Below are 230,686 nucleotides of genomic sequence, written 5' to 3'. Positions count from 1 at the left end.
CTAAATTAACCAACTGAGTTGTATTAGCTTGCGCTACCGTTTCGTTGAGCTTTTGCGCTATGATTGAGCCCCAAAATTCATACAGATTTTTGCCTCGACTGTTTTCTAATTTGGTGCCCATTTCTAATCGATACGCTTGCATTAAATCAAGTGGCTTTAGTACACCGTAGAGGCCCGATAAAATTCGTAAATGCTGCTGTGTGTACTCAAGTGCTTTATCACTTAAAGTGGTTGCCTCAAGTCCTGTGTAGACATCACCATTAAAAGCCAATACAGCCTGTTTAGCATTACCTGTGGTAAAAGGCTGCGACCACTCACTAAAGCGTGCCACATTTAACCCTGCCAATTTGTCACTTATTTTCATCAAACTAGCAACTTGTTGAGAAGACAATGTACGACACACTGTCATTAATTCTTCACTGTGTTCTAGCAATTCAGGTTGCGAATACGTTGATACATTAGCGGGAGTTTCAAAATCCAAGTTTTTTGCAGGTGAGATTACCGTGATCATAGCGCGCCTATTGACTTAAAATATGTTTAGTGTCAATTTCAACACTATCCTTTGTTTACTTCAAGTACAGAATAACCCTTGAATTTATAAGGGGTAACTACAATTTAATCAAAGTACTTCTTGCGTTGCAGTCCATTAGCACCTAACAAGCATGTTATCCGAGTAAATACGGACAATTGACCTATTAAAGGTCGTCATGGTACTGCAACATAGTAATACTAAAATTTTTAATAATTTTTGCTGCAAAATAGGAATGAGGAATACCCATGACATCAGCACTAGATAGGCTAAAACAACACTCTTCGATTGTTGCTGACACAGGCGACATAGAAGCCATTCGCAAACACCAACCTGAAGATGCGACAACAAACCCGTCACTCCTTCTAAAAGCAAGCGAAATGCCTGCATATCAAGCCTATCTGCAACGCGCTTGGGATTATGCTAAAAGTGTTGAAACGGATGAAAACAAGCAGCTAGAACTGGCTTGTGACTATTTTGCAGTACTGATTGGCAAAGAGATTGCGGATATTGTACCTGGTTATATTTCGACCGAAGTAGATGCTCGATTGTCGTTCGATACGCAAGCGATGATTGCAAAAGCAAAAACGTTGCTATCGCTGTACCAAAAAGAAGGTGTTAGCCAAGATAAAATCCTCATTAAGATTGCTTCAACGTGGGAAGGTATCAAAGCTGCAGAGCAATTAGAGCAAGAAGGCATTAAGTGTAATCTAACGTTATTGTTCAGCCAAGCACAAGCAAGAGCCTGCGCCGATGCCAAGGTATTTTTAATTTCGCCTTTTGTGGGCAGAATTTTAGACTGGCACGTTGCTAATGGCCTTGAAAAACCAACTGACCCATTAAACGACCCAGGCGTACAGTCAGTGCGTACTATTTACGAATTTTATAAACGTCACGATTATAAAACCGTAGTAATGGGTGCAAGTTTTCGTAACACCGGTGAGATCATTGCACTCACAGGCTGTGACAAACTCACCATTAGCCCTGGACTACTTGAAGAGCTTGGTCAGTTAACTGATGCGCAAGAGTATCTATTAGACAATGACTACCCAGTAGAGGCAAAGCCTGCACCATTAAGCGAAGCACAATTTCGTTGGTTACACAATGAAGATGCCATGGCAACCGAAAAACTAGCTGAAGGTATTCGCGCATTTGCTAAAGCGCAAGAAGAGTTAGAAGCACGCTTTAAAGCCCTATAAGCCTCTACCTAAATCACATCCCTATTAACGCCGCTTTTTGCGGCGTTTTTTATTTCACCTCCTTTTATTGATTGTAATCAAACTGTCACTTATCTCTAACCTAACCGACACATTATTGTTTTATTTTCACACTCGTTATGGTATACCAAAGTTGCTTGCAGCGCGGTTTTATGTGCGAGAGCGTTATTGAGGTTAATAATCAATAGGAGAAATTCATGGATAGCCTAGACGATATTATTGCAGTATTAGAAGGTCCTGAAACAACAAAGCGAACCTCTCAAAAAAAGCAAAAACGAAAGTGGCGTGAAATTGAAGCGCTAAAAGATAAACAGCGTCTTCGTAAAGAACTACAGGAACTGGATTACTTCGCAGACAACTTAGATTTAGATGATTTAGATTTTATCTAACCCGCCTAACTCATATAAATTAAAAAAGGCTCCGAGGAGCCTTTTTTATGAGTGCTTATTTATGTTTAAGGCGTTGGATGCTATGCCCATAGAAGTTATCATCTTCAAAGAAAAATTGACGTAAAAACAAACTGTATTCATCGTTTTTATCAAGCAACTTATAATTACTAAACACAAATGAGCTATTATTTGAAGCCTGCCTACATGTTTCAAAATCCGTAGCATCAGGGCAATAGCCCTCAAGGACGGTGATACTGCCATCGCTTTCCCAGCGTACAAAGTCGCGCTGTTCACCAACTTCGCTCCCTCTAGACCTAATTGCATAGTCTTGCTCCAACTGAATCGAAAACATAAAATCAAATTCATTGTAATAATCATTATCATAATAAGTAAGCTGATATGTACCAAAATAGTCCTCTTGCGAGTAATGCTCTTTAACTTCACTGAACAACGAAAGTCTCTCATAATATATATTGTCATACCTTTTGACTGAAGATATTCCTATTTTTCCACTGGGCATTTTATAAAACCGATGATGTGTCACTTCAGCATTTCTTGTTAGTTTAAGCTCATTATTTTCTAAAATATATTGATATTCAGCAACTTGTTCATTGAAAGGCTCAATGTTACGTCTGTATGCTTTGATTGTTTGCTCATCAAACGCTTGAAAAGTAGAGCCATAATAAACCCCATAAGGCTCTTCACCTGAGTTGCTCTCATACCAAAGCCTTAACCCCGTATATGTATTGCCTAATGTTAACTCTGGCGCACTAACTCGCTCCAACGGTTTAATACGTTTGACAATGGAGTCAAAGAATGGAGATTGTTGCAAAAAAGCTTCTAGCTCAGGAGTTGAGTAATCTTCTTCGGTTTCCTCTGCAATAGAGACTGTATGTTCAGTTGTGTAGAACAGGTGCCCTTTGAACATACCAAGTATCTGAGCTTTAACATCAGCCTGTAAAAAAACCCATCCATAGTTTAGTGTGCCAGAACTCATATGGCCACTATAAAATGTATAACCCGGAGAAGCACTTGTGAACACACCTGTTTGACCATCATATTTCCCCAAGATACCTGTGGATCCATACTCAATTCTATTAACATCCATTGATGAATCTAACTCATTCATATTCAGTGAAAATAGTTTTATTGTAGTGTCTGAGCTTACTGGATCGTAACTATAGTCATTGCTTTCAACATCAGTCGTATAATGAAGCTCTTCTGGCGGTTGCATACGATGTAGAGTGTAACTATAAACTTGCTCAGATTGAGTCATTACAACACGCAGCTTGTTTATGCTCTTAGCTACAGCTTGGAGTTTAATATCCTCATGACTATAATTGTACGAATCACCTCTGGTGCGAACGCTCGCCGATATCACAACACCATCGGCAAAGTCATAACGCAAGAAGCCTCGCTGCTCCGAAAAAAGCAGTGAGCCTGTATTTTGCTTATCAAACGTAAATGCTAAATCTTGCTCATCGCTATACCAACCACCCAAAATATCGTCTTGAGTGACATCTATAAATGACCACTTATCTGGGTTATCTTGCACATCAACAGTAAAATCATGTGCTGTTGTCGATTTACCATCAGACACTGACACCGTTAGGTCATATGTCGCAATATCTAAAAAGTCAGGCGTGGCAACAAACTTAATAGCGCCACTTTCTTTAGAGGCACTTAACCATTGTGGCTTATTATCAATACTAAATGAGATCTCATCATTTTCATTATCAACCACAGACAGCTCAAAAGACATTTCATCTAATGCCTTTACTTCAACTTGACTTGCACCCGATATCTGAGGTGCAGTATTTTGCTCAACTATTTCTTTATCCGATGAGCCACCACCGCAACTTGCTAGAAGCAGTAAAAGGGGAAGTAATATTCCGACTTTCAACATTTTGCTTTTCCGTTCCAAAAATTAGAACAAGCGAGTATACCGATTATAATCCCTATTTTCTATATAACCTTAGAGCATCATTCATTAGTATTTTAAAGCCGCATCTAAAACATTAGGTGACGTGAAGCTGGAATAGAAGTTATAAATAAAGGCTAGTAGATTACTAGCGCTTCAAGCCAGATATTACTAGAGCTGCCAGTTAATTGGCTGCTTGCCCATCGTGTTTAACAGCTCATTGGTTTTAGAAAAGTGCTGGCAGCCAAAGAACCCACGATGCGCTGATAAAGGAGAAGGGTGTGGTGCGTGTAATACATGGTGACGTTGCTTGTCAATATTTTTACCTTTTTTCTGCGCGTGCGCGCCCCACAGTAAAAATATAATGCCCTCACCATGTTGGTTTAACTGCTCAATCACCACATCGGTAAAACGCTCCCAGCCTAACTTTTTATGTGAATGTGCTGCACCTTGTTCAACCGTTAATACCGTATTGAGTAGCAAAACACCTTGCTCTGCCCAAGGCAGTAAGTAGCCATGATCTGGAATGCTAAAACCGTTAATATCTTGCATTAACTCTTTATACATATTCGCCAGCGATGGGGGTGGCTTAACGCCCGGCAACACCGAAAAGCATAGACCATGCGCTTGATTAGGTCCGTGGTAAGGATCTTGTCCCAAAATAACAACCTTCACTTGCTTAAAAGGCGTCACCTCAAATGCACCAAACACTTGTGATTGTGGCGGATATACTGTTACACCTTCATCGCGACGCTGAGCCACATAGTTGAGTGTTTCTTGTAAGTAAGGTTGTTGTTTTTGCTGATTTAGTAAGTCTTGCCACGTTGTCATGGAGCTATCCTTTATTGTTGTTGATAGTGGGTGCGTGCGCGCTGCAATTTATCACACATGTCGGTTACCCCATCAAGGACCCGAGTGCTGAACCGATGCAGTAAATCGGCATCCACTTCAATAAATTGTTTGTGCTTCACTGCGGGGATCTCAGGCCAAGCTTGCCAATCAATAGTCGGCATCACTTTTTTACTTTTTTCAACTGGTAATACAATCACTTGAGGGTTGGTTTGCAATACATTTTCAATACTAATTTGTGGGTAGTCTGTGGCGTTATCGGCAAATGCGTTTTCGACAGCACACACGTCGAGCAATTGATGCACTACGGTATTATTATTAATCGTCATCATAGGTTCGGGCCACAATTGATAAAATACACGCAGTGACGCGCTATTTTTGTATTGTGTTTTTAGCGCCTGTAAGCGCGCTGTAAATTGCTCCGCGAGCCTTTTGGCTTGTTGATTTTGCCCTGTTAAGCGACCAAATAATCGCAGCTCGTCAGCTACTTTAGTAATATCTTTTGTATTACTATAAATAACTTTGATACCTAGCTTTTCAAGCTTATCTAAATCGGCTTTTTTATTACCTGATTGCCAAGCAATCACAAGATCAGGTTGCAGCGCAAGCACCCTTTCAAGCGCAATGCCATTGTGGCCACCAATACGCACAATGTCGCTCGCTTCTTGAGGGTAATCTGCATATTCAACAGTGCCTACAATACGCTCTCCAGCGCCAATGGCGAAAAGGTTTTCAACAATGTGTGGGGCTAGCGCAATGATACGTTGTGCTTCTTTTGCCTGAACAACACAACCAGCAAACAAGATACATATACAAGCAAAGTAACGAAATTGCATCAGTAATCAAAGCCCTCTAACGCTTTAACGCCCGCTTCAAAAGCATGTTTTACATTACGCACTTCACTGACGGTATCAGCCAGCTCTGTTAGCTTGCGATGAGCACCACGCCCGGTCACAATCACTGACTGCATTTTTGGCCTATTGGTCAGTGCATCCAATACTTCATCCAAGTCAATGTAATCATACGTCACCATGTAAGTCAGCTCGTCTAATAGAACGAGGTCTATGCTTTCATCAACAAGCCACGCCTTTGCTTGTTGCCAAGTTTGTTGTGCAGCTTGGGTATCTGTTTCACGATTTTGTGTTTCCCATGTAAAACCTGTTTTCATTACTGCAAAAGGGACACCTGCCTTTTCAAGTAAGTTACGCTCTCCACACTCCCACATACCTTTAATAAACTGTGCAACTACGGCATTTTGACCATGACCTACGCAACGAGCAACTGTACCAAAGCCTGAAGTAGACTTACCTTTGCCATTGCCGGTGATAACTTGAAAAATACCCTGAACTTTGTCAGCGGCTGCAACTTTGGCATCAACCTGATCTTTTACTTTTTGTTGCCTTTTTTGATGTTTTTCTTGGCTTTTATTATCGTGTGAATCGCTCATAGCTTCCTCATTCAATTTCATTATTTAACATTAAGGCGAGAATTTTATCCATATCAAGGTATTGCTCACAACTATCTGCCAAACGCTCTAGCTGCTGCTCTCGGTGGGTGACCAAATCAAACGCGGGCGCTTGCAAACGTCCATCGCTGGCCCAATCCAATATTGTTTTGGCCGCATCAGGGCTATCAAACAGACCATGTAAGTAAGTACCTGCTATTTGCCTATCTTCTGAAATAAAACCATCATGGCTTATACCATTTGGGTGCGCTGTAAAACGTATAAACGGATTGGCCAAAGCATCACCTTCACTTACCCCACAATGAATTTCATAGCCGCTAATAGCAATAGGTGTTTTGCCTAACAAACACTCTCCAGTTATTTGCGTTAGGGTTTTGCTGTGCATCAACGTGGTCGTAAAATCTGCTAAATTTAACCCTTGTATCTCTTTTTGACTCGACTCAATGCCGCTAGGGTCATAAATGGCTTTACCTAGCATTTGCAATCCACCACAAATGCCCAGCACTTTACCGCCAAAGCGCAAGTGCCGAATTATCTCGCCTTGCCAGCTCTCGTTTTGTATAAAAGCTAAATCACCAATCACATTTTTGCTACCAGGAATAATAATTAGATCAGTAGCTGCAATTTGCTCACCATGACGTACATAACGTAAATCTACATTTGGGTGTAAGCGTAAGCTATCAAAGTCAGTATGATTACTAATATGAGGCACTAATAGCACGCTGATAGATAGCATGCTATCAGTCACATGATTATCAAGCGTAACCGCATCTTCGGCATCAAGGTTTAATGAGTGCAAATACGGTAATACACCTACTACAGGCTTACCCGTGTATTGCTCTAACCAGTCTAAACCCGATTGCAGCAAGCTGATATCACCACGAAAACGGTTAATCACAAAACCTTTTACTAATGCCTGTTCTGCCTCACTTAGTAACGCCAACGTGCCAACCAAATGTGCAAATACGCCACCTTTATCAATATCGGCAATAATTATCACAGGGCAGTTCACTTCACACGCAAAGCCCATATTAGCAATGTCATTTTCACGCAAGTTAATTTCTGCAGGGCTGCCCGCCCCTTCAACTAACACAACCTCAAACTGACTTTCCAAGCGCTGATGAGATTGCAGCACCGCTTGCATCGCAACCTTTTTGTAATCATGGTATTTGGCCGCTTCCATATTACTGATGGAGCGACCATGAATGATCACTTGCGCGCCCGTATCACTGTTTGGTTTAAGCAAAATAGGATTAAAATCAGTGCTTAATTCAACCTTTGCCGCAATCGCTTGTAGTGCCTGTGCTCGACCGATTTCGCCACCACAGGGAGTAACCGCACTATTGAGTGCCATATTTTGCGGTTTAAACGGCGCAACATTCATACCTCTTCGTGCCAATACCCGACACAAGCCAGCAACTAAAGTACTTTTCCCCGCATCAGAGGTTGTGCCTTGCACCATAAGAGTTTTCAATTTAGTTCCCATTATTTTAATTTCAGTGGTAAACCTGCCATCATATTGCTCTACATTGATGGCGAGCTGCGCTTACGTAGCACCAACAGTAATAAGAAAAATACACTACCTACAGCAGCAGTAATAACACCAACAGGCAGTTCTTGGTTATCTAGCACTGAACGTGCAATGACATCAACCCAGATCATAAATAGGCCGCCACAGAAAGCGGTTGCGAGCAAGCCTGCGGTACTCGCTTGAGAGATAAAAAACCGCACTATGTGTGGTACCATTAACCCTACGAATCCCACACCACCACATATAGCAACGAGCACAGCCGTTAACAGCGAACTTAATAGCAACATGCCTAAACGTAGTTTGGTAACATGCACACCCAGCGTTGTTGCATTTTCATCTCCGAGTAATAATGCATTGAGTGTGCGACGAAAAAGTAGCATACAGGCAATACATAAACTGACAACCAAGGCAGGCAGCCATAACGTTTGCCAATCGGCCCGCGAAAAACTACCCAAGGTCCAAAATACAATCGCACTGATTGCTTGTGGGTCACTCCAATATAATAATAAGCTGGTACAAGCACTAAACAAAAACGACAACGCCACACCTGCTAACACCAAAGACTCTACTTGGTTGCTCATCTGTGTACGGGTGATAACAATGAGCGCAGTCATTGCCAGTAAACTACCAATAAATGCAGCGCCAGATAGCGCCAAACCGGCTTGAACCCCCGTTAATGTAAATAATACCACCACACCTAATGAGGCACCTGACGAGATCCCGAATAGATACGGATCGGCCAGAGGGTTTCGAGTAACGGTTTGCAAAATCAGGCCAGCCATAGCCAACCCACACCCTGCTAAAAAAGCCAAAATTGTACGAGGTAAACGCAACTCAACGATTACTTTTTGCTCAAGGTGACGACTATCGTATGATAATAAAGCCTGCCACACATCGAGTAAGTCTATCGAGATTGCACCTAAGCTCAAGGCCCCTATAAAGCTAACCAAAGTCAGTAATACAAAGGTGCAAAGTAATGCTAATCGACTCATTTTACATAACCATAATGGTAGCGAATATGAGGTACAACATTATGGATATCGCTTGCACTTTGCACCAAGCTTACATCTGCGCAAACACCAAATACATCACTAAGCAAATGAGAGGTAAGTACACTTTGAGGTTTACCCTGCGCTTTCAAACTGCCTTGGTGTAACACCAGTAAGCTATCTGAGATGGCACAAGCAAGGTTAAGATCATGAAAAGAAGCCAGCACACTCACGCCTAAAGATTTTGCCAATTCCATAATCTGAATTTGATACTTCACATCAAGATGGCTTGTAGGTTCATCCATTATTAATAGTTTAGGGCGTTGCACCATTGCTCTGGCAATCATTACTCGTTGCTTTTCTCCACCAGATAAAGAGCAAAACATTTGTGTGTTCTTATGTGTTAAGCCAACCTTTTCAAGTGCTGTATAAACGTAATTTTTATCGTCTTGGTCCATTGATGAAAACAAGGGTTTGTGTGGTGTTAACCCCATTGCAACCACATCAAATACCGCGAGATTAAACTGCTCAGGTACCTCTTGCAATACCACCGCAACTTGTTGAGCATAGGCTTGTCGAGAATAATCATCAATGGATTTATCAAGCAATTGAATAAAGCCATATGATGGCTTGGTATAGCGATAAATGCAGCGCAGCAAAGACGATTTACCCGCACCATTGGGACCTAATAATCCTATAAACTGACCCGTTTTTATATCAAAACTTATGTCATTGAGGATAGTGGATTGATTAACCTTCAGCCCTAGCTGCTTAACACTCAACATAGGAGGTGGTGAACTTGCTTGTATCATGCCTACCTTAAAACATCACTGAGGGCGCTAAGCACAAACAATACAGCCATCAAAAAGCGACCGCTATTTAAAAATAAATTGAATGTGACTCATAGTACGCCCGCTAAGAGTGTATCTACTGGTCTTGGTATCTGACTTGAGCCACCGAGGCGACTTTTACAGTTGCGGGGACAGTTGAGTATTTGCAACTCATTCCCAAGAATTACCAGCAAAGTAATCCGCTATTATGCTGTCTAGACGTCTAAAAAACAACTTTTTAGCACTATGTACTTCAGATTAACAGCGCTGCAAAGTCGCAACAACACTTTAAAGGAGGGCTTAATCATAGAGGGCTGAAACCGATTGCTGCCATATCACTCTTACATTAACGACGTTACCCGAAGCTGGACATAACGAACAAAGTACCAAGCTTGCTGTATATAAACCAGCAGAGAACAATCAAAAATGCGAGCCGTAGCTCGCATTCAATATTAATTAAAGCAGACTTATAAAATCTGGTTCTCTTTCCACGCTTGCTCTTTGGCTAAACGCTTTTTGCGTCTATCACAAGGGTCATCACAATCACACGCTTTTTCCACACCTGCAGCACCTAAACCACCACAACTACTGGCCATTGATTTTTTCTGTACAATAACACCTACCGCCATCGCAGTAACAATTAGAATAAGTAACCCAAAAGTAAGTAAAAACAGCGACATTGAACTGGCCCCTAATAAGATAAAAGTTGGCCCAGCGTTGCTGAGCCAGTGACGGTCTGTTACTTTGCTATTATAACCCGCTTATACGCCACTCACAAATAAGGTTTAAATGACTTACTTGCATAGGTGACTAAGCCATCAGATGATTTACTAATTAGATATACCGCCAGGTTATGCTTTTCAGCATAAACTTTAGCACGCTCTGTTCCCATTACTGTCAGCGCCGTAGCAAGACCATCCGCCGTCATGGCTGAAGGGTGCAATACCGTCACGGATACTAAGTCATGCTTGACAGGCATACCCGTAGCAGGGTCAATTAAATGGGTAAAAGTTTCCCCGTCCATTTCATAAAAAATACGGTAATCCCCTGATGTAGCAATACCATTGCTGCCTGGCTTTAATGCTTTATGTACTTGCCGCTGCCCCATTGGCGCATCGGGTTGCTCAATAGCAATAACCCATGGCTTATTATTTGGTTTAACCCCCGAAACTCGAAGCTCCCCACCAATTTCAACCATATAATTATCAATACCTAGCTGCTCTAACAATGATGCAACCTTGTCTATACCATAACCTTTTGCAGTCGCTGAAAAAGAAATCTCTAAGCCTGCTATTGTTTTCGCTAAACCTTGCTCATTAAGTACTAGCTTATCAACCCCAATGCGGCTACGCATATCATCAAGTTGAATTTGTGTTGGTCGCTGAGTTGGGCGTTTGTCAGGGCCAAATCCCCATAAATCGATAAGCGGTCCCATGGTCACATCAAGCGTTCCAGTAGATTTTCCTAGCCGAATTGATTCAGCAATCACCGCTCTAAAGTCGTCACTAATAACCATTATTTCATTGTTTGACAAGGCATTAAATTGGTTAATTTCAGAACCGTTTACCCATGGAGACATTGACTGATTCACTGCTATTAATGTGTCATCAATTTGCTTTTGTAGCTGCTCTTTCGTTAATTCAAGCTCAGGCGGATAAGCTTTAATATTGTAGGTTGTTCCCATTGTTTTTCCCGTGAGCACTAACGCCTGAGGGGAATTCTCATGATGATTATCACAACCAGTTAATACAAAAGTGGCCAAAATGATTATGGGTAAAAAAATACGTACCATCTTCCCTTCCTTAAATTCTTAAAATATGGCTATGTAACCCATACAAACTATTACCCTAATACTATATCAACTCAGTCATAGGTAATAAAAAACCCCAAAGCAAGCTTGCTTTGGGGTTTATATTTTATCTCAAAATTTTGTTTTGAGCATGCACGAAAGCCTAATTAGCCACCGAAGTCATCTAGTAAGATGTTTTCGTCTTCTACACCTAGGTCTTTGAGCAAATTAATTACAGCCGCGTTCATCATTGGAGGACCACACATGTAGAACTCACAATCTTCTGGTGCTTCATGATCTTTTAAATAATTCTCATAAAGTACATTATGGATGAAACCTGTATAACCTTCCCAGTTATCTTCTGGTTGTGGGTCTGACAATGCTGTGTGCCATACGAAGTTTTCATTCTCAGCCGCTAGGCCATCAAAGTCTTCAACGTAGAACATCTCACGTTTAGAGCGCGCACCATACCAAAAAGACATCTTACGTGAAGAGTTAAGACGTTTAAGCTGGTCAAAAATATGCGAACGCATCGGAGCCATACCTGCACCACCACCAACAAATACCATTTCTGCATCCGTGTCTTTAGCAAAGAACTCACCAAATGGACCTGAAATAGTTACTTTATCACCTTCTTTTAATGACCAAATGTACGAAGACATTTTACCACATGGTAGTGACAAATTATTTGGTGGCGGAGTGGCAATACGTACATTAAGCATGATAATGCCAAACTCTTCTGGATAGTTTGCCATTGAGTATGCACGAATGGTTTCTTCATCCACTTTAGACTCAAGATTAAAGAAGCCAAAGCGCTCCCAATCTGGACGATACTCATCAGGAACATCGAAGTCTGCATATTTAACGTGGTGTGCTGGCGCTTCAATTTGAATATAACCACCAGCACGAAATGGCACAGACTCACCATCAGGAATAGCTAGTTTTAGCTCCTTGATGAAAGTTGCCTTGTTATCATTAGAGATAACTTCACAGTCCCACTTCTTAACCCCGAAAATTGATTCTTCAAGTTCAATTTCCATGTCGTTCTTAACATTAACCTGACATGCTAAACGACAGCCTTCACGTGCCTCACCTTTAGAGATGTGGTCAAGTTCAGTTGGCAGAATATCACCGCCACCCTCTTTGATGTGAACGCGACACTGGCCACATGAGCCACCGCCACCACAGGCTGACGATACAAAGATACCAGCATCTGACAAAGCACCAAGTAACTTACTACCTGCAGAGGTAGTGATGCCTTTGTCAGTATCACCATTAATTCCAATTGTAATGTCACCGCTTGCTACTAGCTTAGATTTAGCGGCAATAATCACTAAAACTAAGACAACAACGATAGCAATGAACATCCCTACGCCTAAATATACCTCAAGCATGATTTTTCCTCGCTACCTTTACAGTGAAATACCAGAGAATGACATAAAGCCAAAGCCCATTAAACCTACAGTGATAAAGGTAATACCTAAACCACGTAGACCATCTGGCACGTCTGCATATTTCATTTTCTCACGGATACCAGCAAGCAATACGATTGCCAGCGCCCAACCCACTCCAGAACCAATACCAAATACCACTGACTCACCAAAGTTAAGATTACGCTCAACCATGAATGAAACCGCACCGAATATTGCACAGTTAACAGTAATAAGTGGTAAGAAGATGCCCAGTGCGTTGTAAAGTGCAGGGAAAAACTTGTCTAAAGCCATTTCTAGGATTTGTACAAGTGCTGCAATAACACCAATGAAAGTTAAAAAGCGTAAAAAGCTTAAATCAGCTTCAACAAAACCTAACCACTCCAGCGCTCCCGGTGCCAACACGGCATAATATACTAGGTTGTTAACTGGAACAGCCACACCCAATACAAAAATTACAGCAATACCTAGGCCTAGCGACGTAGTTACTTTCTTAGATACAGCAAGAAACGTACACATACCTAAGAAGAAAGATAAAGCTAAGTTTTCAACAAAAACCGCTTTAACGAATAAGCTAATATATTGTTCCATCTCTCTCCCCTTACGCCTTCGCTTCTACTTGGTCTTTCTTGTATATGCGAAGTATCCAAATAAAGATACCCACTAAGAAGAACGAGCTAAATGGCATAATTAGTAGACCCATTGGACGGTACCAGCCACCATCAGAAACAAGTGGTAAGATCTCAGCACCAAACAGAGTACCTGCGCCAAATAGTTCACGAACGAAACCAACCGTTAGTAGTACTACTGAGTAGCCTAAACCGTTACCAATCCCGTCTAAGAATGACATCGTTGGTGGTGACTTCATTGCATAGGCTTCAGCACGACCCATTACAATACAGTTGGTAATGATCAAACCTATGAACGTTGATAGCTCTTTAGCTGTTGAGTAAACAACCGCTTGTAGAACCTGATCAACAACAATTACCAATGACGCAATAATAGTCATCTGTACAATGATACGCACACTTGAAGGAATGTGATTACGGATCATTGAGATGAATAAGCTTGAAAATGCAGTTACCAATGTCAAAGCAATTGACATGATCAAAGCATTCTTAAGACTTGATGTTACCGCTAATGCAGAACAAATACCTAGTACCTGAAGGGCAATCGGGTTGTTCGCAAAAACAGGTCCAAACAAGACTTCTTTCATTTCTTTAGTATTAGCCATTAGTTCAATGCTCCTTTACGTACTTTCGCAAGGAATGGACCAAACCCTTTTTCGCTAGTCCAAAAATCAATGGTGTTATCTACACCGTTTGAAGTCAACGTAGCCCCAGATAAGCCATCAATTTTATGCTCATTGTTGCCAGCTGTACCCTTAACGATATCGATTGGAAGTTGTTTACCTTCCCACGTTGCAGTCCACTTAGGGTTCTCGATTTCACCACCTAAGCCAGCAGTTTCTTTGTGCTTAAAGAACTGAATCGCTTTAATGGTTTGACCATCTTCGTCCATTGCTAGGAAACCAAACATGATACCCCAAAGACCATAACCTTGAATTGGTAGAATAACTGTTGAAACATCACTACCGTCACCTTTAACAAGGTAAACAGGAGAGTTATAAGTCATGCGCTGAATACCAGCTAAGTCATTCTCTTTTTCAAGCGCAAAGCTACGCTCTGCGTCGTATTTGGTACTTTCAAAATCAAATGAAAGTGGGTCAACATCAACAAACTCACCGGTTTTCATGTCGATAACACGAGATTCAATATTCGCTTTAAACGTTTCTTCAACGTTTTCTATATCTTTGAAACCTGCAGCAGTGAGAATATTACGTTGAACATCTTTAATTTTGTTAGCTTGCTGAAGTGGGCGAAGTTGTACTGACGCAAAAGATACAACAATCGCGCATACCAAACAAAGGCCAACAACAACGCCTAACGTTTTGCCTATAGATTCATTGTTACTAGACACGTGCTAATCTCCTCTTAACATTAGACTGCACAACAAAGTGGTCAAATAGTGGAGCAAATAGATTAGCGAATAGAATTGCTAACATCATACCTTCTGGATATGCCGGGTTAACCACACGGATTAATACCACCATAATGCCAATTAGCGCACCGTATGCAAACTTCCCTTTATTAGTGAAAGACGCCGATACCGGGTCTGTCGCCATAAAGAACATACCAAATGCAAATCCACCCAACACTAAGTGCCAGTACCAAGGCATTGCAAAAGCAGCGTTAGTATCAGAACCTAATGCATTAAATAAGCTTGCCATCGCAACCATACCGAGGAATACACCCAGTACGATACGCCAAGAAGCAATACGCACATACATTAAGAAAAAACCACCTAAAATCAGTGCTAGCGTTGAAGTTTCACCCATAGAGCCCTGAATGAAACCGTAAAAAGCATCCCACCAAAGAACCATGTTGTTAAAATCTAACGCACCTTGAGCTACTTGCCCTAAATATGTTGCACCAGAGAACGAATCTACTGCTGTCCATACTGTGTCACCTGAAATATCTGCAGGGTAGGCAAAGAACAAAAATGCACGACCAGCAAGTGCAGGATTTAAGAAATTACGGCCAGTGCCACCAAATACTTCTTTTGCAACAACAACACCAAAGGTAATACCCAGCGCTGCTTGCCAAAGCGGAATCGTTGATGGAAGAATCAATGAAAATAGCACCGATGTCACAAAGAAACCTTCGTTTACTTCATGTTTACGAATTGATGCAAATAAAACTTCCCAGAAACCACCGACTAAAAAGACAGTTCCATAAATAGGTAAGTAAAAACATGCACCATAGAACATCTTAGCGCCCCAACCAGCTTCGGCAGTTAATTCGCCACCCAGCGCTTGGAAAATCGCAACTTGCCATGTATTGGCAATTTCAAAACCGTTACCAAGTGCCATTGCAGCTTGGTGACCAATGTTGAACATACCAAAAAACATTGCAGGGAATGTTGCCATCCACACTAAAATCATAATACGTTTTAAGTCGATATTATCACGTACGTGCGTTGCACCTTTATTTACATAACCTGGTGTGTAAAAAACGGTTGCAACTGCTTCATACAATGCATACCACTTTTCATGTTTACCACCTGCTTCAAAGTGAGGTTCAATGTCTTCTAAAAATTTCTTTAAGGCCATTTTAACCCTCCTTCTCGATAGTAGTAAGGCAATCGCGAAGGATTGAACCGTACTCATACTTGCCAGGGCATACGAAAGTACATAGCGCTAAATCTTCTTCATCTAGCTCTAATGCGCCCAATGTGATTGCACTATCCAAATCACCTGATATTAAATCTCGTAATAATGGCGTTGGTAAGATATCGAGTGGCATAACACGTTCATAGTTACCAATTGGCACCATGGCACGATTAGACCCACCCGTCGACGTTGTCATTTTAAATAAACGACTTGGCGCTAAATGTGAAATAAACGTACGTGTTACTGAAAATTTGTCACTACCTGGTGCTATCCAGCCGAATAGCTCTTTTTCACGACCTTCAAGTAATACTGACACTTGAACATGGTGACGACCTAGGAAAGCGTGAGGGCCGGTTGCTGTTTTACCAGCTAACACAGAGCCAGAAATGACTCGGTTATCACCGTCTTCAAGCTCACCTGCCACTAAATCAGTTAGCGAGGCACCTAATTGAGTTTTAACTAAGCGAGGGTTTTTAACACGAGGACCTGCCAAAGCAACAACTCGCTCAGCGTTAATTTCACCAGTTAAAAATAGCTGACCGAAAGCAATCACATCTTGATAACCTAAATGCCATACCTGCTTATTGGCAGATACAGGGTCAAGGTGATGAATGTGAGTACCCACTAAGCCTGCAGGGTGAAGACCGTCAAATTCATGCACCTCAACTTGTGAAAGTGATGAACTTGGCACCTTGCTACTTGCATGCTTACAAACAAACACTTTACCATCAGTTAAACGAGATACTACCGCAAGACCAGCTTCAAATGCTTCCACATTTTCAGCAATAATCACAGCAGGATCCGCAGCTAACGGGTTAGTATCGATTGCAGTCACAAAAATAGAACTAGGTGTGGCATCGATTGCAGCTACTTTGCTAAAAGGACGTGCTCTTAGCGCAGGCCATTGACCTGAATCAACAAGCACTTTTATCACTTTATCACGCTCTACACTGCTTAAATCAGCAGCAGAGAACTTGTCAAAAGTGATTTGCTCATTGCCTTGCACTTCAATCACAACGGATTGTAGTACACGCTTAGCACCACGGTTAATTTCTTTAACTACACCAGCAGCTGGTGCAGTAAACTTGACGCCAGGGTTCTTTTTATCTTCAAAAAGAACTTGGCCTTTTTTGACTTGGTCATCCACACGAACATGCATGGTTGGACGCATACCAATAAACTCTTCGCCAAGCACAGCAACTCGTTTGACGGCAGAACCATCATGAATCACTTGCTGAGGCGCGCCCTCTATAGGTAAATCCAGACCTTTTTTTATGTTGATCATAGGCACTTGCATTACATTAACGGAAAGAAATTGAAAAATCTTTAGTTACCACGACGCTGGTTGCCTTATATTTATTCAGTATCAAAGAGCCACTTGAACGAATATCGAACAAGCATCGTAGTTGTGTTCTCACATATTTCTGTAATTTTAACATTAATCACCCAGACTATGCGAGTGGAAATACAAAATTTATATGCCTTTCATTGGCTTTATATCGAGCATTGACAGCAGTATAGACTAAAGTAGAGCAATAGAAAGTCCGTCCAGTTCAGCATTGTTGCACTTTCAACGCACAATTTTGATTATTCAAATAACGCCAGTGTCCTTATTAGAACCTGCTCTACCCTATGTTTTATTACTCCTTAATACTGTGAGCGACTTTAACATGCTCTATCTAAAGCTTAAATCACACGTCTCTCTGTTATTTTTCATGTTCTCATTCAATAGGAAATCTACGTCTAAATTAAATGTATAAACAATTCACTTAACTATTTTGGATAAGAGTATTGAACTAAATAACTCACGTTGCTTATCATCCAATAAAGTTATTTCGTTTAACACCAACTCGCTTTTATTCAGCAATAGTTTTATTAGGCAAGCTCTCTTATCCAAAGTTGAGGTTATTTACCACTTTATGAGTGAATTAAACCGTAATAAATTTTTTAGGCTGCCACCCTAATTGCCCCACGGCTTTATTACTACTAAATACTTGTTGCAAACTATAGCCTTCTGTCCATGTTCCATAGTGTTTAATCCACTTCGCCAACGCGTACTCTTCAATTTTTTTTGCGCTTCGCTGCGCCAATAATTTATTTATGGGCGCCTTATGCTCTGCAGAGCCTATGTATTCATCACCACTTTGACCCCTCTCAAACACAAGCCTGTATAATTGCGCTAAGTTTTTTCTTTCTACCAAAGGCCATGTCTGAACCGCACCTCTAGGTAAAGTTGGGTGTCCGCAGCGTTCAATTTCCCATGATAGAATTGGAGGTAAATAATACGTTTTTTCACATACTACATTTGCTGGACTAACAACTCGCAAATCTATATTTTTGCACTTTGAAAGAAAGTCGATACTTTCCAGCATCCATTGGTAGTCTAACAATGAATTTTTAGGGGTTAGCTCTGTTATAACTTGTTCATGGCTACCGTAAGTCCAGCACCCTGAGGTATAAAGCAAAATAAGTGGGGTTGAACGGTTCGCTGCATGTTTTGCAATCACTTGCATAAATTTATAATCCACGTCTCCCATATGCTCATCAAAAGTGCAAGCTGTGTGTATCAGCGCATCACATTGAGCTAATTCCTCTAACCAAGTAGATGCTTTAATTAACGAGCCCAAAATTGGTTCAGCTCCCATGCTTTTAGCCTTGTTGGCGCTATCGGCACTTCTGCAAAGCACTTTTACACAATAACCATGACATAACAGCTCTTCAACAACCGCACTGCCTATGTTGCCGGTTCCACCTGTTATAATAACTGATTTCGTATCGTTCATAAGTAACCTCGTTGCTTTTCATAATTGTTACAACAACATAACGGGCTATGATAGCTGTTGCTATAGCCGTTACTAAAGGTCAAAGTTTATGTAGATAAATGAATATAAAACGTCGATTTTAATTGCGATAAGCTATTTTTTATGGGTTTTCCGATATTGAATAGGAGTCATATGATGGAACTGGCGGAAATTACGGATTAATACATCATCTGATTGAAAGCCGCATGAAGCAGCGATGAGCTTTAGCGGATCATTAGATGAAATAAGTAAATTTGCTGCAACTAAACACCGCCACTGACGTAAAAAAATTAACGGTGGCAGGCCAGTTGTTCGCTTGAAGCGATTAGTCAACGACGATTTAGAAAGTGCCGCTACTTTTGCAAGCTCTTCAACACTCCAATCTTTGTTTAAATTGCTTTGTATAGCAAGCATCACCGATGCTAAAAACCTATCTTGTAATGCTGTTAACCATCCTAAATCAAATACCTTAGCATCTAGGCCTCGTAGTACTTCTATTAATAACAACTCTAACCACCGAGTTCTTGCCAAATGTCCACCAGGTGTAGAGCACTTATTCTCTTCGTAAAGACAAGATACTATTACTTCTAACTTACTACTTACGGGCACTTCAATAACCAAAATTTCAGGTAATGCTCCACCGAGTTGCGTGCAGGGCCGATATTGCAAAGGTAAAAATGTAAAACTACCACACATAACAGAGCAAGATTCACCTTGACCACCAATCACCATATTTTCGATATCTGCTCGGGGTTTTCCTAAAAACAACTGCTCAATACTTTGGCACGCCACGGCTGACTCACTCATTATTTTATGTGCACTACCATAGGGCAATAAAAGTAACTGACCTGCGCTCAACTGAACTGCTTCCCCACTAGATAATTCAACCACGCACTGGCCTTTTTTTATAAAGCTAAAACAGCAGCTCGATTGTTGCTGTTCTTCTATACCCCATGGTGCTTTTAGTTTTACATGAGAAAACACCTCACATTTAGGTTTAAGGTGAGAAATAAACAAGCTTAATGGGTCAGCCATTTCCATCTGATAATACTCCGTAACAATAAAGCTTAGGTATTCCTATTTAACTTAAGCTTTGGATAAGGTTATTTACTACGTCAAAACCCTTATCCCAACCTTAATGCAGATCGTTTAAAAGATCCTGACCTTCGTCAGGAAGACTATAGACATATGCTGGGTCACTGCCCTCTTCCTAATTAGTCGCATGGTTGAGCCTATTTCGTCATTGTGAACTTGTTTCAAAACCTCATTACTTTAAACAAGTGGCATTTTATTCAAACCTGAGGTTATTTATTATCAAGCATACCGTGTTAGCAACAAAAAACTGAACAGCTAGATAAAAATTGATGTAGTTAGGGCATATTTATGATATCGCAGCAAAATACTTTTTTAAAATAGAGAGATAAGGTAGCCAGCTAGGCTTTTATTGTAAAAAATCGACCATCTTTAATCTAGCAAAATGAGCACTCTAAGTGCTCATATCACCTTTATAATAAATTATTGATAGCGAGGTTAGGGTTAACCTCAAGCTCATAATCTATCTCATCGATGCCAAATCCAAACAAGCGTAAGAATTCGTTGTGATAACCTACGTAATCAGTTAGCTCATCAATGGTTTCAGTTTTGACGTTATCCCAAACTTGCTGCACACGTGCTTGAACATCATCTTCGAGTTCTTTGTAATTTTGAAACAGGTGACCACCGTCATCAAAACGCGGGGTTTCACCATAGAGGTTTTCACGAAACAAACCATTAATTTGTTCAATTGTCCCCTCATAAGTGCCATCAGCTTTCATCACTTTAAACAATGCTGAGATGTATAAAGGCATGATTGGAATCGCCGAACTGGCCTGAGTCACAACAGCATTAAGAGAAGAAACATACGCTTGACCATTTAAAGCAGCTGTAGATTCTTTAATTGCAACGGTTGCACGGTCTAAGTCTTCTTTCGCTTTACCTATAGTTGCATGGCCGTAAATGGGCCAAGTAAGCTCTTTTCCAATATATGTATAAGCGGTTGTTTTAAAGTTATCAGCAAGCACACCAGCTTGCTTAAGCGCATCAATCCAAAGCTCCCAATCTTCACCACCCATCACTTTAACAGTATTGGCAATTTCATCTTCATTGGCCGCTTCTACTGTTATTTCATCAATTTCGCGTTTTGACGTATTTAAGTTTTTGGTTGTCACAGCATTGCCAATTGGCTTTAGCGTTGAAGAAAAAACTTCACCCGTTTTTGGGTCTGTTCGACGCGGAGAGGCCAAGCTATAGATCACTAAATCTACTTTGCCCATTTCTGACTTAATAGCCTCCACCGTCTTTGCTTTTATTGCATCAGAAAATGCATCACCATTAATATTTTTTGACCATAAACCAGCGTCATCAGCGGCTTGCTGAAAAGCCGCAGTATTATACCAACCTGCTGATGCAGTTTTACGTTCTGTGCCTTCTTTTTCAAAAAAGATGCCTAGTGTTTTCGCCCCAGAACCAAACGCAGCAGTAATACGAGAAGCCAAGCCATAGCCCGTTGAAGCACCGATAACCAATACATTTTTAGGGCCCTTAGCAACTGGGCCTTGTGCTTTAACGAAGGCTATTTGCTCTTGCACGTGCGCGGCACAACCAGCTGGGTGTGCATTAGTGCAAATAAAACCACGAATTTTTGGTTTAATGACCATAATAAATCCTATAATTTTTCAAAAACTGTCATAGTTTAATGGTTGATCAGACAAATACAGGTCTGATCAGCTAGTTATCTAACTTAGATCCACCCAAACAATTAGGCGAATCTGGAGTTTGCCCTGCCTTTTCACTATATTCTTCAGGCGTGTAGGCATGAATTGACAAAGCATGAATGTGATTCGTCAACTCATCTTTTAATATTTCATTCACCTTGCGGTGTCGCTGTAATAAACGCTTACCGATGAACTCCTCACTGACGACCACAACTTTAAAGTGAGAGTCTTCGCCGCGAGAATGCATATGGCTTTCATTTACCACATTGAGGTGTTTACAGCGAATTGCTGCAGCTAATTTTTCATGAATTTGCGCTTGCATCGACATGCTAACCCCTTATTTTAAATTTACTTATGGTCGCCACTATACGCTTTTGTGCGCACTTGACCAACCGTTCTAAAAGTTAAATTAATTCGCCCACCCATCACCTTTGTTTGTACAGGTAAAGCATGTTGATAATATCGCTGACTATTGCCATTCATTACCAAGCAACTACCACTTTCAAGTAATATATCTTGCTGCTCAGCAGTGACTTTATGTTTAATTTTAAATTTACGAGCAGCGCCAAGAGAAATGGAAACAATACAAGGTGCTGGCCCAAGCTCCATTTCATCATCGCTGTGCCAGCCCATTCTATCTTGACCGTCTCGATACCAATTAACCAATAATGCATTGAATGAATACCCATAACTTTTTTGCAACCGCTTACGCATCGCCAATAAAGGTGCGGGCCAAGGATTGTTATCTAGTGTTTTGTTTGAATAGCTATAAGCGACATCAGTATCAGCAATAAAACATTGTTTACGTGGTATTAAATGCGACTTCCCATACACCTGAATGCGCGGTTGCTGCCAATCTAATCGCGAACATAGGTACTCATAAAGTGCAATACTTTTAGATAAACTCATTACCTGAGGGTAATAATCAAAACCAGGAGGTAAGAGCGGTTCAGGCTGGCGTGATGTCATGATACTATTGACCTATTCTAAACATGTTACACAATACATATGACAACTGATGCGTTATTAGGTGGCCACGACCTTACTTTACACCGTTTTCCTTTAGAGCAAAAAAACCGAAGCCTGCAAGCATGGGATGCGGCCGACGAATACCTCATCAATTATGTGCTCGAACATCATAACCAAGCTCAGCGCATTTTGGTACTCAATGACAACTTTGGTGCTTTAACATGCGCTTTAAAAGTCATGTCCGTGAGTGAACGACACATAACTAATGTTAATGATTCATATGTTTCTCATCAAGCATGTGAGTATAATTTGGCAAATAACCAAATTAATGATAGCGCAGTGACTTACTTAGATAGTCTAAGTGAATATCCGCATAATATTGATTTGATATTAATCAAAATACCAAAAAATGCAGGCTTTTTAGCGCACCAATTGGCGTTACTTAGCAGCCTCACAAGTGAGACCAAAGTCATTGCAAGCGGTAAAGTAAAAGAGATCCATTCCTCTACGCTCAAAAGCTTTAACCACTTTTTAAGTGAGCCAACAACCAGTTTAGCGGTAAAAAAAGCACGTCTTATTTTTAGCAAAACAACGGCAAAGCCAGTAGCAAGCAAATTCCCTGTCTCTTGGCCGCTTGAAAAAACCGAATTTACTTTAACTAATCATGCCAATGTATTTTCTCGTGATTCATTAGATATTGGCGCACGCTTTTTTATGAACTACCTGCCACAGGGCAAAAAGCCGTTCAAAGTAATAGACTTGGGGTGTGGTAATGGTGTGATTGGATTAATAAGTTTAGATAAAATGCCCAATGCACAGGTTACCTTTGTTGATGAGTCAGCAATGGCCGTCGCCAGTGCGAAAGAGAATATCACCCTAAATTTACCTGACGCACTAGAACGCTGTCATTTTGTACAAAACGACTGCCTTAGCGACTTCACCGCAGATTCAGCTGATTTAGTGTTATGTAACCCTCCATTTCACCAAGCACAAGCAATAACCGATCACATTGCATGGCAAATGTTTGTACAAGCTAAACAGGTGCTGAAAAAAGGAGGAGAGCTTAGGATTATAGGTAACCGCCATCTTGATTACCAAGATAAGCTCAATCGCTTATTTGGTAACTGCAAAGTCATTGGTAATAATAAAAAATTTACTGTTTTGAGTTCAATGCTAAGAGGTTAAACAATGAAGTTATTGACCACATTATTTATCGTTTTACTTACGGGTTGTGCAAGCGCACCCAAATCTGTCATTCTTAGCCCTATTTACTCTGCGGGGAAAATCAGTCAATTCAACGTGCCAATTCAACTGAACGTTGAAGACAATCGAGTGAGCAATTTTACAATTCGAGTATTAGATCAAGAGCCTGCACTTTATTTACCTGATGCAGCACTGCCTAAAACTATTGGAGCGACACTACGCCAAGCATTACAAACTAATGGCGCAAAAATTAACACCGCGGCGCGTAGCCAAGTTATTTTACATATCAACGAGTTTACAGCCCAAGTCACTGAATCACTCACAAAACACCAAAGTCATGCTCAAGCAAAATTTAGCGTGGAAATTATTCAAGAAACACGACGCTTTGAGAAAAGTTATAGTGCTAAAGCGCAACTCAATGGGCCACTAAAACATGAACAAGCTAAAGTTGAAGGGCAACTTAATGACTTGACTGAAATGCTGATCACTCGCATTGTGTCAGATAAAGAATTAGTTAAATTTTTACAAGGATCATAATGAAAAATATCATTGTTTTTTTATCGTGCTTATTGTTTTCAGTATCGGGCTTTACAGCTAACAAAGACGGTCGTTTTATCCAAAAAGACAACCTTTTCCCAAGGGTAAAAATGGTCACCAGTCTTGGTGATATCATCATCGAGCTTGATCGTTCACGTGCGCCACTAACAGCAAATAACTTCCTGACTTATGTGATAAACGGCGATTACAAAGGCACTGTTTTTCATCGAGTAGAAAGAGACGAAGCCAATGAAACGGATTTTGTGATCCAAGGTGGGGGTTACGACAAAGAGTATGACGGCATGTTTGAACGCGAGCCCATTTTTAATGAAAGTGGTAACGGTTTGAAAAATGATATGTACTCGGTAGCCATGGCCTACCAAGACAACAAGCCTCACTCTGGCACCCGTCAATTCTTTTTTAATATGAATGACAATGACCATTTAAACCCTGGACGAAATTGGGGTTTTGCAGTATTTGGTAATGTTGTTGAAGGGTATGAAACTTTAGATAAAATAATGCAAGTCGAAACCGGCTATAACGGCAAATTAGGCTATACCTTTATCCCTAAAACACCTGTGATTATTTTTGATGTCAGCATGTTAGAGCCACAACCTTTATAACCTCCAAGGAAGTTTATGATCCTCAAGGCAAGTTTACGCGAATATCTGGGATATTATAAAGATAAACGCTTAGTCACTATTTTTATGTTGGGGATCAGCAGTGGCTTCCCGTGGGTACTCATTGGTTCAGTTATGTCGGCTTGGTTAAAAGATGAAGGTCTGAGCCGCAGTATGATTGGCCTGTTTGGTATTGTATTTGCAGCCTACACTATAAACTTTTTATGGTCGCCACTACTTGATCGAATCAAGCTCCCAATCATTGGTAAGTTGCTTGGACAAAGGCGTAGCTGGATAGCCTTATGTCAAGTAATTACTGCTGGAGCAGCATTATCGATGTCGACCATTATTCTCAAAGAGCAACTATTTTTAGCGGCTCTACTGTGCTTTCTTATCGCAATTGCATCAGCCACTCATGATATTGCGATAGATGCATTTCGTATTGACTCTTTACCAGAAGAAGAAAGTGAAAAGGCTACAGCAGCAGCAGCTATGGCAACCTCAGGGTGGTGGACCGGCTACGCTTTACTAGGCGCAATGCCTTTCTTTTTAGCTGATTTACCTAATTTTGATTGGCCTTACATATATATTATTCTAGCTGGCATTATGTTGGCACTTTTAGTGGTGACATTAATAGCAAGAGAACCAGAGTCTAACAGAGAAGTCGTACAAGCACAGCTTGAACAAGACTATCAAAACAAACTTGCTAACTTAGCACCTGGTAAAATCAACCAATTGAGTGCATGGCTAGCCGTTACACTGTTCGAGCCTTTTAGAAGCTTTTTCAGAAAAAATGGCGTAAAAACCGCACTAGCATTATTAGCTTTTGTGTTTTTATTCAAAATAGGCGAATCCTTTTTAGCCCGTATGTCTATTGTTTTTTATAAGGAGATTGGTTTTAGTAACAGTCAAATTGCACAATACTCTAAGTTGGGCACGGGCGTTATTACCATTATATTTGCCTTCTTAGGCAGCATATTTAACCACCGCTATGGCATCGTCAAAGGTTTATTTGTCAGTGGGGTTGCTATGGCTGCATCTAATTTGATGTTTTCATGGATTGCGATTGCAGGACCAAAAGAATCTCTCTATGCCATTGCTATTATTGTTGATGGCTTTACGCAGGCTTGGTCACTCGTTGCCATGGTTGCTTTCATCTCTATGTTGTGTGATAGAGCGTTTAGTGCAACCCACTACGCATTACTGGCTTCTTTAAGTAGTTTAGGCCGTACGGTATTATCTAGTTACAGTGGCGTGGTGATAGATGATTGGTTTGCAGGCAACTGGGCATTGTTTTTTGCTCTAACTGCTGTAATGGTTATTCCATCTTTGGCTTTTTTATTCCTGATCCGCCATAAACTTTATGCGATTGAAGATGCATATCATGGTAGAAATAACTAGGCGATGTCTAGATATGTTACTAAAGGGTTATATAAAGTGCTTTGGAGGTAATATCTAGGTGCAAATCCCTGCACCTTACTGTATCAAAGAGCTTTACTAATCATCTTTTAGCAAGTGAAGTCCCTCATATGGGTCAACCTCAAGTGCTTCACAGTAGCGTAAAAACTCAATCACATCTAAACGACGCTCTTGGTTTTCAATTTTTCCAATAAAAGAATGCGGAGTACCCAAAACCTGTGCAAGGCTGCGCATTGTATGGCCTTTCTCGTGGCGCTTAGATTTGAGCCATTTTGTTAGCTTACCGTTTTCTTCAGAAGAAACCGTTTTTCCCATCATATTATACATCTCCTACTAGATGATTTTAATAAAAAATTTCAAATGAAATGTGCCCGTCTCATTTGAAATACTATATTGTATAGCATAACAACAGAGTGAATAACTCGCTTTGTCCCTATGTACCCAATTAGGTATAGACTATAATTCTTTTAACACCTAATTAAAACTTTATATATTTAAAAATTTTTATCGCAGTGATAAAGCCCCATAACTTTAACAAATATTTTATAAAATGTACCACTTTTAATAATAAATTATTTTTCTTTAAAAGTTATGTACTTATGTCTAACATTAACAGATCAACACTAATCTAGGCTGAATATATATGATCAGATTGCTATTTTTATTACCAATTTTACTGTGCTTTGCTTGGTATTGCTTTTTACGCACTAATGGAGTGCCCATCAAAAAAGGAAAAAAAGGTTTCTTATATATTTTGGCATTCAGTACTTTTGTACTAGGTTTCTTTGCACTAATGATTCAAGTCACTCATCAGGCATAAAAAAAGCCACTGTAATAAGTGGCTTTATTCATAAATCAATGCCCTAAACGCTAAAGCTAGCGCCACAGCCACAGGTTGTTGTCGCATTGGGGTTATTCACAAAAAAGCGAGCACCTTCTAAACCCTCGGTATAATCAACCACACCATCTAGGAGGTATTGAATGCTCATTGGGTCAACCACCATGGTCACACCATTTTTTACAATCTCTAAATCGCCCGGATTCGCTTTTTCATCAAACGTAAAACCATATTGGAAACCAGAGCAACCACCACCAGTTACATAAACACGCAACTTTAGCTCCGGGTTTTCTTCTTCCTCGATGAGTTCTTTTACTCGATTTGCTGCTGCATCACTAAATTGAATAGGTAACTGTTCAGACATTATCACTCGACCCTTGTACATTTTATAGCACGATTATCTAATACCCGAGTATTTTAATCAAGTATAGATATTTACCAATGCTACGCTCTAGTTAAACAAAAAACAGAATTAATTATTTACTTAGCAAGGACGCTATGACATTTTTTTGATAAACTTAAGTCCTTATTATGACTTGGAATTCAAACATGTCGCTGGATACTTTAAGGCGTCGACTTGCCAAACCAAAAACGTCCGTTCAATTATGCCTGTTGGGCGTTGTTGCGGGATTATTGGCTGCAATTTTGATTATCCTCTTTCGCCTTACTATCGTACATGTACAAGGGTTGTTTTTACAAACCTCCGAGGATTTCTCTACCCTAGCTGAATATCAACGCGTTATTTTGCCTGTGCTGGGCGCTCTACTGATTGCCGTATTCGCAGATTTAACCGGCTTTAAACACTACCGTTTAGGGATCCCCTTTGTCATTCACCGAATTAAACACCACTACGGGAAAATGCCAATTTGGAATAGTGCAAATCAGTTTTTTGGCGGTGCAGTTGCATTAGTCTGTGGCTTTTCTGTTGGTCGAGAAGGGCCTTCTGTGCATATGGGCGCAACTGGGGCAAGCATTTTAGCTCATCGCCTTCACTTACCGCTTAACTCAGCCAGAACATTGGCCGGTTGTGGTGTAGCAGCAGGTATTGCTGCTTCATTTAACACACCACTTGCCGCTGTTATTTTTGTTATGGAAGTTGTACTTAGAGAGTATAAAATCCACATTTTTGTACCAATCATGCTTGCTGCGGTCACCGGTGCCCTTGCCACACAATTTGTCTTTGGTCATGACAGCGAACTTGCCCTAATAAGTATTACACCGTTAAGTTTCTGGCACTATCCATATCTTATCCTATGCGGTGCAGTGTTAGGCGCTGTCGCCTTTGGTTTTAATCAAAACTTAATGCTTATTATAAAAACCTTTAAGTCGGTCAATATGTTCCCCCGGTTAATGTTAGCTGGACTCATTGCAGGTCTCATTGGCTACATGGTCCCCGAAGCGATGGGATCAGGTATGAGCGCTATTCGTCTTGCGGTAGACTCACCTGAAAATATGCAGTTACTTACAACCGTGTTAATTGCAAAATTATTAGCCACCTTGTTTGCAATTGGGTTAGGTATTCCAGGTGGGCTCATTGGCCCAGTCATAGGTTTAGGAGTTGTTATGGGCACCCTCATGTCATTCTTTGCACAATTTATTACTCCAGGATTAGATGTCAGTGGTACTTATGGTGTCCTTGGAATGGCCGGCTTACTGGCAGCAACACTGCATGCACCTCTTGCTGCTTTAACGGCAGTGATGGAATTAACATCAAACCCTCAAATCATTGTTCCTGCTATGCTGGTTATCTCTGCAGCTTACATTACAGCCCTGCAAGTGTTTGGCAATCGCTCTATTTTCTTACAACAATTAGATTTTCAAGGCCTTCCCTATCAAGTATCCCCTGCGAGTGAAGCACTACAAAAGGTCGGCATAATGGAAGAAATGGATGAAAACTTTAAATTACTTTATTCAAGTGATAAAGAACAAATAAAAGAAACTCTAGCTGCAGTGAACAGCCAAACACCTCTGATTGTACATGACAAAGACAATGGTTATCGACTCGCTGAATATGATTTGAGCTTAATGAGCGATCAAAGCATGACGATTTCTTATATCCCTTTGCAAGGGCTCAGTAGCCAAGCCACGCTTTCAGATGCTTTTGATATTTTAAAGGACAAACGAAGCGGTGCTGTGTATGTTTACAGCCAAAAAGATGATCAACAAATTATGGGCCTACTTAGGTGGGATCAAATTCGCCATATTTTAACTATTCGTAACAGCTTACTTTAACGAGGACATAATGAGCGCACTACTGATTTATAAAGCACTGCATATCTTTTTTATGATTGCCTGGTTTGCTGGGATTTTTTATCTACCCCGCCTGTTTGTTTATCATGCAATGACTGAAGAAAAACCCTGCAGTGCCATGCTAAAAATTATGGAGCGACGCCTTCTGTTTTTTGTCACTCCCTTTGCATTATTTACACTGGTATTTGGCGTACTCACCATTTATGAGTACGGCAGAGAATGGTTTCGCCATAGTATGTGGCTTCACTATAAATTAACTTTGGTAATTATCCTGTACGCATATCATGGCTACTGCTTTAAGTTACTCAATGACTTTAAGCACGACCGTAATACAAAAAGCCACCGCTTTTACCGATTTTTTAATGAGTTCCCAGTCATACTTTTATTAGTCATAGTAATGCTCGCAACACTCAAACCTAATCTATAACTATGTTATGATAGCGCGCCAAATAACCGCGATGTTTTGTGCGCGTTACTAAGGTTGGGTTACCCATTGAGCGTGACCCATTGTTAAGTTGTGATTAGGAACCGCCTCATGTTAAGTTTCCAAGGTGAAAACATTCTTTCTGTCAACCAACTAGACAGAGAAGCAATAGAGCATATTTTTGCCGTTGCCAAAAAAATGGAGCCCTATGCAAAAAAGCACAAACGAACTCGTGTGCTCGAAGGAGCTATCCTAGCAAATTTATTTTTTGAACCCAGCACACGTACCCGAGTTAGCTTTGGAACGGCATTTAACCTATTAGGTGGCATAGTGCGAGAGACCACAGGCATGCAAAGCTCTGCGCTGGCAAAAGGCGAGTCTTTGTATGATACTGCTCGGGTAATTTCTGCCTATGCTGATGCAGTTGCTATGCGTCATCCTGATGCGGGGTCTGTTAGTGAATTTGCTACAGGCTCAGATGTACCCGTTATTAATGGCGGTGATGGACCAAATGAGCACCCCACTCAAGCTTTGTTAGACCTATTGACCATAGAGCGTGAACTTGCTCGTTTTAAGCAAGACATCGATGGTATGCACATTGCCCTTGTTGGTGACTTAAAATATGGCCGAACAGTGCATTCTCTTTCAAAATTGCTATGTCATTACAAGAATATTCGTTTTAGCATGGTCGCGCCAGATGGCTTACAAATGCCAGATTACATTTTGGACAGCGTTAGTAATGCAGGTCATAAAATTGAACTGGTCTCACAAATGGAAGGTAATCTAGCTGCCGATATTGTTTACCAAACCCGTATTCAAGAAGAGCGCTTTCCATCACAAGAAGAAGCAAACAAATATCGCGGTGGCTTTCGGATAAGCCAAGCCATTTATAACGCCCACTGTAAGCCTAGTTCAGTATTAATGCACCCATTGCCTAGAGACAGCCGTCTTGATGCCAATGAATTAGACAACGATTTAAATAACAACGATAACCTAGCCATATTCCGCCAAGTCCAAAACGGCGTACTTATTCGTATGGCATTGTTTGCATTGACTCTAGGAGTCGAAAACCAAGTTGAAAAGTACGACGCTGATGTACCTTGGTTTAGCCGCAAACGAAACAGTTAATAGATAGGAATTACCATGACAATTAGCCAAGATTTATTCACTCGCGCCCAAGCTTCAATACCTGGTGGTGTGAACTCTCCTGTTCGTGCATTTAATGGTGTGGGTGGCACGCCGCTATTTATCACTAAAGCACAAGGCCCTTACACCTTTGATGCAGACGGCAATAAATACATTGATTACGTTGGCTCTTGGGGGCCAATGATTTTAGGCCACAATCATCCGCAAATTAAACAAGCCGTATTAGCCGCAGTAGAAAACGGCCTTAGCTATGGCGCGCCAACTGAAACTGAAATTTTAATGGCTGAAAAAGTCAAAGAGCTTATGCCTTCAATTGAAAAAGTACGCATGGTCAGCTCTGGTACTGAAGCAACCATGAGTGCAATTCGCTTAGCGCGAGGTTATACAGGGCGTGATAAAATATTAAAATTTGAAGGCTGTTACCATGGCCATGCCGACTCTTTGTTAGTCAAAGCCGGCTCTGGCGCACTTACAATGGGTGTGCCAAATTCACCAGGCATTCCTGCTGATTTTGCAAAGCATACGCTAACAGTATCGTTTAATAACTTAGATGAAGTTAAAGCTATATTTGAGCAATATAAAAACGAAATAGCTTGTATTATAGTTGAGCCAGTTGCTGGCAATATGAACTGTATTCCACCAAATGCTGGCTTTTTAGAAGGGTTGCGCAGCGTATGTGACGAACATGATGCAGTGCTAATTTTTGACGAAGTCATGACCGGCTTTAGAGTTGCACTAGGTGGCGCGCAGCAATATTACAATATTACCCCAGACTTAACATGCTTAGGTAAAGTAATTGGTGGTGGTATGCCTGTTGGTGCCTTTGGTGGTAAACAAGAAATCATGGATTACATCGCGCCTGTTGGCCCTGTATATCAAGCAGGCACTTTATCAGGCAATCCAATTGCTATGGCAGCAGGCCTTAAAGCTTTAGAATTACTCAGTGAGCCTGAACTGCATCTACAATTAGAAGCAAAAAGCCAAGCCCTATGTGCTGGGTTGCAACAAGCTGCGGATGAAGCAGGCATTGCACTGACTACAAATTATGCAGGCGGCATGTTCGGGTTTTTCTTTACCAACGCCGACAGTGTAAATAGCTTTCAGCAAGCTACCGAGTGTGATTTAGAACGTTTTAAGCAGTTCTTTCACCTAATGCTTGAAGAAGGTGTTTACCTTGCTCCTTCAGCATTTGAAGCTGGCTTTGTGAGTACCATGCATACTCAGCAAGATATTGATCACACTATTGCAGCGGCTAAGCGCGCTTTTGCAAAGTTATAATTGGTAATTCATTGCAGCTGGTACCCTCTGCTGGCTGCACTTTTCAACTTTCCTCACACATCTATTGCTTAGCTTTAAACAAATTTAAAAATATTGAACTAATATTATCTTTTAACAGGTCTATATCACTCTAACTTAAAAAGAATATGAACCCTATGCATGGACTAAAAGCTTTCTGTTCGCCTGCAATACAACTCATGGCAAACCTAAAATACAAAACAAAAATCACTTTAGTGTTTGGTATTCTGCTAGTACCACTTAGCTTAAGTTTATTTTTTCTCACCAATATTTTGTCTCACTCAATCAATATTAGTGCGCAACAACAGCAAGGGTTGAATCTTTATCCGCGCTTGCTTGAAAACATGATGCAGATGCAAGAGAGTAATAATCATGCAATTGCTCGAAAAGCGAATTATCGGATCAGTGAACAAGACTCAGTTATAGAGCAAGTGTCTATTCAATCGAAGCTGGCCATTGATGATGACCTCACTCGCTCTTATATTAACCGTGCCTTAGTTGAGTCAACACCACGTTTGGTTGAGCAAATAAATATGTTAGCTGAACAAGCCTCTTTAGTTATCAGCCAAGGTCAATTTACACCCGATAGTTTTATTGCCTTATCTAATCTCAATAAAGTACTTCTGACATTTTATCAGCAGCTTCATACCAAGCTAAATGTCGCAATGAGTAATAATTCACAAACCAAAAGTCAGTTGCAACAACCGATTACGCGCTTACAATCGAGCCTAACTCGTTACCAAAGTAGCATTAAGCAGAATTTGTTAGACCCTGATCAATTACAGCTTTCAAATTCACAATTCAAACAAATTCACCAAACCGTCATAAATGACGTTGCAACACTCATCGCTCAAGCAACTCCTTTGCTGGACCAATTGCTCGCACAGAAGATTTCAAGGCAAACTTGGATAAGAAATGGCGTGGCTATTGCTTCAGCACTGAGTTTACTACTGGCCATTTATCTCATGTTTGGGTTTTATTTTGCTGTTGTAGGCAGTATTTCTAATTTTTCTGATGCAGCATCACTGGCTGCTCAAGGAGATTTACGCGCTAAAGCAACCCCTAATGGCAAAGATGAAATGACCATTATTGTGGCACAATATAACAAAGTGCTCACCGCATTTATTGCACTGCTACAAGAAGTAAGTACCACCAGCGTTGACCTTGACAGCGCAACAGCTAAACTCAGCCAGATTAGCCAAGATACGCGCGGTGATGTCGATCAACAGCAGCATAAAATCAGCACCATTCATGGTGCACTCAGTGAAATGGCTCAGGTTGCTGATTCAGTTGAAAGCTCAGCACAACACGCCACTGAACTGGCAAGCACAGCTGCGATACAAGTAAAGCAAAGTTCAGACAACACCACCGAACTTGCTAATCATATGACCGTATTACAAAAAGAATTTGAAGAGAGTCGTATTGCATTAGACAGACTTGCCCAAGATAGCCAAAACATCAGTAAAGTAAGTGCCGCAATCAGCGAAATTGCCGAACAAACCAACTTATTAGCACTCAATGCCGCTATTGAAGCAGCACGTGCTGGTGAGCAAGGCCGTGGCTTTGCGGTTGTTGCAGATGAAGTACGTACGTTAGCGAAAAGAACACAACAACAAACTGAAGAAATACATACTATTATTAATTCATTACAACATGCATCTAACGACACGCAAACAAAAATGCGCAGCAGTGTTGAAAAAATGGAACAAGGGGTGAGTGCTGCAGAGCAAACTAACCAAGTCCTTCAGTTAGCACAACAAAGCATGGTTAACATTGATGAGCAAGGTGCTCATATTGCACAACTTGTACAACAGCAAACTCAAGCGACGCAACAAGCCCTTAGTGATGCAGGCGAGATAAATAGCCTTGCAGAGCATACGCTAAGCTCTGCAGTAGCAACTGAAGAAGATGCACACAAACTCGCTACTATGGCTCAACACCTGCAAGCAGCGATGAGTCAATTTAAAACGTAGACTAATCACATGATGGTCGGGGTTTAAACTCACTCGTACGCATAGGTAATTGAATCACTTTTCCGCACCCTGGTGGTGCTTGTTTACCTGTTAATGTATTGACAAATGCCCAACGAATACTCGACGGGCGTTTATCTGCTATCGCTTGTGGGTTAAGAGGCTTTAAGTAACGAATGTAAAGTTCAAGCGCACCACTGGCACCTGTTAACCCCGTAGATTTGTTATCATCTCTACCTAACCATGTGACCGTTACTGTATTGTGGTCAAAGCCTGCAAACCAGCTATCTCTCAAGTCATTACTAGTGCCTGTTTTGCCGGCTAATTGGATTGACGGAAAATGCTGATTTAAGCGTTTTGCAGTGCCTTCTTTAGTCACTTTTTTTAGCCCAAACTTGGTCATATAACTGGCCTGTTCACCAAAGCGCTCACGATTTATTACATCTTGCTCATACAATACTTTACCTGTGGCATTGGTCATCGCAGAGATAGTAGTAAGTCGTCTATAAACGCCATTTGCAGCTAACGTCGTATACATTTGTGCTACCTCATAACTTGAGAGCTCTAAGGCACCTAGCAGCAATGATGGATATTGATTAATGTGCGACTCAATACCTAGTTTTTTCAGTGTCGAAGCGACATTATGTACCCCCACATCAAGCCCTAAGTTTACAGCAGGTATATTAATACTCTTACTAAACGCCTGATAAAGAGGTAATACGCCTCGAAATTTGTGGTCAAAATTCTCTGGACGCCAAACATCCCCAGATTCATCGGTCACTTGCAGTGGCCCATCTTCAAGTAATGTACCTAGGTGATACTGTGGTTTCTCTAATGCGGTTAAATACACTGCAGGTTTAACTAAAGAGCCGATATTGCGTTTAGTATCTAAAACTCGATTAAAACCACTGTAGCGCACATCTCTGCCTGCGACTAAAGCGGATACCCCACCCTTTTCAACATTTACAGAGATCATTGCGGCTTCTAGGTTTTTGGTTGTAAAGCGACGTTCTAAATAAGGTAGCCCTTTGCTCACCGCTTTTTCCATAGCTGCCTGTTTTTGCAAATCAAAATAAGTAAATATGCGTACCCCAGCATTAATAATTTCTTGATTAGTCAATAAGCTTTTTAGCTCTCTATCAACCAGCTCTAAATAACCCGGATAACTTTGCTGGCGACCTTTGTTTAACGGCTCAATTGTAATTGGTCGCACCAATGACTGACGTAACTCTTTACTAGAAATATGACCTTGCTCTGCCAGCAGACGTAATACTAAATCTCTGCGCTCTTGCACACGTTCCGGGTAACGCCTTGGGTTATAATAAGAGGGCCCTTTGACCATCGCAACCAGCATCGCAATTTGATCAAACTCAAGTTCATCGACGGGCTTAGCAAAATAGAACTCGGCAGCGAGCCCCATACCATGAACACCTTGGTTATAGGCTTGCCCCATGTACACTTCATTTAGATATGCTTCTAAAATTTCCTCTTTGCTATAACGATAATCTAATATCAAAGCAATAAAGGCTTCATTAATTTTCCTAACCAGTGAACGTTCCCGCGTTAAATAAAAGTTTTTTGCTAATTGCTGCGTTAATGTACTACCACCTTGCACGGTGCGGCCAGCTTTTAGGTTAGTGTATAAGGCACGTAAAATTGACCACCCAGAAACCCCATGGTGATTGTAAAACTCTCTATCTTCAACTACTAGTAGGGCTTGTTTTAGCATATTTGGGAACTTATCTAGCGGTAAAAACTCTCTATCTTGTTTTGACTCGTTGCCAATTCGCGCTATTTGAACAGGCTCCAAACGTGCTTGCTCAATACGCCGACCACTGTTATCAACAATACTCGCTAAGCGCTTCCCTGCAAAATTTAAGGTAAATATTTGCCCTGACTGCGCACCATTATAAAACTCAAATGCTCGGCGGTGTATTTTAATGGTGCGCCCTTGCAGCACATACTGCCCCGTGCGGCTAATATGATTCACTTGAGAATAGTTAAGACGCTTTAACTCCCAAAGTACTTCTTTTTCTGATAAAAACTGTTCGGGATAAAAATTCATAGCACGCGCGTAAACTTGAACTGGCAGCTGCCACTTGCTGCCTTCAAACTGGCGAGTGATTTTTGCGTCAAGGTAAATCACATAAAAACTTACGATAACCAAAAGAGCTAAACACCCTTTATAAAAAAATCGCCAACAAGTTTGCAATACACGTTGTTTAAATGCCCCAAAACGAGATTGTGGCACAGTCTTTTTGGTCTTATTATTTTTAGCTGAGCTACTTTTTGTACGAGACGGTTTAGGCGAGGTACGAGTGGGCTTTTTCTTTGTTTTGATTGTGTCATTATTGTTTTTATCTACCATGCCACTGCTTACAAACTTCTAAGTTAAATATTCCAGATCATAGAGTACCTTAGATTAACTGAGCCTGAAAGAGAGCGGGCCAAATTGGCCCACTCAACAACCACTATTAGAGACAATGTACTCATCCACTATTGGCTACGTACCGAGACAAACTCAGGATAAGCATCTATCCCACAGTCATGCTGGTCCATACCGCTAATTTCTTCTTCTGCACCAACACGAATACCCACCGTTTTCTTAAGTAGCGCCCAAACCAAGTAAGACGCAAAAAATACAAACCCAAGGATACATGCAAGGCCAATAAACTGATTTACAAAAGTCGCATCTGTGTTTGATAACGGCACTAACATAACACCTAACATTCCACAGGTGCCGTGCACTGAAATAGCACCCACAGGGTCATCTATTTTAGCTTTGTCTAAAAATACAATACTAAATACCACCAAAGAGCCTCCTAACGCACCCAATAAACAGGCCATTAAAGGCGTTGGTGACGCAGGTTCTGCCGTTATCACAACCAATCCTGCTAATGCGCCATTTAATATCATGGTTAAATCAGCTTTACCCCACAAAGCTTTACATACTAGCAATGCCGCTATTGCACCCGTTGCTGCTGCAGCATTCGTATTAAGTAAAATTTGACTAACTGCTACAGCGTTTGATTTATCGGCTAAGAATAACTGTGAACCACCATTAAAACCAAACCACCCCATCCAAAGTATAAACGTACCAAGTGTTGCCAGCGGCATGTTAGAACCTGGAATTGGATATATTTCACCATTTTTACCATACTTTCCTTTTCGAGCGCCTAACAGAATAACCCCTGCTAGCGCTGCTGCTGCACCTGCACCATGCACAATTGCTGAGCCTGCAAAATCCACAAAACCTAATGCAGATAAAAAGCCACCTCCCCATGTCCAATAACCTTCAATCGGGTATATAAAACCAGTTAAAACTACAGTAAAAGCTAAAAATGCCCATAATTTCATACGCTCAGCTACGGCACCAGATACAATTGACATGGCCGTGGCGACAAACACCACTTGGAAAAAAAAGTCTGACTCTAGCGCGTGATCCGCATCCGCAGTAGGTGATCCAATTAATGCACCAAAGCTGGGCACTATGCCTCCTTCGGTATTTCCCACATACATAATGTTGTAACCTACTAACAAAAACATCGTACAGGCTATCGCATACAAGGTAATATTTTTCGTTAAAATTTCGGTGGTGTTTTTTGAACGAACTAATCCTGCTTCTAACATGGCAAACCCAGCCGCCATCCACATAACTAGCACGCCAGAAATTAAAAAGTAAAAGGTATTGAGAGAAAATTTGAGTTCTATTATTGCGTTTTCCATTACATTGGCCCCTTAAATCGCTTCTTCATCTAATTCGCCGGTACGGATCCGCACGATTTGGTCTAAGTCATATACAAAAATTTTGCCATCACCAATTTTACCAGTACTGGCAGCTTTGGTTAGTGTATCCACAACACGCTGTGTATTCTCACTGCGAGTGGCGATCTCTAATTTTATTTTTGGAATAAAATCAACTTGATACTCAGCTCCACGATATAACTCAGTGTGACCTCGTTGACGGCCGAAGCCTTTCACATCAACTACAGTCATGCCTTCAACACCCAAATCAGCCAGCGCTTCTCGAACTTCATCCAATTTAAATGGTTTTATTATTGCACTTATCATTTTCATTGTTGGTCCCCTTAGGACAGGTTTATCCTGTTAGTTACCTAATCCAACCTTCATGCCATAAAATTAAATTAATGAATTTCATAATGTTACAAAATGAGCATTCAATAAAGAAAGCATAAATGCACCACTTGAGTGCATTTATATTCACACTGTTCATAGATGGTGCAACTACTCTATTACTGCTTTTTTACAGCAACCACTTGCTTCACAGTATTGATATGCGCCAATTATCTCGCTATTTGTGGTTTTTGACTCATACCCTTTGAAAGTTGTGCAAAAAACAACTGTAATGTTATAAATTTATTCATTGGGGAAAATCATGAGCCTAAGTAAGTTGCTGACAGTTTGTGTTATTGCAATTAGCCTTAACAGCACAGCAGCGGAACATAGCCGCACCATCGATATTGACAGTAAGGTGGTTAGTAATCATCGTGCGACCATCAACGGCGAACGTATCAACTACAGTGTGACATCTGGCACACAGCCAGTTTGGAATGAAGAGGGTGAACCAACTGCAACGCTATACTACAACTACTATAAAAAAGATAAAGTAGATGATATCAGTAAGCGCCCACTATTAATTTCATTTAACGGTGGGCCGGGCTCTGCTTCAGTTTGGATGCATATTGCCTACACAGGACCTCGTATCTTAAAAATAGATGACGAAGGTTACCCTATGCAGCCTTATGGGATGAAAGATAACCCACACTCAGTGCTTGACGTTGCCGATATTGTCTTTGTAAACCCAGTAAAAACGGGCTATTCACGCATTTTACCTAATAAAGACGGGAAAATGCCCAGTGCTGATGAACAAAAGGCGCAGTTTTTTGGTGTGAATGCCGATATAAAATACCTAGCTGATTGGATTAATACCTTCATTACTCGCAATAACCGCTCGTTATCACCTAAGTTTTTAATTGGTGAAAGCTATGGCACAGTTCGCGTTTCAGGGCTTGCTAAAGAATTACAACAAGCACATTGGTGGTTTTTAAACGGTGTTGTTTTGGTATCCCCTACTGATATTGGTATCAAACGCGATGGCCCGGTCAAAGCCGCAAACCGTCTACCCTACTTTGCAGCAACGGCGTGGCATCACAAAGCACTACCAACGCAATTACAGCAAAAAGACCTAAACGAAGTACTCGCTGAAGTAGAAGCTTTTACTATTAACCAATACTTACCTGCATTGGCTAAAGGCGCATTCATTTCGCCAAGCGAGCAGCAAGAGATTGCACAGCGAGTTGCACATTATAGTGGCCTGTCTAAAGCATTTGTTATGCGCAGTAATTTAGATGTCAGTAATAATGCATTTTGGAAAGAGCTACTTCGCGATAAAGGCTATATTTTAGGCCGATTAGATTCTCGCTATCTAGGTATCGACAAAAAAGAGACCGGCGATAAACCTGATTATTACCCTGAATTAAGTGCTTGGTTGCATGCATTTACACCTGCTATTAATCATTACCTTCGTGAAGAATTAAATTACAAAACAGATATACAATACAAAATGCTCGCTAATGTATACCCTTGGGATCGCAGTAAAAACAACACTGGTGAACAATTACGTGAAGCGATGGCTGAAAACCCCTATTTAAACGTACTGGTACAAGCAGGCTACTATGATGGTGCAACCAACTACTTTGATGCTAAATATACTATGTGGCAATTGGACCCTAGTGGCAAAATGCGTGACCGTTTAAGCTTCAAAGGATATCGCTCTGGTCATATGATGTATCTGCGTAAAGAAGACCTAAAGACCTCAAATGATGATTTACGCGAATTTATTAAAGCATCGTTAAAAAGCCAAACACACTCAGCAAAATATTAATCACCTTCAGATTTAGTGCCAATAGCGACGCTATTGGCACTAAAGCATCTATACACATTGTGACTTAGCAAATGCCTTGGTAGTATCGCCCTTTTAACATCTTTAGGGGCGTAAAGATGCAAGGCACTTTAAGCAAGCTAAAAGCACAGCTTACCCAACCAATTCAATATCAATTACCCATTGGCAACGAACTTGTGGATTTGAATAACTACATGGGTAAACAAATCACACTAACTCACACTGGCAATATTTTCTGTTGTAACTGTGGGAAAAAAACCAAAAAAAGTTATTCTCAAGGACATTGCTTTGTTTGTATGCGAAAGCTTGCAAGCTGCGATATGTGTATTATGAAGCCAGAGACTTGTCATTTTGACAAAGGCACTTGTCGTGAGCCTCAGTGGGGGGAAGAGAATTGTATGATCCCCCACTATGTTTATTTAGCAAACACGTCAGGTTTGAAGGTTGGTATTACACGTCATACACAAATTCCAACTCGATGGATAGATCAAGGTGCTACCCAAGCATTGCCTATTTTTAAAGTACAAACTCGATTGCAATCAGGTTTAGTTGAAGTAGCACTGGCACAATTTATCGCAGATAAAACCAACTGGCGCAATATGCTCAAAGGTGTGGCAAGTGAAGTGGACTTAAAAGCCGCAGCAAAAGAGCTTATTCCACAAATTCAAGAAAAGTTAGACGAATTAGCTGAACTTTTTGGTGCCACGGCCATTGAGTGCCTTGATGAAGAAGTAGTAGACTTGAGCTTTCCAGTTGATCTGTTTCCAAGCAAGATCACTTCTTTTAACTTTGACAAAACCCCTGAAGTAACAGGCGTTTTGCAGGGCATTAAAGGCCAATATCTCATTTTTGATACTGGCGTGATCAACATTCGTAAATTCACTTCCTATGAAGTCACTTTCTCTTGATGATAAAAACGTAGCCAGTCATCACAACATAAAGGTTTACAATACATATAACCTTGAATGGTATTGCAGGCCAGTTTTTGTAAAAACTGGCGCTGCTCTGGCTTTTCAACGCCTTCAGCCACAACCTGTAAGTTCAGCGCCTTTGCCATGGCAATAATCGCCGCTACAATCTCGCTATTACCATATTCGTCTGGAATTTTAGCCACAAAGCTGGCGTCTATCTTTAAGGTATCTATCGGTAATTTAGTCAAGTAACTAAGTGCTGAATAACCTGTACCAAAATCATCTAAGGCAATGGAAACACCTAAGCTTTTTAACTTTTTCAGCTCACTTTTTGCATCGTGCAAATTACTGATAAAGCTACTCTCAGTAAGTTCTAGCTCAACAAAATGCCCACTCAATTGATGCTTTTTCAAGACGCTGGATACTGTCTGTGCCAACTCTCCTTGGCATAAATGCTGCGCCGACACATTAATGGCAATACGCTTAACATCGCTGCCTTGGCGACGCCAAAGCGCCATTTTTTCACACGCTTTATTAATCACCCATTGGTCTAGTTTAATAATTAATCCAAGCTCTTCAGCCAAAGGGATAAACTGCGCAGGTAAGATCATACCTAAATTTGGATCATTCCAGCGTAGTAAGCACTCTACACTCGCCACTTTGTTACTCGCTAAACATTGCAACGGCTGAAAAAACAATTCAAATTCGTCATGTTCTAAAGCATATTGAAAGCGACTTAACATGGATAAACGCTCAAGTGAGCGCGCATTCATAGATGCTTTATACAGTTGAAATGAGTTACGACCTATTTCTTTAGAGCGATACATAGCCACATCCGCGTGCTTGAGCAATGTTTCACTGTCTTCACCATCTTCTGGATATATAGCAGCGCCGAGTGACGCTGTGGCATTGACGCATATGTCATTCAGTTCAAATGCAACGCTCAATTGATTTAGCACTTTATCAGCAAAACCCACAACATCTGAGATATGATTAACTTCTGTGAGCAATACCACAAATTCATCTCCCCCTAGGCGCGCCAACGTATCGCCCTCTTCTAACATTCCTTTTATTCGCTCACTTACCTGCACCAGTAATTCATCGCCCGCACTGTGCCCTAAACTATCATTCACTTCTTTAAAACGGTCTAAATCAATAAATATCACCGCTAGTTTGTGATTGTCACGATGCGCACAGGCCAACGCCATAGATAATCTATCATAAAATAAACGTCGGTTTGGTAAACCCGTCAACTCATCAAAATAGGCCAAACGCACGATTTTCTCTTCAGCATTTTTACGTTCAGTTATATCGCTAAAAATAGCGGCATACAGCATATCATCGCTGTACGGCTCATTGATGGCTATGATAGTTAACCATTCAACATATACTTCACCGCACTTTTTACGGTTAAAGATCTCTCCTTGCCAAACACCTTTAGCTCTTAACTCTGCCCACATCTGATCATAATATTCTTTACCATGAATACCTGAGCTGAGAATACTTGGGCTTTTACCAACCACCTCATAGTCTTGATAACCTGTTAATTCACTAAAAGCGGGGTTAATTTGTAGTATTTCTCCATCTCCACGGGTGATCATAATGCCATCTAACGATGCATCAATAATACGGTTAGCAAGATAGAGGTTTTTCTGCGATTTACGCAGTGCCAAGTCTCGCTGTACAAGTACCTTCTCTAATTCACTACAATAAGCTGTTTCTATTTCGGTTAGCACATTTTTAAGAGGCAATAAACCTATCACCTTCGCTGAGCTAGGGTCTTTAACGACTAAATGGCGAATTGACTTTGCTGTCATTAGTCTATAGGCATCAAATAAGCTATCTTTTGGGCTAACTTGTAACAGCGGGTATGTTGCTAATTCCCAACATGGCATACGCCAATCAGGGTTAAGTAGCATGTAGGCAATATCTCGTTGCGTAATTATGCCATATTCCGCCAAGTTACTGTGATACACTAAAACAGCTGTAACACCACGTAAACGCATCACTTCTATTACTTTAGAAACACAATCAGTCGCTTTTAAGATAATAATATTGCGATCGTAATGATCGTCAATAGGGCGAAAATGTAAATAATGATCCAACCCTTGATTGCGGACAATATCTGATAGCGATACTACACCGACAGGCTGGTTGTGTTGATTCTTTACTAGTAAATGGCGAATACCTAGCTGATGAAACTTTATTGTGGCTTCGCTGAGGGTTTTATCGACTTGTATATCATGCACCGGAGTGGTCATAGAGGACCCTATGATGGTATTTACAAAATCAGGGTTATTAAAATTAAGCTTTACACAGTCTGACTCTGTCCAAATCCCTACTATCTGCTGCTCCTTTGTTACGAAGATTGAACTTACTCTTTGCTTTCGCATTAACCTAACAGCTGCAACTAACGGAGTCTGATGATCACAAGACAATAATTGATTAGAAAAAATATCTTTAATTTGTAATTGGCGGTTATCAGATACCATTACATATAGCCTCGCATTCTTACTAGAATGCGCAGTATAATGTTGTACACGTTTTATACTTTGATTAAGAACAAACTATGACAATAAAATATTACCCATTATTGCTGTGCCTAGAAGAAAGTATTGAGTATATTCAAAATGAAAATGATCTAAACGATGCAACTTTTTACCTATCGCAATCACAAAAAAGTATAGCGATATGCTTATATAAAACAGGGCAATGCTATGATTTATATGGTAATGAAAAACCGATGTTAAACTTACAGCAGCTCACTGAAAAGGTTCAACAAGCATTGATAGATGATGGCCAATGCTGCGTGCAAAAAGTGCTGCTAGAAACTCCCCAGCAAGCATTTGACTTACTCGCTCATACAGACCATTAAACTTACCCTTCGACCAATATTTTAATATGGGTAGACACGCTGCGCCCAAGTGCTGACAACGCATAACCGCCTTCTAAAAATGAAATAATCCCCTTTGCTTGTGTGTCTTTTAGCACTTTAATCACTTGTTCAGTTAGCCATTGGTAGTCAGCTTCAACAAATTGTAGACCAGCCATATCGTCTTCAATATGTGCATCAAACCCGGCGCTGATAAAAATAAGCTCAGCATTAAATTCGCGTAATTTAGGTAGCCATTGTTGATTGAATAGCGCTTTTAAATCTTCTCCCTTGCTCGCAACAGGCAGTGGAGAGTTAATAATATGCTCGTTATTTTCGATTTCAGTGTTAGGGTAAAACGGATATTGAAACAACGAGCAAAATAAAATATCGCTACGCTGCCTAAAAATATCTTGCGTACCATTACCATGGTGAACATCAATATCTAAAATAGCAATACGCTCAACACCTTTTGTTTTTGCATATTCAACAGCAATCGCTAAGTTATTAAATACACAAAACCCAGATGATGTCTTTTGATTTGCATGGTGCCCAGGCGGGCGCACATTACAAAATGCGGCGTCAAGGTTGCCTTCTAACACTTCATCCACAGCTAATATGCCAGCCCCTACAGCGCGTTCAATTGCTTTAAATGAATCAGGGCATAGCAATACATCATCAGCAAATTGTTGAGTGCCATGTTGTGGTATCGCTGCACAAACGGCTTTGATATGTGACGATTCATGAACCAACGCAAAGTGCGACATATCGGCTTTTGGTGCCTGCATATGTGCAACAGTAGCATCAACGCCTGAGGACAACAGGCGATCTGTAATAGCATCTAAACGTTCAGGGCATTCAGGGTGATCCATGCCCATCTTGTGCTTTCTACAATGAGGGTGGCTTATCACAGCTGTACGCATAACAATCCCTTATTAAATATTTGTATAAGTGTATCAAGCAAAACATTCCTAAACAGTGCGACTTTGGTGTTATTTATGATTTAACTTATATAAAAAAGTGGTTACCAGAGACTTTATACCTTTAGATGTTTTTCTTCGCTTGCATACTTTGATATAACAGCCACTCTCGCTGTGCTCGCTCTAAATTATGATCGGCAATATGACTTTGAGCTTGTATTGAAGCAACGTAAGCTGGCGAAAAACGATGCTCTAAAGCACCGTTTAAAACATGTTGCACATACCAATCAAACGGCAAATGATCATCAATAAAAGTGTTAGCAATATAGCTATAAGCTTGTACCATGCCGTGTTCTAGGGCTTCAACCTCAAGTGTTGTACGGTCGTAGCGCGCCCCTTCAATAGCATCTAACTTGGTTATTTCACACTCATCTAAGGCGTACAATACGCCCATAACTACATCGCTATCGCAGCCTGTTTTTTCTATAGTACATTTGGCTGAGCCATCAGTGCTAAGCATATTAAATGTTAACTGATATTGGTATAGCTTAGCGACACCTAAGCATTGCGCCTTGGGCAAACGAGCAAGCAGCCTTTGGCTAGACATATTTGAGCCAAACGCAAAATTAATATAGGGCCTACTAATCATACTCTGTTACACCCTATCTTCATAAAACAACACGAACCGCTAACGCTATCAATACAACGCCTATACCTCTATCGAACCAATGCCCTGCACGTTGAAAAAATGCCCGAACACGTGCTTTGCTTAACACGATTGCTAAAAAAGAGAACCAAACCCAAGTAGCCAATGCCATATACAAGCCATAAAAGGCTTGCACGCCAGTTGGAGTAGTTGGCGCGATAACCAAAGTAAACAGTGACAAGAAGAACAAGGTTGCTTTAGGGTTGAGCGCATTCACTAAAAAGCCGCGACGCATCGCTTGCAATGCCGTTTCAGCGTGTTGTTTGCATGTTGCCTCTTCACCTTGTGATTGAGACGCAGGTTTAGCACGCAATGCTTGCAACCCCATATAAGCTAAATACGCGCCTGCTGCGTATTTAAGCAAATTAAATAGTGCTGGTGATTGCGATAATACAATCGCAACACCAAGCAAACAGTAGCTAACATGTACTAAAATACCTAATGCTACTCCTCCACTGGTCCACAATGCATTGGCACGGCCACGCTGAATGCTTTGTTTTAATACCAGCGCAAAATCAGGTCCGGGACTTGCTACTGCAAAAAAATGAGCCAACGCGATGAGTAAAAATTCATCTAAATATTCAAACACCACTTTGCTCCTTTAACATCAGCAGTGCGGGATTAGGCGCGTCTTTTACATAGCTTTCAATTTGCTTACGTGCTTTCTTATATACACTTTTTAGATGCGGCTTCAGGTGTTTTTTACCATCCACTTGTGGTTTAAAAAAGCAAACTAAGGCATGCATAAAAACAGTTTGCGCTTCAGTTAAGGCTGCCTGACGATTGGCATAAGGGTTATAACATGAGCCACACCCTCCTTTAAACTGATACACCGTGTTGCTCATCATCACGCCAAAACCCATAAAACATGCTAATGCATCGCTGGCAGCTGCGACTTGCGGCTCACCACCTGGTGGCATGATACCTTTTTGATAAATCATCACCGTTGCTAAACTGCCGGCAAAACTGGCAACCAAATCTTGCGGTTGGTTAATTTGATTTGGATTGTACGAAAGCTGAACATCATGCACAGGTTGAACGTTTAACATCGCCTGTTCACCACGCATTGTATCGCTAAAACTAAATACTGGCATACTTTGATGCGCAGGCAAATTAATAGGGCTGACCAATTGTAATGGCCATGCTTGCAAACCAGCATACTCACGAACTCGTTTGAATACGGTTTGTGCCATTTGTTCAACACTTGATACTTGATCTGGGAAATACTGCCCTGTAGGTTCAATTATTTTTGTATCAGATAAAAAGTACTGAGCATCAAAGTGCTCACATGCCCAAATAAATGTATCCATTAGCCATGCAACTTCGGAATCATTTAACAAAGGTTTTGATTTAAATAACGCTAGCATAATTACTCAGTTCTCGTTGCCCATTCCCAGGCTTGTGTATTGTATAGTGGTACTGTAGACAACGCATGGTGGTGGCTACCGCTGGTTTCTTTCGTAGAATAAGATAAATACAATAGTGTGCGTGCTTTGGTGTCATAAATACGACGTACTTTTAATGATTTGAATAAAATACTCTTAGAGGTTTTAAATACAATCTCACCATCTTTAGACAAATCTACTTGCTGCATTTGCTGCGCTGTAATTGCGCCAGTTTGACGGCAGGCAATCGACATATCTGAAGGGTCTGAAAAGTCAAAATCTGCTTCAACATGACTAATATGACAAGTAACACCTGTCACGATAGGATCTTGTTGTGCCGAGACCACCACATCTTTAGTCGTAAACAAACCTAAGCTCACTTTAGCCGCATCGTCACTACAACCACTCAAAGTCATCACAGCAGCTATCGTTGCCAAAAAAAATCTGTATTTATACATCTAGTATTTCCATATCAATGGCCTAAAATATACGCCCATTTACGCATATTTGGACCAATAAGTCATCATGCCACATATAATCATTGAACACGCAGAGCACTTACCTATTCCAACTCAGCAATTGATAGAACATATTCATCTCGCAACAGAGCAAACAAAGCTCTTTGATGTCAGCACAATAAAAACTCGTGCTCTTGGTTACACGGCCTTTAAATTACAACCTGGGAAATGTGGTTTTGTACACATTCAAGCACATTTGATTGCAGGGCGCAGTGAAACGCAAAAGCAATTGCTTAGTGATACGCTTTTAAACACATTAAAAGCGATATTTGATAATAACTGGTCACTCAGCGTTCATCCATATGACTTACAGCCTGAGATATACCGAAAAAACTGATCAAAATAACGCAATCACGTATAATGACCATCCACTAAAATTAAAGATAAAACATTATGAAGTTTCCTTGCCGACTAGATAAATTTTTAAGTCACCTAGCCCAATTGCCACGCACCAAAGTCAAAGCGGGTATTAAAAAACGTTATGTGACGGTTAATGGTAAAATAGTAACGAAATTTGATCATTCTATTACTCTGGACGATCTCGTCACTTGGCAAGGTGAACGCCTACAGTACTTGGGTAAGCGCTATTTTATGCTGAACAAACCGGTCGGATATGTCTGTGCTAACAGTGACGAAATGCACACTACCGTATTCGAATTATTGAATGAACCAAACTTAAAAGATTTTCATGTTGCTGGCCGCCTAGATATCGACACCACAGGGCTTGTTCTGATCACCAACGATGGTGATTGGTCTCATCAAATCACCTCTCCTAAAAAGCAAAAATTTAAAACCTATTTAATCGAAACTCAAGCACCGATAACAGAAGAAGCACTTCAACAGCTACGAGATGGTGTGCAGCTACATAACGAAAAGCAACCAACTCAACCCGCTATTGCTGAACAACTTGCCAGCTATAGTTTGCGCTTGTCTATTTGCGAAGGTAAATACCATCAGGTGAAACGTATGCTTGCAGCTGTTGGCAATAAAGTGATTGAATTGCATAGAGAAAAAATTGCTGACATTACACTAGATAACACCTTAAAAAGTGGTGAATATCGCCCTTTAACAGAACATGAGATAAACATAATCAATGCAAGCTAAGTATATTTCCTCCTCAGTATGAGGAAATATCATCTCTATTTGTGACCAAATACGCTATATGTTACTTACATGATTTCAATAAACATGATAGATAATAATACTCTATTATCTGAAAGGGGCGTATCGTGCTATCAGGTTTAACATTAAGAATTAAAATAATACTTTTCGCAGCGGCTATTTTCCTCTCACTTTTATTAGTCGCCATTTTAGGATTACAAGCATTACGTCATGCCAGCGAGTCTGACAACATAGCGCGAATTAATCAGCTAATGAAAAGCACTGCAAATATCGTGGCACAGTTTGAAGAATACGTGCAAACAGGCGCTCTAAGCGAAGAAGAGGCAAAAAAGCTGGCAACACAAATGCTCAGAGAAAATAAATACCATGACTCTGAATATGTTTATGTAGTTGACGATAAACTAAACTTTATTGCCACTCCACACGACCCACAGCTTCACGGGACCAGCTTTAACGACTTTAAAGATGCTAATGGTAACAGTATTGGTCGTATGGTTGAGCGGCTGGTAGGGCGTAAAACGAATCAAATTATTACTTACCAATGGGATTCTAGGCGCGAAGGCGAAGTCGTAGACCTCACTTCTGTGGTGCAAAAAACACCTGAGTTTGGCTGGTATGTCGGCACAGGGATCAGCGCCAAAGAAGTAGATGAACGTTACTGGAGTACAGCGCAGTGGTTGCTTAGCCTTTCATTATTCATCGCCGTTGTATTAACTTTTGCACTGGCAAAATTTGGCTTTAGACTCTCAAATAAACTGGGCGGTGAACTTGACGAAGTACTCTCCATAGTTAAGCAAGTTTCTCGTGGCAATTTAAGCTCCCCAATAAATACCAGTAACGCCAAAGACGATAGTATTATCGCGGCCATGAGTTACATGCAAAAAGGTCTACAAGGTGTGGTTGGCGGAATAGCATCAGTAAGTGATGCACTTAAATCACAAAGCAATGATGGTGAGAAGCGCTCAAATGAACTAGAACAACTCACTCACAGCTTAAGTAGCGAAACGCAAATGGTCGCCTCTGCAATTACCCAGTTAACCGCCTCAGCGCAAACAGTTGTTGAGCATGCTGACCAAACAGCAAACTCAGTTCAAGAAGCTGAAAACCAGGGGCAAAATGCCGACAAACTCACTACGGAAGCTGCCAAAACAATTGTATTATTGGAGCAGCAAATTGACAGTGCAGGTAATAATATTCAGACCTTGGACGAAGAAGTTAGCAATATCGCCAACGTACTGAGTGTGATTCAAAGCATTGCTGAACAAACCAATTTACTCGCCCTTAATGCTGCTATAGAAGCTGCACGTGCAGGTGAGCAAGGCCGAGGCTTTGCTGTAGTCGCTGATGAAGTTAGACAGCTTGCACAGCGCACTCAAACTAGCACTGAAGAAATTCATACTATGATTGTTAAACTACAATCTGCTACACAAGAAGCGAAATCGTCGGTTACTGTGTCCATTCACACCAGTGAAAAAACCGTAACCATGTCAAAAGAGGCAGGCGAAGAGCTGCGTAAAGTTGCCAGTTCATTGAGTGAGATATCACAGATGAGTCACCAAATAGCGCATGCAGCAAAAGAGCAGCTTGAGGCCGGGGAAGATACTGCACGGCGTATAGTGACCATTTCTGACACCGCCTCGCAAACCGAGAGTGTATCAGAAAAAGCACATCATGCTACCGATAGCATTAAAGAGTTAACGGTTAAGTTAGAAGCGGAGGTAGCGAAGTTTAGTTGCTAGGGCTTGTTGAACTTTAAGGTATGAATTTTGTTCAAAAAAAGCTTTCAGTGCTCGAAACGAGCAATACAGCATAATAGCTTATGTCAGTTGCGAGTAAAAAAGTTGTCGAAGCCTTTGTTTGTAGTATTTTCAGAGCAGCACCCTGCGCTTACACACCTATTACTACAGATTTAAAAGGGCCTTGCCGCCCTTTATTTTTATTTGCTGTGCAATATTTATAAAGCACAAGCGTCACTTGTAGCCAGCTCAGCCTCACAATTTATTGGCAACATCAAGGTTATTTTAGCGCCCCCTAAATCAGAGTCACAAATATTTAATTTACCATTATGGCTATTTAAGATACTGGCAACAATCGATAGACCTAAACCAATACCCGGTACATTACGACTACTGTCTAAACGCAAAAATGGTTTAAGTACCGCTGCGCGTTTATCCTCAGGGATACCTGCCCCATCATCTTCAACCACAATACATACATAATCGTTATCTAGATGAGTACTTACTCGTATCGTTTGTGAAGCAAACTTACAGGCATTATTAACCAAGTTTTCAACAGCTCTAGACAATAGCTTTTTATCTGCCCCAACGACTATATCAGGTGTTATTTGGCTAACTGCTTTAATATTGGAGTAAATAGGTGCACTTCGGCTAACAATTTTGTGCAGCATTTTATCTAATCTACAAGTTTGTACTTTAGGTTCTCGACGCGCTGCATTGAGCCCCACATATAAAAACCAATCATCTAATAGCTCATCTAAAGCATCTAAGTCTTCATCCATAAATTGAATGGTTTCTTGATATTCCTCGGTACTTGTGCAGCTGCGTGTCATATCGAGTGCAAAGCGTAAACGCGCTAATGGTGTTTTTAAATCATGCGAAATACCATTAAGCATATGTTGATGTTCTTCGAGTAAATTTTCAATTTTTGTCGCCATGGTATTAAAGTGACTAGCAAGTACGCTATAAGGTGCTGGCATTTGCGTTGACACACGCAATGACAGCTTGCCTTGCCCATAAGTTTCATAGGCATTAAGTAGCTTTTTGATATATTTTTTATGCATATGGACATAGCAATAAACAAACAAAGCCAGCACCACTAAAATGGTAACAAGTAACGATTGCCAATAAAGTAAATATGCCTGCTTATCAATGTGCATCTTCGACATTTTTAATATTTGCTCATTTCGCAAATAGTAAGCGGTCACTTTGTCTTGCGTCCAACCACTTATTAATTCAATCACGCTGCCATCTTGCGTTAATTGTGCCAAGTCGAGCTCTAAGTCTTGGGTATTTTGTATCGATAATAACTCTAATTCATAACCAAACTGACCAGACCAATAATGCAGTAAATCTTGGTCAATGGGCGCTTGAGCAGCTTGCTTATTAATGACTGAAAAAATACTGTCTACAATGGGTCGTTCTTCTTTTACTCGAATGTCGACATATTTAGTATCGAGTAAAATCACGGCAATAAAAATGCTACAGGTAAACGCTGCAGCACAATAGATAAATAAACGTTTAAACATTTGTTCACTCGCGTAATACATACCCCACTCCCCTAACCGTTTTTATGTACTTATAGGGAGGGACATTGTCGTTTATTTTTTTTCGCAATGAAGACAATCGCATATCTATAGAGCGGTCATGTCCATCATACTCGATACCTCTGACTGCGGAGATGATACTTGCTCTATCAAGAATCTCCCCAGGATGAGACATTAAATAATACATCAAGCTGAATTCAGCTTCAGTCAGTTCAATAGGGCTGTCGTCTAAGTGAAAACTGCGATTACTGGTATTAAGTGTCAAGTCTTGAATTTGAAATACTGACTTTCTACAACTTGGCGCTTGTCCCGCTAAACGGCTCAGTGCTTTCACTTTTGCGACCAAAATATGTGGTCTAACAGGCTTCGTAATGAAATCATGTACGCCTAGCGCAAGCGCATCTGCTTCTAAGTATTCATCATTACTGGCAGTCATCATAATAATCACGCCTGTAAACTCTGGAAGTATTTGTTCTAATACACTAATACCATTGAGCCTTGGCAGCATCATATCTAATAAGATGACATCAAAAAGTTCACCATTTATCTTCTCCAGTGCCACTTGCCCATCAAATGCACACGTGACTAGATAGCCTTCATGGCGCAGCACATGAGATATCATATGGCTTAACCGCTTATCATCTTCCACCAATAAGATGCGCTTTTTATTTGCCATTGCTTACTCCTTGCAATTATCTAATACTTTAAAGAATTGATTATTTTGTGTTATTTCAGCTGGTTTGGCGTGCGCACGCAAAGTCAGCTGCCCATCTCTCAACTCCATCAAGCGATCTGCTGTATGATAATAGTTATCATCATGAGAAACGATAATAACAACTTTACCTTGTGCTTTTAATGAAGGTACTATTTCTTCGTAAAATACTTTTTTAAATACCGGGTCTTGATCCGCAGCCCACTCATCAAGCAAGACAATAGGTTTATGTTCAATGTAAGATTGAATAAGCGCTAAGCGTTTTCTTTGTCCCTGTGAAAGCGAGGTCTTACTCCAGTTACCTTCTATGATTTCTACCGCTTTGTCTAATCTTAATAACGTAACCAACTGCTGCAATAACTGCACATCCTCAGGTGAGTCATTCACTAAAATACGTTTAAAGACCCAAAAGTCCGCTGCAATCAAACTAACGCACTCGCGATAACTTGGCAAATTATCAGCATCAACCGCAATATCACCATAATTCATAACCCCCTGAGTTGGGCTATACAACCCGGCGAGCAACTTAAACAAAGTCGATTTACCACTGCCATTGCCACCAATAATAAATGTGGCCTCACCCGCTTTAAACTCACACTCTACAGGACCAATTTGAAACCCTTTATCAGCGTTTTCCTGCGATTCATATTGATAAGTAATATTGCTCAACTTAAGATTCAAGTTACTACCTAATGCAGCAATTTCAGACTCTTCTTCAACTTCTTCATCGGATAGCTCTAAGCTTTCTATTTTCTTAAATGCGACCTTTGCTTCCATTAAATCAGTAGATGCTTGTGTCACTTGCTCAATCGGCTCAAGAATAAACAATAACGTTAAGATATAGCCCACCACCACGGTTTTCTCTAACCCTAGCGTCATACCTAGGTAATACAAAATCACCCCAAGTATTGCGAACAAAATAAATTGACCCCAATGTTCAAGCATGCCGAATAGAGTTAACGCGCCACGATTATTTTTTCTAAGTAGCTCTAAAGTACTTCGAATATCTGTTCTCACATGACTTTGGCGTTTTGAATCAAGAGAGAGTTCCTTTTTACCTTTAACAATAGCTTCATAGTGCTGCATTAAAGTATCGGCACACTCACGAATATTTTGTAAATATTTGCGTGATAGTAAAATGATGACCGTAAAGCTCAAGCCAGCAAAAGCAATTAAAGCAAATACATACATCAAGGCTGTGAGTGACAAGTAGGCCATATAAGCAATCGCACAAACAATGATGGAAATATTCGCAACCATTTGTGGCAACACCTGAAAAAACTTAATAGCGGTGTCTACATCTTTGCTCAATGTCGCATTCACTTTTGGTAACCCGACCTTTTCCACCCGTTCAAAAGAGGTGCCCAACACTTTATCAACTAAACGGCTATGTATATCGCGACTGGCATTAACGACTAAGCGAATTTTAACAAGTTCATTTATAACGCCAAGCCCCAGCAAAACTCCAATAGCAATGAAAAATTCTTGCGCTGAATATTCAATCGTATCAACACCAGAAGTAAGTGAGCTATTAATAATTTGCAGTACATGCATACTAATAACCCCCAGTAAAATCCCCATTGGTAGGGTAAAAGCAAAATACCAAAAGTACTTTTTATAAAGTCGATTTAAGCTTTCCAATTGAATTCTCTCTTATCCTTAAATTAATACATCAGTGCGCATACCTTCAGCATAAATGACTGAGTTGCACGTTAAGATATTTGTACCACAAATTGCAGAAAAACTTAGTAAGGAATAGTAATGGTATGACGTCTATCTACATTTACTGTTTATGGTTTTATACTAAGAAAAACGCCCATAATGGGCGTTTTGGCACTTAAGCAAGAGTAAATCCATCTGCCTCTTGTAAGAATGGAAAACGTCGCCTTACCTCTAAGAGCTCAGGCAAATCTAGCTCAATATTCAACACAACTTCCTTATTCGCTGCGTACAACAAGGTTTCTCCCAAGGGATCAACCACCATTGAATCACCGCTGTATGCCACTTCATTGCCATCTACACCAACACGATTAAGTGCAACCACATAACTTTGGTTTTCAATGGCTCTGGCAGGAACAAGGCTCTTCCACTGTAATGAACGCGCTTTTGGCCAATTTGCCACATACAAAGCAACGTCATACTGGCAATCCAAATTCCGCGACCACACAGGAAAACGCAAGTCAAAACAAATAAATGGTGCAATACGCCACTGACCTAGCTGAAAAATAGCTCGCTCAGTACCAGCGCTATATTGGGCATCTTCACCAGCAAACTTGAATAAATGGCGTTTGTCATAATGAGAGACTTCACCTTTAGGCGTTACCCATAAAAAGCGATTAACATATTTATTGTCAACTTGCATCATCATGCTTCCGCATATGACCGCATCATGCTGTTGTGCAATCGACTTCATCCAAGCAACCGTTTCACCATCGGTGCCCTCAGCAATACCTGCAGGTTTCATATCAAACCCGGTTGAAAACATTTCAGGTAAAACAATTAAATCTCGACCTGAAACAGTTTCTAATTGCTGCTCAATAGCAGCTCTGTTTGCTGCTGCATCTTGCCAAGCTAAATCTAATTGCAACATGCTCAACTTTAATTTTTCGCTCATCTTCTCGTTCCACTTAAGCGTCGTACAAATGTTCCATAAATACCTTTGCAGTGATCTCTTCGCTGATTTCTGCTAGCGGATGTTGATCGGCTGGCGATTTAATCAAACCTGATGCAACACAATGATCTAACAAGGTCGTCATTAATTTAATATCCAGTTTAGGGCAACGGATATCAGTCTCTTTTAACAATGCTTGAATACGTGATGTATCGTATTTTGCCTGCTCAGACAAATCATCTTCATCACTAACCAATGCCAAAATATCAGTAAAGCTTGAGTGATAAGGTTTGCCATTGAGTAACATGCGATCTTCATGCAATGCTTGAAAATAATCATCGCAAGGCACATTGCGAACTTCATAACCATACTCACGCAGTAGGTCAACTATTGCATTGTAAGTAGGTGGATTCGGGTTAACTAAATTGAAAGTTTGCCCCTGAACAGTATGTATATTTTTTACCACTGCTAGAGACGCTTTAGCAACATAATCTACCGGTGTTATATCAAAGTCATCCGTTGAGTGAAAAGTGTAACCCGTTTCAACTAATGCTCTGATCATCTCATAATAGATACCTTTTACCGTCGTTCCAGACAGCGGGTAACGACCATTTTGACTGTCACCCCAAATATTACCAGGGCGAACAATCGCAACTTGTAAGCCCTTTTGTGATAACTCATTCAGCATGACTTCGCTTTCAAATTTAGTTTGCTCATAGCCCATATCATCAAAGCACTGGCCATAATCTACTTTATCTTCTTTAAGCACAAACCCTGATTCATATAACTTAGAGCCAACCACCGAAAAGCTTGAGGTATAAAGTAGTGGAATATTTGCTTCCATACATAACTTAGCAACACGCTCTGTACCAGCAACATTCTCTTCACGCAAAGATGGGTATTCAGCAATCAAAGATAATTTAGCGGCGCAGTGAATAACAACTTGAGCTTGAGAAGCCAAAGTAGCGTAATCATCACTATTGAGGCCTAATAAGTCTTTGCCTATATCACCATAGACAACACTAATACGTGATAATTGATCCCCGACCTTACTGTCAGAGTCATACATATCAACCATCTCTAATATTCTGCTTCGTGCATTATCTAAGTCTTTTTCGCGTGACATGCAATATATTTTTGCACTCGTGGTGGTCAGTAACTCAGTTAAAATACGTCCACCCAATACGCCTGATGCACCAGTCAATAAATAGTTATCTGGTAAAAACGCTGCGTTATTGTTCATGTTAAGTCCTTACTATTGTTCCATTAAATTTCACGTTTTACGCTACATAGCACCAACTCGCATGCCACCATCAATTGTGATCACTGCAGAGTTAAGATAGTTCGTTTTACAAGTTGCTAAAAATTGTACGACTTCTGACACATCATCTGCATTGCCAAAGCGCCCGATTGGCACCGTACGACGAGCAAACTTTGCTTCTTCAGCATCAGGAATACTTTCGTTTTCAAGAAACTGGTCAAACATTTGTGTCTTACAAATACCCGGTGCAACACACGTTACACAGATATTCATAGGCCCAAGTTCCTGTGCCCATGATTCAGATGCTTTAATGAGCCCCGCTTTAGAAGCCGCATAGGCTGCACTACCACCTGACCCCCAAATACCCGCAACTGAGCCAATATTTATGATACGTCCATATTTTTGCCTTACCATGGCTTGGCTAAATATAGTCGTACAATTAAACGCACCGGTTAAGTTCACATCAAACGTCTGCTTTGCCGACACTAAAGAGTCCATTTTTAGACAAAAGGCCTTGTGCAAAATGCCAGCATTGTTAACCAGCACAGTGATAACACTGCTCTGTCTTTGCTGCAATTGGTCATATACCGATTGCACACTTTGGGTGTTGGTCACATCCATAACAAATGTCAATAAACGTTCATCATCCAAGCTGTGCTTTAATGACGCCAACTTATCTTCATTCAAATCAACTGCTGCTACTGTATAATTTGACGCGAGTAAGGCGCGGCATATCGCCGCTCCAAACCCACCAGCAGCACCTGTAACAACTGCTATTTGCTCTACCATGAGTATCAAAGTCCTTTAGGGAAGGTGATATCAATGATCTGCTTTGCATTAGCCATCGCAGGGTAGATACGCTCTTCAAAGAACGACACATCATTTTGATTAATCATCAAGTTTGAATACATACGAGATAATGGTGAGAATTGAATACCATAGCGTTTGCATATTTCACGAATGATGATGTCACACATCTTCACCTTGGCGGTGTACCCTTCAGAGCGGTCAACCAACTCATTTTGTGAGTGGAATACCATGCCAGTTGGCATACCTTGCAGTACAAGTGGCATATCCGAAGCATGAGCTGCTTTTACAAAAATGTCCGCCATTTGTGACATAATGCCACCCATACGGTCATAACAGCCTGGCTCATTTTCAATCAAATCAAAGGTCGCTTTGATTGCCGCTAAACCCATCGGGTAACCATTGAATGTTCCAGCGTGAATGATCTTACCTTTGGTGTAATAATCCATAATATCTTTACGGCCAACAATGGCAGAAATAGGCACCGCGCCACCGCCAAGTGCTTTACCAAGCGTAGTAATATGTGGAGTAACACCAAGTAACTTCTGAGCACCACCCAAACCAAAACGCACACCCGTGATTACTTCATCAAAAATCAACAGTACGTTATGCTTCTCACAAGCTGCTTTTGCACGCTCTAAGTACCCATCTTTTGGTAAGATACCGCCACCATTCATACAGATTGGTTCCATCAATACAGCAGCAATTTCATGACCATGCTGCTCTAAAGTGCGCTCTAGGATTTCTGGGTCATTCCAAGGCAACATAAATGTTTGATCTTGTAATGTGTTAGGGAAGCGACCTAACGTGTCCAGCATGTCGCCTTTGAACATTTCTGGTACTGGGAAGTCCTTTGAATCGGCATTAAAACGACCGCCTACGACATTATCCGCATTGCCATTATAGTGGCCATGAAAACGAACAAAGCGAGGTTTACCGGTGTAACCACGTGCTAAACGAATCGCATTTTGTACCGCTTCCGTACCACTTAAACTAAAGCGTACACGCTCAGCAGAAGGAACATTATCAATAAGCTTTTGACACACTTCATACTCAAGATCAAAGGTATCAACAGACGTCAATTTCTGCATGTTCTCAATCAATATTTGATTGTATTGCTCATTATTGTGGCCAACAAACAAAGCACCGAATTTACAGAATAAATCAAGGTGTTCATTACCATCCATATCCCAAACACGTGACCCCTTTCCTTTAACGAATGGTACTATCAGTGCTCTTTCTGGATCTGCGAAATTATAGTGTGCACCACCTGGTAGTACATCCCATAACTTTTTAAAGTACTCTTTTGACTCTGTCAGATCTAATTTTTGATTTACTACTGTATTCATTTTCTTTATTTCTCCTTGAATAGAATCTAGCTTGGTTTCTTCCTTCTCAAAGTGCTGCTCAGTGCTTGCACTAAATTGCTGTAATCTGATTGGGAAGGTTCCGTCTTGGCATTGTTCAATACCAGAAACGGATAATGTTTTTGCAATATTGACACGGGTTAAGTATGCAGCGCAGTTAAGTAGATAATTGGCTACACCCTCAACCGTGCGTTTTGGTGCGTCTTGCAAGTGACTTTCTTGTAACCAGTCATTGTTTGCCCCCATCGCTGGGCCACACCAAATTTGATAGTCGATACGACGTTGCGCATCTCCGGTAATTGCCCACTTTGATGATTGACCCAAATACCACTGGAATACCAAAGCCATTTTTCGTTTTGGATCTTTCTCAGCAGAGTCAGCAATACGTTGTAAGTTACGGCTAGCAAAAAAGGCTTTAGTGTCATCCCAAATTTGCATCAATGGCTTATGAAACATTTGTTTTTCTAGCTGTTGTTGCTCAGCTTCAGGAATTTGTTCCAAAGAATCATAGCGTTTATAAATTTGATACAACTTTTGCGAGCGCACCCCATACATCGTGCCTTTTTTCAAAGTCTGAACTTGAGCACCTAATTCAAACATATCAGCAGAGGGCGATGACACAACATCTGCCGTTGTCGCCCCCGACAGCATCTCACGTACTTGATCTGAAGTACCAGACTCCACACACGCTTGGTTAATAGAGCCAGTCACAACATACGCCGCCCCCATTGCATAGGCAGCGGCAACAGCTTCAGGACAGCCAATGCCGCCAGCAGCCCCCACTCGAACAGCTTGCTGGTAGCCATGCTGCTTGTGCATACGAGTTGCTAAACGCAACATTTGCGGGAAGATACATGTTAATGAACCATGATCGGTGTGGCCGCCAGAATCCGCTTCAACCGTAATATCGTCGGCCATCGCTAACTGCTCGCTAAGCTTGGCTTCAGTTTCGGTTAAATGACCACTGGCAACGAGTTTTGCCACTATTTTGCCCGGCGCTGGCGCTAAAAACTTGGTCGCAACTTCAGGGCGAGAAATTTTAGCAATCACTCTTTGCGCTGGCACAACCTGACCATTGATCAGCTGAGCCCCTTTTAAACGGAAGTACACTAAAGCAGCCGTCAAATTAATATATGCTGCTGCTTCAACTACCTTTACACCATTATCTAGGCACAGCTGCACAACTTGCATTTCCCAATCAGGGTCAGCAGGGTTATGTAGCATATTCATGGCAAATGTTTTATCGCCAACCGCTTGTTTAATCTCAGACAAGCTTTGCGCTATACGCTCTAGGGTTAGTCCACCTGCGCCGAATGAGCCAAGCATACCGGCGTTTGCAAAAGCAGCGACCATCTTCGCAGAGTGAATACCATTGGCCATGGCGCCACCCATATAGGCATAGTTCAAACCATATGCTCGTCTAAATGATTCACTGCCTAGTTTATTTGGCGTAACAGCAGGAATAACACCTGCTACTTCACTCAGTGAGATCTGATCTGCCACTAATTGACTTAATGGCATCAGTGTATTTACAGACTTCTTTGACCATACTGCCAAGGGCAAGTCTAGTGTGGCCAAGTTGTCTTGGATTTGCATTAACATCGTCATACAGTTTGTGCTCTCATTGTTAATATCGACTCTAAATCACCTTCGTAACAAACATACATGTCATCACATAAGCCTATTACTCGGTCTTCATAAAGCACTTCGATAACCGCTGTGATCTCCAAATTAGCGTTATTGGCTGTCAACGGGGTTACGGTGATATCTTTGATAGTCATTCGGTAAAACAAGGTTTCTTGCTGATACTTAACCTCACCACGAAACTTAGCACCTGACGTATGACCTGATTTAGTCACCAACTTAACACCTGCTAATTGCGGTAACTTCAGGTAATACATATAGAAAGAGAACAGTTGCTGACTACCTTCTACAATAAAGGTTCCTGGCACACATGGGTCATTCTTAAAATGTGCTTTAAAAACCCAGTGATCTGTAGAGATATCCATTTCACCCAGCATCTGCCCTAACTGCCATGCACCACCTTGGGGGTCAAACTGCGATACTCTATCCAACATGCGATGACACGGACCATATAAAGCAATGGCGCTGTTATCGCTATATCGTTCACCAAAGCATTGCGATAACTGTCCTGCATTCAATGCCGCAATTTGCGCACTATCAAAACTTTGATACTGACTCAATTTTGCAAGGTCGATTGGATTTTGTTGTGGTTTTGCAGTAAAGAACACACCCTTATTGTTCATGCTTTTACCGCTTTGCTTTTGTAAGTCTTCGCGATAGAAAAACCCTGACGCAGCGACTAACGTGAAACAATGACGCTCATCAGAATCGTAAGGACCTTGCGCGTAACAGTCATATTCGTAATCAATCAGTACGTTGTTACCCATCTTTTTAAATGACGTCATACGTACAACGCCACGTAACACCTCACCGGGTTTAGGAAACGCACCATGGACGGTAGTTTCACTATTTACAGCACGATAAGAATGTTGGCCCTGAAACATTTCATCACAGCCAATTAAGGTAAACGCCACTATCATCGCATGCGATGATTCCAATGATACAAATGACGGTACTTGGTCTTTAACGACATACCAATCATCTGGTGAAAGGTCGTATTCCCAATGAATTTCACACGGCTTCAGCTGACCACGCTGTGCAGTACACGATAAAATACGTGATACAAACATATACGGCCATGATGGCATGCGAGTACGAACCGGATATTGATCCGCCGCAGCGTAATCAGGCCCTAACACGTTTGCAATCAAACCATCCGTCATTTCATGTAACTGTTGCTCGTTAAACAGAGCGCCCGCTGAACGCGTAGACACAGGAATATTTTTCACTTCAGGTGCAAGACGCCCGTAACGAGGGTCAAGTAACACTGATTGAGCCGCTCTTGCACTTGTCACTGGTGACATAACCGGCGCAGACTCAGCACGCGTTTCTGCAGCTTTACCCTGTGGCTTCTCAGCTGCAAGCAATGATGCTGTTGTTGCAAAGCTGGTACGCATTGCTTGTAAAAATGCACTGTGTGTTTTGGCATTTTGAGCAAGCGCAGTTAACACTTTATGCTTGGCTGTTTGACTCGGCACTTGCATATTAGCGAGTTCATTTACTTTCGGCTTTTCAACAACTGGTTTTGATTGCTCATTCGATGCAGTTTGCGCCGTTTCAGCCTCTACTGATGTCACTGTACTTACGGGCTCTATCGGTTGCGTCTGCGGTTGAACACTCTGAACCTCTTGAGTCGCATCAGGTGCACTTGTTTGCGCAACTTCAATTGGTGCAAATCGCTCACGACATGCAGCAAACTCAGCCATAGTGGCATCATTTACTAGCGTTTCAGGTATTGTTTGCTCACCCGCGACCCAAATTGTCTTGAACAAACCTTTGGGTTTCTCACCAGAGAGGTTTGCAAATAGACTCTTAAGTCCTTTATCTTCATACTTATCTGCCGCACCTAAAATCATATGGCTGTATGTTCTATCTAACCCCATGCCACTGATTGCGCCATAACGTAATTCATCGCTATGTTGAGACTCATGGCGAAGTAACAACCCCGCTTGTTCATGTGATATGAACTGCTGCTGCGACAATGATGGTACTGCTGGCAAACGTCTACGATAGAGATTTAACGCAGTACTAATTAAGCTGGTGATATAAGACGCGCCATGCAAGTGACCAACATGCTGTTTAATATTAGACACTGTTACCGGTTGAGTAACATCGCCATAAACAGACAATAGTCCCTGCTTTTCGGCACTATCTTCAGTAGCAATACCACTGGCATGTACCTCTAATAGTCCGACTTGTTGCGCCTCTATGCCTGCGCGACTGAGAGCTGATTTTGCAGCCACAGCAATACACTGCTCATCAGGCACAAATTGTGTTCCATTATCAACAGATTGCGCAAAACTTAAGGCGTCAATGGTGGCATAAACACGGTCTTTATCTGTCACATCAGTGCTTGATTTGAGCACAACCACACCACCGCCTTCACCGAGCTTCCAACCTTTACTTTCGATTAAAGGTTTACCCGGTTGAGCAATATTGATAGGTGAGCGCTGATTAGCAAACATCACCCCTTCAGCACTACCGCCAAAGCTGCCACCACCAACAATCACGGCATCAACTTGCCCAGCTTCTAGCAGTAGCCGTGCAACATCTATGGCTTTGGCAATTGAGTTTTCATGCGACTGCAGCGTAAAAGCAGGACCATTGAGTTTTAACAACGCAGAAATACGACTAGAGACAATATTACCAATGCCCCCTGTCACCCCTTCAACCGTTGGTTCAGGAAACAGCGCATCTTTGGTCAAAGTCTCTAACCGTGCTAACTCTTCGTCTGTCAACTCAATGTTTGCTTTAGCTAAGCTGTCTTTTAACTGCCATGCCATTTCAGTTCTGGCTTGATAACGTAAGCCATTACAATCATCATCACCTGCAACAATCACCGCAATATTGCGTACTTGCCCATCACGCTCGTAACCTGCATCTAAAAATGCTGCTTCGGCTAATGGCATAAGCGATAAATGTGATAGCAGGTGTAACCCAGCTACATTAGGTGGAATCTTGTAACGTTGGCAATCAAAGATGAAATTATCTAAGAATGCTCCAGTGGGTAGCTCTGTCAAGCCATAACGTGCAAGTAAAGACTCACATTGCTCGATACCAGACCATCGTTTTTGTGGCAATTTACTAAAGTTATGTTGACCTTGGTCTATCAACTTATCTAAATCTACCAACTCATTAACTTGAGGCAAACACGCACTCAAACCAACTATCGACAAATTTGTTGATGGTGCTGAGGATACCTGCTCAGTTGTAGGCTCTATGGCATCTTCAGAACAGATCACTAAGTGACCATTTACACCGCCAAAACCAAAGGCATTGACACCAGCCACTTTACCCTTGCCTTGTGCAGGCCAATTTATTGCAGAACGCACAACTGAATCGATGGTTAGAATACCTGATTCACTGCCTACAAAGTCTTCAACTCTTTGCGTTGCTGGCACTTGGTCATGCTGCATAGACAGGAGTACTTTGAAAATACTCACCATACTAGATGCTGTTAACGCATGACCAAAGTTTTGCTTGTTAGCGCCAATTTTTGGCAAGTTCTGAGCGCCAAAAAATGTCGCAATGGAGTTGAGTTCAACTTTATCACCTACAGGCGTACCTGTAGCGTGACACTCAACATAGTCGGGGTAGCGACTGGTTTGCGAATAAGCCCGTGATAATGCTAATTGCTGACCTTTACTATCAGGTACCAGCATATGTTTTGCACCGGCATCATTAGATAAACCAATCGCATCAATCACACCATAAATTTTGTCGCCATCTGCTTTGGCATCACTGTAGCGTTTTAAAGCGAGTACACCTACCCCTTCACCCGCTTTTAATCCACCAGAGCGTTTATCAAATGGCAGTGACTCGCCATTTTTATCTGGAAATGCTTTGAGTACATTAAATCCATGATTGATATAAATGTGATCAGCTTGACATGTCGCGCCTGCTAACATGATATCCGCTTCACCTGCCTGTAAATGCTTACATGCAAGGCTTATCGAATAAATGCCCGAAGAACATGCACCATCAATGGTGTATGTTGGCCCTTTTAAGCCCAGTGCTTGCGCTGTAACTACCGCATTATGACTACCGATAAACAAGTTATCCATTGACCAGTCACGACCTTGCCAATACTTGCTAAATGCAAAGTCTTCGCGGCCGATTAAAGTTTGCAGATATGGCGTCAAAATCTCATGATACATACCACTTACCAACTGCTTTGCAGCATGCGTTGGCATATTGATATTGCCCAGCACTAAACCGGTGCGAGATACCGCCTTTTCAACATCAGCAGAGCTCACATCCTTTAGAGCTTGGGCAGCGGCATGTAAAGTCCATTGAAATACCTTATCAAACTGCTTAAGTGTTTGCTCAGCAACTTTGAAACCGTTGAGTTCAATATCAGACTTTCTAACATAGCCATTTTTACTGTAGCCTATCTTATCAATCGTCCCCTTTTCTGGATGCTTGTAGTGCGCAGGAGACACACCAAGCTCTTGCTCAGAGATCTCACTTGTTACATCAGTCCCCTGTTCAAACACTTTCCAGAGTTTTTCAGGGGTGTCGGCTTCAGGGAATATGCACCCTAAGCCGACAATGGCTATTTTATCCTTCATGTTCACTCACACCCTTAAGCAGCGCATTTTCTGATTCAGAAATCGACGCTAACTGTGTGTACTTAACCCCAGTGAATCGATAAGCTAACTCATGACGCGCGTTATAAACTGAAATATCAGATATCAATGTTTGTTTGTTGCAAGAGACAATGTCAGCAGCCACATAAAAATCGTCATCAAAATTAATATCTCGATGCTTTTCTATATGCTGTACACCCAGTGGTAAACCGACCGTTTGCTTATGATGACGAAGCCATAAATAAGGGACTTGAACAAATACGTCGGCGATAAAACCATTAAACTGTCTAAGTTCATTGAATTGACCTAAACCGACTTGCTCAGTGCTTAAATGACACAATGCCAAGATACTTTTATCATCGTGTTGTACAACTTTATCAATACCTTGCAATGCACGCCCATGGAAAACATAACCATGTTCGCCATTATGATAAATAGGCAATGGTAAGACTGCCGTACCTTGTGTTTTGGCCGCATCAAGCTGCGCCGGACTGGCTTCAGCTTTGGCCACAAGTGCAATACTTGCTTGATAGTGTTTAAGCGCATTGCCGTCTTTAAGTCCTACCACTTCAAGACTAAGTTGCAATTTGCTACCTTGGTGCTTATCAGCAGTAATAACACACTGATAGTCATCACTTTGTTTACCATCAAATACAATGCCTTTTAATACTGCAAAGTCGTTGATTTCGCTTAATGAAAAGCCAGGGTAGAAATTTAAACTCTGCTCAATCATCCAATGTAATGAGAACATCGCAGGTAAAACCGCATGACCACCTACCTGATGGTCAGCCAACCCAGCAGTGGTAGACTCCAACAAAGTACGCGTTACTTTTTGCGGATCATGATATTGCACTGACACTGGCTTTTTATCAGCATGGTATGTTCGACCACCAATGATTACTTGCGTACTACTGCCCGAAGTTACATCTAGCTCAGCAACACATGCCGCAAACCCAGTTGGTTTATCAATCAGTACTAAATTGCGACTTTCATAAGCTTTTTTCAGCACATCATTAACCATGCCGCCATCCCATGGCCCCCAATTTATTGAGCGGACCAAACAACTTGGATATTGACGTTTGATGGTATCTGCAACACGAGACAGTACTTCATTAGACATTGAGTAGTCTGTTTGACCTGCATTGCCAAAGAAGCCAGAGACGGATGAAAACAACAGCACAGTTTCAAGCTTTGCTTTATCCACCAGTGATAAGATGTTTTGCAGACCTAAAATTTTAGTATCAAAGACCAAAGCAAAATCATCTAACGACTTGCGCTCAATCTTTTTATCAGCCAAATTACCAGCGCCGTGAATAACACCCGTTATTGTACCAAGCTCTTTTTCTGCACTGCTAATCACTTGCGCGAGCGCTTCTTTGCTCTGTACATCTGCCGAATAATAACGCGCTGGCGCACCTATTTCAGACAATGTGTCAAGCGTGTGATTAATTTCTTGTGTGCCTTTTACTGAGCGAATTAAAGCATCAACTTTTGCCGGTGTCATCGGCTCAGACTGTGCTTTTAAATGTGCGATAGCTTGTTTTTTCAGCTCAGCATCATCATTCACACCCTGCGCCCACTGTGGCTGCGCTTTCAACTCACTGCGTCCAAGCAGTACAAACCGACAACGGTAACGTTTTGCAAGCTCTATTACACAGCCGGCAGTTATGCCCTTAGCACCCCCACTGACCAAAATAACAGACTGTTCGTTAAGTACCGGTTGCGCAGCACGTTCTGTTACTGGCGTACGCTCAAGCAATAACTGTAAACGCTGCTCTTTCGTACGGCCTACATGACTTAAAGTGCGGTCAGAGTCAGCAAGCTCTATGGCAAATACATCATTCAATGCTTTTTTAGTCATACCTGCTTGTATGTCTAGATGACGACAATAAACATTTGACCACTCATAGTTCAAAGATTTAGTTAAGCCACTTAACGCACTATTTAAAGCACCATTTTTAGCGTCTTTACTGGTACCAAATTGACCATCATTTAAAGCCACCGTAAAGAAGTAGGCTGGTACTTTTGTCGCTTCAGTTTGCAGCTTCGGTTGCAGTACCTTTGCCAGCATAAACAAGGCTTTTAAACTAAACACTTGTGCTTGGTCATATAAAGTATCTAACGACTCTTGCTTCAGCGCATCAGCAATATACAACACGCCTGCAATCTTACGCTTCGTTTTTGACTCAACTTCATCTATAAGCGATTGCACCGCTTCTTCTGTACATTGAGTTAAGAAAAAGTCACTCGTCGCATTGGTTTTTTTAGCGCCAACCAACACATGAACAATATTTTGTTGATGTTGCTTAAAAGTTTCTTCAAACAGCGTCACACTTTTTTTAGTGTTTGCCAGCACTAACCATTGATGGTTTTGCTGCGCCAATATATCTATTTGATCAGGCTCTGCAAGCGCTTCTACTTTAGCTACATAACGGCCTACTGAACTTGGGGTCGCTGCAGATTCACTCTGCAGCTGGGACTTTTTTACGGCACCCTCCTGTGTGTCAGTTGACACAAAGAAGCCGATTTGTTGAGTTTTCTTTTTCACATCAGCGTCAGCGACGTAAACTTCTTCAGCGGGTGCTTGCTGTGCAACGGGTTTTGCTTCTTGAGCTGATTCGTTACCTTCACCACCATCAATGGCATTTAGCACTTCTTGGAGTGAATTATGTGCAAATTCAGCGATACGACGAATGGTATTAAGTGCATCAAAGTTAACGTCACCATCAAGGTCATCTTCATCCATACCTGCATCATCTGTTTCTTTGCCCCATAAACGCTCAAACAAAGCAGCAAAAATTTCAATACGCTTGATAGAGTCAATACCCAAATCAGACTCAAGATCCATATCAGGGTCAATCATATCAGTTGGGTAGCCAGTTTTGTCGCTTACAATCTCAACCAACATATTACAGATGATATCTATATCTAATGATTCAAAGTATGAGCGTTGCTCTAAATCAATCTGCCCTGCTTCTGATACAGGTGCTACCTCAGCAGGTGCTGCTGCAACTGGTGCTGCTGCAACTGGTGCTGCTGCAACTGGTGCTGCTGCAACTGGTGCTGCTGCAACTGGTGCTGCTGCAACCGGTGCTGCTGCAACTGGTGCTGAAGCAACTGGCGCTGCTGCAACTGATGCTGCTGCAACTGATGCTGCTGCAACTGATGCTGCTGCAACAGGTGCTGCTGTAACCGGTGCTGATTGCTCAGGAGCTGGTGTAAAAGCGGCTGCGCTATTTGCATTAACATTTGCAACCTCAGACACAGAAGTTGCGGTGCTTGGTGCAACTTCACCTAACAACGCCTGTTGACTGCGGAAATATTGCTCATGATTAACATGATAAAGCGTTTGATTCTTTTCAAGTACCGACAAGGTATGATCAATATGACCCAATACCTGATTAAAGCTGTCGTGGTTTCTAAACTCGCTCAACGCATTTTGCTGATGGCTAATAACCGAAGTTAACATATTCAAATATTGCTGTTGATTAGACTGAAACTGGCTGTGAACATCGCTTAATTGCTGTTGAGCTTGTAATTGTCCAGCAACGGCGCTGAACTGTGCGTTTGTGTCGTTTTGAGACATGGTCAATTCCCTTGTGATCTGATTATGATTTAAATTTGAAGAAGTTTGAGTCAAGTTTGTAGCTTGATTAGCCGCCCACTTAACTTCCTGTAATTTTTGCTCTAACTGCTGCTCTAAATCTTGGTTGGCAAGCTGCAATTGTTTAATATCTTGATCTTTTTGCGCAATGCTTTGAGCAAACTTAGCTTCTTTCACAGCCGCTTTTTGCTCAGCATGTTCATCAATGTATGCTTGTAACAATTGGTCATCTGTTTCACGCATTTTTTCAATAGTTGCTCGACGTTTTGGTGTTGCATAATTACCACCATCTAGCAAAATCGTCATCGCTGATTGCTTACTCGGAAGCGGTGCTCTAACGCGATACTTATCAATGTGCTTAAGTTCCACACCCAAAGACACCATCTGAGCAACCGCTTTATAAAATTGATTCACACTTGCAGACGACGATGATGGATTTACTGGTACAACATCAAACGGTTTATCACCTAAAATATTTTTAACCAGATTACTAAGTACACCTTTAGGGCCCACTTCTAAGAAAACCCGAATGCCATCGGCATACATTTGCTCGATAAGCTCCACAAACCGCACTGAACTGGTTAATTGTGATGCCAGTGTTTGGCGCATTTCAGTCGATTTTTTGCTATATGGCTTAGCGGTTGTGTTTGCATAAACAGGATGCTTAGGTGATTTGAACGGAATAAACTTAAGTACTTCAGAAAACGAACCTTGTGCTTGTGCTATATACGGCGAATGAAACGCAGCATCTACATTCAGTTGCTGACATTTTAACTGCTTGGCCATCAACGTTTTTGCAGCTTGCTCTGCTTCATCTTGCGCGCCTGCAAACACGGTTTGTACTGGCGAATTAAAGTTTGCGACCACTAAATTTTTATACTCAGCTAACACACTTTTGACTGTCTCACCGTCAGCTTCAACCGCATACATCACGCCTTTTTCATCTTTGTCTTGCAAGGCATTTTTCATCGACAACGCACGCTCAACAGAGGCCAAATATAATTGACTTTCTGACATAGCCCCCGACGCCCACAATGCGGTAAGTTCACCATAACTGTGACCTGCAAAACAGGTTACGTCCAAGCCCATATTGCACAATGTTTTATAATATGCCGCAGATACTGCGCCTAAGGCTGGTTGAGTGAACTCAGTTCGACGCAACTTGCTATGCAATGCCTGCTCTTGCACTTCGCAGAACACCGGAACCGGATAAATTGCAGTCGATAAGTTCTCACCTAGCTTTTTGCGAATTTCAAGATCAGCAACACTCAGGCTTTCTCTAAACTCTGGATACTCAATAGCCAAATCGCGCGCCATATTTAAATACTGAGAACCCTGACCTGGAAACAATACGGCAACTTGATTTTTGTTTTCTACAACACCTTTAGGGCGATAAAAAGCGCCTAATGGGTGCTCTAAAGGCTGTTCAGGTTGTTTTACTATTAACGGTAGAACTTTTTCAAGTAAGGTTGCAGCATGCAGTGCATCACTGGTTACTAAACTCAAGCGAGCGTCACTAGGGGCAACACTAATTGCTTGTTGTTCTAGGTGTTGGCGAAACATGGCTACGCCATCTTCAGCACGCCAATCGGTCAACGCTTGTTGTGTAACCTGCTGCAATTGCTCTGGTGTTGACGCGCTTAACACCACCACTTCTGGTAAAATAGATTGGCGGTAGGCATCTTGATGCTCATCTTGATGCTCTTCTAAAATGATATGGTAGTTAGTACCACCAAAACCAAACCCGCTGGTTGCTGCACAACGTGGCTTTTTCGCATTTCTTTTCACCCAAGGCCTAGCTTCGGCACTAATATAGAAAGGGTTTTTCTCATCAGCAAAAAACTTATTAGGCGTAGTAACGTTGATCGTAGGTGGTAATACTTTATGGTACAGTGCTTGCGATACTTTAATAAGCGATGCAGCACCGGCAGCACATCGAGCATGGCCAATTTGTGACTTAATACTTCCAACCGCAATTGAGCGAGGGGCAATGTCATAATTACCAAACACCATACCCAAACTACGCAGCTCAGTTTCATCACCGGAAGCCGTTCCTGTACCATGAGCTTCTATCAGCTCAATATCTTCTGGTGAAATTGCAGTTCTGCCGTAACTTCTCTCAAGTGCATAAACTTGACCTTGGTCACGCGGTGCAAATACACTTTTCGCTTTACCGTCACTTGAAGCTTCAACAGATTTAATAACGGAGTAAATTTTATCGCCATTGGCAACTGCATCACTTAAGCGTTTTAATACAACTAAGCCTACGCCATCACCCAAAAGCATACCATCTGCTTTTTCGTCAAATGGACGACAAATACCCGCTTTAGAAAGCGCTGGGGTTTTTGAGAAACAAAGAAATGAGAAAATTGAATTTTCTAAATTTACACCACCGGTAAGTACAGCATCGCAACTACCCATGCGAAGTTCGTTTACCGCTGATTTGATTGCAGCATGGCTACTACCACATGCCGCATCAACCATGTTAGACGTGCCACCAAAGTCAAAGTAGCTCGCAATACGGCCACAAGCAACATTGCCCAAAAAGCCAGGAAAGCTGTCTTCATTCCAACCAATATAACACTCATTGATTTTTTCAATAACGCTGTCAACCACACTTTCAGGAAGACCGCGACTAACCATTGCACTGCGAACCATAGGTGTTTGGTTACGAGCTAACAAAGAAAAAGCCGTATTACCGTTACCCGCTCCACCGAGTATCACGCCAACTTTACTTCTATTTAAGTTGCTGTTTTCATTTATCAAGTTAGCGTCTTCAATCGCTTTTTTTGCGACATGCAATGCAAACAGTTGCGCAGTACTAATTGATTCAATCAATACGGGTGGAATTTTAAACTCAACAGGGTCAAATGCGATAGGTTTAATAAAGCCCGCTTTGAACATGTAAGTTTTATCGACTTTACTTGGGTTAGGGTCATAGTAAGCGTCTTTATCCCAGTAGGTCATATTGTCTTTATCATCAACACTGGTCATCGAATCTTTTTTCTGGCAAATATTTGTCCAGAAATCGTAAAGATTGTCAGCATCAGGAAATTGACTTGCCATGCCTACAATGGCGATTGGTTCATCCTCATACGTTTTAGTTTTACTATCCGTACTCGGCTTAGGTTTAGATTTTGTAGGCGACTTCTTGGTGACCATATCACTCGTCCTTTTTAAAAAATTAGTGAAGTCAAATAAATTCCTATTTCGATCACGAAACTGCCTAACCGAGAAAAAACACTCAAGTTATTCGCTAATCAAAATACCACCTAGGAACGACAAATGTTTAACATTTGTTACATATGAAAACACTTTTTGTTTGCGATATGAAGACAGTAAGTATGAATTTTTTTATACAAAAAATAATATCTTTTATTTTTATGAAGTTACATTATGATTATTTTCATTTTTTTTAAAACCCTTCATTACAAATGAATTACACACCTTACACCCACTGAGAATCATGTCCGTTTAAAACAACTAAAACAATCAAAAAACATAAATAAATAATTAAAAATCAATTAACTAAATAAAAAAACATCATTTAAAAACTGAGTAAATCACATAAATCGGCACATCCTCTCAACCTCAGAAAAGTAGCTAATTGCCACAAAAAAAACATAAGTTCATGAATAAATTACATAAATAAACAAAAAAACCACCAAAACAACACTTCCACATTATAAAAATAAAAATAAAAGCCTAAAATACATATAGATATATATTTTATAAATAAAAAGTAAGTGAAAAATAAGCAATATAAATATCGAAAATGAGAATTATCCAAAGAGAAAACCTGAAAATAAAATCAAAAAAAATATTCTAACAAGTGAAATTTACAAGCAATAAAAAATTACACTCAAAAACACACCGATAACAAACAAAAAATTAACATCAAGTTAAACATATGTAATGCAACGTAAGTGTTCATATAGAAAAATGACATTTTAAATTCGGTGTACATGAAAAAAATTCTTCATCAATGTCGATACTTTTAGCGACACCTAAAATTTGATTAAAACGACAGAAGGAGTATTAGGCTAGTTGTACTTTATTAGTGGGCTGTTGTTCTTTGAGGTATGAATTTGGTTCAAATTAAAGGCTTTAATTACGCAAAATGAGCAATGCAGCATAATAGCTTATGTCAGTTGTGAATGACAAAATAGTGGAAGCCTTTGGGCAGTATTTTTTATACGTTATCAACAGGCTTACATAGAATAACCATGGGTAAGAGCTCAACCTTGGAAAATATCCGAACGACTGCTGCAAAAACAAATAGCAGCACACTCTAACTTTACAGAACACTTCTTTTTGTGCAGTTCAAGACAAGCGCACATACACAATGATAGCTATAACGTACTCAACGCATACATACCCAAAGGTGAGCTGAGCGTCACATTTGGCTTACCTAAGTTCAGGTTGGTTATGCTTGGTCAAGCTTCAAAGTCCCTCTATTTTTCAGCCAATTTGACTTTTTACGTTTACCGTTTAGTAATTTACCCAACGCAGTATAACGAACAAACGCATGGTAACTAAGCAAAGAAAGTATTGATGTAACGAAAATATTTACCATCATTTTACTATAAATAGGCCAATCCACGTCGTATAAAAAATAGCTAACGAGCAGAACTATTGGCAAATGAATTATATATACCCAATATGCGCTGTCAGCTAAATAACGTAGCCAAGGTTGGTAGCCAAAAACCCAACGCTTAAAGAAGCCAAATAACGCAAAACTCCATAGCCACCCCCATAGGCCATAACAATACGCAACAATAAAATTATCAACTTGACTGCCTTGTTGATAAAGAAGTGGCTCTATTAGTACCAAGGTCGTCAGCATCATAAAGCAACCTAATAGCGTATATCGCCCCCAACATCGTTGAAAGTGGTTCAGCCATATTCGCCTAAATTTATAAACCATCAGGCCAAAATAAAAATAGGGAACATAGTGTAATAACTGCAAAGTATTTGGCATCAACGCACCTTCAGCAGGGATCATTCCTCTTTCAAAGTGACTATCTATATATGCGATCAGGGCTGCATAAATAATCAGCATAGCAGGATGACTAACCCAATATCGAAGCTTTTTGAACACCCCGCTGTTTGGCAGAGGTGACCAATAAAATAGGGGGATAAGTATTAGATGACATAGCAATAAATAGTATAAAAACCACAAATGACCTAAATTAAACGGATAATCTTTTGCTTTGGTAATCCAACTTTCATCTATTGCCACACCATGAGATTGCATAAGCTGCAAATACTCAATCTGAATAAAACCAAGTAGATATGAAATAATCGGCCCAAAAATCAGCAGCGGAACACCAATTCTTAACAAACGCAGTCTTATGGTTTCCACAACGCCTTTTCTACCTAATATCGCAGCCATAAAAAACCCCGATAAAATGAAAAACAACGGCATTCTAAAACTATGAATTGAAAAAACCAGCATATCTGCCCACTCACTCAAAGCGGGTTCTCTGAGTTTTTGTGGCGTATCAGAAGCCATTTGCAGCATAGCAACATGAATAACTACACCTAACCACATTATGTAGGCCCGTAAATTATCTAAATAATGAACACGGCTTCGCGCTGTTTTATTAATCATCCTAGATATCTCTTAAGTATTGTCTGCTAAAACATCACGCACAGTTTTACTGGCACATAGTTGTATAACCGCAATACTCGCGCCACTTAATGCAGCCAACAGAATACACAGCATGCTTAAAGCAATTGCGGCTTGATATCGATACTGCTCTATATCTAAAATATTATTAAACACAGCGATAGAAACGACTAAAATTATCGGTACAGCCATCACTAAACTAAACGCTTGTGAGTCAGTTACGTGCCCTACCCCTGTTAGGTGTATATGACCAAGAATATGATCCAAACGTGCCATTTGCCCCACCTCTAACCACAACCAAAGAGCAACAAACGCAGCTGAGATATAAGTGCTTCCTATAAGTGAGCTGGTTTCGACATAACCATCTTCATCTGCCAGACCTAAATAGTATTTAACAAAAAATGTAAATAAGGTTGCAACTGCAATCAAACTCCAAGGAAGCAAATGAAAACGAATAATATGATCACTGCTTTGTGCTTCGTTATACGGCTTTTTGCGATGTCGAAATGCTTGTAAGACAGCCTGAGACAGCGGCACCGCCGCATTTATAATGAGCCAACTGGCAAAAATAAACGTGGCGATTATCATCGCCAAAAATAACAGCAATAAGTCAGTAAAGCTCTGCGCACTGGCACTGTAGCAAAGAGCAATAATAAAAGCGGTAACAAGCATAATTAGGAGTTTATACCAAGCCACATACTGCCAAGCAGACGTTGCTAACTTTTTATTTCCTGTATTAGCTATTTCTATATTACGCTTTTGCGCTTGTACCATCACCTGCGATGCTATTTTAGTAAGACCATTTACCGCAACCGTGCAGGCGCATGCAGGTACGATAATTAAACACAGCAAATACCAAAATACTTGATAAGACTCAAAATATGGCTTAGTCAATATAAAAAGCAACGCTACAGCCGCCACTTCCAAAACACTTAGCATCAACACTCTTAGCAAATAACGCGGGTATTGCGCTTGCACTAATTCAATTAGTTGATTCACTCGTGTGCTCCTATTGACTCTGGCTTTTTCAATGCTAACTGTTGAATCTGACTGTTTAACCACAGCATCACGTCATCAACAAATTGCTCAGAAAAACCATCTTCTTCCCATAATGACAGTTTGATTAGCCACCATAGCGAGGGAGATAAATGCCCAAATTCACTATTTTTTAATAATGTATGATTGGCATTTTTATATACTTTTAATTTCAATTGCGTCTCGTTACTTGCAAAAATTTGCTGGTACTGAGTCACATTGTCAGCAACGTTTACATTGCTATCGTGATTACCAAATGCAACGAACAATGGTTGCTTAACGCTCTGTAAATCCTCAAGCGCATCGGCACCAATATTTTTCTGCACAAACCCATAACGTTCGGGGCTCATTGCTGACTCAATTCCATCAGGGTGCGCCGTGCTTAAAAACTCAATATAGGCATTGTGATCGTCGCCTTGTGAGATCAATTGAGAAACTTGACGAGCTTGTGCTAATTGCTGGTTCTTTTCCCGCGTTGTAACACCTTCTTTTTGTAACCGTGTTTGCGTTAAAAACGCACTTTGCTTTAACCAATTAATCGGCGTTGATACAAATACAGCAAAAGACAACTGCGAAGAGTTTTTAAGTGCTTTGGGCATCACCCATCCAGCTTGAGAAAAACCGATTAAACCAATAGGTACACCTGCCAAGTGGGGAACCTTACGCAACTTAGCAACCGCTTGATGGATTTCATCTGCCCGGTTTTGCATATTTTGCTCAAGCCAGTTTCCGCCTGAGCCACCCACACCCGCTTTATCCCATGAATAGGAAGCGATTCCTTGCTTTGCTAAACGCTGCCAAAGTGGATAATAATACCCAAATGCACTGCGCCCCATTGCGCCATCCCCATGTACAAATATCATCAATGCCCGTGGGGATTGCGTGTTCGTTGGTAATATCAAACTGCCTGATCGCACGGTGTTATTAACGTTAAAATCAAGATCTTCATTCTTGTATGGCGCACTGTCTAGCATCAATATCAACACCAGAATCAACCCAGCCCCCCCTAAAAAAAGGCTCCACCTGCCATACATTTTTGAAGCAGGCCCATCAACATGTGTGACGTTATTTTCCTGAAACATAGGTGCTCCTTACCTAAAACCCTTTTGAACTTACTTTTTTCTGGTTGGATATGGTATTAGCTGGTATTTATTACACTTGTGACACTAAAGTGCTCTTTCAAAACAACCATCTAAATATAAATATCACCGCAACGCTTCATCGTGCTAAAAATATAAAATAAATCATAAGACAATTTAGATTAGATGGGCGCGCGTTAATTTTCTCTGCCCATCTAAATCTATATTTAGTTACTGCGAACAAACCTCTGCGGAGACTTGTTTCTGTGATTGACTAAAAGCGAGTAAACAAGCGCCACCAACGCCTAGCAAAACAGCGTATATAATAATGACTGCGGCGATGGTTGTTAGCCAAAAACCACTACTCAGTACTGGTACAAAAAAACCTATTACAAAAAACAATAACCACGGTATAGACCCTGCGCCAAGTATCATTCCAACTAGGTCAGAGTATGAAAATTTGCCGACTCCTGATAAAACCATTGGTTGGAGTTTCATGTCTGCTTTTATCGACTCTAAAACTGTGTGGCAACTCCAAAAGCCAACAAATGACACACTAATAAAGCTGTATACAGCGACACTAGACAAGCTCACTTCACCTGCGTCTGCAACATAACCTAGGTAGTACTTACTCATTAACAAACCAAAAACCAATGTTGTAAATACTAACCAAGGTAAAAAATGGTAAGTTATCAAAAAATCAATACTTTTTGCTTCATCCAACTGTTTTGGTGCACGAGCTTGTTGTAAAGTGCCTGCTACTAGTCGTATCGCATACCGCTCAAATAACATCGCACTGCCAATAAAAATGGCAATCCCCATTAAAATTCCAAGCACAACCATCACCACAATGCTCTTAGAACTCAAGTAATATAAAGTCGCACACCCTAATGCAGGCAGCACAGTCAACAAACCCGCAGCAACACTTAAACACTGCCATTGATGAAAGATTGGTTTATCACATAATGTCGATATAGGCACAGCACTCAATTCAGCTTCATGTGCTAATACTGCACGCCTTAGCTTACCCAAAGCAGATGCTGCTTCTGAAAATATGTACATCGGCAGCAAAATTAAGAAAAAGCCATACCAAAAAGTATTCAGTGTCTCAAAGAAGGGCGTGATCAATAATATCACCGCAAATACAACCAGTACCTCTAATACGCAGGAGAACAACATATCCCACATTGCACTTTCGCGTTGCTTTTTATACCAATCAGTTACGTTATTCTCCATTGGTACTTCCTCCCCCATTAGTTAATTGGGTATGGTTTGTGACCCAGCTCAACACGTCATCAATAAATCCTTCCGTGAAGCCTTCGCTGCCAAGCCAATTCATTTTGACTCCAAACCATATGGAATCCTTGCTTATGCCTGAGAAGTAATCATTTTTAAACAAGGCATGATTGGCATCTTCATAGACTTTATATTGATATGGCCCCAAAAGGGTATTTTGGTAAGTACTAATACTATTTTGAACATCAACAACTGCATCTGAATCGCCAAATAGTGCCAGTACAGGTTGTTTAACTTGCATCAGCGCGCTACTTGCATCGACATGCATATTATTAATGACAAATTCATAACGCTCTTTAGTCATAGACTGTGAACCATAGCTTTGTGGTGCGCTTTGAGTAACGAATTGCTTGTATTGTGTATAAGGCACTTTTTGTTTTAAAAGTGCATCTAAAGCAGTGTTATAATCTAGGTTTTGGGTAAGTTCCTCGCCTTCCTGACCAACTGATTTCAAGCGCTGAACAGTTTGGTAATGGCCTTGTTGTTGCCAATTCACCGCAGTTGATACCATGATGGCATATTTAAGTCGCTCATCTTTTGCAAGCACTTGTGGTAGCACCCAACCTGCTTGTGAAAAACCAATCACACCAATACGCTGACTATCTAGATTTGGCTGTTGCGCTACCCAATCAATAGCTGCGCTTAACTGCTGCGCGCGTTCAGTCATAGTTTGCTCAAGCCAGTGTCCATCAGACCCCCCCACGCCTTGCTTATCCCAAGATAAAGAAGCTACGCCAGCATCAGCTAGCGCTTGCCATAAAGGTGCATAGTAACCATAACTACCACTGGATATTGGCCCATCACCATGAACAAAAATAAGTACGGGCAAGGGAGTGTGACCGTCTCTTTTAGGTAATACGAGCGAGCCATATAAAGCGCTATCTTCGTTATTAATTTCCACGGCTTTTCTGTCATAACCTGAAAGCCAAAATACAACCACAATTAGAGTAATCAATAGCCCTATTGCGCTTTTAATCATCGGATGCATTGATATATTCTCATCAGTTATTTAATTATCATAAACTTCTACGCCCTGCTTCCTTTCACGCTGCTTCAGTATAAATTTCCCCCATTTAAGGTCAATCAGAACATGGGCAATTTAACGTTTTCCTTACAAAGCCTTACTAACATGAGATCACTTACGCACTTTGTACTTCCTGTACACCCACGTCGGTCACTTGGTCAAGTAAAGCGTAAAATTCATCACGTAGCAGCTGCTCAGCTTGCGGCGTTAAGCATTGATGAGATAAGCGTATCCCAAAACCATTAACCGCATGCTTTTCAATATAAAAATTTATTGCGCTTTGTTCCCACTCGCTATTATCTGGAGGTGGCGGAAAGTCTAATTCTCGGCGTAAAGTTATTTGACATGCATCATTATCAGTTGTTTGAGTTTGTTGAATTTCATTAGTTTGTTCATAAAATGATGGCAACATGTTAACGTTAATTGTTAATGCTTGATGCTGCGCACCATCTCGCATTATTTTCTTATCTTCTTCAATATCGCCAGCCGCAATTGCTGCGAAGTCAAACAACGCTTGGGGGTACAACCCAGCTTGCTTAGTTAGAGTATGATATAGACCACTTGTTTGTTTAAATAAGCTCAACCACCATGGTGTCTTGTCTAGCTTTTGTTGCGCAACTATCGACAGCGGAATACTCCATGGCACATGCCTATATTGATAAACAGCTAAAGTTGTTTGCTTTACTTGTAAAAATAATTCATTTAAAGACTGCCCTTGTGCTATTTGCATGGGCACTGGCAACGAGGTCAACATAGCGCCATATAAATCACGCGCCCCTTCTATATCTCGGTTTTCCTGCACAGTTGTTAAACAAAGGTGTTGATTGCCCGTCACATCACTCATCACTTTGCCTATTAAAGCCAAAAATACCATCTGCTGAGTTAATTTGAATGTTCCACACCAGCGCCCTATCAAGCTTAACTGTGCTTGTTTTAAAGGAATAAAAACGCCTCGTCGGCTACGGTCACTGATATCTACAAGTGAGGAAGCAAGATAAGTTGGCTTGATAGATTCTAATTGCTTTGCCCAAAACTCACGCGCTTTAACACTTTGTGCCAATCTAGCTGCTTGCTCCTGCGCAACATAATCAGCTAACGCTAGCTTGCTGGCTGTTCGCAATGACAAACCTTGATTTGCTTTTTGGTACAATGTTTTTAGCTCAATATCTAATTGATGCAGTGCCGCGCCATCCATTGCAAAATGAGGTGTTACTAACATCAACAAATGTTTTTGGGGAGCCAATTTGACCAAACAAGCTCTCAACAAAGGAGGCTTCACTAAATCAAAGTTCGCCGCACAATAGCGTAAATATAATTCCCCCAAAGAGGCTGATTGAGCATCCAAGCACAAGTCACTCAAATCTTCATAAGGGAGATGAAAATATTCATAAGGACATACATATTGTATCGCACACCAATCATTGACCGACGTGCGCAAAATTTCATTATCTTGTAGGAGCGCGTTGATGACCCTCTCAACTAAATCAGGGCGCACTACCCCATCGAATTCATAAGGTAAAAAGTGATTCGCCGTTTCTTTAGTAAGCTGATAGATGTACCAAAAGCTTAGCTGTCCATTCGTTAGCGGTATCGCTTGTCTATTTTTATTAATACGAATATTCATGATACGACTCCTTCACTTGCAAGCGATGAGTGAGTTGCGACCAATTCACTGAGCTTTGCCACTGTTGGCCTTTCCAGCACATCTTTTAAAGATAACTGTGTAGAAAATTGCGCATTAAGCCGGTTAACAATCTTAAGTGCCAATAGTGAGTGCCCATGCAAACTAAAAAAGTCATCATGCAAACCTATCGGAGTGATATAAAAGTAACTTTGCCAAATCTGTGCAATACGTTTTTCAATGCTCGTTGAGGGCGCTTCAAAAGGCGTATCTAGCTCTGGGCGAGGTATATATTGCGCATTATCGAGCAGTTTCGCTTGTTCAACAAACTGAACTGATGAGGGATCCTTTAATAACAACTCATCAATGATGATCCGATGTAATGGCTTAGCTAAAGATTTCAAGCTCTGGGAAACCTGCTCAGCATTTATCTCGTTACCCGCTAAAACAAAGCTCGAAAAAGTATGTTGCTTACTTTGTTGATGCCAAAACTCTGTGCTGCTCGTCAATGCTGCGGTGCAAGGACCTTGTAATAGCACCAAAGCGCTCAGGAGTGAGTTTTTCGATAACTGAGCAAGCAGCTTTGAGTAACTGGCTCTTTGCGTGACTTGCCTTAGTACATTTTCTGGCTGGCTAAATGCGGGCTCTGTGGCTACCAAGTTAATGCATAAATCGCTGTTTAATAATTGTCGCTGCTTGTGTAAAGACAGCTTTGGCGTGTCTGTATGCCAAGAGCAGTTCACCCCTTCATCTAAGTAGTTTTTAAGCAAAGTGATAATTTGGCTATACACATTGCCTTCCACATGCTTTTCAAGCCATTGCTCCCACTCTAACTGTATTGGAAAACCGACTGGCAATACCACATGTATATGTTCACATGTAACAGGTAAGGTTCGAGCAATTGCAACACCACGGGGTTGTTCTATACCTATGTAAACCACTTTGCGATAACTAGGGGTTGTTTTATCTGATACCATAAAACGAGTATATGATGCTGCAAACAATTGTTTGTGCATCACCTTAAATTGACTCGCGTCACTATGTATTACTTGAGCAAACATAGCACTCGATATAACACCATTTTGAAAACGTTTAGCCACGCCAGTCTTTATATCATACTGTAAGGTTTTTGGCGCCACAACGAGGCCAAGCTCTTGATATCGTTTAGATAAATAATCAAGAGTGTAACTTACTATTTGAATACAGCCCTGTTTAGCTTTACTGCTGCTACCCACGTACAGTAGCATCCACTTAGTATTAGATAACGCAACATGGCTATCAAGTGCTTGCCAACTGGTGCGCAGCTCGCGGCTAATAGCAGCGTTTAACCAACCTGAGGGCTCTGTGCAAAACAAAGATAACCTTGCATCTACCCAAACCAGCATTTTTTGGCTCTGCTTTAACACATACTCTTGAATTTTATTAAAATGTTCAGCCTGCGTTAGATCAGCATAGAGGGTACGCTTGCCTGATACTTTAAACTGCGGGGCATAATGTACATACCACACATTTTGCTCATTAGCGCTAAAACAACGCTTTATTTCATTTACCGCTTTACCTGATGGCATTAACAGCACTGTATGGCTTTGTAGTGCATCTCGAGATGCAACTTTAGACCAGTTTTGCTCTCGCCACTGAATGCTTTTCACTTGATTTAATGGTAGTTTGTAACGCGTTGTTGCGAACGCATAACCGGGTATTGAAGCAGGTGAAAAACGTTGCTCAAAGAAGCGCTCACTATCAATATTACTGCCGTTACACCAAAGCTGTACAATTAAGGCGTGTAAATCAGACGCTGGAGTTAGCTGAAAATATTCAGCTATCGTCAGGTGATGATTATCACAAGCCTCACACAGTGCGTGCCAAAATGCCTCAAACTGCCAATGCTTCGCGGTAACTGGCTCATTTGAGTCATTGCACAGAAGCGTATAGCGGTTTTTTGTTGATAAGGTCGCTACATCAGGGAGTTGCCGATTAATGAGTAATGCCAATGCTTGATTTGACGTTAACACCCCCGCCCACTGCGCAAGTGTAATGAATAATGGGCCTGAAGCATGTAATTGCTTAAACTCAATCCCCATTTGCGATAGTCGAGATAAAATACTCAACCACGCAGCGTGATTGAGTAGTTTTTCTATATCGCTATTTTCTTCTGTTTTTACTCTAAGTTGATGCCATATTGAAGTTGACTTACACAGAAATTCACACTCAAATGATAACTCTGATAAGTGGTGCTTAAACTTGGCGTTTAATGCCTCATCATTTTCAAACAAGCGCTCCCAAACAATTAAATCATTTTGCTCGAATGCACGAATACTAAACACCTGCTGTGTATCTACTTTTATGATATTTACATCACTTAGAGCCTGAAGTGCATGTGTATCTTGTGATGAGCAAATACTTATTGCAAGGCGATAAGGCATCGCTTCTTTGGCGTTTAATAATGTCCAACTTAGCTGTGGCAAATTGCAGTTGCGCTGCTTATTTAACCAAACTAGCAAACTATCTCGATTACGTAAAACCGCTTGAGGGTCCTTCGCACTCATAAACAAGATATGTTTAGCTTTCTTCACTTGTGGTACGGGAACCGATTCAGCGCGCTGTAATAGCACATGACCATTTGTGCCACCAATACCAAAAATGTTTAAGCCCGCAATTAAAGGCTTTGCTTGTGACCAAGGGGTAACTTCTTTTTGTAAATAAAACGGACTATTAGCTGAACTTAATTGTTCTAGTGGCTGCTCACAATTAATAGTAGGTAGTAATTGACGATGATGTAGCATCAAACTCACTTTGACTAAGCTGGCTAGCCCAGAAGCAGCATCTAAATGCCCGATATTGCCCTTTACAGAGCCAAGTGCGCAAAACTGGTTGGCAGTGTTTTGACCGTATACCTGCTGCAATGCTCTTAGTTCTACCCCATCCCCAAGCTCCGTACCTGTGCCATGGGCTTCTACATAAGACACTTCATGAGCTTGAACATCTGCATTAGCCATCGCCTGTATTGCCACTTCAGCTTGACCATTAACAGACGGTGCGGCATAGCCCAGTTTATCCCTACCATCATTATTAAGTGCGCTGCCTCTAATAACCGAATAAATTCTATCGCCATCTGCTAGTGCATCTTCATAGCGTTTGAGCACGATGGCTAAAGCGCCACTGCCTGGCACCATGCCTGTAGCATTATTAGCAAACGGACGGCACAATCCATCGGGGCTCAATGGCCCACCGGGTGTCGCGGTGTACCCTTCATAATGCGGATAGCCAATACGACTGGCCACCACCAAAGCGTGTTCACAATCACCACCATTCAGTGCTAAACATGCATAATGCAATAAAACAAATGAGGTCGAACAACCAGTCATTAAAGACAGTGCAGGACCATTTAAGCCAAGCTGATAGGCTAATTTACTGGCAAATAGCTCCTGCGAGTTATGATGGATGAGTTCGTCAACCTCCACTGAACTATCGAGCTTGTCTTTATGACTAATACCATGTGTTAAATAAGCACTGGTTGGCGCACCAGCATAAACACCTATATGAGCTTGGGTACGCTGGTTAATTACTCCTGCATCTTCAAGTGCGTGCCAACTTATTTCCATACTTTGTCTAAGTTGAGGGTCCATCATGCATGCTTCGCGCGCCGCCACATCAAAAAAGCCAGCATCAAAGCCATGGACATTATCTAACACACCACCCAAGTTAGCACTTTGATCAGGGTAACGTTGTTGTTGCATTTTAAGCACATCTTTACCTGCGAGGAGGTTTTCCCAATATTCATCGAGTGAACTTGCTCCTGGCACACGAGCTGCCATACCAACAATTGCAACCTCTAAACCCGTTACCGTCTCCATGCTTATGCCCTTTTAGATTGTCTGTTTCTGAGCTTGAGCATTCTTGCTCGCGCATCTTGTTTGCTTTTCGACTTGTTATTATCAGGCTGTGACTGTGTTTGATCGACACCGCTTATGAACTGACAAAAACGCTCAATTGAAGGGTAATTAATCAAATCTAATGTCGTAATAGCACTCAATGCCAACGTACTCTGTTCACTTAAAGGACGCTGCTCAGGCAGCGCTTTGAGTTTGCTGAGTAAAGGTAAAAACAGTAACGAATGCCCCCCAGCATCAAAAAAGTTGTCTGTATCAGCAACAGATGTGTTTAACAATGTTTGCCAAATTTCTCGTACACCCTCACGCAATGATGACTCCACCTGCACTTCATTTTGACTTTGTATATCATCGCTTGCCTGCTCTAGAGCGACAGTCTCAGCAGCTAGCGACGACTCGCCCTGCAAAGCCTCGCCTAAACACTGTGCAATCGAGCTATGTGTAAAATCTTGATGCTGCGCTTGAGTATTCGTGGCCATTTGCGCAAATACCGCCATATACAACTCACCTAATGCAACCACTTGCTCTGAGGTGAGTAAATCATTGTCATAGTCCAGTTGTAATGACACATCATTGGCTTTTAATCCTGACGATAATGTCAAGTGTTGGAAGTGAACGGTTAATGCAAAGTTGGTTCCTTCATGCACTTGATCTGTTTGCAAATTATTCTCAACGGTTAAGCCAAGTGTCGGGCACAACGCTTCATAAACATGAAAGTCCATGTAGTTGAATAATACATCTTCAAGCAGTGACGTTTCTCGGCCAACCAAACGCTGTACTTCTGATAATGGGAATCGACGATGTGGAATAAGATCACACTCTAGCGCAAAGGTATCTTTGATTAAAGCATGCCAAGAACCATCGATGAGCTGCTGCCTAAACGGTAATGTATTGATAAATAACCCATACTGCTTATCACCACCTTTACCTTCATAACGACCGTTGGTAGGGATCCCGGTTAAAATATCTCGCTGAGCCGTTACTAAACTCATGACTTTAATATGCCCTGCTAGCAGCACACTTTTAAGCGGTACATTGGCTTGTTTCATCAAGTTTTTTAAGCCGTTATACACCTTGTCTTCAATACGAAGGTGCACCGCACGCAATTGTTTAGACTCACACATCGCATCGCTTTGTAAAGGCAACGCCAATGGCTCAAAATCGGCCAAATAGTTACGCCAAAACGCAATGCTTTGTGGATTGTTAATGGTGGCCTGTTCCGTCGCTACAAAATCGGCATAACGCCAATTCAACTCAGGTAAAGCAGTGGCTGACCTACGCCCCATTTTTTCAGCGTATAGATTGAAAGCATCAACAATTAAGGAGTGATAACTCCAACCATCAAAAATTGGATGGCATTCCGTCATGGTAAATTGGAAGCTATTATCGCTTCGGTGCTGGATAAAAAAGCGCAATAGCGTTGGTTGTGTTAAATCAAAAGGTGACGCTTTTTCTTGTTCAATCAGCGCCATAACTTGCGCTTCTTGCTCGGCTTCTGACAATGCTGATATATCGGAAAATACAACAGGTAGCACCGCATGAGCATGCACACATTGAATAGGTTGATAAGCATTATGTAAATCAAACCCTGTGCGTAATATTTCATGATGTGCAACAAGCGCTTGCACAGCCTCATTAAACAACGCTTCATTAAGTGCATGGTCCAAACGAATATGCGAAGTACCTGTACAGTGATAAATGTTAGATTCTGGCGCTAGCATCATGTGATAGAACATGCCTGCCTGCATACCGCTTAGCGGATATGCATCAATCACATCATCACTTAGTAACGCCTTTTGTTGGTCACTTATCATGCTAAATGCGGGCACATTTTTCACCACGCCCATCGAATCTGCATCATTGTGATTTAGATAATTAGCCAGCGCTACCAGTGTTTGGGTTTTGAAAATCTGCTCTAAAGGTAAAGCTATCCCTTGTTGCTCTAATAGTTCATTAACTTGTACCGCTCGTAGTGAGTCGCCACCAAGCGCAAAGAAATTATCGTTGATGCTAATTTTGTCCACATTCAATACTTGCTGCCAAATTTTGGCAATGCCAACCTCTATTGCACTGCTCGGTGCGATAAATTCTTGTGCTAACGTGCTTCTATCTACTTTAGGCGCTGGTAATGCTCTGCGGTCAATTTTACCGTTGATGGTCAGTGGAAACGTATCTAAGGGCATAAAAATCGCGGGGATCATATATTCTGGTAATATGCTGGCTAACTGCTCTCTGAGCGCTTGCACTGATAATTGAGTTGCGACCACATAAGCGACTAGTTGCGCACCTTGCTGACCTTCCTCATGACTGAGCACTAAAGCCTCTTCAATGTCAGTACAGCTTAATAAGGCGTTTTCAATCTCACCTAACTCAATTCTAAAGCCACGAATTTTAACTTGGTGATCCGCACGTCCTTGATAAATAAGATCTCCCTGATTATCCACTTTAACCAAATCACCAGAGCGATAGAGCGTAGTTTGTGTGCTGTTAAATGGATTCTCTAAAAAGCGCTCAGCCGACAGCTCTGCTCGATTATGATATCCACCAGCCACGCCAGCTCCCGATACAAAAAGTTCTCCGGTCATACCAATTGGCACAGGCTGTAGCCATGAGTCTAATACATACATAGACAAGTCAGGGATTGCTTCACCAATTGGGGCGGCTATGCGCCCTGTTAACAACTCAGCCGATAATTCTTGGTACGTAACATGTACCGTGGTTTCGGTAATACCATACATATTGATTAATTTTGGTTGTTGATCAGAGTATTGCTCAAACCAGCGCGATACCGATGGAATATCTAACGCTTCGCCACCAAAAATAACATACCGTAATTGGTGCGGTTGTCCCACTGCAGCGAACTGCTTAAATGCTGATGGAGTCTGATTAAGCACGGTGATTTTATATTGCTCAACCCACTTAGCAAACACATCAGGGGCACGGGTGACCTCTTTTGGGATCACAACGAGCTTTGCACCATATAGGAGTGCGCCCCACATTTCCCAGACAGAAAAATCAAAGACACTAGAGTGAAATAAGCTCCACACATCTTGGCTGTTAAACTCAAACCAATGTTCGGTGGCGCTAAACAATCTTAATACATTGCTATGCGTTGTTATCACGCCTTTTGGTTTACCCGTAGAGCCAGACGTGTAAATCATATAGGCTTGATCCGAGGGCAAAATAGTACAGGCTAAATCGCTCATATCAGCCTGCGCGATTTGCTGGGCGTCAGTATCTAAACAAACTTTGGCAATGTCTCTGTGTGTAAATAGCCCAGCGCTTTGCTGATTACAAATAACTACATCTACATCTGCATCATCTAAAATATAATCGAGTCGTTGCTGGCCTGCTGATGGGTCAATTGGCACATATGCCGCGCCCACTTTTAACACAGCTAAAATAGCCACCATGGTATTAACGCTCGGTGATAAACAAATGGCTACTTTAGCGCCTTGTGTCAAGTGCGGTTGCACCATAAGTAAGTGGTGTGCAAGTTGATTAGCGCGCGCGTTTAATTGTTGGTAACTTAATGATTGGTCGCCATCTGTGATTGCCTCATTCGTCGCAAACCGTGTCACTATTTGCTCAAACCCAGCACTGATGCTAGTAACTTGTGGCGTGTAATCATTAGGTTTGGATGCAAACCTTGCCAGTTCAGCCGCTTTATCTTGCGCATTTAACAAAGGAAGCTGATACAAAGGCAATTCAGGCGCTGCAACAATCGCTGTCAATAACTGTGTATATGAGGCTGCAATTCGCTCAATGCTCTGCGTTTCAAATAATTCAGTGCTGTATTCTAGTGCCAAAGACACCGTATCAAGATTATCTTCTATCGACAAAGTCACGTCATATTTGCTGGTGTCATTGTGAAGTTGATAACCACTGACGCCTAATTCAGATAGGCCATCATCACTGTGGCTATCATGTCGATAATACGCAAACATTAGCTGGAAAAAAGGAGAAGTATCTAAACTTCTTTCACCGTATATTTCACTCACCAACTTGGCAAACGGCAACTGTTGATGCTCCCAAGCATCTAATACCGTATTTTTAACCTGTGCTAAGTACTCGCTGAAGCTGTGCGTTAAATCACACTGTGTGCGATAAACCACAGTATTAACAAAGTAGCCAATAATTGGCTCAACTTCTGCCATATCACGCCCTGCGACTGGAGAGCCAACAATAATATCTTCTTGGCGCGTATAACGACTAATAAGCACTTTAAAAGCACTGAGATAAATATTAAATGCGCTGGTTTGTTGTTGCTGAGCCAATTCATTGACTGCAACCGCCAGCTGCGCTGGTAACGAGAGCTCTAATTGCTTGCCTTGGAAGCTAGGCTGAGCTGGGCGTACTTTATCAGCAGGGAATGTACAAGGTGCAACATTAGCCAATTGCTCACGCCAAAATGCAAACTGCTGCTGGAAGTGTTCGTCATCTACTTGCTCGGCTTGCCACTCTGCAAAATCCCCGTATTGAAGTTCGAGTGTATCTAACTGGACAGCTTGCCCCTTGGCTAACTGCTGATAACTTTGCCATAACTGACGCTTGAAAATATCCGCCGACCAGCCATCCGTTATAATATGATGGAATACAAACAGCAACTTATCTTGTTGCGGCCCAACTAAGCGAATAACACGAAATAACGGTGCATTTGATAAACTAAACTTTTCTCTTGTTAAGCGGCGCATCACATTTGCTTGTTCATCTACAGCACACTCAAGTTCTTCAATCTGCCACTGCAATTGAGGTAAAATGATTTGCCTAACTTCACCTTGTTGAAACTTAAACACCGTACGCAAAGATTCTTGCTGCTCCACAATCAGTGATACTGCTTGGGTTACTAAGTCATTACGAATTGATTTTTCTATACAAAACGCCTGACACACGTGGTTATGGCCGGTGCCTGAAAATAGTGTTTCACTGAGCCACATACCTTGCTGGGCCATTGAAACTGGAAAAGAAAGTTGTTCAGTCATTATGTTATCCTCATCAGAGCTGCTCTGAGCGCAAACTTGTTATTATCCTTGTTTCGTCGTTATTGACGCTTTCTTCGTGAACTTACCTGAATACCTGATGTGCTCACTTTTGGTGCTTTATCAATTGCACCTGCCAAAGCTGAAAGTGTTGGCATTCTCATAAATGCCGACAAAGGTACTTTGACTTTAAATTCTCTTTGTACACGAGCCAGTATTTGACTGGCTTTGAGCGAGTGACCACCAAGTTCAAAAAAGCTACAATGCTGCCCAACTTGCTGTACATGTAATTGTTCACGCCATATTGCCGCTAATTTTTTCTCGGTTTGAGTATTGGGGGGTAAAAACTCAGTGTTCGCTGGTGCTAAACAATCGAGTAAGGCTTTACGATTAACCTTGCCGTTGGCAGTGAGCGGCAATTGTTCAATGTGCTGCCATACATCTGGACGCATAAAATCAGGTAATGTTTTTGCCAGCTCAGTTTGTAAGTTGATTTGCAACGACGGCCAGTCAGTTATCGCCGGTTCTGGCACCACAAAAGCAATGATACGAGCCCGTGTATTGGCACTGCCCTCACTTTGATGTAATACCACCGCCACATGCGCGACACCTGCTAGGTTTAGAATATTGTGTTCTATATCACTGAGTTCAACGCGGTGCCCTCTAACTTTAACTTGTTCATCAGTGCGACCTAGGTAGTGCAATCGTCCAAGGTAGTCAAAGCTTGCTCTATCGCCAGTTTTATAAAGTATTTCGTTTGCTTTAAAAGGGTGCGCTACAAATCGTTCGTTCGTCAATTCTGGTTGGTTAATATAGCCTGCCGCTAACCCTGCACCACCAATATACAACTCACCTTGCGCACCAATTGGCAGCAAAGCTAAATCTTCACCTAATACATAAAGTTGAGTATTTTGAATGGCTCGGCCAATAGCTACATCCGCCGATTGCTCTCCCTCTGGCACCACATAAGTACAGCACCCAACGGTGGCTTCCGTTGGCCCATATTCATTAACAATACGGACCTTGTTAGCTAACCAAGGTTGGCACGTTGCTTGATGCAACGCTTCGCCGCCAACGACCAAAGTATGAATATTGGCTTTAAAGTCATTACCAAACTCTTGATAAATCATATCTAAATGGGCTGGCGTTAATTTTGCCAAACAGAATTCACCTGTTTGAATGCCTTGAGCAAGTGCCATTAGCTGGGTTTGTTCATCAAATAGCACTACTTGCGCACCACTTGCTAAAGGCGCTAGCAAACTCGTTATTGTCGCATCAAAACTGATTGAGGTAGTCACGGGCACCTTGCCACCCGCAGGGTAATTATATTCACGTTGACAATGGCTAATATAATTAACCAATGCCTCATGGCTAACAGCCACACCTTTTGGTTGGCCCGTCGACCCCGAAGTATAGATCGCATAACAAGGGGATTGATGCGATAAATGTGGCCATACTTCGGGGCGCGGGAGCGGCTGTTGCACCAGCTCATCAACTTGATAAGCTGAAACATCAATACTGTGTGCCCAAGCAACGTTTGCTTCATTACTGAGTAACATCATTGCTTGGGCTTGTTTGAGCATATATTGCTTACGCTGGATGGGGTAATTTGGCTCTATCGGAATATAAGCCGCGCCAGCGCGCATAATCGCAATAATTGCTACCAATAAATCACTATGAGCGTCATAACAAACCCCCACATAATCACCACCACTTAACCCTTGCGCAAGCAAGGCACTGGCCAGTTGCTCACTGCGTTGTGCTAACTGCTGATACGTAAGCGCTTGGTTTGGTGCATAGACCGCGCATTGTTCTGGGTACTGTGCCACGGCACTGTCAAATAGCGCTAAGAAGTTTGCCATGGGTAATGATTGACTCTGCCCTTGCCACTGTTCGAGCAACAATGTTTGCTGATATGCGGGTACGGTGTTAATACTTGCTAATGACTGATTTAATTGCGCACATGATAGCTGGTTTAATACGGTATCTAATTGCGCTACCAACCCTAACAATTGCTCGCCCCCTTGCGCACTTGGGCTGTGGTAATTGAATTTAATTTTCAGCCCTTGGTGCTCACTAATAACCAAAGTGAGTGGCGTTTCTGTTTTCTCAATCGCAAAATCAAATACAAAGTGGCTAGGGTGCGTTTCATGAGGATAATTTTCAAATACCACTAAAGAGTCAAAAAGACGACTGTCGGAAGCAAGTCCTGCTATTACTTTAAGTTCCCCAAGGTTAACGGCATGACTTTGCACTTGACCCATTTGCAGCTGGATACCACTGAGCCAATCCCCCAGCGGTGCTTGACCATCATAAGCAATCGGCAATGGCAGAGTTTCAATAAACAAACCAATCGATTGCTGTAACTGCCCCCGCTCAGGTTGTCGCCCGGCATGGGTTACGCCATAACATACTCGTGATAGCCCTTGCTGGCGCTGTAAAACAAGCGCCCAAGCACCTTGTAATACGGTATTGATAGACACATTCGCTGTGCGTGCTAACCTCTTTAAGGCATTTGTTACAGGCTCATCAAGCTGTAAAAACTCGCTCATATAATGGCCTACTTCACCATCAGCTTGTTGCATCACCGATAGCGTATCTAATGGCAACTTGGTGTGTACAAAATCAGCTAACTGAGCTTGCCAAAAGGGCGCGACAATGCTCAACTCACGCTTTTGAGCCAATAAATCATAGCTGCTCTGGGTAAGTCGCTTATTATTCAATAAGGCGGTAAATTGCGCTAATAGTAAGCTCACAGACCAGCCGTCCAAAATGCTATGATGGTGAACCAACAGCATTTTTATTTGCTGTGCTTGCTCTATCCAATACACTCGGTGCAGCGGCGCTTGGCTAATCGTAAACCCTTGCGCTTTATCTGCTTCAAGCAACGCATTTAGCTGCTGCTCAGTGTGTATATCAACCGCCTGCCAAACAGCCTCAACCTGTGACTCTATCGCAACAATTGGCTCATCACCATAATCTGTAATAAAGCGGGCTCTGAGCATCGGGTGGGTGTTAACTAACTGCTGCCAACACTGCTTGTAGAATGCTTGATCACTTACGGTGGCTTGTGGCAAATCAAAACACAGTTGCTCATGATAAAAATGCGCACTGTCGTGATGTAGACTATGAAACACCATCGCCTGTTGCATGCTGTTGGCTGGGAGCAAATGCTGCACATTGGTATCATCTTGAAGCTGTTCAAATTGTGCCGCAGTTATTGCCACTTGCGGGTCACAAGCCGTTAAAAATGTATGACTTTGAGTATGCTGTAACAACACCACCATCGCATTTAAATTCGACTCAAAACAATTAGCCAGCTCTTGGAGGCGCATCGCGCTGTCACCATGCACAGCATGCGACCAGTAGAGCTTAAGGCCATTTTCTGTCGCTTCAACATCTAGTGTTAGTGCAAACCCTCGCTGATTTTTTGCCCCCACCTGATGCGCAAGTAATAGTGCAGGGTCCAATCCAATAGCAAGCTCATTTGTATTTTGTGATGATTGTCCTAAAAAGTTAAGACATACATGCGCCTTTTCCAAACTGTTAATGTCTATGGTTCGATCAACACTAGCAAGTTGCTGAGCAGACAATACTTGTTGCCTACTGGCATGGAGCGTGTCTAATAATCGACCGGAGGTTTGTACAAGGAGTGGATTAAAATGTGTAAACCAACCAACAGTTCGGCTCACATTCACAGCGTCAACGGTGCGTCCGTGACTTTCTCCTGCAATCAATACTTGATCTATCGCAGCCCATTCGCGAATAGCTTGCGCGAGTGCCGCTACCAATACAACTTGTTGGGTATTTTGTGCCAATGCACACTCATTTAACTGGGTATATAAGTCAACCTGCAAGGTCTGTGTTAATACCTTTGTGTTGCCAACCAGTAAAGCGCCTTTAAAATCATCGCTGTATAACGGCAAGCGAGACACTTTATTAAGTAAAAGTGACGATGGTTTAGCAATTTGATGAGTATCACACCATGCAGCCCAGTTTACATAACTACTTGTTGCGCTAGCTAACTCAGCAGGCTGTCCAGCTAAGTGCTGTTGATACGCTTGGTTTAAATCTTCAACAAGAATCTGCCAAGAAACATGGTCAACCGCACCATGGTGTATTACCCACAATAAACGCGGTTGGTTATCAGCTAAGGTAAATAAGCGAGCTGCCCAAGGTCCTTGTGTAGCCAAATCTAAGCTCGATTGTAATGCACCCAACCAATCGTCAAATTCATTGTCTGTCAGGTGAATGCTCTGACCTAAAGTAACGCCTGTGAATGGTACGCCAATTGAGGCGTGCCACTGCTGCGCCTGTTGTAATTTAAAGCGGAGCATACCGTGGTGATTTACCACACTCAGTAGTGCACTTTGTAATGCCTGCACATCGTAATTATTCGGTAGCGTCAAAATACGCGACTGATTAAGGTGATTTATTTGCGCAGCGTTATATTTAACGGCCCATTTCAAGATAGGTGTTAAGGCAAACTCTCCCTCATGTTGCGTATATTGTTGCTGCGTTTCGCTTACTACAACCGTTGCTAGTTGGGCGATAGTCTGATGGGTGAGCATCATTCTTGGGGTGATTTTAAGCCCTTGCTCTCGTGCCTTAAAAATGATTTGTAAACTAATGATTGAATCGCCACCTAAAGCAAAAAAGTTATCCTCAACAGCAATATCATCTTGCTTTAGTACCACTTGCCAAATTGAGCGTAGTGTCTCAATAACAGGTGAATTACTTTGTTCAACGTCATATGTTTGCACTTTTGGTTCAATGGCACACAGCGCATTTCGATCCACTTTACCATTATGCGTCAAAGGCATTGCTGATAACTCACACAATTGTGCAGGGATCATGTATTGAGGCATTGTATTGCTCAAATGCTGACGCAATTGTTGTTGGCTTATAGGCTTAGCGCAAACATAATAAAGCGCCAATACCTTATTACCTTTAACATTGGTTTTTATCAATGCAATGGCATCGGTTACAGCCTCAATATCGAGCGTACAGGCTTCTATTTCTGACAACTCAATACGATAGCCGGCAAGTTTTACTTGATTATCTTTACGCCCTAAGTAAACCAACTGCCCGGCATTGTTATACTTAACTAAATCACCACTTTGGTATATTTTTCGTTTCGCATCATAAGGATGCTGGATAAATTTCTCAGCGCTCATGTCAGGCAAATTCACATAACCATGGGCCAAACCAAAGCCCGCTATAAATAGCTCACCGACCACGCCTTGAGGTACTTGATTGCCATCTTGATCAAGTACTAACAGCTCAGTGCCAGCAATTGCATTACCAATTGGGACCGCTCCACTTTCTTTGCAGTGTTGGGGTTCAAATCGATAAATACTACACCCTACCGTTGCTTCTGTTGGGCCATACTCGTTAAACACCACCACTTTTGTATGCTGCCATGACTCCAAAGCACCGTAGTGCAGTGCGTCCCCACCGATGATCAGAGTTTCAACATTGCCTAAAGCATGTTTAGGTACATGCTGGCGTAATACATCTAAATGCGCTGGGGCTATTTTTACCGCACTGTAGCAACGCTCAGACCAAAGAGTACACAATGACTCCAATGGCGTTGACGGCTCTACAATATACAATGGGCGTCCTGTTAACCATGGCAAAAATAAGCTTGTTACTGTCGCGTCAAAGCCAACAGAACTATGTAAGATCATACCCCCTTCAGTTTGCTCTGACAGGTATGTTGTCTGCGCAAATTGTAGATACTGGGCCAAGCTTGATAACCCAACTTGCACCCCTTTTGGTTTACCTGTAGAGCCTGAGGTGTAAATAATATAGCCAGCCTCGGCATTAGGTGCAGGCTGCCAATCCATCCAGAAGTGCTGCCAAGGTAACGACCTATTATCAACCACAGTACAAGGGGTAAGTTCATCGAACTGACACACTGATTCACATGACTTGTCGGTCAATATCATATCTGGCGACGCATCAGCGATAATGTGCGCGATACGCTGCGTAGGATAGCTAGGGTCAACGGGGATATAACACCACCCTGCTTTAATAGCCGCTATGATGCTTATCACTAACATCGGTGAATGTTGCTGTAATATTAAACAACGCGGCTGCAGGCCATTTATGGTTCTTTGTTCACGCAACCAATTGGCCATTTGATTACTATGTTGCTCTGCTTGTTCATAAGAAAGCTGTATATCGCCTTGTGATAACGCTAATCTAGCACCATGGCGCTTCGCTGCATGGCCTAAGGTTTCTGCTAGCCAAGAGGCAGGCATGGGATGCTGGTCAATAAAGCCTGGACGTTGATAAGCTTGCGCCGTAATAGGCACATCAGCCAACGCCACGTTTTGTGTATCAATTTGAGCTAAAGAAGTTAAAAATAGATGCCATGCGGTTTGCAGTTGTTGCATCTGGTCGTCACTCACACGAGTACTATCATATTCCCATTTACAATTGGCTGTACTTTCAAGACCTTGTGCCTCAACGAACAAAGTAAGTGGAAACTTTGCCTGTTGACTATCAAAAGCCAACTGTTGTGACTGCACATTAGGTAGCGATTGTTCATTTGACGTTTCTTTATATACAAACATCACCTCAGGGGTTTTACCTGCACTCCAACCAACTGCATCAACCACGTCATCAAATGGCACTTGACCATGGCGAGTGGCATCTAAAAACCGTTTTCGAGTTTGATTGATTAAATGGTGAATGGTTTTTGTGCCATCACAATGCTGCCTCAATGCCAGCGTATTAAGCCTCAACCCTACATAGTCTTCTTGTGTCGATAGCCCTAAAACAGGCAATAACAAAGTAATATCTTGCTGTGCACCGCAATAGCGATATAAGAACGCATAAAACAAGCCAAACCAGCAGTTAAACTCTGAGCACTGAAGCGCTTTTGTTAAGCTGCGTAACCAACGCTGAGTCGACGCATCAATATGCTGTTGCACAATCGACACATCGGCCATATTATCAACTTTATTGGCTATAGGCAGGTTAAGCTGTGTTTGCGCATCACGCAGTTGGTTTTGCCAAAAATCAACACTATTTTGCCACGCTGACGATGACCTGTTTTGCTGCTGCCATAAAGCGTGTTTAATAATTTGATAATCGACATCAACTTGTGTGCAGCTTGTTATTACATCGCTGTTTACATCACAAAGCTGCAAATAACTTTTGTGCCAATCATCACGAAAGCGCGCCAATGCTTCTTGGTCTAACATAATGTGATGACAGCCCAATATGACCGCATGATGCAACAGGTGATCGGTCACAAGTACCAGCGTAAGTGGTACGCCCGCCTCTAAATCCCAAACCTGTTGTTGCACTTTTTCAGTGTACTGCTGACAAAAATCATAAAATAAGTCGGGCTGCGCTGCATAATCAACTTGCTGAAGCTGCAGCGGGCTATCAACGATGCGTTGCTGCAACCCTGAACTTGAATGCGTAAATTCACAACGTAATCCTGCATGTTCAAATAAAGTTAATTCAAGCGCCTTATATAGCTTATCGGTTTGCAGCTCACCAGTAAGAAAATCACAAAATGCCAAGTTATAACTGGTGCTATCAATATCAAGTTGTTGTAAGTAATAAAGCCGCTGCTGCGCAGCACTCATTGGATACCATGTTTGCGCGACGATTTGATGCTCAACAACCTCAGCCTGCGCAGTGGTATTTTGTTGTACTTGAGTAATATACGCAGCTAACTCGCTAACAGTTGGGTATCTAAATAGCTCACTGACTCCTAAGTCCAAAGCAAACGCTTTACTTAACACTCGCATCATAGACACAGCCAATAACGAGTTACCGCCTAAGCTAAAAAAGTTATCTCGAAGTGCAATGCGTTCAACAGCTAAGAAGTCTTGCCACACCGTCGCTATTTGGCTGGCAATTTCATTATCCCCATCAAAGTCTACAGCCTGCTTATTAGTTGTTTGTGGCTCAGGTAACGCTTTAACATTAATCTTGTTATTTGGTAATCGAGGAAAATCAGCCATAGCAACAAAGCGGTCTATTTGCATAAAACTTGGCAAATGCTCCGCTAAATAAGCCCGTAACTGCACTTCATCTAAATCATGTTTTCCGACACTGACATAAGCGACAAGTAATGGCGTAGACTGCACCTCTTTAACGATGACTTTAGCATCAATTATTTGCGCATCTTGGCGTAAAACAGTTTCAATCTCGCTGGGCTCAATACGATAACCTCGCACTTTAACTTGCTCATCAATACGCCCTAAAAATTCCAACTGCCCGCGCTGATTCAAACGTACCAAATCGCCTGTGCGGTACATTTTTGCTCCCTGTTGAGCACTAAATAGGTCAGGCACAAACTTTTCTGCGGTTAATTCTGGTCGGTTTAAATATCCCTTAGCGACACCGATACCACCCACATAGAGCTCACCTGGTAACCCCAGAGGGCGCAATTGTTGCGCGCTGTCCAAAATCCACGTTTGCACATTAGGCAGTGGATGACCAATATGAACAAGCTCATCATCCCAGTGTAATTCAGCATTACTGGCGCTGACCGATGCTTCCGTTGGACCATAGGAGTTAACAAAACGTCGCCCTTTACCCCATAACCTCAACAAATCAATCGCACACGCTTCTCCTGCAGTGATGATCACACTTAAATCTGGATAATCTTGATAGGGCAATGCAGCTAAAGAAGATGCGGGTAATGTAACATGCGTGATCCGTTGCTCAATCAGCGTGTTTGCTAAATCTGGACCGGGCAAAATCGCCAACTTATCAGCCATGACCAATACGCCACCCGAGCACAGCGTCATAACTATTTCCCATATCGAAGTATCAAAACTAAACGACGCAAATTGCAGCACTTTACTTCCCGGTTTCATATCCAGAAAGTCCACTTCCCCATATGCTAAGTTGCACACGCCAATGTGCGGCACCTCAACGCCCTTTGGTTTACCTGTAGAGCCTGAGGTATAAATAATGTAAGCAACATCTTGCCCAGTATGTTGTACATCTAACGCGACTTGATTAGTTCGCTCTTGCGATACACTGCGCTCAGTTTGAGTGCCATACTGATAGATCTCGCCGCCTTCATTAAACACTAAGCAACGTACATTCATCGCCTGATATTGATCGACAACTTGCGCTTCACATAACAAAAAATGCATTTGCGTGTCTTCGATAATAAACTCGCGCCGCTGAGCTGGGTAATCTGGGTCTAATGGCACATAAACTGCACCCAATTTTAAGATGGCATAAAACCCAACAACTAACTCAATAGAGCGTGAAATGCTCAAGCCAACTCGTGTGTCAGGGCGAACGCCCAACTGATATAACGCTTGTGCCCACTGCTGTGCACGCGCTTCAAGCTGCTGATAATTGATTGTTTGTGATTGATAGGTTACTGCGGTTAAATTAGGGGTTAATAGTGCTTGTGCTGAGATCATGCCATCAATGGTATGAATTTTGGGCATCTCTCCTGCCACACTTGCCATTGTTTTTAGCTGTTGGCACTGGGTATCACCTAACACACTCAGTTGTGATAAGGCCGCTGATGGCTGGGCCACAATATGCTCAAGCAGTTGACAAAAGTGACTGACTAACTGATTAGCTTGAAACTCATCAAATGCCACCGCGCCGTACTCAAATACACCGCGCAATTGACTCTCATGCAGCCACATATCAGCACTTAAGCTATAACGCGCAATTTGACCGTCTATCCGCTCTAACCCATTACGGGTATACAACACTGGCAAGGTATTTTCGTGATAAGCAAATAAGCTTTGAAAAACCGGGTGAAAACCCAGTGTGCCCTGCAAATTTAAATCACTCACCATATTTGCAAATGGGTACCGGCCATGATGAATGGCTTGTTGAATATTGCTAGCAACTTGGCTTAGCAACTCGCTAAATGATTGTTGCATATCAAAATCAGTGACTATCGGCAGCGGGTTAATATTAAATTGCCCTTGCTGAGAAGTCGCTAATTTAAATGGTAAACCGGTGATTATCTGTGACTGACCAGAATACTTAAATAAGAACACCCCAAAAACACTAAACAACAAGCTATTTAGCGAAACCTGTTGTTGTTGAGCAAGTTGCTGTAATGCTGCTGTTAACTGCTCAGAAAGTTCAAAACTGCGTAACCCACCGCTAAATGGTGTGCTGTTGTACTGCATACCAGTGAGATCAAGTTCTGTATTAACATCACTTAATTGCTGTTGCCAATAAGCCTGCGCAGCGGTTTCACTTGCTAACAATTGATGGTTATCTTGTTGTTCAGGAGCTTCAATCAGCGGTGTTTGGTAATAAAACGCCAGTAAGTTCTCAAATAACAGAGTAAACCGGTCCGCATCAGCAAGTAAATGGTGTACGCATAACGCTAACTTCCAATGCGTTGGCCCTTGCAGCAACAAAACTTTTACCAACGGTCCCTGCGCTAAGTCAAATGGCACACGCGCCCACTCTTGCAGTATATTATCAACCGACTCTTGTTGCTCAATCAGCCTATGGGCCAATACTGGTGAATTTCCTTGCTGCCAGCGCTGTGTATCTAAATCAACAGCTTGTGCCAGCTTATAGTGCGCCTCTAATTGGCAAAGCGCACTGTTCAGCTGTTCAACCTCTGCTTTACCCTCAAAAGTCATCACATAGGGCATATTATAAAGTGGTTGCTGGGCATAAAGTTGCTGTGTAAATACCAATCCTTTTTGCGCAAGTGTTAAAACATCAGGGTCGTACTGCTCATCATTTGGTATCTCTTGTGATACGTGTTCATATTGTTGATATAACGCTAATAAACGTGCAGCCGTTGGCTGACTTGCAAAATCAAAATAAGGTATTGAGACACCTGTTTTCTTTTTCACTTGAGCAAGTGCACTGACCAACTGTAAGGATGAACCACCTAGCGCATACGCAGATGTAGAAGCACAAAACTGTACAGGGGCAAAGATAGCCAACCAAATAGCCTTAATTGGTCCAGCAGCTAAGTGCTCTGGCTGCCACAATGTTGTCGAGTCATTTAGCGACGCTTGCTCTAACACCTTAGCATTTGCAAGCGGTAGCTCCCCTTTTGACAACTTAAGCAGCTGCAAACGGTCTGCTTTGCCATTGGGCAACAGGGCAATGTGAGCATGCTGATAAACCGTTGTTGGGACCATGTAAGCTGGTAACTGCTCACTCAACAAGTCATGTAAGGTGTCTAACTCAAGCTGTTGTGAACTAAGTAAATGGGCACATATCAAATGCGCACCCTGAGCGCTTTGATGGTAAGTCACAATGGCTTTTTCAACCACGGGCAACTGCTCATAAGCCAGCTCTATTTCAGCAAGTTCAACTCGCTGACCATTAATTTTAACTTGTTTATCTAAGCGACCTAAAATGACCAGATCGCCTTGGCTGTTAAGCTCACCTTGATCGCCTGTTTCATATTCAGTGTGCTGCTGATTGTTCTTAGAAAATGCAATGGCTTGTAAGCGCTTTGCACACCAATAACCTGAGGCGCTATATTGCGTCACAATAACCACTTCACCCCGGTTTTTAGGCGCAACAGAATGTGCATCATCAGCTTGCTTTAAACTAAAACTACTGTCAGCTATGGGTAAACCTACAGGAATGGTGGCACCTAATTTTTTTAGCTCTGATAATGGCAACTTAGGCACTTGATAACAAAAACGTGCCAAGGTGGTTTCAGTTGGGCCATATAAATTGTAAAGCTGTAATAACGGTGGTGCTACCTTATAAATATGCGCTACCAACTCTGGACGCAGCTTTTCTCCTGCCAGCATTAACGCACGAACATGATTAAAACCATTAGCAATATTACGCTCTGGCTGTTGTAACCAAAGCTCAACAATAGCGGGGACTTGGTGTACCAGGCTCACCTGTGAGTGCGCTAAAAATTGCAGTGCTTCCTCTGGGTTGAGTAAAATATGTTGATTGGTAGGGATCACCAAAGTTGCACCACAACACAGAGGTAATAATACTTCGCGTAATACGGGGTCAAACCCAACCGACGTTAACATACTGCTTTTATCACTGGGTTTTACTTGCACAAAATCAGCTTGCCAACGAATAAAGTGTGCCAACGACTCGGTGCGCCCTAAAATACCTTTAGGCTCTCCTGTTGAGCCAGAGGTGAAGTACAAATAACCTGACTTATGCGCATTACTGTCACTGCTATTACCAAAGGTAGACGTGTGAAGTATATTCTCATTGATAAATAGAGCATTCGCTGTATTAGGTAAAACAGCGGCTGTACTGTGTTCACACAAAATTACATCGGGTTGAGTTTGGCGTAAAATTAACTGTATTCTTTTGGAGGGCCATTTTGGGTCAATCGGAATAAAAATATGCCCAGCTCTTTGCGTCATTAACAAACAAACAACCCATAAAGGCGATTTATCTAGATATACGGCAACGCGCGCGGGCTGCTTAGCAGCGGCCATCACACTTAAATGCTCACAAACCGACGTTTGTAAACTCTGTACGCTTTGAGACAATTGCTGGTATGAATAGCTCATCAAGCCATATTCAATAGCAATATTTGAGTTGTACTGCTTGGCAGCCAATGCGAAGTCATGCCATACATTCATTGTTCTAATTCCCTAAACTTTTCAAAGCGCTCAGCGCGGTTGCGTATATTTTTATTTATAAACAATTGGTTACACCAGTTTCATTAAAACATTGATCATTCTAGCGAGCTAAATGACTCATTAACGGTGTTAAAAATTACTTATGTGAAATAACTACATACCGAAATTTTTATCGAACTACTAAGTCATTTATCTACCGCAAAAGGGATATCAATTTTGCATAAAGCTCAAATCCCCAAAATAAAAACGAGTTAACAAACACTCCATTTAATGCCTTACAAATGTTTAAAATTGTTAAAATCTATGAAACAACAACTTACATAAAAATAAATCTTTAAAATCAAAGGTATAACTTAGTTTTATTGCATTAAAAAAAACAAACCTGACCAATAAATGTATCCAAAAAAAATATGACCAAAATCATAAACCACCAACAAACCTTTGATAAATAAAGAGTTTACCTTTATTGGGTATATATATCATATACTCAGCTGTTTAAAGAAACTACAGCTCCTTACAATCACTTACTGAATTGTATTTTCGCACTCAGTATCTTAGGCCCGGTAAATACAACAGGCACTCATTAACTAAGCTCAGGTTGTTACAGTACCTATATCGTTATTTGAGACATATGCCTGCGTATTGCATTGAAACAGCACACAGATTTTTCGTTTAATAAGGAAGTCAGTGATGTGAATGAGCAGCACTGAGCTGTTCAGCAATTACCTCTGTGAACACAGCTAAGATTTAACAAGGAAAATACGATGAAAATGCATTTATATACACTCACATTAACATCTGCATTGCTGCTAGGTGCGACTAATGCGGCACATGCTGAAGGTAACTTTGGCTTGGGTCTGGGCGCATTTAATGGCTCTACCGTATATAAAAATATTGATACTGAAGTTTATATACTGCCAGTTTTAATGTATGAAGGTGAAAACTTCAGCCTGTCTCCAACTAGAGCAGAGTATCATTTACAGTTTAATAGCAATATGTGGGTAAGTGCGATTGGCGCGCTTAGATTACAAGGGTATGATGCTGAAGACAACGCCACATTCAAGGGTATGGACGACAGAGATATTGGTATTGATTTAGGTGCAAGTGTAAACTACTACTCAGAAGAAATTGGCTTTTTGTCAGTTGAATGGCTAACTGACGTAAGTGACGCCTCTGAAGGAGATGAGGTTTCTGCAATTTGGGCATATCCTATCGAAGGTAAAGCGCTTACAATTACTCCTAGTGTATTCTGGCGCTGGCAAAGTGAAGATTTAGTTGATTACTACTATGGCGTAACGAGTAAAGAAGCAACAGCAAGCCGTGCAGCTTATAAAGCTGACTCGGCATCCACTTTTGGTGCAGCACTTTCCCTTGACTACAAGCTAACTAAGAGTATTACGCTATTTAGTGAAGTTAGCGCATATTCACTTGATGACGAAATCAAAAATAGTCCACTCGTTGACGACGATAAAGACTACGGTTACGGCGCATCTATCGGTTTTGTGTATAGCTTTTAATATTGCAAATTCCGTGTTTGGGGAAAGCCTTTATCTTTAGGCTTTCCCCAACTCTATACTCGCCATGAGCATTTAACTATATACACTAAATCTCGATGTAATTGCATTTTCATCACGTTAATAAACACTTCTTTTTACCTGTATTTAAAGCATACCTTAACCAAATTCTAACCCAAACTTTCTACCTCAACAGTTGCAAAAGCTATTTACAAAGGCTTACTGACCAGTATTTTTTAAATCCGTATTATGCTCACTTATAACACACATTTTACTCTTGAGTTTATCACATACAAGGAGCGACCATGTTGATTCGAGCAACCGCGTTTACACTCATGCTATCACCAGTAATGGCAGTGGCTAACCCAATCGCAGCATCTGAAGGCGTACTTGAAGTTGTTGTTAATTCCGCAAAAAATAACGATGGCGAGATACAAGTCGCACTGATGAATAAAGCCGCACAGTTTGACTCGAAAGAGCCGCCTGTGGCCGTCTGTAGACAAATCGTAGATAAGCAAAAAGCACTGTGCAAGTTTGAAAAACTGCAACATGGTGAGTACGCTATTTTTGCCTACCATGATGAGAACAAAAACAAAGAATTAGATGAGAACTTCTTAGGTGCTCCCACAGAAAAGCTGGCTATCAGTGGTGTTGATTTAGCGCAGAATCAATCACCGACCTTTGTACAAAGTAAATTCAAGTTTAATAGCCAATTGGCACAAGTATTTATCAATTTACAGTAGTATTATTTGGAGCTTGCTATGAAGCGTGTATTTTCAAGTTTACGAGTAAGGCAAGCGATTGCCACGACAGTCGCGTTGTTTTTTTTATTAGTGGTATTAGATGAGCTAGAAAAAGCAGAGCAAGCTAACATCAAAAGACCGACTACAAATAATGCAGGGCCGAGCCTACATGTCGCTTCGGTGGTTAACATTGAGCCAGTAACACAACTTCCCAGTTTAATGCGCTTAGGATATGTTGAACCACTTAAAATGACTGAAATAACCAGCGATGTATCAGGGCGTATCATCTCTGTAACAGATGCTTTTCGTAAGGGTCAATTGTTAGACAAAAGTAGTGCGCTATTACATGTTGACCCACTACCTTATCGAGTCGCACTTGCCAACGCCCAATCACAGTGGGCGCAAGCAAAAACAGAGCTTAAAAATGCGCAAACTCAATACGACGCCAAAAGCTTGGTTGTTAAATCAGCGCAAAGTCAACTTAAGCTAGCAGAGCTACAAGTTGAACAAGCAAAAGTGGATTTAAACCGTACCGTCATAGCACTACCTTTTGATGGCGAGCTGGTACAAATAAAAGCGAACTTGGGCGAGTATGTAGGACCTGGCAGTTCAGTCGCATCAGCGTTACCCAAAGCAAAACGTGAAATTCGGGTGCCGATAAATATTGAAGAATTTGACGAACTAGATACGCCACTCCTTAATAAGCAACTCACCGTTTACAGTTTAAATAAGCTAAAAACTTGGCAAGGTAAAGTCACGGGTGTAAGTCACTTTAGCGAAAACCAGCAACGCACCTTATATGTGAGTATTGATAGCGAACATAGCAGTCTGCCGATGTTTGGCGAAAATGTGTACGTTCAGCTTCCTCATAAAAACTGGCAAAATACTTATTCAGTTCCAGAGTCAGCACTGACAGAAAAATATGAAATTTGGCTACTTGATGAACATAACAAAACATATCGCCACAAATTAAACGAATTTACTATGAATAACGGTATGGTGTACTTTCCAATGCCAAACCCCCAGTTTAAACGTGTGGTTGAGTTTCCAAGAGGCTACTTAAGTCAAGGGATGGAACTGGCGGTAAAGTCACCAATGACCACTAAGGAGGCGTTATGATCCAGTGGTTTATACGCCATCCCATTGCCTCAAATTTATTAATGATGTTTTTGTTGTTGGGGGGATTGCTAAGCGCCAATAATATGCGTAAAGAAATTGTGCCTAAGTTACCGTCCAATCAGCTTGTTATATCAACTTATTACGAAGGTAAAACTGCAGAGCAAGTTGACCGAGAAATCGGCCAAAAAATTGACCGAGCCCTTGAAGGGATCAGTGGCATAAAGTCGATTAACAGTATTGCCGGGCAAAATAGCCTCACTGTTACCATAGTTAAGCTACTTGACTACGACATGAACCGATTAATGGCAGATGTTAAATCGAGTATAGACAGCATTTATGATTGGCCATTACTTGCCGAGCGACCGCAAATAATACAAGAAACCTTAGTATTTGATGCATTACTGGTACAACTGCATGGCGATACTGACCCTGATAGCTTGATTAAAGTCGGTGAGACCGTTAAGCAAAAATTATTAAGCTACCCTGCCATTCAAAAAATTGAAGAATACGGTGCCCATTCTTATGCCGTGTATATCCAAGTTGACCCCTACAAAATGCGTCAATATGGGCTCAGCTTTGATGATATTTCTACTGCCATAAACCGCCAATCGGTACGTGCCAAAAGTGGTGTACTTAAAACCCCCAATGGTAAATACCTACTGTACTCTGACCATGTTGCAGAAACAGAAAAAATGCTTTCAAGCTTAGTGGTGACAGTTACAGAGCAAGGCCATATTATTTATTTGTCAGACATTGCTGACATTAAAGACGACATCACTGAACATGACTCAAATGTGACATTTAATAACCAAGCGACCATGGGCTTTGCGGTTAAAATGTCAGCCACCAGCGATGTGTTAGAAATTTCAGAACAAACTGAGCTTGCAGTTAAGGAGATTAAAGCCAGCTTGCCTAATAACTTAGATATTACAGTGTGGTTTAACGCTGCACACTATGTGCAAGAACGCTTGGATCTACTGCAAACAAATGCAATACAAGGTTTTTTACTCGTTTTTATTATCTTAACGCTGTTTTTAAATATGCGTTTAGCGTTTTGGGTTGCCATGGGCTTGCCAGTGGCGATTGCTGGCACATTTATTGTTTTAGGTGAGCTGGGTTTTCAGTACACCATTAACGAAGTAACCACTTTTGGCTTTATCCTTGTATTGGGGATTTTGGTCGATGATGCAGTTGTGGTTGGCGAGAGTATTTACAGCTATAAAGAAAAACATGGTACTTCTATAGAGTCCACAATTAAAGGCACAGAGCGCGTTGCGATACCGACGATTTTTGGGGTATTAACTACCGTTGCTGCCCTGCTGCCAATGACTCGATTTCCATCAGAAACGGGCCGTTTGTTCGCAGGCTTTGCGTGGGTTGTGATCGTTGCTTTGCTCTTTTCGTTAATTGAATCGAAGCTTATTCTGCCTGCACATTTACGGTCACTAAAATTTGATAATGAAGCAAACTCATTCACCAGAAAACTAACGGTTTACCCGCGTAAATTACTAGACTTATTAGCACATAAAATTTACCGCCCCGTGTTAGACGCCTGCTTAAGGTATCGCTATGTATGTTTATTTGGCTTTCTTAGCATGGTTTTCGGTATTTTAGGTAGCTTGCAAAATGGCACCATTCGCAGCGTGATGTTTCCAGATGTACCCAGTGATTTGATCATACTTGAACTTAATCTTGAACAAAACGTGCCAGTGTCGTTACTGCAAAAAGCAGAAGCACAAGTTAAGGCGGTAAGAGCCAATATCAATGAGCAATATAAACAAACGCATGCACTTGATGGGGATATTATTGAAAAAGCCATGACAGTAACCTTCGAGCAAGGCAACATTGTGGTGTTTGCAGAGCCAATAAGACGTGACCTACGTACCGAGATCAACCTTAGAAAGGTCGCTAATCAATGGCGCAAAGCGCTACTTGATATAGAAGCGCTACAAAGTGTTGAAGTCACCGTATCTTTAGAAGGCACAAGTGCAGGGACTTATATTCGACTCAACCACCCAGATATCAATAAACTGAACGAAATTAGTGAGTTCACAAAGCAGTGGTTAACCCGCCAAGAGGGCGTTAATAACGTACTAGAAGAAAACCTCTCAGCGATGCCGCAACTGGCCTTTACTTTAAAACCTGAGGCACAATTGTTTGGTATTACTCATCGTATGCTTTCAGAGCAATTGGCAACTGCTTATGGTGGCTTAGAGCTTGACCGTTTTTATCGCGACGAACATCGAGTAAAGTTGTATTTGACCTTCCACCAACAAATGCGAGACTCGCGCTCAGACCTTAACTCGCTATACATTTATAATGATAAAGGGCAACCGATTCCCCTCTCGGCAGTGGCTGATGTAGAAACAACCACGGTCAATAATACCCTCACCCGCTTCAATGGTGAGCTCACTCGCTCGTTAAAAATTGATGTTGATAAAAGCGTTATATCACCCGAGCAGCTCTATACGCAGCTGGAAAGAATATATAATAGAAGCGTAAAGTCGCAATACCCAAATGCTGGGCTTAAACGCGCAGGCGAGCTTGAGCAAACCGTTGAGTCAACCAAGGGCTTAGGTGTGGCATTTACCGTAGCTATTGCACTTATTTATGTGCTTTTAGCCATCCCGTTAAAACGCTATGGTCAACCTTTACTGATTGTGTTCTCTGTGCCATTTGGTTTAGTAGGGGCAGTACTTGGGCATGTTTGGTTAGGCCTGAGTGTAAGCCTTTATTCATGGCTGGGTATGTTAACGCTCTCAGGTGTTGTGGTGAACGACAGCCTATTGATTGTGAATCGCTATAACCAGCTTTGTCATGAATTAGACAGTAAAGTAGACGCCGTACGACAAGCCTGTTTAGACCGCTTTAGAGCGATATTTTTAACCACAATCACCACCTTTGCAGGGCTTTTACCACTTTTGAATGAAACCTCAGAACAAGCACAGTACTTGATCCCCGCGGCGGTGTCGTTGGCTTACGGCTTATTATTTGCAACCTTAATTTGTTTAATACTAATGCCCACGTTATTAATTATTTCATCAGATATTAAAGCGTTTGTTACCATGAGAGAGTTCACAATGGCAAAAGCGCATCAAACTCAAAAAGCTAAGGCGTTATAAGTATTAATACAGGGTTGCCAAGAGCAACCCTGTATTTGAATATTTAGGCAATATTGCCTAGCTTGCTATCAGCAGACCTTTCAGTACAGGCAAAGACATATTTTCGGTTAACTTAGCTTTTGTGCATATCATCAACGCTTTTGCTCATCATCTTTAAAATAAACTGAGGGAAAAAGCGGCTCATAAACTTCAGTTGATTTGACTGGCCTGGTCTAATTTCATCTTTATTTTTGTTCAAGCCACTGATTAAATCTGCAACCAGTTCAGCAACTGACATGGCGGTACTGCCTTGCATATCTTCGGCACTAAAACCATCTAGCAGCTCTGTTTTTGTGCCCGGAGGTGCTAATTCAAATACTTTAATATCGGTATTTCTCAGTTGCTCACGAAGCGATAAAGTATAAAAGTGCAGCGCTGACTTTGTGGCACTATAAATAGGAGAAACCGGCATAGGCACAAAAGCAAGGGCTGACGAAACATTAACAATGGCTGCATTTGAATTTTGCTTTAATAATGGTAAAAATTTATCGACCATCCAAATTGGCCCTTTTACGTTTATATCAATTTCTTTCACTAAACTTTGCGCACTGTGCGAGTGACTTTGTAAATTCACTTTAAGCATCATGCCAGCATTATTGATTAACATGTTAAGCTTTGGGTGATTTTTCGACACTTCGTCATATAAGATTTGAATATCATCGGGGTTACTTACATCACTTTTTATAGTATGTACCCCGTCTAATTGCGATTGTGCTTGTTGTAGTTTTTGTTCATTTCGCCCAGTTATAATAACGGTATTACCTAGCTCTAAAAAAGCCCTCGCCATTTCAAGACCAATGCCGCTTGTGCCACCTGTTATTAAAATCGTATTTTCGCTTAACTGCATTGTTAGTTATCTCTAAATGGTTAAATTTATCACCAAAGCATATACCACATTAGTATTTATGCGACATATCCCTTGCTCTGTTTAATAAAATGATAGCAACAACATTTAACAGTGTTGTGTCATACTAGTTACATTAAATAAATGCGCAAATATTGCGCCAGATAAATGCCTTAGTAACAAGGCAAAAAACCGGTATGTAGTTACTCTACATGAGTAATTTTTAACACAGTTAATGAATTATTTAGCTCGCTAGAATGACCATTTTTTAAATAAAATGGCTATCAATATTAAGGCGCTAATACTGCGCTTAACCTACTAACAAAAAAACTGGGCTGTAAAAGTTAAATCTATGCAGGTTTTGCAAAATAAGCCAATGTTTGCCTAATTGGGTAAATTGAAAGCGCAGCAACAGCGATGATGTTACATGCCCAGCCGCCAAACACATACACCATCTTTAGTTCGTGGTAATCAAAATAGCCGCGGGCGATTAATTGCATGAATAGCAAAGCCATAAAAACAAGTGTTGTATAAATGCTGACTCTTGCAGTCCTAGAAAAAAAACACCCCTTTAATCTGTGCAGACTAAATAAAGTCAGCAAGAACAAAAATTGATTTATCATTGCCGTTAAGTAAAACAGTTTTATTTGACCATCAATAGTGCTCAGTTGCGTGATAATAAAAGCATCAACTTCACCAGAGTAAAGGTGAAATAATAAATAACAAACCGCTGTCATGAAGCAAGAGTGCATTTCATGTAATCTTAAAGTACAAAGGTCCTCTTTTAGAGCAGTCAATAGTAACCACTTATGAGTAGGTAGCTGTGTCACTAAAAACCATATGACAATTAAGGTTTCATAACTTTTAAAAATCCAACCTAAATGACTTAAAAAAGCATTTAACCCAGTCATAATTAGTTTTTCTCTATAATTTTTTGGTGATTATTAAAGGGTAACAAGTCACCCCCACTACTTCCGATCTGAACGAGTACTATAATAAGCCAATGTTTGCCTGATTGGGTAAATTGAAAGCGCTGCAATAGCGATAATGTTACAAGCCCAGCCGCCAATACGATACACCATCCCTAACTCATGGTAATCAAAATAGCCTCTAGCTACTAACTGCATAAATAAAAATGATGAATATAAGAAGGTCGTGTACATACAAATACGCGCAGTTATTGAAAAGAGGCAGCCTCTTAAACGATGTACCATATACAAAACAACTAATAAAGCAAACTGTTGTGTTATCATGCCCATATAAAACACGCGAATATGTTGCTCCCTTGCTAGTTCAAGCGATAGTAAATACCACTCTACCTCAGCTGCAACTATATAAAATAATAAAAAAACCACTAGGCTAATAAAACAAGAATGCATTTCATGTAGCTGCAATGACTTAAGGGCTCGATGACGAGCAAACAATAAAGACCAACGATGCTTGGGAAATTGCGTTACAACAAACCACAATACTACGAGCAACCCATAACCTAAACAGGCCAACCATAAATAGTATAAAAAGTCACTGAGACTCATTGATAAACATCCATTTTCTTAATTGTGTATTCAATTGCATAACCACCCGTTACTAAGCTCAACGTTCAAAAGCAAAATTAACATAGATTAAGCCTCTCTTTGCGTTTGAAAATAAGCCAATGTTTGCCTGATTGGGTAAATTGAAAGCGCAGCAATAACGATGATGTTACAAGCCCAGCCACCGATACGATATACCATCCCTAGTTCATGGTAATCAAAATAGCCGCGGGCGATTAATTCCATGAATGAAAGTGCTGAAAATAAAAAAATCATGTACATACAAATACGTGCTGTTTTTGAAAAAAGGCACCCTCTTAGCCGGTGAACAACATACATTGTCAGTAGACATATAAAAAAATGTGCTATCACGCCTGTATAAAATACCTTTATTCGATTAATCTGTTTAAACTCTAATGAAAGCAAGTATTGCTCAACCTCCCCACCAAAAGTATGAAACAGCATAAATACCACTGCACTCATAAAGCAAGAGTGCATTTCATGTAATTGCAGTGAATTAAGAGATTGGTGACGGGAAAAAAATAAAGACCAACTGTGCTTGGGAAATTGCGTTACTAAAAACCACAATACAATTAGTAATTCATACCCTATAAAACCCCAGCCTAAGTAATATAAAAAATCATTGAGGCTCATTGGTAAACATCCATACTGTTAAATTGATTAAGTTCCATACGTGCTGCTAAAGCCTTGGGCAAAATAAACCATTCTTTTAAATTTAAAACAGGTATTGTCGGATGGCGCTGCGCTTATACCGACCTACATACCGTGCTAACCAGTAAACACTCTGCGAGCTTTTTGGCAAAGTTTAGTAATCAACTTTTATCGCTATGGTTGCTCTATATTGCCAAGCACTTATTTATGCACAACCAAACAAGATAAAAAATGACAACCCGAAGGTTGTCATTTTAGCATGAATGAAGTTTTATACAGTTTGAACTTATTACTTAAGAAGCCGCTGCCCGTTTTTGTTTAAAGTAATCTTTAATCGAGCGAACGGGGTAAGTTGCTAGTGCTGAAATAGCAATAAAGTTACAAGTCCAGCCAATTAAGATGTAAACCATATTTAACTCATGGTAATCAAAGTAACGTCTCGCTATTAATTGCATACCATGAAGCATGATCATCACTAATGTTGTATACATGCAAATACGGGCTGTTGGGGAAAAGGTGCACCCTCTTACTAAATGCAAACAAAATAACGTAAGCCCAAACATAAACTGCACTATTGCCATGCTCGTATAAAACAATTCAATATGAGCCATCCTTTGCATTTCTAATGACAAAAGGTAATGCTCTGCTTCAGAGCCGATCAGGTGAAAAATAAGGAAGCAAAATGCCGATAAAAAGCATGAATGTAATTCATGGTGCTGGGTAGTAAGCAAGTCTTTCTTAATACCAAAGAAAAGCTTCCATTTCATTATTGAGAACTGTTTTACCCAATAAATAACTATCAGAAACTCAACAACGATTAGTCCCCAACCCAAATTATGTAAAAAATCATTCATGCCATATCCTTATTTTCTGCCTAACAATTACAAGTATAAAAAATAGACCAGTATGTAGCATTGCCTTGAGCTTGAGGAGGATTTCCCATATTTCCACCACCACCACCAGCAACCAATTTAGCGCGCTCTGTCGACAACTCTTTTAACTTCTTTGATTTGATTTTTAGCTTCATTGAGGCTTTCATTATCCAAGTCCTTATTTTCAGGTTTACATCCCTCACCTCATTGCGACAATGTTAACCGAGCGTACACAACTTAGCAACATCAATTTAGGTGCAATTTTAACGCAAAGGTTTGGTTTGTATGAAATTATTAATATTCTCGTTCCTGATATGCCGAAAAATATAGCGTATCAGTCAAGTTATGGTACTAATTATGTGTGGGTTCAACAAATAATTTAGTTACAGTGCGTTATTGATATAATGAATTTATGAGCTTTTATTGTGTTCATCTGACCAATAAGATAGGCTGGCTTGAGTTGTGAGTATTTTATTATTCACCTCTAAACACTTCACGCCATGGTGCAATAACAACAATACGCTACACTACAGTAGAAGTGGTTAACGCGCTGTATGGTTAGCTTGTTGTCTTAGGTCATTGTCATGAAATTAAAACACGTACTTACGCTGTCTTTTATCTTTTTGTCTGTACTGCCTTTATTTTTAGCTCTGCAATACCTTAATGAATACACTGCAAAACAACATCGCACCCAAGTTGAAGAAAAGCTTGAAGCTTTATCCTTCATTGCCGAAAAGCGAATTGAAGCAGTTATTGCACGTATTATTGATAGCAATGCACTCATTGCCAGCCGCACCCAAATGCGACTTAGTTTGGTTAAATGGTTAGAGCTACGCGATAAACTTGCTTTGCAAAAGGTAACTCAAATAATCAAAGATGCTAAAGGGGGCATGACCCGCCTGCACAACATTAGCATCTATGATACGCAGGGTAATTTAGTGACCTCTACACTTAACCAAAGCTTGCCTACTACATTAGCGCTCCCTATAAAAAAAGCCCTCCCCTTAGTGAAACTCAATCATACCGATGAACAGTTATTTGTTGCCAGTTTAAACAGGCTAATGCTAGATAATCATGTTATTGGTTATATTGAAACGCAGTTTTATGCAGATTTTGTGATAGAACTTATCCAAGAACGTACGGGATTGGGAAAAAGTGGTGAATGGCTATTCGCTGTACGCAACCAAGATGGCGATGCATTATTTGCAGTGCCACTAAAATACGACTCACAAGCCGCATTTAAACGTACTGTGAGTAAAAGTAACGTGCAAACCCCTATCACACAAGCATTAATGGGTAACGAAGTTATTATGGCCCATGCACCTGATTACACAGGCCAAGCAGTTTTAGCATCAACACGCTATTTACCATCCCTTGATTGGGGGATTGTTGTTAAAATGAATGAAGCTGAAATCAGTGAATCGATTAAAAAAACAAGTATTGTTATATACTTGTTAGAAGGTATTATTTTAGTTTTAGCGATTGCCATTGGCGTGAGTATCTCGGTCTATATTTCTAATCCAATAGAAAAACTCATCTCCCACACTAACAAAGTCGCCAAAGGTAACTTTGACCCCTACACCAACGTGAGTGGGTTGCAAGAGGTCAAAGAGCTCAGCAAGCACTTTAATTATATGATTAGCGCATTAAAAGACTTAAACGACAATCTTAATCAAAAAGTTCTAGAGCGAACGCAAGAACTTAATAGTGCCAACCAAAAACTCAAAGAGCTCAGTATTAAAGACCCTTTAACGGGCTTATTTAACCGACGCCACCTACACGATGTACTTAGTCATGAGTTAAACCGCTCCACGCGATATAAAAGCCCATTAACACTATGTATTATGGATATTGATCATTTTAAAACCGTCAATGATACTTGGGGTCATGATAAAGGTGATGAGGTATTAATCAAAATGGCTAAGTACTTACAAACTACCCTTCGAGACTGCGACACCGTAGCCCGTATCGGAGGAGAAGAGTTTTGTATCATACTGCCATCTACGCGTGTGAGCGCATCAGTGGGGTTATTAGAGCGTATTAGGCAAGATATTTCAGATATTAATTTTGATACGTGCCTCGAGCAATTTACAGTTACCGCCAGCTTTGGCGTAACCCTTTGCGCTGGAAGTAAAAATAATATAGATAACATCCTCAAACAAGCTGATTTAGCCTTGTACAAGGCTAAGTCAAAAGGCAGAAATCGGGTTGAAGTGTACTCACAAAGCGACGATAACAATAGTGTAAACAGTTAACTTTGCAACTTTGGGTAAACGAGTTACCCAATTAAAGCTATTTTGTTCACTCTAGGCTTTGCAGCCTCTTGAAATAGTCTGTTATACCAATTTTTATTAAAAACATTGATCACCCTCTCGAGCTAAATGACTCATGTAGAATAATTACTCAGTCATTTATCTAATGCTATTGGTATTATTGCAAGAGAAAACCACCTTGATACAGAAAAATACCCTTATTAGCATATAAGCGATGTTAGCTTAAAAAGTACTTCCTATATCAACACCCTTATCTATATAGTTAAATTACTTAACCTCAACACGCTGTGAGCGCATTACTACTTCGTCATTTAATTCAATACCAATACCCGGCGCTTCAGATACTTTAAACACACCATTTTTAGGTTGTGGGTCTTGGATACACAATTCGCGGTTCCACTTTTTAATGGCATAGGTGTGGTGCTCATGAATTAAAAAGTTAGGAATGGCGGTTTCTAAGTGAAGCGATGCTGCTGTAGCAACGGGGCCGCCACAAACATGCGCTTGAATACGCACATCAAAAATATCAGCGTAGTCACACACTTTTTTAGCTTCAGTAAAACCACCGCATAGGCCAATGTCTGGTTGTAGCACATCAATGCTTTGATCTTCTAGGTAAGGACGAACCCCCCAGCGGTTATACAAACGCTCGCCACCGGCAATGGGCACGGCCACTTTATCAGCCACCTTGGCATGTAACGAGTGATTTAGATAATTCACTGGCTCTTCGTAATACATGCAATCAAATTCTTCGGCTATTTCGCCAATTTGAATGGCTGAGGTGGCACCGGGTAGGCTGTGACATTCAAAAATAATATCCACCTCATCACCCACTGCTTCACGAATGGCTTGCATACGCGCGCGATATAGTTTCATCTCAGCGCGAGAGATTATTTTAGTGCGGTCATAATAGGTATTGCCGTCTTTATCGTACTGAATCGGGTCTACTTTTACTGCGTCATAACCTTCGGCAATCGCCTTAAGTGCAGCCTCTGCGTATTCTTGCGGTTGTACTAAGGCTTTAAATTCGCTATCCCAATCAAATTGTAATTGCGATGCATAAGTACGTAGTTCAGGGTTAACCTTACCGCCAAGCAATTGATAAACCGGTAAGTTAAGCGCTTTGCCTTTAATATCCCAAAGCGCAGTATCTATGGCACTCATGGCTGCATACACCACAGGGCCCCCGCCTAAGCCCCAAAAGCTCTCACGTAACATACGTGACCATAACAACTCAGTTTGAAACGGGTCGTGGCCAATTAAAAACGCTTCTGCCATTTCTTTTATCATACTGGCTGCCGCGCTATGGCCTAAGTCGTAGGCAAGCCCTGCCTCACCTACACCACTAATACCTTCATCAGTATGAATACGTATAAATACTGGAGTCCAAGCGGGTCTTTCTGGACAGTGAATATCAAATACTTCGACGCGATTAACTTTCATGGTAGATTCCTATTGAGCAAAAGTGGGGTCTAAACGGTATGCTTTTCTAAGCATAGCTGGCCAAGCAAGCTGCCCACCAGTACTGCCGCTATGAACCACGTTAGCTTGATTATAAATGTTATCTATTATGGGCTGAGGTACTTGCACCGCCGGCTGAGCAGACGATTGAATTGCCAATTGAATTTCACAGGCGCGTTGTAGGTCATAAAAGCGCATAAAGGCGTCGCCTACTGTTGGACCTACGGTTAAGCCACCGTGATTGACCAATAGCATATGATTGGTTGTACCTAAGTCATCTTGTAGGCGTTTGCGCTCATCATCATTCACTGCAAGCCCTTCATAGCCATGATAAGACAACGACGGCAACGAGAACATAGAATGCTGGCTCAGTGGCAGTAGGCCGCACTCAAGGCTTGCAACCGCTACCGTTTCTTTGGTATGCAAATGTATAACGCAATGGGCATCTTCTCTTACTTCATGAATGGCACTATGAATGGTAAAGCCCGCTGGGTTTATTTTAAACGGCGTATCATCAAGAATATTACCCGCAAGATCTACCTTTACTAAGTTTGAAGCAGTTACCTCATCAAAACTCAAACCAAACGCGTTAACTAAATAGTGATCCGTGCCGGGTAAACGTGCCGACATATGGGTATAAATTAAATCTCCCCAACGCATATGATCAACTAAGCGATAGCAAGCGGCTAAATCAACACGGAGTTGCCATTCTTGCTCAGACACTTGGTCTTTTAAGTTTAGTGAAGGTAGTTCAAACATAGTGGGTCCTTAAATAAGCCCAATTAGATGTTTAGAAGTCTAAATTACTCTGGGCATTTGTTCAACCAAATAAAAACCACCGACAGGCGGTGGTTTTTTTAATAACTCACGAAGTGATTATTTTACTTTTGATAAATACTCTGCAATGGCGTCTATTTCTGCATCAGATACATTAGCAACCATGGCTTTCATTGCCATTGACATGCCGTTGCTACGCGCACCTGATTTAATATCTTTCATTTGCGCTGCTAAATACTCTTTATTTTGACCATTTAACTTAGGGTACATTGCCATAATTGGTGCTTTACCTTCTGCACCATGACATGTTTGACACATTTTAGCAGTATACAGTGCTTCGCCATCTGCAGCGTTTGCCACATTTGCACTAAGTGCCACCATTGAAAGGCCAACCCCACAAATTATATTTTTTATCTTACTCATAACATTACTCTTTTTATTAATTAACGGATAAGTCTCTTACAGTGTAGACCATTTGTACTCGCTCCACCTATGTAACTAATTAGCAAACGATATCAGTGCGTGTAATGAATAAAACTACCAAACTAAATCATCTGGTACTTCGTAATCTGCATACGGGTCATCATCACTCGGTCCGTTGTTATCATCTTCAACATGAAAGACGATATATTTTTCGTCAACTTCGGCAACTTTGCGAGCAGGTTCATCCTGTAGTACATAAAACTGCCCTTCCAGCACACAAATAGCCAACCGCCCTTTTGACAGCGCTTGCTTGGTTTGCTCATTCACATCAAGCTCTTTAACTTTGTTCTGGTAGGTAAAGTTAAAGGTTAGCTCACCACGTATCTCATCTTGATTGTGGTGCTCAAGAATTTGTTTTACTCGCGCAACTTGCTCTCGCTCTTTTAACTCGGCTTGTTTTGCTTTATTAAGCTCCTCAGCCTTTTGCTGTTGTTCAAGCTTTGTTTGTTCAATATGTTTTTGTAGATCGCTGGGATCACTGGTTGCGCCTTTTTTCTTTTTCTTCTTTTGCGCTTTACGCTTTTCTGACTTTGCAACTTTTGATTTATGCTCAGTCGTTAACCCTGCTTTTAGTAGCTGCTCTTGTAATGAACCCATTATGCTGCTCCATGAAATACGAATTGCCATATTCTAACGCAGTGGATTTTTTTAACCATATACAAACCCATCATCTACGGATTTTTTTTGCTCTGCTAGTCACAATAGCAAAGGTTGCTAGGTTGCAATATGATATATCGCAAATAATGACTAACCAATTGATATAAAACTATTCAACATATCTAAATCAGCGCATAATAGCACCGTTCAGCGCGATTATTGTCCAGGAAGGTTCATGCCATTATTGCAGCTATTAGTGTCATCTGTTTTTATTTTTTTTGTCTTATATGCACCACAGCCTTTACTGACTATTTTTTCTCACAATTATAATGTGTCAGCTGCCACCAGTGGGGCACTGATGTCGATCACCATGTTGCCTTTGGCTGTTGCACCTATTTTTTATGGCTTACTGTTTGCCCGAAAGAACCCACTGACCCTACTCAAAGTTGCCATGCTAATATTAAGTGTCACCAGCTTATTATTTGCATTAGCACCTACCTTTGAATTGTTACTGGTACTGCGTTTTATTCAAGGCCTGACCCTACCAGCTGCACTCACTGCAATGACAGGCTTTATTGGGCAACAATATTCAGCCGCGCAATTACAACAAAATATGACTCGCTATATCGGCAGTTCTATTCTAGGTGGATATTTAGGTCGGGTGCTAGCAGCTAACTTTGCAAGTTGGTTTACGTGGCAGAGTTTTTATTTTGTACTGGCTTTAGCCTTACTTATCTTGGCGCTACTGATTAAACCAAAAAAATGCCAACCACCCGTGCGCCAAGCTGAATCTCCAAAAGCCTATTTAAAACCACTGCGAGAGCCTTTAATTGTGCGCCTATTTTTAGGGGTTTTTTGTATGTTTTTTTGCTTTGCAGCACTGATGAATTACTTACCGTTTATTTTACAAGATGTATTTGGCATCACTGACAGCAAAACCATTGGCTGGGTTTATACTGGTTACCTTATTGGCGCGATAATATCGATGACAACGCCATACCTTACCCGCTATTTCAACAATTCTTGGCTATGGTTAAGCACCCTTTTTTTGGTGTACTGCACAGCCTTGGTAGTAATGCAGTTACCAGTATTAAGCGTATTTTTAATTGCATTTACTTTGTTTTGTGCCTGCATGTTTATGATCCACTCAAGCGCGTCACCACTAGCAAATAAACTCAGTGATGCCCCCCCTACAGTGACTAATGGTGCATATGTCTCGTTTTATTACAGTGGTGGGGCGCTGGGGTCATTTTTACCTGGGCTAATACTACAGCGTTTTGGCTACCACGCCTTTTTACTAGGGTTATTGTTAGTATGTATAACGGGGCTAATACTGAGTTACAGTGCTTACAAGCAAGAAGCATCTAGATGTTAAAGGTAAGTGGCCTGTGTAGTGCAAAAATTTTAGTTAAGTGATATTCAGCCTTATTACTCACACATCCCCCTTAGCTGTACACTGCGTTGACGCCAGAATACTTGATTAACTTTGTGGCCATCTACACAATAATTTTTTTCTGCTAATGCATTGTTTAGCAAAATAACTGCCCGCTCTTCAAGCATCAATTTAAGCTCTGGTGAGTCTTCTATTCGTTGATGCTTTGCGTATGCTTTTAGATCTGAACGTGATAATGGCTTGCGAGTATCTAACACCATAATTGGAGTAGGTTTAACTGTAACAATATAAACAAATAACTGCTGCCCTGACTCTGACATTTTGGTATGTAATGTTTGCTTTTCGATTTCTAATTTAGGCGGCTCGGGTTTAGATGAGCAAGCGGCCAACATAACAAAACATATACTTGCACATAAAAAATTTTTTCTATTTTTGAACATCTATAACTCTATTAGCGCATAAATTTTAGCTAGTTTATCAAAGCCACTGATAAAAATGTGAAAATTTTTATCCGATAAAGACTTGACGTCATAATCAAAAAGCTTTAAATTTCGACTCGTCCAGACGGAATGTGGGGCTATAGCTCAGCTGGGAGAGCGCCTGCCTTGCACGCAGGAGGTCAGCAGTTCGATCCTGCTTAGCTCCACCACCTTCCTTTTATCTTAAATTAGAGTAACTCCAAAAACATCGTCACTTTGAACTTGTTTCAAAGCCTTGCTAACACCTGTAATAACTTAATTAGCTCATGACCTTCGTCATGATGACAATAGCTAGTGACCCAAAAATACCGTCACCCTGAGCTTGTTTCAGAGCCTTACTAACACCTGTGATAACTTAATTAGATCATGACCTTTGTCATGATGACTATGTAGAGTAAGCCCAAAAAGCACCGTCAAGATGACAACATCTCTAAAATAAAAAACGGGCTATTCAGCCCGCTTCAAGTCAAGTTAACTACCTAAATAATAGGTTAGTCCCGTATTTGACCTTCACCATTAACTAAAAACTTTTCAGTGGTCAGTGATTCAAGACCCATTGGTCCGTACGCATGTAACTTGGTTGTCGCGATGCCTATTTCAGCACCTAACCCCAGTTGCGAGCCATCAGAAAAACGCGATGAAGCATTAACCATAACCACTGAAGCGTCGACACTACGCTGGAACAGCTCTGCACTTTGCATGTCTTGTGTGCAAATAACTTCCGTATGGTGGCTCCCAAATCGATCAATATGTGCCAGTGCGCCGGCAAAATCATCCACAACACGAATTGCGACTTCTAAGCTCAAATATTCTTCACCAAATTGCGCTTCATCAATCACATTAGCGCCTTCAAAATACTGCGCTGCTTGAGTGTCGGCATTAATAACCACTTGTTTGTGTGCGAATGCTTTTTGTAGACGGGGTAAGAAAGTTGATGCCACAGATTTGTGTACCACAATACCTTCTAATGCATTACATACACCTGTGCGTTGAGTTTTACCATTGAGTGCAAGTTTAAGTCCTACATCTAAGTCTGCCGCTTCATCAATATATAAATGGCATACCCCTTTAAAATGCTGAATAACAGGAATGGTGCTATTTTCTGTTACAAAGTTTATTAAACCTTCGCCACCGCGTGGAATGATCAAATCGATATATTGCTTTTGTTGCATCAACTCCATAAGCAATGCACGATCTGGGTCTGGCACAACGCTAATTAGCGCAGTTGGTAAGTTATGCTGTTCAAGCACTTGATGCATCACTTTCGCAATCGCTTGTGAGCTTTGTAATGCCTCTTTACCCCCACGTAAAATTACACCGTTACCCGATTTAAAGCATAATGCGCCTGCATCAGCGGTAACATTTGGGCGAGCTTCGTAGATCATACATACAACACCTAACGGTACGCGCATTTTACTTATTTTTATGCCATTTGGCCTCGCCCCCATGTCACGTGTTAAGCCAACGGGGTCATCAAGCTCAACAATGGTTTTTATGCCATCGGCCATATCAGCAATGCGTTCAGGTGTTAACGTGAGGCGGTCGATCATTGATTCAGATAGCTGGTTATCTCTTGCTTGAGCTAAATCGTGTTCATTTTCGGCTAAAATATCGTCACTGTGTGCCACTAATGCTATTGCCATATCGGTTAATACTGCATTTTTTTGCTGTGTATTAAGTAAGGCTAACTGTTTAGCCGCACTTGCGGCTTGTTGTGATAGTTCGGTAATTAAACTCATGAGTTACGATTTCTCCAACATTGCAATATCTTGTCCCGAAATAACCGGCCCTATACTCTCTTGTAAATGGCCATTATCGGATGTTTGTTCTTGTTCGGCGAGAAAATTAAGCAAGCAACTGCTGTAGTTTGTTGTTGCTTTAGCTAAGCGCTCACCTTTTTCAGTTCGTACCAGTACGGTATCTCCAACAGAAAACTCGCCCTGAACATGTGATATATTTTCAGCAGCTAAAGGCTCTGCATGGTCTTTAAGATCTTCAGCATAGCCATGCTCTACAATAATCTCACCTTGCTCTGATGCGGTATGTGTCATCCAATGTTGCTGAGCATGCATTGGCTCATCATAAGGTAAGAAGACCGTACCTGGATTTTCACCCGCCAATAGCTTTTCAAAGGTACTTTCTTTAAAGCCATTAACAATGTATGTACTAATACCATGTGACGTAGCTTTTTCGGCGGCTTCAATTTTAGTCTTCATACCTCCTGTACCCACTTGACTGGTCGCACACCCTGCCATAGCATAAATATCTTCTGATATCTCTGATACCTGAGGGATCAAACTCGCATCTTCATGCAAATTAGGGTTTTTGTCATACAACCCATCGACGTCTGAGCACATCAATAACACATCTGCATCTGCAGCTGCGGCAACCATTGCAGAGAGGTTATCGTTATCGCCTACTTTTAATTCGTCGGTCGTTACTGCATCATTTTCATTAATAATGGGTAAAATACCATGCTCAAGCAAAGTGAATACCGTTTCACGAATACTGTTGTAACGCTCTAAATCTCTTAAGTCACCATGCGTTAAAAGAATTTGTGCCGATGGGAAGTCAAAAAAGCGGTCCCATGTTGCCATCATCTCTGTTTGACCTGCTGCTGCCATCGCTTTTTTAAGTACTACGGACGAGTTTTTTGCATCTTCTGGAAATAGGTGTGATCCCGCGGCAACTGAACCTGAAGAGACAAGAACCACTTCTTTGCCCATCGCACGACAACGTACAATAAACTGAGCAATGGTCAATAAGTAACGCGCACGACAGCCATCTTGGTCTGGTGCAATCAGTGCACTACCTATCTTAATCACTATACGCCGAGAGTTTGAAATGTTCATATTGTTTCCTGCAGTTGCCCTTGCTTAAATTAATTCCACGCAACGCCAAGCAAAGTGCAGACGTGCGAGAGTAAAAACAACCAGAGTTGAACAATACAAATAACAATACAGCTTTCGCGTTAACACATAGGTGCTCAACACTGGCTGTCGCTTTACTAAAAAATTGGATTGTGACATCGTAATTTATCTACAACATCGAGCCGTTTTCAGCTGGTACATCATGGTTTGATGAAGCTGAAAAGACCTAAGCCGCAATGAATAATTGCGCAAAGAATAGTTAAATTGTTGAAAAGTAATTATGCTTAGCTAAAAATCGAAGCAAACATATTACTAAAAGCTAGTTTGTTATAGTTGCTATAACAAAACCAAAAGAATAATGGCGCCTTGCACCAAACGGTATATAGCATAACGCATGTTTCGCACTTATTTCAACTTAACACAAAAATAAGTGCTTATACTGACCATAAATATAAAAAATACCACTTTATAGGTACATTATAAATGAAATGATCCATTTTTGCGTATAAAGGCTATGGTTTAATTAGAGATTAAGCTTAGTGAAAATTCTAATTCGTGGCCGTCATATAACTGTGGTATAAACCCGCTTAATACACTTTAACTATGTTAACCAACTGGTTAACTGGAGACACTATGTCAGCAATCTACATCGCTGGAATTGCCGTTTTTTCTGTGTTCGCACAATGGCTAGCGTGGGTATTCAAAGTACCTGCTATTTTATTTTTACTACTAATTGGCTTGTTACTTGGCCCTATAACTGGGCAACTAAGCCCTGATGATTTACTGGGTGATTTACTATTTCCAGTGGTGTCGTTATCGGTAGCGGTTATTCTCTTTGAAGGTGCGTTAACATTACACTTTAGAGAGCTCAAGGGTATTGGCAAGATCGTTCGTAATCTATGCTCTGTTGGGATGTTTGCCACTTTCGTCATTATCGCTTTAAGCAGCTATTTTATTTTAGATCTCGATTGGCGTGTTGCAGCAGTGTTAGGAGCCGTGTTGGTTGTTACAGGTCCCACCGTAATTGCCCCTATGCTCAACGCCATGCGCCCTACCAAAGACATAGACCGAGTGTTGCGCTGGGAAGGTATTGTTATTGACCCCATTGGCGCATTGTTTGCTGTTTTGGTTTTTGAGGCTGTCAGCTTTGTAGGTCAAGGCGAAGTGCTAAGCCATACATTAATCGCACTCTTCTCAACATTAGGCGTCGGGATAAGCGTTGGCGTAGTTGCCGGTTGGCTAACCAGTGCATTAATTCGTAAAGAATGGCTTCCCTATGAACTTCATAAATTTGGCATACTCGCACTGGTGCTATTTAGCTTTACGGTCTCCAATCACCTTGCCCATGAGTCGGGCTTACTGGCAGTCACCATTTTTGGCATTTGGCTGGCCAATCAAGATGACTTAGAAATTGACTCTGTTCTTGAGTTTAAAGAAGACCTCTCTATGATCTTAATCTCTAGCTTATTTATTTTGCTTGCAGCGAGATTAAAACTGGAAGACCTGATGCTTTTAGGCGTTGAAACCTTCATCTTTTTAGCTATCGTCTTATTTATTGCACGTCCAATTTGTATCGCATTATCTACCTACAATACAGATCTTCCCTTCAAGTCACGTGTGTTATTGTCTTGGATTGCACCAAGAGGGATAGTAGCAGCAGCCGTTGGTTCAGTATTTGCGCTGAGTATGGTTGAGTCACAAATTCCTGACGCGAATAAATTAGTACCACTAATATTTACGGTGATCATCGTCACCGTCGTTTTGCAAAGTTTAACCGCATCACCGTTGGCAAAACTATTGGGGGTGAAGCAGCCAAGCCCAAGTACTTTACTGATCATTGGTGCTAATCATGTCGCACGTGCCATCGCCAAAGGCTTAAAAGAACAAAATATTGACGTTTATTTATCAGACCCCGCATGGGAAAACTGCAAAATGGCAAGAATGGATGGCCTTCCTTGCTATTATGGTAACCCGCAATCAGAACATGCTGAACGATACCTACCATTAACGTCGTTAAAGTCCGTATTAGCACTGTCTCCTAATCGTCATCACAATGCGCTTGGTGTACAGTATTTTTCACACTTACTGAGCGAACAAAGTGTGTACTCACTTCGTTCCTCTACAAACCATGCTAAAGCAAATAAAGACAGTGCAACATTTTTATCTCGTCAAGTACTTTTTGGTGACGAAGGAAATTATGCAAAATTAAGTAGCTTAATAGCTAAAGGCGGCAAAGTAAGCGCTACACGTTTATCTGAAGAGTTTGGCTGGCAACAATATTTAGAAATCAACAAAGAAGCTATTCCACTATTTATCATTACTGATGATAATGATGATGCGCCCCAAATCAGACCATTTGTCACAAACATGAAAAAACCGCCAGAGCAAGGCGAGCGAATAGTTGCCTTACAACCGCCAAAAATGTCGATATTAAAAGAACCAACACAAACTAAAGAACAATCAGGTTCTTTAGGAGAAAAGCTTAATAGTTAAGTTTTAAGTCATCATTAACTGCATCGGTTGATGATGACTTATATAACCTGAGTCCAGGTTATATTGGCAAACGCGCACGGCGAATAGCACTTTGTGGCATTTTTTCTGCTAAATGGGCAAGTGCTTTCTTTATTTTGTTGTGTAGTTTTTTATCTGCAACAGCAGAGTGAAATAACCAACGATACGCATCTTCATAATCTCTTGGGCTACCGTGCCCGGCATTAAACAAATTCACAAGTCGAATCTGCGCGCTTAAATTGCCTTGAGAAGCAGCCTCTCGCAAGTACACCACTGCCATCGCCTTGTCTGCTTGTACCAACTGACCAACATCATAATATCGGCCTAGTTGCTCTAAAGCGCTTGATAGACCCTGCTCTGCTGATTGGCGCATGTAATAAAGGCCTAATTCAACATTAGACTCAACACATACCCCATACGCCAACATATCACCATACAAAAACTGGTATGAAGGCAATGCCATTGTTTCAGCACGTGCTTCTATATCTTGTAAGAGCTGGCAATCATCATCTTTAACACGTTTTAAGTGCTGGTTCTTTTTGATCAATGCTATTAATTCAGCTTCAGTGTAAAGTGGCACAGCTTTTAGTTGTCCATTGGCAGACACTGCTGAGCTTGCAATTAATAAGCTAATACAACACACTCTTTTGATCATATCTTATCCAACTTAAATCTCATGAGAAATAAAAAGCAAAAAGTACACCAACTATCTACTACTACCCATTTTTATTAAAGCATTGCTCATGCTAGCGAGCTAAATATAACGCATTAACTGCGTTAAAAAATGGCTCATGTGGAATAACGACATACCAAAATTTGGTCTGGGTACTAAGCCATTTTTCCGTCGCTATATTTGATTATTTACTTAATGCAATTGGTATAATAAAAAGTCACCTTGCAGTTATCCAAGAAAACCAGCTGATACCATATTATAGGCACAAAAAAAGCTGCAATATGCAGCTTTTTTAGAGAATGGTTGTTTATGCACCAAATGGGTGACGAACAATCATTGTTTCAACACGATCTGGACCAGTCGAAATAATATCAACAGGTACACCGGTGATCTCCTCAATTCGCTTGATATAGTCAATTGCGGCTTGAGGTAACTGCTCAACAGTTGTTGCGCCGAATGTATTCTCGCTCCAACCTGGCATCTCTTCGTACACTGGTGTTACTTTTTCGTAGCCTTCAGCTGCAAGAGGAGTAACATTGGTCACAGTGCCATCTTCTAACTGGTAGCCCGTACAGATTTTGATAGTTTCAACGCCATCGAGTACATCTAGCTTCGTTAAACAAAACCCTGAAATACTATTGATTTGTACAGCACGACGCATTGCAACTGCATCAAACCAACCTGTGCGACGTAAACGTCCTGTCGTTGCGCCAAACTCATGGCCTTTCTCACCGAGGTGTTTACCAACAGGGTCTTGCTTATCAATGCCATCATACAACTCAGTAGGAAATGGACCTGAGCCTACGCGTGTTGTGTATGCTTTAACGATACCCAATACATAGTCAAGGTTTAAAGGCCCAAAACCAGCGCCTGTTGCCACGCCACCAGCGGTTGTGTTTGACGAAGTAACATATGGGTATGTACCGTGATCAATATCAAGTAATGTCCCCTGCGCACCTTCAAACAAAATATCATCGCCCGCTAAGCGAGTTTGATCTAGCAGCTCAGTAACATCTACAACCATAGATTTAAGGATGTCAGCTACAGCCATGGCATCATCAAATGTTTTTTGGAAATCAACCGCATCTACTTTGTAGTAGTTAACCAAAGTAAAGTTATGGTACTCAAGCACTTCTTTGAGCTTAGTAGCAAACTGCTCAGGGTTGAATAAGTCGCCAACACGAAGACCACGACGCGCCACTTTATCTTCGTAAGCTGGGCCAATACCACGACCAGTTGTACCAATTGCCTTTTCACCACGTGCCAATTCACGCGCTTTATCAAGTGCAACATGATAAGGCAGGATTAATGGACATGCTTCACTGATCAATAAACGTTCACGTACTGGCACGCCACGCGCTTCAAGCATACCAATTTCTTTCATCAACGCATCTGGTGCCAACACCACACCATTACCAATGACGCATTTTACGTTGTCACGTAAAACACCTGATGGAATTAGGTGTAATACCGTTTTCTCACCATTGATCACCAAAGTATGGCCTGCATTATGACCACCTTGATAACGCACAACTAAAGAAGCTTTATCTGTTAGTAAGTCAACAACCTTACCCTTACCTTCGTCACCCCATTGGGTGCCTAATACAACGACGTTTTTACCCATTGCAAAATCACTTAGAAAAAATTAGGCGCAGATTTTACCAGAAAACAGGGTGTGAGATCACCCCGTTTTGGCTGTTTTTTCCGCATTCACAAAAATAGTATCAAAAATACATGATATAAAACAAAAAAGCTCTGAGATATTTCAGAGCTTTTTCAATTTAGTAAAGGTAAATAGTTACTATTTACCTTTAGCACCTTTCATATAATCAAAGAACTCGCTGTCCGGTGATAACACCATCACATCGCCTTTGTTTTGGAAAGTACGCTTATATGCTTCTAAAGAACGAACAAAACTAAAGAATTCAGGATCCTTATTGTATGCATCAGCATATATTTTTGCCGCAGTTGCATCACCTTGACCACGCACACCACGAGCATTTCGTTCAGCATCTGCAAGCATTACTGTTACACGTCTATCAACTTCAGCTCGAATCGTTTCAGCTTTCTCTTGACCTTCAGAACGGTGTTCTTTTGCTACTGCGGTACGCTCTGCACGCATACGTTGGTAAATTGAGTTACTGACTTCATTAGGTAAGTTAATTTGCTTTACCCGTACGTCTAATACTTCAATACCCAACTCTTGCGCACTTTCAGATGCTTGTACTAATGCTTCTGCCATCAGTTCACTACGTTCACCAGAAACAATTTCACGAATAGTACGCGAACCAAAATTGGTTCTTAAACCATTGTTTACTTTTTGCTGCAATAGCGTTTCAGCATATTGCTTATCGCCACGAGAACGTAGATAAAACGAGCTAAAATCATTCACTTTCCACTTTACAAACGAGTCAACAATTAAGTCCTTTTTCTCGCTTGTAACGAAACGATCTGGCGCACCGTCTAACGTTTGAATACGCGCATCAAGTTTACGCACTTGGCTAATAAATGGCACTTTGAAGTGCAATCCAGGTGCATAAACAACCGCTTTGTCTTCTTTGTCCTTTTGTACTTTACTAAACATCAATACAATCGCACGCTGTCCTTCGGTCACCACAAACACTGATGAAAAAGACAACAAAACGGCAGCAATTAATATCACAATACTAAAGTTTTTCATTGTGCTTATCTCCCGTTATTAAATCTGTCTTGTGTAAAACGGTCATTACCGCTATTCACTGTGCTATTTTGCGATTGACCTAATGTTTTACGTAACTCATTAATGTCGTTCTTACTTGGTAACTTAATTTGGCTGCCGGAACCGCCTTGCCCCATAATTTTATCTAACGGTAAGTACATCATGTTGTTACCGCCTTTTACATCAACCAATACTTTGGTGCTATTAGTGAGCACTTCTTCCATTGCATCGATGTATAAACGCTGTCGAGTAACTTCTTTAGCAGACTGATATTCAGGAAGTAACTTTTTAAAACGCTCAACTTCACCGCTGGCTTCTAATGCTACACGCTCTCGATAGGCTTCAGCTTCTTGAGTCATACGTGTCACTTGACCACGGGCACGAGGCTCTATCTCACGGGCATAGGCTTCTGCTTCACGTATAAAGCGCTCTTCATCTTCTTGCGCAGCAATTGCATCATCAAACGCATCTTTTACCTCTGATGGAGGACGCGAGTCTTTAAAGTTCACATCGGTAACTAAAATACCTAAATTGTATGGTTCGATGATTTTATTTAATTCATCCCATGTCCTTTGACGAACAAGCTCACGGCCCGTTGTTAGAACTTGGTCCATACGTGAATGACCCACTACATAACGTAACGCACTGTCTAGAGATTGTTGTAAGCTATGGTCGGCATCAGTAACACTAAACTTATACAAACGAGGGTCCATAACGCGGTATTGAACTTCAAATTCAACACTCACTACGTTTTCATCCTCAGTTAACATAAAGCCTGACGCTGAAAGTGAGCGAACCGCTTCGATATTTATCGGGATCACTTGCTCAACAAACGTCATTTTCCAACGTAGACCTGGGTCTGCGATTCGCTCAAACTGTCCAAATTGTAAAACGATACCACGTTCAGCCTCTTTGACTGTGTATATACCACTTAAAGCCCAAACAATTATCGCAATCAGTAAGATGAAAGTCATGCCAGCGCCACCTAAGCCACCGCTCCCTCCACCGCCAGATTTACCGCCGAATAAACCACCAAACTTGTTGCTGAATTTACGGAATACTTCGTCTAGATCAGGTGGGCCTTGATCCCGACCACCGCGGTTTTTCCACGGATCGTTATCATTGCCATTATTACCCGGTTCATTCCAGGCCATAGCTATACTCCATTGTTATTAAAGTCAATTAGTGTAAATCTACCAAATATAAGACGTTTCTCATACCCAAATGCGAGCAAAACTGCATTTTTCTATGTAAAAACTATGTATCAATAAAATTTTCTATATCTATACCTTGGTCTTTTTTCAATCGCTCCCAGTCTATTTCTGGTAAACGTACCTGAATAAGCCAATTTCCCTGTTCGTCATAATCTTCTTGTTGCACTGCATTTAAATTAAACAATGCACCTCTTAGACGACCAAATGCAGGGGGAATGCATAAAGTATGATGAAAAATTTTCTTCGCTAATAGCTCAGAGATTGCTTGTGACAGCAATGGTATACCAATTCCGCTGTGGGCCGATAGCCATACACGAATTGGTTGTCCTTCATCATTTCGATCAATCCTAGGCCTAACATCTTCTAGCAAATCTATTTTGTTATAAACCAACAATTGAGGAATGTCATCTGCATCAATCTCTTTTAAAACAGACTGTACTTCTTCTATATTCTCTTTTCGTCGGTTATCTGCCACATCTACAACATGTATTTGCAAATCGGCTTCGCGTGTTTCTGTTAATGTCGCTTTAAAAGCGGCCACTAAGTCATGTGGTAAATGGCGAATAAACCCGACCGTATCAGCCAAAATCACTGGACCGATATCATCAATATGGAGCTTTCGCAAAGTTGGATCAAGCGTTGCGAATAATTGATCTGCCGCATAGACATCAGAATTAGTAATTAAATTGAATAATGTTGACTTACCGGCATTGGTATAGCCTACCAATGATACAGTTGGCACATCATTACGAGTACGCGCACGTCGCCCTTGCTCTCGAACAGTCGCCACTTTATCTAAACGTTTGCGAATACTTTTAATACGCTCACGTAACAAACGTCTATCCGTTTCTAACTGAGTTTCACCCGGTCCACGTAAGCCAATACCACCTTTTTGACGCTCTAAGTGAGTCCAGCCCCGAATCAACCGAGTAGAAATATGCCTTAGCTGCGCAAGTTCAACTTGTAGTTTACCTTCATGTGTTCGCGCGCGCTGAGCAAAGATATCAAGAATAAGCGTCGTTCTATCTAACACGCGGCACTGACAAACACGCTCTAAGTTTCTTTCTTGAGAAGGACTGAGTTGATGATTGAATATAACGACATCTGCATTGTGGATTTTGACAATCTCAGCTATTTCTTCTGCTTTACCCGTGCCGACGAATAGTTTGGCATGTGGCGCTTGGCGGCTGCCTTGCACAACCACCAAACTACTAACACCTGCAGAAGATACCAACATTTCCAGCTCTCGTAAATCTTCACGATCGCCCTCATTTGGAAAGTCAATATGAACTAAGACTGCCTGTTCGCCGGCTTCATAACGGTCAAACAAGCATTACGCTCCTAATATAAATTAAAAATTACCATCATCGGTTTGCTCTGTACCTTCAGCCCCTTGTGCACTTTGGAAGTTTACTGCACGAGCGGGTACCACTGTTGAGATGGCATGCTTGTAAACCATTTGGTTTACCGTGTTCTCTAGCAAAATAACGAACTGGTCAAATGATTGAATTTTACCTTGTAATTTGATGCCGTTAACTAAAAAAATTGAAACAGGAATGCGCTCACGACGTAAGACATTCAAAAAAGGGTCTTGTAACGATTGGCCTTTTGCCATTTTCTTTTCCTTCGTTCTAGGTGTTATTATTAGTTTCGCCTTCAATTAAATCTAAGTAGCTTGATTTAACAGCTACTATTAGCTTAGCGAAGTTAATACACGTTGCAAGTTTTGTTGATCATTGGTCTCTAACCAAGTCACTTGCGGCCACCCTCTTAACCAAGTAAGTTGCCGCTTTGCAAGCTGTCTGGTTGCTGCAATACCTTTGAAAACCATTTGCTCGTAGTCGCAGTCACCAGCTAAATGTTCCCACATTTGTCGATACCCAACACAACGTATTGAGGGAAGGTCAAGGTGTAAGTCTTCTCGCTTATATAGGGTCAAAACTTCATTTTTAAACCCCTGTTCGAGCATAATTTGAAATCTTTTTTCAATACGTTGATGCAACTCCTTTCGATCGCTCGGTGCAATAGCAAACTGATGAAATTGATAAGGTAATGGGGCCTGCTTTTGCTGCTGCAGCTGGGTCATTGTCTTACCACTGATCCGATATACTTCCAACGCTCGGTTGATACGTTGCGAGTCATTTTCGCTAATTTTTGCAGCAGCTTCTGGGTCAACGTCTGTGAGCTGCTTATGTAACTGAGGCCAACCTAACTCATTTGCCTCAACTTCCAGTTGCGCACGCACCAATGAGTCAGCTTCAGGCAAAGGCGATAGGCCTTCAATCAAACCTTTAAAATACATCATGGTACCACCGACCAAAATAGGCACCTTCCCTTGTTGATGTAACGCATCAATATGACGACAAGCGTCTTTGCAAAAATCAGCAACAGAGTAGCTCTCTAGTGGGTCAATTATATCAATGAGATGATGTGGTGCTAAGGCAAGCTCATCAGCATCGGGCTTTGCCGTTCCTATATCCATTCCTTTATAGACTAGCGCTGAATCAACACTCACAACCTCTGTGTCTAAATGCTGACATAACTCTATCGCTAAGGCTGTTTTTCCTGCAGCCGTTGGCCCCATTAGTGTTATTACAGGTAATTTATTCACTCTAAAACTCTTGTGGTAGTAATTGTAAAAACGTCTTGCTCTGTATTTTAACTGCTTTTTCCTGAATACGCGCCAAACATTTTTGACTTTTTTCTATATATTGTTGAGCCTTAGCAAAATGCTCACTCAAATAATAACGCTTAGGAGTCTGAGCGACTAACCATTCAAGCCACTGTTCCATGTGCTGTAAATCGTTTTTACAAGCATTCAGAACTTCAGAAATAAAAACCCCTACATCAATACTATACAAACTAATTGGTAGTTTTTTTACCATAATATAGCGCTCAAACAATTGTATATCAAAGCCAAGCAAGGTTAACCAGGACTCTTGTAGCAATAGATGTGCAAGTTCATCTTTTTCTAAATTCACTCGAACAGGTAATAGCAAAGCTTTACTGGGTAAACTGGCATCCTGCTCTAGCTGACTTGTCCAATAAATTTGCAAGGCATATTTACAATGAGAAACCAAAAGCTGTTGCTGTTTCGATAAAAGTGCAACACCACCTTCAATAACCAGTAGCTTAGTTTGTTGAATAGGTTGCTGATGTTCGATTAGTTGTGTTAATGGAATATCAAACTCACTCGCTTGCGAATGACTTAGCCCTTGATAAAGTTGATTAACATTATATTGGCGCTGTGTAGGTTCATTTTTGCTTCTTGATGATGCACCTGTCCCAACTCGCCCCTTTAGTTCTTTATCCGCTGAGTGGCTCAAGGCTTGGGAAGATGCAACGTTAACAAGCTCAGAAGGTTGCGACGTCCTGACAGGCTGTAATTCACTTCGATATGTTTGATGCTCAACGTCTGATATTTGTGACTCATTTTGTTGCATTACTAAGTCATCTGTTTGGGATGTCACCGTTTGTTTAATTGCTTGTACAATAAAATCATGCACCAAGCGCGCTTGGTGAAAACGAACTTCATGCTTTGCTGGGTGAACGTTAACATCGACTTGTCTTGGGTCTATTTCTAAATACACCACAAAACCTGGTACATCTTGCTCGCCTATTACCTCTTCAAAGGCTTGACGAATAGCGTGCAAAATTAACTTATCGCGCATCATTCGGCCATTTACATAGGTATACTGAGCGCTGCTTGAGCACCCAACAGGTAATACCCAAGCATACAACATCAAGCCTTCAGCACCAGACTCTATATATGTAGCTTGCTGTTCAAATACTTTGCCAGCTACTTGCGCCACACGTTTTACGCCCTGCTCTTTACTACTAGCACGATACTGGCGTATCACTTTTTGATTATGCGTTAATGTAATTGCCACATCAAAACGACTCAACGCAATTCGTTTGACCAGCTCATCTATATGACTAAATTCAGTTTTCTCGGTACGTAAGAACTTACGCCGAGCTGGGGTATTAAAAAATAGATCCTTAACTTCGATGGTTGTGCCATCTGGATGCGCGGTAGGTTGTACTTGAACAGCCATATCACGCCCTTCAGCAAACGCTTGCCAAGCCGTTTCCTGCTCAGCAGGTTTTGAACTAAGCGTTAACCGTGACACAGAACTAATCGACGCGAGTGCCTCACCACGAAAACCCAATGACGCGATACACTCTAAATCATCTAAACTTTTTAATTTACTCGTAGCATGACGAGATAGTGCTAAAGTCAACTCATCTTTGATTATACCTTTACCATCATCACGAATACGAATAAGTTTATGGCCACCACGTTCAATATCAATGTGAATTCGAGTTGCGCCTGCATCAATACTATTTTCTACCAACTCTTTAACAACCGAAGCGGGACGTTCAACTACTTCACCAGCGGCAATTTGGTTAGCGAGCCGTGCGGGTAAAATCTCAATACTCATAACCAATTATGCCTTTGGAATTGTCAGAACTTGACCTATAAACAACGTATCTTTGGTAAGTTTGTTGGCTCTTTTAAGCGCGGCGATTGATATGCCATATCTATTTGCCAATACACTTAACGACTCACCACTTTTAACAACGTGTTCTGCGGGCTCTTTTAGCCTTGCAAACAAAGAATCATCAGGGGGGTTGCGCTTATAGTAGTTTTTAATCGATTTAAAAATTGCACGAGCAAGCTTTTCTTGGTGATTGCCCGATTTCAATAAACGTTCTTCTTTAGGGTTCGAGATAAATCCTGTTTCAACCAAAATTGATGGTATATCTGGTGATTTAAGAACACCAAAGTTTGCAGATTGTGGGCGCTTCTTATGGAGTTTAGTTACTTTTTTTAGTTCACTGACGACTTCATCAGCAACTTGTAATGCCGTTTTCATCGAGTGATCCATTGACATATCTAATAAAGCTTTTGCCAAATACTTTTCGTTTGCAGTATCTTTAATTAACTCTGCAGCACCACCTAAAAGTTGTGAGTGTTTTTCTTTATCTTCTAACCACTTACCTATTTCTGAGTTAGCTCTTCGCAAAGACAACACCCACACTGATGACCCACTAGGGCCTGGGCTGGAAAATGCATCAGCATGAATAGAGACAAAAAAATCAGCTCTTTTCTCGCGTGCTTTATTAGAGCGAGTATGAAGCTTTAAGTAGTAATCACCGGTACGAGTTAAGCGCGCTTTCATGCCTTGCTGTTTATCTATTAAACGTGCTAAACGTTTGGCAATTGGTAGAGTAACATTTTTTTCATATGTGCCAGAGGGCCCAATAGAGCCGGGGTCTTCCCCGCCATGCCCTGCATCAATAGCAATAATAATATCTCTATCAACCAATCTATCGCGTTTTTTACTGGTGTTCTTCTCATTACTATATAAGCTTGTTTTTTTCGCATATAAATCAATAACAAGCCGATCTTTTTTAGGTGCTGTGGGTGCTAATGCAAAAATAACAGGTTTTACACTACTGGTAAGCTCAAATACCATACGCGTGGCGTTTTGGTTTTTAGCCTTGGAGTATCGCAGCTTTTTAATTAAACGGTGTTCAACAGGAATAGCAGGAAGGCTTTTGGCTTTATTTGTATTGTTAAAATCAACAACAAGGCGAAGCGGGTTTTTCAGCATAAAATAGCTGAAATCTGGCTTATCCGATAAATCAAACACCACCCGTGTGCTATCTGGAGAAGGCCAAACTCGCACGCCTTGAATATCATTTTTTGCCTGCACAGCAAAGCTAAGCACCATAAAAATAATGCTAAATAATAAAGTTAACACATACCCTGTACTACGCATCTTGTCCTAATTGATTTATGATTATTTGTCCGCGCTCACTGTTTGCAGACAAAGTAATTATTCGTTGTTGACCATCATATGCCATATCAACATCTAAATCTGAGTTCGGAATAAACCCATGCCCTTTTTCTGGCCATTCAATAATACAAATAGCATTGGTGCTGAAATAGTCTCTAATACCCATATACTCAAGTTCTTCAGGATCTCCCAATCGATATAAATCAAAATGATATATTGAGACATCATCAAGATCATAGGGTTCAACTAAAGTGTATGTTGGGCTTTTTACTTTACCAGTGTGCCCCATACCTTGAACTATACCGCGCGATAACGTTGTTTTACCAGCACCTAAGTCGCCATGTAAAAACAACACTGCACCTTCTTTAATATATTTACACAGGCGTGTGCCCATAGCCACCGTTTGTGCCTCATCGGCCAAATGCTGACTAAAAGTATTACTCATGGTTACCCCAATAAACGTCGAATATGCACAAACAAATCGCTAGCAAGCAATCCTCTTTCCCCCTCCTTTGCTGCAATTTGCGCAGCTAAGCCATGAATATACACAGCTAAACTAGTTGCAGCAAACGGCTTCATGCCTTGAGCAAGCAAAGCGCCAATTATACCAGATAAAACATCCCCCATCCCAGCGCTTGCCATCGCAGCACATCCTGAACGGTTGATATTTATACATTCTTCACTCACAGTCAGTGTTCCCGGCCCTTTAAGTACCAATGTAGCTTTGTAGGTTTTAGCTAAATGTGAAGCTAATTCAAAACGATTAAACACATCAATAGTCTCAAAATCACAGGCCAGCCTCTTTGCCTCTGCAAAATGAGGGGTTAATATTGCATTGTCAAAACGTAATTTAGTTTTAGCCAATAAATTTAAGCCATCAGCATCACACACCACGGGTTTTGCAAACCCTAAACTACTTGTAAATATCGCCTGAGCCCACTCATCCTGCCCAAGGCCAGGACCAATTACCATAATATCTGCTTTTGACATCAGTATGGATAACTCTGAAGCATTTTGAATGCCATGCACCATCAACTCATACCGCCCTTGCAAAACGCTTGCAACATTGTCAGGGTGTGTCGCCACCGTCACTAATCCTGCCCCGCTTCGAAGTGCAGCTTCTGATGCCAAACGTATGGCACCTGCCATTCCCTTATTGCCCCCCACTAAAAGTACATGCCCACACGTATTTTTATAACTATCTAAAGGACGCTTTTCTAACTCTACAAACAGGGCTGTATGATCCATATAAACGGCGCTTGGAGGAGTAAGTTGATAAAATGCATCTTCGACAGCCAAAGATGCATAAAGTAATTGCCCACAGAACCCTTTAGCTGTGCCAGTTAGTAATCCTTGCTTTAATGCAATGAAAGTGATCGTCACATCGGCACAAAAGGCCCCCTTTGCAACTATACCAGTCGTCCCATTAATACCACTTGGCACATCTATACTCAGGCATTTAGCACGGGTGTTTGCACACTCTTTAAATAAGGCTTGTATGTCATTTGATAAATCGCCTCTAAAACCTGTGCCGAAAACACCATCAACAATGACACAAAAATCACTTATCTTTGGACGTTCCATTACAACCGTAATACTATGCTTACATGCTTCATGGTATGCATCTTTAGCATCCCCGCTTAGTAATGCAGGGTCATATAGACTAAATACACATACGTTACGTCCTGACTGATGTAATAATTTAGCTAACACATATGCATCTCCAGCATTGTTTCCTTTGCCAACTAGCAAGAGTACATGTTGAGCACTGACTTGGTCATATTCAAACCATGAAAATAATGCCTCTCCTGCACGCTGCATAAGATGAGAGAGTTGAGTACCGCTGTTTTGTGCCGCTTGTGCTTCATATTGCTGTACTTGTTGGGCACTATAAGCAACCTGTGGTAAATTAGTGGTGTATTTAGCTTCCAAGATAAACATTCCGTGACAACAAATAGTATTAATTATATTGAACTGACAACAAAAATTAAGCAATGGGGTAAAGAGCTCGGATTTGCCAGTATAGGTATCACCGACATCGACTTATCTAAACATGAAGCTCAATTACAACGTTGGTTAGATAACGACTATCACGGTGACATGTCTTACATGGCTTCGCATGGCATGAAAAGAGCGCGACCAGCGGAATTGGTCCCTGGTACGCAACGTGTAATTAGCGTTAGAATGAATTATTTACCCGCCGATGCCAGCTTTGCACACGCTTTAAAAAATAAAGAAATAGCCTATATTAGCCGCTATGCGCTAGGGCGTGATTACCATAAAGTAATGAGAAGTCGTCTCAAGCAACTAGGGCAGAAAATCGCCGAGCATAGTAAAGAGCTTGGCTTTCGTCCGTTTGTAGACTCAGCCCCCGTACTAGAGAGGCAACTTGCAGAAAAAGCAGGTCTTGGCTGGCGAGGTAAAAACTCTTTACTGATCCAAAAACAAGCTGGGTCTTGGTTTTTCTTAGGAGAGCTGTTTGTTGATATTCCATTACCTATTGATCAGCCTGACAAGTTTGAAGGATGTGGTAAATGTAATGCCTGCATAACACTTTGTCCTACAGGGGCAATTGTTGAGCCTTACGTAGTTGATGCGCGCAAGTGCATCTCGTATTTAACAATTGAATTGCAAGGTGCGATACCAGAGCAATATCGTTCACTTATTGGCAATCGCATATATGGGTGCGATGATTGTCAACTTGTATGCCCTTGGAATCGCTTTGGACAGCTCACTAAAGAGGCGGATTTTTCTCCACGCACTCAGCTTAAAGATAAAACGCTCATCGAGCTTTTTAACTGGGATGAGAAAACATTCTTAACCGCAACAGAAGGCAGCCCAATACGCCGAATTGGTCACCAAAGATGGCTTCGAAATCTCGCTGTTGGCTTAGGAAATGCACCATATAGTGAGCAAATAGTGAACGCATTGAACGCAAGTCTACCAAATTCATCTGAACTTGTTAAAGAGCATATTTTATGGGCTCTGCAACAACAGCATTCTAAACAACCACAAGCACATAGAAAGGCAGCCCGCCTCATTCGAATCATCGAAAAAGGCCTACCTAGAGATGCTTAGTAAAAAAGCTTAAGGGCTGTTGTTCTTTGAGGTATGAATTTTTTCAAATCAAAGGCTTTCATTACGCGAAATAAGCAATACAGCATAATAGTTATGTCAGTTACGAATGACAAAATAGTGGAACCCTTTAATTGGAGCCTTTGGACAGCGCCATTCGGGCATTTTTTCTACATTATCACCTAGCTTACATAGAATAACTGTGGATACAGGTTCTGCCTTGGGAAAATACCCGAATGACTGCTGTAAAAACACACAGCAAAATCAACAACCCCTAGTTTCAGGTATCACTAAGACAGCTGCCTCAAATACCCTTTACTACACCTTATTACTTCTCATCAACCTTGTTACTTAATGCGGTTAAATCAGACTCAATTTCTGAAAACGCGGCCCTTACTTGAATAAGCGCTTCTTCTCTGGCAACCGACTTTTGAATCGCATTATCTACCTTATTATAGATAAACAACTCCTGATCTTCGTCCAGCCCCATGGTCGGAATACGCTGCTCAAACTGTTCTTGTAACCCTTTAAATACGGCCTCATTTTGTTTGCGATTATTATCCAGTAGTAACATAAGCCCTTTGAATTTACTGCTAATCATCGCAATGGCACCGTTAAGGTTTTGTTGCTGTTGACATAGCTCATTGCGGGTTAAAATTGCGAGTAGTTGTTGCTCAGTGACACTAACAATAAAGCAAATATGATCCCGAATTCGACCATGCTTTTCGCTATCACCTTCAGGCATATTAAGCACCAATACACTAATATAGTCGAAATTCACTAAAATACGGCTGGTAAACTCATGTAATCGCCCTTTTGATTTTAAAATTTCGAATAACTCAAGCACAATGGGGGAACACATTCCTGATGTGGCGTGATGAAACTGCTCATCATTTATTCTAAACTCGATGTTACAACTTAAACCAAAATTAGACATGCAATTTATCAACGCCTTTGCAAGCGTAGTAACATCATCAATATTAGCAATATTTTCGATGTAATTAACAATTTGTCCCATTTCACTGCTCGTTGCCATTGCGCTAAATGCAGTGGTTGTCGCATCTTCAACTTGTTGCTCTAAAATATCTTTCTCTAATAACATATGCCCAAGTTTAAGCAATTTTGCGGTTAATTCTCCTTGGCCAAAAGGCTTAACGATATAGTCTTCAGCCCCCACAGAATATCCCTCCATCCGTTCCTCAACCGACCCTCTTGCGGAAACAAACATAACCACAATGTGACTTGTATCAGGATTAGATTTTATCGCGCGGCATACCTCGTAGCCGTTCATTTTCGGCATACTTACATCTAATAAAATAACTTGAGGGTTAAACTCCTCAAGCATATCTAAACACTCAGGTCCACTGGCTGCGGTTCTAAGTTCAAAATCTAAATCCTCAAGAATTTCTTCTATAATTTCAAGATTAAATGGTTCATCATCCACAGCTAAAACACGTTGCAATGCCATATATAAACTCCTTGTATCGTTTATTGCCTTTAGTATTTATAGCTCTGGTTTTAGCTTTATGCGAATGCAAACGTTTTACTTTTTGTTCATTGGCAATTCAATATGCATCGTGACACCTGGCCCCTCATTATTCGTGGCATAGATACATCCTTTGTGTAACAGCACAAACTCTTTACAAATAGCCAACCCTAAACCTGTGCCACCAGCACCGCTATTAGTGGTACTGCTTTGCACAAATTTAGAAAAAATTTGGCTAAGTTCATTATCAGGAATACCAACACCTTGATCGCAAATTTCAATAATGACTTTGTCTTGTTGCATGGTTAATTCAATCAATACATCCCCCCCTTTGGGGCTAAACTTAATGGCATTACCCAATAAGTTACGGATCACTTGATTAATTTGCTCCTGATCACAATAAACAAAAAATCGCTCATTATTAGCCATAAACTTAAATTTTATATGCTTTGCAAGGGCTGAACCTGAGACATCATCTATTGATGTTTTTACAATGTGACACAAATCATGGTTATTAGGTTTAAATGGAAATCGTCCGGCATCAAGCTTAGATAAATCTAGCAGATTATTTAGCAATAATAATAGGCGTTCACCGCTAGTTTCAATGCGTGATAAATACTTTTTCAGCTTATCTACTGGTATCGCATCGGCATTTAATTTATCTAAACCAAACCGTGCAAAACTTAATATTGAATGCATTGGGGTGCGTAATTCATGAGACATATTGGCAAGAAACTCTGACTTACTTATATTAGCAGCCTCAGCGGCCTCTTTCGCTTTTTGTAGTTGCGCGGTTCGTGCTTGAACCTCAGCCTCTAATACTTCTTTAGCTTCTTCTAGTACTTGCTGCTTTTTCTTCAAATGTGCAACGTTTTTTAATATTACTGAAAAAGCCAGCTCGCCATGGTGATCGATTTCATTGAAAGTGCCCATTAATGGAATTTCTATTTCATTGCGGGTAAGTAATAATTCACAGTCAAAGTTACGTCGACCTTTAAGCCCTTTCATTTTCTGTTTTAAATTATCAACCGACTCTTCATCAAAAAGTTCAAATATTGAACTCAATTGCATTTGCTCTTGCGTACAACCAAATAGCTCTTTACAAGCGTCATTGCCCTCTATAATACTGCCATCTCGATTAAATAAGACAATAGAGTCTGGCGTGTGTTTATAAATAACACGTAACAAACTATCTCTTTCAATCAGCGCATCAACTGTATCTTGCAACCGCTCTACAAGCTCTTGATTGTGTCGTTGTAACAACTCTGTTTGCCAAAGCTTATGTAGTGCCTTAAGTAAGTCACCATCTTCAAAGGGGCTTATCAAGATATCATCAACACCAACACGAATTGCTTCTAGCATATCAATTTGGTCAGCTTTTTCAGTGTAAAGTAAACACCGAGTACTGTGATTCAATACTTTTAATTGTTCAAATAGCTCAAGCGCACTTTTATCATCTGGTTCGTAGGCTGCAATGAGTAAGTCAATCGATTGATGCTCCGCCTGTGCAATACCCTCATAACTTGTTGCTGCGGTATACACGTTTAGCTGCGCACCAGAGAGGCTATTCGCTAATTCAGCCAAACGTACCAATGAGTGATCAATCAGTAAAACCGTTGGTAAAACTAATCGACTTTCAGAACCGATTTCAAACACCCGCTCTAATAAGTTAGTAATTTCTTTATTTGAAAAAAAAGGGTAAACCACAATACCGTTCGGCAAAGCCTTATTAAACTGACTAAATAAGGCAAGTTGCTGTGCATGATCAGGTTTCGGGGCAAGTAAAATGAGCTTTTCATGATTTCGTAACTTTAATAGTAAGTCTAGAAAAGTAGTAGGGATTCCATTGGCAATCGCAATTGCATCATAATGCTCTAAATCCTCCACTTGAGAGAGCATACGATAGTGAATATGTTCAACCTCCCCCCCCAGTAATTCGAATAACACTTTTAAGCGCATAGCTAGTACACTATTGCTATCGACAATCAAAACCTTGTTCTTCATTTGCCTACACCGCTTCTTCCTTAACTTGTCTCAAGTGTAGACGATTTTTTCTTCTTAATTGTCAGGCATCATTCATCTAGGTGCTTGCCCATTATAGTCAAGCTATAACGACTGTTATCCATCTTTGCAATGTCGGGTAACTCACCCCATGACTTAAAACCATGGCGTTTAAACAAACTTAGGCTAGGCGTGTTATGGCTAAAAATAAATCCAAGTAAAGCCGAGACATCAATAAGTTTGGCATGGGATTGAGCAAAATCCATCAGTACATTACCCAACCCTTTACCTCTGGCTTGCGTTGCAATATATATACTTATCTCACAGGTTTGAGAGTAAGCAGGACGACCATAAAAAGATTTAAAACTCAGCCAGGCAAGAACCGCTCCTGCTTGCTCATAAACAAATAGTGGCCGATTATCATAGTGGCTATTAAACCACTCTAAACGCTGCTTTGCGCTTACCATTTCAGTATCTGCAGTCACCATTCTGCTTGCAATCGTTTCATTATATATGTCTGTGATACTTTGCAGGTCTTCAATTTTAGCTATTCTTATTGTCATCGTGTATAAATATCTGATCGCACTAAAGTGTAATGCCGTATCATAAAAGATTATTATCTTAGAGGGAAAGCAGATGCTAAAAAAATTAATACTACAAGTTACGCTGCTCAGTAGCGTTTTAATGACAAGTGCCACATATGCTAAGCAGTGTGATGACTTCACCAACGTTGAACTGCGCAAATTACGCTCAGAACAAACAATAAATATATGTGAGTTTAAAGATAAACCCTTATTAATTGTAAATACTGCAAGCAATTGTGGTTTTACCGGTCAATTTGAAGGCTTAGAAAAACTGCACCAGACCTATAAAGATAAAGGCTTAGTGATATTGGGATTTCCTTCAGATGACTTTTTTCAAGAAGAGAATGATGAAAAGGATACGGCAAAAGTATGCTTTATAAATTATGGGGTAACCTTCAATATGCTTGCAACCTCTGCTGTACGTGGTGACGATGCAAACCCTATTTTTAAGCATTTAAATGCTCAAACAAGCTCTCCTAAATGGAACTTTTATAAATACTTAGTTTCAGCAGATCGAAAAAGCATCACACGCTTCAACAGTCGAACTAAACCGCTCTCAAAAGAATTAACCAGTGCTATTGAAAAAGCCCTCTAGGCAAATAGTGAGTTTTTAGAATTTTTGTATTAGAATAAAGTCTGAGCAAAAAACAAACATAAGCGAATTAATAATTATGGAGAGCATATGACAGTTGCAAGTGCAAGGCACATTTTAGTTGAAAGCGAAGCAGAGTGCTCAGATTTAAAGTCGCGCATTGCTGAAGGTGAAGATTTCGCAGAGCTCGCAAAACAATACTCAAGCTGCCCTTCTGGTCAAGATGGTGGTGCATTAGGTGAATTTGGACCAGGTATGATGGTACCAGAATTCGATAAAGTTGTTTTTTCAGCGCCAATTAATGAAGTGCAAGGGCCGGTTCAGACACAGTTTGGGTTTCATTTACTTGAAGTAACAAGTCGCTCAGAGTAAATTAGCTTTAAAGTTCTTAAGGCCGCTTTTTGCGGCCTTTTTTATAGTAAAAAGGAATCATTATGCAGCTATATGGCTCGAATACTTCGCCTTTCGCACGGCGCATCAGAATGTTTGCAGCACTTCATAACTTACCGATTAATTATCAACACATAGACATTTTCAATGAGCAAGACAGAGCCACATTGATCGCCCACAATCCCGCTCGAAAAATTCCATTTTTAATTGATAACACAAATACCATATGTGATTCTGGTGCCATATATCGCTACTTAATAAGTCAGTTTCAGTTAACTCATATGAGTTGTTGGCAAGAAAATCAACTTACCAACATAAACGCCTGTAATGACTCTTTGGTCGAGCTACTGATATGCGAGCGTTCGGGCTTTGATACACAAGCAGATCAGCTATTTTTTAATCTACAAAGAGAAAGAGTAGAAGCCGTATTATCTGATTTAAATGAACAATGCGTGAAAAGTGACTTTTTAAACTGCGACTACTTAAAGATCAGTTTATACTGCCTGCTAGATTGGATTGTATTTAGATCATTGACCGACTTAAGTTCGTTTGCGGCGCTAGTGCAGTTTTGTGAAGCACACGCTAACTTACCGGGCAGTACAAGTTCAGATCCTAGAATATAATTGTCATATTAAAAAAGGTACAGACAATGAGCGACATTGAAATAGAATCGGAATTAATCACCTTTGTAGAGCAAGTACGTTCAAATCAACAAGTTTGGGCGCTCGGCGCACAAGATGGTGGTATCGTAGTATGTGAGTCTAATCAATTTGAAGAAACTGACGTGCTATTAATATGGGATAGCGAACAAAAAGCACAAGCACAATGTAAAGATGAGTGGCAAGATTACACACCTGTTGAAATTTCACTTGATGAATTTTTAGATGAGTGGGTTGAAGACTTGAATGAAGATCAAGCGCTTTTTGGCCTAAATTGGAATGATGAAAATGTTTGTGTGGAGATTGAACCTGTCGGCTTAGCTCGCGCGCTCGTAGACTAAGGCTATTAAGGTTCCCTCAATTGCGCGCACATATGCTTGCGCGCTCTCCCCTTTACCACTGGGTGGCATTAAGGGTTCCGCTCCTGCGATTACTGCCCTATCATAACTTTCACTCACATTATAACAACACAATGTAAGCTCAAATCCTAGTGCTGGTTGCTTTGGTTGTGCTCTTATATAGCTTTGCTTAAACTGAGCTTGTGCCAGTGGATGACTTGCAAAACCTAACACAACTTCACCAGTATCTAACTCACCATAGTCCCCAGCCTCAGTCAAAGCTTGCGTACTAAGACCAAATGCTTGGTAATAAAAATCTAGTACTTCTTCTACGTTATCAACGTAAATCACAGTTTTAGCATAGCGCATCATGAACCACTTAAAAAATAATTAACCCAAAGTAATACTTAAGATGATGCTATTTAGCTACCTAGATTAAAATCTAGTTCATCTCAGAGCCTCTTTTACTAAGCATAAATTCAAAAGTGGGTAAAACACAATCAATGTAGATTTTATTATAACAATTTTATTAAAACATTGATCATTCTAGCGAGCTAAATGACTCATATAAAAAAACGACATACCGAAATTTTTGCCTCGTCACGAAGCCATTTATTTAATGCTATTGGTATCAAAGCAAAAAAAATGCGCTAAACCGAGTCATAAACAAAAAATCCGTAGACTCTGAGAATCTACGGATCACGTGAACCTTTACTTACTATAGCCGAAAAATTATTTAGGCTTTTATTATTAAGACTTGTTTCGATTTTCTTTAGTGAATGCTCTAAGTTTACGCTTTTGTGATAGCGTCATCTTATTAGTACGTCCAGAGTAGGGGTTATCCCCTTCACGGAATTCAATTTTAATTGGTGTACCCATGATGTTAAGAGCTTTTCGATAGTAATTCATTAGGTAACGTTTATAACTGTCGGGTAGATCGTGTACTTGGTTACCATGGATCACAATTCTTGGCGGGTTATAGCCACCTGCGTGAGCATATTTTAGTTTTACACGGCGTCCACGCACAAGCGGCGGCTGGTGATCAGCTTGCGCCATATCCATAATACGACGTAACATGGCCGTGCTAATACGCTTAGTTGCTGATTCATAAGCTTCATTCACTGACTCAAACAAATGACCAACACCAGTACCATGTAACGCAGAGATAAAATGTAAACGGGCAAAGTCTATAAAACCAAGGCGACGATCTAGCTCCGTCTTAATACGCTCTTTTACATAATCGTCCAACCCATCCCACTTGTTTACAGCTATAACTAATGAGCGACCAGAGTTTAACGCAAAACCCAATAAGCTTAAATCTTGGTCTGATATCCCGTCTCTTGCATCAACGACTAACAATACAACGTTTGCATCTTCAATAGCTTTCAAAGTTTTGATCACCGAAAACTTTTCAACCACATCACTTACTTTTTTACGTTTACGTACCCCAGCTGTATCGATAAGTACATATTCACGGTCATTGCGTGTCATCGGGATATAAATAGAATCTCGCGTGGTACCTGGCATATCATAAACAATAACTCTGTCTTCACCAAGAATACGGTTTGTCAGCGTAGACTTACCTACATTTGGCCGGCCAATGATAGCGAGTTTTATCGGCTTATCTTCAAAAGGCGATTTACCATCTTCGTCAACTCCTTCGTCGCCTTCAAGATACAATTCAGCTAACTGCGCGTCATCTTGCTGTAACTCTTCATCTTGCGCTGCAAGTTCAGCAATAACAGGCTGTAATGTAACATCCAATAGCTGAGTTACACCTCTCCCATGAGCCGCTGCAATATGATAAACCTGACCAAGTGCTAACTGGTAAAATTCAGCACAACTTGAATCTGCATCAATACCGTCTGTTTTATTCGCAACTAGGAAACACTTCTTTTGTTGTTTACGTAAGTGTTGCGCGATAGCTTGATCTGCTGCATTCATGCCAGCTCGTGCATCGACCAAAAAAAGCACAATATCAGCTTCTTCAATCGCTAATAGCGATTGCTCGGCCATTTCTGTTTCAATGCCCTCTTCTGAACCATCAATACCACCAGTATCGACCACGATAAACTCGTAGCCATCATAATTAGCTTGGCCGTATTTACGATCACGCGTAAGCCCTGGAAAATCAGCTACTAAAGCATCTCTTGTACGCGTTAAGCGGTTAAACAGTGTGGATTTACCCACATTAGGTCGCCCAACAAGAGCGATCACCGGAAGCATAGACTACCTCTTTAATAAACAACAAAAGGCTTCGCAAAGCGAAGCCTTAACATACTTAACTAACATTAAGTGTTACGGAATTTTAATTGCGCTAACTTCACCATCACGGGTGTATACAATTAGCTTGTCATCAGCAACAACAGGTTCAACAAAAAAACCAGAGCTATCAAATGACTCTCGAGCAACCAACTGGCCTGTTTGCTTATCTAACCAATGCAAGTTGCCTTCTTGATCGCCTACAGCAAGATAATTGCCTGCTACAGTCGGTGCGGTTAAATACCAACCACGTAGAGCTGGTTGACTCCAACGCTCAATACCTGAATCTTTATCTAACGCATAGATAACGCCGTTACTATCTACCAAATAAAGAACATTTAAATCTAAGCTCAAGTCTCGATAACTACTGTATTCTCGCTTCCACAGTACATTACCACTGCGCACATCTACAGCCGCTAAATTTCCATTATAGCCTATTGCATAAGCTGTTGCGCCACTAACAACCGGCTTGGTATCAACATCTACCAAACGCTCAAACTCAGATGAACCTTTTGCGATTGCTACATCAGCGCTCCAAGCGCTATAACCGTTTTCAGCAATCAATACAGATAACTTACCGCTTTCTTCACCAAATAATACACCACCATTTGCCGCAGTCGGTGAGCTCAGCCCTCGCAATGTTAAAGCAGGTACTTCTTGATCATGACGCCAACGCTCTTCACCTGTATCTGGATGTAATGCTAGCAGTTTACCTGAGCCTAAGTTGACATAAACAAGACCATCTCCCGCTGCCGGTGATGAAAGCGCTTCACCAGGAACTGCTTTACGCCAAAGGATTTCGCCAGACTCTCGATTAATAGCAATGACTTCACCATGCTCTGAACCTATATAAATGTTACCGTAGGCTTGTAAAATACCACCAGAGAGCTTAGCACTGTCGTTATCTTCCCATGGCCAAAATGCAGGGGCTTCACGTACATCTGTTTGCCATAGTGTTGCGCCTGATTCTAGGTTAAGTGCTTTTACCAAACCATAACGCTCTGCAGCAAAAACCGTATTTTTATACACAGTCGGTGTTAAACGTGAGAAATAATGCTCTACACCGCTACCTACACTTTCTTGCCAAACGATTTGTGTTTCAAATTGGTTATTGACCTCTGGCAATACTAACTCTTCTTCATCATCACTAGATGAACATCCTAACAACGACGCCATACACAGCGCCAAGGTGGCCATACTGAGCTTATTCATGGTAGCTCCTATGCTGCAGGCTGTACGGTTGCTAAGTCGTCTAACTTAATTTTAAGTAACGTATTCGCACCTTCTGTCGAAGCATCCAAAGCGGCTTGATACTGGCTTTTAGCCTGCGCTTTATCTCCCTGTTCTAAAAATATATCGCCTTTTATTTCAGCAACTTGTGCTTCAAAACTCTGTGGCATTGACTGATTTAATGTTGCGAGTGCTTGATCAAATTGCTGCTGCGCCAATTGTACGCGTGCTAAACGGGTTAACGCGGTCGCCTTCAATTCCATGCTCGCTACGTTATCTGCAGCCCACTGTAGTTTTTGTGCTGCCACATCAAGCTGTTGCTTTTCAGTCGCTTCTTTGGCTGCAACAAATGCCGCTAATATAGCGTAGTTTGAATCACTATTTTCTTTAACAAAGCTTTCGCTTGAAGCCAATACGTCATCACTTTCGACAAATTGACTGTATGCATTTGATGCGGCTTCTGCACTATCGATTTGGCTTTGGTTATAGGCTTTCCAGCCATATAAACCACCCAAACCAATTACAATGCCCAACGCTAAAGACACGCCATTTTCACGAAAAAATCGCTTTATGGCTTCAGCCTGCTGTTCTTCTGTTGAGTAAATTTCCATTATAACCTCTTATACTGTCAGTGCTTGTAAAAGGATTTTCACCTCATCAAACGACACTGTTACTTGTTCTTTTTGTTCTCGCAGATATTTAACGGTAACTGTGCCTTGCGCTAATTCTTCTTCACCGAAGATCAACGCAACGACAGCATCACTTTTATCTGCGCGTTTTAATTGCTTTTTAAAATTACCACCACCAGCGTGCACCATAACACGCAAGCCTGATACTTCATTGCGTAACTGTTCAGCGATAACAGGGGCTTGAATACTCGCTTCATCACCCATTGTGGCAACATAAACGTCAGCATTGCGACGTATATCTCCAACACATTCAAGTTCTTGTAACATTAATACCAATCGTTCAAGACCCATAGCAAAACCAACTCCAGGGGTTGCTTTACCACCCAGTTGCTCTACCAAACCGTCATAACGACCACCAGCACACACCGTGCCTTGTGCACCTAAACTATCCGTAACCCATTCAAAAACAGTACGATTATAATAATCCAAGCCGCGAACCAAGCTGTCATTAACTTGGTATTCGACGCCGGCTGCATCTAAACGTTCACATAAATTTTTAAAATGTGCTTGAGATTCATCATCCAAGTGCTCAGAAAGTTTTGGCGCTTGCTCTAAAACCGCTTGCACATCAGGGTTTTTACTATCTAGAACACGCAGTGGGTTAGAGTGCATACGACGCTTACTATCTTCATCTAACTGCTCGATATGCGACTCTAAGAATGCGACTAAGGCATCTCGATATTGTGCTCGAGCTTCATTCGAGCCCAAAGAATTTATCTCTAAACGCACATACTGACTAATACCAAACGTTTCCCATAAACGTGCCGTTAGTAGAATGATTTCAGCATCGATATCAGCACTGGCTATACCAAATGTTTCTACACCAAACTGATGAAACTGACGGTAACGACCTTTTTGTGGACGCTCATGTCGAAACATTGGCCCCATATACCAAAAGCGTTGCTCTTGGTTATACAATAAGCCATTTTGATTACCGGCTCGTACGCATACAGCCGTACCTTCAGGACGTAAAGTGAGACTATCACCACTGCGGTCTTCAAAAGTGTACATTTCTTTTTCAACGATGTCGGTTACTTCACCGATAGAGCGTTTAAATAAATCAGTAGACTCAACAATAGGAAAACGGATCTCTTGATAGCCATAAGACGCCACCGTTTTGCGCAATATATCTTCTACTTTCTGCCACACTTGCGTTGTACCAGGTAGGCAGTCGTTCATACCACGAACTGCTTGAATTTGTTTTGCCACTGAAATTCCTAAATAAATCTGTTTTTTATCAATGCGATCGCCGCAAAGTACCTGACTTGCGTAAAAAATGAATCGCTCATTATACCCAAACCGACTGAAAATGCGACCTACGGCGAAGACTGACCCATTGCTAACATAAAAATATTACTTGAATAATGCCTTTGAACTTACTCAACAATCTTAATCTCTATTTCTGGTTGCTGTTCTTTTTTGGCAACAAACTCTCGTACCTGTGACTCTAGTTGCTCAACAATATTATCGTTATCAATGCGCAACTTTTGACGTTCACCGTTGATATATAAACCCGAACGACGATTTGCACCTGCAAGGCCTATATCACTGATAAGTGCCTCTCCAGGGCCATTAACAACGCAGCCAATGACAGATACTGAGATAGGTGTGATGATGTCTTCAAGTCGCTCTTCAAGCTGGTTCATCGTATTAACTACATCAAACTCTTGACGTGAGCAACTCGGGCAGGCGATAAAGTTAATACCGCGAGAACGAATACGTAGCGACTTTAAGATATCAAAACCTACCTTGATTTCTTGTACAGGGTCTGCAGCCAATGAAACTCGTAATGTATCGCCAATCCCTTCAGCCAGCAGCATACCTAATCCGACAGCAGACTTTACTGAACCCGATCTAAAACCACCCGCTTCAGTGATCCCTAAATGCAGGGGTTGATCAATTTCTTTTGCCAATAAACGATAAGCCCCCACCGCTAAAAACACGTCAGAAGCCTTAACTGACACTTTAAATTGTTCAAAATTAAGGCGCTGTAATATTTCAACATGCCGCATTGCTGACTCAAGCAATGCCTCTGGTGTTGGTTCTCCATATTTTTCTTGTAAGTCACGCTCCAAAGAGCCACCGTTGACACCAATTCGAATAGGAATGTTACGCTCAGATGCTGCATCAACCACCGCCCTAATTCTATCTTCAGAACCAATATTACCAGGATTGATACGCAAGCAGTCTGCACCATATTGTGCTACTTTTAACGCAATACGATAATCAAAATGAATATCTGTAACCAGTGGGACATCTACTTGCTCTTTAATGCTTTTGAATGCTTCAGCCGCATCCATTGTTGGTACAGATACTCGCACAATGTCCGCACCAGCCTCTGCAATTGCACGAATTTGCGCAACTGTAGCATCGATATCAAGCGTATTTGTATTTGTCATTGATTGCACTGCAATCGGTGCCCCATCTCCGATAGGAACATGCCCTACATTAATGCGGGTAGATTTTCTGCGCTTTATTGGAGATTCTGAAAACATAGAAGGTTACTCTGCTAACGGTAATTTAAATTTTGCTAAACGATTGCGAGGAAGAGCGGATAAGTCAACCAATTGACCATCCAGTTCTACATCAACAACTTGATGTTTACCCAACACCACTGAAAAAGGTGCTTTTCCCTGTACTGTCATGGTATAACCGGCTTTTTTTACCCCAAATGCAACTCGCTGTTCGGTTGCATCAAAAATCTCAACCCAGCTATCATCACTAAAACGCATAATAATAATACTTAAAGATGCATCTTTTTTATTTGCTATTGACTGAGGGGTTAAGTTCTCTACTTTTGGCTGCACATCCACTTGCTCAATAACAGGGGAGTCATCCAAAAGTGTTGTTTGAAGACTTACCTCTGTATTATCTTTATCTAATATATTTATGGTGTTAATAACAGAACTTTGCGCAACTGCATCAGGGTTTTCTTTGACTGTTTCGATATTTTTCTCAATTACAGTTTGCTGCTCAACTGATTCAGATACTGTTGCTTCAGGAGCTGTTTGTCCCTTAGTATCTATTGGTTCATCGCTGGTTTGCCAATACCAAATGCCTGAAGAGCCAAGTACCAGCGCTAAAATTAAATAGCTAAAAACCATTAAACGATTATCACTGGCTTCTTTTTCTGTACGACGAGAAAAACTTTGCATTTTTTTAGTTGCTTCTGGCGCTTTGGGCGCATCCATCAGATCAAGCAAATGATGCGCATCTAAACCAAGTAAACTACTATAACTTTTGATATAACCACGAGTAAAAGTCACTGGCCCTAAGTCTTGATATTCATCTTGTTCTAACTTAGATATTTGCACTGTTGTTAACTTCAAACGCTGCGCCACATCTTCAACACTTAATCCAGCTGAGACTCTAGCTGTATGAAGCGATTGCCCTATAGTAGGCTTTTGTTCTTCCATTTCGATGTTTTCTTGTTTCATAAAACGTAACTATCAGGGTCCACTATCAATAATCCATGACCTTCTTTTAAGGCCACATCCGGTGTTAAATCATTCCATCGCATTAAATCATCGATCAGCAATCCATGTTGAGTCGCTATTTTGAACAAAGTATCACCCGCTTTTATGGCATGGATGATGGAGGGGTTATTAAGATAAATATTTTGACCAGCCACCACTTTATCTGATTCGCTTAAATTATTCCAACGCAGTAAATCAACCAGCTTGATATCATATTTCACTGATAAACTAAATATATTCTCACCCATTCCCATTATATGAAACGGCACTTCAGGGGCACGTATTTTTTCATTTATCAACCGCATGCTGTGCGTATTCATTTTAGAAACATCGTGTGTTTTCACAACAGTTCCTGAGTTAGGTTCAAATCGCACATCATTTGGATTAGGTTCATAAAAACGAACAACACCTGTTGTTGTATTATTGCTCGTAAGAGCGCTTGACGTCGATACCTCATTGACTTGCTTTGTTGTTTGCGAAGCAGTCTCTTCAACCTGTTCGCTCGCTATAGTAGTTTCATTGCCTGAATGCGCAGTGAACTTAGCCTTATTACTACGTAAAGACTGGCTACTACTGGGCACACTCTGCGCACCTAAATCATTTACTATTTTACGCTTAATTTTTATCTTTGGTTGATGTGACACACGCGATGGTGATTTCTGCGTTATTTTTTTTAGTTGAGCAATACGATACTGCTCTTTTAACCGAACAAACTCGCTGTTTTTTGTGTTTTCATTCAACAAAGCTCTTGCTTGGGACGACTCAGGGTAAGTTTGAATTAATAGGTCTGCAATTTCTTGCGCCTTTTGTAAATGCCCCATACTAACATGTACTAAATATTGTAACTGCATACTGCGCGGCGAAATAAACCCTTTATCTGAATAATTTGCTAATACACCTTTAGCTTGGTGCAAGTCACTTTTGGCGTAAAACAAGGCTGCTAAGCCAATCAAAGCTGACTGGCTACGACCATCATGTGCGATGGCGCTATTTAAATAATCTTCAGCTGTAGAGAAGTTATCTTGTTTAATTTCGCATAACGCTAAGTTTTCGTAACTGCGAGATACACCTAAGTAACTCGGTACGTCTATGGCCTTAAAGAACTGCTCACTCGCAACTTTATATTTGCCAATTCGGCACAAAAATGTGCCGTAATTATTTAACGTATTTGGATCATGTGGGTTAAGATGCAATGCTTTTTGATAAGCTTTTTCTGCTCGCTCCTCTTCGCCTACCAACTCATAATAATAGGCTAAGGAGTAATGACCTTGAGGTAACTCAGGTGCTAATTGTAATGCTTTTTCTAAATTATACTTGGCTTGACTATTATTGCCTGCTCTTAAATATTGCAATGCCAATGTAATACGAGTTTTTGCCGCTTCTTGATTATTAACTTCATTTCTGACATTTGGTTTATTGCGGGTAACAGAGCTTGTCTCAGTCACACACCCAGCTAAAAAACTCACAGCGACAAGAGAAATAAAACAAGCACGCATGCACAACCCTTTATGTAATAACATTGAGTCCTTATACTACCTAAAAGTCCTTATGATTCATCTATTTTTTACTATAAGAACGGATTTAAAGTGCAATCTGCTATGTTATTACAGCACTAACCCAGCATTAGCTTGGGTTGACCTGCACTGCAATGGCATTATCGTCACGTTGCTGCTTTTTAGCCAGACGCTTTGTTCTATCCACAACATCGCCTACTAACTGGCCACATGCCGCATCAATATCGTCTCCACGTGTACGGCGCACAATACAGGTTAAACCTGCCGCTTGCAGCACTTTTGAGAACCTGTCTATACGACTGTTGCTAGAACGGCCATATTCGTTACCAGGAAACGGGTTAAATGGAATAAGGTTAATCTTAGATGGCGTGCCTTTTAACACTTTTACCAATTCATGCGCTTGATCAGTGCTGTCGTTCACACCTTGCAACATGACATACTCTATGGTGACATCTTTGTTCGCTTTTGAGCCATCGATATAACGACGACATGCTGCCAAGAATTCTTCAATTGGGTACTTTTTGTTAATTGGTACAAGTACATCACGCAAGTCATTATTTGGCGCATGCAAAGAGATAGCTAAGGCAACATCAATTTTTTCTTTCAAGATATCAAGCGCGGGTACTACACCTGAGGTACTCAACGTCACACGGCGTTTAGACAAACCAAATGCCCAATCATCCATCATCAGTTCCATCGCAGGGACAACATTATTGAGATTTAAAAGTGGCTCACCCATACCCATCATAACAACATTAGTTACTGGGCGCTTAGTGCTATCACCATCGTGTAGGCCAATGTCTTTGGCAACACGCCAAACCTGACCAATGATCTCAGACACTTTTAAATTACGGTTAAAGCCTTGCTGTGCTGTTGAGCAAAAAGTACACTCCAACGCACAACCTACTTGTGACGACACACATAATGTTGCACGGTCTTTTTCTGGGATCCAAACAGTCTCAACTTCTTGTCCACCATCAAGTAATAATGCGTACTTTATGGTGCCATCGCTGGCAACCTGCTTCACTGAAATCTCAGGCGCTACAATTTCACATTCCGCCGCTAACTTAGCTTTGAGCTTTTTATTAACGTTACTCATTTGCTCAAAATCGTCGATACCAAAATGATAGATCCATTTCATCACTTGATCAGCACGGAACGGCTTCTCACCGTAAGAAGCAAATAACTCACGCATTCCTTCTCGGTTTAAATCAAGTAAATTAATCTTTTTTTCAGTACTGGCCATGAAACAACCTCAATTCAAGTGACGGTATAACAATAGTAAGCTAGCCGCGCATTGTACAAAAAACACGCAGATATAACAATCTTAACGCTTGTGTTTTGCTAAATGCTCAAAATGCTACTCACTAAACCTTTAGCAAAACACAACAGGGATGAAAAAAGGGCCCAAAAGCCCTTCTTTCATGCACACAAACTCAAAATTAACGAGTACGTGGGCAAAGCTCTTCTTCTGCGAAGAAGTAAGCAATTTCGCGCGCAGCTGATTCAGGTGCATCTGAACCGTGTACCGCGTTTTCATCAATGCTGTCTGCATAGTCAGCACGTAAAGTACCAGCTAGTGCTTCTGCAGGGTTAGTTGCCCCCATGATTTCACGGTTTTTAAGTACTGCGTTCTCACCTTCAAGTACCTGAACCATTACAGGACCTGAAGTCATGAAAGACACTAAAGCACCAAAGAATGGACGCTCTTTGTGTTCAGCGTAGAAGCCTTCTGCTTTCTCTTGAGAAAGGTGAACCATCTTAGAAGCAACGATCTTAAGACCAGCTGATTCGAAACGGTTATAGATTGCACCAATGTGGTTTTTAGCTACCGCATCAGGCTTGATAATTGAAAAAGTACGCTCTAAAGCCATCTTCTTTGCTCCAAAATAGTTTGTGATTATTGACGGGCGCGAATTATACGCGTTTTAGCTGCAAAAACCTACTACATTTGCTTGTTAAGTTGCAAGGTTTATACGCCAGCGAAGATGATCTCTAGCAAAACAATTTATGATCTACATCAAAACCGCTATTTAGCATTTTACTTATACTGCGCCGTTTTTAGATTTTGAGTCAATTTTGACCCCAACAGCTGGCTTGCACCCAGTTCAATGATGAGGTTTTACCATGTTTATACCTGAGCTCCTTTCGCCTGCGGGTAGTTTAAAGAATATGCGTTACGCTTTTGCGTACGGTGCTGATGCAGTTTATGCTGGACAACCTCGCTATAGTTTACGCGTACGTAACAATGAATTTGATTTAGATAATCTCGCGCTAGGTATCAATGAAGCCCACCAACAAAATAAAAAGCTCTATGTAGTATCGAATATTGCGCCACACAATAAAAAAGTAAATACATATTTACGAGATATTGAACCTGTGATTGCCATGAGACCGGATGCATTGATCATGTCAGATCCTGGTTTAATTATGTTAGTGCGAGATAAGTGGCCAGATATGCCCATACACTTATCAGTACAAGCCAATGCGGTAAATTTCGCAAGCGTACAATTTTGGGCTAAACAAGGGATTGAGCGAGTGATTTTATCTCGCGAGTTGTCACTGGAAGAAATTGCTGAAATTCGTACTCTGTGCCCACAAACTGAATTAGAAGTATTTGTGCATGGTGCGCTGTGTATGGCGTATTCGGGCCGCTGTTTGCTGTCGGGTTATATCAATAAACGCGATCCAAACCAAGGTACTTGTACCAATGCCTGTCGTTGGGAATATGACGTTAAGTTAGGTAAAGAAACGCAAACGGGCGACGTAGTTCATAAAATCGACCCTAAGTCAGTGATCCCTACTTTGGGTGAAGGCCAACCTTCTTCAGAAGTATTTATGCTTGAAGAGCAAGGTCGGCCCGGTGAATATATGCCCGCTTTTGAAGATGAACACGGCACTTATATCATGAACTCTAAAGACTTGCGTGCCGTACAATATGTAGAGCAGCTCACAAAAATGGGAGTGCATAGTTTAAAAATAGAAGGCCGTACAAAATCATTTTATTATGTCGCGCGCACCGCTCAAGTGTATCGTAAAGCCATTGATGACGCAGTAGCTGGCAAACCATTTGATCCTAACCTGATGCGTACGCTAGAGAACCTAGCACACCGTGGTTACACCGAAGGTTTTTTAAAGCGCCATGCACACCAAGATTATCAAAACTATGAATACGGTCACTCGGTATCTGACAAGCAACAGTTTGTAGGAGAAATACTCGGGCGTCATGATAATGGCTTGGTAGAAATTGATGTTAAAAATAAATTCTGTACCGGCCACAGCCTAGAACTTATGACACCACAAGGTAATATTGCGTTTAAACTTGAGCGCATGGAAAACAAAAAAGGTGAACGTATTGACGATGCAAAAGGCTCTGGTCATATCGTAAAAATTCCTTTGCCTGAAGATATCAACCTTGATCATGCAATACTTTTGCGCAACCTAGATCATAATCAAGATACGCGCAATCCATTTAAAAAGGTCTAACCATGGCCTTGATGATTAACAGCAAATGCATCAACTGCGACATGTGTGATCCAGAATGCCCCAATCAAGCAATTTATTTTGGTAAGAAAATCTACGAGATAGACCCAGATAAATGTACTGAATGCGTAGGCCATTATGATAAGCCGACATGTGTTAGTGTCTGCCCAATTGACTGTATTAAGCCAGACCCAAATCACAAGGAAGACTTAGACACATTGGCTGAAAAGTATTTACGTTTGACCAGACAAATCTAACCCATAAAGCTGAACTAGCTTTGTTACAAGCTAGCTCAGATTTTCCGGTAATGTTTAAGCGAAAGCACTTACACCTACAGGTTTGAGTTAAAACTTATACTCAATACCTAAACCTAGGTAATCACGCTCAACTTGATTGTCACCGTCAAACGTTGAGTAGAAGCCATATAATTTTGTGGCTTTGTTAAGCTTATGGTCGATGCCAATTGATACACCATCTAGCTTGTCACCTTGGTCAAAATCGATGACTTGGTATTGTGCTTTGAGTGTATTTGCACCAAAGCTGTATGCAGCGTTTAGCATATAACCATCCGCTTCTTCTGAACCATCCACTTTTTCTTGGGTTTGGAACATGGCACCAAGTTTAAAGTCAGCAACTTTACCTTGCACGGCAAAACGAACGGCGTCACGTCCATTCACTTCACTATCGACTGCAACGGCTGCATAAATAGCACTTTTATTTAACTTACTATCACCGTAAGTCAATGCAGTTGAGTAGCCGTTTTCACCGTCTTTGTTATCTTCAGCAATAAAAGTCCCCAGAAACTTAAAGCCATTAAAGCTGGTAGATTTGTACGAAATTGAGTTACCTAGACGGTTTTCGCCTTTAAATAGGTTTTTAATATCACCTTCTAAATCATTAAATAGGTCAAGTTTGCCTTGAGATTGTTTATAAGCCGTATCATTTCTACCAATCACAACCTCACCAAAATTGCCTTTAATACCAACATATTGGTTACGCGCGGTAATATTATCTTTACCATTTTTTGAGTCGGCGTCAGACACATCCACCTGAAACTCTAGTTTATAGATAACCTCTAAACCACCTTCTAACTTTTCTGCGCCTTTAAAGCCAAGGCGCGACGCATTACTTTTTATTTCAGTGGCAGAGCCTTCACCATCATCACTAGATTGCAGTGAAACGTTCGCCTTACCATACACTGACACATCCGCGTAGGCATTTAATGAAAGTGCACTCAATACAGAGAACAAAAGTGCAGAATTAGTTAGTTTCATGTGTATTTCCTCAATATCGCAACACGTAAGTTTTTTAAACATGCGCAGTGTGCCAGCGCTTAATGACAAAAATATTACACTCAAGTAATTTAAGTAATAAAAAAGACTTAAAAGTGAAATCTTTTAGAAGCATTTAAAAATAAGTCTTTAAATATAACACCTTAAAAACATTACCCAAAATAAAAACATGTCACAAATAAAACATCAAAATGACATCATGCAAGTGATTCAAGTAATTTTGTAATGGTTTCTATCTGCTCTTTTTGCTCGTTATCTTTGTGATATGCAATAAATATTTCTCTTGATACCTGTTCAACACAGTTTATATGAAACAACTTGCCCTGCTCTATCATGTCATGTGCTAATGCGTGTGGAATAAAAGCGCTGCCGCCACATTGCATGATTAAATCAAGTGCAATTCGCCCTGTACTGGTTCTAAAATAAGGCGGGGTGCTACCAGAGAACTGTTTGGCATGCCAAAGTGAAAAAGCCGTTCCCCAATCCACATATACATACTGGTTATTAAAAAATGCCAAGGCATCTTCACATTCAAACGTACTGACTGGAATAATAGCCAGATCACGAATAGACTTTACAACCAATTCATCGACTTTGGGGGGATCAAACAACACAGCTAAGTCCAAAGTACGTTCAAGCAACAACCTAGTACTTTCTTGCTGCGCTTTCACTTCTGCCACCAACGAAACCCCGGGCATAGCGGCAACTATATTATTAATACCAAATTGCAAAAATGCATCCCAAATATTAGGGGTACCAGATAACGCTAATTGCTTATGCATATTGCTTGCTAAAGCCACATCTACTTTGGCTCGCTGCATCCCTGTTAATATCATGGTTGCATGGGGTAATAAGCGCTCTCCTGGGGCCGTTAACTGGATATTATTGCGCTGTCGAATAAATAAATTAACCCCTAAACTCTGCTCTAGTTGGCGAATTCTAAAACTGACAGCGGACTGAGTAATATATAAATTTTCAGCCGCACGACCAAAATGGCGGGTTTTAACCACTTCCACAAAAGTCTTTAAAAGATCTATGTCCACTTTTGCTCCTTACGATAAAAAAAATTTGTTTAAAAAAAACACAATCTTGTTCCATACTCCATCCAATATCAATGTGAGGATTGAGTTATGGATCAGAATCTAATTAACTTACGTAACGCTTTTGTAAGCCCCCGCGCCTTTTACGATGACGCAAACTTCCCCAGAGGCTTTAGCCGAAGCGGGCACTTTACACTCTTAGAAGCACAGGTCCTAGAGCAACATGGCGTGCTTCTTAAAAGCTTATACAATAAACAAAGCGAACCACAAAATAGTTTTCAACTTCAGTTCGTTAATGTGATGGAGCAAGGAGTGCCTTCGAGCAATGTTATTGAGCGTACTTGGACCAAATATCTCAAACTCACAACCTGTAAGAACAAGTTTCATACCTTGTTTGGCCGCTCAAGATCAGTACCTGATTCATATGCTCCTCTATATAGTAGCGCTGATGACGATCTTTAATACCCAAGGGTGTCAATTCTAGGCACCCATATTTCTTCATTTCACTTAACCCATAACGTATCGTATATGTTCAGAATGGTCTAAACTTAACAAGCTAACTAATCTCAGCTCTGGATAAGCGAATTTGCCTACTATCTACGTTGCTTTTACTTGCAATAGCCAGCTATTACTGCACAAAAGCGCCTTGATATTGACCAAAATATCATCATTGGATGATAAATATATGGGTTATTACGTATTTACTATTTAAAAACTTTTATCCAAACCTGAGGTTAACTACTTTGTAGGATTGCATTTGTTAGCAGATCAGTTTAAAACTTACATGTGCGAAGAATTATAACAAGGCGGGAATAGTGACCCATCGAATACTTATCATTGAAGATACTCCTGCAATTGCTCGCGTGCAAAAACACATTGCCATTTCATGTGGGTATGAAGCTCACGTAGCACAATCACTTGAACAAGCAGAAGCACTAATCAATAAACATCAGTACTTTTGCGCAGTTGTAGACTTTATTTTACCTGATGCACCAAATGGTGAAGCAATACCCGTTACCATCAAAGCCGAAATTCCCACCATTGTAATGACTGGAAATATTGACAATCAGACAAGGGAAACGGTAGATAAGTACCCTGTTATTGACTATATAACGAAAGAGAATAAACAAGCTTACCACTATCTAAAAAAGCAACTAGCTCGCTTACCTCGTAATGAAGATGTAAAAGTGCTTGTAGTTGAAGACTCTCGCCACGCCAGAATGTATATCAGTAGCCTACTCTACAGACATAAATACCAAGTGTTAGAAGCTGTTGATGGTGTTGATGCCTTAGAAGTATTACAGCAAAATCCAGATGTTTCGGTCATTATCGCTGACAATGAGATGCCAAGAATGAATGGCGACGAACTATGCGCTGAAATTCGTCGTTTATACAGCAATGAAGATAAAGTGATCATTGGCGTGTCAGGTTCGAACTCTCCGCATTTGTCGGCCCGATTTTTAAAAAGCGGTGCTAATGATTACTTACGAAAACCATTTAATGCGGAAGAGTTTTATTGTCGGTTGAGTTTAAACGTCGATATGCTTGATCACATTGCAACCATTAGACTTCAAGCAAATACCGACTACTTGACCAAACTGCCAAATCGTAGATACTTTTTTGGACAAGCAAATCAAGCACAAAAAATACGCACGGTAAAACAACAAATTAGCCAAGTGGCAATGATAGATATCGATCACTTTAAGCGTATAAATGATGACCATGGTCATGATGCAGGCGATGATGTACTGGTAGCCATTGCAAAAACTTTTGATAAATTTTTTGCCAATGAGTTAGTCGCACGTTTAGGAGGCGAAGAGTTTGTTATTTATTTTCTACATAACAGCTCTGAAGAAAACCTTGAGTCTCTGAAGAAGTTTAGACAATATATAGAGCTCAATAGCTCGTCTTTTACTCCTCATAAGATACCCTTTACCATTTCCATTGGACTTGTATCTAAACATGAACCTATAATTGACGAATTATTAAAGGAGGCCGACAAAAAACTATATGAGGCAAAAGAACTAGGCAGAAACAAAGTCGTTTCCTAGCTACTTTTACCTATCAGCACTTTACCTATCAGCACTTTACCTATCAGCACTTTGCATATTAGCTTTGCTGCAGTGCTTTTTTCTGCTTTCGCGCCTTGCGTGCCCATTGATAAGAGTCCCAACTAAACAATGCCAGTGCCCCCCAAATGAATGCAAAAGTAACAATACGTTGAGCAGAGAACTCTTCACCATAAAACACGACCGCTAGCACAAACATCAAGCTAGGACCAATATATTGAAAAAAGCCTAAGGTTGAGTATGGTATACGCTTAGCTGCGGCAGTAAAACATAATAATGGTAACGTCGTAACAATACCGGCACTAATTAGCAGGATATTAACTGCATTACTATTTACTGTTAAATCTGAGGTAGCTGTCGGTGAAGCAAAAAACCAATAAGCGACTGCAAATGGTAATAAAATAGCGGCCTCTAGCAGCAAACCAGGCAAAGATTCAACGGGTACTTTTTTACGAATTAAACCATACACCGCAAAAGAACACGCCAATGCAAAAGCAACCACAGGGAAAGATCCAAAACTCACCACTTGAATCACTACCCCAACAACCGCTAAACCGACAGCTACTAATTGCCACTTTCTCAGTCGTTCAGCTAAAAAGAGCATACCCAACAAAACATTCAATAACGGATTAATATAATAACCAAGGCTCGCATCTAGCATATGCCCATTATTCACAGCCCAAATGAACAGTCCCCAATTAAAGCCCAGAAGACAAGCACTGATACACAACATAATCATTAGTTTTGGTTTCTTAACAATATGTTGTACTTTATGCCACTGCTTGAGCAACACAATGATGATAGCAATAAACAACGCAGACCATATTACGCGATGAACCAAAATCTCCACTGCACCAATAAAGTCAATTTGCTTAAAATAAATAGGTGCTAAGCCCCACATTAAGAACGCTAAAATCGCAAAATAATAGCCTTTTTGCGTTGCACTTTCTTGGCTCATATCATCCCCTCAATAATTAAGGGCGCATTATACCTGTTTTATATACCGTTATTAGTCAATTTAAGGTAAGGGTTTTGTTAATGCGATAAAGTGCATTAGAGAAAGAGACTGAATAACTTTAAAGTAAAAAGCACTAAAGCCCCTTAAGTTATTAAGTCGTGTTTATCGTTGAGGTATTAGCTTTGTTTAACATTAAACTAAGTTCAATTACCCCACTAAATATGTCCCTGTCCCAAAAGCAATCTGTAAATTTTGCTCATTATGCAACTCCATTCGACACACACATACTTTGTTACCAGATCGGATCAATGTTGCGCTGGCAATAAAACTCTCACCTCGCCCTGGGCGTAAAAAATCAGTACGAATATCGATTGTGCCCAATGTGGCTAACTTATGAGGTACATTGCATAGTTCCTCGTCTGGTAACTTGTTGATAATAGAGGCAGCAGCGAGCATACCTCCCACATTATCTAGTACAGCTGAAATAACTCCACCATGTAAAATCTTTTGTGTTGGGTTACCTATAAATTCATCTTTCCATGGCAGCTCAATCATTGCACACTTCGCATTTAACGTGTGTATTGAAATTCCTAATAATCGATTAAACGGCATTTGTTCAACAAAAATGTTGCCCACTTGATTAATTAATAATGATCTATCCATACTTTGCTCACAAAACTCATCAGACCAGTAAAAGTTATGCTTTAATCGCATATTTTGCAAGCGCTAAAAGTTACAGACAAGTGAAGTAAAAACCTCTAAAATGCTCGGCGATGGAAAACCTAGCGCTTAGTTCAAAACAAACCAATACACACACTGTGCTCAAAGAAATCTTTGGCTACAGTGAGTTCCGTGATGGCCAAAATGCCGTGATCAACGCGGTGCTTGAAGCAAAAGACGCCTTAGTATTGCTCCCTACAGGCGGCGGGAAATCACTTTGTTATCAAATTCCCGCATTAACCTTACCTGGACTCACCGTGGTGATATCACCACTCATTTCGTTAATGCAAGATCAAGTTGCACAGCTACAGGCACTAGATATAAAGGCTGAATTTGTCAATAACAGCCTTACTTTTGAGCAACAGCAAAATATTTATCAGCGTCTGCACCAAGGTGATATAAAGTTACTTTACGTGGCCCCTGAAAAAGTGCTTCAGTACGAATTTAAAGAGCGTTTGAGGCACTTGAACATTAGCTTATTTGCGATTGATGAAGCCCATTGTGTGTCTCATTGGGGTCATGACTTTAGGCCACATTACTGTCGTTTAAGCGAACTAAAACAACACTTCCCTGTTGTTCCGATGATGGCACTAACTGCCACCGCAGATACAGCTACTCGCAGAGACATTGTTCAACAGCTTGGTCTAAACCAGCCGTACATTCACACAGGCAGCTTTGACAGGCCAAATATTCGCTACACCATCGAAGAAAAATTTAAACCTCTTTCACAACTAATGCGCTACCTTAAAACTCAAAAAGGACAAAGTGGCATTATTTATTGTACTAGCCGCAAGCGCGTAGATGATATATCGCAAAAGCTTGCCGATGCGGGTTTTAATGCAGCAGCCTATCATGCAGGAATGAGTAACGAGCAACGCCAGTTTGTACAAACTGCGTTTTCCAGAGATGATATTCATATTGTTGTCGCAACCGTTGCTTTTGGCATGGGTATAAACAAATCAAATGTGCGTTTTGTATTGCATTACGATATCCCAAAAAGTATTGAGGCCTACTACCAAGAAACTGGACGTGCTGGCAGAGATGGACTGGCAGCAGAAGCCATTATGTACTTTGACCCTGCTGATATTGGTCGTGTTAAACGCTTTTTTGAAGATATTGAAGATGAGCACCGACGCCGTGTAGAAGAACAACGCTTTAATGCCATGGCCAGTTTTGCCGAAGCGCAAACTTGTCGTCGGCAAATTTTACTCAATTATTTTAGTGAATATCAAAGAGAACCATGTGGTAACTGTGATATTTGCCTTAACCCACCAAAGCGTTTTGATGGCACATTAGTAGCGCAACAAGCGCTATCTTGCGTCTATCGTGCAGAGCAACGTTTTGGGTTGGGATATATTGTTGATGTGCTACGTGGTGCCAATACGAGTCGTATCCGCGATAACCAGCACCACGCGTTAAGTACTTATGGTATCGGAAAACAACATAGTAATGAGTACTGGCTCAGTGTTCTTCGCCAGCTCATTCACCACGGTTTGCTAAATCAAGACATTACTCAAGGTGCAAGCTTACACCTCACTGAAGCTGCAAGAGCCGTATTAAAAGGTGAATATTCATTACAGTTAGCTGAGCCAAGACTGCAAGCTAAGCACATTTATCAAGATAAACTGGCGCAATTTAATTATGATAAAAAGCTGTTTGCTAAACTACGTAGTTTGCGAAAACAGCTAGCAGATGAAGATGATGTGCCACCATACGTGGTATTTAACGACAAAACACTCGCAGAAATGGCACAGATTATGCCGACCAACGATAGCGAGTTTTTAAAAGTTTCAGGCGTAGGATTTACCAAACTAAGTAAATATGGTGCACCATTTATGCAACTAATCCGCAACTACCTTGCTGCAAGCTAATCATTAGAGAGTATATATGAGCCACATTGAACTTGATTCAGAACACCAAGTTTTAATTATCACGCCAAGTTGCCTGCCTGCTGCTGATGAATTTGAGCTTTGGGGAGAAATATTTTTACACAACTCAAAGCATATCCAAATGCTCGAATTCTCTCAAGGCGTTGACCGTCACCAATGGCGCTTTAGCTATACACAACACAATTTTAATTTAAACTTTGAACACTACAGCGATAGTATTTGGATTGCGCCTGAAGGTGCTGACTCACTCTCCAACTTAATTAATTTAGCACAATTATTTCTATCAAATTCTTAATTATCAAATAGACTTACAGATAAAGGTTTAGCTATAGTAACAAATTCATAAGACTAAATAACTCTTTGGGAGCTGCAAATGAAAGCACTGACATGCAATCTATTTATTGTCATTATCAGCACCCTAACAAGCACCTATACCTGTGCGAATAATATTGGTGAAATGACACAAAGCTGCTCTAACCAGCGACCTGCCGAGGCACTTAATAACAACTTGAATAGGCAATTAGATACAGCGCCTAAGTTACCCGATGAAGGTGATGAAAAACGTATAACACGTATTAGCTTTCACCAACTTAATGTATTTGATACCAGTTTACCCGAAGAGAATAATGCTTTGTTTCGCTTCGCCAATCGTGCGCATATCACCACCAAACCAGAAGTATTACGTAGCATTTTACTGTTTAAAGAAGGCGAATCGTACTCCCAAAAAAGACTGGTTGAGTCTGAGCGTTTACTAAGAAATCAGAGCTTTTTGTATGATGCTCGTGTATTTGCCGAAGAAGACTGCCATGGCGACATAGAAGTAAATGTGGTAACCCGTGACCTGTGGACTTTGTTACCTGAATTAAGTTTTAGCCGCAGTGGTGGCGAAAACTCATCTCGAATAGGTTTTAGAGAAACAAATTTATTAGGCTGGGGTAAGCGTTTATCTCTTACACAAACAAAAGACAAAGACCGCTCTGGTTACTTGTTTGTATACGACGACCCGCACATTTTATCAACACGCTATCGCGGTCGAATTGAGTATGCCGACAACAGTGATGGTAAACGTCACTATATCGGTGTGCATTACCCTTTCTTTTCCACAGAGACGCCATATAGTTACGGTATTTCAGATTTCAACAATCGCCGAATTGAGTCTTTATACCAAGCAGGCGAAGAAGTCTCTGAATATGAGCATTATAGTAAAATATCAGACGTATATCTTGGTGCGGCTAAGCAGTTAGCAAATGACTGGACACAACGCTTAAGTATTGGCTTTCGAAATCATGAGGATACCTTTAAGGCAACCAATGCTTCGCGCCTGCCAATAGCCCAAAATAGAAGGCTAACTTATCCATATATTCAAGCGCACTGGTTTGAAGATAACTATATAAAGGTAAGAAATTTTGACTCTATCTATCGTACCGAGGATCTGAATTTAGGGTGGAATATCAACGCCTCTATTGGCTATTCTGACAATCAACTTAGTGATGATCAAAACCATTTTATTTATAATTTTACCGTAGAAAAAGCCCACTATACTTCAAAACGTAGCCTCTGGCGCAGCGCTTTAGCACTCAATGGGCAATGGAATAGCGAACAAAACCGTGCCCGCAACATGATTTCTCAAGCGAGTTTTGAATACTACTTTAATAGCAGTTTATACCAATCGTGGTATGCCAAAGTACAGCTGAGATTTGCAAAAAACCTCACTGAAGATCTGCAATTAACACTTGGAGGTGAAACAGGCCTGCGAGGTTATCCAATAAAATACCAACATGGTAGTAAAAGTGTGTTAGTTAATTTAGAAAAACGATACTACTGGGAGTATGACCTATTGCAACTGTTTAAAGTTGGTGGCGCGGTATTTTTTGATATCGGCCGCGTACGCGGCAATACCTTAGTCGATAGCGACCCTAATTATCTCAAAAATGTGGGGATGGGTCTTCGTCTAGCTCCAAGTAGAGCCAATGCTGGGTTAGTGCTTCACCTCGATGTTGCAGCACCACTAAATGGACCCAATAACATTGATGGCGTACAATGGTTGTTTACTGTTAAGAATCGCTTTTAAGAACCTCAACGCTATGATATAAACATGCCAACCCATGCTATGAGATAAATTATCTTGCTTTACCTTACAGATATACTGAGCGAACAATATCGTGTTGTCATCACTATTTTTGTCGTGCTACTTTTTCCTATTCTATTTAAATTAAGCAGACGCCTGTTAGATAAAGTCACACAAGGGAAAATCGACACCCATCGCCAACTTAGAGCTGAATTATTACTAAAGATGATCACCGCAATGCTGCTATTGTGTTTATTGCTGGTGTTTTGGGGAATAGAACTCAAAGGCTTATTAGTGCTTGGTTCCTCCCTATTTGCCATGCTTGGTGTCGCATTATTTGCAGGTTGGTCTTTGTTAAGTAATCTCACCTCATTTTTATTAATGTTTATACAAAACTATTGTCGCGTTGGTAACTGGGTACGCATTATTGATGGCGCAAACCATGTTGAAGGCTGTATCGTTGAAATGGGGCTGATGAATGTCGTGCTAAGAAATTTAGAGGGGCATCGCGTTATTTATCCTAATAACTTGTTTGTCACTCGCCCAGTATTAGTATTGTGTGATGAGCCAAAAAAACCTAAAACTCCCACAACCAAGCGAGTTTTAGGTCCAAAATAATAAATAGTGATGAGTAAAACAGTTAATTATTTAACTCAACACTATTGTCATTAGAATAGTTATTTTCACTTAACTCATCAATAAACGACTCTACTTGCTGCCCAACAATGCTATTTGCATGAGCAAAATACGCTAAATGAAATACCGCATCACCTTCATTAACTAATGGCATTGTTTGTTGACCAATGACAATGCCACTTCTCGGAGCAAGCAACGCAAGTTCATTATTACCTAGTGGGTTATCAATGTAAGCAAGCACTTGGCCTTTACTTACTCGTTCTCCTAAATTAACTTGCGCACGCACAATACCATCAACTTCAGCCCTAACCCAGCTAGTAGAGGCAGCAATCACTGCTTCAGGACCTTTTTTACGTCGCCGCCCTTTTAACATTCTCAACTTTTTAAGTACGTTTTCCACACCTTGTAAACCCGCTGCTATTGCTAATGGATCAAAACGCAACGCTTCGCCCGCCTCGTAAGTAATAACGGGAATATTGCGACTGCTTGCTTCACTGCGCAATGAGCCATTACGCAAAGAAGCATCAATAACAACAGGCGTGCCAAAGGCATGCGCAATTTCAGCGGTTTCAGGGCATGATAAATCAGCTCGAATCTGTGGCAAGTTTGAGCGATGAATTGCTCCGGTATGCAAATCTATAATATGCGTACATAGACTTGCCACTTGAGAGAAAAACATATGTGCCATTCTTGCCCCTAATGAACCGCGAACAGAGCCCGGAAAACAGCGGTTCAAATCACGCCTATCGGGCAAATAACGTGATTTTTGTACAAAACCAAACACGTTTACTACCGGAACTGCGATTAAAGTACCTTTAAGTTCTTGTACATCAACTTTAGCCAACAATTGGCGAACAACTTCAACGCCATTAAGTTCATCACCATGGATAGCGGCACAAACCAATACAACAGGACCTGCCTCTAATCCATTGACCACTTCAATCGGAATAGTCAACGGTGTGTGGGTATATAGCTTAGCTATCTCTAATGACAACGTTTTTCGCTCACCTACCCCAATGGTCGTATCTAACAAAGTAAAGGGTCTATTTATTTTAGCCTTTGCCACGAGTTGCGGTCCTTTTTGAAGCTGCATTTTTTTCAATAAACTCAATGATCATACCAGCAATATCTTTGCCTGTTGCTTTTTCAATACCTTCAAGTCCTGGAGAAGAGTTTACTTCCATCACCAATGGACCACGGCTTGAACGCAGCAAATCAACCCCGGCCACATTAAGGCCCATTGCTTTAGCGGCCGCCACGGCTGTTTTGCGCTCTTCTGGTGTGATGCGTACTAAACTCGCACTGCCTCCTCGGTGCAAGTTAGAGCGAAACTCTCCTTCTTGCGCTTGACGCTTCATTGCAGCGATAACCTTATCACCGATAACAAAGCAACGAATATCCGCACCGCCCGCTTCTTTAATATACTCTTGCACCATAATATTGGCTTTGAGTCCCATAAACGCTTCGATAACACTTTCTGCGGCTTTACGTGTTTCAGCCAATACCACACCAATACCCTGCGTCCCTTCTAGCAACTTAATTACCACAGGGGCTCCGCCAACCATCTCAAGTAAGTCTTTAACATCATCGGGTTTACTCGCAAACCCTGTTGTGGGCATACCTACACCCTTTCGAGATAATAATTGTAGTGATCTTAATTTATCTCTAGAGCGTGAAATAGCAACAGATTCATTCAGTGGATATACACCCATCATTTCAAACTGACGTAAGACTGAGCAACCATAAAAAGTAACAGATGCACCAATACGCGGGATCACCGCTTCAACATTAACGACTTTATCACCTTTAAAATGTACTTCTGGCTCTTGAGAGTTAATGTTCATATAACAACGTAGCGCATCTAATACTAAAATTTCGTGCCCGCGCTGTGTTGCCGCTTCAATTAAGCGACGCGTTGAGTAAAGTTGTTTGTTGCGTGATAAAATCGCTATCTTCATTGTTATTCCATTTCTTTAGTTAAGTACGAAGCGCTTGGGTCAACAACAATCCGTCCTGCCATCGCTGTGCGTCCTAATAACATTCTAAATTTCATGTTATCGCGGTTTGTCAGTGTTAATTCAATCGGCCAACTTTGCCCGCCAATTGTTACATTACTCTCTATAACATAGCGCATTTCTTTATGACCACCAGAGTCTGTAACTTGCCTTTCATCTTTTATTGGTGCTTCACAACAAATTTCTATGTCTGCACGCTCTTGCTCTGGGTGCAACCAAAACCTCACCCATGCTTGACCATGATTATCATACGTTTCAACTTTAAAAGCATGTAAACAAGAGGTACGTGCCCCTGTATCAACTTTGGCTTTAATACGCATAATCCCCAGCTCAGGCAAGGATAACCATTCACGCCAACCAACATGTATCATGTTCGACATACTCGCTCCTTAAAAACCTGTTTTATACAGCAATATTCAGCATATAACAGTGAATATTATTTATCCAAACAATTAAAAAATTACATTGAAGTATCAAGCATTTTGTACAACCATGATGAAAACACCTAAAAGGAAGATAAAGATGAATTCGGGTTTAGTTCATGCGGTACAATTAGATGGCTTAGGTGGCGCACAAACACTGTCTGATCTTGATAAAGTGACCCAATTACAATCACAAGACAAACTAATTTGGTTGCACTTTGATTATAGTCATGACGAAACAATTGAGTGGTTAAAGAGTCAGCACTTTATTGAGGAGTGGGAATGGCAGGCAATGACAATGGATGCCACTCGCCCTCGTGTGGCACCTGCTGAAAGTGGCTTGTTGCTTTTTTTGCGTGGTGTAAATTTAAACCCTCAACAAAGTCCTGAAGATATGGTTTCTATACGCTGTTTTGTGAATGAGCACATCTTAATAACCTGTAGAAAACGTCAATTAATGTCAGCGCAAGATATACTCGCGTCTCTAAAAGCGGGGAAAGGCCCAAAGAACATCGCCGACTTATTAAGTACTTTGGTACAACGTCTCACTGCTAGGATGCAAGATGTGATCTACCAAATTGATGAGCAGCTAGACGCCTTTGAAGATACTTTAGATAATCAAGAGGAACATATTGATGCTAATTTACTCTCTACAACCCGTCGACAAACTATTGCGCTAAAACGTTATTTAAAACCACAAAAAGTGGCCATTAGCGAATTGTTAGAATATCAGCCTGATTGGCTGAACGATACTGCAGCGCGAAAATTAAACGAGGCCGATAATGCACTAAGTCGTTATGTTGAGGAGTTAGAATCAGCCATTGAACGTGCCCAGGTCATTCAACACAGTTTATCAAACCAACTGAGTGAACAGTTAAATCAGCGTATGTATGTGATGTCAGTAGTAGCGGCATTGTTTTTGCCATTAGGGTTTTTAACTGGCCTTCTGGGCGTTAACATTGGCGGGATACCCGGTACAGAATCACCTTATGCATTTGCACTATTTGTAACTACATTATGCTTATTAACGGGCAGCATCGGCTATTATTTTAGAAGAAAGCACTGGTTATAAATGGCAATTATATTTGGTAGGCACTGGCGCTCTCGGCGGGGATCGAACCTGCAACTTAGCTTCCGGAGAGCTACGTGATATCCATTTCACCACGAGAGCGCGTCAGTGGCGATAATGATAATGGTATAGTAAAAAAAATACTAGCATTTGTGTGCTATATGGTTAATAAACCACCTGAAATTCAAAAAAATACTATACAAAACACAAAAAACACGATATTTAACTATGCTTATTGATACAGATGCTTAAAATGAGTACTGTAATCGGCTATGGCAATGCAACTGTCGCACTACTTTAACTAAAAAGCGTCGCTGCAATTTTATACCCCAAGAGGATTTTTAATTATGACCCCGATGACCACAGAGCAAGTCGCTGAATTTTTAGGTGTTAAGGTAGAGCGTGTAAAACGACTTGCCAGAGAAAACCTGCTAGTTGCAAAAGACCAAGACCCTCAAGGTCAACCAATTTTTGATAAATCAGATGTTGAAAAGTATAAAGAATTAGCTCAACGTTTGGGTGGTATCTGAGACACCCATTGAGTTAATTGATGTCGCAAAGGAATTACCAAATCTTGGTAACCTCTGTGTTCGTACCACTGAATGCTCAAAAGTAAATAGCCAATCTGATACGCTGCAAGTTTATTGTAAGCGTATCTGGGCACTGGCTGACTCTGTAACTCAAAATAACGTGCCAGCATCGCGTTGCGTTGTTCTTCTGTAAGTTTAAAACTACTACTTAACGCAGCCAAATCAAAATAAATATCATTGTAGGCTGCATATTCAAAATCTATAATTTTAATATTTTGCTGATTATAAATGATGTTTTCTAACACCAGATCGTTATGACACAGCCCTATTGAAATAGGTAAAACTTCTAATGTAGTTATACACCAAGCTAATGCGTTTTTTATAGGCGATGCTAGGTTGTTGTCTAATGCTTTAAGCAGTGTAACCATACACAATGTAGGTAAGTGCACACTGGGCTTAAAGTGGTGAATAAACTGCACAGTTTTAATTAAATTATCACCTAATTGAGCCGGTGAATCCTTTCCTGGAATAAAAGAAAACACCGCAATACGTTGAGTTTCACACCAGGCGTGTACCTCAGACGTAAGATCATTATATTTTGCTAACTGCTGCTGCGTTTGTAATGTAGCCACAGGTAAGTCGGTTCGATAGCTTTTTAACAGCAAAGTGCCAATAGAGGAATCAATCCAATAGTTATCATTGCTCAACCCCTTGTTTAATGGCTTAAGTTGATAGACAACAATCTCTGGCAGCAGTTTACATAACTTTGCGTAAGCCTTTTTATTATCTAATTTACAACTGAGCAAGCGTTTTTCCCTTTTTTACCTCGTAGCTTTCATACCAATATTTGTAACCAACAAATGCCATCAGCGTGTACAAAACAGCTAAAGCGAGTGTTGGGTAGTAGCCTTTCATAAAATATAAATACATCGGCGCAACATTAATAACAATCCAATAAAGCCAATTTTCAAGCACCTTTTTTACCACTAGATAAGTCACAATAACGGCAAAACACAAAGTAAAACTCTCAAAATAACTGAGTACAATATAATTAGAATAAATACTTGCAACTGCACCCAAAAGAAAAGCAATTAGTGAGGTAAGTGCGATAATACACATATGTACTCTAACGGGCCAAGATGTGATTGATAATGGCTGATTTATTGAACCTTGACGCCATGACCACATACCAATAACGGCCATAATCACATAATAAAAATTCAGTAGTGATTCAACCCATAACTGACCTTGCCAATACATAAGGGCATACATTAATGCACTCACAAACCCTGCGTACCAGCACCATTGGTTTTCTCTCACCGCCAAAAGTACATATACACAACCTAATAGCACAGCGATATATTCCCAATACACAAGGGTTGTTAACTCACTTAAATACGATTGTGTTGAATCTAGCATCAAAGAGACAAGTCACCACAAATAAATTTACACACAAACACGATTTTCCCATACTGTTCAAAAGAACGTTTCATATGTTTTTGCAACAAATCCATCACTACATCATAATCACCAAAAACCTGCGTAGACATGCCATTAGATTGAACTTTCAGTTCTGGGTGCTGATTAAGTCGCTCAATAAAATCCTTAATGAACGGTATATACTCTTCATGCAAAGGATACTTGCTTATTTCTATAGATAATTTCATTTAGACTCACTCATTGTCATAACCTACAAAACACACCGAACAAATCGCTTTGCAGGTTCATGAATTATGCGATGTATTTAAATTTTTACTCTCATCAATTAAGGTACGAGGCGTGTAATTTATCCAGTCTTGTTGATAAATTATTTTCCCTTGCTCATTAAATTGTAGTTTGATTAAAAAACGCCACGGCCCCAATTCCATACCAGAATATGAAAAACGGTGAAACTGACCAGTAAAAATAACCACACGCTGTTGTGTATCTATAATTTTTTGCGAAACGCAAAACAATGCTTTACCTTCAAGCACTTCAACTTTGTTATTTGGCCAATCATAAAACTTTGCAATGGCTTTTTTATCAGCGGCCACATGCCCATAAATCATATCTTCAAGTTGAGCATTAGGCGCATAAAATGTAAGCAATCGCTCAAAGTCTTGACGCTTTTGAAACACCTCAATATATTGCGCAACAACCGTCGCCAATGGCATTGCTTGAGGTGTTGCTTTACAACCACTCAATACGACAGCTAAAAATATTAAGCAGCTTTTCATTATGCGCACTCGATTTATCTGTCCATACTTGCAGGTGGGTTGTTTACGTGCCAACAACCGCTAAGGGTTTAGCAAACTGCCATGCACCACGGGTAAAATCTGGAATATCTACAACAGCACTGCGATTTGCAACCGAGTGAGCTGATAAAGGAGAGATCACTGACCATGCCGCGCCATCGTAAACATCCTGATCAAGCGGCTCACCATGGCGTAAACAATAGATCATGCGCCAAAACATCAAAAAGTCCATACCACCATGTCCCCCATTGCGCTGAGCCTCACTTCCCATTTGCAACCAAAGTGGGTGATCATATTTTTTATACCAGCTTTGCATGTCATAATCCCATTCATGAAAACTCTTCTCGCTGTCTTTTTCCAAAGCAATACGATTAGGGAACCCGGCAAATACACCGTTAGTGCCTTGAATTAGATTATGCCTAGAGTAAGGCCTAGGTGTTGTTGTGTCATGCTGCACCATAATACTACGCCCAAGCACAGTTTTAATCATGGTGGTGTTCATATCACCCGCTATATAGTTTGCTTGATTACGTTGGTGCTGCGGATCAAATTCTTGTTTAGCATAAGCTGCACGCCCTAAAGCTGGTGAACTCATAGAAGTTAAATAGTCAAAGCGGTCACCCCGGTTTATATTCATATACTGAGATACAGGGCCAAGTCCATGAGTTGGATATAAATTACCATTGCGCTTGCTATGCCAATCGGTTCGCCAAGAACCGGTCTTATGATCAACTTCTTTCATCTGCCAGCGCAATTCGTGAATATATGCAGCTTCGCCATGTAATAGTTCACCAAAGACACCTTGGCGGACCATATTCAGCACCATTAATTCATCGCGCCCATAGTTAACATTTTCCATCATCATACAATGGCGCTGAGTACGTTCCGCCGTATTAACAATATCCCACATCTGTTCAACCGTCAGGGCCAAAGGCACCTCAACAAATGCGTGTTTATTGCTATTCATGGTATCTATAGCCATCGGCGCATGCCACTTCCAAGGCGTAGAGATAATCACAATATCAATATCATCTCGCGCTAACATATCTTGATATGCCAATTCAGTGCCTGAGTACATGCTAGGCTTTTCTAGCCCTTGCTCTGTCAAATAATTAACGGCCCTGTTGAGTACCTCATCATGGGTATCACAGATAGCCATAATGCGCGTGCCCTCTAACTGGCTCATACGCTTTACATGCCCATAACCACGTTGACCTACACCAATAAAGCCAACTCGCACAACCTCTAGTTTTTCACTCACCAACCCCATAACCGACTTGCCTTGGCGTGCTGGTGTCATTATATTAGGCTCATTCAAAGCACAACCAGATAGTGTCGTCGCCATTGCTGTAGCGCCTACCGTGCCAGCCGCCTTAAGAAAGTCGCGACGATTCATTTTTGTCATTATGATTGTTCCTTAAAAGATACTTCATCTTGCAAGCTACCTTATCCTTACAATAATACAAAATGAATGCGACTAAATTTCACTCAGTGTATTTAGCTACAAGCAAAGTCAAAGACTGAAAAAAGACTGCATAAAGAATAAATGTACAATACTGCGGCACTATAAAAAAGATAAAATTAACGATAAGATTTTATCAAAATGAGTAAGTTACTTTTATGCTGTGGACTGTGGTTTGATAACATTGGTATCATTAAAAAAGGCGCTTCAGCGCCTTAATATATTCTAATTAATACTTTGCCAAAATGCGTGTAAGTAATGGCTCTTTAGCTAACACATCTTGATATAGTTTAAACTGGTTCCGGGCCCGTTGCAGATTATGATCAGCGCGATGTATTGCGAAATAATTATCACCATCTAGGTAATCTGTTAAAAAACGTAAACCAATCATAAATGGCATCACTTTAGCGCCTAATAAAAAACTTTGCTTTTCTTGCTCCGTTAACGTATCAGCTAAAGGTTCTACATAGCCTTTAACGATAGCTGAGAAAATTTCCTCTCTAACAATTACATTGTCTAAATTAAGAGAGTCTTCTGCTTCTGGAGAGCAAAATGTTCGCACCATATCACCAAAATCAAACAACCAATAACCAGGCATACACGTATCCATATCAATCACGGCTTTACTTTGATTGGTTTTACTACAAAACAACATATTGTTGATTTTAGTATCATTATGGCATGGTCTCAGTGGAATAGATTTAAGTATTGTTTGTAATTCATCTGCCAATGAAAATTGTGATTGGCAAAAAACAATCTCAGCTGCACACTTTGCAGCTCTACCATGGGAGTCTTTTGCAAGCGTCTGCTCAAAGGTATCAATGCGCTTAGCTAAATTATGAAAATCAGGGATCACATGATGTAGCTGGCGCGCTTCAAAATCCTCTAGCGCTTTTGCAAACAAGCCAAATGCATTCGCTGCGGCTTGTGCTTTATCAGCAGAGTCAACAATATCTTCACTGTAACTGCCGCCAATAAACTCTAATGCGCGCCATACACCATCATTTAGATTTACCAAGTAATTATTTTCTAATGTAGGCAAATGCTTAATGATATTTAAGCGGTATTCGCCATTATTTGCTTTTTCTGTTAGATGTTGCTCAATGGCGCGTGCATTTTCCACCAAATGCTCAGGATTTGGAAATACATCAGTATTAAGCTTTTGCACTACAACAGCTCGTTTATCACCTTTAAGCAACATTGTGGTATTAATATGGCCATTACCAATTGGGTTCATCACAGGTTGCACACTTTCGAGTCCAAATTGCTGTGATAACTGTGCTGCTACTGCACTTTTTTCCATACTAACCTCATTGACTAATGGCGTACAATTTTGCACAGCTGCGCTCTTATTATTAACGTTGTTCATTTATTTTTCCTGCCACCGCAGCTAACTCTTCTTTAAACGTAACGCCATACCAATGCTCTTGTGCTGAATAAACAGTTAAATCTAGCTTTTTTGATGCGATACATTGTTCTATACAATTTGGTAAATAATACTCTTTTTTGACAACGTTGTCATAAACTCTTAAAAACTCTAAAAAACCCAACTCTAATTGCGAAAATAGAGTTGGCGTTACTCCCCAAAAAGTCATTGAGGCAAGCATGTTTGATGGCAAGTATTCCACTTTCCCATCGCACTCCCCTATGATCCCATCTACTGTTTGTAGAATATTTTCATACTCTTTAACACTAACAAGTTTACCACCCTCTAGTGTACATACTCCCCGGTTAACCCCACCCAATGACGACAATGTATGAGCCAAAGGATAAGCAACCATCGCCATTTCATCTGGGTATTGAGTAAAATGTTTGACCATTTGTGTATAAGCTTGTTGACCGTAATAGTCATCGGCCGTGATCACAATTGCAGGCCCATTAATATATGCCTTGGCACTTAATAGTGCATGTCCTGTACCCCAAGGCTTTTCTCTTTTGTTGAGCACACTAACAAATTCAGGTGGTACATCAGCAATATCTTGTTCCACTAATTGCACCTGTAATTCACTCGGTAACCGTGGCAAAATTACCTGCTCAATAGTTTGTCTTACAAGCTTATTAATCACCAACACCACACTACAAACACCTGCGGCAAAAGCATCTTCAATACTAAGTTCCATGATGGTACGCCCAATCATAGGCAATTGGGTTATTTGCTTGCTACCACCAAAACGGCTACCCAAACCAGCAGCTAAAACTACCAACACCGGTGTGCTTAATTGCTGTTGCATTAGCTTGCTCCTTGCAAAAGAGGTAAAAAGTAATCAGGCGCGAAAGTGTAACGCTCTTTGCAACTAATGAAAAGTCATTGCAAAAATTGAGTTAATCAAACTTTTGGCATAGGTATTTAATCTCTAAATATTCATCAAGCCCTTGATGCCCTCCTTCGCGACCTAGCCCCGAGTGCTTTACACCACCAAATGGCGCAACTGGATTTGACACCATGCCTTCATTAATACCAATCATGCCATACTCTAACGCCAAACTAACACGATGTATTTGCGATACATCTTGTGAATAAAAATAAGCAGCTAACCCCTCATTTACGCCATTAGCAATAGCTAGTGCGCTTGCTTCATCAACAAAAGACATGATACAAATCACAGGTGCAAACACTTCGTGTTGTGCAATCTCCATGTCCGCTGTAACCCCAGTTAATACGATAGGTGACATAAATTGACCGCCAAACTCTGTTCCTTGATAAGCAACCGTGGCTCCATTGGTAACAGCATCACTGACCAACTGCAGTGCTTTTTGCTTAGCCTCAAGCGTGATCAATGGGCCAATATCAACGCCTTCGCTTAGCCCATCCCCTACGATGAGTTTTTTAACATTGCCAATAAGGCAAGTTACGAGCTTTTTCTCACAACTTTGTTGTACCAAAATCCGATTCGCCGCCACACATGTTTGCCCAGCATTTCTAAACTTAGCTGCCATTAATCCTGTTATTGCATTTTCTAAATTGGCTGACTCAAAAATAATAAAAGGGGCATTGCCGCCAAGCTCCATAGAAGTACGTTTGATTGTTCCTGCACATTGGCGCAATAACACAGCCCCCACTTGAGTTGAGCCAGTGAAGGTCAACTTACGAATAATTGGGTTTTCACACAAAGGTTTAATTAACCCAGCTGAGTCTGAGGTGAGCAAAACTTGAAATGCGCCTTTTTGCATTCCTGCAAGTAAGGCTAGTTTAGCCAACATAAGTGCGCTCAAAGGCGTTTGCTCTGAAGGCTTTAAAATAAAACTACATCCAGCAGCATAAGCTGGGGCTACTTTGCGGGTAATCATCGCCAACGGAAAATTCCATGGCGTAATGCCTAACACAACGCCTACTCCTTGCTTAATAGTAGTCAGTTGATGTTGCACGTCATTACTGGGGATCACTTCTCCGTAACTGCGCTTGGCTTGCTCTGCAAACCATTGGATAAACCCTGCTGCATAATCAACTTCACCTAGCGCTTCTTTAAGTGGCTTACCTTGCTCTTGTGTTAATAATTTTGCCAGTTGCGGTTTGTGCTCCATGACCAACTCATACCAGCGTTGCAGTATGTGACTTCTTTGCGATGCACTGCTCGCTTTAAGTTTATTAAATGTATTCGCGGCATAGTGCAGAGCTTGCTTAACTCCTTGCTCATCCACCTCAGTCACATAAGACACTTGCTCACCCGTTGATGGGTTTATGACCGAGAAACCTTGCATCCCTTCATAAGGGCTCCCTGCAATGAGTGAATGCTCCGATTGTGCCAATAAGTTCATATCTCGCCCCATAAAAAAACCGTAGTGTATACTACGGTTTAGCTCTAATCATAGACAAAGACAAGAATAGTTTATGGCATAATCATCGTGTTAGCTTGTTAATAAGCAACGCCAATTCTTTGATACTGGTACTGAGCTTCTTCAACTTCGTCAATGAGTGCTTTTGCATAGTCTTGGACAGATATTTTACTATTACCCTCATTATCAACAAGCAACTGCTCGCCACCAATGCGATAAAACCCAGTACGCTCCCCTGGGAATATTTGTGCTGCAGGGCTAACAAATACCCAATTTAATGTGCTTTTACTGTCTTGAAATACCTTCAATGCTTGCCCTTGTGCAATGGCTTCATCTTTGTATTCTTTTGGAAATTCAGGTTGTGATAGTAATAGCTCACCATTTTCTAATACTAAACTACCAGCCCCACCCACCCAAATTAGTCGCTTTATACCTATCTGTGGCAACTCATGTAACAGCGCAGCTGCGGTATTAGCCACAATTTCATGATTGCCAAGTGCTCTGCCACCAATGGCACTAATCACCACCTCAGCACCAGAGAGTGCATGCGCGAAGCCACTATTTGCGAGTAAATCTAGTTCACGGGCCTTGAGGTTTTTATGTTCTAGCATGAGTGCTTGACGGCTGACAGCAATCACATGATGACCACGCTCTAAGGCTTCTTTTACAACCGTTGAACCGATCCAACCTGTCGCACCGATCACTGCAATTTTCATATATTTCTCCACGTTTTTAACTCTATTTTTAAAAGTGAAGCCATTATGTATGCAACATTATTTGTAATAAATATCAATTTATGTAATTAATTAGATCTTATTTTGAAATAATAATAAAAGCTTATGGACAAATTTAGCGCGCTAAAAAGTTTTGTTGAAGTGGCGAACACAGGTAGCTATACCCAAGCAGCTGAACAGTTGAATTTAAGTCGAGTTAAAGTCACTCGACACATAAAATTGCTAGAAGACTGGCTCAAAGTACGTTTATTACACCGCACTACACGACGAGTAAGTTTAACTGCACCAGGGCAAGAGCTGCTGATAAAGTGCGAGCACATTCTCAATGAAATGACTCATTTAGAAAGTGTGGCACACACTCATAATACAGAATTAGTTGGTGATATTCGCATTGCTACACCGATTGGGCTTGGCCAAAACATGCTCTATGACACATTGTCTGAATTTACCCAGCGCTACCCAAAAGTGACCGTACAATTGGTCATGTCAGATAGTAATGCACAATTGGTTGAGGAGCATATTGATGTGGCATTACGCTATACCAGCCAGCCCGATGACACCTTAATCGCTCGCAAATTAATGCGCATTGATAGTGTACTATGCTGCTCTTCTCGCTACATAGAACAACATGGTTTACTCACTACACCAGCACAACTTTTAGCACACAATTGTTTAATTCATTTTCCGCAAAACACATGGTCATTTATAGAACACAATCAACTAAGCTCAATTAAGGTACAAGGAAATATAAAGGCCAATGATGTAACCGTTTTGCTCAAGGCATGTATTGATGGGTTAGGTATCGCATATTTACCATGTGATTTGGCCAATAAATATTTAATATCTGGGGAGTTGTCACAGTTATTGCCTAGCATCATATTACCAAGTATGTCACTTTGGGCTGTCTACTTATCTAGAAGCTATCAAAGACCTGCCGTACGTGCATTTATCGATCATCTAGCACAGCAATGGCAAACCGATATTAGTGCACCAAAGTAATAATTGGTATTATTGGGTAAACTCACTTACGGCAACGGAAGTTAAATCAATAAGTTCTTTTGTCAATAATCGCTTACTGATACTCTGCTATGGAGTTATCAGTCACCAAATTGTAAATAAACATACATGAAGTTAAGTTTTGCAACATTCCAATTTGATCCCCAGCAACAGTTATTGCTAAACAATGGCAATATTGTTCAACTTAATGATAAAGCACTGAGGCTTTTAGCGCTTTTTTTAAGTAAACCAAAAGATGTGTTCAGCAAAGCTGAAATTTTAGATTCTGTTTGGCCTGATAGCGTCGTTTCTGACCAAGTTGTATTTCAAAACATCAGCCAACTTCGTGCTCTATTGGGTAATAATGCCATTAAAACGTTCAGTAAAAAAGGCTACCAATGGCAGCTTCCAATCATACGACTGACAAATAATGAGGTATCTCAAAACCAAGTATCAGAAACCTCTACCATAGCAAATCATAAACCCATTAAAACAAAACTCAAGCCTGAGCTATCTTATTTTAGACCAAGCATATTTCCTGTTTTAATCACAATTATAGTCACCTCAATACTTGCTCTGAGCATATTATTTTTCACTCAACTACAATCAAAAAGTAGCTTATTGGCACACTCTAAGCGTGATCAAGTGGTCGCATTGACAATAAAGAATACGCAATGGCAGTTATCAAATAAACCAACTAATTTATCGACACACATACTATTTAACTCTCCTTTTGATACTTGGAAAACAACAGCTGTAAATCAGGGTAACTGGCTATTAGCAACTCGCGTTTACCCTTTAGATACAGGTGTTGCATTACGGTTTCATATACAAGGAGCTAAGAGAGGCTGGAGTGATTATATCGAAAGCGACAATCTCAATCAGGCTTATCAACAGCTGGAAGTGTTACTATCACAACTGGCAAAAACTGCCTACTTTAGTGAACAAGAAGACACTGTCGCATTAACATTGTTACCGATTCAAGATGATACTCATGCCAACATGACCTTGGTAGAGTTACAACGTGCAAAGCTTTTTTTCAAACTCAATGAGTTAGATGCTGCTGAAGCGTCCGTAAACTTACAACTAAGCCAATTTAATTCTGCTCTACGTGCAGGCTTGCTGCATTTATTAAAAACACAAATAAACCTATGGGATCAGCGTTGGCTAGAAGCCCAAGTCAATGCAGATAAAGCAATTGACTACTTTCAAAAGCTCACACTACAACAACTGGAATCTCAGGCACTAATAGAGCTAGCTTGGCTTAATTTAGTCAATCAAGAGTTTCGACAAGGTATTCAAATACTCAATAGAGCGGCAAGTAAGGCTAGGCTCGCTAGTGAGCCGGTTTTAGAAGTCAATGCCCGACTAACTCAGTCATTCTTTGCTGCGAAGTCAGGGCAAACCGAACTCATGCATGCACAGTTAGACTTAGCAAAAGAATTGCTGCAACTGCATACATTAGTCGGTTCGCACCAAGTGCCCATATTTATTCATTTAGCTTGGATTGCAAATTCAAACACCAATGCTTTGCCCCACTATTTGAAAGTGCTAGCACAGCCGTTCTCTGCAGACTATGAAGATGACTTCTACTTTGCAGCAGCACAAGTGCGCAATATATACCTTGAACAGCAAAACTACACTCAAGCGATGACTGCTATCTTAACTTGGCAAAGACCTACTTTTCAAATACTTAGCCATGCACACATAGCTCTAGCCCAGCAACAATGGCAACAGAGCTTAGACTATTCTCAACATGCCTTTTCGCAGGCTTTAACATCAAATCAAAAAGTAGATGCATTAGATGCCGCATTATTGATACTTGAGCTAAATAACAAGCATCACTTCCATATTAATATTGAGAAGTACGCACACTTTATCAAGCAAAAAGCCACCCGCCGATGGCTTAGCCAAAATAAATATAAATTAGAAGCCGTTAATTTTTAGAAGGTAAAAACTCTAGCCACCCTAGTGACCAGTAATCAAATCCTTCACGCTTTACGCTAATTTGTAACTGGTGGCGACCTTGTTCAAGATACACTTCATGTCGATTGGCTGTCTTTTCATCAATATTTGAGTCAAACTCTACTTCAGCGACCAAATTATCTCCTTGCCAAAGTTTAAAGAACGTCCCGTTTTGATAAGTGCTGCCTTTATAATTTAAGGTATACCAACCAGTTTTTTTCACATTGATCTTGAAGTTAGCGAGAATATTCGGCTGTTCATATAAATGACTTACCGTAGTAATGTAAAAACGCTCTGGTTTTTCTTTTGTTGCAGCTTGATGACGCGCCCATACATTGGTTAATGTAGCTACTGAACGCATATCAAAACGCCCTGGAATAGTCACAAGCTCAGGGTCATAATGAACGGCGGCTACACTCGGCAAGCTTGCTAATTTATTCGTTTTTGCAACCACACGAAAACTGCCACCATGATTGCTTAAGGTCACATTGTTTGAAAATCTGGTATGTGGGACACTGGTCACTTTCTCATAATGTTCTTTATAGTAGCCACCAAGCAAATGTGCATTGGGTAATATTGAACGATAGATGTCATACCCAATGACTCTACCATCATAATGTGGCTGCCAACGCAATTCAAAAGCATTATCTTGTAAGTTTACTAAGTGCACATTTTTCGGTGCTGATGGGATCATAGCTCTTGTTGCTAATCGCATATGCTGCGCCTTTTTAAGCGCTTGCTTAAACCCCTCAGTTGACTCGTGTTGCACATCACTTTGAGTCGTTCTAGCAAGTCGAAACCCCATCATTGCACCTGGTGACCATCCAGCTCTTTTATAGCGGCCTCTGTCATATGCTGGTTGGGGTGGATAATGCCATGTGCTGCCGCGTTGCGAAATGTATTCACATTGATTTATATCCATATTTTGTTCTGCACGCGCCTGATACCCATCATAGTAACAACTTCCTAATAGCTGCGATGTATTACTCTCCATGTCATGTAAACCAAATCCGTTGGGGCGATATAGACCAACTATAGAAATATACGGCTCACCATCATTACAATTAGCATGGCCGATGAAACCAACATAGCTTGCACCAAACTGCTCATTTGGGAAATATTCACCAGATTGGTCAGCGAAGTTGCCAAACATACATGCTTGATCAGCGTCATCACCCCAGTGATAGCGACTGGTCGAATTGGCTTTAAGCGCATATTCAAACTCTTGCTCTGTCGGCAAGCGATAACCCCCTCGAGTTTTATCATTTAACCAATCAACATAAGCATTTGCGAGTTTAGGGGTTATACACGTTACGGGTTGATATTCACTTTTTAAATAACGATGATTGTCCCAACTAGCCGTGCCTACACTTGTCGGTCCTGATAACCAGTTTTTATCTAATTTATCATCACAATCATTTGTTATTGGAAAGTGAGTATCTTGGATGAACAATCTAAACTCAGCTACTGTGACGGGGTGCTTAGCCAACTGAAAAGCAGACACTTTTACTGAATGCGCAGGTTGTGCTGCCTTATCCCCACTATTTGTTCCCATCACAAACTCACCAGCGGGAATATTAACCATCCAAGGATGAATGAGATTTTTGCCATGTGCAAAAGGTACAATACCCAAAGTTAATACTAAGACACTTAAAGAAATTTTATTATTAATCATAGCCACCTCTTAATTTGAATTGTCATCAGATTAAAAGGGAAAGAGTAGTCAAACCTATTTTTATTCTAATACTTAGCTATTGTTTTCCTATCGAAAAAATAATCAAAAATATCAATAATATAAAAAATTAAGCAGCGATTTCACTGTGCAGTTGTGCTAATAAGGTCGGCCAAACGCACTCTGTGTGGCGGTTAATCTTACAAATAAGTGATTGGCCATATTAGGTCATGTTTATCTTTGCTTTTGTTTTTTCAGCAGTGAGCTTAAGCAAAGGCTTCCACTACGATTAAAGTTGACGAAAAACGGTTTAAAACCGCCCTATTGCGGTCTGATATTACCAAGGGCTATAACACGCTGCTGAATTGATAAGGTAATAGGAGCGGATATCCATAAGGCTAGAGAGGATAACCACTCTCAATTAAAAGCCTAATATATGGTCGCAATGAACTTTGAATTGCAGCAACCGTAGTCTTGCGATTGAAATGAGTTCACATATGGTCTTACATACTAAAAAGCCACAGTAACCCGTGGCTTTTAAATTAGATATGATTGTAAAAAAATTAATGCTCTTCGTTCACAATATTCAAATTATACTTAGGAATTTCCACAACTAAATCTTCATCCGAGATCACTGCTTGGCAACCTAAACGAGATTCAGCTTCAAGGCCCCATGCTTTATCCAGCATATCGTCTTCTAGCTCATCACTTTCTTCGAGCGAGTCAAACCCTTCACGAACAACAATATGGCAAGTGGTACACGCACATGATTTTTCGCATGCATGTGGAATGCTAATGCCATTTTTAAGTGCGGCGTCTAATACCGTTTGTCCTTTAGGCGCTTCAATAGCAGCCCCTTCAGGACAAAGCTCTTCATGGGGTAAAAAGATGATTTGTGGCATATTAAACCTCGTCTACAGACTGCCCTTGCAGTGCTTGTTTAATTGATATATCCATACGACGTGACGCAAACTCACTACTGGCAGCGTCGACTCTTTCGATGGCATTTTTTATTTCGTCTGGCGATTGCGCTTGTTCTTTCGCACTGGCAAGCAACGTCATTTGCTCTCGTAACTGAGCCAGCTCTTGCTCATTTAACAGCGCACTGTCAGTTGCTAATGAAACCTCTAAGGCTTCAAGCACACGTAGCGCTTCTACTTGCTGCTCTTTGAGCATTCGCGCTTGTATGTCTTCTTTGGCATTGCTCATTGATTCTTTTAACATCTGCGCCACTTGGTCGTCAGATAAACCAAACGAGGGTTTAACTTGAATATCAGCTTGCACACCCGTAGACTTTTCCATCGCTGACACACTCAATAAACCATCTGCATCTACTTTAAAAGTAACTCGAATATGGGCTGCACCCGCTGCCATTGGTGGAATACCTTTTAGGCTAAACTTAGCTAGTGAACGACAATCATCCACCAGTTCACGTTCACCTTGTAACACATGTAAAGACATCGCCGTTTGACCATCTTTAAACGTGGTAAATTCTTGCGCTTTAGCAACAGGAATTGTGGTGTTACGTGGAATAATCTTTTCAACCAATCCACCCATCGTCTCCAAACCAAGCGACAATGGCAGAACATCGAGCAGTAACATATCAGAATCGGGCTTATTGCCAACTAATATATCTGCCTGAATTGCGGCACCAATTGCCACAACACGGTCTGGGTCAATTGAGGTAAGAGGCTGTTTCGCAAAAAAAGCTTCAACTTGCTCACGAATAACCGGCATACGGGTTGAACCACCCACCATCACAATTTGCAAAATTTCTTCATTACTGACGCCTGCATCTTTTACAGCACGACGACATGCTCTAAGTGTGGTTTTAACCAATGGCATAACAAGTTGTGCAAACTCATCGCGCGAAATAGTCACAGTGTGGCTTTGCTCGCGCAGCTCTAGTTTAACATTCACGCTCTCGTAGCTGCTTAGCGCCTCTTTACACGCCTTTGCTTTGTTAATAAATAAACGTAATTCATGGGCATTTAAGTCGTGGATATTTGTTTGTGATTTAAAAACATCAACTAATACAGAGTCAAAGTCATCACCGCCTAAGCTTGAATCTCCTCCAGTTGCAAGTACTTCAAATACACCTTGATGTAAACGCAAGATAGAAATATCAAAAGTACCACCACCTAAATCATATACCGCGATGATACCTTCTTGACCGGAGTCTAAGCCATAAGCAACGGCAGCGGCAGTTGGCTCGTTCAACAAACGCAGTACTTTTAAACCGGCTAAATCAGCAGCATCTTTAGTACTTTGACGTTGTGCATCATCAAAATATGCTGGCACAGTGATCACCGCACCTTGCAAATCATCATCACCACCAAGGCTTTGTTCAGCACGTATACGTAAGGTTTTTAAAATCTCCGCAGACGCTTGTACCGGGCTTATAGGACCGGCTACCGTATTAATTGCTAGACCACTGTCAGTTTTAACAAACTCATAAGGCAATTGACCGTAGCGTTGTTCAATTTCTTGCTGCGTTTTACCTAAAAAGCGTTTAACAGAAATAAGCGTATTGGTTGGGTCTTGCGCTGACGTTTGCTGTGCTTGCGCGCCTACTTCTATGTCGTTTTGATGATAACGCACAACCGATGGCAACATCACAGTGCCATCAAGGGCTGTTAAGGTTTTAGCTTCGCCACTTTGTACCGTAGCAACTAGTGAGTTAGTTGTGCCAAGGTCAATACCAATTGCCAGCTTATGTTCATGTGGTGCCGCGCTCTGCCCCGGCTCAGCGATTTGCAATAATGCCATAATGCTCTTTCACGTTTGGACTCGCTTTAGTAAGCGGTCGGGAGAATTAATCAAATATACTGTCTTCAATACGTGCCAATTCGTCACGCAATTTGTATACAAATTTTAGCTTACGAATATTGTCTGCGGCTTGATGTAAATCGTTTTCACTATCACTACTTAACAACTCAGCCAGCTGTTGGCTAAACTCTATATCAAGCGTCTTAACTTGCTGCTCGAATTGCTCAATTGCACCTTCTACATCATCGCTTTGAGGTAGCTCTTCCAGCGCTTCTCGCAGTTCCATCTGCTGCATCAAAAACATCGGATCTTGCAGTGTTTGTTGCTCAGCTCGAATATCAATACCGCGCTCACCTAACATATATTCTGCACGTTTAACTGGGTGTTTTAGTACTGCCAATGCATCGTTGATCTCTGCGGTTTTTTGTACGGCTAATAGCTTTTCTCGCTCGCCTTTGCCAGCAAAACGGTCGGGATGCACAACACGCTGTAGCTCTAGGTACTGCTGATTTACTTTTATTAGGTCAACATTGTAATCAACGGGAACATCAAACAACTCAAAATAGCGCATATCTTTAAAATACCTAAGGTTTGCGCCTTACGCGCATTGCAAATATACGACAAAGCCCTACCAAGGCAGGGCTTTGAAATTCAACCGGTCCGGTTGTTAAACCGTAAAGCTTTCACCACAACCACATTCGTCTTTTTGATTAGGATTAATAAATTTAAACCCTTCATTAAGACCTTCTTTGGTGTAGTCAAGCTCGGTACCGTCAATATAAACTAAACTTTTAGCATCAATAATGACTTTAACGCCATTATGTTCAAATACTTCATCGCCTTCGTCTAGCTTATCAACAAACTCAAGTACATATGCAAGACCTGAACAGCCTGTGGTTTTAATGCCAACGCGTAAACCTAAGCCTTTGCCTCGATTATCTAAAAAAGACTGAACTCGGTTTGCCGCTGCGTCTGTCAATGTCACTGCCATGGTTCGTTACTCTTACTTCGTTTGTTTACTTTTATAGTCTGCAATTGCTGCTTGAATCGCGTCTTCTGCTAAAATAGAGCAGTGGATCTTAACCGGTGGTAACTCTAATTCAGCACTGATATCGGTGTTTTTAATCGTTGCAGCCTCATCAAGGCTTTTTCCTTTGACCCACTCAGTAACCAAAGATGACGATGCAATTGCACTACCACAACCATAAGTCTTAAATTTAGCGTCTTCAATAATGCCTTGATCAGAAACTTTGATCTGTAGCTTCATTACATCACCACATGCTGGTGCGCCTACCATACCGGTTGCAACACTCGGGTCATTTTTATCTAACGCCCCAACGTTACGTGGATTTTCTACGTGGTCTATTACTTTTTCACTGTAAGCCATAACTATTTCCTCACTATGTGCTCATAACACTTGGCTACAAGCAGAAACTTGCTTAATGATGTGCCCATTCAACGCTATCTAAGTCAATGCCTTCTTGATGCATTTCCCAAAGCGGTGACATTTCACGTAAACGGCCAATTGATTCTTTTATTAAGTTAACGGTGTAATCAATTTCTTCTTCGGTTGTAAAACGACCGATGCTAAAGCGGATTGAGCTGTGCGCCAATTCATCATTGCGCCCTAACGCTCGCAATACATAAGATGGTTCCAAGCTTGCTGACGTACAAGCTGAGCCTGATGAAACAGCAATATCTTTTACTGCCATCAACAATGATTCGCCTTCAACAAAATTAAAGCTGATATTCACAATGCCTGGTACTGATTGCTCAATGGCACCGTTGAAATAAACCTCGTCCATTGACATAACGCCATCAATCAAGCGTTGGCGAAGCGCACTAATGTGTGCATGGTCTTTATCAAAATCTTCTTTGGCAATACGAAACGCAGCACCCATACCGACTAATTGGTGTGTTGCTAAAGTACCAGATCGCATACCGCGTTCATGGCCTCCGCCGTGCATTTGCGCTTCTAAACGCGCACGTGGTTTACGACGCACATACAAAGCACCTACGCCTTTAGGGCCATATGCTTTGTGACCAGAAAATGACATAAAGTCAACTTTAAGCACTTGTAAATCAATCTTCACTTTACCAGCACTTTGCGCGCCATCTACGTGGAACATAATCTTGCGTTCACGACACATGTCACCAATGGTCGCAATATCTTGAACTACACCCAGCTCGTTATTTACATGCATTACACTGACTAAAATAGTGTCATCGCGCATCGCTGCTTCAAGCTTTTTCAAATCCAGTAGACCGTTGTCTTCAACGTCCATATAAGTCACTTCAAAACCTTGACGTTCAAGCTCTCGCGTGGTGTCTAGCACAGCTTTGTGCTCGGTTTTAACGGTGATAATGTGCTTGCCTTTCTTTTTATAGAAATTTGCCGCACCTTTAATTGCTAAATTATTTGATTCTGTTGCGCCAGATGTAAATACGATTTCACGCGGGTCTGCGTTAATTAAATCAGCGATATCATTACGTGCTTGGTCAACGACTTCTTCAGCTTGCCAGCCAAAGCGGTGCGAGCGTGAAGCTGGGTTACCAAAATTGCCATCCATAGTCAGACATTGCATCATTTGCTCTGCAACACGCTGATCAACCGGAGTGGTTGCTGCATAATCTAGATAAATCGGTAATTTCATTTGTTTCTCCGCTTCACGTCAACCTTACAGTTGACAGCTCACTTGAATATTGTCTAATTGCTTCATCGCACTGTTAACCCCTTTATCCTGACGCGATGCAACTGTTTGCACATCAGAATTGGCGACTAACTCGGCAAGGGAAATGTTGTTTAAAAAATCTTCGATGCGCAGGCTTAAATCTGACCAAAGCGTATGGGTTAAACAACGCATACCACTTTGACACCCGCCCCCTTCTCCATGGCAACGCGTCGCGTCAACTGACTCATCAACTGCGTTGATGACGTCTCCCACAGAGATGCTCTGCACATCACGGCCCATTAAGTAGCCGCCACCCGGACCACGAACAGACTTGACGAGTCCATGTTTACGTAATCGAGCAAATAATTGTTCAAGGTAAGATAAAGATATTTCCTGACGCTCTGAAATATCTGCCAGTGGCACCGGACCTACTTCGGCATGCAGAGCAACGTCTAACATTGCTGTTACCGCATATCTGCCTTTTGATGTCAGTTTCATGGTACCCCCTAGCGCCTTATCAAGGCACAAATTTTAAATACTTGACTAAAATAGTCAAGTATTACTATTCGGTAATACGACTAAAGCCACTCAATACCCGAGTAAATCACTCAAGTATTAAAGCCATTGTAATTACCTGAGTAATTTAGTCAAGTATTATTCCGCTTTGTTTTTACGCATCCGTTATGCAAGGTAAAATGCGGTAGGACTGATTTAACTAAACTATTTGTTGCGAGTAGATTTATTAATCGACGTTAATATACCGCGCAAAATATTAAGCTCTTGATCTTCAGGTCTAGCACGGTTAAATAAACGCTTAAGCTTAGTCATTACCATGCCAGGGTGTTGTTTAATAATGAAACCAGTGTCGTTTAAGGTGCTCTCTAGATGTTCATAAAACAAAGCCACTTGCTTTGCACTTGGGTACACAGCATCATCTTCGTCAGGCTGCTTTTCTTGTCCGTCTAAAAATGCCATGCGTGTTTCATAGGTCAATGTTTGTACTGCCATCGCCAAATTCAGTGAGCTATATTCAGGATTGGCAGGAATGCAGACATGATAGTTACACAACTGTAGCTCTTCGTTAGTCAAGCCACTATTTTCTCGACCAAAGACCAATGCTACAGGTCCGGTCGCCGAACCTTCAACCAATTTTTTAGCACACTGGCGTGGGTCAACCATCGGCCATGACAACGTACGAGAGCGCGCGCTAGTGCCAATAGTTAAAGCACACTCTGCAATGGCATCTGATAATTCGCTAACAATCGTGGCATTACCTAGCACATCCGTTGCACCTGCCGCCAAAGCGCTGGCATGGCTGTCTACTTCACATGCAGGGTTTACTAGATACAATTTAGATAAGCCCATGGTTTTCATCGCCCGTGCCACAGAGCCAATATTACCAGAGTGAGATGTGTTTACTAACACAATGCGAATGTCTTCTAATGCCATTGATAAACTCGCCTGAAAAAATAATGGCGAAGTTTACCACAGCAATACTGAGTCGCCATAGTAAAAAGCGCACTAATTCTAACCTGAATTGGTACTAACCGGCATGTGATAGTTACAACCTCTTCTTTTTGATCTTACAGCCTCCTCTATTTGCGTATTTATGCGTTGGATTTTCTTGTAATCACCCGTTGTTACTTACGCTAACTCGCGAAGCATACAAAAATGGCTGCGCTGTTAAGTTAAATTTCCTACTCGTTTTGGCTTTCTATATTTTTGACACCCTGTACCTCCAGCTGTAATTAACTAATTCCTTTCTCAGAACAATGTAGTACAAAAAAACAGCAACTTTATTTGGCTATAGCTGTTTACTTTGCGGCAAAAATCGCTAGAATACGCCGGCTCTATACGAATATGTTCTTTTACAACCCAAAGGTAATGCTATGCATCCAATGTTAAACATTGCGGTACGCGCTGCGCGTAATGCAGGTAAAGTGATCTTACGTGCATGTGAAGATTTATCAAAAGTCGAAGCCCAACAAAAAGGCACTAACGACTTCGTTACAAACGTAGACAAAGACGCTGAAGCCGTCATCCGTGATACTATTTTAAAAGCTTTCCCTGAGCACTCACTAGTGGGTGAAGAACTCGGTGTAATTGAAGGCAAAGATGCTGATTACCAATGGGTTATCGATCCACTTGATGGCACAACTAACTTCATCAAGGGCATTCCTCATTTTGCTGTTTCTATTGCCTTGAAAGTTAAAGGTCGCGTTGAACAAGCCGTTATTTATGATCCAATTCGTAGTGAGCTTTTCACCGCGTCTCGTGGTCAAGGTGCCCAATTAAACTCTAAACGCATTCGTGTAACAAAAAGTACTGAAATTGCGGGTTCAGTGCTTGGCACTGGTTTCCCATTTAAGCAAAAGCACCACATTGATGCCTACACTGAAGCATTCAAAGCATTATTTGTACACACGGCCGATATTCGCCGTGCAGGTTCTGCAGCGCTTGATATGGCCTATGTTGCAGCAGGGCGTATGGACGGTTTCTTTGAAATTGGTCTTAAGCCTTGGGATACAGCAGCAGGCGAGCTGTTAGTTAAAGAAGCGGGTGGCATGGTTATGGACTTCGCCGGTGGCGCAGGTTACAACCAAAGCGGAAATGTCATTTGTGGTGCACCTAAACTTTGCCAATTAATAGTTAAAGAAATACGCCCAGTACTAACTGAGTCATTACTTCGCTAATACAATTTTAGCATGCTATTTTACTAAAAAAGGAGCCTTGGCTCCTTTTTTGTTGCTAGAGGCTGATATGGACTCCCTGCAAATATCAAAAAATAGCTAGAATAGACCCCAAATTCTTCACAAAACCAACTTGTACCAATTGTATTAAATAAATGATCAAATATTGCGATAGATAAGTGACTTAGTAACCAAGCAAAAATTCCGGTATGTCATTATTCTACATCTGTAATCTTTAACGCAGTTAATGAACCATTTAGCTCGTTAGAATGATTCATGTTTTGATAAAACTGATATTAACCTCTCTAGTTAGTCAAATATTTACCTAACAACTGATACCCATTCATTCTATATTCGACGCCAGTGGAGAAGCCGGCGATGCTTGCACTGTTGATTTATCAAAATAAGGGTTTTGTAACTCAATCACTTTTGTATCTTGATTAAAGGGTAACTGTGCTAACACGTCAGCAAAGTAACGCTCAAACAAAGCATCAAACTCTCCTGATGCTTGCAGTTTGGCAAGCCCAATGGTCAGTGCTTTTGCCAAATCAGGCTTGCTTTTACTAACAAAAAAATAAAATGCACTGGGGTAATATAGGTAGATGCTCGGTAAAATAACCAAATTATCACTATTTTGACTTGCCAGCTCGGCACCTACCTCTATGAATGAACGCGGAAAGTAATCTAAGCGACCGCGTGATACCATCGCAAACATTGCTTGGTAATTAGCCATCGGCCTAACCGATAAATTATTATGCCCCAATATCTTTGTATCTGGCCAATCATGGCCTTGTACTGCGGTCAATTTTGATAACGCTTGCAATGAGTCAATGCCAGCAAACTGAGGAAGTTGTGCTTTATTTACCAATAAGGCGCGCTTACCAATAAAGCCTTTAAACAACGGAAATGGAATGGCGGTTGCTAATTGCTCTCGCACTGGGCTGGTCATACTCCAATGCAAATCGACTTCGCCGTCACCGAGTGCAAGCATAGTACGTTGCTGATGTGGGTGTACTTTTACATGCTCAATTTGCGCATCAAAATTTGCTGCTTTAAGCGCCAAATCTAGCAATTCGTATAGGTATAGATCTCTGTCATACAAAGTACGTTGTTCTTTTGCGACATAAATAACTTGCGCCGCTGCCAATGACCCCGCCCAACTACACAATAGGCACAGTAATACGAATTTACGCATATATCTGTCCAAACTTGTTTTTGTTAACGCTACACCCAGTCGAGTTTTTACTCAAGTCTTTATGAGTTATTTTATTACCTGTTGTTCAAGCCACTTGATATATCAGCCATCTATTAGGCGGAACATTCCGTTTGCTTCTCATTTAAGCGTACCACTGACACACTGGGACGACGCCGATTACAAATAAAAAGGTAACTATTGCGATAACGCTTAGCTTCTTTTTTTGCATCCGTCGCTAAAGCGGCCACTTGATGGCTGTTTTTGCAGCAGGTGAGATCTGGCCTAACCAAACCGATAGATAATGTTAAAAGCGGCACGAATTGCTTTTGACCTTCTCGGTTTGTTGCCCAATAACCACCTGACTTTACATGTTCAGGGGTAAAAAAGGCTTTTGATTGTTGCTCAAAATCACTGATGATGCGATGGCATAACTGCTGTGCATCATCGCCATCAAAAACCACCATAAAGTCATCACCACCAATATGCCCTACAAAACACGGGCTTTGCTCACACACTTTAACAGTGACCTCTGCCAATAACTTAATCACACTATCACCGCTGGCATAGCCATATAAATCATTAAACTGTTTAAAGTGGTTTAAGTCGACATAAGCCAGTGAAAACTCTGATTGCTTGCGCAATCGTGCTTCGATGGCTTCATTTATTGCCACATTACCAGGGAGCATAGTCAAAGGGTTAGCATGTTGGGCATGGCGGATCTTTTCTTCTGTGATGTGCTTTAAGATATCTCGAAGTGGTGCCAGTCCTAAATACTTAGCGTTGCGGGTAATAATAATATGGCGACGAATATCAAATTCTTGTTCAGTGATTTGCTGACTTACCACATCTAATTGTGCATTTTCATCCACTATCAAAGGTTGCTTATCCATCAGCTCCAGCACTGATTTTTTAGCATATAGCGCATGGCCATAAGGCGCAGCAAATACCTCGGTAAGTTGATCACGGTGTAATAAACCAATGGGCTGACGGTCATCATTGACCACCGCAAGACTCATTAACTGTTTGTCGGCTTCAAAGTTTTTGTGTGCGTCTTTACATTGAGTACATTGATGAATTGCATTTTGCGCCATAGCAAGCCAGCCAATAGAAATTGAGTTTTCTATGGTGCTCACTTGCGATTGTAAATTTAATGCCAACCATTGGCTGGCTTCAAGGTCGATGATAGGCTCGCTTTGGGGGTATGCAAGTAAATATCCCTGAGCATTAACAATACCGAGCTTCTCTAACAAACATAGCTCTTCAACACGTTCTATGCCTTCTGCAATCACGGATGTTCCCGTTGCTTTAGCCAGTTCAATAATAGACTTCAAAAACTCACGCTTCACAATACTTTGGTCACAGTAATCGATAAAGTAGCGGTCTACTTTTACATACTCAGGGCATAACTCTGACCACTGCCTTAAACCTGAGTACCCTGCGCCTAAATCGTCAATGGCAATATTAAAGCCTAACTGACGATAATGCTCGATAGTCTTAAGTAATAAAAAGCCATCATCCACTTTATCTTGCTCTGTAACCTCAATCACCACACGGTTTGCTGTTAAACCATACTTTTCAACTAAATGGCGTGTTTCGCCTCGCGGGTGACTTGGGTCAAGCAATGCACTTGGACTCACATTTAAAAACAGCTTGCCGGGTAACTGCAATAATACAAAACGCTCAATGGCCCGCTCTCGGCACAATAGTTCCAACTCAGACAGTTTGTTGTAAGCCCCCGCAGCTTGAAATAGTTGCTCAGGCATCTCCAAGCACTCAACTCCACGACTTAGCGCCTCAAACCCGAGCACCTCTTGCTTGCTGATATCGTAAATAGGCTGGAATAAAATAGTCACAGTGCCGTGCTCTAATATATTATGTAGTACTTTCTTTTCTAGCTCAGCAACTTTACTCACACCCATAACCAACAAACTATTGACCAAATAATAACCCAGCAAACTAACAAGAATTCATGACAGTTTTGTGGCGTTTTGAGGAATTATCCCCATAAAAATTAGCCTATTCGCTTCAGTAAATAGCGTTTAATAACGCCAAAGCGCAAACAACTCAACTGTGTAGCCATACTGTCGTTATTAAAATACTAAAAAATGAATTTTATTCACCAATTATGAAAAAGCACCACTTAACGGTGAATTTAAATCATCCTCAATATTAACAAATTCATTCGACCTTTAAACTCCGTTAATACAGAGTAATTAATGACGATTTACTTCACCTGAAAATTATCGTAGCATTTGCAATACTTTCGCTGCTGAAGTTTATTATGTTTAAGCCAATTTCCACTTTATTAGTTGCACTTGCAATAATGACTGCCCTAACTGGGCAAGTATTTGCTGTTGCCACTATGGCGTGTGAAATGTCAGCAAGTAGCCATCAAAAAATGATGACAATGGATCACAGCCAGATGCCAAATATGGCCGACTGTTGTGATACCCAATGTACCTGCCCAGCCAGCGCCTGTTTATCACTCATATTTTTAAATTATGAGCATTTAAACAAGCTGGAACATCAGCTTACAGAGCCCAGACTCACCTCGTTATCGCAAACACCACAAAGTATTATTACATCCCTTTATCGCCCACCGATTTTTGCCTAACACGGGATAAGTGCGCCCAAAAAAGGCGTATCTCGTTCATATTTAGATTTAAAACATCCAATTTAATATATTAAACCCAGTTTAGGTTAGTAAAACCATGACACATTCATTTTTTAAAACGGTGGTAATTAGTTTATTTTTACCTCTATTTTTACCTCTATATAGCACAGCTCACACGCAATCTGTGGTATCACTCAATGATGCTATTTCCTTAGCACAACACAATGACGCATGGCAGCATCAAAACCGTTTAAAACAAACTGCCATTGAAAATAAAAGTATTGCTGCTAATACATTCGCCGACCCAAAAGTGTCGCTTGGAGTGCAGAACCTTCCCGCCGATGGTGGGCACTTTGCCCAAGAGGGCATGGCTCAATTTAAAGTAGCCGTATCGCAAATGCTGCCAAGAGGTGATAGCTTAGCGATACAATCAGCACAGTTAAAACTCTCTGCCAAGCAACTTCCATTACAGCGAGAAGAACGTAATGCCAAGTTAAAGCGCCTTATCTCGCAGTTATGGTTAGACGCCTACCTTGCGCAGCGTACCATCGCTTTAATCAAGCAAGACTGGGGGCTTTTTGAGCAAATGGCACAAGTTGCTAAAGCCAATTACGCCAGTGCAATAGGTAAAACAAGACAGCAAGATGTGATTCGTGCACAACTTGAAATTATTCAACTTGAAGACCGTTTAACGGTTGAGCAACAACAATTAGACACCACCTTGGCACAGTTAAATGAATGGCTACAGTTATTCGATACCAATCAGCTCAACAGCCTAAATAGCATGGCTTTTGCTGCGATTACCATCGCGTTGCCCACAGAACTGCCCAACATAACCTTAGAACATGCACAACTGCTAAAGCCGCTGCATTATGAGCGCGCCAAAGCCGTTAAATTACTACTTAATCACCCTGCCTTACTCGCCATTGATATTTCACATCAAGCATCACAAAAAGCCATTCAACTAAGTAAGCAGCAATATCAGCCACAGTGGGGCATAAATGCCAGTTATGGTTATCGCGACGATATGCCATCAGGTGATAGCCGTGCTGACTTGTTTTCTATTGGTGTTAGTTTTGATTTGCCTTTATTTACACATAACAAGCAAGACAGGCAAGTCGCAGCAACTATTGCTGAGTCTGAAGCAATTAAAACGCAAAAATATATAACGGCTAAACAGATGCTTATCGAAGTCGAAAAAGAGCTGGCGCAACTAAAACGTTTATCGCAAAGACAAGCTTTATATAAACAGCAATTGCTTGAACAAACTCATCATCAAGCTGAGGCTGCTCTAACTGCTTACACTAATGATGATGGCGACTTTTCAGAGGTAGTACGAGCACGGATCACTGAACTTAACGCTAAGATTGCGGCATTAAAAATCGACGTAAATGCGCTCAAGTCTGTGACAAAAATCAATTATTTATTAACCCAATCTAGTGCTTTTACAACACAGCACCAAGGAGCTCACTAATGTTGGCAAATAAAAAAAGCCTTATTGCTTTAATTGCAGGCGTAGCCCTTGGCGTAGTGATAACCAAAAGCGTCATGCCCTCGCTAGTAAACGATGGCTCAACAACAACTCAAAACAGCAATTCAGATGAAAAAAAACCGCTGTACTGGGTTGCCCCAATGGATGCAAATTACCGCCGAGATGAACCTGGTAAATCGCCCATGGGCATGGACTTAGTGCCTGTTTATGAACAAAGTAACACAACTGAACACGGCACTGGCCTTGTAAAAATTGCACCCCATGTAGTGAATAATTTAGGGGTAAGAACCGCACCGGTTGAATTTAAAGCCCTGCACACACAAATATCCACCGTTGGCTATGTGCAATATGATGAAGATAAACTACTGCATATTCACCCTAGAGTTGATGGCTGGATTGAAAAGCTATTTATCAAAGCAGTCGGCAATCCGGTTAAAAAAGGTCAACCACTTTATACGCTCTACTCGCCGCAACTCGTTAATGCCCAAGAAGAACTATTGATTGCCCTCAAACGCAATAACAGCTCACTAATCGATGCCGCAAAAGCACGCTTAACAGCATTGCAGTTAACGGAGTCATTTATAAACGAGTTAGAGCAAAGTAAAAAAGTACATCAAACCATCACCTTTTATTCACCGCAGTCAGGGGTGATAGATGGCTTAAAAATACGTGAGGGGTATTACGTTAAACCCGGCAATACTCTAATGAGTATTGCCAAGCTCGATCAAGTTTGGGTCGAAGCCGAGGTATTTGAGCGTGATACTGCGTTAATTAAACAAGGGTTACCTGTGTCTATGACCTTAGACTACCTGCCAGGCAAAACTTGGCAAGGCATGGTCGATTACGTTTACCCCGTTCTTAATAGTAAAACCCGAACACTGCGCGTGCGACTCAAATTCGATAACCCTAATTTTGAACTCAAACCCAATATGTTCGCCCAAGTGACCATTAATGCCAATGTAGACAAGCCTGTTATTTTAGTGCCTAAAGAGTCTGTGATCCGAACAGGTAAACAAAATAGAGTGGTATTGGCACTGGGCGGTGGTCAATTTAAATCCATTGCAGTAACAACTGGCCGCGTGAGTGAAACCTACATTGAGGTTTTAAAAGGGCTAACCCAAGACGATACCGTGGTGACCTCGGCACAGTTCTTAATTGACTCAGAATCAAGTAAAAATTCTGATTTTAAACGTATGAGCCAAAGTGCAAAGCCCAACGCTGTTTGGATGCAAGGTGAAATAAATCAGGTCATGGCCAATAAGCGGGTGGTTAATATAACGCACGACCCAGTTGCAGATTGGGACTGGCCCACCATGACTATGGACTTTGATGTAGCAAACAAAGTAGATATCAACACGCTCAAAGCCAAGCAAATACTTCATTTTGAAGTCACAAAAACACCTAATGATCACTATGAAATAACCACTATTCACATTATGACTGAACCTAAACAAAACGTTGCTAGCGCCACCGTCAATGGTGTTATTAACGCCATTAATGTTACCACTGGTACACTTAATATCAGCCGAGGGCCAATTGAAAAATGGCATCGCCCAGCCGCTACAATGGACTTTACAATTGCAGATAATATTGATTTAAGCCAATTTAAAATAGGCGATAACATTACCTTTACTTTTGAGGTTAGGGATGACTTAGTGGTGGTAAACATTGCGCCTAAAACGCATGATAACAACGATGTGCCAAGCACACATATGAATCATGAATAAGGGGCATCACCATGATTGAAGCTATTATTAGATGGTCCATAGGTAATCGCTTATTTGTTTTACTTGTTACGGTGATCATAGCCTTTGCAGGGGTATTTTCGCTTAAGAATACGCCCGTTGATGCCATTCCTGACCTATCCGATGTACAAGTCATTATAAAAACCAGTTACCCAGGCCAAGCGCCCCAAGTGGTGCAAGATCAAGTCACCTTCCCGCTGACTACCGCTATGCTGTCAGTTCCGGGAGCACAAACGGTGCGCGGGTACTCATTTTTTGGTGACTCTTACGTTTATATTATTTTTGATGACAACACTGATTTATACTGGGCTCGCTCTCGCGTGTTGGAGTATTTAAGCCAAGTATCCCCGAGCCTACCCGATAGCGCTAAACCACAATTGGGGCCTGATGCCACCGGCGTGGGCTGGGTATATATTTACGCCTTAACAGATAAAACTGGCAAGCATGACTTAAGCCAACTAAGAAGCCTACAAGATTGGTTTTTAAAGTATGAGCTACAAACCGTGTCTGGGGTGTCGGAGGTAGCGGCCGTGGGCGGAATGGTTAAGCAATACCAAGTACAGGTTGACCCCGACAAACTGCGCGCCTACAACATCCCTCTAACGCATATTCAAACAGCGCTTAAACGGGGCAACCAAGAAACGGGTGCCTCAGTGGTTGAAATGGCAGAAGCCGAATACATGGTTACCGCAACAGGGTATATCAAGTCGGTCAGCGACATAGAACAAATTCCTTTAGGTGTTAACCAACAAGGCACACCGCTAACCATTGGTGATGTTGCCAACGTTAATTTAGGTCCGCAAATGCGCCGGGGTATTGCTGAGCTAAATGGCGAGGGCGAAGTCGTTGGCGGTGTTGTAGTTATGCGCTTTGGCGAAAATGCACAAACCACTATTGAAGGCGTTAAAGCCAAACTTACCTCGCTAAAAAATTCGTTACCTGAAGGCGTTGAAATAGTCACCGTATACGACCGCTCAAAACTTATCGAAAGCGCTGTAGATAATTTATGGAGCAAACTGCTCGAAGAACTTGCCGTGGTTGCACTTGTGTGTGTTGTTTTTTTGTTTCATTTACGCTCGTCTATTGTTGCGGTGGTAACCCTACCACTGGGTATTTTAGTTGCGTTTATCGTTATGTACTTGCAAGGCGTCAACGCCAATATTATGTCATTAGGTGGTATTGCTATTGCCATTGGCGCGATGACCGATGGTGCCATTGTGATGATTGAAAACATGCACAAGCATATGGAAAAGACCCCACTGACCGATGAGAACCGCTGGCATATTGTGGCAAAATCAGCCAGCGAAGTTGGCCCTGCCCTATTTTTTAGTTTGTTGATCATTACCGTATCTTTTTTACCGGTGTTTATTTTAGAGGCGCAAGAAGGGCGGATGTTTGCCCCACTGGCTTACACCAAAACCTATGCGATGGCTGCGGCTGCAGGCCTTGCCATTACACTCGTGCCGGTACTTATGGGTTACTTTATTCGCGGTAAAGTAGTATCGGAGCAAAAAAACCCACTGAATCGCTTATTGATTACACTGTATATGCCTGTACTAAAAAAAGTAATGGCGTTTCCAAAGCTCACTATTGTGCTGGCAATTGCCATCACAGTGGCAGGCTTTTATCCGGTTAATAAAATTGGCAGTGAGTTCATTCCTCCCCTCGATGAGGGTGATTTAATGTATATGCCCACCACGTACCCGGGTATTTCGATTGGAAAAGCCCGTGAGTTACTACAACAAACCGATAAGCTTATTCGCACCGTGCCTGAGGTAGAGAACGTGTTTGGTAAAGTTGGTCGCGCTGAAACCGCCACCGACCCCGCTCCATTGACCATGATTGAAACCTTTATTCAATTAAAGCCCAAGTCACAATGGCGAGCTGGCATGACCACCGAAACTCTAAAGGCTGAACTCAACGAGCTAGTCACCTTCCCCGGCTTAACCAATGCATGGGTGATGCCCATAAAAACCCGTATTGATATGTTGGCAACCGGCATTAAAACCCCTGTTGGTATTAAAGTCGCGGGGGCAGATTTAGCGGTTATTCAAGACATAGGCCAGCAAATTGAGCGTATTTTACCAGATGTTGCAGGCACTGCGTCGGTGTACTCCGAGCGGGTTGCTGGTGGTAGATATATTAAAGTGGATATTTCTCGGCAAAAAGCCAGCCGCTTTGGTTTAAACATTGCTGATGTGCAACAAGTTGTAGCCACGGCCATTGGTGGCATGAATGTCACGCAAACCATTGAAGGCCAAGAGCGCTACCCCGTTAACTTACGTTATCCACAAGATTATCGTGATTCACCAGAGCAACTTGCGCGTCTGCCCGTAGTAACGCCCTTAGGCGAGCGCATTGCCCTTGGTGACGTTGCCCGCGTATACATTGAAACAGGCCCACCCGGTATAAAAAGCGAAAATGCTCGCATCAACGGTTGGACCTTTATCGACATTGAAGGCGTAGATGTGGGCAGCTATGTCGCCAATGCAAAAACACACTTAGCAAACCAGTTAGATTTACCCGCAGGCTACTCAGTAACTTGGGCAGGTCAGTATGAGTATATGGAGCGAGCCAAAGCCAAACTCAATTACATATTACCGCTTACGCTAGCCATTATTGTGATTTTATTATACCTCAACTTTAGGGCATTCAAAGAGGTTGCCATTATTATTATCACTTTACCTATGGCCATGATAGGCGGTTTATGGTTAATGTATTTAGAAGGCTTTAACTTTTCAGTTGCGGTAGGTGTAGGATTTATTGCCCTTGCGGGTGTTGCGGTAGAAATCGGTGTTATTATGTTGGTTTATTTAAATCAAGCTCTCACTGATTTAAAAGAAAAAGCTCAGCAAGAAGGCCAAGTAATTACGCTTGAACGTTACCAAGAGGCGTTACTGCACGGTGCAGGCCTTCGCGTAAGGCCTGTTATGATGACTGTTGCCACTATCATCATCGGTTTACTGCCCATTTTATATGGTAGCGGCACAGGTTCAGAGATAATCAGCAGAATTGCCGCCCCTATGGTGGGTGGTATGAGCAGCGCAGTATTGCTGACCTTAATCGTACTGCCCGCCATTTACAGTTTGGTAAAATACACCGATATTGTGCAATTTAATAAAGGCGTTAATCACGTTGATAAGAACAGTTAGAAAAGCCCATAAATGGTTAATGGCCTTTATTGGCATACAATTTTTAATTTGGTCACTCAGTGGGTTATATATGGTGAGTATGGATATTCACTTTATTCATGGCGAGTCGCTGCAAGCGCAAACCAAGCAACCCATAGCACTTGCACAGGTTAACTATTCATTCAGCAATTTGCTGAGTGAATACCCTGATGCCATACAAGTTGAACTAACCCAATTGTTAGGTAAGCCAATTTATCGTTTTGTTGATAAAAATCAGCGTAAATACATGCTGAATGCTCAAACAGGCGCGCCACTGCCGTTGATAGATAAAGACCGCGCTTTATTAATCGCCAAACACAACATGCGTGGTAATAACAGCATCGCTTCAGTGCAGTTAATTGATGATACAAGCACACTCCCTAGCGAGCTTTCAACACGTCATTTACCTGTGTGGCAAGTGGTATTTGAACATTACTCATCACCCACTTTTTATATCAGCCAACACTTTGGCAATATCGTGACTAAACGACATTTTTTTTGGCGAATGTTCGATTGGATGTGGCGCTTTCATATTATGGATTATGATGACGGCGAAAATGTGGCCAACTGGTTTTTGCTATTCATTGCCTTGCTTAGTGTCTCAGCGGCCCTACTTGGCTTGATGCTTACTTACCAACGCGTATTCAAGCCCAGCAGTACAGGAGCCAACTAAGTTATGTTTAAACTAAACAAAACCTTACATAAATGGCTCTCGTTATTTGTGGGCCTGCAACTACTTATTTGGCTTATTACTGGTTTGTATTTTAACTTAATGGACCATAAAAAAGGCGCAGGCAATGCTAATTTACGTACTGTGGTTCACAGAGCCAAAGTGCCGCACACCAGCTTAATACCTTTGCAAAGCCTTGCTATAAAACCTGCACAAAGCATTAAACTACTGTGGATTTTGGGCCAGCCTTATTATCAAATTATTGAACAAGCCGGTGCCCATCGTTATCAAACCAAAGTTGTTTATTTATTAGATGCACAAACAGGAACTCCCGCACCTTTAAACGAAACACTGGCACGCACCATCGCGCTTAAGTCTTTCAAAGAAGCTGTTAACATTACCGAGGCGCGTTTACTTGAGCCACCCATTGCTGCGCTACCTAAAGAGCAAAACCCGCTTTGGCAAGTAATCCTAAATGATGCCAACAACACCCATATATACATTGAGCACAGCTCTGGCCAAGTTATCGCCCATGTTAATGATGATAGGCGACTGCGTGACCTCGCATTTAAATTGCACTTTATGGATTACATGAACACAGGCGGGTTTAATCATTGGCTGATCATTATATTTGCCATTACCACCTTAGTACTTTCATTAACTGGCGCTACATGGTTAATCGAGCGCTTTAAAGCTGGGCAACTGAGCCTCATTTTTAAGCATCATAAAAAGAGTGTAACGGTCACAGAACTGACCAGTCAGCAAACCCATACTCTTGCTTTAGAAACAAAAAGCAGTTTATTTGATGGCTTAATCGCATCTGGCATTCAATTGCCTTCAAGTTGTGGTGGCGGGGGAACCTGCGGCTTATGTAAAGTACGCTGCAAGTCAGTGGTTAATGCGACGAGTGCAGATAAAGCGCGGCTATCAGATGCAAAGCTTGAGCAAGGCTACCGACTGGCTTGTGAGCACAATGCAGGCGAAGTAACCGACATTGAAGTGCGCGCTAAGTTAATCAGATGCGATGATTAACTTATCTTAACTTCCCCAGCTTGAGATAAGCAAATTTGCTCAATAAAGATATTTTGGATTATAAAATTGAAATCTATTCATGCGTTAATGATAACTATATCCCCCTAAAGCCTTGATGGATGCTACACTAAGCCGCGCTTTTGCCTCCCACCAATAAGGACCGCCCTCAATGAGAGCTAGCCTCCGCAGCAGAATGATTGAAGTATGTGATAGTAAAATAGCCTACAAAGGCGACAACGTGGGGTTATCTTTTTACGCGTTTTTTGCCAATAAAAACAGCGACCCAGAACTACTTATGGAAGCAGCCACTTGGTGGATAAAAACCCACCAGCTTGATCACTTTGAAAAAGCCGTAAAAATCAAAAAAATGGTCGAAGATATGTAATCCTCTACTAGGCAAAGCGGTTACAGCAATTAACCTGCTATTGAATAAATACAAGCCGTTTAAGAGATACTGACCTTCGTCAGTAAGACAACAGACGTATATTTGGGTACTGCCGCCTTACTAATCAGTGTCATAGTTGAGCCTATCCAGTCATTGTGAACTTGTTTTACAATCTCATTACCTTAAACAGTCTGCCTTTGCTATTGAATAACCCTATTTAACCCACACCTTATTACTTTAAAGTAATAAGGTGTGCTAAATGGAATTTTTAAGTTTTACTGGCCAAAGTATCGGTTTGCTTACCTACTGTATCTTTTTTATCATGTTTGCTATTGCCATAAAAATTATGGTAATTATGGTTAAATGGGGTAAAAAGATGCCTAAAGGCGCATTTATATTTTTAGCCCTGATGCCACTTATTAGCCTTTTCCCAATACCGCCCACCGTGTATAAAAATGTAGAAAAAGCCAAGCAAGAACAACGCAAGCGAAAAGAAGATAATGGTGATGGCCTAAATGACGATGAATAAATAATATCATTCCACATAATTACTTTTAGAGCTAAATGTCACACTAACTGCGTTACTAGGCAGGGCAACCGCATGAATGAGCACTTTTTACCCAGCGGTTATTCCCGCCGTCAAAATAGCCTCTAAATATTCAGTTTTCATCCAAGCTTTTTTCTGCTTTTTTGGAATGCTTAATTTGGATGGCTCTTGTCTGAGCATGTTCAATGCCAACTGCCGTAATACAGCGAGATTTTCTGCTCCATTATCTTGATAAATTTGGCAATTATCCTCATTCATACTCACATCCAGTACCCAATGCAGACTGTTTTCTATTTGCCAATGATGACGAACGCCATTAGCCAGTTGCTGTTCATTTAAATTGGCTGAACTGATGTGATATCGGTAGCTTAATTCTGACTCTTTACCTTTGGTTGCCCGAAAGCCAATACTCATACCTAGTGTACGCAATTGGGACCATTGGGGAAACTGCTCGGTCAGCGCGCTGGCATCTTGTGTATAGTAGATTCTGGCCTCAATTCGACCCTTATTTTGTTCTATAATAATACCATCCATCGGCTGCTGACGCTGGGCTTTAAATGCTCGTTTTACCGCTTCAAATAAGGTGCTTTGATTTGCTTTTAGTGCTAATAAATAGCCTCCTCCCTTATCAATAATTTTCTCGGCAATATCCGTTTGGCAGCCCATTGCGTCAATGGATACCAGTGCGCCACTGACGTCTAACATATCTAATAACTCTGGAATGGCAGTAATTTCATTCGACTTATCAGCTGTTTTTATTTGCCCAAGGACAAGTTTGTTGGCGCAGGCAAAGGCGTTCACCATATGAATGGTGGCGCTGCGGTCATCGCGATGATAAGAGCTTCGCAGTGTCTTGCCGTCTATCGCAATAAGTTCGCCTGAAGTGTTTTTTTGAATATCACGCATCCAGTTGGCGAAACAAAACTGAAACTGCTCCGGGTCAATGCGTGATAACGTGCGAGCAATCGTATCGTCGGCGGGTACACCATCAACCAAAAAGCCATGCTTTTGGAACCACTCAAGATGTCCTTCTGCATAATCTCGAATATCTGACCAGCCTTGAGCACCTGCAATTATTCCACACAGGGACACGAACATTAAGTCATGCAGCGGATAGTGGATCTTAGCAGTTTGTCGGCAGTCTTTATTGCATTAAAGTGGATAGCAAAAGCTTCAAGGAACATGGAGTGACGCTCAAAAATGAGTATGAGTTCACAGCAAGCGCGCGAGGTCAACTTTAGAGTATTTTTTTGCTTAAACAATGTTCGCGATCTTGCCCTGCGTTACTAGGCAATGTTCATCTTTGAGATATAAAGTTTATTCAAGTCAAAAACGTTCAATACGCGAAATAAGTAATGAAGCATAATGATTTATGTAAGTTACGAATGATAATCTAGGGGCTAATATGAGTATAAAAGCCAGCTATCTAGCTGGCTTTTATACTTCAACTTCATGCGTTTTTATACAGTAAAGTCGCACTCTTTTTGTGTCCGCCGAGCATAGTATGCAAAGCCTGCTTTTGAGCGTTTATCCTGCAAAATCCAGTCATGGGCTTCTTTGGCTAGTTCAGGGTTGACTTCTTTTATCTCACCCGCAGCTTCTGCTAATAACTGCAGCTTGGCAGCTCGTTCACATTGAATAGCTAACATACAAGCCTCTTCGATAGTGCGACCAGCTACAACTAAACCATGATGGCACAACAGTGCTGCACGCTTATCACCTAAAATACCCGAGATAATTTCACCTTCTTCATTACCCACAGGTACTCCCGGCCACTTCGCCAGAAAAGCGACATCGTCATAAAGCATGCATGTATCCATATGCGAAATTTTTAATGGCCGTTCCAACATAGATAATGCAGAAACATGCGGCGGATGAGTGTGAATAATACACCCTACATCAGGTCTTGCATTGTAAATCCAAGAATGAAACCGATTTGCAGGATTTGGCATTCCATCCCCTTCTATGACTTCCAAATCTTTGTTTACTTTAAGCAAGTTATCTGTCGTTATTTCATCAAAACCATAGCCAAATGGTTGAGTGAAGTATTCACCAGAATGCTTATCACAAGCGGTTATCTGGCCCGCCAAACCTGAGTCATGTCCCTGTGCAAAAAGTATTCGGCATGTAAGTGCCACTTTTTGTTTCTCACTCCACTTACCTTCAGGTAGCTTTTGAGCAATCTCTTCACGACTTTTGGCCATGATAGATTGTTTATCCATTGTTAATGTGGTTTCCATGCTTACATCCATATTGTTACGTGAACGCTATACTCGCACTTTCTAATTTAACTGCGTGAGGTATTTTATTTTCAATCGCGTCAAAAAAGGCCAAACGTGCTTCAATTATTTGTTCACCTGCTTTAATCATATTGTCGAGTTGAAATTCGTTTGAACCTGCTATTTCTAACATAATGTCATTTAATGTTTCTGCATGTCCATCATCACATTCAATATGCAAAAGTAAAAAATGTATTTGTTCATCAGGTACACCATGATGTCTAAATCCCGCGACCAAGCTCGAATACAGCTCAGGTACAATCGCTTCAGCACCAATGCATAATGCACCGAGCCCAAATGCGGGGTTTAACTCTCGACAGTGTGCAAACATACAGTCAATTAAAGCCTGTGTTTCATGCTTAATTTTGGTTGAGTCAAGCTCAATACCAAAACTATCTAACATATTGCGATAAATAATGTGGTGAGGAGTTGGGCTACCTGGCTCTAAACCCAGCTCTTCAAATAAGTTTTCCGCCAATTCCATTACTTGGTCATTTGATGGCAAGTTTGCCATCATGGCACAAAGGTAACGTGTAAAGTAAGCACTGTATAAACCCTGCTGAAGTAAAAATGCTTTTAATTCATCCAGTGAAATTGAACCATCTCTGCACCTTTGCAAAAATGAATGCCCATTCAGCTTTGTTGCTAGCGCTTTAATGCTTGTTTCAAGCTTGCTTATACTCTGTGTCATTTTATTGTCTCCGTCACTCGTTTTTACTTGCTTCTATCCTTTAAAAGAAGCGTTAACATACATTTAAGTAATTACTTACTTAAAACTTGTTTTGCGGCTGCCTTTTGGTATGCAAGAGCCGCCGCAGTGGTCGGTTTAAACTACAATACCAATTCGTTTACAACACCTTTAAGCCGATAACGCTGCAGCTTCCCAGTAACCGTTTTAGGTAAACTTTTTGCGTATTGAAATAAATGAGGATATTTCCACCTTTCAAGATTTTGTTTCGCATATTCCTTTAGCTCTTTCGTCAATTGTTCATAGTCCTGTCGCTTTGTCACCACAAACGCTTTTGGTCTAGTTGTGGTCTCATGATCACCCACTGCTACAACCGCTATCTCAACAACATCAGGGTGGCCTAAAAGTACATCTTCAATATCTTGTGGCGAAACCCACTGACCTGATACTTTAATTACGTCATCTGCCCGACCTATGTAACGGAAATATCCATCTTTATCACATTTGAACATGTCGTTTGTACAGTACCAGCCATCTTTGAACCGAGCCTCAGTTTCAGCATTATTGCTTTCATACCGACTCGGTAAAGTGGGTCCTTTCAACCATAAAGTTCCAATATCACCATGTGAGCAAATAATTCCCCGTCCGTTTAAAATCTTTGCATCAAAGCCTGGGACTATTTTTCCTGTATCCCCAAGCGCTCTATTGGAACCAGGAATGTTGGTGAGATACGTACTAAATGCTTCAGTAGAACCCAGACTATCTAGGATCACGGCATTGAATTTTGCCTGCCACTTTCGATTTAATTCTATTGGCATCCGATCACCTGCAGAAACAAAGCAACGCACTGTAATAAAATCATTGGCACTGATGTTTTCATGTGTCAGCAAGAATTGGTATACGGTTGGCACCGCATAAAAAATTGTTGGTTTATAAAGCTTTATCGATTCAACTATCTCATCAATGGACAACGTAGGTGGTGACAAAATCGCCGTTGCGCTGTTGTATAAAGCGTTAAAACAGTTATGCAAACCAAACGCAAAACTCATTCTAGAGACAGATAGTGCGCGATCACTACTATTGATATTAAGTACTTGCGCGGCATAGCGCTCAGCTGCAACAACAAAGTCTTGATGACGATGTAAAATGAGTTTTGGAATGCCAGTAGTACCAGACGAAAACATGCCAATTGCATAATCAAATGGGCGCGTTCGGGCAGGAGCCCAATGTGTTACTCCTTTATCATCAGCACCATCGCAAATTGGTGCGACTTCTCTAATATTAGCAAATAGAGAAATCAAACCTGTTGGCAAGTGCTCACTCTCACTGGCTAATTCAAAAAAGTCATCATCACCGAATACAATATCAACCTGTGCAGACCTAATCGCTTGGGCAATTGTTTCTGCTTTTAATAATGGGTTAATAATAATGGCTGTACACCCCGAGTACATCAAAGACAACACAGCAATGGTGAAGTGGGTACTGTCATTAGAAATAACCCCAACGCGTGTACCTGGCTTAATATCTAGATTGACGACGTTTGAAACAGCATTTTTTATTGAATGTTCAAAATCGCCATATTTCATATCACCAAGCGCATGATGAATAGCTACTTTGTCTTGTTTAATTGTACGAGCAATTTCTAAGAGCTTATCAGCAAAGTTTAGTGATTCTGTATGCTTCTTTTCATGAGCAAACAAAATAGCATCAACGTTAATATCCTCTTTCCACGTCTTCGCCTCACTAGCTTGCATACAAAGCGAACTTAAAAATGAGTCCGTATTCTCTTCAGTCTTAAGTGTGTCTTTACTTGTTGATAACGTAAGCTCTTCTCGCTCAAGAAATTCAATAAGATCCAAATCTTGTTCGAGCGCGTCATTTACGAACTCTAGGTCTAGTGCCAGCACGCTTGCTATCTTAGTCACCAGCTTCTGTGCTGAGATGTTCACGGTATCCTTGGCTATTTTGACACACACCTCATTAGCCAAAATTTCATCCAGATAACATTCGAAAGGCAAAAACTCTAATTCAATATCTTTTGGAATATGCACCTTTACAGTGCGCCCTTTTACCTCTTCCGAATATTCTAATAAGCTGAAAATAAAACGGTTTAGAGGCGTATCAAGCTCGTCTTGATAATGACCAACCGGACCTAAAATATTTGCAATATCAATTTGCTGTACACTTCGCTGTTCTTCATCACGTGGCAAGTACTTCAGTATTTTTGCGTAACTCTGTGTACTAGCGCTGCATTTAACTAGCGTTTCAACTTCCCAACGCACTGTTTCATGATGATAAATACCCAGCGAGGTCAGTCGCTGCTCTATTTCAACTAACGCGTCATTTGCTCCAGTATTACAGTCGTGGTTATACACCGTCAGCTTTTCTAGCTCGGTTGTACTGAGCAAAACGTTATTCTTGGTGGCTATTTCGTTTAAACATTTAAAAACGACATTTTTACAAGCCACTTCATCCGAACTCTGTCGAATGATGATAGATATGCGCTCACTTAATTGGTCAGTTACTAAGGTCAAAATTAAACGCGCCGTCGCATAATTTAATTCACCAAAAACTATATGATGTTTATTCATGCTTCTAACCCTTCTTCCTCTGCACAAAGTAGATCTTCATCACTTTGTGTATTTATCCCTTCCAATGACGCATCTGCGACATCATCAGACGTAATACCTATAACTTGATAGCGATTTTCATCTCCAGTTGCATACTTAGTGATCGCCCTCATCAAGGCACGGCCCTTAATCAAAATTTCTTCAAACTCTTCTTCAGGATCCGATAACCAAGTGATCGCACCACCAACCCCAATCTCTATAGAATTATCACTTGCGACTAAGGTACGAATCGCGACATTTAATTCTGAGGCACCATTGAGAGACATGTAACCAATTGAACCTGAATAAATACCTCGAGCTGACGATTCAAGATGGTCGATGATCTCAAGTGTTCTAGTTTTAGGCGCTCCGGTCATTGAGCCAGGGGGAAAGGCTGCACCAAACAAGCTGGCAAGTGTTTCTTGATCTTTTAACCTGCCACGAACTGTTGATACTAACTGATGGACAGAAGCGTAACTTTCTATTTGCATCGCTTTAGGAACCCAAACAGAACCGGCTTCACACACACGATTTAAGTCATTGCGCAATAAGTCGACGATCATGAGATTCTCTGCATGATCCTTTTCGCTTTCTGCCAAGTCTTTTATTAACGCTGCATCTTCTTGCTCAGTTGCACCACGTTTTCGGGTGCCTTTGATAGGTTTGGCTTCAACCACGGCATTTCTACCAACACTAACAAACTTCTCAGGTGATGAACAAAGAACAGAAAACTCAGGACAATGTAAATAGGCCGCTCTTGGTGCTGGATTTACTTGCCTTAACACATTGTAAAGTGCAAAAGGCTCTACATTTAGCGTTGAACGTATCCTATTAGTTAAGCAGATCTCATAACTTTCACCTTGTAAGATGTATTCCTTACAATGCGCTATTTTTTCAATATACTCTTTTTCGCCGTCTTCCAAGGTAAACTCAACATTTTGCTGCGATTTATTATACTTATCCAACAAAGCATGAGAGTTAGCAGCGGTGTTAACGCCTTCTTTTTCAATCTTTTTAAGGGTGTTACACGTTGTTTCCAACCAAGTAAGTGCATCACTCTTTGTTTTACCTACCACATTGCCTTTTTCAATAGCAACAACATAAACAAGTCCCGTTTTGTGATCAAAAGCAATAAAGCGATCTACAAATACTCCAGAAGCATCGGGGTGTTTTGAGCTATATTTACTCTCTACTGATTCCGTTTCAGACTTCAACTCATAACCTTGAAAGCCCACCAAGCCACCACAAAAATCAAATGGTAAATCTTCCGCACCAATCACTGTGGCCGCTAAAGACTCGGCTACAAAGTCTTGGTAACACTTTGTTAATTCAGTTTTTTTACCATGGGTATCTAAAGTAATGTTTTTTGTTTCAACATCATAAGCAAACCAGAATGATTCCGCACCACTGGCATCCCCCATAAATGAAAAACGTGCTTCAGCGTTATTAATCGAACTTGAATCTAACCAAAAGCTGTACTTTGACTTTTTATACAATGCTCTAAACACATCAACTGCTTTCACATCGACATCAAGTGTTTCAAAATGACAATGCCACTGTGTTTTCTGTACTTGCTCTATATCCTCATTTGCTAACGCTGATTTCTCCGCAAGCAAAGCGGGTTTTTTACATTCAATATAATGACGGTCAACCAACATTTTAAAGTTTTCAATTATCTGTCTGCCGCAGTTGGTATAGACAGATTCTGGGTGGAATTGCACACCCCACATAGGACGGGTGCGGTGTTCAACACCCATAATCATGCCATCTTTTGTAAAGGCCGTTGCTATCAACTCCTCAGGCAATGGTTGATGTGCGATCAAAGAATGATAGCGCACGATTTCCAGAGAGTTTGGTAAATTTGAAAAAATGCCACTACCACCATGTACAATCTCACTTGTTCGACCATGATAGGGAACCCCTGAAAGCTCAACATTTCCGCCCATACAGACGACAATAGACTGGTGTCCTAAACAGATGCCTAGTAACGGCTTATCAGTTGTTTTTATTATTCTTTCACAGATCCCTATATCACTTTCTCGATACGGTGTACCAGGACCTGGTGAGATGACTATTGCATCAAACTCTTCGACATCAACAGTTTCATCACGATTTTTTACTACTGTCGGTAAAACACCAAATACTTCACTAATGTACTGATAGAGATTAAATGTAAAACTATCGTAGTTGTCTACAATCAAAATTTTCACAGTCTTTCCTTAAACTTAAAACCTAAAACACAACCTGAAAAGGCAGGTTAATTATCCAAATAAGAGATAAAGCACTTTTTAAACAAGCGCTGCCGCTTTATCCTCACTCACCACTGTCTCAATGCCGTCAACGTAATCATTACCAGAAGGTGTGGAGGAGTAACCTAACGGCTTAAAGCCTTGGTTTCTTGCCACATCTAACACATAACGAGCCTGTGAATAAGGAATTGATTTTCCAGAACTAAAGCGTCCCTCGCAGCCTTCCATTGCCAATGCAATCGTTTCAGATAAACAAGCAAGGTTAATTCCCGGTGGTAAGCCAACCATATTGACGTCGCCATAACGTAAGGCTTGAGGTTGAATAACTAACCCTCCCTCAAGCACCTCTGCTTTTTGTTCTGGTGTCACAATGAAATCAAATGGACGCGCGGTATCAACTGCAATCGCACCTTCTTTTAAGAATTCAGTACTTAAGAAAGCTTTACCTTCACTTGTTGCTGATACGACAAAATCTGATTGTTCCAATGTTGATTGGTAACAATCACTTGTACCCAATCCCATAGATACAATTAAATCGTCGGCTAACAACAACTCACACACTTGTGTTACTGCTTGCTCTGGGGCTTCATTTAACGCGCCTATGTAGCTGGAAAGTTCCGGCATAGATGAGTGGATATAGCCTTGAATATTATCGATTACAGAACCAGGTTGTGCATTTTGTTCTGCACTAAACGCTAATTGACATAGGATTGGCACCAACTCGACAAGTAGACGTTTTTCCGTTCCAGGGCGTCCCATTAGAATAATATTGTCGCACCAATGTGATAACTCACTTACCATGAGTTTACCCACTGCGCCACGTGCACCAATTACACTGATCACTGAACCAATTAAGTTATAATTTGCAGCTTCAATGACCGTTTCCGTGGTTGCCAATGCAGTTAAGCTATTGCCCGTAGTAAAAGATAAACCGTCAATATCATCCAAATTTTGCTCACCACCACGAGTTATTACCGATGTGTATGCGCCTAAACCGAAAAGCTCCACGTCCTCACGTTTTGCCACAGCTACAAATTCCTTCATTAAGTTTACTTTTTCTGCAGTCGATAAGTTCATCATGTCTCGCGCTTGGATCGGGCTCATTATCATCAAGCCATCCGCATAGGTATGCTCATCACTTACGGTAAACTCAAGCGCAATTTCTGGCGCATAATCCACAGCCCCTACTTCCATTATTAATTCAGCTAATTCGCGGATTTCTTTTTCACTATAGTGAATGTGCATACTCTTAGGCATCATGCGGATACAGTCTTCAACCACCGTAAAGTGCATAAAGAACGCAAACTTTTTGCCACGTTTTTTACCCGTCCCTGTATAGTGGGTTGATACTGTTTGGCCAGCTCTCGCTGCAGGATAATATTGCTCAACGCTTGGCAAGTCAGATAGTGGCTTTTCAATTAAACCCGCAAATAAGATGTCATAGCGACTGTTTTGCACCATATCGCATACGTTTTGCACCGCTAAAAAGAAGTCTTTAATGTCCTGTTCACTGACGTTAAGTGGTGGTTCAAAACGAATTGAGCACTTGTCAGATAGCAATGGCATCACCATCATGTTGTGCTCATTCAATAAATAACTACAGAATAACCACGCCAGTGAACCACTGTTTTGCATATAAGTGACAAAATAGTTTGTCTCAGCTTGGTTATCCTTAAATTGCAGCGCTCTCATTAAACCGGCACCACGACAGCTAAAAATACCTGGGTATTGCTTAGTTAATCGCTCACACTCTTCATCAACTAAACTCGATATTTTTCTTACGTGGGTAAGTGCTGCCCCCTCATCTTTTTGTAGTTCTTTGAGCACAGCACGACCAACTGCGGTTGCTAATCCATTGTTAGCGAATGTGGAACTGTGCTTTCTATCAAATTCTGCAGTTGCAACCCAGTTGGAGTAAATAGCAGCACCTGTTGGGATCAAACCACCACTGAGAGATTTTGCTAATAATAAAATATCTGGTGTAACGCCTAGATCCATCGCAGCACACATATCGCCGGTACGCCCTAGACCTGTTTGTATTTCATCAAAAATAAGTGCTGTACGAGTCTTGGAGCAAAGCTTTCTTGCACGCTCAAGCCATAAAGGGTCAGCCACATTCATTCCCCCTTCGCCTTGAATTGGCTCAACGATGAACGCTGCATACTCTTGAGTTTCAAGCTCTTTTTCTAACGCATCAAAATCATTTAGTGCTAATTTGCAAAATGAATCATCTGAATTGCGTAAATGGTCAATATTATGGCGACGAGAATTTGTTGCTAGCAAAGCAGAGTATGTTTTACCATGAAATGAACGCTCTACTGATAAAATCTTCTTTCTACCAGTTTTAATTCGCGCTAATTTAAAACCAACTTCTACCGTTTCAGCACCACTGTTAGCAAACGTAACATTCTTAGCCCATCCACCCAACGCATCAACAAGCTCTTGAGCAAACACCTCGGTTTCTTCTTGAAAAATTGGTTGGGTAAATACGGGCGATTTATTCTGCAGATGTTCTGCAACAGCTTTAACACAAAACTCTGGATTGTGGCCAAAAGGCAATGCCCCGTATTGTGATAAATAGTCACGAACCACTCGCCCATCTTTGGTATAAATTTTATTATATTCACACGTAGCAATTGGTATATCTAGTTCAAGTTTGCCCGTTAGAAATTTTCGATAACTGTTAATTAATGACACTATTTTTCCCCATGCCTATAAAGTAGAATGACGGTTTGACACATGCACAGACCTTAAGTATTGCCTGCTCACCTTCGACAAGTAACGCATCGTTACTGAATATTTATCCAGTCAGTTATAAGTGACTGTTGCATAAAACATGGCGAATAAAGTCAATACGTTCACCACGAGATAATGGGTGGAAATTCAGACAATTCGCTACTTGCAAAAGATATCTAACATCTTCATTACCCAAATACTTCATACCTCCCAAGCTCATAACTGCAAGGTTATTTGCACGCTCAATGCACTGAGACACCATAGTGCGTACCGCTATTGCTGTGGCAACTAACTCTTCACTGGGTGCTTGGGAGTCAATCTGTGCTGCAATACCTTCTAGTGCAAGGGCTGCGGTTTCAAGCTCAATAGTTATTTGGCTCACATCTGTTGAATTTGCAGGTTCTGCTTCAAAGCAAAGTGCAGCTAAGCGAGATGCAGCACCAAGGTAAGAGGCTGCAACCATAACTTGAAAACTACTTAAACCAACCAACTCAGTAATTTCTATCACTTGTTTTGTTTTGTCTGGCTCAGCACCCGTTTCCATTAATGCAACGTTGTCTTTACTAACTTCTAAGCCTCGAAATGCAAGTTCATTACTACTTGTCGCCGTTAAGATTGAAGAAGGCCAAAAAGGTACTTTTTCAATCTTCGCTGCATTCATATTTTCAACGATGAGTAAGCCCCGAGACTCTGGATCTGAACTATTTGGGTTTGCAATACCAACCAATGCCAGATCAGCAAAATCAGCCATAGTGCAAGGCTTTTTGCTACCCGTAATCACAAACTTGTCGCCACTTGAATTTAATTGGGCGTTTACCGATGAACTCAAAATATTGGCACCAGGGCGCGCCTCTGCAAACCCAGAGCAAAATACCAGTCTGTCGTTGGCAACACTAGTAAGCACCATTTCAGTGATAGCAAGTGATGAATCCATCGCTCTATTTAATGCGTAGGTTGTATGGTTGTGCATCGTCATCATAATAGCGAGCGACGGACTTAAGCTGCCAACATAACGATGTATTCGTACCGCAGATACCAAATCGGCCCCCGAACCACCTAAGTTTTTACCCACCATCAAGCCTGGATTCGCCTGATTTTTGAAGATTTGAAACAATTCACGACCATCACTCACTTCACGCTCAGCCATCTGTTTTTGTTTTAATACTGTGGCGAGTTCTGGAACAAATTGTTCAGTCGCTAATTTTTCCCTATTTAAAAACATAATTTCTCCTTATAATAATAAATGTTGATAGACCCTTCAGGTACACGTCATTGCACAAGTAACCCTCGAGGTTTGCGTCCGATAAAGTAAATTTTTTATGGCATACCGAATCTAATTGTTCGGTATACCTCTTTGTAGGTTTGTAGTCGGCTCTAGTGAGTAGCTGCTTTGGAGAAGAAGTGTATAACCATTACTCCAGTGATGATCATCAGCAACCCCATTATAGCTGGAAGGTCAGGGATCTCTTTAAAGAACACTGCGCCAATAATAGTGATCAACACGATACCAAGACCAGCCCATACACCATAAGCAACACCTACCTGAATCGAAGAAAGGGCTATAGATAAAAAGTAAAAAGCAGCGCCATAGCCTAAAACAACGACAATGGATGGACCTATTTTGGAGAATTCTTCAGACATTTTAAGTGCTGAAGTTCCAATTACTTCTGACAAAATAGCTAGACCTAGAAATAAGTACGGCATAAGTTTTTTCCTATATTAAGTTTTAAATGAGTAAATCAATCCTTGTGTGTGTGGCGCGTTAACACGCCACACACACCCACTAATCAATATGAGAAAATATGTCACCCTATTGGGGTTACACTCCCTCTTCTAACAACGCTTTTTTTGACGAACTCGTTGACGTTTTTGGTTGTTCAACCACACTGCAAATTTCATTGAGTATTTCAGTAAATGGTTCTACCACAACCTTTTTCATAGGCTCTGTAAAACACCTTGAATCGTATACAAGAGTCAGCTTTAATCGGCCTCTAAAAGTACAGAAAAAGAAGCCAAGCCTTAGTGGGCCACCAACATTAGGGAAGCTAAAAAAGTCTGTTACTTCTGAGTTACCAAACTCATAGGAGTCAAAGTTGAAAACACCTAAATTAGAGATCAACATATTGCCTCTGAGCTTATCGTCTAACACTGAACTAACATATTTGGCACGCAAAAATGGTGGCAAGACTAAGAACGCGCCCACCCAAAGCTTCTGTTGATACCAGTCTTCAAAGATTTTTCCGTCTTTAAGGCCCGTGATATAATCGGTAATATCTTTGATGATCTCAATTTCAGATTTATTCGTATTAAAATCTTTGAAATGATTGATACTAAATGCGTCATATGACATCGACACATCTTCATCAGAAAACTGGCGCATCGTTAGTACATCTAACAACTGAAACCCCAAACGTTCGCAGTCATGATTAAATTTGTGTTGGTATTTCATCATAGCCAACACAAATAAAACGTGTACGGAGGTATTGTAATGCTTCGCAGCTTTTTTTAACTTACCCAACATGTCATCTGGCAAAGCATCTGAGTATATTGATCGAGTAGCTTCCTCTTTTGGGTCTGGCAAGTTTAACCCTGTCACTTGAAACCCTGGTTTAGAGAGGAATGCTTTAATGCCTCGGCAAAATATTTTCACCCTTTGCGTAAATGGTAATTTATCAAGATAAACGCGACCTACATCACGCCGCTTTACAATATATTCGCTTCTATCTACAGCATGGGAATGCGTTAAACCAGTGTAGATTTTTGCAATATCTTTGAATAAAATAAAACCAGATTGTGCATCAGCAGATGCATGATGCGATACGCTTTGCAGATAGTACTTGTCATCACCGGTGTAAATGAGGTAAAACCGCACTAAACGCTCTTTAGTAAAGTCAGCTTTGCGGCACCAAGTGTGAGTTGCAATTTTATCCTTAATTTCAAGCTCTGAAAGAGCACTATAATCACAGCGTTCAACTGATATGGGCGTGCCTTCTGCGAGTGGCTCCCAGTCATAACCAAACAACCGTGGTTTTATACAACACTTTAAAATTGGCTGCTTATCTACAGCTATTGCAATCGCTTCTTGTAAACGTTTGAAATCTATTTCCCCAGTGATTTGGATGATCTCTGCTGAGTGAGAGTTCATTAACTTACCCCAAAGCAAGTAATTTATATTTAAATGAGTTAGTTTCATGTTATTCCCTTAAGCTAAATATGAGCTAGATCAGCGCTATCACACCACACTGATCTTTTTAATGTCTTCATTTTTATTTTGATCAAAGTGCTCACTGATACGATTTTTTAAGCTTCTTTTTAATACTTTCCCCGTTAATCCTCGTGGGAATTCATTTAAAGTAAATACAAAGTGTTTGACCTCTTTTGCCAAATCGAACTGCTTTATTGTCGATACAATAGAGTCGTAATCTTCTTCTTTAGCGTCTGATTGGATTACACACGCCACACTTGGATTATCATCACCATTTAGGTTGATTCCTAATACGCAAGCATTTAAAACACCATCAGCTTTAATCACCTGCTCTTCCAGAGCTAAAGTAGAAATTGGCCCGCTGCTAGTCTCAATAAGGTTCACGCCTCTATCCATATGATAAAAGCGACCTCGGCGATCTTTATAAACCACATCACCTGTCCACCACCAATCATTGTGGAATACACCTAACTCTTTCTCGCTATTGTTCCAATAACCTTTAAACATGGTTGGACCGCTTACCACTAGTCGCCCAGGCTGATTCACAGGCACCTCATTCCCATATTCATCAACGACGTTAACTCTTAAACTATTGTTCACTGGGCGACCAAGGTAACGACCAAAGCGGTTACTGTATGAAGAAATGCTTCTCATCAATGCAGGTACACCTGTTTCTGATGAGCCGAGTAAGTCAATAAACAAAGATTTCATCACTACTTTGCCGAACACTCTTAACAACGCACCTTTTTGTACAAATTCACGCTGGTGAACCTCATAACTTACATCCGCAACAGATACCCACATTTTTATAGTATCCAGGCGGTAATTATCTAATCCTTCGTTGTACATCTTTGCGTAATTACCTGCAAAAGCGATAAAGTTGTTAGTCTTGTACTTATCAATACTCTCTAAAACAAACTTTGCAGAGAAATCTTTAACTAGCCATCGAGTGGTATCACATGAAACAAGGGAAACTAAAAAAGCACAGTGTGAAATCCAATGATTACATGGCATAACGAGCATTACTTGCTCATCTTTTGATGTGAAAATAGCTTTAGAATTTGACAGTAAAACAGCCACTAATGTTGAGTCTGTATGCGTGACAGGTTTAGGAATACCAGTAGTACCTGATGTATGAGGGATGAGTACCACGTCGTCTGGACTAAGCTTAATACACTCAAATTCATCAGACTGTTCTTGTGCAGCATCCTCAACATAACACCCTCGTTCATCAAGGTTTTTATCGTCTAAACTGATGTAATGTTCTACCTGCTGAGTAGGGTAATTCTCACCCCATATTGCTGATTCAGTGACAAGTATATTGACACCCGTTTGGGTCAGATATTCGTCTAACTCAACCTTATCAAAGCCACCATTCATAGGCACAGCAATACCACCAGCTCGAACTATTGCCAAAAACCATATGTGGTATTCCATGCTGTTATCCAGCAAGATCCCCACTCTGTCATAGCGATTAATATGGTATTTATTTTTTAGAATATTGCTGTAGGTATTCGCTCTTTTTCTCAAACATTGCGCTGATAGTCCCCGACTAGTGTCAGTAGAGCTTTCAGACATCTGAAAGAATATACTCTTGTCGCCGTGTAGTTCACTCGCTACATCAATTAGATTTGAGACACTAAGTCTATCCCTTTTTTGTGCAAGCATCCTTTTTATCGATGATAAATTTCCATGATAAGACATTTTCGCTCCAAAATATCAACAATGATAGTTTATGGTTAAATGTAACTAGATAATGCATAAGGGAGGTAATTAGTTAGGAAAGCTGGCTTTGAGCTTTCTATAAACGTATAAATACCTATTCCTTTTGTATTCATCTTGTAATATAAATATGATCTATTTGACCTTTTACTTCGTATTTAATCTATAAGTGTAATACGGTCAATTTTAACTTCGTCAGTTGCAATCATGCAGATTCCTGCTAACAATTTCTTTTATCAATGGGCTGATGGAAAATACTTTATCGCCTATTTGTGATAAAGGTATTACACCCATTAACGAGTTACTGATGGCAATAGAATCAGCGCAAAGCAGCTCATTTTTAGTGATGTTTTTAATGCAAACAGGGGCTTTCGCTGCCTCTTGTGTTTCTATCACCTTGCGTCTCACCACGCCACTAACACCCGATTTATCAAGCTTTGGTGTATAAAGCACACCATCTTTCTCAATAAATAAGTTAGACATAGTACCTTCGATGACCAATTCGTCATTATCCAACAAAACCCCTTCTCGAATTTGTGGATCTTGCCACTCAGCCCTAGCGATTACTTGCTCTAATCGATTGAGATGTTTTAGACCCGCTAAGTTCGTATTGTGAGATAGCCGAGTTTCACAAAAAATTGCTTTCACACCATTTAGGTAGTCACGTTCATTCGTAACATATTCGGGACTCGACATCACGATAACTGTTGGCTGCTCATTGCCTGTATATATGTAACCTCTGTTACCAATACCACGGGTAACAATAATTTTTAGTACTAAATTTGGGCCTGTTTCTTTAATTACTTGATCCACGTCATTTTGCAAATGCTTTAAGTTGGGCACAGCAATTTTTAACGCATTACAACTATGTACAAGCCTATCTAAGTGCATGTGCCACAGCTTGGGCATTGCTCCTTTAACTTTAATCGTTTCGAAGATTCCATCACCATAGAGTAGACCCCTATCTTTTACACTAATCTCGCTTTTTTGTTGTCCATTTACAATAATCACAATACCGCTCTACTTAGTTTTTTTACATTTCACCCTTACGTCAAAAAACAAAACAAAAAAAAAACATTATTTACATATGTAATTTTAAATTGAGCTTACTTGACCGTGACACCGTTATCCGCTGTTTCAAAGCATGAGATAGCACACATGCTCAAATAGCCAACAACAAACAGTTATTGTACTTACCATACAACAACTTAATAATTTTATTTTTTCTTTTCTTTACTTGTGAACTATACTAACTAGTTAAATAAATATGTCAATACAACCAATAACTAAAATGCAACATTAAAGTTACCTATGATATTTTTTCCGCTACATTTTGACTATCCAACAGCGTTTTTTTTGGTCAGTTCAACGCATTTAAGTACCTTTTTATGTCATGAACCTACTGATATCCATCCATATAAAATCCCCGCTTTATAGGCATTAATATCATCAGCCTATTTAACTTCATGCTCATATCCATAGGTAAAATAACTTCAACTACGTAATTTATGCGCGCTTTCCACTTGACCAAATTAGAAATTGCACCGAAGCCATGATGCTCTGCCGTTCCAATAAAAAAGTCGCCCAATGGTCAGGTAATGCTGATCAGTTAAGAAATCAACAGGTCAGTTGACCGATCTTTAAAAGGGTTGGTAATCCTCCCGAAAAATAGTTGACGTCAAAAGTGGAATTTTCTCGTAAAATAATCGAAGGAGATTCTGCATGAAAAAATCAAAATTTAGTGATAGCCAGATTATGGCTATTTTAAAATAAGCTGATGAAGGTATTCCTGTTCCTGACATTTGTCGTGAACATAACTTTGGTAATTCAACATTTTATAAGTGGCGCTCCAAGTATGGTGGTATGGATACGTCTTTAATGGCTCGAATGAAGGAGCTTGAAGAAGAAAATCGTAGACTTAAAAAGATGTAAGTCGATGAAAAACTAAAAGCAGAAATCGTGCACGAAGCAATGCAAAAAAAGTAGTAAAGCCATCGAAACACAAAGAGATGGCGCAATACTTCGTTGCCTCTATGGGCGTAACTATAAAGTTAGCTTGCCAAGCTTTTCAAATAAGCGAAACGTGTTATCGATACAAAGCAAAGCTTTCTGATGAGAATCAATAAATAGCTCAAATGCTTGTCGATTTAACCAATGATGAAAGCGACTGGGGTTTTGGTCTTTGCTTTGATTATCTGCGTAGGAACCGCAAACGTGTTTACCGCATTTATACTGAGCTTTCATTGAATCTGAGAATAAAGCCAAGGCGACGCTTAAATCGTCATAAGCCAGAGCCCCTCAAAGAGCTAATTAAGCCGAATCAAGTTTGGTCAATAGATTTTATGCATGACCAGCTAAGTAACGGTCGCACAATTCGCTTGTTTAACGTTATTGACGATTACAAACGTGAAGGGTTGGTAATAATGGTTGTGCCGTTATAACTATGAACGACCACATAAAGCTAATAATGGTTTCCCACCATTAAAGGCTGCTTAAATACTCCATTTTTGATGTCTATTAAAAAAGGGATGATCACCTTACCAGACCGGCTTCCAGATAGAAGGTATCCCAGAGTAGTCAGAAAGAAACCTAGAAAATATCCGTATAAAAGAAAATGCCAGTCAATTCTTAACTGACTGGCATTACCCAATGGTCGAGCGCCTTCTTTAGTAAAAAGAGTTAACTATCTATCGTAAACGCTTCAAGGTGTTTTGACTGAAGTCTTGCTCATCTAATCCTGTGCTAAAGCGATAGTTTGCCATTAACAACACAGTACTTTTACCATTTAAATGATTTGTCATTTCCAACTTATCTGCACGCCAGAACCTCCCCTGATACTGCTTGTAATCTGTTATCTTTAATGTTTTCAATAAACTGTCTTTACGGTCGTAGTATTCAGTTTTAATTGGTTGATACATTTCTTTATCTAACCAAACAACTTGACGTGGATAGCCCGAGTATTTATCTACTGGATAGTATTCTAAAACAAAGCACTCACGACCTTCGGCTGTTTCATCGCGTAAATACTTATATGTGTATTTCTCAACTTCAAACGGAGACATATCTTCGTATGAAAATTCACTGCCCATAAACGGGCCTGACTTATTACGTGACGAAATACGCTTGATGCGTTTTAATGCCGGTAAATAAAGCCACTGATCATCAGGTTCAATGGGGTTGGAGTAATTTAAAAAAGCAGTGCCTTTTACATCACGCGGTTCATCAAAAATAATCAGACTTTTATCACCTTCATCTTTCAACTCTAAATTTTTGCTACGAATCGCTCGGCGGCTTTCTTGGCCATGCTTATTTCGTAAAATCATTTCCACTTCTGATTGAGAGTCACCCCAGCCGCTATCCAATTTTTTGGCTTTTTTCGCAATACGCAAGCCTTTTTCTTTCGCAGTTACATCATTGCTTTGCACACTATAAGCTTGACCACTGATGAGTAATGTCACGATTAATAATTTAAATAACATAAACATAGGTTTAAACATGTGCGTTTCTCCTTAATTTTGCGGAACTATGCCGCTATTTTCTTCAACAGGTTGTGGATCTTTTCTTATTTTGTCTGCTGCAATCAATAATGATGGCAATAATAAGAAATCAACAAGCAAGGCAACCACAATAGTGATTGCGGTCATCACCCCCATGTCTGCGTTTACACGATATGTCGATAAAGCCATGATCAAGAAACCTGCAACTAAAACTAGCGTAGTAAACCACAGTGCAGGCCCCACACTCTGAAAGGTATAATGCACCGCTTCTTCTGGCGACATGTTTTTCTCTCGACGCGCTGTTAAATATTTACTCATAAAGTGTACCGTATCATCGACCACGATACCCAACGTCATACCAATAACAACCGATAAGCCAAGCCCAACCTCTGCTGATAATAGCGCCCAAATACCAAATGCAACCCCGGCTGGAAGAAGATTTGGCAGTAAGCTAATAACACCATATTTTACCGAACCCATCACCATAGCTAAGATGGGTGAAATCAATATAAGTGCCAGCACAGAACCTAAGAGCATGCTATTAATGTTCTTTTTACTAACGTGTGCAAACATCAGTGAAATACTAGCAGCCTCTAACTTCAACTCAGGATAGTTTGTCGCAAACCATGTTGTCGTTAGCTCCTCTAACTCTAATAACTCATAGGTAGGCATATTTTCCAGCGTTGCCACAACTCGAGTGCCTGACTTGTCTACATTAACTTGGTTATTAAGATCCAGACCAACCGGCAAAGACATTTCATATAATAATAAATATTGTGCTGCCAGCTCCTTACCTTCTGGTAATTTATACCAAGCGGGGTCGTCTCCGTGCATATTTTTATTAAGCCGTTTAAAAATATCACTGAGCGTATTTACATGATCAACTTCAGGCAACGTACGTAGCCATTCACTGAAGTGCTCTATTGCAGCGATTACTTTAGGGTCATTGATACCATTAGCTGTACCTGTTTCAATAGAAAACTCGATTGTATCGACACCACTAAGTTCCTTGCCCATTAATTCAGTTGCCATTCTAAAGGGGACCGACTCGTCAAAAAACTCCACGTATCTATCATTTAACTCATTACGCGGGATCAAAAGCAATATAATCAACATTGCAAACAATGAACTGGGTAACAAAATTCGATAGTTTTTAACCACAAAATTACTGACACCAGCCATTAAACCAGAGTGCTCTTTGACATCTTCTTTAAATGGCTTAATAGGTAAAATAGCAAGCAGAGCTGGGAATAACGTCACTGAAAACAAAAAGGCCATCATCACCCCAAATGCCACCATATTACCTAGGTCTTGAAACGGGGGGACATCCGAGAAGTTCATACTCAAAAAGCCAAGGGCTGTCGTAGCACTGGTAATAAAAATAGCCTTTAAGTTATGTTCTAAGCTGTTATAAATCGCCTGTCGCTTATCAAACCCTTTTCTCATTTCATGAAACATGTTCGTTAAAATGTGAACACAATCTGCCACCACCACAGTTAAAATCATAATAGGTGCAGCTGCTGAAGGCGGTGTTAAATAAATCCCCAACCACCCAGTTACGCCTAAAGTAACCACAATCGCAACAATCGCGACCAATAAAGTCGAAATAGTCCCCGTGATAGTGCGAAGTAAAAGACCAATCGCGACCATAACAACCAAAAACATAAGCGGCATTAAAGTGTTGTTGTCTGCAAGTGCCGCTTCTGCAAAGGCCACATCCATCATTACAAGACCAGTTAAATGGATTTCAGTATTGGGATACTTTTCAAGTAAATCATCGCGGATCTGGCGAACAAAAGTGCTCACATCCGTCAACTCTTGTTCAGCGTTAGTACCCGGCATTTGCACTGTGACATTCACAAGGCTGACATGGCCTTCAGTAGAGATCAGGCGTTTAGCTAATAAAGGCTCGTTGACAGCTATAGCGCGAATTTCTTTCATTCTTTGCGTATCAAGTAGCTCAGGGTCAAGTACCAAGTCTTCAACAATGAGATCATCACCCGTTGCAAAAGTGTGCTGATAGTTAGTAATAGAATCAACACGACTTGAATAAGGCGTTTGCCAAGCTTGCTCAGTTAGATCGTAAATTAAAGAAAGGTTCTCTTTGGTAAATACATCCCCGCTCTTTGGCACTATCAAAAACGCGACATTATCGCTTTGGGAATATACGGCTTCCATTCGATCAAATGCTTGTAATTGAGGGTTGCTTTCTTCAAAGAACACCCGACTATCACTTTTAAAAGTTAGATAGCCCGCTCCCCAACTTGCAGCAATGATAAACAGCAAGCTTGCTAGCAGTGTTACAAAGGGTCGACGGACCCCACTCTTTAATATAAATTCACGCATTGTTACTCTACTCCATTTAGAATTGACCTTGCGATTTTAAAGTTAAAATACAGCGATATAAGTAATTAAAAAGCTACTTATAAAGTGTATTTTCGAATTTTTTAAAGTGCTCATTTTTCTCTACGTTGAATGCAACATGGAAAGGGCGAAGCGTATTTCCAAACAACCCTCTATCAGCCATTAAGTGCATCCATGGAGCTAATAAAACGTAGTCAAAGCCGTAAAAATAAACCCAAACGACAGAGAAAACAGTCCAAGTCAAATAACTGTGAGATGTATTGTAAATGACATAGAAAATTTTGGGGACATTTCTGTTAATATACTTGTAGTAAACCATGCCGGGGTAAAATCCAAAGAGATCAATTCCCCAAAACAGTGCGTTAAATAAATACCAATTTATACTTTCGTAGTTAAGGGCTGCGATCCCAGCCATAACAATGAGTAGTACAGAGTGTTCCATCCGAACAAGGTTATGAGTATTCACTGTTTCATACTTATTATTAATATCCATGTAACTTTTCCTTAAATTGTTAGTTACTTTTAAATATTACATTACTCGCCAGTTAATTGTAAATACAACAAATACATCTAAAGACGATAAATCATACTAAAGTTGAACTCGCAAATTCATTATAGATTCAAAGTGATAGACAAAATAACAATTGAATTAATTGCGTTTTCCACATGTGTTTAGCAGCTAATCTACTGTGTCAAATTTAATAATTCACTCACTAAATTTGACCCTCAAACTTCAACTTTTAAAGCACACTAGCGCTTTACTTAAACTCCAAATTAAAAGAACTTGCCCTGCGTTTATAACTAGATAATATTGCATCTCTATGAATAAAGTGAGCAAAAAGAACACCACTAGCCAGCATTTTTGGATGTGCGTAAGGCTATTGTGGACTCACAATATACATATAAAAAACTGTATCTCCTTACATTTTAATGCTGAATTAAGTACACAGTCACTCTCATAGCCCTTGATGAAAATGTGGGCAATTGACTCAAGATAGAAAAGGTGTAAAAATCCCGCTGCGTTTTATTTCACGTAAAAAATATACCAAGCGAATAAGAGTGCAAACTAACCATGACACGCTTTGGATTCGCTGCCGATATTTTTCACTGCGTGAAAGGCTAACACCTAAACGACTTCAAGGATGTAACAAAATTAATATGAATACGTTAAAAAAAACCTTTCTATGTTCGCTATTTGTACTACCCAGCCTTGCTCAAGCTGTCAATATTGCTGGTAAAGTAGGTGCACAAAGCCGATTTTTCACACACGATGAAAAACTTCAAAGCTCTTTATTCGCAGAGCCTGAACTCTACTGGAGCGATGAAGAAAGACGTAACAGCTTCACTTTCAAGCTGTTTGCACGTTATGACGCGTTAGACGACGAGCGCACCCACCTAGATATTCGAGAAGCAATATGGCTCCATGTCGGTGATAGCTGGGAGTTTCGCGCTGGTATTGGCAAAATATTTTGGGGTGTGACCGAATCTAACCATTTAGTTGATGTTATCAATCAAACTGACTTAGTCGAATCTATCGATGGAGAAGAAAAGCTAGGTCAGCCCATGTTACAAGGTACTATTTTAAGAGATTGGGGGGTTTTAAGTGCATTTGTATTACCTGGTTTTCGTGACAGAACTTTTCCCGGCATAGATGGACGGCTTACTGGTCAAATAGTCATTGATACACATAATCCGCTTTATGAGGATAGTGATAAAAAGGACCATTTTGATTATGCTCTGAGATACAGCAACTCAATCGATATTTTTGATTTTGGCCTCAGTTGGTTTAAAGGCACCAATCGAGATCCTCGCATAGTGTACCAATCGCTAGAAAATAATCTTCACCAACCGTCGGGTATTCCTTTATATGATCAAATGCAACAATTGGGTGTCGATGCTCAAGCTACGATCGGTAATTGGCTATGGAAAATAGAAGCCATCGCCCGCGACGATTCGATTGGCAACTTTGGTGCATTTACCGCCGGATTTGAATACACCATGGTAGGCTTTGTAGACATCACCGACCTTGGCTTGCTTATGGAGTATAACCGCCACTCACGAAATGAACGCTCACCATCACCGTTACAAAATGATATTTTCGTGGGTGCACGATTGGCGTTCAATGACGTACAAAGTTCACAGCTATTAATTGGCTATACACAAGACTTAACAGAATCGAGTTCCAAGAGTGCGTTTATAGAAGGTAGCCGCCGTTTGGGTGAATCATGGAAACTCACTTTAGACGTGCGACTCTTTACAACCGACAATCCAACTATGCCGCTCTATGGTATTAAAAATGATGATTATGGCTCTGTAACGCTTGAGTACTATTTTTAAATTATTAATTTAAAAATATGCATATCAAAATACACAAACCCAACCGTGGAGTTGGGTTTATTTTTAAGCGATAAAAAGAAATAGACATATAAATCTGTCACTTTGTACCAGCTTAAAGAATAAATTATCTGATATTTCTCAACCAAACAGTCAATCATGGTTTGATTGTGTAGCTCAAGATTCGCTACCAATACCGTTTTGTCGGATTGATTCTCACAAATCGGGTTTAATATTAACTGATTGAGTTCTGGACGATGGTCTAGTGACTACCCCTTGGCGATACGAATATGTTCCACCTCGTCGTCATCGTTGGCTTGACCATTATGATGGAAACTCATCGAATCAAGATGTAAGGCCTTGGTCGGTACCACTACTGCCTCGCCCAATTGCTGATATAATCTCGAGACATCATAATCATATAAGGTATCTAAACATCGTCCGAGAGCATCATCACTGATATGCTCGGCTAGCAGCCCCTTACCAATTAACCTATCAAGCAGTTTATCCTTAAAGTATTCGCTTTACATATGCAAAGTACCACCAGTAAACCCAAGTTCATTTTAGAGCACATAAGTTTATTGCTAACCTATGAATTGACACGCGTGAGCAAAGAAAAATCGACCGGCTCAGTTAAATCAACTGACGTTGGGGAAACATACCTCGCATGTGCATTAGGTCATGAGTACTGCCTACAAGGAAAAGCGTTTACTATATTCGATTAAAAGCAATATTTGAAAGCCTGTTTCTAACGCGGGTAAATGGCAGCTATCGAAAGTTATTCGCAAAGCTAATACAGTGTGATCTCCTGATATGAGATAATTTAGGATAGAACCATTAATACCAATCAGCTTAAATATCTGATCTAAAATAGTGGATCATTATTCAAATGGTGGAGTGGATCACTTTTCGGTTGTTGTTAACATGAAGAAATTGTTGATGAAGTTTCAAAGGCATGGAGTCACTTTATTTCAATACTGGATCGAGTGACCAAGATGTGTAGTCGAGAATGGATAAAGTTGATTTAATCTTTATACGGATTGGTATAGTGCCCAGCAACGAGGGGATTTACTTGAATTAATTGATGCGAGATATATTTATAAATCACACATAATTATAAGCCAGCTCCCACAGGAAAGCTGGCACGAGATGCTAGGAGAATCTCCCCGTGCTGACGCCATTTTAGATAGGCTAATTCATGGTTCGATTAAGTTAAATTTAAAAGAAGAATCGATACGAAAACATCTTAATAAATTGAGT

General features: G+C 41.0%; 178 protein-coding genes, 2 tRNA genes, 4 pseudogenes and 1 riboswitch (2 of these 185 cut by a window edge). Of the genes and pseudogenes, 54 read left to right on the top strand and 130 right to left on the bottom strand.

What is annotated here, in order from left to right:
- Positions 1 to 511, bottom strand: partial view of a peroxide stress protein YaaA gene (gene yaaA, locus OCI93_RS01955; RefSeq protein WP_261625643.1) — the 5' portion only. The gene continues 269 nt to the left of window position 1, outside the view; 511 of the gene's 780 nt are visible here — the first part of the coding sequence; the start codon lies at positions 509 to 511; its stop codon lies beyond the left edge, outside the window.
- Positions 512 to 777: 266 nt separating this feature from the next.
- On the opposite strand from yaaA, the gene tal reads away from it, so the two are divergent.
- Both tal and OCI93_RS01945 read left to right on the top strand, forming a co-directional pair.
- Positions 778 to 1,728, top strand: coding sequence for a transaldolase (gene tal, locus OCI93_RS01950; RefSeq protein WP_261625642.1), 951 nt, complete (start codon positions 778 to 780; stop codon positions 1,726 to 1,728).
- Between the two features lie 215 nt (positions 1,729 to 1,943).
- The gene (locus tag OCI93_RS01945) at positions 1,944 to 2,135 is read left to right on the top strand and encodes a DUF3545 family protein (protein WP_152085136.1); all 192 of its coding nucleotides are present in this window, start codon (positions 1,944 to 1,946) and stop codon (positions 2,133 to 2,135) included.
- 55 nt (positions 2,136 to 2,190) lie between these two features.
- On the opposite strand, the gene OCI93_RS01940 is transcribed toward OCI93_RS01945, so the two are convergent.
- The 20 genes from OCI93_RS01940 to OCI93_RS01845 form a co-directional block, all read right to left on the bottom strand.
- Complete coding sequence (locus OCI93_RS01940; RefSeq protein ID WP_261625641.1) at positions 2,191 to 4,041, bottom strand: cadherin repeat domain-containing protein; 1,851 nt, start codon at positions 4,039 to 4,041, stop codon at positions 2,191 to 2,193.
- Between the two features lie 186 nt (positions 4,042 to 4,227).
- Positions 4,228 to 4,887: a uracil-DNA glycosylase gene (gene ung, locus OCI93_RS01935; RefSeq protein ID WP_261625640.1), complete on the bottom strand. Its 660-nt coding sequence runs from the start codon at positions 4,885 to 4,887 to the stop codon at positions 4,228 to 4,230.
- A gap of 11 nt (positions 4,888 to 4,898) precedes the next feature.
- Entirely contained in the window at positions 4,899 to 5,741 is an 843-nt protein-coding gene (locus OCI93_RS01930; protein ID WP_261625639.1) for a cobalamin-binding protein, read from the bottom strand.
- Positions 5,741 to 6,352, bottom strand: a complete 612-nt coding sequence (gene cobO / locus OCI93_RS01925; protein ID WP_261591710.1) for a cob(I)yrinic acid a,c-diamide adenosyltransferase — start codon at positions 6,350 to 6,352, stop codon at positions 5,741 to 5,743. The genes OCI93_RS01930 and cobO overlap by 1 nt, the downstream gene beginning before the upstream one ends.
- Positions 6,353 to 6,359: 7 nt before the next feature.
- On the bottom strand, positions 6,360 to 7,844 hold the full coding sequence (locus OCI93_RS01920; protein WP_261625638.1) for a cobyric acid synthase: 1,485 nt from the start codon (positions 7,842 to 7,844) through the stop codon (positions 6,360 to 6,362).
- Positions 7,845 to 7,894: 50 nt separating this feature from the next.
- Positions 7,895 to 8,893 carry a FecCD family ABC transporter permease gene (locus OCI93_RS01915; protein ID WP_261591708.1) on the bottom strand — a complete coding sequence of 333 codons (999 nt, stop codon included), beginning with the start codon at positions 8,891 to 8,893 and terminating at the stop codon, positions 7,895 to 7,897.
- Positions 8,890 to 9,702, bottom strand: a complete 813-nt coding sequence (locus tag OCI93_RS01910; protein ID WP_261591707.1) for an ABC transporter ATP-binding protein — start codon at positions 9,700 to 9,702, stop codon at positions 8,890 to 8,892. Before OCI93_RS01910 ends, OCI93_RS01915 begins: the two co-directional genes overlap by 4 nt.
- A 109-nt stretch (positions 9,703 to 9,811) precedes the next feature.
- Positions 9,812 to 9,954, bottom strand: a riboswitch (cobalamin riboswitch).
- A gap of 233 nt (positions 9,955 to 10,187) precedes the next feature.
- Entirely contained in the window at positions 10,188 to 10,400 is a 213-nt protein-coding gene (nqrM, locus tag OCI93_RS01905) for a (Na+)-NQR maturation NqrM (RefSeq protein ID WP_261591706.1), read from the bottom strand.
- Positions 10,401 to 10,492: 92 nt separating this feature from the next.
- On the bottom strand, positions 10,493 to 11,512 hold the full coding sequence (locus OCI93_RS01900) for an FAD:protein FMN transferase (RefSeq protein WP_261625637.1): 1,020 nt from the start codon (positions 11,510 to 11,512) through the stop codon (positions 10,493 to 10,495).
- Between the two features lie 164 nt (positions 11,513 to 11,676).
- Positions 11,677 to 12,903: an NADH:ubiquinone reductase (Na(+)-transporting) subunit F gene (gene nqrF / locus OCI93_RS01895; RefSeq protein ID WP_261591704.1), complete on the bottom strand. Its 1,227-nt coding sequence runs from the start codon at positions 12,901 to 12,903 to the stop codon at positions 11,677 to 11,679.
- A gap of 18 nt (positions 12,904 to 12,921) precedes the next feature.
- Positions 12,922 to 13,530 (bottom strand): NADH:ubiquinone reductase (Na(+)-transporting) subunit E, encoded by a 609-nt coding sequence (gene nqrE, locus OCI93_RS01890; RefSeq protein WP_261591703.1) that lies wholly within the window; start codon positions 13,528 to 13,530, stop codon positions 12,922 to 12,924.
- A gap of 10 nt (positions 13,531 to 13,540) precedes the next feature.
- Entirely contained in the window at positions 13,541 to 14,173 is a 633-nt protein-coding gene (locus OCI93_RS01885) for an NADH:ubiquinone reductase (Na(+)-transporting) subunit D (RefSeq protein ID WP_261625636.1), read from the bottom strand.
- Complete coding sequence (locus OCI93_RS01880; protein WP_261591701.1) at positions 14,173 to 14,919, bottom strand: Na(+)-translocating NADH-quinone reductase subunit C; 747 nt, start codon at positions 14,917 to 14,919, stop codon at positions 14,173 to 14,175. Before OCI93_RS01880 ends, OCI93_RS01885 begins: the two co-directional genes overlap by 1 nt.
- Positions 14,912 to 16,111: an NADH:ubiquinone reductase (Na(+)-transporting) subunit B gene (locus OCI93_RS01875; RefSeq protein ID WP_261591700.1), complete on the bottom strand. Its 1,200-nt coding sequence runs from the start codon at positions 16,109 to 16,111 to the stop codon at positions 14,912 to 14,914. The genes OCI93_RS01880 and OCI93_RS01875 overlap by 8 nt, the downstream gene beginning before the upstream one ends.
- 1 nt (position 16,112) lies before the next feature.
- On the bottom strand, positions 16,113 to 17,456 hold the full coding sequence (locus OCI93_RS01870) for a Na(+)-translocating NADH-quinone reductase subunit A (RefSeq protein ID WP_261591699.1): 1,344 nt from the start codon (positions 17,454 to 17,456) through the stop codon (positions 16,113 to 16,115).
- A 643-nt stretch (positions 17,457 to 18,099) separates the two neighbouring features.
- Positions 18,100 to 18,954 carry an NAD-dependent epimerase/dehydratase family protein gene (locus OCI93_RS01865; protein ID WP_261625635.1) on the bottom strand — a complete coding sequence of 285 codons (855 nt, stop codon included), beginning with the start codon at positions 18,952 to 18,954 and terminating at the stop codon, positions 18,100 to 18,102.
- Positions 18,955 to 19,086: 132 nt separating this feature from the next.
- Positions 19,087 to 20,013, bottom strand: a complete 927-nt coding sequence (locus OCI93_RS01860) for an AraC family transcriptional regulator (protein ID WP_261625634.1) — start codon at positions 20,011 to 20,013, stop codon at positions 19,087 to 19,089.
- A 464-nt stretch (positions 20,014 to 20,477) separates the two neighbouring features.
- Complete coding sequence (gene fabV / locus OCI93_RS01855) at positions 20,478 to 21,668, bottom strand: enoyl-ACP reductase FabV (RefSeq protein ID WP_261591696.1); 1,191 nt, start codon at positions 21,666 to 21,668, stop codon at positions 20,478 to 20,480.
- Positions 21,669 to 21,738: 70 nt separating this feature from the next.
- Positions 21,739 to 22,053: a BolA family protein gene (locus OCI93_RS01850; RefSeq protein WP_261591695.1), complete on the bottom strand. Its 315-nt coding sequence runs from the start codon at positions 22,051 to 22,053 to the stop codon at positions 21,739 to 21,741.
- Positions 22,054 to 22,073: 20 nt separating this feature from the next.
- The gene (locus tag OCI93_RS01845; protein WP_261625633.1) at positions 22,074 to 22,694 is read right to left on the bottom strand and encodes an alpha-ketoglutarate-dependent dioxygenase AlkB family protein; all 621 of its coding nucleotides are present in this window, start codon (positions 22,692 to 22,694) and stop codon (positions 22,074 to 22,076) included.
- Positions 22,695 to 22,733: 39 nt separating this feature from the next.
- Here OCI93_RS01845 and OCI93_RS01840 point away from each other — a divergent pair, with 39 nt between their 5' ends.
- Genes OCI93_RS01840 through OCI93_RS01825 form a run of 4 tightly spaced genes read left to right on the top strand, consistent with a single transcriptional unit; the run spans position 22,734 to position 26,455 of the window.
- Complete coding sequence (locus OCI93_RS01840) at positions 22,734 to 23,879, top strand: methyltransferase (protein WP_261625632.1); 1,146 nt, start codon at positions 22,734 to 22,736, stop codon at positions 23,877 to 23,879.
- Between the two features lie 3 nt (positions 23,880 to 23,882).
- Positions 23,883 to 24,434: a YajG family lipoprotein gene (locus OCI93_RS01835; RefSeq protein WP_261591692.1), complete on the top strand. Its 552-nt coding sequence runs from the start codon at positions 23,883 to 23,885 to the stop codon at positions 24,432 to 24,434.
- A complete protein-coding gene (locus OCI93_RS01830; RefSeq protein ID WP_261591691.1) occupies positions 24,434 to 25,057 on the top strand; it encodes a peptidylprolyl isomerase in 624 nt (207 codons plus the stop codon). Before OCI93_RS01835 ends, OCI93_RS01830 begins: the two co-directional genes overlap by 1 nt.
- Positions 25,058 to 25,072: 15 nt before the next feature.
- Complete coding sequence (locus OCI93_RS01825; RefSeq protein ID WP_261591690.1) at positions 25,073 to 26,455, top strand: AmpG family muropeptide MFS transporter; 1,383 nt, start codon at positions 25,073 to 25,075, stop codon at positions 26,453 to 26,455.
- A gap of 96 nt (positions 26,456 to 26,551) precedes the next feature.
- Here the strand turns inward: OCI93_RS01825 and OCI93_RS01820 are convergent, their stop codons facing one another.
- Positions 26,552 to 26,791 (bottom strand): helix-turn-helix domain-containing protein, encoded by a 240-nt coding sequence (locus OCI93_RS01820; RefSeq protein WP_261591689.1) that lies wholly within the window; start codon positions 26,789 to 26,791, stop codon positions 26,552 to 26,554.
- Between the two features lie 545 nt (positions 26,792 to 27,336).
- On the bottom strand, positions 27,337 to 27,675 hold the full coding sequence (gene erpA, locus OCI93_RS01815) for an iron-sulfur cluster insertion protein ErpA (protein ID WP_261591687.1): 339 nt from the start codon (positions 27,673 to 27,675) through the stop codon (positions 27,337 to 27,339).
- Positions 27,676 to 27,860: 185 nt separating this feature from the next.
- On the opposite strand from erpA, the gene OCI93_RS01810 reads away from it, so the two are divergent.
- The 5 genes from OCI93_RS01810 (at position 27,861) to OCI93_RS01790 (ending at position 34,400) form a co-directional block, all read left to right on the top strand.
- Positions 27,861 to 29,543: a chloride channel protein gene (locus OCI93_RS01810; RefSeq protein WP_261591856.1), complete on the top strand. Its 1,683-nt coding sequence runs from the start codon at positions 27,861 to 27,863 to the stop codon at positions 29,541 to 29,543.
- 10 nt (positions 29,544 to 29,553) lie between these two features.
- Positions 29,554 to 29,988, top strand: coding sequence for a CopD family protein (locus OCI93_RS01805; protein WP_261591686.1), 435 nt, complete (start codon positions 29,554 to 29,556; stop codon positions 29,986 to 29,988).
- A 108-nt stretch (positions 29,989 to 30,096) separates the two neighbouring features.
- The gene (locus OCI93_RS01800) at positions 30,097 to 31,113 is read left to right on the top strand and encodes an aspartate carbamoyltransferase (protein ID WP_261591684.1); all 1,017 of its coding nucleotides are present in this window, start codon (positions 30,097 to 30,099) and stop codon (positions 31,111 to 31,113) included.
- Positions 31,114 to 31,128: 15 nt separating this feature from the next.
- Entirely contained in the window at positions 31,129 to 32,409 is a 1,281-nt protein-coding gene (hemL, locus tag OCI93_RS01795; protein ID WP_261591683.1) for a glutamate-1-semialdehyde 2,1-aminomutase, read from the top strand.
- A 155-nt stretch (positions 32,410 to 32,564) separates the two neighbouring features.
- Positions 32,565 to 34,400, top strand: a complete 1,836-nt coding sequence (locus OCI93_RS01790) for a methyl-accepting chemotaxis protein (RefSeq protein ID WP_261591682.1) — start codon at positions 32,565 to 32,567, stop codon at positions 34,398 to 34,400.
- A gap of 1 nt (position 34,401) precedes the next feature.
- Here OCI93_RS01790 and mrcB read toward each other — a convergent pair whose 3' ends face one another.
- From mrcB to OCI93_RS01775, 3 genes are all read right to left on the bottom strand, one after another.
- On the bottom strand, positions 34,402 to 36,765 hold the full coding sequence (gene mrcB / locus OCI93_RS01785) for a penicillin-binding protein 1B (RefSeq protein ID WP_261591681.1): 2,364 nt from the start codon (positions 36,763 to 36,765) through the stop codon (positions 34,402 to 34,404).
- Between the two features lie 128 nt (positions 36,766 to 36,893).
- Positions 36,894 to 38,123, bottom strand: coding sequence for an ammonium transporter (locus tag OCI93_RS01780; protein ID WP_261591680.1), 1,230 nt, complete (start codon positions 38,121 to 38,123; stop codon positions 36,894 to 36,896).
- A 12-nt stretch (positions 38,124 to 38,135) separates the two neighbouring features.
- Entirely contained in the window at positions 38,136 to 38,474 is a 339-nt protein-coding gene (locus OCI93_RS01775) for a P-II family nitrogen regulator (protein WP_261591678.1), read from the bottom strand.
- 319 nt (positions 38,475 to 38,793) lie between these two features.
- On the opposite strand from OCI93_RS01775, the gene OCI93_RS01770 reads away from it, so the two are divergent.
- The gene (locus OCI93_RS01770; protein WP_261625631.1) at positions 38,794 to 40,302 is read left to right on the top strand and encodes a S10 family peptidase; all 1,509 of its coding nucleotides are present in this window, start codon (positions 38,794 to 38,796) and stop codon (positions 40,300 to 40,302) included.
- 116 nt (positions 40,303 to 40,418) lie between these two features.
- The gene (locus tag OCI93_RS01765) at positions 40,419 to 41,228 is read left to right on the top strand and encodes a DUF2797 domain-containing protein (protein ID WP_261591675.1); all 810 of its coding nucleotides are present in this window, start codon (positions 40,419 to 40,421) and stop codon (positions 41,226 to 41,228) included.
- Here the strand turns inward: OCI93_RS01765 and OCI93_RS01760 are convergent.
- Positions 41,207 to 43,723, bottom strand: coding sequence for an EAL domain-containing protein (locus tag OCI93_RS01760; protein WP_261625630.1), 2,517 nt, complete (start codon positions 43,721 to 43,723; stop codon positions 41,207 to 41,209). The genes OCI93_RS01765 and OCI93_RS01760 overlap by 22 nt on opposite strands.
- 77 nt (positions 43,724 to 43,800) lie before the next feature.
- Here OCI93_RS01760 and OCI93_RS01755 point away from each other — a divergent pair, with 77 nt between their 5' ends.
- Positions 43,801 to 44,106, top strand: coding sequence for a hypothetical protein (locus OCI93_RS01755; RefSeq protein ID WP_261591670.1), 306 nt, complete (start codon positions 43,801 to 43,803; stop codon positions 44,104 to 44,106).
- Between the two features lie 2 nt (positions 44,107 to 44,108).
- Here OCI93_RS01755 and OCI93_RS01750 read toward each other — a convergent pair whose 3' ends face one another.
- The 5 genes from OCI93_RS01750 to OCI93_RS01730 all read right to left on the bottom strand — a co-directional run bounded on the left by OCI93_RS01750 (position 44,109) and on the right by OCI93_RS01730 (position 47,572).
- Positions 44,109 to 45,026 (bottom strand): histone deacetylase family protein, encoded by a 918-nt coding sequence (locus tag OCI93_RS01750; protein ID WP_261625629.1) that lies wholly within the window; start codon positions 45,024 to 45,026, stop codon positions 44,109 to 44,111.
- Between the two features lie 121 nt (positions 45,027 to 45,147).
- Positions 45,148 to 45,672, bottom strand: coding sequence for a gamma-glutamylcyclotransferase family protein (locus OCI93_RS01745; RefSeq protein ID WP_261591667.1), 525 nt, complete (start codon positions 45,670 to 45,672; stop codon positions 45,148 to 45,150).
- 19 nt (positions 45,673 to 45,691) lie between these two features.
- Positions 45,692 to 46,318 carry a LysE family translocator gene (locus tag OCI93_RS01740; protein ID WP_261625628.1) on the bottom strand — a complete coding sequence of 209 codons (627 nt, stop codon included), beginning with the start codon at positions 46,316 to 46,318 and terminating at the stop codon, positions 45,692 to 45,694.
- Positions 46,311 to 47,096: a hypothetical protein gene (locus OCI93_RS01735; protein WP_261591664.1), complete on the bottom strand. Its 786-nt coding sequence runs from the start codon at positions 47,094 to 47,096 to the stop codon at positions 46,311 to 46,313. Before OCI93_RS01735 ends, OCI93_RS01740 begins: the two co-directional genes overlap by 8 nt.
- 2 nt (positions 47,097 to 47,098) lie before the next feature.
- The gene (locus tag OCI93_RS01730; RefSeq protein ID WP_261625627.1) at positions 47,099 to 47,572 is read right to left on the bottom strand and encodes a CreA family protein; all 474 of its coding nucleotides are present in this window, start codon (positions 47,570 to 47,572) and stop codon (positions 47,099 to 47,101) included.
- 67 nt (positions 47,573 to 47,639) lie between these two features.
- Here OCI93_RS01730 and OCI93_RS01725 point away from each other — a divergent pair, with 67 nt between their 5' ends.
- The 3 genes from OCI93_RS01725 (at position 47,640) to OCI93_RS01715 (ending at position 50,493) form a co-directional block, all read left to right on the top strand.
- Complete coding sequence (locus OCI93_RS01725; RefSeq protein ID WP_261591662.1) at positions 47,640 to 47,969, top strand: 5-carboxymethyl-2-hydroxymuconate Delta-isomerase; 330 nt, start codon at positions 47,640 to 47,642, stop codon at positions 47,967 to 47,969.
- Between the two features lie 56 nt (positions 47,970 to 48,025).
- Entirely contained in the window at positions 48,026 to 48,736 is a 711-nt protein-coding gene (gene rsuA / locus OCI93_RS01720) for a 16S rRNA pseudouridine(516) synthase RsuA (protein ID WP_261591661.1), read from the top strand.
- 125 nt (positions 48,737 to 48,861) lie between these two features.
- A complete protein-coding gene (locus OCI93_RS01715; RefSeq protein ID WP_261591660.1) occupies positions 48,862 to 50,493 on the top strand; it encodes a methyl-accepting chemotaxis protein in 1,632 nt (543 codons plus the stop codon).
- A gap of 215 nt (positions 50,494 to 50,708) precedes the next feature.
- On the opposite strand, the gene OCI93_RS01710 is transcribed toward OCI93_RS01715, so the two are convergent.
- The 18 genes from OCI93_RS01710 to OCI93_RS01625 all read right to left on the bottom strand — a co-directional run bounded on the left by OCI93_RS01710 (position 50,709) and on the right by OCI93_RS01625 (position 101,748).
- Positions 50,709 to 52,040, bottom strand: coding sequence for an ATP-binding protein (locus OCI93_RS01710; protein WP_261591659.1), 1,332 nt, complete (start codon positions 52,038 to 52,040; stop codon positions 50,709 to 50,711).
- On the bottom strand, positions 52,024 to 52,713 hold the full coding sequence (locus tag OCI93_RS01705; protein ID WP_261591658.1) for a response regulator transcription factor: 690 nt from the start codon (positions 52,711 to 52,713) through the stop codon (positions 52,024 to 52,026). The genes OCI93_RS01710 and OCI93_RS01705 overlap by 17 nt, the downstream gene beginning before the upstream one ends.
- A 3-nt stretch (positions 52,714 to 52,716) precedes the next feature.
- The gene (locus OCI93_RS01700) at positions 52,717 to 54,390 is read right to left on the bottom strand and encodes a cyclic peptide export ABC transporter (RefSeq protein WP_261591657.1); all 1,674 of its coding nucleotides are present in this window, start codon (positions 54,388 to 54,390) and stop codon (positions 52,717 to 52,719) included.
- A 196-nt stretch (positions 54,391 to 54,586) separates the two neighbouring features.
- Positions 54,587 to 55,363: an amidohydrolase gene (locus OCI93_RS01695; RefSeq protein ID WP_261625626.1), complete on the bottom strand. Its 777-nt coding sequence runs from the start codon at positions 55,361 to 55,363 to the stop codon at positions 54,587 to 54,589.
- A 13-nt stretch (positions 55,364 to 55,376) separates the two neighbouring features.
- A complete protein-coding gene (locus OCI93_RS01690; protein WP_261591655.1) occupies positions 55,377 to 56,603 on the bottom strand; it encodes a thioester reductase domain-containing protein in 1,227 nt (408 codons plus the stop codon).
- Between the two features lie 42 nt (positions 56,604 to 56,645).
- Positions 56,646 to 57,410 (bottom strand): SDR family NAD(P)-dependent oxidoreductase, encoded by a 765-nt coding sequence (locus OCI93_RS01685; protein WP_261591652.1) that lies wholly within the window; start codon positions 57,408 to 57,410, stop codon positions 56,646 to 56,648.
- A gap of 5 nt (positions 57,411 to 57,415) precedes the next feature.
- Entirely contained in the window at positions 57,416 to 60,403 is a 2,988-nt protein-coding gene (locus OCI93_RS01680) for a PfaD family polyunsaturated fatty acid/polyketide biosynthesis protein (RefSeq protein ID WP_261625625.1), read from the bottom strand.
- Positions 60,400 to 65,010 carry a beta-ketoacyl synthase N-terminal-like domain-containing protein gene (locus OCI93_RS01675; protein ID WP_261591650.1) on the bottom strand — a complete coding sequence of 1,537 codons (4,611 nt, stop codon included), beginning with the start codon at positions 65,008 to 65,010 and terminating at the stop codon, positions 60,400 to 60,402. Before OCI93_RS01675 ends, OCI93_RS01680 begins: the two co-directional genes overlap by 4 nt.
- A complete protein-coding gene (locus OCI93_RS01670) occupies positions 65,000 to 71,794 on the bottom strand; it encodes a type I polyketide synthase (RefSeq protein ID WP_261625624.1) in 6,795 nt (2,264 codons plus the stop codon). Before OCI93_RS01670 ends, OCI93_RS01675 begins: the two co-directional genes overlap by 11 nt.
- Positions 71,795 to 73,058: 1,264 nt before the next feature.
- Positions 73,059 to 74,246 (bottom strand): acyltransferase family protein, encoded by a 1,188-nt coding sequence (locus OCI93_RS01665; protein WP_261591648.1) that lies wholly within the window; start codon positions 74,244 to 74,246, stop codon positions 73,059 to 73,061.
- Between the two features lie 12 nt (positions 74,247 to 74,258).
- Entirely contained in the window at positions 74,259 to 75,263 is a 1,005-nt protein-coding gene (locus OCI93_RS01660; protein ID WP_261591647.1) for a hypothetical protein, read from the bottom strand.
- Complete coding sequence (locus OCI93_RS01655; protein ID WP_261625623.1) at positions 75,260 to 76,381, bottom strand: alpha/beta hydrolase family protein; 1,122 nt, start codon at positions 76,379 to 76,381, stop codon at positions 75,260 to 75,262. The genes OCI93_RS01660 and OCI93_RS01655 overlap by 4 nt, the downstream gene beginning before the upstream one ends.
- Positions 76,382 to 76,609: 228 nt before the next feature.
- A complete protein-coding gene (locus OCI93_RS01650) occupies positions 76,610 to 77,614 on the bottom strand; it encodes a hypothetical protein (protein WP_261625622.1) in 1,005 nt (334 codons plus the stop codon).
- Positions 77,604 to 78,662, bottom strand: coding sequence for an alpha/beta hydrolase family protein (locus tag OCI93_RS01645; protein ID WP_261625621.1), 1,059 nt, complete (start codon positions 78,660 to 78,662; stop codon positions 77,604 to 77,606). Before OCI93_RS01645 ends, OCI93_RS01650 begins: the two co-directional genes overlap by 11 nt.
- Positions 78,663 to 78,813: 151 nt before the next feature.
- Complete coding sequence (locus OCI93_RS01640; protein ID WP_261591643.1) at positions 78,814 to 80,322, bottom strand: condensation domain-containing protein; 1,509 nt, start codon at positions 80,320 to 80,322, stop codon at positions 78,814 to 78,816.
- Positions 80,319 to 84,173 carry a beta-ketoacyl synthase N-terminal-like domain-containing protein gene (locus OCI93_RS01635; protein ID WP_261625620.1) on the bottom strand — a complete coding sequence of 1,285 codons (3,855 nt, stop codon included), beginning with the start codon at positions 84,171 to 84,173 and terminating at the stop codon, positions 80,319 to 80,321. The genes OCI93_RS01640 and OCI93_RS01635 overlap by 4 nt, the downstream gene beginning before the upstream one ends.
- A gap of 2 nt (positions 84,174 to 84,175) precedes the next feature.
- The gene (locus OCI93_RS01630) at positions 84,176 to 89,191 is read right to left on the bottom strand and encodes a non-ribosomal peptide synthetase (RefSeq protein WP_261625619.1); all 5,016 of its coding nucleotides are present in this window, start codon (positions 89,189 to 89,191) and stop codon (positions 84,176 to 84,178) included.
- A gap of 59 nt (positions 89,192 to 89,250) precedes the next feature.
- Positions 89,251 to 101,748, bottom strand: a complete 12,498-nt coding sequence (locus OCI93_RS01625; protein ID WP_261625618.1) for a non-ribosomal peptide synthetase — start codon at positions 101,746 to 101,748, stop codon at positions 89,251 to 89,253.
- 764 nt (positions 101,749 to 102,512) lie between these two features.
- On the opposite strand from OCI93_RS01625, the gene OCI93_RS01620 reads away from it, so the two are divergent.
- From OCI93_RS01620 to OCI93_RS01605, 4 genes are all read left to right on the top strand, one after another.
- Positions 102,513 to 103,265 (top strand): MipA/OmpV family protein, encoded by a 753-nt coding sequence (locus tag OCI93_RS01620; protein WP_261591638.1) that lies wholly within the window; start codon positions 102,513 to 102,515, stop codon positions 103,263 to 103,265.
- Between the two features lie 302 nt (positions 103,266 to 103,567).
- On the top strand, positions 103,568 to 104,005 hold the full coding sequence (locus OCI93_RS01615) for a DUF2141 domain-containing protein (protein WP_261591637.1): 438 nt from the start codon (positions 103,568 to 103,570) through the stop codon (positions 104,003 to 104,005).
- Between the two features lie 18 nt (positions 104,006 to 104,023).
- Positions 104,024 to 105,124, top strand: coding sequence for an efflux RND transporter periplasmic adaptor subunit (locus OCI93_RS01610; RefSeq protein ID WP_261591636.1), 1,101 nt, complete (start codon positions 104,024 to 104,026; stop codon positions 105,122 to 105,124).
- Positions 105,121 to 108,246, top strand: coding sequence for an efflux RND transporter permease subunit (locus OCI93_RS01605; RefSeq protein WP_261591635.1), 3,126 nt, complete (start codon positions 105,121 to 105,123; stop codon positions 108,244 to 108,246). Before OCI93_RS01610 ends, OCI93_RS01605 begins: the two co-directional genes overlap by 4 nt.
- 112 nt (positions 108,247 to 108,358) lie before the next feature.
- Here the strand turns inward: OCI93_RS01605 and OCI93_RS01600 are convergent, their stop codons facing one another.
- The 6 genes from OCI93_RS01600 to OCI93_RS01575 form a co-directional block, all read right to left on the bottom strand.
- Positions 108,359 to 109,132 (bottom strand): SDR family oxidoreductase, encoded by a 774-nt coding sequence (locus OCI93_RS01600; protein ID WP_261591634.1) that lies wholly within the window; start codon positions 109,130 to 109,132, stop codon positions 108,359 to 108,361.
- 347 nt (positions 109,133 to 109,479) lie between these two features.
- Positions 109,480 to 109,629 (bottom strand): hypothetical protein, encoded by a 150-nt coding sequence (locus tag OCI93_RS01595; protein WP_261625617.1) that lies wholly within the window; start codon positions 109,627 to 109,629, stop codon positions 109,480 to 109,482.
- Positions 109,630 to 110,097: 468 nt separating this feature from the next.
- The gene (locus OCI93_RS01590) at positions 110,098 to 110,664 is read right to left on the bottom strand and encodes a hypothetical protein (RefSeq protein WP_261625616.1); all 567 of its coding nucleotides are present in this window, start codon (positions 110,662 to 110,664) and stop codon (positions 110,098 to 110,100) included.
- Between the two features lie 87 nt (positions 110,665 to 110,751).
- On the bottom strand, positions 110,752 to 111,315 hold the full coding sequence (locus OCI93_RS01585) for a hypothetical protein (protein ID WP_261625615.1): 564 nt from the start codon (positions 111,313 to 111,315) through the stop codon (positions 110,752 to 110,754).
- Between the two features lie 311 nt (positions 111,316 to 111,626).
- Complete coding sequence (locus tag OCI93_RS01580) at positions 111,627 to 112,187, bottom strand: hypothetical protein (RefSeq protein WP_261625614.1); 561 nt, start codon at positions 112,185 to 112,187, stop codon at positions 111,627 to 111,629.
- 20 nt (positions 112,188 to 112,207) lie between these two features.
- Positions 112,208 to 112,372 (bottom strand): hypothetical protein, encoded by a 165-nt coding sequence (locus OCI93_RS01575; protein ID WP_261625613.1) that lies wholly within the window; start codon positions 112,370 to 112,372, stop codon positions 112,208 to 112,210.
- Positions 112,373 to 112,789: 417 nt separating this feature from the next.
- On the opposite strand from OCI93_RS01575, the gene OCI93_RS01570 reads away from it, so the two are divergent.
- The gene (locus OCI93_RS01570) at positions 112,790 to 114,460 is read left to right on the top strand and encodes a sensor domain-containing diguanylate cyclase (protein WP_261625612.1); all 1,671 of its coding nucleotides are present in this window, start codon (positions 112,790 to 112,792) and stop codon (positions 114,458 to 114,460) included.
- A gap of 285 nt (positions 114,461 to 114,745) precedes the next feature.
- Here the strand turns inward: OCI93_RS01570 and OCI93_RS01565 are convergent, their stop codons facing one another.
- The 4 genes from OCI93_RS01565 to OCI93_RS01550 all read right to left on the bottom strand — a co-directional run bounded on the left by OCI93_RS01565 (position 114,746) and on the right by OCI93_RS01550 (position 117,796).
- Complete coding sequence (locus OCI93_RS01565; protein ID WP_261591627.1) at positions 114,746 to 115,921, bottom strand: mandelate racemase/muconate lactonizing enzyme family protein; 1,176 nt, start codon at positions 115,919 to 115,921, stop codon at positions 114,746 to 114,748.
- Between the two features lie 9 nt (positions 115,922 to 115,930).
- Positions 115,931 to 116,698: a class II aldolase/adducin family protein gene (locus OCI93_RS01560; protein ID WP_261591626.1), complete on the bottom strand. Its 768-nt coding sequence runs from the start codon at positions 116,696 to 116,698 to the stop codon at positions 115,931 to 115,933.
- Between the two features lie 117 nt (positions 116,699 to 116,815).
- Entirely contained in the window at positions 116,816 to 117,139 is a 324-nt protein-coding gene (locus OCI93_RS01555) for a c-type cytochrome (protein WP_261591625.1), read from the bottom strand.
- Between the two features lie 114 nt (positions 117,140 to 117,253).
- Positions 117,254 to 117,796 (bottom strand): DUF2058 domain-containing protein, encoded by a 543-nt coding sequence (locus OCI93_RS01550; protein ID WP_261591624.1) that lies wholly within the window; start codon positions 117,794 to 117,796, stop codon positions 117,254 to 117,256.
- A gap of 235 nt (positions 117,797 to 118,031) precedes the next feature.
- On the opposite strand from OCI93_RS01550, the gene OCI93_RS01545 reads away from it, so the two are divergent.
- Complete coding sequence (locus tag OCI93_RS01545; RefSeq protein WP_261591623.1) at positions 118,032 to 119,171, top strand: MFS transporter; 1,140 nt, start codon at positions 118,032 to 118,034, stop codon at positions 119,169 to 119,171.
- Between the two features lie 53 nt (positions 119,172 to 119,224).
- Here the strand turns inward: OCI93_RS01545 and OCI93_RS01540 are convergent, their stop codons facing one another.
- Positions 119,225 to 119,629, bottom strand: coding sequence for a hypothetical protein (locus tag OCI93_RS01540; RefSeq protein WP_261591622.1), 405 nt, complete (start codon positions 119,627 to 119,629; stop codon positions 119,225 to 119,227).
- Positions 119,630 to 119,762: 133 nt separating this feature from the next.
- Here OCI93_RS01540 and OCI93_RS01535 point away from each other — a divergent pair.
- Positions 119,763 to 119,838: transfer RNA gene (locus tag OCI93_RS01535), tRNA-Ala, on the top strand.
- A gap of 321 nt (positions 119,839 to 120,159) precedes the next feature.
- Here OCI93_RS01535 and OCI93_RS01530 read toward each other — a convergent pair.
- Complete coding sequence (locus OCI93_RS01530; protein WP_261625611.1) at positions 120,160 to 121,407, bottom strand: glutamate-5-semialdehyde dehydrogenase; 1,248 nt, start codon at positions 121,405 to 121,407, stop codon at positions 120,160 to 120,162.
- 3 nt (positions 121,408 to 121,410) lie between these two features.
- A complete protein-coding gene (proB, locus tag OCI93_RS01525) occupies positions 121,411 to 122,520 on the bottom strand; it encodes a glutamate 5-kinase (RefSeq protein WP_261591620.1) in 1,110 nt (369 codons plus the stop codon).
- A 651-nt stretch (positions 122,521 to 123,171) separates the two neighbouring features.
- On the opposite strand from proB, the gene OCI93_RS01520 reads away from it, so the two are divergent.
- Positions 123,172 to 125,031, top strand: a complete 1,860-nt coding sequence (locus OCI93_RS01520) for a cation:proton antiporter (RefSeq protein WP_261591619.1) — start codon at positions 123,172 to 123,174, stop codon at positions 125,029 to 125,031.
- Between the two features lie 58 nt (positions 125,032 to 125,089).
- On the opposite strand, the gene OCI93_RS01515 is transcribed toward OCI93_RS01520, so the two are convergent.
- From OCI93_RS01515 to OCI93_RS01465, 11 genes are all read right to left on the bottom strand, one after another.
- Positions 125,090 to 125,704: a tetratricopeptide repeat protein gene (locus OCI93_RS01515; RefSeq protein ID WP_261591618.1), complete on the bottom strand. Its 615-nt coding sequence runs from the start codon at positions 125,702 to 125,704 to the stop codon at positions 125,090 to 125,092.
- Between the two features lie 325 nt (positions 125,705 to 126,029).
- A complete protein-coding gene (locus tag OCI93_RS01510) occupies positions 126,030 to 127,346 on the bottom strand; it encodes an adenylosuccinate synthase (protein WP_261591617.1) in 1,317 nt (438 codons plus the stop codon).
- A gap of 177 nt (positions 127,347 to 127,523) precedes the next feature.
- A complete protein-coding gene (gene hflC / locus OCI93_RS01505; protein WP_261625610.1) occupies positions 127,524 to 128,402 on the bottom strand; it encodes a protease modulator HflC in 879 nt (292 codons plus the stop codon).
- A 5-nt stretch (positions 128,403 to 128,407) separates the two neighbouring features.
- On the bottom strand, positions 128,408 to 129,574 hold the full coding sequence (gene hflK / locus OCI93_RS01500) for an FtsH protease activity modulator HflK (RefSeq protein ID WP_261625609.1): 1,167 nt from the start codon (positions 129,572 to 129,574) through the stop codon (positions 128,408 to 128,410).
- Positions 129,575 to 129,677: 103 nt separating this feature from the next.
- The gene (gene hflX / locus OCI93_RS01495) at positions 129,678 to 130,964 is read right to left on the bottom strand and encodes a ribosome rescue GTPase HflX (RefSeq protein WP_261591614.1); all 1,287 of its coding nucleotides are present in this window, start codon (positions 130,962 to 130,964) and stop codon (positions 129,678 to 129,680) included.
- A 21-nt stretch (positions 130,965 to 130,985) separates the two neighbouring features.
- On the bottom strand, positions 130,986 to 131,249 hold the full coding sequence (gene hfq, locus OCI93_RS01490) for an RNA chaperone Hfq (RefSeq protein ID WP_261591613.1): 264 nt from the start codon (positions 131,247 to 131,249) through the stop codon (positions 130,986 to 130,988).
- A 78-nt stretch (positions 131,250 to 131,327) separates the two neighbouring features.
- Positions 131,328 to 132,245 carry a tRNA (adenosine(37)-N6)-dimethylallyltransferase MiaA gene (gene miaA, locus OCI93_RS01485; RefSeq protein ID WP_261591612.1) on the bottom strand — a complete coding sequence of 306 codons (918 nt, stop codon included), beginning with the start codon at positions 132,243 to 132,245 and terminating at the stop codon, positions 131,328 to 131,330.
- A 1-nt stretch (position 132,246) separates the two neighbouring features.
- Complete coding sequence (gene mutL / locus OCI93_RS01480) at positions 132,247 to 134,076, bottom strand: DNA mismatch repair endonuclease MutL (protein ID WP_261625608.1); 1,830 nt, start codon at positions 134,074 to 134,076, stop codon at positions 132,247 to 132,249.
- A gap of 6 nt (positions 134,077 to 134,082) precedes the next feature.
- Positions 134,083 to 135,372, bottom strand: a complete 1,290-nt coding sequence (locus OCI93_RS01475) for an N-acetylmuramoyl-L-alanine amidase (RefSeq protein WP_261625677.1) — start codon at positions 135,370 to 135,372, stop codon at positions 134,083 to 134,085.
- Positions 135,373 to 135,412: 40 nt separating this feature from the next.
- Positions 135,413 to 135,883 carry a tRNA (adenosine(37)-N6)-threonylcarbamoyltransferase complex ATPase subunit type 1 TsaE gene (gene tsaE, locus OCI93_RS01470; RefSeq protein ID WP_261591610.1) on the bottom strand — a complete coding sequence of 157 codons (471 nt, stop codon included), beginning with the start codon at positions 135,881 to 135,883 and terminating at the stop codon, positions 135,413 to 135,415.
- Between the two features lie 2 nt (positions 135,884 to 135,885).
- Positions 135,886 to 137,379, bottom strand: coding sequence for an NAD(P)H-hydrate dehydratase (locus OCI93_RS01465; protein WP_261625607.1), 1,494 nt, complete (start codon positions 137,377 to 137,379; stop codon positions 135,886 to 135,888).
- A 3-nt stretch (positions 137,380 to 137,382) separates the two neighbouring features.
- Here OCI93_RS01465 and queG point away from each other — a divergent pair, with 3 nt between their 5' ends.
- Positions 137,383 to 138,516, top strand: a complete 1,134-nt coding sequence (queG, locus tag OCI93_RS01460) for a tRNA epoxyqueuosine(34) reductase QueG (protein ID WP_261591608.1) — start codon at positions 137,383 to 137,385, stop codon at positions 138,514 to 138,516.
- A gap of 325 nt (positions 138,517 to 138,841) precedes the next feature.
- Here the strand turns inward: queG and OCI93_RS01455 are convergent, their stop codons facing one another.
- From OCI93_RS01455 to OCI93_RS01445, 3 genes are all read right to left on the bottom strand, one after another.
- Positions 138,842 to 139,981 (bottom strand): response regulator, encoded by a 1,140-nt coding sequence (locus OCI93_RS01455; RefSeq protein WP_261591607.1) that lies wholly within the window; start codon positions 139,979 to 139,981, stop codon positions 138,842 to 138,844.
- Between the two features lie 75 nt (positions 139,982 to 140,056).
- Positions 140,057 to 142,003 carry a sensor histidine kinase gene (locus tag OCI93_RS01450; protein WP_261591606.1) on the bottom strand — a complete coding sequence of 649 codons (1,947 nt, stop codon included), beginning with the start codon at positions 142,001 to 142,003 and terminating at the stop codon, positions 140,057 to 140,059.
- A gap of 68 nt (positions 142,004 to 142,071) precedes the next feature.
- Positions 142,072 to 142,563, bottom strand: a complete 492-nt coding sequence (locus tag OCI93_RS01445; protein ID WP_261591605.1) for a GNAT family N-acetyltransferase — start codon at positions 142,561 to 142,563, stop codon at positions 142,072 to 142,074.
- A 73-nt stretch (positions 142,564 to 142,636) separates the two neighbouring features.
- Between OCI93_RS01445 and OCI93_RS01440 the strand changes: the two genes are divergently transcribed.
- The 4 genes from OCI93_RS01440 (at position 142,637) to OCI93_RS01425 (ending at position 144,566) form a co-directional block, all read left to right on the top strand.
- Entirely contained in the window at positions 142,637 to 143,179 is a 543-nt protein-coding gene (locus OCI93_RS01440) for a glutathione peroxidase (protein ID WP_261591604.1), read from the top strand.
- An 87-nt stretch (positions 143,180 to 143,266) separates the two neighbouring features.
- On the top strand, positions 143,267 to 143,548 hold the full coding sequence (locus OCI93_RS01435) for a peptidylprolyl isomerase (protein ID WP_261591603.1): 282 nt from the start codon (positions 143,267 to 143,269) through the stop codon (positions 143,546 to 143,548).
- Between the two features lie 62 nt (positions 143,549 to 143,610).
- Positions 143,611 to 144,189: a glutathione S-transferase family protein gene (locus OCI93_RS01430; protein WP_261625606.1), complete on the top strand. Its 579-nt coding sequence runs from the start codon at positions 143,611 to 143,613 to the stop codon at positions 144,187 to 144,189.
- Between the two features lie 26 nt (positions 144,190 to 144,215).
- Entirely contained in the window at positions 144,216 to 144,566 is a 351-nt protein-coding gene (locus OCI93_RS01425) for a DUF2750 domain-containing protein (RefSeq protein WP_261591601.1), read from the top strand.
- Here OCI93_RS01425 and OCI93_RS01420 read toward each other — a convergent pair.
- From OCI93_RS01420 to ndk, 10 genes are all read right to left on the bottom strand, one after another.
- Positions 144,543 to 144,932 (bottom strand): VOC family protein, encoded by a 390-nt coding sequence (locus tag OCI93_RS01420; protein ID WP_261591854.1) that lies wholly within the window; start codon positions 144,930 to 144,932, stop codon positions 144,543 to 144,545. The genes OCI93_RS01425 and OCI93_RS01420 overlap by 24 nt on opposite strands.
- Positions 144,933 to 145,313: 381 nt before the next feature.
- Positions 145,314 to 146,789 carry a ribosome biogenesis GTPase Der gene (gene der / locus OCI93_RS01415; RefSeq protein WP_261591600.1) on the bottom strand — a complete coding sequence of 492 codons (1,476 nt, stop codon included), beginning with the start codon at positions 146,787 to 146,789 and terminating at the stop codon, positions 145,314 to 145,316.
- 72 nt (positions 146,790 to 146,861) lie between these two features.
- Positions 146,862 to 148,037, bottom strand: a complete 1,176-nt coding sequence (bamB, locus tag OCI93_RS01410; protein WP_261591599.1) for an outer membrane protein assembly factor BamB — start codon at positions 148,035 to 148,037, stop codon at positions 146,862 to 146,864.
- A gap of 8 nt (positions 148,038 to 148,045) precedes the next feature.
- A complete protein-coding gene (locus tag OCI93_RS01405; RefSeq protein WP_261625605.1) occupies positions 148,046 to 148,666 on the bottom strand; it encodes a YfgM family protein in 621 nt (206 codons plus the stop codon).
- 9 nt (positions 148,667 to 148,675) lie between these two features.
- Entirely contained in the window at positions 148,676 to 149,953 is a 1,278-nt protein-coding gene (gene hisS, locus OCI93_RS01400) for a histidine--tRNA ligase (protein WP_261625604.1), read from the bottom strand.
- 167 nt (positions 149,954 to 150,120) lie between these two features.
- Positions 150,121 to 151,239 (bottom strand): flavodoxin-dependent (E)-4-hydroxy-3-methylbut-2-enyl-diphosphate synthase, encoded by a 1,119-nt coding sequence (ispG, locus tag OCI93_RS01395; protein ID WP_261625603.1) that lies wholly within the window; start codon positions 151,237 to 151,239, stop codon positions 150,121 to 150,123.
- A 6-nt stretch (positions 151,240 to 151,245) separates the two neighbouring features.
- Positions 151,246 to 152,181, bottom strand: coding sequence for a RodZ domain-containing protein (locus OCI93_RS01390; protein ID WP_261625602.1), 936 nt, complete (start codon positions 152,179 to 152,181; stop codon positions 151,246 to 151,248).
- Positions 152,178 to 153,716 carry a type IV pilus biogenesis/stability protein PilW gene (gene pilW / locus OCI93_RS01385; RefSeq protein ID WP_261625601.1) on the bottom strand — a complete coding sequence of 513 codons (1,539 nt, stop codon included), beginning with the start codon at positions 153,714 to 153,716 and terminating at the stop codon, positions 152,178 to 152,180. The genes OCI93_RS01390 and pilW overlap by 4 nt, the downstream gene beginning before the upstream one ends.
- A gap of 127 nt (positions 153,717 to 153,843) precedes the next feature.
- A complete protein-coding gene (gene rlmN, locus OCI93_RS01380) occupies positions 153,844 to 154,980 on the bottom strand; it encodes a dual-specificity RNA methyltransferase RlmN (RefSeq protein ID WP_261591592.1) in 1,137 nt (378 codons plus the stop codon).
- A gap of 196 nt (positions 154,981 to 155,176) precedes the next feature.
- On the bottom strand, positions 155,177 to 155,608 hold the full coding sequence (gene ndk, locus OCI93_RS01375; RefSeq protein WP_010364190.1) for a nucleoside-diphosphate kinase: 432 nt from the start codon (positions 155,606 to 155,608) through the stop codon (positions 155,177 to 155,179).
- 253 nt (positions 155,609 to 155,861) lie between these two features.
- Here ndk and trhP point away from each other — a divergent pair, with 253 nt between their 5' ends.
- Together trhP and OCI93_RS01365 are read left to right on the top strand one after the other, a co-directional pair.
- Positions 155,862 to 157,220 carry a prephenate-dependent tRNA uridine(34) hydroxylase TrhP gene (gene trhP, locus OCI93_RS01370; RefSeq protein ID WP_261625600.1) on the top strand — a complete coding sequence of 453 codons (1,359 nt, stop codon included), beginning with the start codon at positions 155,862 to 155,864 and terminating at the stop codon, positions 157,218 to 157,220.
- 2 nt (positions 157,221 to 157,222) lie between these two features.
- On the top strand, positions 157,223 to 157,474 hold the full coding sequence (locus OCI93_RS01365; RefSeq protein ID WP_261625599.1) for a YfhL family 4Fe-4S dicluster ferredoxin: 252 nt from the start codon (positions 157,223 to 157,225) through the stop codon (positions 157,472 to 157,474).
- 87 nt (positions 157,475 to 157,561) lie between these two features.
- On the opposite strand, the gene OCI93_RS01360 is transcribed toward OCI93_RS01365, so the two are convergent.
- Both OCI93_RS01360 and OCI93_RS01355 read right to left on the bottom strand, forming a co-directional pair.
- Entirely contained in the window at positions 157,562 to 158,491 is a 930-nt protein-coding gene (locus OCI93_RS01360; RefSeq protein ID WP_261591589.1) for a porin, read from the bottom strand.
- A 215-nt stretch (positions 158,492 to 158,706) separates the two neighbouring features.
- A complete protein-coding gene (locus OCI93_RS01355; RefSeq protein ID WP_261591587.1) occupies positions 158,707 to 159,552 on the bottom strand; it encodes a LysR family transcriptional regulator in 846 nt (281 codons plus the stop codon).
- Between the two features lie 87 nt (positions 159,553 to 159,639).
- Here OCI93_RS01355 and OCI93_RS01350 point away from each other — a divergent pair, with 87 nt between their 5' ends.
- Together OCI93_RS01350 and OCI93_RS01345 are read left to right on the top strand one after the other, a co-directional pair.
- Positions 159,640 to 160,011: a MaoP family protein gene (locus OCI93_RS01350; protein WP_261625598.1), complete on the top strand. Its 372-nt coding sequence runs from the start codon at positions 159,640 to 159,642 to the stop codon at positions 160,009 to 160,011.
- Between the two features lie 353 nt (positions 160,012 to 160,364).
- Positions 160,365 to 161,600 carry a GGDEF domain-containing response regulator gene (locus OCI93_RS01345; RefSeq protein WP_261591584.1) on the top strand — a complete coding sequence of 412 codons (1,236 nt, stop codon included), beginning with the start codon at positions 160,365 to 160,367 and terminating at the stop codon, positions 161,598 to 161,600.
- Between the two features lie 58 nt (positions 161,601 to 161,658).
- On the opposite strand, the gene rarD is transcribed toward OCI93_RS01345, so the two are convergent.
- Together rarD and OCI93_RS01335 are read right to left on the bottom strand one after the other, a co-directional pair.
- Positions 161,659 to 162,576: an EamA family transporter RarD gene (gene rarD / locus OCI93_RS01340; protein WP_261591583.1), complete on the bottom strand. Its 918-nt coding sequence runs from the start codon at positions 162,574 to 162,576 to the stop codon at positions 161,659 to 161,661.
- 207 nt (positions 162,577 to 162,783) lie between these two features.
- Entirely contained in the window at positions 162,784 to 163,239 is a 456-nt protein-coding gene (locus tag OCI93_RS01335; RefSeq protein ID WP_261591582.1) for a thioesterase family protein, read from the bottom strand.
- A 110-nt stretch (positions 163,240 to 163,349) separates the two neighbouring features.
- On the opposite strand from OCI93_RS01335, the gene recQ reads away from it, so the two are divergent.
- The 4 genes from recQ to OCI93_RS01315 all read left to right on the top strand — a co-directional run bounded on the left by recQ (position 163,350) and on the right by OCI93_RS01315 (position 167,871).
- A complete protein-coding gene (recQ, locus tag OCI93_RS01330; protein WP_261591581.1) occupies positions 163,350 to 165,167 on the top strand; it encodes a DNA helicase RecQ in 1,818 nt (605 codons plus the stop codon).
- A 16-nt stretch (positions 165,168 to 165,183) separates the two neighbouring features.
- Entirely contained in the window at positions 165,184 to 165,480 is a 297-nt protein-coding gene (locus tag OCI93_RS01325) for a DUF3630 family protein (RefSeq protein WP_261591580.1), read from the top strand.
- Positions 165,481 to 165,558: 78 nt separating this feature from the next.
- Complete coding sequence (locus OCI93_RS01320) at positions 165,559 to 167,256, top strand: BamA/TamA family outer membrane protein (RefSeq protein WP_410007607.1); 1,698 nt, start codon at positions 165,559 to 165,561, stop codon at positions 167,254 to 167,256.
- A 48-nt stretch (positions 167,257 to 167,304) separates the two neighbouring features.
- Positions 167,305 to 167,871 carry a mechanosensitive ion channel family protein gene (locus OCI93_RS01315; RefSeq protein WP_261591852.1) on the top strand — a complete coding sequence of 189 codons (567 nt, stop codon included), beginning with the start codon at positions 167,305 to 167,307 and terminating at the stop codon, positions 167,869 to 167,871.
- 22 nt (positions 167,872 to 167,893) lie between these two features.
- On the opposite strand, the gene OCI93_RS01310 is transcribed toward OCI93_RS01315, so the two are convergent.
- Genes OCI93_RS01310 through OCI93_RS01300 form a run of 3 tightly spaced genes read right to left on the bottom strand, consistent with a single transcriptional unit; the run spans position 167,894 to position 170,284 of the window.
- A complete protein-coding gene (locus OCI93_RS01310; RefSeq protein WP_261591579.1) occupies positions 167,894 to 168,955 on the bottom strand; it encodes a succinylglutamate desuccinylase/aspartoacylase family protein in 1,062 nt (353 codons plus the stop codon).
- On the bottom strand, positions 168,942 to 169,847 hold the full coding sequence (gene rimK / locus OCI93_RS01305; RefSeq protein ID WP_261591578.1) for a 30S ribosomal protein S6--L-glutamate ligase: 906 nt from the start codon (positions 169,845 to 169,847) through the stop codon (positions 168,942 to 168,944). The genes OCI93_RS01310 and rimK overlap by 14 nt, the downstream gene beginning before the upstream one ends.
- A 2-nt stretch (positions 169,848 to 169,849) precedes the next feature.
- Positions 169,850 to 170,284, bottom strand: coding sequence for an ATP-dependent zinc protease family protein (locus OCI93_RS01300; protein WP_261591577.1), 435 nt, complete (start codon positions 170,282 to 170,284; stop codon positions 169,850 to 169,852).
- Positions 170,285 to 170,426: 142 nt separating this feature from the next.
- Between OCI93_RS01300 and OCI93_RS01295 the strand changes: the two genes are divergently transcribed.
- Entirely contained in the window at positions 170,427 to 171,398 is a 972-nt protein-coding gene (locus OCI93_RS01295) for a zinc transporter ZntB (RefSeq protein ID WP_261591576.1), read from the top strand.
- A 24-nt stretch (positions 171,399 to 171,422) separates the two neighbouring features.
- Here OCI93_RS01295 and OCI93_RS01290 read toward each other — a convergent pair.
- Positions 171,423 to 171,497: transfer RNA gene (locus OCI93_RS01290), tRNA-Arg, on the bottom strand.
- A gap of 245 nt (positions 171,498 to 171,742) precedes the next feature.
- Here OCI93_RS01290 and OCI93_RS01285 point away from each other — a divergent pair.
- The gene (locus tag OCI93_RS01285) at positions 171,743 to 171,925 is read left to right on the top strand and encodes a helix-turn-helix domain-containing protein (RefSeq protein ID WP_261591575.1); all 183 of its coding nucleotides are present in this window, start codon (positions 171,743 to 171,745) and stop codon (positions 171,923 to 171,925) included.
- Here OCI93_RS01285 and OCI93_RS01280 read toward each other — a convergent pair.
- The 9 genes from OCI93_RS01280 to OCI93_RS01240 form a co-directional block, all read right to left on the bottom strand.
- Positions 171,904 to 172,731, bottom strand: coding sequence for an aminoglycoside phosphotransferase family protein (locus OCI93_RS01280; RefSeq protein WP_261591574.1), 828 nt, complete (start codon positions 172,729 to 172,731; stop codon positions 171,904 to 171,906). The genes OCI93_RS01285 and OCI93_RS01280 overlap by 22 nt on opposite strands.
- Positions 172,718 to 173,344 carry a nicotinamide riboside transporter PnuC gene (gene pnuC / locus OCI93_RS01275; RefSeq protein ID WP_261591573.1) on the bottom strand — a complete coding sequence of 209 codons (627 nt, stop codon included), beginning with the start codon at positions 173,342 to 173,344 and terminating at the stop codon, positions 172,718 to 172,720. The genes OCI93_RS01280 and pnuC overlap by 14 nt, the downstream gene beginning before the upstream one ends.
- Positions 173,344 to 173,592: a YkoF family thiamine/hydroxymethylpyrimidine-binding protein gene (locus tag OCI93_RS01270; RefSeq protein ID WP_261625597.1), complete on the bottom strand. Its 249-nt coding sequence runs from the start codon at positions 173,590 to 173,592 to the stop codon at positions 173,344 to 173,346. Before OCI93_RS01270 ends, pnuC begins: the two co-directional genes overlap by 1 nt.
- Before the next feature lie 57 nt (positions 173,593 to 173,649).
- Positions 173,650 to 174,141 (bottom strand): nuclear transport factor 2 family protein, encoded by a 492-nt coding sequence (locus OCI93_RS01265; RefSeq protein WP_261591571.1) that lies wholly within the window; start codon positions 174,139 to 174,141, stop codon positions 173,650 to 173,652.
- 43 nt (positions 174,142 to 174,184) lie between these two features.
- Entirely contained in the window at positions 174,185 to 175,564 is a 1,380-nt protein-coding gene (locus tag OCI93_RS01260; protein ID WP_261625596.1) for a Gfo/Idh/MocA family oxidoreductase, read from the bottom strand.
- A gap of 286 nt (positions 175,565 to 175,850) precedes the next feature.
- Positions 175,851 to 176,924 (bottom strand): phosphotransferase enzyme family protein, encoded by a 1,074-nt coding sequence (locus OCI93_RS01255; protein ID WP_261591851.1) that lies wholly within the window; start codon positions 176,922 to 176,924, stop codon positions 175,851 to 175,853.
- A 52-nt stretch (positions 176,925 to 176,976) separates the two neighbouring features.
- Positions 176,977 to 177,852 (bottom strand): nucleotidyltransferase family protein, encoded by an 876-nt coding sequence (locus OCI93_RS01250; RefSeq protein WP_261591569.1) that lies wholly within the window; start codon positions 177,850 to 177,852, stop codon positions 176,977 to 176,979.
- A 91-nt stretch (positions 177,853 to 177,943) separates the two neighbouring features.
- Complete coding sequence (locus tag OCI93_RS01245) at positions 177,944 to 179,377, bottom strand: NAD-dependent succinate-semialdehyde dehydrogenase (RefSeq protein WP_261625595.1); 1,434 nt, start codon at positions 179,375 to 179,377, stop codon at positions 177,944 to 177,946.
- A 98-nt stretch (positions 179,378 to 179,475) separates the two neighbouring features.
- Positions 179,476 to 180,111, bottom strand: coding sequence for an NAD(P)-dependent oxidoreductase (locus OCI93_RS01240; RefSeq protein ID WP_261591567.1), 636 nt, complete (start codon positions 180,109 to 180,111; stop codon positions 179,476 to 179,478).
- Between the two features lie 123 nt (positions 180,112 to 180,234).
- On the opposite strand from OCI93_RS01240, the gene OCI93_RS01235 reads away from it, so the two are divergent.
- Positions 180,235 to 181,128: a LysR family transcriptional regulator gene (locus OCI93_RS01235; RefSeq protein WP_261625594.1), complete on the top strand. Its 894-nt coding sequence runs from the start codon at positions 180,235 to 180,237 to the stop codon at positions 181,126 to 181,128.
- 126 nt (positions 181,129 to 181,254) lie between these two features.
- Positions 181,255 to 183,072, top strand: coding sequence for a winged helix-turn-helix domain-containing protein (locus OCI93_RS01230; protein ID WP_261625593.1), 1,818 nt, complete (start codon positions 181,255 to 181,257; stop codon positions 183,070 to 183,072).
- Here OCI93_RS01230 and OCI93_RS01225 read toward each other — a convergent pair.
- The 9 genes from OCI93_RS01225 to trmJ all read right to left on the bottom strand — a co-directional run bounded on the left by OCI93_RS01225 (position 183,062) and on the right by trmJ (position 191,652).
- Entirely contained in the window at positions 183,062 to 184,765 is a 1,704-nt protein-coding gene (locus OCI93_RS01225; RefSeq protein ID WP_261625592.1) for an SUMF1/EgtB/PvdO family nonheme iron enzyme, read from the bottom strand. The genes OCI93_RS01230 and OCI93_RS01225 overlap by 11 nt on opposite strands.
- A 560-nt stretch (positions 184,766 to 185,325) precedes the next feature.
- Positions 185,326 to 185,664, bottom strand: a complete 339-nt coding sequence (fdx, locus tag OCI93_RS01220; protein ID WP_261591563.1) for an ISC system 2Fe-2S type ferredoxin — start codon at positions 185,662 to 185,664, stop codon at positions 185,326 to 185,328.
- Position 185,665: 1 nt separating this feature from the next.
- Complete coding sequence (gene hscA / locus OCI93_RS01215; protein WP_261591562.1) at positions 185,666 to 187,531, bottom strand: Fe-S protein assembly chaperone HscA; 1,866 nt, start codon at positions 187,529 to 187,531, stop codon at positions 185,666 to 185,668.
- A gap of 46 nt (positions 187,532 to 187,577) precedes the next feature.
- On the bottom strand, positions 187,578 to 188,102 hold the full coding sequence (gene hscB, locus OCI93_RS01210; RefSeq protein ID WP_261625591.1) for a co-chaperone HscB: 525 nt from the start codon (positions 188,100 to 188,102) through the stop codon (positions 187,578 to 187,580).
- A gap of 96 nt (positions 188,103 to 188,198) precedes the next feature.
- Positions 188,199 to 188,522 carry an iron-sulfur cluster assembly protein IscA gene (gene iscA / locus OCI93_RS01205; protein ID WP_261591560.1) on the bottom strand — a complete coding sequence of 108 codons (324 nt, stop codon included), beginning with the start codon at positions 188,520 to 188,522 and terminating at the stop codon, positions 188,199 to 188,201.
- Positions 188,523 to 188,534: 12 nt separating this feature from the next.
- Entirely contained in the window at positions 188,535 to 188,918 is a 384-nt protein-coding gene (gene iscU / locus OCI93_RS01200; protein ID WP_261591559.1) for a Fe-S cluster assembly scaffold IscU, read from the bottom strand.
- A 52-nt stretch (positions 188,919 to 188,970) separates the two neighbouring features.
- Positions 188,971 to 190,185 carry an IscS subfamily cysteine desulfurase gene (locus OCI93_RS01195; RefSeq protein ID WP_261591558.1) on the bottom strand — a complete coding sequence of 405 codons (1,215 nt, stop codon included), beginning with the start codon at positions 190,183 to 190,185 and terminating at the stop codon, positions 188,971 to 188,973.
- Positions 190,186 to 190,209: 24 nt separating this feature from the next.
- Complete coding sequence (gene iscR / locus OCI93_RS01190) at positions 190,210 to 190,701, bottom strand: Fe-S cluster assembly transcriptional regulator IscR (protein WP_261591557.1); 492 nt, start codon at positions 190,699 to 190,701, stop codon at positions 190,210 to 190,212.
- Positions 190,702 to 190,923: 222 nt separating this feature from the next.
- Positions 190,924 to 191,652: a tRNA (cytosine(32)/uridine(32)-2'-O)-methyltransferase TrmJ gene (gene trmJ, locus OCI93_RS01185; RefSeq protein WP_261591556.1), complete on the bottom strand. Its 729-nt coding sequence runs from the start codon at positions 191,650 to 191,652 to the stop codon at positions 190,924 to 190,926.
- 440 nt (positions 191,653 to 192,092) lie between these two features.
- On the opposite strand from trmJ, the gene suhB reads away from it, so the two are divergent.
- Positions 192,093 to 192,896, top strand: a complete 804-nt coding sequence (suhB, locus tag OCI93_RS01180; RefSeq protein WP_261591554.1) for an inositol-1-monophosphatase — start codon at positions 192,093 to 192,095, stop codon at positions 192,894 to 192,896.
- Positions 192,897 to 193,236: 340 nt separating this feature from the next.
- Here the strand turns inward: suhB and OCI93_RS01175 are convergent, their stop codons facing one another.
- Both OCI93_RS01175 and OCI93_RS01170 read right to left on the bottom strand, forming a co-directional pair.
- A complete protein-coding gene (locus tag OCI93_RS01175) occupies positions 193,237 to 194,088 on the bottom strand; it encodes a substrate-binding periplasmic protein (protein WP_261591553.1) in 852 nt (283 codons plus the stop codon).
- A 113-nt stretch (positions 194,089 to 194,201) separates the two neighbouring features.
- Positions 194,202 to 196,001 carry a GGDEF domain-containing protein gene (locus OCI93_RS01170; protein WP_410007606.1) on the bottom strand — a complete coding sequence of 600 codons (1,800 nt, stop codon included), beginning with the start codon at positions 195,999 to 196,001 and terminating at the stop codon, positions 194,202 to 194,204.
- 368 nt (positions 196,002 to 196,369) lie between these two features.
- On the opposite strand from OCI93_RS01170, the gene OCI93_RS01165 reads away from it, so the two are divergent.
- From OCI93_RS01165 to OCI93_RS01130, 8 genes are all read left to right on the top strand, one after another.
- Positions 196,370 to 196,702, top strand: a complete 333-nt coding sequence (locus OCI93_RS01165; protein WP_261625590.1) for a hypothetical protein — start codon at positions 196,370 to 196,372, stop codon at positions 196,700 to 196,702.
- 97 nt (positions 196,703 to 196,799) lie between these two features.
- Entirely contained in the window at positions 196,800 to 198,176 is a 1,377-nt protein-coding gene (locus OCI93_RS01160; RefSeq protein WP_261625589.1) for a TolC family protein, read from the top strand.
- Positions 198,176 to 199,921: an efflux RND transporter periplasmic adaptor subunit gene (locus OCI93_RS01155; protein ID WP_261591549.1), complete on the top strand. Its 1,746-nt coding sequence runs from the start codon at positions 198,176 to 198,178 to the stop codon at positions 199,919 to 199,921. Before OCI93_RS01160 ends, OCI93_RS01155 begins: the two co-directional genes overlap by 1 nt.
- Positions 199,922 to 199,932: 11 nt before the next feature.
- The gene (locus OCI93_RS01150; protein ID WP_261625588.1) at positions 199,933 to 203,091 is read left to right on the top strand and encodes an efflux RND transporter permease subunit; all 3,159 of its coding nucleotides are present in this window, start codon (positions 199,933 to 199,935) and stop codon (positions 203,089 to 203,091) included.
- Positions 203,075 to 203,782, top strand: coding sequence for a PepSY domain-containing protein (locus OCI93_RS01145; protein ID WP_261625587.1), 708 nt, complete (start codon positions 203,075 to 203,077; stop codon positions 203,780 to 203,782). The genes OCI93_RS01150 and OCI93_RS01145 overlap by 17 nt, the downstream gene beginning before the upstream one ends.
- 3 nt (positions 203,783 to 203,785) lie before the next feature.
- On the top strand, positions 203,786 to 204,811 hold the full coding sequence (locus OCI93_RS01140; RefSeq protein ID WP_261625586.1) for a 2Fe-2S iron-sulfur cluster-binding protein: 1,026 nt from the start codon (positions 203,786 to 203,788) through the stop codon (positions 204,809 to 204,811).
- A gap of 169 nt (positions 204,812 to 204,980) precedes the next feature.
- The gene (locus tag OCI93_RS01135; protein ID WP_261591545.1) at positions 204,981 to 205,196 is read left to right on the top strand and encodes a DUF6500 family protein; all 216 of its coding nucleotides are present in this window, start codon (positions 204,981 to 204,983) and stop codon (positions 205,194 to 205,196) included.
- 322 nt (positions 205,197 to 205,518) lie between these two features.
- The gene (locus OCI93_RS01130; protein WP_410007610.1) at positions 205,519 to 205,725 is read left to right on the top strand and encodes a hypothetical protein; all 207 of its coding nucleotides are present in this window, start codon (positions 205,519 to 205,521) and stop codon (positions 205,723 to 205,725) included.
- Positions 205,726 to 205,812: 87 nt separating this feature from the next.
- On the opposite strand, the pseudogene OCI93_RS01125 reads toward OCI93_RS01130, so the two are convergent.
- The 11 genes and pseudogenes from OCI93_RS01125 to pabC all read right to left on the bottom strand — a co-directional run bounded on the left by OCI93_RS01125 (position 205,813) and on the right by pabC (position 222,242).
- A pseudogene (locus tag OCI93_RS01125) lies at positions 205,813 to 206,927 on the bottom strand (ISAs1 family transposase).
- 276 nt (positions 206,928 to 207,203) lie between these two features.
- Positions 207,204 to 207,983: an aldolase gene (locus tag OCI93_RS01120; protein ID WP_261595084.1), complete on the bottom strand. Its 780-nt coding sequence runs from the start codon at positions 207,981 to 207,983 to the stop codon at positions 207,204 to 207,206.
- A gap of 16 nt (positions 207,984 to 207,999) precedes the next feature.
- A complete protein-coding gene (locus OCI93_RS01115; RefSeq protein WP_261625585.1) occupies positions 208,000 to 208,713 on the bottom strand; it encodes a TenA family transcriptional regulator in 714 nt (237 codons plus the stop codon).
- 140 nt (positions 208,714 to 208,853) lie between these two features.
- Positions 208,854 to 211,301 (bottom strand): AMP-binding protein, encoded by a 2,448-nt coding sequence (locus OCI93_RS01110; RefSeq protein WP_261625584.1) that lies wholly within the window; start codon positions 211,299 to 211,301, stop codon positions 208,854 to 208,856.
- Positions 211,298 to 213,529: an aminodeoxychorismate synthase component I gene (gene pabB / locus OCI93_RS01105; RefSeq protein ID WP_261625583.1), complete on the bottom strand. Its 2,232-nt coding sequence runs from the start codon at positions 213,527 to 213,529 to the stop codon at positions 211,298 to 211,300. The genes OCI93_RS01110 and pabB overlap by 4 nt, the downstream gene beginning before the upstream one ends.
- A 78-nt stretch (positions 213,530 to 213,607) precedes the next feature.
- Positions 213,608 to 216,265, bottom strand: coding sequence for an aminotransferase class III-fold pyridoxal phosphate-dependent enzyme (locus OCI93_RS01100; protein ID WP_261595088.1), 2,658 nt, complete (start codon positions 216,263 to 216,265; stop codon positions 213,608 to 213,610).
- Between the two features lie 115 nt (positions 216,266 to 216,380).
- Complete coding sequence (locus OCI93_RS01095) at positions 216,381 to 217,526, bottom strand: acyl-CoA dehydrogenase family protein (protein WP_261595089.1); 1,146 nt, start codon at positions 217,524 to 217,526, stop codon at positions 216,381 to 216,383.
- A 152-nt stretch (positions 217,527 to 217,678) separates the two neighbouring features.
- On the bottom strand, positions 217,679 to 218,008 hold the full coding sequence (locus OCI93_RS01090) for a DMT family transporter (RefSeq protein ID WP_261595090.1): 330 nt from the start codon (positions 218,006 to 218,008) through the stop codon (positions 217,679 to 217,681).
- Positions 218,009 to 218,123: 115 nt separating this feature from the next.
- Positions 218,124 to 219,497: a condensation domain-containing protein gene (locus tag OCI93_RS01085; RefSeq protein ID WP_261625582.1), complete on the bottom strand. Its 1,374-nt coding sequence runs from the start codon at positions 219,495 to 219,497 to the stop codon at positions 218,124 to 218,126.
- Between the two features lie 39 nt (positions 219,498 to 219,536).
- Positions 219,537 to 221,213, bottom strand: coding sequence for a class I adenylate-forming enzyme family protein (locus tag OCI93_RS01080; RefSeq protein WP_261625581.1), 1,677 nt, complete (start codon positions 221,211 to 221,213; stop codon positions 219,537 to 219,539).
- 213 nt (positions 221,214 to 221,426) lie between these two features.
- On the bottom strand, positions 221,427 to 222,242 hold the full coding sequence (gene pabC / locus OCI93_RS01075) for an aminodeoxychorismate lyase (protein WP_261595093.1): 816 nt from the start codon (positions 222,240 to 222,242) through the stop codon (positions 221,427 to 221,429).
- 711 nt (positions 222,243 to 222,953) lie between these two features.
- On the opposite strand from pabC, the pseudogene OCI93_RS01070 reads away from it, so the two are divergent.
- A pseudogene (locus OCI93_RS01070) lies at positions 222,954 to 223,660 on the top strand (transposase); the annotation flags it as partial.
- Between the two features lie 258 nt (positions 223,661 to 223,918).
- Here the strand turns inward: OCI93_RS01070 and OCI93_RS01065 are convergent.
- The 3 genes from OCI93_RS01065 to OCI93_RS01055 all read right to left on the bottom strand — a co-directional run bounded on the left by OCI93_RS01065 (position 223,919) and on the right by OCI93_RS01055 (position 227,585).
- Positions 223,919 to 224,728 (bottom strand): outer membrane lipoprotein-sorting protein, encoded by an 810-nt coding sequence (locus OCI93_RS01065; protein ID WP_261595094.1) that lies wholly within the window; start codon positions 224,726 to 224,728, stop codon positions 223,919 to 223,921.
- 12 nt (positions 224,729 to 224,740) lie between these two features.
- Positions 224,741 to 227,074, bottom strand: a complete 2,334-nt coding sequence (locus OCI93_RS01060) for an efflux RND transporter permease subunit (RefSeq protein ID WP_261595095.1) — start codon at positions 227,072 to 227,074, stop codon at positions 224,741 to 224,743.
- A 73-nt stretch (positions 227,075 to 227,147) separates the two neighbouring features.
- A complete protein-coding gene (locus OCI93_RS01055; RefSeq protein WP_261595096.1) occupies positions 227,148 to 227,585 on the bottom strand; it encodes a hypothetical protein in 438 nt (145 codons plus the stop codon).
- 665 nt (positions 227,586 to 228,250) lie between these two features.
- Between OCI93_RS01055 and OCI93_RS01050 the strand changes: the two genes are divergently transcribed.
- Positions 228,251 to 229,429, top strand: coding sequence for a hypothetical protein (locus OCI93_RS01050; RefSeq protein WP_261595097.1), 1,179 nt, complete (start codon positions 228,251 to 228,253; stop codon positions 229,427 to 229,429).
- Between the two features lie 203 nt (positions 229,430 to 229,632).
- On the opposite strand, the pseudogene OCI93_RS01045 reads toward OCI93_RS01050, so the two are convergent.
- A pseudogene (locus tag OCI93_RS01045) lies at positions 229,633 to 229,989 on the bottom strand (DUF4277 domain-containing protein); the annotation flags it as partial.
- Between the two features lie 481 nt (positions 229,990 to 230,470).
- Here OCI93_RS01045 and OCI93_RS01040 point away from each other — a divergent pair.
- Positions 230,471 to 230,686 (top strand): annotated as a pseudogene (locus OCI93_RS01040) (ATP-binding protein) (its annotated part continues 21 nt past the right edge of the window); the annotation flags it as partial.

The sequence above is a fragment of the Pseudoalteromonas holothuriae genome, assembly GCF_945859825.1.
GTDB lineage: Bacteria > Pseudomonadota > Gammaproteobacteria > Enterobacterales > Alteromonadaceae > Pseudoalteromonas > Pseudoalteromonas holothuriae.
The sequence above is the reverse complement of the archived record's forward strand: the minus strand, read 5'-3'. Positions and strand labels throughout refer to the sequence as shown.

Bases quoted from the DNA above. Each gene is read 5' to 3' on its own strand.
- OCI93_RS01160 (WP_261625589.1), top strand. From the start codon at position 196,800: ATGACACATTCATTTTTTAAAACGGTGGTAATTAGTTTATTTTTACCT.
- OCI93_RS01580 (WP_261625614.1), bottom strand. From the start codon at position 112,187: ATGAATGATTTTTTACATAATTTGGGTTGGGGACTAATCGTTGTTGAG.
- pnuC (WP_261591573.1), bottom strand. From the start codon at position 173,344: ATGCTAGATTCAACACAATCGTATTTAAGTGAGTTAACAACCCTTGTG.
- suhB (WP_261591554.1), top strand. From the start codon at position 192,093: ATGCATCCAATGTTAAACATTGCGGTACGCGCTGCGCGTAATGCAGGT.
- OCI93_RS01595 (WP_261625617.1), bottom strand. From the start codon at position 109,629: ATGCAATTAATCGCCCGCGGCTATTTTGATTACCACGAACTAAAGATG.
- OCI93_RS01670 (WP_261625624.1), bottom strand. From the start codon at position 71,794: ATGGTCACCAAGAAGTCGCCTACAAAATCTAAACCTAAGCCGAGTACG.
- OCI93_RS01730 (WP_261625627.1), bottom strand. From the start codon at position 47,572: ATGTATAAATACAGATTTTTTTTGGCAACGATAGCTGCTGTGATGACT.
- nqrE (WP_261591703.1), bottom strand. From the start codon at position 13,530: ATGGAACAATATATTAGCTTATTCGTTAAAGCGGTTTTTGTTGAAAAC.
- rlmN (WP_261591592.1), bottom strand. From the start codon at position 154,980: ATGGCCAGTACTGAAAAAAAGATTAATTTACTTGATTTAAACCGAGAA.
- rsuA (WP_261591661.1), top strand. From the start codon at position 48,026: ATGAAGTTTCCTTGCCGACTAGATAAATTTTTAAGTCACCTAGCCCAA.
- OCI93_RS01430 (WP_261625606.1), top strand. From the start codon at position 143,611: ATGCAGCTATATGGCTCGAATACTTCGCCTTTCGCACGGCGCATCAGA.
- trhP (WP_261625600.1), top strand. From the start codon at position 155,862: ATGTTTATACCTGAGCTCCTTTCGCCTGCGGGTAGTTTAAAGAATATG.
- OCI93_RS01610 (WP_261591636.1), top strand. From the start codon at position 104,024: ATGAAGCGTGTATTTTCAAGTTTACGAGTAAGGCAAGCGATTGCCACG.
- OCI93_RS01405 (WP_261625605.1), bottom strand. From the start codon at position 148,666: ATGGAAATTTACTCAACAGAAGAACAGCAGGCTGAAGCCATAAAGCGA.
- OCI93_RS01165 (WP_261625590.1), top strand. From the start codon at position 196,370: ATGTTTAAGCCAATTTCCACTTTATTAGTTGCACTTGCAATAATGACT.
- iscR (WP_261591557.1), bottom strand. From the start codon at position 190,701: ATGAAACTGACATCAAAAGGCAGATATGCGGTAACAGCAATGTTAGAC.
- OCI93_RS01245 (WP_261625595.1), bottom strand. From the start codon at position 179,377: ATGAACTTATTGGCACAATCGGAGCATTCACTCATTGCAGGGAGCCCT.
- OCI93_RS01770 (WP_261625631.1), top strand. From the start codon at position 38,794: ATGAGCCTAAGTAAGTTGCTGACAGTTTGTGTTATTGCAATTAGCCTT.
- OCI93_RS01830 (WP_261591691.1), top strand. From the start codon at position 24,434: ATGAAAAATATCATTGTTTTTTTATCGTGCTTATTGTTTTCAGTATCG.
- OCI93_RS01120 (WP_261595084.1), bottom strand. From the start codon at position 207,983: ATGGAAACCACATTAACAATGGATAAACAATCTATCATGGCCAAAAGT.
- OCI93_RS01555 (WP_261591625.1), bottom strand. From the start codon at position 117,139: ATGAGTAAGATAAAAAATATAATTTGTGGGGTTGGCCTTTCAATGGTG.
- OCI93_RS01745 (WP_261591667.1), bottom strand. From the start codon at position 45,672: ATGATTAGTAGGCCCTATATTAATTTTGCGTTTGGCTCAAATATGTCT.
- OCI93_RS01760 (WP_261625630.1), bottom strand. From the start codon at position 43,723: ATGGTATCTGATAACCGCCAATTACAAATTAAAGATATTTTTTCTAAT.
- OCI93_RS01570 (WP_261625612.1), top strand. From the start codon at position 112,790: ATGAAATTAAAACACGTACTTACGCTGTCTTTTATCTTTTTGTCTGTA.
- OCI93_RS01635 (WP_261625620.1), bottom strand. From the start codon at position 84,173: ATGGAGACGGTAACGGGTTTAGAGGTTGCAATTGTTGGTATGGCAGCT.
- OCI93_RS01615 (WP_261591637.1), top strand. From the start codon at position 103,568: ATGTTGATTCGAGCAACCGCGTTTACACTCATGCTATCACCAGTAATG.
- mutL (WP_261625608.1), bottom strand. From the start codon at position 134,076: ATGAGTATTGAGATTTTACCCGCACGGCTCGCTAACCAAATTGCCGCT.
- OCI93_RS01475 (WP_261625677.1), bottom strand. From the start codon at position 135,372: ATGGTGCTTAGCTTTGCTGTGCAGGCAAAAAATGATATTCAAGGCGTG.
- OCI93_RS01560 (WP_261591626.1), bottom strand. From the start codon at position 116,698: ATGTTTGAACTACCTTCACTAAACTTAAAAGACCAAGTGTCTGAGCAA.
- OCI93_RS01420 (WP_261591854.1), bottom strand. From the start codon at position 144,932: ATGCGCTATGCTAAAACTGTGATTTACGTTGATAACGTAGAAGAAGTA.
- nqrF (WP_261591704.1), bottom strand. From the start codon at position 12,903: ATGCTTGAGGTATATTTAGGCGTAGGGATGTTCATTGCTATCGTTGTT.
- OCI93_RS01755 (WP_261591670.1), top strand. From the start codon at position 43,801: ATGACAATAAAATATTACCCATTATTGCTGTGCCTAGAAGAAAGTATT.
- mrcB (WP_261591681.1), bottom strand. From the start codon at position 36,765: ATGGTAGATAAAAACAATAATGACACAATCAAAACAAAGAAAAAGCCC.
- OCI93_RS01910 (WP_261591707.1), bottom strand. From the start codon at position 9,702: ATGATACAAGCAAGTTCACCACCTCCTATGTTGAGTGTTAAGCAGCTA.
- OCI93_RS01900 (WP_261625637.1), bottom strand. From the start codon at position 11,512: ATGGTACGTATTTTTTTACCCATAATCATTTTGGCCACTTTTGTATTA.
- recQ (WP_261591581.1), top strand. From the start codon at position 163,350: ATGGAAAACCTAGCGCTTAGTTCAAAACAAACCAATACACACACTGTG.
- pilW (WP_261625601.1), bottom strand. From the start codon at position 153,716: ATGCGTGCTTGTTTTATTTCTCTTGTCGCTGTGAGTTTTTTAGCTGGG.
- tal (WP_261625642.1), top strand. From the start codon at position 778: ATGACATCAGCACTAGATAGGCTAAAACAACACTCTTCGATTGTTGCT.
- OCI93_RS01845 (WP_261625633.1), bottom strand. From the start codon at position 22,694: ATGACATCACGCCAGCCTGAACCGCTCTTACCTCCTGGTTTTGATTAT.
- OCI93_RS01865 (WP_261625635.1), bottom strand. From the start codon at position 18,954: ATGAACGATACGAAATCAGTTATTATAACAGGTGGAACCGGCAACATA.
- nqrM (WP_261591706.1), bottom strand. From the start codon at position 10,400: ATGTCGCTGTTTTTACTTACTTTTGGGTTACTTATTCTAATTGTTACT.
- OCI93_RS01175 (WP_261591553.1), bottom strand. From the start codon at position 194,088: ATGCGTAAATTCGTATTACTGTGCCTATTGTGTAGTTGGGCGGGGTCA.
- OCI93_RS01675 (WP_261591650.1), bottom strand. From the start codon at position 65,010: ATGAAGGATAAAATAGCCATTGTCGGCTTAGGGTGCATATTCCCTGAA.
- OCI93_RS01690 (WP_261591655.1), bottom strand. From the start codon at position 56,603: ATGAACAATAACGCAGCGTTTTTACCAGATAACTATTTATTGACTGGT.
- OCI93_RS01320 (WP_410007607.1), top strand. From the start codon at position 165,559: ATGAAAGCACTGACATGCAATCTATTTATTGTCATTATCAGCACCCTA.
- OCI93_RS01300 (WP_261591577.1), bottom strand. From the start codon at position 170,284: ATGTCGAACATGATACATGTTGGTTGGCGTGAATGGTTATCCTTGCCT.
- OCI93_RS01915 (WP_261591708.1), bottom strand. From the start codon at position 8,893: ATGAGTCGATTAGCATTACTTTGCACCTTTGTATTACTGACTTTGGTT.
- OCI93_RS01930 (WP_261625639.1), bottom strand. From the start codon at position 5,741: ATGCAATTTCGTTACTTTGCTTGTATATGTATCTTGTTTGCTGGTTGT.
- OCI93_RS01250 (WP_261591569.1), bottom strand. From the start codon at position 177,852: ATGCAACAGCAATTAAGCACACCGGTGTTGGTAGTTTTAGCTGCTGGT.
- hscA (WP_261591562.1), bottom strand. From the start codon at position 187,531: ATGGCATTATTGCAAATCGCTGAGCCGGGGCAGAGCGCGGCACCACAT.
- OCI93_RS01520 (WP_261591619.1), top strand. From the start codon at position 123,172: ATGTCAGCAATCTACATCGCTGGAATTGCCGTTTTTTCTGTGTTCGCA.
- fabV (WP_261591696.1), bottom strand. From the start codon at position 21,668: ATGGTCATTAAACCAAAAATTCGTGGTTTTATTTGCACTAATGCACAC.
- OCI93_RS01650 (WP_261625622.1), bottom strand. From the start codon at position 77,614: ATGGAGAATAACGTAACTGATTGGTATAAAAAGCAACGCGAAAGTGCA.
- OCI93_RS01365 (WP_261625599.1), top strand. From the start codon at position 157,223: ATGGCCTTGATGATTAACAGCAAATGCATCAACTGCGACATGTGTGAT.
- OCI93_RS01805 (WP_261591686.1), top strand. From the start codon at position 29,554: ATGAGCGCACTACTGATTTATAAAGCACTGCATATCTTTTTTATGATT.
- OCI93_RS01885 (WP_261625636.1), bottom strand. From the start codon at position 14,173: ATGGCTAATACTAAAGAAATGAAAGAAGTCTTGTTTGGACCTGTTTTT.
- iscA (WP_261591560.1), bottom strand. From the start codon at position 188,522: ATGGCAGTGACATTGACAGACGCAGCGGCAAACCGAGTTCAGTCTTTT.
- OCI93_RS01515 (WP_261591618.1), bottom strand. From the start codon at position 125,704: ATGATCAAAAGAGTGTGTTGTATTAGCTTATTAATTGCAAGCTCAGCA.
- hemL (WP_261591683.1), top strand. From the start codon at position 31,129: ATGACAATTAGCCAAGATTTATTCACTCGCGCCCAAGCTTCAATACCT.
- OCI93_RS01550 (WP_261591624.1), bottom strand. From the start codon at position 117,796: ATGGGTTCATTACAAGAGCAGCTACTAAAAGCAGGGTTAACGACTGAG.
- OCI93_RS01440 (WP_261591604.1), top strand. From the start codon at position 142,637: ATGCTAAAAAAATTAATACTACAAGTTACGCTGCTCAGTAGCGTTTTA.
- OCI93_RS01645 (WP_261625621.1), bottom strand. From the start codon at position 78,662: ATGCATCCGATGATTAAAAGCGCAATAGGGCTATTGATTACTCTAATT.
- OCI93_RS01140 (WP_261625586.1), top strand. From the start codon at position 203,786: ATGTTTAAACTAAACAAAACCTTACATAAATGGCTCTCGTTATTTGTG.
- erpA (WP_261591687.1), bottom strand. From the start codon at position 27,675: ATGTCTGAACAGTTACCTATTCAATTTAGTGATGCAGCAGCAAATCGA.
- OCI93_RS01110 (WP_261625584.1), bottom strand. From the start codon at position 211,301: ATGAATAAACATCATATAGTTTTTGGTGAATTAAATTATGCGACGGCG.
- OCI93_RS01575 (WP_261625613.1), bottom strand. From the start codon at position 112,372: ATGAAAGCCTCAATGAAGCTAAAAATCAAATCAAAGAAGTTAAAAGAG.
- OCI93_RS01335 (WP_261591582.1), bottom strand. From the start codon at position 163,239: ATGGATAGATCATTATTAATTAATCAAGTGGGCAACATTTTTGTTGAA.
- OCI93_RS01085 (WP_261625582.1), bottom strand. From the start codon at position 219,497: ATGAAACTAACTCATTTAAATATAAATTACTTGCTTTGGGGTAAGTTA.
- ndk (WP_010364190.1), bottom strand. From the start codon at position 155,608: ATGGCTTTAGAGCGTACTTTTTCAATTATCAAGCCTGATGCGGTAGCT.
- OCI93_RS01360 (WP_261591589.1), bottom strand. From the start codon at position 158,491: ATGAAACTAACTAATTCTGCACTTTTGTTCTCTGTATTGAGTGCACTT.
- OCI93_RS01050 (WP_261595097.1), top strand. From the start codon at position 228,251: ATGAATACGTTAAAAAAAACCTTTCTATGTTCGCTATTTGTACTACCC.
- hflK (WP_261625609.1), bottom strand. From the start codon at position 129,574: ATGGCCTGGAATGAACCGGGTAATAATGGCAATGATAACGATCCGTGG.
- OCI93_RS01590 (WP_261625616.1), bottom strand. From the start codon at position 110,664: ATGAGTCTCAGTGACTTTTTATACTATTTATGGTTGGCCTGTTTAGGT.
- OCI93_RS01765 (WP_261591675.1), top strand. From the start codon at position 40,419: ATGCAAGGCACTTTAAGCAAGCTAAAAGCACAGCTTACCCAACCAATT.
- OCI93_RS01265 (WP_261591571.1), bottom strand. From the start codon at position 174,141: ATGAAAAGCTGCTTAATATTTTTAGCTGTCGTATTGAGTGGTTGTAAA.
- OCI93_RS01270 (WP_261625597.1), bottom strand. From the start codon at position 173,592: ATGAAATTATCTATAGAAATAAGCAAGTATCCTTTGCATGAAGAGTAT.
- OCI93_RS01725 (WP_261591662.1), top strand. From the start codon at position 47,640: ATGCCACATATAATCATTGAACACGCAGAGCACTTACCTATTCCAACT.
- OCI93_RS01875 (WP_261591700.1), bottom strand. From the start codon at position 16,111: ATGGCCTTAAAGAAATTTTTAGAAGACATTGAACCTCACTTTGAAGCA.
- OCI93_RS01350 (WP_261625598.1), top strand. From the start codon at position 159,640: ATGGATCAGAATCTAATTAACTTACGTAACGCTTTTGTAAGCCCCCGC.
- OCI93_RS01130 (WP_410007610.1), top strand. From the start codon at position 205,519: ATGTTTGCTATTGCCATAAAAATTATGGTAATTATGGTTAAATGGGGT.
- OCI93_RS01530 (WP_261625611.1), bottom strand. From the start codon at position 121,407: ATGAGTTTAATTACCGAACTATCACAACAAGCCGCAAGTGCGGCTAAA.
- OCI93_RS01940 (WP_261625641.1), bottom strand. From the start codon at position 4,041: ATGTTGAAAGTCGGAATATTACTTCCCCTTTTACTGCTTCTAGCAAGT.
- OCI93_RS01655 (WP_261625623.1), bottom strand. From the start codon at position 76,381: ATGTTTCAGGAAAATAACGTCACACATGTTGATGGGCCTGCTTCAAAA.
- OCI93_RS01295 (WP_261591576.1), top strand. From the start codon at position 170,427: ATGAATTCGGGTTTAGTTCATGCGGTACAATTAGATGGCTTAGGTGGC.
- OCI93_RS01850 (WP_261591695.1), bottom strand. From the start codon at position 22,053: ATGTCGATGCAAGCGCAAATTCATGAAAAATTAGCTGCAGCAATTCGC.
- OCI93_RS01235 (WP_261625594.1), top strand. From the start codon at position 180,235: ATGGACAAATTTAGCGCGCTAAAAAGTTTTGTTGAAGTGGCGAACACA.
- OCI93_RS01055 (WP_261595096.1), bottom strand. From the start codon at position 227,585: ATGGATATTAATAATAAGTATGAAACAGTGAATACTCATAACCTTGTT.
- OCI93_RS01945 (WP_152085136.1), top strand. From the start codon at position 1,944: ATGGATAGCCTAGACGATATTATTGCAGTATTAGAAGGTCCTGAAACA.
- OCI93_RS01870 (WP_261591699.1), bottom strand. From the start codon at position 17,456: ATGATCAACATAAAAAAAGGTCTGGATTTACCTATAGAGGGCGCGCCT.
- OCI93_RS01080 (WP_261625581.1), bottom strand. From the start codon at position 221,213: ATGTCTTATCATGGAAATTTATCATCGATAAAAAGGATGCTTGCACAA.
- iscU (WP_261591559.1), bottom strand. From the start codon at position 188,918: ATGGCTTACAGTGAAAAAGTAATAGACCACGTAGAAAATCCACGTAAC.
- OCI93_RS01240 (WP_261591567.1), bottom strand. From the start codon at position 180,111: ATGAAAATTGCAGTGATCGGTGCGACAGGTTGGATCGGTTCAACGGTT.
- hflC (WP_261625610.1), bottom strand. From the start codon at position 128,402: ATGAAAAACTTTAGTATTGTGATATTAATTGCTGCCGTTTTGTTGTCT.
- OCI93_RS01835 (WP_261591692.1), top strand. From the start codon at position 23,883: ATGAAGTTATTGACCACATTATTTATCGTTTTACTTACGGGTTGTGCA.
- hfq (WP_261591613.1), bottom strand. From the start codon at position 131,249: ATGGCAAAAGGCCAATCGTTACAAGACCCTTTTTTGAATGTCTTACGT.
- OCI93_RS01285 (WP_261591575.1), top strand. From the start codon at position 171,743: ATGACCCCGATGACCACAGAGCAAGTCGCTGAATTTTTAGGTGTTAAG.
- OCI93_RS01860 (WP_261625634.1), bottom strand. From the start codon at position 20,013: ATGGAAATGGCTGACCCATTAAGCTTGTTTATTTCTCACCTTAAACCT.
- OCI93_RS01150 (WP_261625588.1), top strand. From the start codon at position 199,933: ATGATTGAAGCTATTATTAGATGGTCCATAGGTAATCGCTTATTTGTT.
- OCI93_RS01135 (WP_261591545.1), top strand. From the start codon at position 204,981: ATGAGAGCTAGCCTCCGCAGCAGAATGATTGAAGTATGTGATAGTAAA.
- OCI93_RS01065 (WP_261595094.1), bottom strand. From the start codon at position 224,728: ATGTTTAAACCTATGTTTATGTTATTTAAATTATTAATCGTGACATTA.
- OCI93_RS01540 (WP_261591622.1), bottom strand. From the start codon at position 119,629: ATGTTCAAAAATAGAAAAAATTTTTTATGTGCAAGTATATGTTTTGTT.
- OCI93_RS01455 (WP_261591607.1), bottom strand. From the start codon at position 139,981: ATGGCATTGCAACGTGTTTTAGCTGTGGATGATGAACCATTTAATCTT.
- OCI93_RS01435 (WP_261591603.1), top strand. From the start codon at position 143,267: ATGACAGTTGCAAGTGCAAGGCACATTTTAGTTGAAAGCGAAGCAGAG.
- OCI93_RS01230 (WP_261625593.1), top strand. From the start codon at position 181,255: ATGAAGTTAAGTTTTGCAACATTCCAATTTGATCCCCAGCAACAGTTA.
- cobO (WP_261591710.1), bottom strand. From the start codon at position 6,352: ATGAGCGATTCACACGATAATAAAAGCCAAGAAAAACATCAAAAAAGG.
- der (WP_261591600.1), bottom strand. From the start codon at position 146,789: ATGCTTCCGGTGATCGCTCTTGTTGGGCGACCTAATGTGGGTAAATCC.
- OCI93_RS01545 (WP_261591623.1), top strand. From the start codon at position 118,032: ATGCCATTATTGCAGCTATTAGTGTCATCTGTTTTTATTTTTTTTGTC.
- ispG (WP_261625603.1), bottom strand. From the start codon at position 151,239: ATGTTTTCAGAATCTCCAATAAAGCGCAGAAAATCTACCCGCATTAAT.
- proB (WP_261591620.1), bottom strand. From the start codon at position 122,520: ATGAACATTTCAAACTCTCGGCGTATAGTGATTAAGATAGGTAGTGCA.
- OCI93_RS01735 (WP_261591664.1), bottom strand. From the start codon at position 47,096: ATGCTAGCGTTATTTAAATCAAAACCTTTGTTAAATGATTCCGAAGTT.
- OCI93_RS01585 (WP_261625615.1), bottom strand. From the start codon at position 111,315: ATGAGCCTCAATGATTTTTTATATTACTTAGGCTGGGGTTTTATAGGG.
- OCI93_RS01390 (WP_261625602.1), bottom strand. From the start codon at position 152,181: ATGAAACAAGAAAACATCGAAATGGAAGAACAAAAGCCTACTATAGGG.
- OCI93_RS01445 (WP_261591605.1), bottom strand. From the start codon at position 142,563: ATGACAATAAGAATAGCTAAAATTGAAGACCTGCAAAGTATCACAGAC.
- OCI93_RS01775 (WP_261591678.1), bottom strand. From the start codon at position 38,474: ATGAAAATGATAAGTGCAATAATAAAACCATTTAAATTGGATGAAGTT.
- ung (WP_261625640.1), bottom strand. From the start codon at position 4,887: ATGACAACGTGGCAAGACTTACTAAATCAGCAAAAACAACAACCTTAC.
- OCI93_RS01750 (WP_261625629.1), bottom strand. From the start codon at position 45,026: ATGCGTACAGCTGTGATAAGCCACCCTCATTGTAGAAAGCACAAGATG.
- OCI93_RS01565 (WP_261591627.1), bottom strand. From the start codon at position 115,921: ATGAAAGTTAATCGCGTCGAAGTATTTGATATTCACTGTCCAGAAAGA.
- OCI93_RS01115 (WP_261625585.1), bottom strand. From the start codon at position 208,713: ATGACACAGAGTATAAGCAAGCTTGAAACAAGCATTAAAGCGCTAGCA.
- OCI93_RS01630 (WP_261625619.1), bottom strand. From the start codon at position 89,191: ATGACTGAACAACTTTCTTTTCCAGTTTCAATGGCCCAGCAAGGTATG.
- OCI93_RS01605 (WP_261591635.1), top strand. From the start codon at position 105,121: ATGATCCAGTGGTTTATACGCCATCCCATTGCCTCAAATTTATTAATG.
- OCI93_RS01800 (WP_261591684.1), top strand. From the start codon at position 30,097: ATGTTAAGTTTCCAAGGTGAAAACATTCTTTCTGTCAACCAACTAGAC.
- OCI93_RS01095 (WP_261595089.1), bottom strand. From the start codon at position 217,526: ATGTTTTTAAATAGGGAAAAATTAGCGACTGAACAATTTGTTCCAGAA.
- OCI93_RS01255 (WP_261591851.1), bottom strand. From the start codon at position 176,924: ATGGAAAAAAGTGCAGTAGCAGCACAGTTATCACAGCAATTTGGACTC.
- OCI93_RS01260 (WP_261625596.1), bottom strand. From the start codon at position 175,564: ATGACAAAAATGAATCGTCGCGACTTTCTTAAGGCGGCTGGCACGGTA.
- OCI93_RS01510 (WP_261591617.1), bottom strand. From the start codon at position 127,346: ATGGGTAAAAACGTCGTTGTATTAGGCACCCAATGGGGTGACGAAGGT.
- OCI93_RS01465 (WP_261625607.1), bottom strand. From the start codon at position 137,379: ATGTTTATCTTGGAAGCTAAATACACCACTAATTTACCACAGGTTGCT.
- rimK (WP_261591578.1), bottom strand. From the start codon at position 169,847: ATGAAGATAGCGATTTTATCACGCAACAAACAACTTTACTCAACGCGT.
- OCI93_RS01225 (WP_261625592.1), bottom strand. From the start codon at position 184,765: ATGATTAATAATAAAATTTCTTTAAGTGTCTTAGTATTAACTTTGGGT.
- hscB (WP_261625591.1), bottom strand. From the start codon at position 188,102: ATGCGCTATTTTGAGTTGTTTGATGTTCCCGTTGATTACAATGTTGAC.
- bamB (WP_261591599.1), bottom strand. From the start codon at position 148,037: ATGAATAAGCTCAGTATGGCCACCTTGGCGCTGTGTATGGCGTCGTTG.
- OCI93_RS01195 (WP_261591558.1), bottom strand. From the start codon at position 190,185: ATGAAATTACCGATTTATCTAGATTATGCAGCAACCACTCCGGTTGAT.
- OCI93_RS01620 (WP_261591638.1), top strand. From the start codon at position 102,513: ATGAAAATGCATTTATATACACTCACATTAACATCTGCATTGCTGCTA.
- OCI93_RS01090 (WP_261595090.1), bottom strand. From the start codon at position 218,008: ATGCCGTACTTATTTCTAGGTCTAGCTATTTTGTCAGAAGTAATTGGA.
- OCI93_RS01425 (WP_261591601.1), top strand. From the start codon at position 144,216: ATGAGCGACATTGAAATAGAATCGGAATTAATCACCTTTGTAGAGCAA.
- OCI93_RS01710 (WP_261591659.1), bottom strand. From the start codon at position 52,040: ATGTATTACGCGAGTGAACAAATGTTTAAACGTTTATTTATCTATTGT.
- OCI93_RS01450 (WP_261591606.1), bottom strand. From the start codon at position 142,003: ATGAAGAACAAGGTTTTGATTGTCGATAGCAATAGTGTACTAGCTATG.
- OCI93_RS01665 (WP_261591648.1), bottom strand. From the start codon at position 74,246: ATGATTAATAAAACAGCGCGAAGCCGTGTTCATTATTTAGATAATTTA.
- tsaE (WP_261591610.1), bottom strand. From the start codon at position 135,883: ATGAGTAATACTTTTAGTCAGCATTTGGCCGATGAGGCACAAACGGTG.
- OCI93_RS01600 (WP_261591634.1), bottom strand. From the start codon at position 109,132: ATGCAGTTAAGCGAAAATACGATTTTAATAACAGGTGGCACAAGCGGC.
- OCI93_RS01640 (WP_261591643.1), bottom strand. From the start codon at position 80,322: ATGAATATTCGTATTAATAAAAATAGACAAGCGATACCGCTAACGAAT.
- OCI93_RS01695 (WP_261625626.1), bottom strand. From the start codon at position 55,363: ATGAGCGAAAAATTAAAGTTGAGCATGTTGCAATTAGATTTAGCTTGG.
- OCI93_RS01825 (WP_261591690.1), top strand. From the start codon at position 25,073: ATGATCCTCAAGGCAAGTTTACGCGAATATCTGGGATATTATAAAGAT.
- OCI93_RS01060 (WP_261595095.1), bottom strand. From the start codon at position 227,074: ATGCGTGAATTTATATTAAAGAGTGGGGTCCGTCGACCCTTTGTAACA.
- OCI93_RS01780 (WP_261591680.1), bottom strand. From the start codon at position 38,123: ATGGAAAACGCAATAATAGAACTCAAATTTTCTCTCAATACCTTTTAC.
- trmJ (WP_261591556.1), bottom strand. From the start codon at position 191,652: ATGGCATTAGAAGACATTCGCATTGTGTTAGTAAACACATCTCACTCT.
- OCI93_RS01705 (WP_261591658.1), bottom strand. From the start codon at position 52,713: ATGGCAAATAAAAAGCGCATCTTATTGGTGGAAGATGATAAGCGGTTA.
- OCI93_RS01820 (WP_261591689.1), bottom strand. From the start codon at position 26,791: ATGATGGGAAAAACGGTTTCTTCTGAAGAAAACGGTAAGCTAACAAAA.
- OCI93_RS01625 (WP_261625618.1), bottom strand. From the start codon at position 101,748: ATGAATGTATGGCATGACTTCGCATTGGCTGCCAAGCAGTACAACTCA.
- OCI93_RS01325 (WP_261591580.1), top strand. From the start codon at position 165,184: ATGAGCCACATTGAACTTGATTCAGAACACCAAGTTTTAATTATCACG.
- rarD (WP_261591583.1), bottom strand. From the start codon at position 162,576: ATGAGCCAAGAAAGTGCAACGCAAAAAGGCTATTATTTTGCGATTTTA.
- OCI93_RS01790 (WP_261591682.1), top strand. From the start codon at position 32,565: ATGCATGGACTAAAAGCTTTCTGTTCGCCTGCAATACAACTCATGGCA.
- OCI93_RS01680 (WP_261625625.1), bottom strand. From the start codon at position 60,403: ATGACGATGTTAATGCAAATCCAAGACAACTTGGCCACACTAGACTTG.
- OCI93_RS01685 (WP_261591652.1), bottom strand. From the start codon at position 57,410: ATGGTAGAGCAAATAGCAGTTGTTACAGGTGCTGCTGGTGGGTTTGGA.
- OCI93_RS01840 (WP_261625632.1), top strand. From the start codon at position 22,734: ATGACAACTGATGCGTTATTAGGTGGCCACGACCTTACTTTACACCGT.
- fdx (WP_261591563.1), bottom strand. From the start codon at position 185,664: ATGCCACAAATCATCTTTTTACCCCATGAAGAGCTTTGTCCTGAAGGG.
- OCI93_RS01155 (WP_261591549.1), top strand. From the start codon at position 198,176: ATGTTGGCAAATAAAAAAAGCCTTATTGCTTTAATTGCAGGCGTAGCC.
- OCI93_RS01810 (WP_261591856.1), top strand. From the start codon at position 27,861: ATGTCGCTGGATACTTTAAGGCGTCGACTTGCCAAACCAAAAACGTCC.